Source organism: Kitasatospora sp. NPDC088779 (assembly GCF_040685395.1).
In the GTDB taxonomy this organism is placed as follows: domain Bacteria; phylum Actinomycetota; class Actinomycetes; order Streptomycetales; family Streptomycetaceae; genus Kitasatospora.
Window position 1 is genome coordinate 109,414 of sequence record NZ_JBFBHW010000003.1, and the last position, 190,300, is coordinate 299,713.

The following is a 190,300-nucleotide window of genomic DNA, read 5'->3' on the forward strand; positions in this document are numbered from 1 at the left end:
ACGCCGCACCGGGGGTGCTGGCCGCCACCCATCAGACCTGGCTGCGCGATCCGGCCACCGGTGACTACCTGCTCGATGTGTTCCGCGAACCGCACGACGGCGACGTCTGGATCTGCCGGCGCGATGAGAGGATCCGCTTTCCCTACGGCGACATCATCCGCCACACGGCAGGCGGCATCCCGTACCTGGCGCCCGAGCTGGTCCTGCTGTTCAAGGCCAAGCACCTCCGCCGGAAGGACCAGGCGGACTTCGACACGACCGTTCCGCTGATGACCCCGGCCCAGCGCGGGACCCTGGCCGAACTGCTCGCCTGCGTACACCTGGGGCATCCCTGGCTCGCGGACCTGTAGCCCCCGCGCAGTCGTTGGCGCGAGGGCTTTCCGGGTCTGCGGGGAACGTCAGCGGACGACGTCGAAGACCTGCTTCTGTAGACCGTTGGGGTAGACCTCGTGCTCGACGAGCGTCAGCTTCTGGGTGTCCTTGTCCGTGGTGCTGAACAGGCGCTTGCCCGCGCCGAGCAGGAGCGGGAAGACGAGCAGGTGGTAGCGGTCGACCAGACCGGCGTCGGAGAGGGCCTGGTTCAGGGTCGCACTGCCGTGCACGATGATCGGGCCGCCCTCGGTCTGCTTCAGCGCGGCAACCTCGTCGAGTGAGCGCAGGATCGTGGTCTCGCCCCAGTTCGACACCAGGTCGTCCTCGGTGAGGGTGGTGGAGACGACGTACTTCGGCATCACCTTGTAGTCGGCGAAGTCCGCCATGTCGGGCCACACCTGGCTGAACGCCTCGTAGCTGACCCGCCCCAGCAGCATCGCGGTGGCCTCCTGCTGCTCCCGCCCCTTGATCTCGAAGGCCTCGGGAAGGAACTCGATGTCCTTGAAGGTCCAGCCGGAGTTCCGGTAGCCGGGCTCCCCGCCCGGGCCTTCCACAACGCCGTCGAGCGAGATGAAGGCGGTGCTGATCAGGGTACGCATCTCTGGTTCCTCGGTGTCTCGGATCTGGATTCTTCCGGGCTCGCCGACCTGGTCGGCATCGGACGCCCTGCTGTCGGCCGCCGATGTGATCAAGGTAGCCGTGCCGGCCGAACGAGGCCGCCAGCCGGGGCCGCTGTGCGTTGCCGTCAGCCCCTGGGGAATTCGCCGCCGTCCACGACGAGGTTGCTCCCCGTCAGCCAGCTCGCCCGGCCGGACAGGAGGAACAGGACCGCGTGGGCGATGTCGTCGGGTCGGCCGTCGCGTCCCAGCGGGGGAGTCGTGGTGTCCTGGCCCGGCCCCGCGTCCAGGCGTGCCCACTGCTCGCGCGTCGCTTCGCCGCCGGGGGTGGCGGTTCGGCCGGGAGACACGGTGTTGACCCGGATCCCGTGCGGGGCCAGCTCGGCGGCCAGCCCCCGGCTGTAGGCCTCCAGCGCCGCCTTCGCGGCCACGTAGTGCAGGAACGGCGGTGCCACGGTGGGGACGGCGGCCGAGGAGACGTGCACGATCGCCCCCGAACGCCGTTCCCGCATCCCCGGTGCCAGCAGCGCGTCCAGCCGCACCGACGCCAGGAAGTTCAGGTCCAGCGCGTTCTGCCACTCCTCGTCGGGGATGGCCAGGGCGCCGTGGTGCGGCTGCGCCCCGCCCACGTTGTGGACCAGGATGTCCACCCCGCCGAGCACCTCCTGCGCGGCCGTGGCGAGCGCCTCCGCGCCGGCCCGCGTTCGCACGTCGGCCGCCACGAAGGCGGCCCCCTCCGGGACGGTGCCCGTCGCCGACCTGGCGGTCGTGAGCACCTTGGCGCCCGCGTCCAGGAGTTGGCGCACGATGGCTGCTCCGATTCCGCGAGAACCACCCGTGACCAGGGCCCGCTTGCCTGCGAGTTCCTGCGTGCCTGGTCCGTTTTGGGTCGTGGTCATTTCCTTGGTCCTCTCGATCGCGTGTTCGTCCGGGTGTTCGTCCGGGTGTTCGTCCGCTCGACGGAATGGGAATCGACCAGGCGCGCAGGGTGCGAATTCCTCAGGGAGCGCGAATACTTCAGGGAAATCGTGGTGGGTGCCTCGTCGAGCTGTTTCACGGTACGGCCGGAAAAGAGCGAGAGGCAAAGACGAAGTGTCAGCAGACGCTATAGGGAAGGCCTATGGCGTGCCGGTTCCGTCGTGCGCCGCCGACGGCCGCTGACCTGCGGCCTCGACGTCCTCAGCGACCACTCGTACGCCTCTGGCTGATGTTTCGTCAGATTCGGTGCACAGGACGAGAGTTGGGGAAGCGTGGGGCGGAGGGCGCAACGGCGGTACGTTCGTCAACTTTTACTTTCCCCCGCCCGCCCCCGCATAGTGACGGCCCGAACCCGAGAGGAGGCCCGTCGTGCCGTACAGCGATGACCGTGCCGAGTGCCAGGTGCAGGCGGAAAACGTGCAGGTGGGGGCCGTGTGCGCCGAGTACGACCGGCGCCTGGAGCAGACGCGCGTCGAACTGGCCCGTACCCTCGCCGCGCCCGCCGACGGCGCCGGGGCCGTGTACGAGCGGGACGTGGCGGCCGCGCGGTGGGCCGGGGAGGTGCGCCGCCTGGAGGGCGCCGGCCACGGGCTGGTGTTCGGCCGCCTCGACACCGCCGACGGCACCACGCTGCGGATCGGGCGCCTGGGCCTGCACACCGAGGCGGACGAACTGCCGCTGCTGGTGGACTGGCGGGCCGAGGCCGCCAGGCCCTTCTACGAGGCCACGCCCGTCCACCCGATGGGCCTGCGACGCCGGCGCCACCTGCGTCTGGACGGCCGCACCGTCGCCGCCGTCAGCGACGAACTGCTGGACGGCTCCGACCCCACCCGTGAGGACGTGATCGGCGACGGCCCGCTGCTGGAGGCCCTGTCGGCCCGGCGCACCGGACGCATGGGCGCCGCGGTCGCCACCCTCCAGGCCGAGCAGGACGCGATCGTCCGCTCCCGCCACCGGGGGGTGACGGTCGTACAGGGCGGCCCCGGCACCGGCAAGACGGTGGTGGCCCTGCACCGCGCCGCCTACGTGCTGTACGCCTTCCCGCGCGCCGCCGAACGCGGTGTCCTCGTCCTGGGCCCCAACACCCGCTTCCTGGACTACATCTGTCAGGTGCTGCCCTCGCTCGGCGAGAACGACGTCGCCCTGGCGACCTGCGCCGACCTCGCCCCCGCCACCCCCGGCCCGGCGGCGCCCGAGGAGCCGCAGACCGCCCGCCTCAAGGGCGACCCCGCCCTCGCCGACGCCCTGGCCGCAGTGGTCCGCGCCCACCAGGCCCCGGCGGAGGACGGCCTGGCCATACGGGTCGGCCAGGAGGAGGTGCACCTGCCGCAGTCCGACCTCGCCGCCGCCGCCCGCGCAGCCACCGCCGACGGCCTCGCCCACAACCGGGCCCGCGACCTGTTCAAGGACCTGCTGGCCGACGCCCTCACCCGCGCCCTCGAACGCGACACCGCCGACACCCTCGACCAGCTCGACGCCGAGGTCGCCCAGCTCACCGGCCTCAACCTCGACCGCGTCGCCGCCGCCGATCTGCGCCGGCTCGGTCTCGACGGCTCACGTGCCCACGACGCCGCGGGTACCGGCGACGCCCCGGGTATCGACGGCACCGCGGGTACCGACGGCACCTTCGACGCCGAGGCCGTCCGCGCGGCCCTGCTGGACGACCCGCACCTCGACCGCGTCCTCGACACCCACTGGCCCGCCCTCACCCCGCACGACGCCGTCCGCGCCCTGCTCACCGACCCCGCCGCCCTCACCGCCCACCTGCCCCACCTCTCCGACGACCAGCGCGCCCGCCTGCTGCGCGCCCCCGACGCCCCGTGGACCGACGCCGACCTGCCGCTGCTGGACGAGGCCGCCGCCCTGCTCGACGGCCCCCCGCAGCGCAGTTGGGGCCACGTCGTCGTCGACGAGGCCCAGGAACTCACCGCGATGCAGTGGCGCGCCGTGCTGCGCCGCTGCCCCACCCGATCGATGACCGTCGTCGGCGACTTCGCCCAGGCCGGCCCCGCCGCCCAGGCCCGCGACTGGCACGAGGCCCTCCACCCGCACACCGGGAGCCGCTTCGACCTGCACACCCTGACCGTCAGCTACCGCACCACGCAGGAGATCCTCGCCGCCACCACCGACCTGCTCGCCCGCATCGCCCCCGGCCAGGCCCGCGCCCGCGCCATCCGCCACGGCGAACCCCCGCGCACCCTCACCGCCCCGGCCCACGGCCTCGCCGCCGCCGTCCTGGCCGAACTGCGCGCCCAGACGGCCGCCCACCCCGGCGACCTCCTCGCCGTGGTCTGCGCGGACGCCCGCCTGCCGGAGCTGGAGGCCGCCGGCCTGCCCGGACACGTCCGCCTCGTCCCCGCCTCCGAGGCGCGCGGCCTGGAGTTCGACGCCGTCCTCGTCGTCGACCCCGACCAGATCACCGCCGCCCGCCCGGCCGGCGAACGCGACCTGTACGTCGCCCTCACCCGTGCCACCCGCCGCCTGTGCGTGATCAGGACCGCGGGGTAGGCCGGGCGGCACCGGGCCCGGCTCGGTAGACGGCGAGGTGCCGGCCGGGGCGCGGTGTACCCGGGCAGCATCGCCTACCCCGCTCCGGCGCATGCCTCCGCCTCCGCCAGGTACCGCGCCACCGGGCCCAGCGTCAGCATTCCACTGGCGGCGCCGGCATGCTCCGCACGGGCACCGCGCAGGAAAGCCCCGGCGCGTGCGGCGATACCGGGCTCGCCGAGGCGAACGGCGGCGCGGGCGGTCAGGCACCACATGGCCTCCTGCATGTGGTCGCGCGCGGGATCGGGCACCGCGGCGAGCGCGGTACGGGCCTCCTCGACCCGGTCCTGGGCGAGCAGCACGAGGGGGCGCGCCCAAGCCCGGTACGGGCCCCAGTCGAGGTGCGGGTCGGTGGGTGCGGGCCGGTCGTGCAGCAGGCGCAGCCCGAGGAGGGCGAGCGCGAACAGGCCGCGGTGCAGCCCCGGCATTCCGGCCCGCTGGAGGGCGTTCTCGGCGGCCCGGTAGTGTGCTGCGGCCGTGGCGGCGGTCGGCCCGCCGGGTTCGGTGCTGCGGGCGGCCGTGGCCCGGGCCCGGAACCACCCGGTGAGGACGGGGACGAGGGGCGCCTCGGTGGTGGCGGCGAGTCGGTTGGCAGCTTCGGCGTGCGAGGCCGCGGCGTCGAGGTCTCCGAGGGCCGAGGCGGACTGGAGGCGGACGAGTCGGCCGAGTACGCCGAAGTTCGGCAGCTCGTGCCGGGCGGCCAGGTCGAGGATCTCGGCGCCGATCCCGTCCCGTACCGCCGCGAGCCCGGGGCGGGTGAAGGACTGCAGGAACACCCCGTTGAGGGCGAAGACCAGCAGGGCGGGATCGGCCAGGCCCCGCGCCAGCGCCTCCGCCTGTTGTGCCGCCTGCTGTCCGCGGCCCAGTTCGGCCGTGGACAGGTCGGCGCTGCGGCTCTCGACGGCGACCGTAGCCAGGAGGCGGGCCGACAAGTCGGCGGGGCCGTCGGGGCCGAGCGCGGTGAGCGTGCGTTCGGCAGCCGCGACGACCGCGCGGGACTGCTCGGGGTCGTCGGCCCGGCTCCAGACGGCGGGCACGTCGTAGGCGCCGATGATCCGGGCGGTCAGGAGGAGGTCTCCCGTGCGTTCCGCGGCCTGAACGGCGGCGAGGCGGTCGCGTCGCGAGTGGACGAGCGCGTCGCCACCCGCCAGTGCGAGGGTGCGGGCCAGATCCACGGTGGTGCGCGGGCCGAGTCGGACGCCGGGGCCGCTCCACCCGGTACGGGCGCCTTCGAGGGGCGCGGCCCCGTTGAGGATGTCCGTCTCCAGACGCCGGAGTTCGGCGCCAGGGTCGAGTCCGAGTTGATCGACGAGCATCGCGCGGGCTCGGCGGAGGGTGGCCAGCGCGTCGGCCTGGCGGCCCGCGCGGTACAGCGCGCGGGCCAGCAGCCCCCAGGCCGGCTCGCGCCACGGCTGTTCGGCGACGTGGGCGCCCAGTTCGGCGACGAGACCGGCCCCTTCACCGGAGTCGAGGAGGAGGCGGGCGCGCAGTTCCACCCCCTCCAGCCGCAATTCCTCCAGCCGGGTCCGCTCGCGCTGCGCCCATGCGGCGCCGGTCACATCGGCGTACGCGGGTCCGCGCCAGTCCTTGAGCGCCGCGCTGAGGTCGGCCAGCGTGTCGGGGGCGGTAGCTGTGTCGGGGTGGGCCACCGTGTCGGGGTGGGCCACCGTGTCGAGACCGGGCATCGCGTCGGGGCCGGTCACCGTGTCAGGGCGACGCCGGGCTCGGGCCAGGGTGTCCTGGAACCGGTGGACGTCCACGTCCTCGCGCGGCAGGCGCAACGCGTAGCCGGGCCCTTCGGTGATGATGACGCGCGGCGGATCGCGCGGCGGCCGGTCGGGTTCGAGGGCACGGCGCAGCGCGGCGACGAACGTACGCAGAGCGCCCACGGCGCGGGCCGGTGGATCGGTCCACAGGTCGTCGACGAGGGTGTCGGTGGTGACCATCCGCCCCTCGGCGGCGACGAGCCGGGCGAGCACCTCACGATGGCGGGGGCCGCCCAGGTCGATCGGGCTGCCGTCGTCGCGGAGGGCCCGCACGGCACCGAGCACGTCGATTCGTATGCCCCTATCCTCCGTGTCGGGGGTCGGCTGCGCTTGACCGAACTGATCGGCTGCTGATCGGTCTGTAGCGACCGGTCTGTAGCGACCGGTCCGTAGTGACCGGCACGTACTGGCGGCCGGTACTGGCGGCCGGTACTGATCCGTTGCTGATCGCCGTCGCCCAGGCTGGTCCGGTCAGCCCCCGACCGACAAGGACGGCCCTTCATGACGCTCACCATTCCCGGCTTCGATCACGTCCGCCTGCCCGGCGCGGACGGGGTGGAGCTGGCTGCCGCCGTCGGCGGCAGCGGCAGCCCGGTCGTGCTGTTGCACGGTTTCCCCCAGACCCACCTGATGTGGCGGCACGTTGCCGAGCGGCTCGCCGACGAACACACGGTGATCTGCCCTGACCTGCGGGGCTACGGCGCCAGCGACAAGCCGGCGGCCACCGACCCCGAGGTGTACGCCAAGCGCACCATGGCCGCCGACGTCGTGAACTTGGCGGCCGCCCTCGGCCACGAGCGCTTCGCCCTCGTCGGCCACGACCGGGGCGCCCTGGTCGCCTTCCGGGCGGGGCTGGACCACCCTGAGACCGTCACGCACCTGGGCATCCTCGACGTCGTGCCGACCCTCGACATGTGGAACGTCCTGCACGGCGTCCCGGCGGCGGTCGGCTACCACCTCTTCCTGATGGCGCAGCCGCCGGGCCTGCCGGAGGCGATGATCGCCAACAGCGCGGACGCGTTCTTCGGCTCGTTCCTCGACTCCTGGGCCAATGACGCGACCGCCGTTCCCGAGGATGTCCGTGCCGAGTACCTGCGGGCGAGCGCGGCGGCGGTGACGTCGATCGTCGCGGACTACCGGGCCTCGGCGGGCATCGACGTCACGCACGACCGAGCGGACCTGGACGCGGGGTCGCAGCTGGCCATGCCCGTGACGGTCGTCCAGCAGGACTGGGGCGCGCAGCTGGGCTACGACGCGGCCGCGGTGTGGAAGGCGTGGGCGCCGGACCTCGACCACCGGCTGACCCGAGCGGGGCACTTCATGGCCGAGGAGGCGCCCGACGAGATCGCGGAGGCGATCCGGGAGCTGCTGGCGCGTTGAACCTCCCGTTCCCCGGCTCGCCGATTGGCCGACTGACTGACTGACTGACTGACCGACCGACTGACTGACCGACTGACTGACCGACCGACCGGGCCACGGTCGGTCGGCGAGTTGGGTTTTCGGTGGTCGGGTTCCTCTTCCGGCGCCGGGTACTGCCCGGGTCGGTGTCAGTTGTGGGTGCCGTCCGCCGGTTGGTCGTCGGCGAGCTCGGCGGCGTAGCGGGCGGCGGCCTCCGCCAGCATGCGGGTCATCCGGTCCGGTTTGTCGCCGAGGCGGGCGGCGACGGCGCGGCGGGCGTCTTCGAGGTTGCCGCCGAGGTTGCCCCCGAGGCCGCCGCCGAGCAGTTCGCGGATGATCACCAGGGAGTCGTCCGGGGCCATGTACCGCCGGGACATCCGTTGCTGGACCTCGTCCATGCCCTCGCGCGCCAGCACCTCCCGCAGTTCCTCGATCAGCGGGGCCAGCCACTGGGCGCGCAGTGCGTACTCGCCGTGGTCGGTGAAGGTCGCGTGGAGCCCGGCGAGCAGCTGCGCAGGGTACTCCTCCAGGGGTCCGGCGAACTGCGGGTAGTCCTTGGCGAATTCGTCCCAGTCGACGTAGAGTCCGGCGATCTGCTCCGGGAGGAGCGGGCAGCGCGACCAGGTCTCGTCGGACTGGGTGAAGACCTGCCGCAGCAGGTCGTAGGGCACCTCGTCGGTGCGCGAGAGCAGGATCGCGTCGTAGAGGTCCTTGCCCTGGGGGTGGTTGTCCGAGGCCAGCCAGAGGATCTTCCACGCGAGGGAGAGCTGTGGCGTGGCGGCGAACAACCGGCCCGTGACGCCGGGGAGCTGGTAGGACTCCGGTGGGACGGGCAGGTGTTCGGTGAAGACGAAGTCCAACTGGACGGTCCCGCCCGGAACGCCGGGTGCCGACCACGGCAGGACGAGCCGACGCCCGGGAATCCTGCTGTACGTCCAGATCTCGTCGCTGACCGCTTGGTCCGCGTGCAGCCGCACCGCGCCCGAGAGCCGTTCTGCGTCGGCGGCGAGCTCCTCGAACATGCGGTCCGTGCGCTCGTCCTCCAGCTGCCAGTCCGTCGGACGGACCACGAAGTCCAGGTCCCCCGGCTCCCGCGCCTGCTCGCCGTACCAGGCCCGCAGCAGGACGCTCCCGCGCAGGACCAGGTGCTCGGCCCACTGCGAGCCGGCGACGGCGGACAGCACGGTGTTCAGCGCCTCGCGCCGCGCGGCAAGCCACAGTTGGGCGAGCTGAGGGTCGGTGAAGGCGGGTTCACTGGGCCGCAGGGCCCGGGTGTACCCGGCGAGGGCGGGGTCGAAGACCGGCTGCTGGCTCACCGCCTCGTCGTCGATCGGCCGGACGCTCCTGGGCAGGCCCCGGTCCTCGCGGACGTCCTCCGGCGGTGGCTGCCGGGGAAGCAGGACACCCTGCCACGGCCCGTATGTCAGTTCCTCCCAGGCCACTGGTGACTGGGGCTGGTCCTCGGTCATCGCGGGTCTCCCTCTCCGTACGGTCCGGCACGGTGCTCGTGCTCGTGCCTCTGTTCGTGTTCGCGTTCGTGCTTCTGCTCGTGCTCGCTGATCCATCCCTCGTCCAGGGCCTCGGCGCTGTCCACGGCGACGAACTCGCGCTCCACCGACACCACCTCGCGACCGCCGGCGGCAAGGCCCCGGAGCAGCGCCTCCAGCCGACGGCCCGCGGTGCTCAGGCCGACCAGGCGGCACCGCTGGGTCACGAACCACTCGCGCCGGCCGTCGTCGCGTATCCGGCGCGGGTTGTGCGACAGGTGCGCACCGTGGCGGACGGCCAACTCGGCGAGGTCCGCGAGGCGGGCGGGGTCGGTGAGGCCGGCCGTGGGAAGCGGGCCCGGAAGCAGCAGCTTGACGTGGTGCTCGAAGTACCGGCGCGCCCCGTGCGGTACGGCGTCCTCGTCCGAGACCGGAACGCCCTCGGCCCACGGCGTGGCCTCGATCTTCGTCCGCAGGACCGTGAACCCGGCCCGAACCAGCCGGCCCGTGGTGTGGGACGTCGCCGCAGTGACCTCGTCCAACGAGCCGTTGGCGCGCAGGGTGAGCATCGGCTGCGAGGGCGCCGCACCGCGCGCCAGCAGGATGTGGGTGAACTTCAGGCCGTGACCGTCGGCCCACCCGGCCAGCGCCTCGGCGGCGCCGGGCTCCACGGTCAGGTGCACCTCGAAGTCACCCCGGAGGTCGGGAGGACCGGACCGGTCGTCGCGGTGTTGGTCAGGACGGATGGCGAGCATGGGAGCATCCTGCCAAGCCCCTATGACAACGCCTCGTGCGCCCGGGTGCGCAGCGAGCCTTCGCCGGACCGGTCGCGGTCCTGTCGTCATACCCGGTCGGTGGCGCGCCGCGGGTTCTCGGGCGAGGTCAGCCCCCGAGGCCGTCCACCAGATCAAGGAGATCGGACAGTTGCAGGACCCGCCCGCCGGAACCCGGTAGCGGGATGTGCAGCGGCTCGGTTCACCGGGAGGGGATCGCGTCCAGTCCGTAACGGGCACCCGCAAGCCCGCCGGTGACCGCGGCGACGGTGTCCGTGTCGCCGCCCAGGTCGACGGCCGCGCGCAGCGCGCCCTCGAAGCTCGTCGTGGTGCGCAGAGCCCAGACCGCTGACCCCAGGCAGGGCCAGACGGCGCCGTTGAACTCGGTTGCCTGGTCCGGGTGCCAGTCAGGATCGAGGACCGTCGCGTACCGCGAGCGGTGATCGGGATGGATGAGCGCCAGAACGTCAGGGAGCGCGCGGAGGGCGTCGTTGTCTTCCAGCGTGACGCGTATGAGTTCGTGGAAGATCGCGGTGCCTTCCCAGGCGGCGCGGTCGCCGTGGGTGAGGGCGGCGATGCGCCGAGCGGCATCCATGGTGGCGGCCTGTCCCGCACGTGCGAAGTGGACCGCGGATGTCGATGCCCGCATCAACGAGCCATTACCTGCTGCCCGCAGGTTGACCTGGAAGTGGATCGCGGCGGCCAGATCCCAGGGCATGCCGTTGGTGAGGACGTCCTCGGTCTGCAAGCCGATGTCCTTGGGTTCGGATGCCGCCCATCGCTGGAAGCGGTCGAAGATGTCCGACAGGTCCAGCCCTCCCCGCTGGACCAGTGACTCCGCCACCATCACGGCCATCTGCGTGTCGTCCGTGGCCTCGCCCGGATCCCAGCCGCGACCTCCGCACATCTCAGCACCGGCACCGGGGAGGGGGAACCGCGCGGAGAACGCTCCTTGGGGGCCGAACTCAAAAGGGGCTCCAAGCGCGTCACCCACAGCCGAGCCGACGACCACGCCAGCAGTCCGCTGAATCCGCTTCATTCGTGCAGGCTATCGGTGCGGCCGGTGCCAGGCGTCGGGCAGGCGGTTGGTGACGTTCTGTCGTTCGTGTAGCTGTTGATCCCGGTGAGCCCGTGACCTGTTGTCTTGTTGCCGAGCGTCGTCGGCCAGCGGAATCGATCTTGGGTGCCGTCCGCTGAGGTCGAGGCCCCGGCTGTGTCGGCGGGTCAGCCGGTGGGGGGTGAGTTGTCGGTGCTGCGGTCGTCGAGGACGATGTGCGGCTGGTGCAGGCGGTCGTTGCCGGCCTGTTCGTCGGCGGGGCGGGTGCTGTTGATGACGGCGGCGATGCGCTCGTAGCTGGTGACGGCGAGGGCCCACGTTCCGATGCTGGTGCCGTTGCCGTTGCCGTTGCCGACTCCGCTGTAGGCGGTTTCCCGGAGGGCGTTGAGGAGGGCGATGGTGCTGGGGCCGGACAGGATCGTGTCCTCGTTGCCGTCGTTGACCGGCTTCGAGAAGTGGTCGCCGCCCTCGGCCTGGGCGGCCAGGAAGTCCCAGGTCTCGGGGTGGCAGGAGATCGCGACGGTCTTCACGGCTGCGGCCTTGAGGAGGGTGTTGACGTGGTTCTCCCAGACGAAGGGCTCCGGGATGAGACCGGACACGTCGTCGGCGCGGCCGCTCGGGAGGTCGTCGATGACGGCTTGGTCCGGCGCGACTGCTTCCGTGCCCTCCAGATCGACCTTCGTGTCGTGCTCCGTGGGGCCGGAGGGGCGGAACAGGTCTGCGAGTCGGGCGGCGACCTCGGCCGCGATCTGGCTGAGCTGGTCCTCGGCGAGGACGTGCGGGGCGGTCGGCGCGTCGTCGGCAGGGGTGGTCTCGGACACGGTTGTCTCCTCGCTGTCGGATTCCGCGGCCTCGCCGGCCACGGAGGGGGAGGCCTGCTCTGTGGCGTGCTGTGCGGCCTGCTCGGATGCCGGGGGCTCGGCGTCGGGAAGTTCGTTGACACCGGCGAAATTGCTGTTGCCGGCATCACTGCCGGGCAGGTGAGCGGCTTCGTCCGGGCCCTCGATCTCCGGAGCAACTTCCACCGACTGGCCCACGGCCTCGGGGGAGTCGACGGCGGGCCGGGGCGCCTCGGCGGGACCGCCGTCCAGGGGAGCGCGGCCACTGTTCTGCCGAGTGCTGAGTTCGTTGCGCAGGTTGCCCAACTGGCGGTGGAGGCTGCGGTTGTCCTGGTGGGCGCGGCTGGCCTCCTGCTGTTCTTTGGCGATCGCTTCGAGGAACTCGTCGCGGTGTTCGCTCAGGCCGGCCGCCAGCGTCGCGGTGAGTTCGGCCCGGAGGCTGTCGGTGTGGTTGCGGATCTCCTCCAGGCCGGCCTGAAGGGCCGTCCCGACTTCTGCGCGTAGCAGTTCGACCTGGTGGGTGGTGCCCCTCGCCATGTCCCCTCCTGATCTCGCGCACCCGTAGGGGTGGCGGCGGGTACAGCGTGGCGGCAAGGGCCCGTCCGCGATGAGTGGATCGGTGGGACTGTCGAGAACGTGTCGATCACCGTCTGAAATCGGATCATCACGCAGATGTGTCACATTGTCGGTTGATAGACCGAATGGAGCGTCATGCTGGTGTTCGTCATGGTGTTCACTTGTTGTCGGAGTTCCGAAGGATGTCGATGGTCCAGGCCGGCCTGATCGCGTGCCAGCTGTACCGGTAGCCGTTGGTGCCGTGGTGGGGCGTGGTGAGGATGTGGTGGAACTCGCACCATGCGGCGAACTCGCGCCAGGAGCATCCGGGAAGACCGCGCTGCTCGGGATGGCGGTTGTAGGCGGCTACGGCCCGCCGGATGGTGTCCTCGGGCAGGGGGCCGGCGGTCATGGCGATGGTGACGATGATCTTGGCGAGGTCGTAGCCGAAGGGAGCGAGGGTGAGGGAGTCGAAGTCGACGACGGCGACGGTGGTGTCGGTGATGAGGAAGTTGCGCGGGTTGGCGTCCTTGTAGAAGGCGGCGGGCATGGTGGCGGCCTGCTCCAGCCAGTCGTCGATCGCGCCGGGGGTCAGGAGCGGGGACGGTACGGTGCCGGTGGCCAGCAGCCGGTGGAGGCGCTCGCGGCGGCTGTCGGCGAAGTCGTCGATCGTGACGTCGGCGGTCGTGACGGCGCCGCTGGTGTGGTCATGGCCGGTGCGGTCGGCGCTGGTGTCGTCGGTGCTGGTGTCATCGGTGCTGGTGTGGGGTGCGTTCAGGCGGGCGGCGTGCAGGTCGTGGGTGTGGGCGGTGGTGTGCTGGTGGCCGAGGAGGTCGGCCAGGGTCAGTAGGTCGTCGGGGGTGCCGTGGTGGCCGTCGAGGTGCTCGTAGTCGATCGCGGTGGGGTGGACGTGGACGACGTGGGGGATGCGTACGTCGGGGTTGGTGCGGGCGATCCAGCGGTGGTGGGCCAGGGAGCGCTGCTGGGTGTGGGGGTCCGCGAACGTCTTGGTGAAGGTCCTCAACATGTGTGTGGTGTTCCTCAAGCGCGGCTGCTCTCCCGAGATCGCGGCCACACCGGCCCCGCAGGACCGCGCTGTTACAAGGACGGTACCGGCGCGCGGTGAACGTTCACAGGTGGCGTATCAGGACGCCCTCTGCCCCGACAAGCGAGGGGCCCGTCTGGGGGCGGGGCGACGGTGTTTCGTCAACTGTCCGATTCGGCAGGGGCGTTGATGCCGGGCTTCCGCAGGAGGATGGTCAGTCCCGTAACCCGTTCCGCTCCGTTCAGCTTCGTCCCGGCTCGGTGAAAGAGGACCTCCGTTGAGAACGAACACTCGTGGTATCGCTCTGGCCAGTCTGCTGGTCTGCCTGGTGGTCGCCCTGCTGGCGGCGGTGACGCCCCCGGCCCGCGCCGACGCCACGTCCGGGCCGGCCGACGCCGCGTGTGCCGCGCAGGGCGCCCCGATATCGGAGGCCGCCGGCCGGGCCATCGCCGCCGCCTGCGGCCAGGTCGCCGCCGGTACCTGGTACACCTGGGGCGGCGGGCACGGCACCACCCCCGGCGCGACGTACGGCCAGGTCGACCCCAGCGACCCCGAGCGCTCCGGGAACGACCCCTTCCGGGTCGGTTTCGACTGCTCCGGCTTCGTCCGCTGGGCCTGGTCCCAGGCCGTCGGCAGCGACGTCGTCGGGCAGCAGGACGCCGCCGAGATCTCCCGCCTGCCCGGACAGCAACTCGGCCGCGACCAGGGTGTGCTGCGCCCCGGCGACCTGGTCTTCTGGGGCCTGTCCCACGTCCACCACGTGGCGATCTACCTCGGCGGCGGAAAGATCGTCGAGGCCCGCGAATCGGACACCCGCCTCATGGTCTCCGACTTCTCCAGCCACACGGCCGCCGACTACGCCGGCGCCCTGCGCTACACGCCGGACGTCCCCGCGGGCGCCGACCGCCGGACCTGGAGCAGCGGGGTGAACATCCGCCCCACCCCGTCGACCGCCAACCCGCCCGTCGCCGTCCTGCCCGGCCCCACGACGGTCCGCATCCAGTGCCAGCAGCACGCCGAGAAGGTCGAGGCCGAGGGCTACGTCAACGACGCCTGGTCCTACCTGCCGGACTACCGCGGCTGGATCAGCAACATCTACGTCCAGGGCCCGGCCTGGCTCGACAACGTCCCCACCTGCACCACCTGACCCCGTCACACGCACCAGGACGGCGCAGGCGCGCGACGAGGCCGCCCGAGCCCCACGACGGTGCGGGCCCGGGCGGTCAGGCGTCAGGCCCAGGGGGGTTTGCCGGTTCCCTCGGCCCACAGGGCCAGGGCCCGCCGGTCGATGGCGTGGATGCCGACGTTCGCGCAGAACGCGGCGGCGGCCTTGGTGAACGAGCTGGTCGTCACCACGGCCGCCAGGTCGCAGCGGTGGACGTCGCGGTAGGTGCCGTTGACCTTCTGGACGTCCTGGGAGCCGACGGAGGTCCGTGGCCCGTACCGTTTGGCCTGGATGAGGAGCCGCTGCCCGGACGGGGTGGTGGCCAGGACGTCCGCCGCGAGGTCGCCGGTCCCGCCGACCACCGTCACCTTTGTGCAGCCGTCCCGCCTGCACAGGTCCGCCAGCGCGTGCTCGAACGCCTTCGGAGTCATGCTCAGGAACGGGCCGATGTGCCGCAGCTGCGCCGTGCGCGCAGCCAGCTCCCGCCGCCGGGCCAGCTGCCGCAGACGCAGCACGACGGCGCCCACCACCACGCCGGTGGCCAGCAGCGCGGCGACCAGGAGCAGGTGGCGGGCCAGCCACGTCAGCACGAACGACACCACGGCGACCGCGACCAGAGCCGCGATGCCCAGCGTCAGCGCGTTGTCCCGGGCCTGTTGCGCGCGGCGGGCGGCAGTGGACCGGCGTCGTCGTACGGGCCTTCGGGCCACGGCGTCCCCCCTCGGACCACGGTGTGGACGCGAGCGTAGAAGCAGCCGCCGCCCGGCCGCCGACGATCCCGGCGAATTCGGACGGCTGCGGGCCCGAGTTGTCCGGATCTCGGCGGCCGGCGGCCGAACACCCGGCGGCCGAATACCCGGCAGCCGAAGGCCCGGCAGCCGAAGGCCCGGTGTCGGGACGCCACCGCCGGGGTGTGCCCGGCCTGGAGGACTGCCCCGGGCTACCGGTGGGCTCTCACGCGCTGGGCTGGATGCCGAGGTCGGTGAGCAGGCCGCGGATCCGGGTCTCGATCTGGTCGCGGATCGGGCGTACGGCGTCGAGGCCCTGCCCGGCCGGGTCGTCGAGCTTCCAGTCGAGGTAGCGGGTGCCGGGGAAGTACGGGCAGGTGTCGCCGCAGCCCATGGTGATCACCACGTCGGAGGCCTGTACGGCCTCGGTGGTGAGGATCTTCGGAACCTCGGCGGAGAGGTCGATGCCGACCTCGGCCATGGCCTCGACCACGGCGGGGTTGACGGTGTCGGCGGGGGCGGAGCCGGCGGAGCGGACCTCGACCCGGCGGCCTCCGAGGTGGCTGAGGAATGCGGCGGCCATCTGGGAGCGTCCGGCGTTGTGGACGCAGACGAAGAGTACGGACGGCTTGGGCTCAGGCACGGGCGGAACCTCCGGGACTGGCGGGCTGGGGGAAGAGGCGGCGGGCGGCGAGGGCGACGTGGACGAGGCCGATGAGGACGGGCACCTCGATGAGGAGAACGACACCTCCTGCTGCTACGCCCTCCAGAACAAGGTCTGGGTCACCGGCCCCGGCAAGGAGCCCTGGGAGGTCTACGTCGTCAAGGCCGACGCCGACACCCTGGGCAAGAGTGTCGACGCCGCACCGCAGGGCAAGGGGGCGATCGACGCCGCACCGCGGGGCTGCCGCACCGGTACCGAGGAGACGGTTGCCGCAGACTGTGCCTGCGGCAGCTGACGATGCGTCCGGAGGTCGAGTCCGGCGGACATGCGTGCGCAACCAGCAGCACTCCCGTCACCACGGCCTCGGGGATTGCCGCAGCAGAGTCGACCGGACGCCCGGACCGTTCAGCCGGTCGGGCGGCCGGTGGGGCGGGGGAAGCCGTGGCGGTGGGCGGCGACAGTGACGGTCAGGGCGGCGGCGAGCAGGGCCAGGGCGGACCAGGGCAGCGTGCTCGGGCCGCCGTGGTCGAGGAGGAGACCGCCGACGAGCGCGGCGCCGGCGATGCCGAGGTTCCAGCACGTGACGAGCAGGGACTGGGCGATGTCCCCGGCCGGGCCGGCCGCGTCGGCCACCGCCGTCTGCAGGAGGGTGGCGGCGCCACCGAAGGCGAGACCCCAGACCGCGGCGCTGCCGTAGACGGGCCAGGAGGTGCCGGTGAGCAGGGCGGCGGCGACGGACAGGGCCGCGGCGGAGAGGAGGGCGCAGGCGGCGATCGTCAGGGTGCGCAGGTGGCGGTCGATCAGCGCCCCGGTACCGATGATGCTCACCAGGGAGGACAGCCCGAGGACGAGCAGGACGGTGTCGGTCCGGCCGCCGAGGCCCAGGGGCGCGAGCAGCGCCGCGACGTACGTGTAGAGCAGGTTGTGGGCGAGGACGAAGGCCACCGTGACGGTGAGGACGGCCGCCACCCCCGGGATGCGCAGCACCTGCCGGACGGGGGTGCGGGCGTGGCCGGGCCGCCCCGGGACGGCCGGGAGCGCGACGAGCATCCAGGCGGCGAGCGCCACGGCGACGGCGCTCATCAGTCCGAAGGTGGTGCGCCAGCCCACCAGCGCGGCGACCAGGGTGCCGGCGGGCACGCCCACCGACAGGGCGACCGTCGAGCCGCCCATGGCGACGGCCATCGCCCTGCCGCGCTGCTCCGGCGCGACGATGCCGCGGGCGTACCCGGCCAGCAGGGCCCAGAGCAGGCCTGCGACCAGGCCCGCGGCGAAGCGCGCCGCCATGGTGAGGGGGTAGTTCGTCGAGACCGCGGTGACGGCGTTGGCCGCGGCGAAGCCGCCGACGGACAGCAGCAGCAGGCGCTTGCGCGGCCAGCCGGCGGTAGCGGCGGTCAGCGGTATGGCGGCCGCGATGGAACCGGCCGCGTAGAGCGTGACGGACTGCCCGGCGCCGGACTGGCTGACGCCGAGGTCCGCACTCATCGCGGGCAGCACGCCGGCGGGCAGGGCCTCGGTCATGATGGTGACGAATCCGGCGGTGCTCAGGGCCAGCAGGCTGGGCCAGGGCAGCCGGGCGGCGGGCGGGTCCGAGGGTTGGGGAAGCCGGGTGGCGGGCGGGTTCGAGGGGCTGGGGGAGTGAAGTTCGGGCATGGGCCCGATCGTCTATCCTTGACATCCATGTCAAGGTCCAGCCCGGAACGGCACCGGTCGGGCGTGAGGGTGGTCACATGCGTATCGGCGAACTCGCCCGGTTGACGGACACTCCTCCGCGCCTGCTGCGGTACTACGAGCAGCAGGGCCTGATCACCGCGCACCGCGAGGCGAACGGCTACCGGGCCTACGACGACTACCTCGTCGACCGGGTCCTGCAAATCCGCGGACTCCTGGACGCCGGACTGCCCACGCGGATCATCAGGCAGATCCTGCCCTGCCTGGACAGCCCGCGGACGATCCACTTCGCCGACGCCACACCGGAGATGATCGGCACCCTGGAGTCCGAGACGGAGCGGATGACCCGTCGGATCCAGTGCCTGACCCGTAACCGTGATGCCATCCGGGAGTACCTCACCGAGGTCAAGAGCCGGGCCTGAGGCGTGAGCCCGAGGTGTGTGTCTGTTGGTGTGAGCCTGAGGGGTGCGTCCGAGGTGTGAGCCGACGTCGGGACGCGCCGCGGGCGGCCTGTCGGCCTGCCGGGCGGTCGGCTTGACCTTGCCATTGGTGTGATGGTTGGACCCTTCCGTCATGACCGACTCCGCCATCCGGCACCTCGAATTCGGCGACGGCACACCGCTCGTCATGATCCACGGCTACACCGTCGACCACCGGGTCCTGCTCCCCGTCGAACCCGCCTTCGCCGACCGCCCCGGGTGGCGGCGGCTCTACCTCGACCTCCCCGGCCACGGCACCAGCCCCCGGCTGCCGGGGACGACCTCGGCGGCCACCCTGGCCGACGCCGTCCTCGACTGGATCCACGCCGAACTGGGTGAGCAGCCCTTCGCCGTGCTCGGGCAGTCGTTCGGTGGACAGCTGGCCCGGGCGGTGACGGCGAGGTTCGGGGCGCAGGTCCTGGGCTCGGCGCTGCTCGTACCGGTCGTGCACTGGGGCCCCGACCGGACCCTGCCCGGCGTGACCGTGTCCGAGCGCGACGACGAGCTCCTCGACCGGCTCCCGCCCGCCGACCGCGAACTCTTCGGCCTCGTCATGGCCCGTCACACCGCGCGCAACTGGAAGCTCTTCGAACAGTACGTCCGGCCGGGATGGCGCGCGCACGACCCGGCGGCCGCCGCCGAACTCGAAGCCGACTTCCTGCTGCCGCACTGGCCCGAACACCGCGCGCCGGAGCACCAGGGCCGGCACCTGCTGGTCACCACCCGGCAGGACGCTTTGGTGGGCTGGCGCGACCAACTCGCCCTGCTCGACCACTACCCCCGGATGGCGGCGACGGTGCTCGACGGCGTCGGCCACAACCCGCAGGTCGAGTGCGCCGAGACCGTCCAGGGCCTCATCGGCGCCTGGCTCGACGAACTGCCCCGACCTGCCCGCCAGTGAGCGGGGCGGCGCTCTGGGCGTTCAGACTTCTGAACTCCTCGCACACCTGGCACACCACGGGCAAGACGCCGTCCTCGGCGGACGGCAACACCCGGGTGTGGCCGCGCTGGTGGCCGGCTGGTTCCTGCGGTACCCGGTCGTCACGGTGGCCGTCCGCCCGGACCCCGACCTCGTCGCCGGCTCGGCCACCACGGTCACCGCCTACGAGTGGGGCCGGCCGCTCTACGACAACCCCGGGGCGGTCGAGGACATCGACGAACCGTAGGGTCACAGTCATCGTGAATCCGGCGCTGGCAGCGATGAGTTGGACGGTAGGAGGAGAATGAGTCGCATGACGTGCTTCCCTGCGAGACCCGGTGCTGTTCTCGCGGGCGACGGTGTGCGCCACCCCGTCCACACGGTCGCCGTACCGCGGAGCCTCCAAGTACTCGCCCTGGAGAAGGCCGAAGCCATGCGGTGCTGAGCGGCCGGCCGTGACGCGCGGTGCCCCTTCCTTCCCGTCGGGGAGGGAGGCGCACCGCGGTGCACGTCACCGAGGCCTTCATCGTGCGCTGACCGAGGCTTGCCGGCCCGCGCCCGGCCACCTCCGCAGCGCCGGAATCGGCGCCCACTGCGCCAGGGCGTACATCGTGCCGGCGGACCGAGCGGGAGACCGGACGGACCGGCCTCCCGCGTTGATCAGTTGCAGGTCATGTTGACGGGTGCGTGGTCCGGGTCGTTCCGGTAGCACAGGTGCTGCGGGGCCTTCAGGTCCGTGATGGAACCCTGCCACACGGCGCCCTGCCACAGAGCCTGCGGGGAACCGGAGTTCTCCAGCAGGCGCGGGTAGCGCAGGACCTCCCAGGACGGGTACTTGTCCTTGTTCGTGTCGACGTCGAAGCCGGTGAAGTTCTTGTTCTTGTCGTCGTAGCCGTGCGGGTAGATGTGGAACGTCGCGTTGATCCGGCCGAGATCCGCGTACTGCGAGCCCGGGACGTCCACGAACGAGTTGACCGCTGACACGTCCACCCGGATGCCGCCGTCACCGTAGGGCTCCGCCCAGTACTCGTTCTGCGGGGTCCGGTCGTCCTGGACCACCTTGGCGTGCTCGGTACGCACCAGGGGCTTGGCATTGCGGCACGTCAGATCCCCGACGCAGGACTGGTCGACGTAGATCCCGACCTGGCCCGTGGCGGTGTCCCAGGCGATGGCCACCTTGGAGCTGGCTTCGGGTTCGGTGCTCCACAGGCGGTGGTTGCCCAGGGCGTGGTTGACCGGGTTGCCGTCGTCGCCGATGTAGCCGCGCACCACGACGATGCCCCGGTCGGGGCCCTTGGGCAGCAGAGTGGCGCTCTCCTTCAGATCGCCCGGGGCCGGGCTGCCCTGGAAGAACTGGGCGTTCGCGCGGGGGATCAGCGGGTTCGCGGTCTCGTTCGGCGACCACCGGATGGGGCCGTGCTCGAACATCTGGGTGACGCCCTCCTGCTGGAGTTCGTCGGTGACGGGGTAGCCGTACACCCCGCCTTCCCAGCCCGCCTGTCCCCAGCGCTGGCCGATGAGGCCCCAGACGGGGTGGACGCCGTTGGAGCGCGCGGGATGCCAGTAGAGCGAGCCGCCCTGGAACACCTGGCGCTTCCCGGCGCCGTCGGGGAGGGAGAGTTCGTCGCTGGTGGGGTAGCCGAGGGAGCCCTTCTCCCAGCCCATGGCGGCCCACTTGTCGCGGATGAGGCCCCAGATGGCGTGGGCGTCGGTGGAGGGGCTCCAGTAGATCGAGCCGCCGTCGAAGACACTGAACCGGCCCACCCCGTCGGGAGCGGTCTGTTCGTCGGTCCGGGGGCAGCCGAGCGTGGTTCGGTACTCCCGGTACTTCTCCAGGATGCGGCCCTGGACCGTGTGGCCACAGATCTGTTCCGGGTCCTGCCCGGCGGCGGAGGCCGTCGCCGGGCAGAGGGCGGAGCCGGCGAGAAGGGCGGTGAGCAGGAGCGAGATCTTCGCTCCCTGTCGGCGGGCTCGTCCGCGGGGCGTTGAGTGTTCGCTGATGATGTTCACCCGAGTGATTCTCGCGTACATGCCAATGGGAGGGATAGTGTCCGAAGCGTCAAGAATGGGCAGGTGCGCGACAGAAGCACACGGGTAGGCCCAGTCGCGAGAACTACTGGGCCCCCGCGGTCCGTCAAACATCGGTGAGACGCGCTCAAGGTTCGCTGCGACGGGGCACCGGTCACTACTGTCCTCGGTGTTTGATGTCATGCAGAGTGATCGATCAGGTATTCGATGGAGGATCGTGTGGCGAGGGGACGGCGCGTCTTCTTCGGCGTGCTGGGTGGGGCTCTCGGTGTTCTCGGCGTGGGCGTGGTCGTGTGGCTGACGTTCCGGCCTTCCTGGCCTGAGGTGCCCGACCCGGTCGGACGGTGGAGCGGTGGAACGGCGGTGTTCGAGTTCCTCCCGGACGGACGGGTCGGGTCCGCGAAGGTGCCGGCCTACGTGTGCAACAGCGCGGCGGCCGATCCGGCGCAGCCGACGGAACTGGAGGGGAGTTGGAAGGAGTCCTACCTCGATGACGCCGGTCGTGGGGTGTATGTGACGGCGACCCGTAAGGACGGGGGAGGCAACTGCAGGATCTGGCTGACGGCCATGGACAACGGGAAGGACCTGTGGCTTCTGGCGACCAAGGGGTTCGTCATGGAGAAGGGCTGAGATGCCGCGGTGATTTCGAGTACGGCGGCATCGAGCGAGGGGGAGCTGTGGCTGGTCGATGGAAGTACCTGAAGTCCCGGGAGGGTGCCGTCCTGCTCGCGGGTGTCCTGCTGATCGCCGGTTTGGCGGGGTATCTGAAGGCCCGGTCGGGAGGGCCGGATCCGAAGGACTACGTGGGGCGTTGGGCGTCGCGGGACGAGGTGATCGAACTGCGGGAGGGGGGGCGGCTCGGCGAGGTGCGGCTCGACGGGTACTTCTGTGCGAAGGATCCCGTCGGGCAGGGCGTGGCATTGGGGGAGTACCAGGGGAGTTGGCGGACCGGGAGTGTGGACGACGCGGGGTCGGGAGTCTTCGTGGTGCTGCGGGACTACTACCCCGGTGGTGACTGCGAGATCTATCTGCAGGAGGAACGAAAGGGCGCGGTGGCCGGCCTGGGCGGTCAGCCGCGGGGGAGCGCGCAGCGGGTCTTCTCCAGGGTGTAGGGGCTCGGAGAACGATTGCACCCATGATCGGGTGGTCGTCCACGACGACCCGGCCGGTTGGGGGCGTCGACGAACCGGCGGCGATGTCACGGGAGAACCCCATGCCCTGACAGTGCCCGGGTGGAGAGAAACAGCGGCACACCGCGTCGGTCTGGGCGGTGCGTGCGGGTGCGGGTGCGGGTGCGGGGGAGACCGCGGTGGCCGGCTGAGCGCGTTGCTCGCGAGGGCGTAGCTGTGCGGGCCATCGGGGTGACCGATCGGAGCATCGCCACGGGCGGGGCGCGGGCCGCTTTGCCGAAATGGCAACAGGCCTCGCCCTCCTCGGTGCGCGCGCAGCATGATCGGCACTGCGTCGGCACCTGAATCGGCACCGCATCGGCATCGTGCCGCCGAACATCAGCTTGCCGAACCGAACTTGGTGTACGTCGGATCGAGATACCAGGAGGACACATGTCACCGTCGCGGACCACGGGCCCCACTCACCGGCTGGTCCCCTCGCCCGCCGGCCGGATCCACCTGGTGGAGCAGGGCACCGGGCCGCTGGTCCTGCTGCTGCACGGGTTCCCGGAGTCCTGGTACTCCTGGCGCCACCAGTTGCCGGTGCTGGCCGCTGCCGGATACCGCGCGGTCGCCATCGATGTCCGCGGGTACGGGCGCTCCTCCAGGCCCGAGGAGGTGGCCGCGTACCGGATGTTCGACCTGGTCGAGGACAACGTCGCGGTGGTGCACGCCCTGGGTGAACGGTCCGCGGTGATCGTCGGCCACGACTGGGGATCGACCATCGCCGCCGACTCCGCCCTGATCCGACCGGACGTCTTCCGCGCCGTGGGGCTGCTGAGCGTTCCCTACCTCCCGCGGGGCGGACCGAGGCCCGGCGAGGTCTTCGCCCAACTGGGCGGCGACGAGGAGTTCTACGTCTCCTACTTCCAGGAGCCGGGTCGGGCCGAGGCCGAGATCGAACCGGACGTGCGCGGCTGGCTCGCGGGCTTCTACGCCGCGCTGTCCGCCGACACCATGCCGGCGCCCGGCGCGCCCGACCCGCACTTCGTCAGCCGTGGCGGGACACTTCGTGACCGGTTCCCCGTCGGACGGCGGCCCGGCTGGCTCAGCGCGGAGGAACTCGACGTCTACGCCGGAGAGTTCGAGCGAACCGGCATGAGCGGAGCGCTGGGCCGCTACCGGAACATGGACCGGGACTGGGAGGACCTCGCCGACTTCGACGGCGCCCCCGTCACCCAGCCGTCCCTGTTCATCGGCGGGAGCCGGGACGCCTCCACCACCTGGCTGGCCGATGCGATCGCGGCCTACCCCGCGACCCTGCCCGGCCTGCTCTCCTGCCACATCCTCGACGGCTGCGGGCACTGGGTCCAGCAGGAACGCCCCACCGAGGTCAACCGGATCCTGACCGACTGGCTCGCGTCCCTTCCCTCCTGAGCGAGGGGAGCAGGGTGCTGCGCGGGCTCGACGGTCGGGTCGAACTCGCGGCCCATCCGCGCCGTGGTGCTCCGGAGCGCCGCGCTCACCAGGCCACGGTTCGGCCGAGGTAGTCGACGTAGTGCAGGCCCGGGCTGCTCCGGAGGGCGTCGAGCGTCCTGACCACGTTCGGGATGCTCTCGTCGATGCCGAGCAGGGCGTCCGAGCCGCCCAGGTCGGTGCGCACCCAGCCGGGGGCCATGAGGACCAGGGGCCGGGGTTCGCCGCTGTGCCGCGCCGCGTAGCTGCGCATGAACGTGTTGAGCGCGGCCTTGCTGCCGCGGTACACCTCGTGGCCGCCGCGCTCGTTGTTGGCCACGCTGCCCTGGCCCGAGGACATCGCCGCGATCGTGCCCGCGGGCTCGACGAGGTCCTGAAGGGCCTCGATGACGCGCAGCGGGCTCAGCGCGTTGGTGACCATGACCCGGACGAACTCCTCGGTGGAGGTCTGCGCCACCGTGCCCTCGGGCTGGTTCGTGACGCCGGCGTTCACGAAGAGCAGATCGAACGTCCGGCCGGCCAGGCGAGCGCTCAGCGCCGAGACCTGTTCGGGCTCGGTGATGTCGACGGTCTCGATCTCGACCTGCCCGGCGTGGGCGTCGGCGAGCTCGTGCAGCCCGGTCCGGCCCGAGCCGCGTACGGTGGCCACGACCTGCCAGCCGGCTCTCGCCCATTCCTGGGCGAGGGCGAGCCCGAGGCCCCGGGACGCGCCGATCAGGAGCACGCGCCTGCCTGGGGCCGGGGCGGGGGGCGGCGCGGAGTGACTTCCCGAGTTGGTTGTGGACATAACAGCGATTGTGCGAGGCGTCGTCGCGTCCGGCAAGCCGCCTCTCCGGCGGGGGAGTTGGCAATCCGGGGCCGGGGGGCCTCCCGCTTCTCGCCGGGGCGCCGGCCGGCGGGCGGCTCAGAGGCCGAAGCGGGCGCGGTGGGAGGCGGGGACCAGGTCGGTGTACTCGGGGTGCTTGGTGATCCAGCCGCGGATGAAGGGGCAGTAGGGGAGGACGGCGAGTGCCTGCTCGCGGGCCGTGTCCAGTGCCGCGCGTGCCAGTCGGCCGGCCAGGCCGCGGCCCTCGAAGCGGGGGTCGATCTCGGTGTGGATGAAGGCGATCTCGTCGTCGGAGCGGTGGTACTCGGCGAAGCCGGCGAGTTCTCCGCCGTCCTGGATCTCGAAGCGCGACTTCTCGGTGTTGTCGGTGACGAGCTCGTCCATGGTTTCCTCCGCAAGATGGGGGGCGGCCCGGGAGGGCCGGTGGCGGGGTGGCGCGGCACCGCTACTATAGTTTAAGAATCAACATTTGTCGTCTGGTCACCACGAGGGCCGACGGACACAGGCTGGGGCGCCAGGTGACCATCCGGCGGCCGAACAGTCCGGCGGCAGGTTTGCCCGGCGCGGCGGCCGGGATACCCATGGCGCATGATTCCCGCTGAGGTCAGTGACGTCCTGCCGGAACTCGTCCCGTTCGTACGGGCGGTCCAGGAACGCAGGCCCGACGACGGGACGTGGTGCGAGGCGTGGACGGTGCGGGACGTCCTCGCCCACCAGACCGGCAACGCCGAGGAACTCGCCCGCGTCCTGCGCGCCTTCCACGCGGGCGAGCCCGTGGAGACCCGCGGCTTCGACCGGGAGGAGCCGTACCGGCGGATGTCCGACGCGCAGCTGTGGGAGGCCTTCGCCGCCCGCTGCGCCGAACTGGCCGAGGTCGCCGCGGCCGCGGAGAGCGACCTGCCCCCGGACACCGAGGTGCGGTGGACCGGCCGGACCGTGACGGTGCCGTTCTTCGCCGAGCACCTGCGCGAGGAACTGATCCTCCACCGGTGGGACCTCACCGGCGACGACCGTACGGCCCGGGAGGCGCTCGCCGAACCGTGGATGACGTCGCACAGCGTGCGGCTGGTCGGCCGGCCGCTGCTGGCCCGGGGCGTGGCCGGACTCGACCTCGGGCCCGGGGGGCGCGTCGAGGCCCGCCTGCGCGTCCCCGGGACCGACGACGTCCTGGTGACCGCGGACGCCGGCGGCGCGTCCATCGCCCTGGCCCCGCCCGAGGGCCCGGCCACCATCGAGAGCGACGCCGCGGTGCGCGTCCTGCTGTTGTGGGGGCGGCGTCCGGTGGACCCGGGTCGCTGGCACAGCACGGTCGGTCCGGAGGAGCTGCGACGGGTGCGTGCCCTGCTGAGCGGCTACTGAGTGACTACTGAGTGACTACTGGGCGGGTGGGGGGAAGGGGGCGCGCGGGGTGTCAGGCTGGGTCCGGGGCGCCGGGGTGACGGACACCCGGGGGAGCGCTTCGGGGTGGTGTTCGCAGATGTGCGTCACCAGGTGTTCGCGGAGCTGGCAGCGGAGGGAGAACGCGTCGTCGGCGTTGGCGGCGGTCGCCAGGAGCCGGACCACGATGGTGGTGGGCGTGGTGTCGACGACCTGTAGGGCGCTGCCCTGGCCGTCCCAGAGGGGGCTGTCGGCGAGGAACGCGTCGAACTCCTTGCGCAGCAGGGGGACCGGGGCCCGGTGGTCGAGGTGGAGGAAGGCGGTGCCGGTGATCCGGCTGGAGCGGCGCGACCAGTTCTCGAACGGGCGGCCGGCGAAGTAGGACATCGGCATCACCAGGCGGCGCTGGTCCCAGGTCGCGATCACCACCGCGGTGAGGGTGATCTCCTCCACGGTGCCCCACTCGCCGGACACCACGACCACGTCGCCGATCCGGACCAGGTCGCCGAAGGCCAGCTGCACCCCGGCGAAGAGGTTGGCCAGCACGCTCTGAGCGGCGATGCCCGCGACCACGCCGACCAGGCCCGCGGACGCGAGCAGACTGGTCCCGATGCCGCGCACGGAGGGGAAGGTCATCAGCATCGCGCCCAGGGCGGCGATCGCGATGATCGCCTGGCAGATCCGGCCGAGCAGACCCGCCTGGGTGCGGGCGCGGCCGGCCGAGGAGGGGTCGCGGCGGTGGACGGCGAGGCGGACGGCGCCTTCGACGACGAGCCCGACCACCCGGGCGCCGAGCCATCCGCCGGACGCGATCGCCAGCAGGACCAGGAGGTGGTGCAGCTGCTCCCGGGTCTCCGGCGAACCGCCGACCCACGGCTGGACGGCGAGGGACAGCGAGGTGGCGAGCACGGTGACCAGGGGTCGCCGGCAACTGCGCAGCATCCCCGGCATGACGCTGCCCGGCCGGTGCGGGGCGAATCTGCGGACCAGCCGTTCGGCGGTCCGGTCCAGGACGTAGGTGGTCAGGGCCACCCCCGCACCTGCCAGGAGCAGACGGAACAGGCTCCACCACACGCTCGCTCTCCCTCCGCGACGGCCGCAGCGCGGCGCTGTGGGCCGGCCTTCCCCGGGCCGGCGCTGTGGGCGGGCTTTCCCCGGGCCCGCTTCCCGGAGCCCGTTTTCCCGTTCGGCGGGATTCACACCTGCCGGAGGTGAGGTGGGGGCCCGGTCACGGCGATGGGCCGTTCGGGTGAGGGGGACGAGGGGGACGAGGCGGGGGAGACGGGTGAGGGGGGGCGAGCCGAGGGGCCGCGTCGAGGGTTCAGCCGGGGTGCATACCGGGCCGGGAACGGGGCAGCCGGAGCCTGAAGGCCCGCCGGCCCGGGCGGGCACCGACATGTCAGGAGGAGCGATGCACCGGATCGAGGAGTCCGTCGAGGTGGCGGCGCCGCTCGGCACGGTCTACGAGAGCTGGGTCAGGTGTGAGGAGTTCCCGCAGTTCATGCGGGGTGTGGTCAGGGTCGACCGGTCGGGCCAGGACACCAGCTGGGTGGTCCGGACCGCCGCCGGCCCGCGCGAGTTCACGGCCGTGACCACGGAGCTGGTGGAGAACGACCGCGTGGCGTGGGACAGCGGCCCTGGCCCGGTGCGGCACCAGGGCGTGGTCACCTTCCACGCCGTGGGCGACGCCGCCACCCGGGTGATGTTCCAGCTGGAGGTCGAACCGCACGGGCTCTGGGAGCACCTCGCCGAGGCGCTCGGGTTCGTCGACCGCCGGGTGATCGACGACCTGACCGACTTCAAGCGCCACGTCGAGGAGGGCGGCGGACCGGTCGGGGCCACGGTCGACGACACGGTGGCATGAACCTCCGGATCGGGGGCAGCCGAAGCGTACCGGCAGCCCGATCAGGCAGCCCGATCAGGCAGTCAGACCTGACAGCCGGACCTGACAGCCAGACCCGACGACGGAAGGAGACGGTCGTGAGTGATCGCGTCAACATCTGGGAGTTCCGGGACACCGCCGGTCACACGGCGGGCACCGACCTCATCGGCTTCCACGTCGAGGCCACCGACGGAGCGATCGGCAAGATCGACAAGCTGTCCGAGGCGGTCGGCGCCCAGCACCTGGTCGTCGACACCGGTCCGTGGATCCTCGGCAGGCGGGTGCTCCTGCCCGCCGGCACCGTGATCCGGATCGAGATCGGCGAGCAGAAGGTGTACGTCGACCGGTCCAAGGACGACATCAGGAACGGTCCCGGCCTCGACGACGGCGCGGCCGACGTGTCGGCCGACGTCCGCGACCGCTACGGGCTCTACTACGACCCGTTCTACGGCGGTCGGATCTTCTGACGAAAGGGAGCAGCAGTCATGCCGTACGGTTCCACGCAGCTCCAGCCCCAGCCGCAGTCCCAGTCCGTCGGACCTGTCAGTCCGCCGGTGGTGCCGGATCCTCCGCTGCCGCCCGGCGTGCCCGAGCCGCCGCCGGATCCGGTGCTCCCGGGCCCCGCTACGCCGTCACCCGCGCCGCCCGGGCCTGAGCCCGAGCCCGAGCCGGGCCTGCCCCGCCCGCCCGAGCCGCCGGACTGACGGGCCGGACAGAGGAGTCCCGGGGTGGGCCAGAGCGTTACCCCCAGTACCCCGTGTGCACCGCGGAGGCCTCCTCGAAGAGGTGCGGGCCGGACGCCTCCACGGTGCTGCCGCCGGCGGCGAAGACCTGGCGGCACGGCAGGTCGAGCACCGGCTCCTCCGGGTCCACTCCCGCGATGGCGTTCAGCTCCGCCCCCGCGAGCGCGTAGACGACCTTGCGGATGCCGCTCCAGTAGATCGCCCCGGCGCACATCGCGCACGGTCCGGTACTCGTGTACAGGACGGCGTCGACGAGCTGCGTCGGGGCCAGGGTGCGCGAGGCCTGCCGCACCAGATTGGTCTCCGCGTGGGCGGTGACGTCGCGGTCGGTCAGCACCGAGTTCTCGGCCGTGAGCAGGACGTTCCCGGCGGAGTCGGTCAGCAGCGCTCCGAAGGGGTGGTTGCCGTGAGCCCGGGCGTCGGCCGCGATCTCGATGGCCGCGAGCAGGTGCTCGCGGGTGCGGTCGTTCATGACGTGCTCCTCAGGGGATCGGCGGTGGGGCGGGCCCCATGGTGTCGCGGTCGGGCGGGGCGGTGGTACCAGGTTGCCGCACCCGCCCTGCGCCCGCGACCACCCCCGGCGGCGGCCCGGGCCCGCGAGCCGGTGCGGAGCGTGCCGCGGGGACCGGCTCCCGCCCGGGGCGGCCGTGCTGTCGTCAGCGGGCGAACCTCTCGACGGCCGCCGGCGTGACGGGTGTGAAGAAGTTGACCAGGTTGCCGTCGGGGTCACGGAGCAGGAGCGACCGGTTGCCCCAGGGCATCGTGGTGGGCTCGGTCACGAAGTCGGTGACGAAGCCGGTCAGGTTCCGGTACACGCCGTCCACGTCGGCGACGAGGAATTCGAAGATCACGCTGTTGTTGTCGGCCGGACGGGCGGAGCCGGGCGCGAACAGCGCCACGGTCCGGGTGCTGCCGATCGCGAGGGTCCCGCCGGCGGTCCGCAGTTCGGCGAAGTCCTCGGTGGACCAGTGCGCCTGTACCCCCGTGGCCCGCTCGTAGAAGCCGACGAGGCGTGCGATGTCGTCCGTGATGATCCGGATCGAAACGAAGTCCATGGTGCTCTCTCCTCGGGTCGGTGAAGTCGTTGCACTCCGGACGGTAGAGGAAATAGTGGACAGAATCGGTCCGGTATCAGCGCTAGGCTCGTGGACATGGGCCGACCTACCAGCCGTGTGCTCACCCTCCTGGAACTCCTGCAGTCGGGCGGCATCAGGACGGTGGCCGAACTCGCCGACCGGCTCGGCGTCGACGGGCGCACCGTGCGGCGGTACGTGGACCACCTGGTCGACCTCGACATCCCCGTCGAGGCGGTCCGCGGCCGCTACGGCGGGTACCGGCTCGCCCCCGGGTACCGCCTGCCTCCGCTCATGCTCAACGACGACGAGGCGCTCGCCGTGCTGCTCGGCCTCGTCGCGGGCCGCAGGGCGGGGCTGCTGACGGCGACCGGGACCGCGACCGAGACCGCGGGCGAGACGGCGGCGGCCAAGATCCGCCGGGCACTGCCCGAGCGCCTCGCCCGTCGGCTCGACGCCGTCCTGGAATCCCTCGCCTTCACGGCTGAGCCCGGCGAGGCGGCCACCCCGGAGACGGGCGTCCTGCTCGCCGTCGCCGACGCGGTGCGCCATCGCCGCCCGATCTCGATCAGGTACACCGCCCGGGACGGCCGGCGGAGCGAACGCACGCTGCACCCGTACGGGATCGTCACCCACGCGGGCCGGTGGTACGTCACGGGCGCCGATCCCGAGATCGATCCCGGGACCGGCCAGGACCGGACCTTCCGGCTCGATCGCATCGCGGACGCGAGGCCCCTGCCGGGCTCGTTCGAGCCGCCCGCCGGGCTCGATCCGGCCCAGCGCGTCCTGTCCGGGTTCGCCAAGGCCGCGTACCGGTACGAAGTGACCCTGCGGATCCACGGGACGGTCGAGCAGATCCGTGCCCGGCTCCCCGCCAGTGTCGCGAGCATCGAGGAACCCGTACCCGAGGAAGGAACGGATCCGCACACCGAGCGGTGGCTGCACGTCGAACTGCGGGCGGAGCGGCTCGACTGGCTGCCCCCCGTCCTCGCCTCGCTCGACCGGCCGTTCGTCATCGAGCGGCCGGACGAACTCCGCGGCCTCGTCATCGCGCTCGCCGACCGGCTCGCCGCCTCCGCTCGCCAGGCCTGCGATCCGGACCGGATCGGAGGCTGATGCGCCCGCCCTGCCCTCACGGACGCCGACGCGCCCGTCCTGGCGTCAAGGACCCGCGGAACCTTCCCGGCGCGGGAGCGTTGGCAGTGCACCGGATGTCCCGGTCAGGTAGGTGGGAGGCAATCGTCGTGCTCGTAGAACCTGTCCTTGTCACCGGCGCCGGCGGTGGGGTCGGCGGAGTCGGGCGAAGGATCCTGGAGGGGTTGCGGGCGCAGAACGTGCCCGTCAGGGCTCTCGTACACCACGACGACGAACGGGCCTCGGACCTGAGGACGATGGGCGGCGTGGAGGTGATGGTCGGTGACCTCACCCGTGGTGCGGACGTGGTCGAGGCGCTGGCCGGCTGCCACCGGGCCTACTTCGGGATGAGCGTGTCGTCCGCCTACCTGGAGGCCGCGGCGACGGTGGCGGTCGCCGCCCGGGAGAGCGTCAGCCTGGAACTGCTGGTCAGCATCTCGCAGATGACCGTCTCGCAGATGGACCTCACCAGCGACGCCGAGTCCCGGCAGCAGCGACTGCACTACCTCGCCGAACACGTCCTCGACTGGTCCGGGGCGCCGGTCGTCCACGTCCGGCCCACCGTGTTCATGGAGAATCCGCTCTTCACCAAGGTGGCGGCGGCTTCGATCCGGCGGGACGGCACGATCCGCCTCCCCTTCGGCTCGGCCCGGACCTCACCGGTCGCGGCCGCCGACGTGGCCGAGGTCGTCACCGCACTCCTGCTCGATCCTGCCCCCCGGACCGGCCGCGTCCACGAACTGACCGGGGCTCGATCCCGCGACATGACGGCCATCGCGGCCGAGTTCTCCGCCGCCCTGGGCCGCGAGGTGACCTACGTCGACGTGCCCTACCAGGAGTGGCTGGAGCACGACCTCAAGAACCAAGGCCTGCCGGACCACGTGTTCGACCACATCGCCACGATGGCCAGGCTGCACGGCGAGAACCGGTACGACCGGGCGACGAACGACGTCGCCGAGCTTCTCGGTCGCCCCCCACGGGGGTTCGACACCGTGATCAAGGACCTGCTCGCCCGGCGACCGTAGCCGGCCTGCAACCGTAGCCGCCCGGCGACCGTAGCCGGCCGGGTGCCGGGGGAGCGGCCGCTCAGAGCCAGCCGCGCTGCGCCGCCTTGAGGCCGGCCTCGAAGCGGCTCGACGCGTCGAGGCGCTCCATCAGCCCGGCCATCTGGCGGCGGACGCTGCGTGCCGACAGGCCCAGGTTCCGGCCGGCGGCCTCGTCGGTGAGGCCGGACGCGAGCAGCCGCAGGAGTTCCTGCTCGGTGGCGCTGAGGCCGGTCTCGGTGTCCTTGCGCCGGTCGGCGCCGAGCGGGACGGCGGCCTGCCAGGTCCGCTCGAAGAGGGCGACCAGGGAGGCGACGATCCCGGGCTCGCGCGTGCACAGGGCGCCGAGCCGGGTGTGGGCCGGGTCGATCGGGACCACGGCGACCTGGCGGTCGAAGATGAGCATCCGGGGCGGCAGCGTCGGGCAGGTGCGGACCAGTCCGCTCTCCTCGGTCATCCAGCGGGCGTAGGCGAGCGTCGCCGGATCGTGCCGCACGCTGTCCTGGTAGAGCGTCAGCAGTGCCACGCCGCGCCGCATGGCCGCCTCGTCCAGCGGCCGGGAGGCGTCCAGGCTGGCCCGGGACTGTGCTCCGCCGGGCATCACGGACAGGCACTCCCCGGTGACCGCCTGGGCGAGGATCTCCAGCTTGGCCTGGATCGCGTCCAGGCCCACCAGGCGCTCGGCGGTCTCGACCGGGGTGTTCGGCCGCAGGTCGGCGTACTCGGCGATCGCCCGGGCGGCCGCGGCCTTGCCGATCTCCAGATCCTGCTGGCGGCGCAGCAGTTCCTGCTCCTGGCGGCGCAGGATCAGCTCCAGGCCGAGCGCGGGGCTCACCGGCAGCAGAACCCCGGGTGCCTCCCGGGAGGCCCGGAGCAGTTGCAGATCGGCCAGCCGGTCGAGGGCCTCCCGTACGGCGGGCTCGGGCAGGCCCAGCTGGTCGCACAACTCCCTGACGCCGCCCTGCGGATCGGCGAGCATGGCCCGGTAGACGGCCTCCGAGACACGGTCCAACCCCAGCATGTCCAGCATGCGCGCAGCCCCCCGGTGCGATGTCGAACGTGCCGTGCCGCCGTGCGACACATCGGGATCATCCCAGCCCGGCTTCGACTCCACAAGCAGTCCTGCCCCGGGCGGGGTCCGGCCGATTCGATGCGCTCGCCTCCCGCGCTCGCCTCCCGGTCTCGGGTTCAGGCTCTCGGGGGCAGCAGCCGTGACAGTCCGTAGTGGAAGCGGTTGTCGAAGGAGTCCGTGACCATGACCGCTGTGAGCCGGTGGTGGGCGCGGGGATCTCACGAACAACGCGGCGGGCGCCGGGGCGCCGGGTCCTGAAGCGGCCAGGCCGGTTGCTGACGGGGTTCTCACCTTCCGGGGCGCGGGCGGTGCCAGCAGGATGGTGGTCACCGGGAGAGCGGCGGGGCAACCGCCGAACAGCCTCCCCGAAGTTCTGGTCCTCGATCAGATCTCCCACCACACAAGCCGCCTGGGGTGCCGCCATGTCCAAGACCGCCCGCCTGCTCGCCACCGCCGCCGTCACCGTCGCCCTGTCGGGGATCCTGGCGCCCGCGGCCTCGGCCACCGCCGCGACCACGGCGCCGGCGGGCATCGGCTGGGACGGTCCCACCACCGTGCCGCCGGTCGTGGCGGGCGGGGCCGGGGACGGGGACGGTATCGGCTGGGACGGCTCCACCACCACCGTGCCGCCGGTCGTGGCCGGCCCGTCCGCCAGCGGCATCGGCTGGGACTGATCGCCGTGCTCCCCGTCCGGGCCACCGTCGTGGACACCAGCGGTGCGCCCACCACGACCGCCGCGGCGCGGATCGTCGAGGACGTCCTGTGGGCGCACGCCACCCCGGAGCACGGGCTCGAACACGTCCGCGCCGTACCGGACCGGGGCCGCATCGCCCTGGTGCTCTTCGTCCGCGCGGACGGCCCGACCACCGCGCACGCCCTGGCCGAGAACCTGCTGGCCCGGGCCCTCACCGCAGCAACGGCCGGCCGGTACGCCGCCGCCGTCCACCCGCACTGACCCTCGCTGACCCTCGCTGACCCGCACCGACCCTCGCTCGCCCGCCCACATCCAAGGGGACCCCCATGCCCAGCACGCCCCGTCCTGCCCGTGCCCTGCGCCGCGTCTGCGTGCTCGCCGCGACCGCCGTGGCCGCCGGTCTTCTCACCGCCTCCCCCGCCTCGGCGGACGGCACCTACTACCCGGACGGCAACAGGACGCCGACCTCCACCGGCACCCTCGGCACCGGTGTCGGGAACAAGCTCACCGGCGCCCAGATGGTCCGGCGCGCCCGGGACTGGGTCGCCCACGGGGTCACCTACAACCAGGGGCAGTCGTTCTCCGACAGCGCGGTCGGCGGCCCGTACCGCACCGACTGCGGCGGTCTCGTCGACATGGCCTGGCAACTCCCCGGCAGCCCGCCGGTCACGTACCCCGCACCCGGTATCGACGACCCGAAGTACAGCACCAAGCTCAGCAGTTGGTCCCAGCTCCAGCCCGGCGACGCCCTCGCCGTCGCCGGCAAGCACATCAACCTCTTCGCAGGCTGGACCAACCAGGCCGCCGGCGACTTCACGTACATCGCCGAGGACAACAGCAGCGTCCCGACCAAGGAGTACTCGGCCAACACCCACTGGTCCTCCATCGACGGCTACCCCACCTCCTCCTTCGAGCTGCTGCGCTCCAAGAACCTCGCTCCCGCCATTCCCGCCGACTTCAACGTCCTGCTGTGGGGCTTCAACTCGGGCCAGACCGTGTCCGGCACGCTGAACCTCACGGCACACCCGACGCAGAGCGGCGTCATCAACTGGCTCGACTACGTGGTCACCGGCCCGAACGGCTACTACAACCGCTTCCGCGCCACCAGCGGCGGCGCCACCAACTACCAAGTCCCCTTCGACACCGCCCCCTTGGCGGCGGGCACGTTCAACATCTCGATGATCGCCAACGAGATCGACGGCCAGGAGCACACCTACCAGGGCGGCGTCTTCACCATCGCGCCGCAGGCCTCCACCGCCCGGGGCTCCGCCGACTCGACGGTGCTCACCAGCAACGGCACCATCGCCCTGTACCGGGTCGGTGCGGACGGCAACGTGTACGGCACCAACCAGAACACCCCCGGCGGTCCCTTCGTTCCGTGGGCGCAGCTTTCGACGGGTGGTGGGTTCGTCGGCAAGCCGGCCGCGCTCCAGACACCGAGCGGCCTCATGGTGGTCTACGCCCGCACCACCGCGGGCACCATTCAGGGCACCAACCAGAACACTCCGGGCGGTCCGTTCGGGTCGTGGGGCACGGTTGCTGATGCGGGTGATCCGACGGGTGTGGCCAGTGATCCGAGTGTGGTGTTCACTCAGTCCGGCACCATCGCGGTCTATGTGACGTCTGCCAGCGGCAACGTCGCCGGTGCCGGTCAGGGCACGCCTGGTGGTCCTTTCTCTCCCTGGCAGCAGCTTTCGACGGGTGGTGGGTTCGTCGGCACGCCCGCTGCGCTCCAGACACCGAGCGGCCTCATGGTGGTCTACGCCCGCACCACCGCCGGGACCATTCAGGGCACCAACCAGAACACTCCGGGTGGTCCGTTCGGGTCGTGGGGCACGGTTGCTGATGCGGGTGACCCGACGGGTGTGGCCAGTGATCCGAGTGTGGTGTTCACTCAGTCCGGCACCATCGCGGTCTATGTGACGTCTGCCAGCGGCAACGTCGCCGGTGCCGGTCAGGGCACGCCTGGTGGTCCTTTCTCTCCCTGGCAGCAGCTTTCGACGGGTGGTGGGTTCGTCGGCAAGCCGGCCGCGCTCCAGACACCGAGCGGCCTCATGGTGGTCTACGCCCGCACCACCGCCGGGACCATCCAGGGCACCAACCAGAACACTCCGGGCGGTCCGTTCGGGTCGTGGGGCACGGTCGCGGACGCGGGTGACCCGACGGGTGTGGCCAGCGATCCGAGCGCGGTGTTCAGCCGGCTCAACACCATCGCCATCTATGTGACCTCCGCCAGCGGCAACGTCGCCGGCAGCAGCCAGTCCACCCCCGGCGGTCCTTTCTCTCCCTGGGGCCAGATCGGCTGATCACACCCCAGCCGCAGACCGACCGCGTGCGCAGGCCGCCACGCGCCGAGGCCCGAACCCTCGCGGGGTTCGGGCCTCGGCGCGTGGCGGCCTGGCGTTCTCGCCGGTCACGCGGGACGGCGGCGTCTCCACTGGTTTCTGAGCCCCTCGGGCCGGGGCAAAGACGGTTGAGCCGGCCGGGGCGGGGCGGGGCGGCCGCGCGGGCGCGGCCGCCGTGCTCCGGGTCAGTCCTTTCCGACGTCCTTGATCTTCTCGCCGGCCTGCTTCAGGTCGCTCTTGATCTGTTTGCCCCGGCCCTCGGCCTCGACGACCCGGTCGCCGGTGGCCCGTCCGGCGGCTTCCTTGGCCTTGCCGTGGACCTTCTCGGCCGCGTTGTGCAGCTTGTCCTTGGCACTCATCGGATCACTCCTCTCGGTAGTGGGGGCTCGGTCCGCCCCGGACGGCGTCTGCCCGGGATCGGCGGTTCCACACCCGGAACATCCGGAGTCGGCCGTCAGCCGTGAGCCGGTGTGGTGCCGACGGGGCCGGTTGGGCAGGCTCAGCGGAAGGCGGCGACGTTGCGGGCGGCCCAGTCGGCGAAGGGGCGCGGGGCGGTGCCGAGGACCCGTTGCACGTCCGGGCTGACGCGCAGCTCGGCCGGGTTCGGGGAGCCGAGGATGTCCAGGGTGTCCTCGGCGAGCTCCACCGGCATGCTGTGGGCCATGGCGGCGGAGGCCTCCTCGCGGGTGAGGTCGTGGAACCGCACCGGCGAGCCCAGGGCGGCCGCGATGGCCTGCGCCTGCCGGCGCGGGGTGATCACCTCCGGGCCGGTCAGCTCGTACACGCCGCCGCTGTGCCGGTCCTCCAGCAGGCAGGCCGCCGCGACGTCGGCGATGTCCGCCGGGTCGATGATCGGCACCCCGACGTCGCCGAAGGGCGCGGCGACGACCCGCTGCGCGCGGACGGACTCGGCCCACCACAGGGCGTTGGAGGCGAAGCCGCCCGGCCGCAGGATGCTCCAGTCCACACCGGACCCCCGCAGGACGTCCTCCAGTTCGCTCATCGCGATCCGCGTCGGGCCGAAGGGCCTGGTCGCCACGCCCTGCGAGGAGAGCAGGACGATCCGGCGGACCCCGCCGGCCACGGCCTGGCCGATGAGGTCGGCCGGGTTGGCCCCGGCGGCGTGCAGGTCGCCGGACAGCAGCAGGAAGAGCGCCTCCGCCCCGGCCAGCGCGGGTTCGAGGCCGGCCGGCCCGGCCAGGTCGGCCGCCACGTGGCGGACACCGTCCGGCACCGCTACCGCGTGCCGCGACACCGCCGTCACCTGTCGGCCCGCCTCGGCCAGTGCCCGCGTCAGCGGTCGGCCCACATTGCCGGTGGCCCCGGTCACCACGATCATGGTCAGCTCCTCGTTCGACGTCCGCCGTGGCCGCTGCGGCCTCGGTGGTCCCCACGCTAGGAGCCAGGGCTAACCCTTGGTAAGGACATACCTTGACGTAAGCTCAGGGCATGGTGGTAGGTGTGCAGGACAGGCAGGGCGAGGCCGGGAAGCGGTATGAGGTGTTTCACACCGACTGCCCCGCGCGCGAGGTGGTCGACCACGTGACCAGCAGGTGGGGCATCTGGGTGCTGATCTCCTTGCGGAGCAACGACCTGCGGTTCTACGAGCTGCGCGAGAGCATCCACGGCATCAGCGAGAAGATGCTCGCCCAGACCCTGCGCGCGCTGGTGCAGGACGGCCTGGTCTGGCGGAGGGTCGAGCCGACGACACCGCCCCAGGTCACCTACGGGCTGACCGAGTTCGGCCAGGACCTCGGCGAGCCGCTGGCCGAGCTGTTCGACCGGATCACCCGGGGGCTGCCGCCGCGCGACGCGGGATAGCAGGGAAGGGACAGCGGTCGCACCGAGCTCCCCTGCTGGGGGAGTTCCGGGCCCTGTACGCGGGCCGTCACGGCCGGCCGCCGCGACACACCCCCGGCCTCCTCCCCGGCGTTGTCACCCGCGCGCCGTAGGTTCGTCGGATGAAGCGACTGAAGACCACCCGACTGGACGCCATAGACCGAGCCCTCTTCGACCGCATCGCCGCCGCGCCGCTGCACGGCACCCGCCCCTGGCTGCGGGCGCTGAGCCGGGCTGCCGACCACGGGGTGCTGTGGATGGGCACCGCCGCCGTCCTCGGCGCGGTCGGCGGACGCCGCGGGCGCCGCGCGGCCCTGCGCGGCCTCGGCTCGCTCGCCATCGCCTCGGCCACCGCCAACACCGTCGCCAAGCACGCCACCCGCAGGCCCCGCCCGGTGCTGGACGCCGTCCCGGCCGTGCGCCGGCTGCTGCGCCAGCCCGTCACCACCTCCTTCCCCTCCGGTCACTCCGCGTCCGCGGCCGCCTTCGCCGCCGGTGTGGCGATCGAGTCCCCGCTGCTGGGCGCGGCCGTCGCGCCGGTCGCGGCGGCGGTGGCCCTCTCGCGCGTCTACACCGGCGTGCACTACCCGGGCGACGTCCTGGCCGGTGCGGCACTGGGTACGGCGGCCGCCGCCGCGACCCTGCACTGGTGGCCGCGCTCGTCCGACGTGCCGCCGCCCGCCGCCCCGGCCCCCTGTCCGGCCCCGGCCCTGCCGCAGGGGAGGGGGCTGTCGGTGGTGGTCAACTCGGGCTCCGGCAGCGGCTCTCCGCTCGCCCCCACCGCCGAGGACGTGGCCGGGACGCTGCGCGCCCTGCTGCCCGAGGCGGACGTCCGGGTGTGCGGGCCGCAGGATGATCTGGCGAAGATATTGACGGAAGCCGCCGACCGGGCCGCCAGGGCCGGTGGCGCGCTCGGGGTGTGCGGCGGTGACGGCAGCGTCAACCTGGCCGCGGCGCTGGCCGTCGAGCGCGCGCTGCCGTTGGCGGTCTTCCCCGGCGGCACCCTCAACCACTTCGCCCTCGACCTCGGCGCCACCACCCACGAGGCCACCGCCGAGGCCGTCCAGGCGGGCACCGCCGTCGGCGTGGACCTGGGCCTGGCCGCCGACGACGCCGGCGCCCGGACCTTCGTGAACACCTTCAGCCTCGGCATCTACCCCGAACTCGTCCACCAGCGGGAGAAGTTGGAGAAGCGCATCGGCAAGTGGCCGGCCCTCGCGGTGGCCGTCGCCAAGCTGCTGCCGACCGCCGAACCCGTCACCGTCCACGCCGACGGCCGCCCGCACCGGCTGTGGCTGCTGTTCGCCGGCAACGGGGCGTACGAACCGGCGGGCTTCGCCCCCACCCACCGCGCCGCCCTGGCCGACGGACAGCTCGACGTCCGGGTCGTCGACGGCGGCCGGCCCTTCGCCCGCACCCGCCTGGCCGCCGCCTTCCTGTCCGGCACCCTGGACCGGTCCCGGGTCTACCGGGCCGCCCGGCTGCGCGCCCTGGACCTGGACTCCCTCGGCGACGCCGCCCGCATCGCCGTCGACGGCGAGAGCGTCCCCGCGCGCGGCGCCCTGCGACTGTCCAAGGTCCCGGCCGGGCTCACCGTGTACCGGCCCGCGACCGCCGCCCCGGCGAGCGAGCCGCGCCGCCCGGGCCGGGACGGGCGAAGCGGGGGCGGGCGGTAGCCGCAGGGGGTGTCACCGGGCGTCGGGGGACGACGGGCCGCGCGGCCCGTCGTCCCCGGCCCCGCCGGGCCGCTCCCCGTCGTGGAAGGAGACCTCGACGTGCTGTTCGGGGCGGCGCTCCTCCTGACGGGCGACGGAGGACAGCACCTTCTCGTCGGCGGCGGTGAGCGGCGGTTGCAGGAGGCTGCGGGGCCACAGCCGACGGGCGAGCACCGCATTGGCCTCGGCGGCGTACACGGTGATCTGCGCGGCCAGGTAGAGCCAGGAGAGCAGGCCGATCACGGTCGCGAAGAAGCCGTAGACCTGGCCCGCGTGGCGCAGCTCGTGGGTCACCAGGAGCGAACCGAACGCCTGGAGGACGGTGAACAGGGGCCCGGCGACGGCGCAGCCGGGCAGCAGGGCCCGGGTCGGGATCTCGCGCGGGGTGAGCACGCGGAAGCAGGCCAGGCACAGGGCGGTGTTCAGCAGCGCCGAGACCAGCAGGCCCCCCCACCCGGGCGGGCACCCCGCCCAGGGCGCTGCCGACCAGCGAGGCGGCCGCCGTACCCAGCACCAGGCCGGCGCCCAGGACCGTGAACAGCAGCAGGCCGCGCCCCAACCGGGGCCAGTAACCGGGCCGCTGCACCCCGGGCACGTTCCAGACCTCGGCCATGGCGTGCTGGAGGACCTGCGTGATGCCGAGCGCCCCGTACAGCAGGCCGAGCGCGCCGATGGCCAGTGCCAGACCGCTGCCCTGGAGGGAGTGGACGTTCTGGCGCAGTTGGTCGCCGATGATCGGGAAGTCGGCGAGCGCCGAGTTCAGCACCGACTGCTGGGCCCCGGGGCGGCCGTGCAGGACGAAGCCGAGAACGGTGCTGAGCAGGAGCAGCAGCGGGATCAGGGCGACGAAGCCGTAGTACGTGATCAGGGCGGACAGCAGCCCGCCCCGGTCGTCCCCGTACTTGCGCACGACGCCGATGACCACGGCGGGCACCCGGCGGTGCTGCTGGAAGCGGTCAACGGCCCGCAGGCCTTGTTCGATCGGGTTCATGCCCCGGCGTCTGCCCCGGCCCGCGCCCGCGACACCCGCCGGTTCCGCCCCCGGGGGCGGTGCGGGAGGCGCGCACGCCCGAGCCGCCGCGCAGGGGCTGCGCGGCGGCTCGGGCGCCCCGGCGGCCGGCGACGGGGCCGTGCGTACGGCGGGCTACCAGCGGTACCAGCGGCCCCGTCCGCCGGAGGAGGTGGTGCCGCGGGCGAGGAAGCCCAGGAGCCAGACGACGAGGACCGCGAGGGCGACCCACCACAGCACCTTCAGGGCGAAGCCGAAGCCGAACAGGAGCAGGGCGAGCAGCAGGACCAGGACCAGGGCGAGCACGGGAACCTCCTCGATCAGGGGACGCGTCGATTCGTCCCTCGGCTGCCCCGGTTCGCCGCGGACATGCACCTGCCCGTCCGACCGCTACCGCACCATCACTCCGACCAGGCAGGTGTCGTCGTCGGTGTCGGCGTTGCTGTAGCGCAGCAGGTGGTCCAGGAGCTCTTCGAGGTTGGCCGAACCGATGTCCGAGCCGGTGGCCGATCCGGCGGCGGACCTGGTGGCCGACCCGGTGCGGGACTCCTCGGCGAGGGCCGTCAGGCTGGTCAGCGACGCCTGGAGGGATTCGTCGCGGCGCTCGATGAGCCCGTCGGTGTACATCACCAGCGTGTCGCCGGCCTCCAGGACGAGCTCGCCCTGCTCGTAGTCGGCGTGGCCGATCGCGCCGAGGAGGATGCCGCCCAGCTGGGGCAGGATGTCCGCCCGCCCGCCACGCAGCAGGACCGGCGGCGGGTGCCCGGCGCGGGCCCACCGCAACCGGCGGGTCGCGGGTTCGTAGAGGCCGCACACCGCGGTGGCCGTGACGTTGTCGGTCAGGTGGTGGGTGACGCTGTTGAGCCAGCTCAGCAACTGGGCCGGCCCGGCGCCGGTGGCGGCCAGGCCGCGCAGGGCGTTGCGCAGCGCGACCATGCCGGTGGCGGCCTCGATGCCGTGCCCGGAGACGTCGCCCACGCACAGCAGGACGTCTCCCGAGGGCAGGGCGAGGGTGTCGTACCAGTCCCCGCCGACCAGGTGGTCCTTCTCCGCCGGGCGGTAGCGCACGGCGACGCTCAGGTCGTGCAGGTCCAGCGGGCCCCGGGTGGGCGGCATGATGGCGTGCTGGAGCTGGAGGGCGAGGCGGCTGCGTTCGGCCGCCTGCTGTTCGCTCTGCGCGAGCTGGTCGCGGGTGGCGGCGAGTGCGACCTCCGTCCAGTGCTGGGCGGAGATGTCCTGGTAGGCGCCGCGGACGGTGCCGAGCCCGCTGCCCGGAGCGCTGCCGGGATCGCCGTCGAGACCGCTGCCGGGATCGCGGACGGGCTCCGCGACGACGCGGATGTGGCGGGTGACGCCGTCCGGCCGCTGGAGGCGGAAGGCGGTGGAGGCCGGGCGTTGGTGGTGCAGGAGGGTGCGCAGGAACCGGTCGATGGCGTGGCGGTCGTCCGGGTGGGCGTGGTCGGGGAGCTGGTCGAGGGCCAGGGGCGCGGCGGTGGGCGGCAGCCCGTGCAGTTCGAACACCGTCTCGTTCCAGGCGATCTGCCGGGTCCGCAGGTTCTCCTCGAACCCGCCGATCCGGCCGAGCCGCTGGGCGTGCTGCAGCAGGCGGGCGACGCGCGGGGTGCCGTCGTCGAGGCGCCAGACGACCGCGAGGTGGCTGCCGTGCCGGCTGATGCTCACCTGCGCCCGGGTGGTCAGCGGTACTCCGTCGACCAGGGCGGCGAGGCGCATGTCCTGGGCGCGGAAGGGTTCTCCGGTGGCGAAGACGTGTTCGACCTTGTCGGCCAGGCCGCCCGGTTCGGCCGCCAGCGGGTACGCCTCCAGCAGGCGGGTGCCGGTGATCACGCCGGTGGGCCGGCCGGCGAAGTCGACGAAGGCCGGGTTGAGGTGCCGGATCACGAACCGGGGCGGGAACTCGTCGCTGTCCGGCGCCGCCCGCAGGATCATGCACGGGTCGAGCAGGCCGTCGGTGAGCTGCCGCAGTTCGCCGAACTGCGCGTCGGCCGGGTCGCAGGCGGAGGGCTCCTGCCCGCTCCAGGACTCCAGCGTGGTGGCGGCCAGCTCGGCGAGCGCCTCGAACTGGCGTTGGAGCGGCTGGGAGCGCTCGGGCAGCGTGCCGGGCCAGCAGATCTCCAGGACGCCGATGAGCCGCCCGCCGACGCCGGCCGGGACGGCGAGCCGACCGCCGTGGATCTCGTGCTGGCCGATCGAGGGCAGCGAGGCGCCGGCGAGCGTCGGGTAGCCGACCGCCGCCCGCTCGTCCAGGGCACGGCGGGCGGGGGTCGGAACGCCCGGCGGGACGTGGCGCCAGCGGCGTGCCTCCTCCTCGGGGAAACCGGCGCTGCCCGCCAGCGACAGGGAGAGGTCCGGGTGGGCGGCCCAGATGGCGACGGCGGCCGCGCCGAGCGGCCGCAGCGCGTGCTCCAGCATGGAACGCGCCGCCGCCGCGGCGTCACCGCTCGCGAGCACGTCCGCCTCGGCACTGCGCAGCCGCACGGCCACCGCTTCGGCCGGGGGAGCCGAGGCGTCCGCGACGAACTCGCGGGCGAGGGCGGAGATCTCGTCCGCCGCGGCCTGGTTGACCAGGTCGGCGGCGAGCGCCAGGACCGTCACCCCGGCCTGCTCCGCGAGGCTCTCCAGCTGCCTGGCGGCCTCGGTGGGCCCGCACCGCAGGCGCTCCACCAGCACTCCGACGCCCATCTCGACGACGGCGCGGCCCGCCGCCTGGGCCTGGGCCTGTTCCAGTTCCAGCCTGAGCCGCTCCACCGTGGTGGCGAGCCGGTCGACCGCCGCGGACTCGCCTCCGGAGCGGGCCCGGGCCGCTGCCTGCGCCTCGGCAGCGCTCCGCTGCGCTCCGACCCTCGGCGTGTCGGCCGGTCCGACCGCTGCGGGACGGTCCGTGGCGCGCGGCTCCTGCGGATGGTGCACGGCTGTCGGCTCCTGAAGTCTGGACTGTCGGGGTGGGCGCGAGGGGACACGGGGGCATGGGACAGGGCGACTACCGGGTGAGGTGGTCCCTGATCCTGCCGATCACCGCGTCGGCGTCGACCGGCTTGGTGATGTAGTCGCTGGCTCCCGAGGCCAGGCTCTTCTCCCGGTCGCCGATCATGGCCTTGGCGGTGACCGCGATGATCGGCAGCCCCTCGTGCTCGGGCATGGCGCGGATCGCCGCGGTGGCGGTGTAGCCGTCCATCTCGGGCATCATCACGTCCATCAGGATCACGTCGATCCCGGGGTGCGCGCGGAGGGCTTCGAGCGCGGCGAGCCCGTTCTCGGCCTGGAGGACCCGCATGCCGCGCAGCTCCAGGATGCTGGTGATCGCGAAGAGGTTGCGGTCGTCGTCGTCGACCACCAGCGCGGTGCGGCCGGAGAGCACCGGGTCGGCCCCGCGGCCCCGGGCGGGGTTCCCGTCCGTGCGGCGTACCGGGGGCAGGACGCGCCCGGGCCCGTCGGCGCTCATGTGGAGGGCGATGCGCTCGCGCAGCTCGTCGAGGCTGGAGATGAGCTCCAGCGGCCGCTCCCCCTCCAGGCGGACGGCGTGCTCGTCGTCGGTGGTGACGCCCCGGCTGTTGTGGGCCAGCACCGGGACGGTGTGCAGGGCCGGGTCGCGTTCCATCTCCGCCAGGAGTGTGGCCGCCGCGCTGTCCGGCAGGTCGAGTTCCAGGACGACGCAGTGGTACGGGGCGGTGGCGAGCGCAGTGGCGGCCTCCGGGGCACCGACCGTGGTGACTATCTCGACCCGGCGCTGCGCGCCGGCGGAGCGGGCGACGTCGGCGACGGCGTTCTCCGCCACCAGGGACAGCAGGCCGTTGGGGCGGCCTTCGACCACGAGCAGGCGCCGCGGCTGACCGGCGGGAGGCGAGGGGGCGCGCTCCGGGGCCTCGGACGGGCCGGTGCCACCGGTGCCCAGCGTCCTGCGGGCCCCGTCGGCGCCGGTCTCGGCCAGGTCGGGGCGGGTCGCGGGGACGTAGAGGGTGAAGGTGCTGCCCCGGCCCAGGGTGCTCTCCACCGTGATCGCGCCGCCGAGCAGGTAGGCGATCTCGCGGCTGATGGACAGCCCGAGGCCGGTGCCGCCGTACTTGCGGCTGGTGGTGCCGTCGGCCTGCTGGAAGGCGCCGAAGACGCTCTCCACGTGCTGGGGGGCGATGCCGACTCCGGTGTCGCTCACGTGGAAGGCGAGTACCGGGCCGCCGCGCCGGACGGCGTCGGGCAGGTCGGTCTCGTCGGCGGGCTCGATGCGCAGTTCGACCCGGCCCTGCTCGGTGAACTTGACGGCGTTGGACAGCAGGTTGCGCAGCACCTGGCGCAACCGGTAGTCGTCGGTGAGGAGTTCGGCGGGGATCTGCTGGACCGTCCGCACCGTGAAGGCGAGGTTCTTCTGGCTGGTCAGCGGGCGGAAGGTGGCTTCGACGTAGTCGAGCAGCGCGCGCAGCGGCACCGCCTCGACGTTGAGGTCCATCTTTCCGGCCTCGACCTTGGACAGGTCGAGGATGTCGTTGATCAACTGGAGCAGGTCGGAGCCGGCGGAGTGGATGATCCCGGCGTACTCGACCTGCTTGGCGGTCAGGTTGCGGGTGGGGTTCTGGGCGAGCAGCTGGGCGAGGATGAGCAGGCTGTTGAGCGGCGTGCGCAGTTCGTGGCTCATGTTGGCCAGGAACTCCGACTTGTACTTCGAGGCGAGGGACAGCTGGTGGGCGCGCTCCTCCAGTTCCTGGCGGGCCTGTTCGATCTCCAGGTTCTTGGTCTCGATGTCGCGGTTCTGCGCCGCCAGCAGGTCGGCCTTCTCCTCCAGCTCGGCGTTGGAGGCCTGCAACTCGTCCCGGCGTGACTGCAACTCCTGTGAGCGGACCTGGAGTTCGGCGGTGAGCCGCTGGGACTCGTCGAGCAGCTCGTCGGTGCGGGCGTTGGCGATGATGGTGTTGACGTTGACGCCGATGGTCTCCATGAGCTGGTCGAGGAAGTCCAGGTGGACCTGGGTGAACGGCCGGACGGAGGCCAGTTCGATGACGCCGAGGACCTGGTCCTCGACCACGATGGGCAGCACCACCAGGGACAGCGCCCCGGTGCGGCCGAGGCCGGAGGCGGCGGCCAGGTAGTCCGGCGGCAGGGCGTCGACGGTGATGGCGCGCCGGCTGCGGGCGGCCTGGCCGACGAACGACTCGCCGAGGCGGAAGCGGGTGGGGCGCTCGCCGTCGGGGAAGGCGTAGGAGCCGACCAGCTGGAGCACCGTCCCGACGGGGCTGTCCTCGGCGAGGTAGAAGACGCCGCACTGCGCGCCGACGAGGGGGGCGAGTTCGTCCATGACGGACTCGGCGACGACCCCGAGGTCGCGCCGGCCCTGCATCAGGGCCGAGAAGCTGGCGAGGTTGGTCTTGAGCCAGTCCTGCTCCTCGTTGGCGCGGGTGGTCTCGCGCAGGGACCCGACCATGGCGTTGATGTTGTCCTTGAGGTCGGCGACCTCGCCGGAGGCGTCCACGCTGATCGAGCGGGTGAGGTCGCCGGCGGCGACGGCGCTGGTGACCTCGGCGATCGCGCGGACCTGCCGGGTGAGGTTGCCGGCCAGCTCGTTGACGTTCTCGGTGAGGCGCTTCCAGGTGCCGGAGACGCCCTCCACCTCGGCCTGGCCGCCGAGCCGGCCCTCGGTGCCGACCTCCCGGGCGACCCTGGTCACCTCGTCGGCGAAGGAGGACAGCTGGTCGACCATCGTGTTGATGGTCTCCTTCAGTTCCAGGATCTCGCCGCGCGCGGTGACGGTGATCTTCTGCGACAGGTCCCCGCGCGCGACCGCCGTGGCCACCTGGGCGATCGCGCGGACCTGGCCGGTGAGGTTGCCGGCCATGAAGTTCACCGAGTCCGTGAGGTCGCGCCACGTCCCCGAGACGCCCTTGACGTCGGCCTGGCCGCCCAGGATGCCCTCGGTACCGACCTCCCGCGCCACCCGGGTCACCTCACCGGCGAACGAGGACAGCTGGTCGACCATCGTGTTGACGGTGTTCTTCAGTTCCAGGATCTCGCCCCGGGCGTCGACGGTGATCTTCTGCGACAGGTCCCCCTTGGCCACCGCGGTGGCGACCTGGGCGATGTCCCGCACCTGGGTGGTGAGATTGCCCGCCATCGCGTTGACCGAGTCGGTCAGGTCCTCCCAGGTGCCCGACACTCCGGGCACCTGGGCCTGGCCGCCGAGCCGGCCCTCGGTGCCGACCTCCCGGGCGACCCTGGTCACCTCCGAGGTGAACCGCGACAGTTGGTCGACCATGCCGTTGAACACCGTGGCGATCTCGCCCAGCAGCCCGTCCGCGTCGCCCGGCAGCTTGGTGCTGAAATCGCCGTCGCGCACCGCCGTCAACCCGGCCAGCAGCAGCCGCAGTTCCGGCTCACCCACCTGCGCGGCGCCCGCCCCCTCGTCCGGGCGGTGCTGTGAGTCGCGGGACGTGGTCGGGCCAGCCATCGAACGTCGCCTCCGTGGAACGCCGGGCCGACTGGCCCGAATCCGGTCGTGGGCACCCCGAAGGACGGGCCGGGGGACCTGGCCGTCGTTCCAGGTGTTGTACCGCCCTCGGAGGCTACCCCAGCCCGCACACCGCCGGACAACGGTTGCCACCCGGTCGTACGCCCCGCCCGTCGCCCGGACGCGCGTCCGCGCCCCGGCGCCGGTGCGGGCTTCACGAAACCTCCACGGGGGGCGGCTGCATCGATCCGCCGACACGGGGTACCGGGGGGCAGACCGCGCCGACACGAGAGAGCACGAGAGAGGGAGTCCGATGGCCACGACCACTGGGGAACTGCCCGCCTCCGCCCACCCGTCGACGGGAGGTCCGTCCCGCACGGCCGCTCCTGCCGGAGAGCCCCGGGACCTGCCGTTGCCGGAACCCGCCGACGCCGGAGGGCTTCGGGACCTGCTCCCGCCGGAGTTCGCCGACGCCGGTGACCTGCGGGAGATCGCGCCGGCCGACGCGCGCGAGCTCAACAAGGTGCTGCTGCGCCGGCTCCGCACGCTGGAGGAGGGGACGAAGGAGTACTCCTACGTCCGCGCCACCCTGGTCGAGACGAACCTGTCCCTGGTGAGGTTCGCGGTCCGCCGCTTCAACTCGCACCGCGAGCCGCAGGAGGACCTGCTCCAGGTCGGCGCGGTCGGCCTGATCAAGGCCATCGACCGCTTCGACCCCGACCTCGGCGTCGAGTTCACCACCTTCGCCATACCGACCGTCCTCGGCGAGATCCGGCGCCACTTCCGCGACACCACGTGGGCCGTCCACGTGCCGCGGCGCCTCCAGGAACTGCGCATCCTCCTGGCCAAGGCGCAGGAACGCCTGTCGCAGGACCTGGACCGGGCCCCCACGGTCGCCGAACTCGCCGAGCACCTCGCGCTCTCCCCCGAGGAGGTCGTCGAAGGGCTGACCGCCGCGAACGCGCACACCGCCGGCTCCCTGGACCTCGGCGGCAGCAACGACGACGACGCCCCCGGCCCCCTGGGCGACCGGCTCGGCGAGGACGACCGGGACCTCGCCCTCGTCGAGGACCTGGTGACGCTCAAGCCGCTCATCGCCGACCTGCCGGAGCGGCAACGGCTCATCCTGTCCATGCGCTTCTGCGAGGACATGACGCAGTCGCAGATCGGCGCCCGCCTCGGGCTGTCCCAGATGCACGTCTCCCGACTGCTCAGCCGCACCCTGCGGCACCTGCGCGACGGGCTGGAGGACGACTGAGCATGCGTGGCCACACGAGCCCCGGGGAGGACCGAACCGGGCGCACACCCCCGTGTTTGGCAGTCCGGCACAACCTCCGTATGGTCGGAAGGCATGGACATGGAGGAGACGACGATGATGCCAATCGACGACATTCGGGCGGCCGCCGCGCCGGCAGCGTCCCCGCGGCCCGCGGAACTGGTGGTCGAGACCCGTGCCACGGCCTCCGGCGCGGTGGTGTGCGCCCTCGTGGGCGACCTCGACATCGAGACGCTCGCCTCGGCCGCCAACCTGCTCACCAGCGTGATCGCGCAGCGCCGCGGCGCGGTGGTGATCGACCTCGCCGGGGTGGGCTTCTGCGACTCCTCCGGCCTGAACCTCCTGCTCAAGACCCGCCTCGCGGCGGCGGAGGAGGGGCTGGACCTGCACTTGGCCGCCGTGGCGCCGACCGTCATGCGGGTCCTCGAACTGACCGGCGCGCAGGCGGTGTTCTCCATCCACGACTCGGTCGACGAGGCCTTGGCGGCCTGACCGCCCCGGCTCGGGCCGCCAGGGCCTCGGCCCGGGGCCGGCCGCCCCGGCCCCGGTTCGACGCCGGCACGGGGCATAATCCGAGAACTGCCGGGAAACCGACCGTGCGAGACCGCCGTCGATCCGAAAGGGTGTCCTCACATGACGATGAGCCGGGGAACCCTGGACGGCGACCCGCACCAGCCGGGCCCGGTGCTGCCCGTCGGCGGCCAGCGCAGGCGGCTGACCCTGTCCGGCATTCCCAAACCGGTCGCCCACGCCAGGACCTTCACCGCCCGCGCCCTCGACGACTGGTACGCGTCCGCCGCCGGGCCCGGCGCCGGCGAAGGCGCCCTCGCGGACGTCGTCCTGCTGGTGGCGGAACTCGTCGCCAACGCCATGCTCCACGGCGACGGCCCGCTGGAACTGGTCCTGGACGCCACCGGGATCCGCCTGCGGGCCGAGGTCAGCGACCGCAGCCCGACCCTGCCCACCCCGCGCCGCCCGCACAACCCGGCCCTCCCCGGCGGCCACGGCCTGTTCATCGTGGAGCGGACCGCCGACCGGTGGGGCGCCGAACCGCACAGCCACGGGAAGACGATCTGGGCCGAGTTCGACGCCTCGCGGCTGACCCGCGGCTGATCCGCCGCAGACCCGCGGCTGACCCGCGGCTGATCCGCCGCAGACCCGCGGCTGACTCGTGGCTGACCTGGGACGGCGCCCCACCGGATCGCACCAGTGCGCCGACTTCGTCATCCGCGCCCGGTCGGGGCCGCCACGCCGACTCCGGTTCAGGGGCCCGCGCGACGGCGGGTGATTGCATGGCGACACAGCGTGTGTCCCGGCGAGCGTCTCCGCGTCTTTCCCCTGCGGGTACGGGCGGGCCCCGGCAGGAGGAGGAAGCGGATGGCGCAGACCCGGCGGCGGGCCGCCGCCCGCCCGGCGCCCGGCGTGGCCCGCCGGCGTCAAGGCTCGGCGGTGCTGCGGTGGTTGAGCACGACCGACCACAAGGCCATCGGCAACCTGTACCTGACGACGGCGTTCGGGTTCTTCCTGTTCGCCGGGCTGCTGGCGATGCTCATGCGCGCGGAGCTCATGCGGCCGGGACTGCAGGTGGTGAGCAACGAGCAGTACAACCAGTTGTTCACCATCCACGGGACGATCATGATGCTGTTGTTCGCCACACCGACGTTCGCCGGTTTCGCGAACGCCGTGATGCCGCTGCAGATCGGTTCCCCGGACGTGGCGTTCCCCCGGCTGAACGCGTTCACGTACTGGGTGTACCTGTTCGGCGGCCTGATGGTGGTCGGGGGCTTCCTGACCACCGACGGCGCCGCGTCGTTCGGCTGGTTCGCCTACGCCCCGCTGAACGGGCCGCTCCACAGCCCGGGAACGGGCGCCGACCTGTGGGCCGTGGGGCTGATCGTGGCGGGTCTGAGCACGATCCTGGGAGCCGTCAACTTCATCACCACCATCGTCTGCCTGCGGGCACCGGGCATGACGCTGTTCCGGATGCCGGTCTTCACCTGGAACGTGCTGTTCACCTCGATCCTCGCGCTGCTCGCCTTCACCCCGCTGACTGCGGCGCTGTTCGCGCTGGAGGCGGACCGCAAGCTGGGCGCCCACGTCTTCGACCCGGCCAACGGCGGGGCGATGCTGTGGCAGCACCTGTTCTGGTTCTTCGGCCACCCCGAGGTGTACATCGTGGCGCTGCCGTTCTTCGGCATCATCTCCGAGGTCATCCCGGTGTTCAGCCGCAAGCCGGTCTTCGGCTACTACGGACTGATCGGTGCCACGATCGCGATCACCGCGCTGTCCGCGGTCGTCTGGGCCCACCACATGTTCGCCACCGGCCAGGTGCTGCTGCCGTTCTTCTCCCTGGCCTCGCTGCTCATCGCGGTGCCGACCGGGGTGAAGTTCTTCAACTGGATCGGCACCCTGTGGAACGGCTCGCTCTCCTTCGAGACGCCCATGCTGTTCTCCCTCGGCTTCCTGGTGACCTTCCTCCTCGGCGGGCTGACCGGCGTCCTGCTGGCCGCGCCCCCGATCGACTTCCACGTCACCGACAGCTACTTCGTGGTCGCCCACCTGCACTACGTCCTCTTCGGGACGGTCGTGTTCGCGATGTTCGCCGGCTTCTACTTCTGGTGGCCCAAGATCACCGGCCGGCTGCTGGACGAACGCCTCGGAAGGATCCACTTCTGGATGCTGCTGCCCGCGTTCCAGATCACCTTCCTCGTGCAGCACTGGCTCGGGGCCCAGGGCATGCCGCGCCGCTACGCCGACTACCTGCCCTCGGACGGCTTCACCACCCTGAACACCGTCTCCTCGGTCGGTGCGTTCCTGCTGGGCGCGTCGACCCTGCCCTTCCTGTACAACGTGTGGCGCACCGCCAGGTACGGGGTCCGGGTCACCGAGGACGACCCGTGGGGTTACGGGCGCTCCCTGGAATGGGCGACCTCCTGCCCGCCGCCGCGCCACAACTTCCACGCCCTGCCCCGCATCCGCTCCGAAGGCCCGGCCTTCGACCTGCACCACCCGGAGTATTCGCGCACGGTGCTCGAAGGCGAGGAGAACGCGCGGTGAAGACCGAGTCCTACCTGTTCGCGGGCGTCGCGCTGTTCTTCGCCGTCGCCGCTTCGATCTACGGCTGGTTCGCCCGGGAGCCGGCCGGCAAGGCGGCGCTGGTCGTGGCCTTCATGATGTCCACGCTGATCGCGTTCTTCTTCCGGACCCAGTACTCCCGCCGCGGCCGTCGGCCGCAGGACCGCACCGACGCCGAGATCGTCACCGGTGCCGGGCCGCTGGAGTTCTTCGCACCGCGCAGCTACTACCCGCTGCTCACCGCGGCCGGCGTCGCGGTCACCGGGCTGGGGCTGGTGTACGCCTTGTGGCTCTTCCTCATCGGAGCGGGTGTGACGGGCGCCGGCGTCCTGGGCTTCGTCTTCCAGCACGCCCAGCGCGCGCAGTGAGTCCGGCCGGTCGGCGGTGAGCGCTGAGTGGTGAGCGGTCGGTCGTCACCGCTCGGAGCGTCCCGCGTCGGCGGGCGCGAGCGGCCCCGGCCGCGGCTCGTCCACCGCCGTCTCCACGTTGTCCCGGTAGTACCAGGAGCTCAGGGCGGCCCGCAGCCGTGCGCGCCGCGAGGCGCCCTCGCCCGGCGCCGGCAGGGGAAGCGGGGCGTCGTGCAGGGCCAGCGTGTAGCGCAGGCCGGCGGGGAGCGGCCGGTGCTCGCCGTGGAAGGCGCCCTCGACGGCCTCGTGCACGAACCCGGTCTCGTCGCCCTCCGTCACCCGTTCGAGGTCCCGCTCCTGCAAGGCCAGGCACAGGCGCCGGGTGATCCAGAAGGCCGCCACCGGCCCGACGAACAGGCCCACCCGCAGGAACCGGTTCAGGCCCTCCACCGGCACGTCCAGTGCCCGGGCGACGACATCCTGGCCGCCGGCGACCAGCAGGACGACGTAGAAGCACGTCCCGGCGACACCCAGCGCCGTCCGGGTCTGCCGGTTGCGGGGGCGGTCGCACAGGTGCTGCTCGCCGCTGCCCGGGGTGATCCAGCGCTCGAAGAACGGATAGCCGTACAGGGCGGCGAAGAACAGCAGCGGGAACAGCACGGCCGGGATCAGCGGGTTCCAGGCGACGGTGTGGCCCCACAGCCGGGTCTCGGCCCCGGGCATCAGCCGCAGCGCGCCCTCGATGAACCCCATGTACCAGTCCGGCTGCGCGTCGGTGGAGTCCTGGTCGGGGCGGTAGGGCCCGTACAGCCAGATCGGGTTCACCTGGGCGAGGGCGGCGGCCAGCGCCAGCACCCCGAAGACCATCGCCATCAGGCCCGCCGTCTGGACGCTGAAGTGCGGGAAGAGGGGCTTCCCGACGACGTTGCGGTCGGTGCGTCCGGGCCCGGCCCACTGGGTGTGCTTGAGGTGGAAGACCAGGATCAGGTGCGCGGTGATCAGGCCGAGCAGGAGACCGGGCAGCAGCAGGATGTGCGCGCTGTACAGGCGGGGGATGATGTCGTGCCCGGGAAGCTCCCCGCCGAAGAGGAAGAAGCTCAGGTAGGTGCCGACCAGCGGGACCGACAGGATGAAGCCCTGGGCCGTGCGCAGGCCGGTGCCGGAGAGCAGGTCGTCGGGCAGCGAGTAGCCCGCGAAACCCTCCAGCAGGGCGAGCTGGAACAGCGTCAGTCCCACCAGCCAGTTGACCTCCCTGGGGCGGCGGAACGCGCCGGTGAGGAAGATGCGCAGCAGGTGCGCACAGATCGCGGCGGTGAACACCAGCGCCGCCCAGTGGTGGATCTGGCGGATCAGCAGGCCGCCGCGCACGTCGAAACTGATCGACAGCGTCGAGGCGTACGCCTGGGACATCCGCACCCCGCGAAGCGGCGGGTACGTTCCGGCGTACACGATCTCGGCCATGGACGGTGTGAAGAACAACGTCAGGAAGACGCCGGTCAACAGCAGCAGCACGAAGGTGTAGAGCGCCAACTCGCCGAGCAGGAAGGACCAGTGGTCGGGAAAGACCTTCCGGAGCAGGCCCTTGGCCCCGTCGAACAGCGGCAGCCGCCGGTCCAGCGCGACCGCCGTGTTCCGGGCGGCCCGCTCCGCCCGCCGCCCGGCCCGCGCCCTCCACCTCGACAGCCGCACGCCGCTCCTCCCGTCCGCTCCGATCGTGTGTCCCGATAGCCATATCCCGTGGCGGCGGGACGGCCGGACGGGGCTCGCCCACCGCCCCGGGCTTCACCCGGACGGCCCCGGTTCGATGGCCGTCCGCCCTCTCAGGCCCCGGTGTCAGGCCGCTGAACTGCGGAATCCCCCCGGGCCCCGGCCTGGACGCGGCGGGTCGGCCCACGAACGGCGGGCGTGAACGGACCCCCGCGCTCCGGTCGAGACGTTCACGAAATGATGGCTGCGGGTAGTCGAATGGGTGCGAAAGGTCATCAGGTGGGGGGTGTTGCAGGGAGCGACGATGCCGGAACACGAGCAGTTCGGCGTGCGGGCCGAGGCGGACGGGCCGGCGAGCCGGACCGGAAGAGTCCCGCCCCAGTCGAGTCCGGAGGAGGCCCCCGGGGCCGCCCCCGCCCCCGGGGAAGGTCGAGTTCCGGGGGAAGGCCGAGCTCCCGGGGAGGGCCGAGCTCCCGGCCGGCCGGCGCCGCCCGGGGCGGAGAGCGGATCCGCCGATGCCGACGGCACGGCGGCCTGGCCGGACCTGATGCTGCCGCTGCTGCGCACCCCGACCACCGACCGCCCGCTGGTGACCGGCGAACCCGGTGCGGACGACCCGGGGCCGGCCGCGGTGGCCGCCGTCCTGGACCTCGCGCTGCTGGTGGGCGAGCTGATGCTGGCCTGCGGCGAGGCCGCTGAGGACGTCGAGGCCGCCATGCTCGCCGTCGCGCAGGCCTACCGGGCCCAGCCCTGTGACCCCCAGGTCACCTTCACCCGGGTGGCGATCTCGTACCAGCCGGGCCCCTCGGAGCCACCCGTGACGGTCGAGCGGTCCGTGCGCCACCCGGCCGGGGACTACGCGCGGCTGGCCGTGCTCTTCCGGCTGGTCACCGAGATCACGACCGGCGGACTCGTCGTCGACGACGCCCACCACCGGCTGAGGGCCGTGCGCCGGCACTGCCGCCGCTACCCCGCCTGGCTCCTGGTCCTGTCCTCCGGCCTGCTGGCCGGCGCCGCGACGCTGCTGGTCGGCGGCCGGGCCGACGCCCGGGCCTGGCTGGTGTTCGTCAGCGCCGTCGCCGCGGCACTGGCCGGCGACCGGCTCGCGGCGCTGGTCGGACGCCACGACCTCCCGGAGTTCTACCGGATCGCGACGGCCGCGACCCCGGCGGCGGCGATCGGCATCCTGCTGTCCTTCAACGGGCTGAACCTGGGCGGATCGGTGGTGATCACCGGAGGGCTCTACACGCTCCTGCCCGGATGGCCCATGGTGGCGGCGGCGCAGGACGGCCTCGCGGGCTTCTACCTCACCGCGGCCGCACGCCTGATGGAAACGCTGTACATGATGGCCGGCGTGGTGGTCGGGGTGATGACCGTGCTCTACATCGGCGTCAACAACGGCGCCGACCTGGCGGCCCGGCCCGTCCCGGTCGCGGCGTCGAACCCGCCGCTCCAACTGGTGGCGGCGCTCCTGCTCACCCTGACCTTCGCGGTGCTGCTCAACACCGAGCCGGGCACGCTGCCGGCCGTCCTGCTCAACAGCGGGGTCGGCTGGACGACGTACGGCGTCCTGGTCAACGCCGGCGGCGAGCCCATCATGGCCACCGGCCTCGCCGCCGGGCTGGTGGGCCTGTCCGGCCAGCTCATGGCCCGCTACCGGGGAAGCTCCTCGCTGCCGTACGTCACCGCGGCACTGGGGCCGCTGCTGCCCGGCTCGTTGCTGTACTTCGGGCTGCTCGCCTTCGTCCGGGGCGAGCCCGAGATCGGGCTCGTCGGCGTCGGGCGCGCCACGGCCACGGCGATGGCGGTGGCGATCGGCGTGAACCTGGGCCGCGAGGTCGCCCGGCTGTTCCTCCCCGCCCCGGGCGTGGTCCCGGCGCCCGGCCGCAGCGCCGGCCGTCACCGCCGCTGAGGGCTGGCCGTCACCGCCGTTGAGGGCCGGCCGCCTCTGCCGTTGAGGACGGTGGGCGGCACCGTGCGGCTGACGGCGCCGTGCGGCTGTCGGCGGCGGCACCCACGTGGTGCCGGGGCCGACAGCCGCACGAGCCGGTGAACGGGCGGTTCAGGGGATGGGGCGGGTGGTGCAGAAAATAGGACGAGTGGATCAGTAGTAGTGACGACGCCCGCCGACGGCGTGCCCGACGGAGCCCGCGATCCACAGGACGAGGCCGATGACGGCCAGGATGATGCCGATGGTCCACAGGATCGAGATCCCGGTGACGAAACCGACGATGAGCAGGATGACGCCGAGGACGATCACGAGGTCCTCCCATGTGGTGACTGGGACGGTTGTCAGGAGGGGCGGTCCGGCCGCTCGATGGTGATGCCGGAACCGTCCGGGGGTGGTGGAGCCGTCGTTTCTCCGGCCGCGCCCATGATCCGCGTGTACCGCTCTGCGGGCCGGGCAAACCATCCCGCCCGCGGCGGAATGGGTTCGGTTCCCTCCCCGGGCACACCCGGCCCTTCACCGAGCGGTCGCCGCCGTCGGCCGTGGCGGGTCAGGACCGGATCCGGTCGAGGACGGCGTCGATGTCGAGATGGTCGGATTCGGTGCCGGCCGGTACCAGGGTGAAGGAGTCGAGGAGGAAGGCCGTCACGGCGTCCGCGGGGATGCTGATCACGGCCCGGCCGTTCTCGGCGCACAGGGTGACCAGGACCCGGCCCGCCCGCCCGGGCGCGACCGTCACGTCCCCGTGGCCGGCGGGGGCGTGGCGGCCCTCGTTCAGCAGGTCACGCGCGAAGACCCACCGCGCCTCCCCGCCGCCCCCGAGGGGCGGGAAGACCAGGCACACCGCGTACGGCAGCGAGGTGTCGAAGCGCAGTTGCGCCTCGACGGTCACATCGGGGAACGGGCCTTCGGGCAGCGTGACGGCGGTGGACCAGGAGGTGACGACGGTCATGCGACGGACTCCGTTTCTGGCAGTGGCGCCTGGTTGCCCGCAGCGGCACCGAGCGCCGGCGGCGGCAGCGCTCGGCTACCCGCCCCGGGCCGATTCATGGCCCTGATCCCGGAAACCCGCCGGACGCGGCGTGTTCGATCGCGTGCGGAACGTTCCGGCGCGGTTCCCGGCGCGAGGCGGGTGGTTTCCGTCCGGCGAGAAGGGGCAGCCGCCGCGTGGTCCCGCTGCCCGGCCGGTCGTTCGTCCTCGTCCCGGACGCCCCGGCGCCTCGGAGCACCGTCCTCCGGAATCCGAGACGGCCCGTCGAGGCCGAACCGCCGGGTGGAGGGCCCGCCAGCACCGCGGGGGCCGGCCGACGGCTCCCCCGACCCGGAAGGAACTCAGCGATGGGTATCGTCATCAGCAGCCCGCTGCCGGACAGCGAACGCAAGACGACCGGGGAGGCCCTCCAAGGCACCCTGGTCGACCTGCTGGACCTGTCCCTGGTGGCGAAGCAGACGCACTGGAACCTCTACGGGCCCCGGTTCCGCTCCGTCCACCTCCAGCTCGACGACGTGGTCGCCACCGCGCGCGACTACGCCGACCAGGTGGCCGAGCGTGCCGCCGCGATCGGGGTCAGCCCGGACGGACGGGCCGCCACGATCGCCGCCACCAGCAACCTGCCCGACTTCCCCGAGGGCTGGACGGCCGACGTGACGGCCGTCCAGAACCTGGTGAAGGCCTTCGCCGCCGTGATCGAACGGATGCGGGTGCGCATCGACGAGACCGGCCCGGCGGATCCCGTCAGTCAGGACCTCCTGATCGGACTCACGGCCGAGCTGGAGAAGCACAGCTGGATGTTCCAGGCCGAGAACCAGCACTGACGGGGCCCTGCCGACCGCGACGGGCCGGGGCCGGGATCGGGGCGGGGGCGGGTCCCGGCCCCCTGCGCGCGCGGTGAGGTCAGTTGGGCGGTCCGGCCGTCAGTGCTTCTCGTCCCGGGCCTCGCGGGACTGCGTACGGCGGGACCGCGTACGGGCTGAGGACCTGTGGCGGCGCACGCGCCAGACGACGAGGGCGATGACGACCACCGCGGCGAGCAGGGCGGCGACGACGCCGCCGACCGTGCCCTCGACCTTGGTGTAGGCGGCCCCGGCGAAGTAGCCGAGGAGGGTGAACCCGACGCCCCAGGCGAGGCCGCCGAGGGCGTTGAAGAGGAGGAAACGGCGGTACGGCATGCGGGAGACGCCGGCCAGCGTGGGCACCACGGGGCGGAAGAAGGCGACGAAGCGGCCGAAGAAGACGGCCGCCGGCCCCCGTCGGCGGATCAGGTCACGGGCCTTGTCGACCTGCTCCTCATGACGCCGCAGCATGCGCGTGTCGAGGACCGCCGGGCCGATGTGGCGGCCGATCTCGTAGGCGACGGAGTCCCCCAGGACGGCCGCGCAGACCACGGCGAGGACCAGCCAGCCGATGGACACCCTGCCCTGGTGGGCGAGGAAACCGCCGAGGACGGCGGCGCTCTCGCCGGGGATGAGGAAGCTGAAGAAGAGGGCGTCCTCGGCGAAGACGAGGGCGGCGACGACCGCGTACACGATCGGGCCGGACAGGCCGTCCAGCCAGTCGGTGATCGAGTGCATCAGCCACCCCGTTCGGGATCTCCCACCCCTTCTGCCGCCCCCTGCGCCTCAATGTAACGGCGGGCGGTCCCGCACGCAGTGCTCCTCGGCGGGCGGGCGGCCCTCCTCCGGCAGGCCGCGCTGCCGGCGGCGGCGTTAGCCTTCGCGCTTCCCGGGTAGCCGCTCCGCCGGACCACGACGGATGACCCCGCGAGGAGGACGCACCATGGACGGACGCGAGCAGGAGGCGCTGCTCGGGATCGAACGGGAGCTGCGCCGCGACCGCGTCCTGGAAGCACGGCTGCACAGGTTCGGCCTCGGACTGCGCAGCAGGGCCTGGGACATGATGCGCGGGGTACGGCCGGGCCCTGTTCTCGGGCTCGCTCTGCTGTCGCTCGGCCTGCTCGCGGCCGGACTCCGGACGGCGGAGCCACCTGTCCTGTGGGCCTTCACGGGCTGCTGGGCGCTGACCCTCGCGGTCGCCTTCGCCGTGCTCTGCGCCTGCGCCGATGGCCGGGGGAGCGGCGGATGAGCGGCCTGCCAGGCCCGCCCGGCGCCGGACGGCTGCTCGCGCCACCGGGCCCGCTCCACGACCCCTGGGGAGAGGACCACCAGCTCGCGCTGCACCTGTGCTACGAGCTCCACGACCGGGGCCTGCCGGGCGTCCACCCCGGCTGGGAGTGGGAGCCGGAACTGCTCGCCCTGCGACGGGAACTGGAGCGATCGTTCCTGGCGAGGGTGCGCGCCGAGACGGAACCCGTACCGGCGTTGCCCGAGGTGCTGGAGCAACTGCTCACGCAGCCGCCCGAGGGTACCGGGCCCTCGCACTTCCTGCTGGCCGAGGGCGAGCGCCACCACGCCCGGGAGTACCTGGTGCACCGGTCCGTCTACCACCTCAAGGAGGCCGATCCGCAACTGTGGGTCCTGCCGAGGATCCACGGGCCGGCCCAGGCGGTGCTGATGGCGATCGCCTACGACGAGTACGGCGCCGGACGCCCGGAGCGGGCGCACTGCCTGCTGTTCGCCCGGATGATGACCGCCTTCGGCCTCGACCCCGAGTACGGCCACTACCTGGACGTCGTCCCCGCGCCCATGCTGGCGACGGTCAACCTGATGACGCTGTTCGGCCTGCACCGCGTGCTGCGCGGCGCCGCCATCGGGCAGTTCGCCGCCATCGAGATCACCTCCTCCCCCGGCTCGGCCCGCCTGGCCGCCGCGCTGGAACGCCTGGGTGGCGGCCAGGACGGCACGCTGTTCTACCGCGAACACATCGAGGCCGACGCCGTCCACGAGCAACTGGTGCGCCGCGGGGTCATCGAGGAACTGCTCGCCGCCGAACCGGAGTCGGCGCCGGACATCGCCTTCGGCATCGCCGCCGCCGGGACGGCCGACCGCCGCTTCGCCGACCACCTGCTCGGCTGCTGGCGCGCCGGACGGACCTCCCTGCGCTCACCCCTCGCCGACTCCTCCTCCTGAGCCGTGCCGTGCTCCTGAGCCTTCTTGTGCTCCCGAGCCTTGCGGTGGGCGGCCGTGCCGCCGGTGGCTGGTGTCGCAGAACGGATACGTCCGGCTGCGCCGGCAGGCGCACAGGGCCACCACCGGGCGCTCGGAGACCCGCCGGGTGCCGTCCGGCAGGACCACCTCCACCGGGCCCTCGACCAGCAGGGGACCGCCCGGCACGACGACCACCCGGGTGACGTCCCGGTCAGCGTTCGCGAACACCGCGCACCACCGCCAGCTCCTCCTCGCGCTCGCCCGGCCCGATCAGCCCGAGTCGCTCGAACAGGGCGGCGCGGGCCGTCAGCACCGGCCCGAAGGGCTGCCGCTGCCGCGCCGCCACGCTCGTGCGCAGCCCGGCCGCGCGCAGGAGCGCCAGGGTTTCCGGGACGTCCGCGAGCGCGGACTGCACGATCAGCAGCACGCCGCCGGCGGCCAGCACGCGGGGAGTCGTCCGGCAGATCCGGTCCAGGACCAGCCGCCCGTCCGGGCCGGCGTCCCAGGCCAGGGCCGCGCCGCGGCCAGGAGACCCCTTGCCGGGGTCGGTGGGGAGGTACGGGGGATTGGCGGTCACCAGGTCGAAGCGGCCACCGGAGAGCGGAGCCAGCAGGTCGCCCCGGTGCAGCCGGATCCGGCGGTGGTGCAGGCGGGAGTTGCACCAGGCGGCCGCGACGGCACGGGCGGACAGGTCGACCGCCGTGACCCGTGCCCCGCTGCGCGCGGCCGCGAGCGCGACGGCGCCCGTCCCCGTGCACAGGTCGAGCACCCGGCTGGAGCCGTCCAGCGGCTCCCGGCGCACACAGGCGGCCAGCAGTTCGGTGTCCCCCTGCGGCGGATAGACCCCCGGTGGTCGCAGCAGCAGCATGCCGGGCGGCTTCCCGCACCGGCGCCGTTCACACCTGCCGGACCCGCACACCTGCCGGACCCGCACACCTCCGTGCACACCCTCGACGAGGTGGACCACGCCGGCTACGACCTGCTGCTCGTCCCGGGCGGCACCATCACCGCGGACACCCTCCGGCTCCGCGAGGCGGCCGTCCACACCGTGCTCGCCTTCACCGTCGCTGGACGTCCCGTCGCCTTCACCGTCGACGGGCGTCCCGTCGCCGCCATCTGCCACGGGCCGTGGCTGCCGGCCGAGGCGGGCGTCGCGTACGGCAAGCGGCTCACCTCCTACCCCTCCGTGCGCACCGACCTCGCCAACGCTGGTGCCACCTGGACGGACGAACCTCTGGTCACGGACGATGCCGACGGCTGGCGGCTGGTGACCTCGCGCAACCCCGACGACCTCGAACACTTCCTGCGGGGCGTCGACGCCGCGCTGCGCACACGGTCCGAAGCGGTCGGCTCGCGCTGAGGAGGCGACCGGCCGTCGGCCGCCGCCCGCACGCTCGACGCGGTGGGTGCGGTGCTCAGCGCGCGGCGGTTTCCGCCGGGTGGGCGTCGTCCTCGTGGTGGTCCTGGGCGGCTGCTCCGGTGGCGTCGGGTGCGGGGCCCTGTCTGGCGGCCTGGCACGTGCTGCAGGTGAGCCAGTGCGCTGGAGGTTGGTGGGCGTAGCGGTGCGGGGCGAGGGTCATTCCGTCGGTGTCCAGGCCGCACAGGGTGCGGCGGCCGCAGGTGCCCGAGGCTTCCGCGGGGGCGGCGTGCACGCGGCGCACCGGGCTCTCCGGGTCCGCCGGGGTGTGGTCGGGGCCGAGGAGCCGCACGTTGGTCGGCATGTCTAGCTCAAGTACGACGACGATGTCCATCTTCTCAACGTCGCTGCTGGGCCGGTCCGCCGCACCCGCTCGGTGGCATCCGGACCAGCCCGGGCCACCTCCGGCGGACGGGTCCCGACCCTGCTTCCAACGGCCTTGGCGACGCGTGGTGAGGCCTGGCACCCCGGTGCCCCCGTGGGCGCCCCGACCGGCGTGGCGGCGGTCGGCGCCGTCGCGTTCGTCCGCGGGGCCACATCCTTCGGGACCTCCGCGGCGGCCGGACCGATGGCAGGTACGGGATGACGGCAGATACGGGATGACGGCGCGGGCCGGGGGAGTGACGCTGGTGGGGTGGACGGCAGCGACGCGGTACGCGCGGAAGGCTCCCGGCGGCCCGTGCCGGACGGTGCGGGGCGCGGCCGGCAGCCGACGCCGACGGTGGGGGTGGAGGAGGAGTACTTCCTCGTGGACGCCGCCACCCGCGCCGCGGTGCCCGCCGGGCCGGGGCTGGCCGCCCGCGCCGCCGGCGTGCTGGGGGAGCTGGTGTCCGGGGAGTTCACGGACCTCCAGATCGAGGTGCGGACACCGCCGTGCAGCACGATGGAGGACCTGTCCGCCGAGCTGACGCGACTGCGCCGCGAACTGGCCGCGTGCGCGACGGCCGAGAACCTGAAGGTCTGTCCCAGCGCGACGCCCGTGATCGGCGGCGACGTGGCGCCGGTGGGCGATCACCCCCGGTACCGCGACGGGGTGAAACTGTTCCGGACGATGATGGATGACTTCGCCGTCTGCGCCCTGCACGTCCACGTGTTCCTGCCCGACCGGGAGGTGGCGGCCCTGGTCGGTAACCATCTGCGGCCATGGCTGCCGCTGCTGGTCGAGATGAGCGCCAACTCGCCCTTCCACGCCGGACGGGACACCGCGTACGCGAGCTGGCGGTCGGTGCTGCGCCTGCGGTTCCCCGGTCTCGGGCCGCCGCCGAGGGTCGAATCCTTCGACGACTACCGGCGCTTCGCCACCGCCATGGCGGACGTCGGTGGAATGTCCTTCGCCGAGCTGCCGTTCTGGGACACCCGCCCGCACCCGAACCTGCCGACCCTGGAAGTACGGTGCATGGACGTTCCGGCCGAGGCGGTCGACTCCGTGGCCCTGGCGGCCGTCGTCCGGGGACTGGTGGTGACCTCCGCCCGTTTGGCGGAGCACGGCGACCAGGGCCCCCGGCTGAGCGGTGAGCTGCTGCGCGGCGCCTACTGGTACGCCACCCGCGACGGCTGGCCGGGGCGGGGGACGGACGCCCTGACCGGACGGATGCTGCCCGCCCCGGAACGCGCACGGCGGCTGCTGGAGCACATCGGCGCCGCATTGGAGGACATGGGGGACCTGGAACGGGTCACCGCCTTCGTCGACCGGCTCGCCACCCGGGGCAGCGGCGCCCACCGCCAACGCGCCGCACACCGCGCCGGAGGCCTGCCGGCGGTGGTGGACGACCTGGCGAGCTGCATGATCCCCCCGGACGCCGCCCCGCCGCAGTCACCCGCCTGGCGGACCCCACTGCGGCGCGGCCGCGACGGGCGTGCCAGCTTGGAGGGAGCCGGCAGGGAGCGGCCGGGGGACGGACCCGCGCCGACGGCCGCCCGCGAACCCCTTGGGAAGCCGATGCACGCCACCCCGAACCCGAACGGCCGCACCCCCGAACGGGGCGGCCTGGTGCGCCGCGACGGCTACGCCCGCCTGAGCGCCGCCGACCTCGGCGTCGACCCCGAGGCACTGGCGGAGGACTTCGCCCGGCTCGCCGACGCCTACCGGGACCTGCCCCCGGACCCGTACGCGCGGGAGACCAACCGGTTCCGCCGCTACTCGCACGCCGTCTACCTGCCCTGGACCGGTGTGCTGTCCTACATCCCCGGTGCCCCCGACGGCGAGTTCGGCACCGTCACCGAGTACTGGCAGGACGAGCACAACCCCGAGTACCCCCGGATGCGCCGCCGGCTGCCCGACATCCCGCCCGCCCTGCACGGCAACCGGCTGCTCGACGCCCTCGTCCGCGCCGACCTCGACCACGCCCTGTGGCTGGAGGACCTGCACCGCGTGCCCGTCTACGTCGGCATCCACCTGATCGCGCTCGGCGTGCAGGACCGGGGCCAGGTCGCGGTGTCCTCGCCGAACTGCCTTCACCAGGACGGCGGTTCACCGGCCACGTTCACCTTCGCCCACCTCGTCGGCCGCCGGAACATCGAGGGGGGCGAGAACGTCATCGCCACCCCGGAGAGCGCCGGCCGACAACCCGACGCGCTGCCCGCCGACGCCATCCACACCCGCTTCGTCCTGACCGAACCGCTGGACGGGTACGGCGTCCACGACCGGCGCGTCAGCCACTACGTCGGTCCGGTCCGCCTCGGCGACGACGGGGGCGACGGCTGCCGCGACATCCTCATCGTCGGCATCGCGCCGTACGCGCCCGGGCTGTGAGCGCCGTACGCGCGCACTGCGGGCACTGCGGGCACTGCGGTCACTGCGTACGCAGGGCGCGCTCGCACTCCTGGCACCGCTGGTCGGCGAGCGTGGGCGGGTACCAGGGCTCGCCGGGCCGGACCGGCCGGTAGTGGGTGTGTTCCATCGGGCCGGTCTCCAGCCCGCACAGCGTGTACGGCTGCGGGTCCTCGGGCACGTCGGGATCGGCCCCGGCGGCGTGCACCGCGATCACGGCGGGCTCGGCATCTTCCGCATCTTCCGCATCTTCCGCACTTTCCGCGCTGATGGCCCCGATGGCCCCGTCGGGCTCCAGCTCGAAGAGCACGATGATCGATGCCATGCACCGAGCCTCGGCCATCGCCGGCGGACCCACATCCGGGGGTGGGCCTTTCGAGGCGAGCACCCTTGCCCCGTTTCGGCCCGGCTCCGCCTGGAAGAGCGGCGGGACCGACGACCGCATGGATCGCGCCCGTCGGGGCCTGCTGCCATGCTCGGGTGATCACACCTCGTGCACGGAAGGAGTCCGTCGATGATCGTGCCGCCCGCGCTGGAACGGTGTCCGGGCGGGCTGCGGTGAGGGGCTGGGTGGTCGGGGCCGTCGGCGAACCGGGCAAACCATGCAAACCAGGCGAGCCGGGGCGGTTGCTGGTGGTGCTCGTCGACGGTCGGCGGCTGGTGACGCGCGAGCTGTCCGGGCAGGAGCGGGCGGAGCTCGGATCGCCCGTCGCCGGGCGGCTGCGAAAGCCGCATCCGGGCGCGCGGTCGATGGTGCGCTGGCTGCGCCCGGTGCTGGCCGTCGTCGTCGAGCTGGAAGCCGGACAGGTGCGCCGCATCGCCTTGCCCGCAACGGGCGACTGAGTGGTCCGCCGCCACCCGGTCCCGGCGCTGCGCACCGCGCTCCGAGCCTGATCCGGACCCACCGGCGCCACCTCGGCGGCCGTCGTGGGGTTCACCCGATTGCCCAGCGTCCGTCCGGCCGGCCCCGGGACGGACCGGGCGCCCGGGGGCGGGCCGCGTCCGGGCGACGTAGGTTGCGGGCATGACCAGTGACGAGACGACGATCCCGGCGGTAGGGGTGCGCCTGCTGGACGAGGTGTTCGACGCGATCGAGGCGGCCAACGGCCGCCCGCAGCCGTGGACCGGTTTCGACCACGGGATCCTGGGGGCCTACCGATGGGCCGCCGGCGCCCAGGTCGCGGCGCCCCTCACCGCTGCCGCCGCGCTCGGCGCCACCGGGCCGTGCCGGGCGCAGCTCCTGGCCGAGTGCCAGGCCGCCGCCGTCCGTCTGCGCGACGTCTCGGCCTTGGCCTTGGCCTCGGCCTCGGGTGAGGGCGACGGCGCGGACGACAGCGCGAACGCCGCGTACGCCCTGGGCGCCTACCAAGCGCTGGCCTGGCTCTGCGGCCACCACGAAGACCGCCCCTGACCCGGCGGCCCGAAGGGCCGGCACCGACCTGCGGGCCTGCCGACCTGCCCGCATCGCGCACCCGCGCATCCGCGCACAGGGAGACGAAACCGTGCTGAAGGACGACAAGTCGCCCGGCGGGGGCAGGGACGAGACGCCCCAGGAACGGGCCGACCGGCTCTGGAGCGAGATGCTCCAGGAGGTGCGGGTGTGCCAGACCGGCGCGCAGATCCTCTTCGGCTTCCTCATCAGCGTGGCCTTCACCCCGCGCTTCTCCGGCCTGCCCGACTTCGACAAGGACCTCTACGTCGCCACCGTCATCCTCGGCGCCCTCTCCACCGGCACGCTCGTCGCCCCCGTGGCCTTCCACCGCCTCCTCGCCGGCCGCGGCATGAAACCCGAACTCATCCACGTCGCCGGCCACCTCATCGCCACCGGCCTCGTCACCCTGGCCCTGACCATCGCCGCCGCCCTGCTGCTCCTGCTGCGCACCGCCACCGGCAACCCGGTCGCCGCCTGGGTCCTCAGCGCAGCCGTCCTGCTCTGGTTCACCACCACCTGGCTCGTCCTGCCCCAGATCGTGCTGCGGCGCACGGCCGCCCGCCGGACGGCTCCTTAGCGCCGGTCCTGCACGGGTCCGGATCCCGTCGTGGCGTCGTGGCCGGAGCGGCGCCAGGAACGGCAGGGCCCGCCGACCGGATCTCCGAGGCCGTGCGAACGCGTCGCGACCGACGTTCGGGGTAGACGCCGGGGCAACCCCGAGGAGGAGAGGCCAGGCCCGCCGGTTCGAGCAGGAAGCAACCACCGGGCCCGTGAGGCCGCCCCCAGAGCGCACCGAATCTGCCGACTGACCTGATGAGAAGGGCTACGCCATGAGCACGCACGACACGGGTACCACCCCCGCGGAGCACGACGCCTCGCGGGACGGCGACGACACCGTACGGGAGCGGTCCGCGGAGGAACGGAACATCGTGGCGCCCACCCCGAAGGACGTCCGCGCCAAGGCCGACGAGCCCGACGACGCCGACGACGCGCCCACCCCACCCGCAGCCGACACCCAGGCCCCCTGACCGGTGCCGACCCCCGCCCGGCCGTGACCGGGCGGGGTTTCTGAACGCCCGTTGGCATCACCGGGTGCTCATGATGAACTGATCTATCCGACAATCCTCGCCGCAGCAGAGCCCCGCCCGGTGCTGGACGGGGCCTGTACGGCACAGGTCAGCCGCAGAACGTCGACTTCACCGCGGCGACGATCTGTGCGGCCTGGTCGTCCGTCAGAGACGGCACCGTGCCGCCCTCGAACCGTGACTTGGTGTTCTTCTGAACCGTCGCCGCGTCCTTGTTCTCGCGCGCGTCCAGGCACGTGTTACGGGCTCGGGAGACGGCGCGGTCCTGCTTGGCAACCAGACCCGGGTCCACGGCCTTGAGGGCGGCCATCAGGGCGACGGTCTGCGCCGAGTCCGGCGAGGGGATCGCGGACGTCGGCTTCGGGGCCTCGTCGGCCGGTTGCTGACCCGGGGCCGCCGGGGAGCTCGCGGACGGCTTCGCTTCGGCAGTCGCCTTATCGGGCTTGTCCTCGAACAGCGAGAGGACGGCACCGAGGGCGAGCACCGCCCCGCATCCGATCAGAATCTTTTTCTTGTCCATTCCCACCCCTTGACCGACATTTGGTGATCATCAGAGGTACCACAGGGCCTGTGACATGCGAAAGTCCCATCCGGAGACGGTCTCGTGGGTCGGCGGGGTCGGTTTCGATGACGGTCATGTTGCGGCCTCCCGGGCGGTCGCCTTCCAAAGTGGTTTCAATTTCAACTATGATGGTGCGGTGACATGCCGGCCACGAGTGATCCGTTGATCTGCTGATCCGCCAGAGGAGTTCCCGTGAGTGATGTGACCACCGATGTGACCGCGGCCCCGGTGCGCCGGCGGGTGTTCATCGACAAGCAGAGCCCTCAGGCCTACCGGGCGTTGCGGGCGACCGCCGAGGCGGCCGGGGTGGGGGCGGCGGAGGCCGGGCTGGACCGCAGGCTGGTGGAGCTGGTCAATCTTCGGGTGTCCCAGATCAACGGGTGTGCCTACTGCCTCAACGTGCACACCCGGGCCGCTCTTCAGGCCGGTGACACCGCGCAGCGCCTGGGCACGTTGCCCGCGTGGCGCGACACCGAACTGTTCACGCCGCAGGAGCGGGCCGCGCTCGCCCTGGCCGAGGTGACCACCGACCCGTCGGACGCCGTCGCGCAGGAGGCCGCCTACGGCGCCGCCCGCGAGGTCCTGACCGATGACCAGATCTCCGCGGTCATCTGGGTGGCGATCGCCATCAACGCCTTCAACCGCGTGTCGATCCTGAGCAAGCACCCGGTGCGCGCGATTCCGGCACAGTGACGGCGCCGCGCGGGCTCGACCCGGTGATCAGGGCGCGGATCGCCGTGGCCACGGGGCCCGGCCGTTCCTGCATGGCGACGTGGCCGACGCCGGGGAGGGTGAGGAGGCGGGCGTCGCGGAAGGCCGCGTAGGCCCGGGGCGCCGTACGGAAGGGGACGAGGGCGTCGTCCCGGCCGTAGACGAGCAGGGTGGGGGCGGTGACGCGGCGCGCCAGGTGCCAGGCGGAGGCCTCGCCCCGTCGCAGGAACGCGTGGACCACCGAGCGCACACCTTCGGCCAGCATGTTTTGTGCGTACGGCAGTTCGGCGCGGCGTCGGCGCTCGCGCGCCTCCACCGACCGCTGTTCGGTGCCGACGAGGGCGGGGTTCGCGTAGATGAGGCGGTAGAGGTCGTCCAGTTGGCGGTCGGGGCTCTGGGCGGCCAGGAGGCGGGAGTGCAGTCGTGGCGCGCCCGGCAGGCCGAGCAGGGCCACCCGCAGGGCCGGGGCGGGCGGGAACGTCGGCAGCACGGGCGAGATGAGGGTCAAGGTGGCGACCAGGTCGGGCCGTTGGGCGGCGAGGCGCAGTGCGATCAGGCCGCCGAGGGAGTTGCCGACCAGGTGCACGCGGTGGTGTCCGGTCCGGTCGAGGTGGCGGGCGACGGCCGCGGCCTGGCGTTCGACGGTGACGTCGCCGTCGGGCGGGGGTGCCGATTTTCCGAAGCCCGGGAGGTCGAGGGCCAGGCAGTGCGCCGAGGTCCGCAGCAGGTCGATCAGGTGGGCCCAGTTGTGGGTCCAGCCGCCCAGTCCGTGCAGGAAGACGGCGGTGCCGGCGGCCGGAGCGGGGCTGCGGACGTACTCGGCGGCGAGGGGGTGGTGCATGGTGGTCCGTTTCTTCGGGGCGGGTCCGCCGGCCTGCTCAGCGGCGCAGGGGTGGCCCGGCCGTCTCGGTGAGGGCGAGCCGGTAGTGCTCGACGAGGCGGTCGCCGACCGTCTCCCAGCTGCGCTGCGTCGCTGAGGCACGGCCCGCCCGCCCGAACGCCGCCCGCAGTTCGTCGTCGCGGGCGAGACGTTCGACGGCCTCCCGGAACCCGTCCGCCGCGCCGGGTGGGACGAGGAACCCGGTGTGCCCCGGGCGGACGAGGTCGAGCGGTCCGCCGGCCGCCGGGGCGACGACGGGCAGCCCGCTCGCCATGGCCTCCTGGAGGGTCTGGCCGAAGGTCTCGAACGGCCCCGCGTGGACGAAGGCGTCGAACGAGGCGTAGAGCCGGGCGAGTTCGTGCCCGGACCGGAGGCCCAGGAAGACCGCGTCCGGGAGTACGGCCTCCAGCCGGGCCCGGCACGGGCCGTCGCCGACGACCACCAGCCGAACCCCCGGGATCCGGGACACCTCCGCCAGCCGGTCGACGTGCTTCTCCGGCGCCAGACGTCCGACGTACCCGACCAGGACGTCTCCGGGGCGGCCGAGGCGCCGGCGCAGGGTCTCGTCGCGGTGGTGGGGGTGGAACCGTGCGCAGTCGACGCCGCGCGGCCACAGGTGGACCCGGGGGATGCCGTGCGCGAGCAGGGCGCGCAGCGAAGCCCGCGACGGTGCCAGCGTCCGCGCGGCGAGGGAGTGCACCCGTCGCAGCCGCCACCAGGCCAACAGGGGCCCGGCCGCGCCCAGCGCCGGCAGGTAGGTCCTGGCGTAGGCGGCCAGATCGGTCTGGTAGACCGCCACGGACGGGACCCCCGCCCGGTCGGCCGCCGCGGCGCCGACCGCCCCGAGCGCGAACGGGCTGGCCAGGTGGACCACGTGCGGGCGGTGCCGCTCGATGGCGTCGGCCACCCCGCGCCCCGGGAGCGCGACCCGCACCTCCGGGTAGCCGGGCAGTGGCACCGACGGGACGCGGACCACCTCGTAGCCGTACGCCCGATCGCGGCGCAGGTCGCCCGCGTGCCGTCGCGCGGCCCGCGCGGCCCGCGCGGCCGGTGCCCGCACGGCGGGTGCCACCACCACCGGGGTGTGGCCCCGGGCGACGAGGTGTTCGGCGGTCCGGAGGACGCTGTGGGCGACACCGTTGAGCTGCGGGGCGAAGGACTCGGTGACGATCAGGACGCGGAGCCGTTCGCCGCCGGGGGCCGGGCCGTCCGCGGTGCGCGCCGCCGGCCCGGACAGGACTCCGCTCACCGTACCGCCGCCCCCGCTTCGGGCGCGGCCTGCGGCTCTGGGGCGGTCGGCCGGGTCGGCTCTGGAGCGGAAGGCCGGGTCGGCGGGCCCGACTGCGCCGGGTCGCCGGGGAGCGAGCGGCCGACGGCCCGCAGGTCCCGCAGGATCTCCCGCAAGCAGGCGACCGGGCTCGCCTCGCTGTACGGCACGCCGATCTGGGCGCAGTAGTCGCGCACGATGCGCGAGGCGGGGCGCAGTGCCGCCACCGGCATGGCCGGGAAGAGGTGGTGCTCGATCTGGTAACCGAGGCCGCCGAAGAGGAAGTGGACGAACCGGCCGGCCCGCAGGTTGCGCGACGGTAGCACCTGCCGGCGGAGGAAGTCGGCGCGCTCCGCGTCCGGGCCGGTCATCGGCATGCCCTTGTGGTTGGGCGCGAAGATGCACCCCAGGTACACGCCGAGGACCGCACCGAACAGTACGGCGAAGGCCAGCGCCTGGAGCGGTGCGAGGACGACGGCCAGGAGGGCCACCGCCAGGGCGTAGTGCAGCGCGGCGAGCGTGCGCTCCAGGGCCGGGTACCGGACGGTGCCGCGGGTCAGGGTCAGGCAGGTGGCGACGAGCAGCCCGAGCGCCTGGAGGGACAGCAGCGGGAAGAACAGTTCCGCCTGGTACCTGGCCGCGAGCCGCCTCAACCCTCTTGTCCGGCAGGCCTGTTCGGTGGTCCGGGCGAAGAGGAGGGAGTCCGCGGCCGGGTCGTGGCCCTCGCGGTTCGGGTGTGCGTGGTGCCGGTTGTGGTCGCTCACCCACCATCCGTAGCTCATGCCGACCACGAGGTTGCCCAGCACGATGCCCGCCAGGTCGGTCGCCCGCCGGCCGGCGAACACCGCGTGGTGGGCGACGTCGTGCCCCAGCAGCGCCAACTGGCCGAGGACGAAGGCGAACAGGGGCGCGATGCACAGCTGCCACCAGCTCGCGCCGAGCGCGACGAACCCGGCCAGGAGCAGCGCCAGGGCGGTGAACAGCGCGGCGCTCCGGCCTGCGTAGTACAGGGGACGCCTGCGCAGCAGACCGGCGTCGGAGACGCGTCGGTGCAGCTCGGCGAAGTCGCCGCGCCGGGTGGTCCCGGTGGGCGGGGTGTCCTGAACGGTCATGCCACCATTCCGGTCTCGGGTCGCTCCGGTCGCTCCGGTCGCTCGTTCCCGCCGCGCCGCGAGGCCCCGGGCAGGGTGGCGTCAGCCTTCCGCATCCGAACCGCCGTTGTCTCGGCGCTTCGCCGTGTCGCGGCCGGAGGTGGCCCGATCGGGTGGCGGCGGGCCCGGCTGGTCCGTCGTGCGTCCGATCACCGCTCGCCCGTTCGGCGCCGACGGCACCCAGGGCTCGCACTGCTGGAACAGCACCGGCGAGGGCCAGCACCTCCAGTGCGCCAACAGCACCGTCAACCAGGGCCGCCCGGTCACCGGCCACACGTACGCCTTCCAGGTCCGGATCGACCCCGCCACCCACTGGGTGACGGCCACCGTCACCGACGAGACCGCCGGCACCTCCTTCGTCCTCGGCTCGGTCCTGCTCCCCGAGTCGCAGCAGATCAAGCACGACTGGAACAGCTGGGTGGAGTACTTCGACTGGAACAGGCCCGCCTACGTCTGCGACGACAACGCGTACTCCGAGAACCGCTGGGGCCCGATGACCGGCAACGGCGGCACCCTCACCGCCACCAACACCGGCACCTCGACCAGCGGCGCCTGCGACGACATGATCCGCCAGCGGAAGCAGCCCGACGGCACCCTGCTCACCGAACTCGGCCTCGGCCAGTCCGCCCGCTGGCCGCTCCGGTTCGCCAACGGCGCCTGCCTCGACCGCGGCGGCACCAACGGCGCCATCAGCTACCGCTGCGCCACCACGCCCAACGCCAACCAGCTCTTCGTCTTCGCCCGCGACGGCAGCCTGCACACCGCCCAGGGCAACGAGTGCCTGGCCGCACCCGCGGCCGTCGGCGGCCAGGTGGTGCGCGCCGCCTGCGACGGTTCCGCGGCCCAGCGGTGGAGCTACGACGGTGCCCGCCGGGCCGTGGTCAACCCCGCCGGCTGGGCGCTCACCTCCAGCACCGCGGGGCGCAACGGGGACCCGGTGACCGCACGGCCCGCCGACGGCAGCCCTGAGCAGACCCTCACCGCGGTCGTGCGGACGGATGCCTAGCCTTCCTGTCCCGTGAGGTTGGGGGTTACCGGGGTGCGGCGGCCTGGCGCAGGTGGCGGCTCACGTCGCCGACCAGCGTGAGGCGGACCCGGCGCTCCGCGAACTGCCATTGGCCGCGCCGGAGTTCGAAGCGGTCGTGGTAGCGGGCGGCGGCGATGGGCTGCAAGGAGAAGCCGGGCAGGGCCTGGAGGGCGGTGACGTATGAACGCGCGACGGCCGTGCCCGCCGGTTCGTCGACCTCGACGGGGAGGTTGGTGGTGACGTGCTGGGTGCGCGGGGTGCCGTCGGCGTAGACGACCTGCGGGCGGGCGTTGGTCTGGCCGGCGAGCGTGATCGGCCGCCCGTGGTCGAGCGACAGGTACGTGTCGGCGTCGTCGGCCCCGCGCCACACCTGGATGAGGTCACTGTCGTCGGCGCGCGCCTCGCCCATGATGCCGCTCGCCGCGACGGGGACGTCGTCCTCGACCTCGTCGGCCCACCTGCTGCTCTCACCGGGCGCCTCGGCGTACGCCGAGGAGTTCGAGAACACCAGGACGGCGAGCGCGGTCGTCACGGTGACGGCGGCCAGGCGCCACGTGGACGGGGGAGTGGGGGCGGGAGGCCGGGGCGATGGGCGTCCGACGTCCCGCGGCACTGTTGGTCACAGCAGCGGGCGGATCCGGATAATCGCTGGTCACGCCGTCCGTGGCGGGCTAGCCTCGCTGCTCGTGACTGACTGGTACAAGATCTACTCCGACGCATGTGCGGTGCCCCCGGGCGGCGATCTGGACGAGCTCACCGCAGAACTGGCGGAGTGCCTGCGGGATCCGGACCCGGAGGTGCGCGACGGCTACCCGTACGTCGTGCTGCGGACCTGGATCGAGCGCGACGTCATCGACGGCGACCGGCGGCTCCGCCTGGGCGATGACATGGCGGCCCGCTTCGCGGCCGGTTCGCCGATTCAGGCCCGCACGTTCGCGCCGCTGGTCCTGGACATGATCGTCAGCCGCGGGGACCTCCGGCAGGAATGGCTGGACGCGTTCGTCCGCTGGTACCCCGCAGAGAGCGATCTGCGCGGCCACGACGCGCAGTTGGGCTGGCTGCACGCGGTGGCGCACGGCGCCGACTTGCTCGGTGCCCTCGGCTGCCACCGCGAGGTCGAACCGGTCGAGATGCTGGACCTCGCGACCGCCCGGCTCCTCGCGCCCACCGACTACCTGTACGCCGAACGGGAGGACGACCGGCTCGCCCGTGCGATCGCGCTGACCCTCACCAACCCGAAGCTCACCGCGGACCAGTCCGTCGCCTGGCTCGACGACATCGGCGCCGACTTCCGGGCCGTGGCCCGGGGCACCACCCCGACATACGTGTCCAACGCGCTGCGCACCCTGCGGATGCTCTACCTCCTCACCGACCTCGGCGTCCCGCCGCAGCCGGGGCAGCCGCCTCGTCAGGTCCCGCATCGCGACGCGGTCAAGCGGCGGCTCGTCGAAGTACTGGCGGACGACGCGAAGTCCGTCGGCTGACAGCCCCGCGCCGCGAGCCGTCCGGGCCTCCACGCCGTCGCCCGCCGGTGCCCTCGTCCCGCTACCGGATCCTCTTCTCGACGATCGCGTGGTCGGGGAAGAGACCGCTGCGGGCTCCGTTCCAGTTGATGTCGATGCTGAACTCGTTGACGGTGGCGTTGATCGCGGGGGTGTCCGTCGACGGCGCCAGGGCGCCGGCGGGCTGGCGCCACCCGTCCCAGGTGTCACCGCCGGTGGAGGAGGTGTTGGTCCAGACGTAGCCGTCGGCCCCGATGCAGGCGAGCATCTGCCGGCGCTGGTTGGCGTACTGGGGGTCGCCCGGGGCGACGGTGTAGTCCTGGTACCCCATCCGCGCGGCCGACACCCCGGAGATGCACACGGCCCCGCCCGGTACCTGGCTCGCGGTTCCGGTCGCCCCGGTGGCGGGGTTGCGCCAGATCTGCCAGACGTGGTTGTCGGTTCCGACCAGGTAGATGTGCTCCATCTCGCCGCCCGCCGCCTCGTTCCAGGTCATGATCGGGCTCGGTCGCCGGGTGCCCGTCGTGCCGCTTCCCTGCGGCCCCACGTGCCACTGGCTGTTGGGGAAGCTGATCGCGGTCTGCGAGCGGGTGCCGTCCGGGCGGGTGTGCACGCTGGTGATCCGGTAGAGGCCGTTGACGTCCGCCCAGTCGAAGAGCACCGTGCTGCCCAGGCTCTCCAGGGAGATGCCGCCCCAGGCGGCGGCGTCACCCTCGATGCGGTGCCACGGCTCCCACTGGTTCGCGGACGGGTTCTGCACGGCGGTCCAGTAGATCTGGTTGTCCACCCCTTGGTGGGCGACCATGACACGGTCCTGCCACTGCACGATGGCGGGGGAGTAGTAGCTCTGGGCCTGGAAGCCGCCCAGCGGCTGCCAGGCGCCGTTGTTGAACCGGAACCAGATGCCGTTGTCGAGGCCCCTGGTGACGTCGTAGGTGTTGCCGTTGACCGTCACCGTCTTCATGTAGGACAGGCTGCTGACGCCGACGCCCCGCCAGTCCAGTTCCACCGCCCCGGCAGGGGCCGGGGCGGCCAGGAGCAGGACGCCTCCGGCCATCGCGGCCGCGATCGTGTTCCCCACCCGGCGCAACGCCGTCGTCCGTCGCAGCGGGTGAGCAGTTGTCCGGTGCACTTCGGGCTTCCTTTCGCTGAGGATCCCTCGGCTCCCCCCGAGCGAACGTGCAGGGGCGGCAACCGGGATTCCGCGGACTCGGCCTTCTCGCCGTGCAAGAACCGTAGTTGCCGTGCGGCTCCGCAGTGTGCTCTGCGCGCACTCGTCGTTGACGGTCAACGCAGCAGTGGCCGAACCAGCCGCCGACGCGCCGCCGCACCCTGAGTTTCGGCGAAGCGGTTGAGGGCGATCGGGGCGGGCCGATCGGTGGGCGGCGGGCCGTCGGCGGACTGCTGGCAATGGAGTTGGGACTGCCGGACAATTCTTCTCCTGGGACCGGTGAGTTCGGGCGGCGGCGCGTGCAGGGGGTTCTGAGAGTCGCCGCGACCACCGACGCCATCCTGGAACTGGGCGACGCCAACCACGGCCACTCTCACTACGGAGCCTCGGCCGTCACCTGCACAGGGTGGCGTCGAGGAGGGCCAGGACATCGGAGGGGCCCTGCTTGGTGGGCGCCGTGTCGGCGGTGACGGCAACCGTGACGGCGCGGCCGTCATCGGTGACGCCGGTGCGCGTCTGGTAACCGGGGATGTCACCGCCGTGCCCCCACATCAGGCCGCCGCAACTCAGCGGCGTACTGGTCACTCCCAGCCCGTACCGGGCACCGGGCCACATTCCGCCGGGGACCTCGACGGTGGTCCGCATCTGGGCGAGCTGTGTGGGCTTCAGGAGCTTGCCGCCGAAGAGGGCGGAGAAGAATCGGTTCAGATCGCTCGGGGTGGAGATCACCTGCCCGGCGGCCCAGGACCAGGAGGGGTCCAACTCGGTGACGTCCTCCAACGGCCCCCCGGGCTGCGCGTAGTAGCCCTGGGGGTGTGCTTCCCGGATGCCCTCGTCGCCCGCGCCGGGGAAGTAGGTGTGGCGCAGTCCGATGCGTTCGATGATCCGGTGGGTGATCTGCTCGGCCAGCGGACGGCCGGTGACCTTCTCGATGATCAGGCCGGCCAGGAGGTAGTTGGTGTTGCTGTACGCCCAGCTGGTCCCGGGGGCGAACAGCGCCTTGTGCGCCAGCGCCAGGTCGAGCAGGGTTCGGGGCTGGAGGTAGGTGTGGCGCTCCGTGCCGACGAGGTCGCCCACGAAGTCGACGTAGTCAGGCAGTCCGCTGGTGTGCTGCAGCAGCTGACGTACCGTGATGTGGCGGCCGTCGATGCCCTCGCCGCGCACCAGGTTCGGCAGGTACTGCTCGACCGGGGCGTCGAGGGCGACCTTGCCTTCGTCGACCAGTTGCAGGACGACCGTGGCGGTGAACGCCTTGGTGTTGCTCCCCGCCCGTACCTGCCCGTCGACCGGCACCTTCTTCCCGGTGCTCAAGTCTGCGACGCCGGCAGCGTAGTTGCGGGTGCGCCCGTCGCGGCCGAGGTCGGAGGCCAGGGCGGCGGGGTACTTGTCCTCGTGCACCAGGCGGTCCAGGCCTTGCCGCACGACCTCACCCGGAGCCGCGGGGCTGTGCCGCGGACGCGGGCAGAGCGCCTCCCACGGCCAGACCGGTGGCGACCGTCACCACCACCATCGCGATGCCTCGCCCCGGCCCGGACGACGAGGCGCGGGCACGTCGAAGCGGGCGAGAACGATCGGTCATGGGGGAACCCTCCTTGTGCACCCTGCCGGATGCATCGGCAATTCGTATGCCTTCAGCCTGGGTGTTCAAGATCCACCGATCCATCCGGGCAGCGGGCCCATGCGAGAGGGGGATAACCCCCGGTCGGGGCCGTCATGGAACCCTTTTCCGGGTCCAGCCGTGGAAGGCCTCGGTGGTCCTGGCCGCACTTCGTGCCGGCCGTCGGCGGGAGGATTTGAATATGATCCGGCCGCTGGCGTCAACACGCTTGGTGTGTCAGATAGTTGTGGTACGTTCCGTGACCTAACCACAAATAGGTGACCCCGGCAGCGCGCCAACGCTCCGGGGCCCGGCAACAGGAGAAGCACCTCCCGATGCGCGTCCATCGTAGCGCCCACGTGCGCGATTTCACCGTGCTGCCCAACACCGTGCTCCAGTACCGGCGGCTGTCCTACACCGCTCGCGGTCTGCTCGCGGACCTCCTCTCCCGCCCGGACGGCTGGCGCGAGGACGGCCGGCACATGGCCGACACCAGCCCCCAGGGGCGCTGCGCCATTCGCAAGGCGCTGAAGGAGCTGGCCGAGGCGGGCTTCTACCGGGTCGAGAAGATCCGGATGCCCGACGGCACGATCATCACCGAGACCCACGTCCACGACACCCCGCAGCTGATGCCGCCGGGTGCCAACCGTCCGGCCCCCGGCGAAGGGACCACCGGCGGCGCTGACGCCCTGGTAAAGAACCCGGTGAAAGAACCCTCCCTCCCCTCCCGGCAGTCCGGAGAGCCCGGCGCCGCCCTGGGGGCGGAAAGGCGGGAGGGGGACTCCGAGAAGGACGCGCCGGACGAACGGCTCCGCGAGGCGGTCGCCACCCTGTTCCGGGTCATCCGCCCCGAACCGCGCCTGAGCCTGGGCGAGGCCGAGGCACGCGAACTCGCGCCCCTGGTCGCCCAGTGGCTGGAGCGCGGCAGCACACCCGCCGACCTCGCCCGGGCCCTGCTGCCGGGCCTGCCCGCCCCGGTGTACTCGGCGGTCGCGGTGCTCCGCTACCGCCTGGAGCGCAAGATGCCGCCCGTCCGGGCCGCCGCACGGCCCGCAGCGGCCGGCTACGCCGAGTGCGCCCAGTGCCACGACCCCGTCCCCCAACCCGGCATCTGTCGCGCGTGTGCGGGCCTCGTCAGCCGCCCTGCGGACGACAGCCGCACGACGGGAATCGCCTCCGCAGGCGCGGCGCGGGTCCGGGCCGCGCTCGATGCCGCCAGAGCCGCCGCACGGGCACCGGCCGCCGTCGCGGCCAGGTGAAACGTCGGCCGGTTCCGGACGGGGCGGAACCGGTATTCGGGCCGTGCGGGCCGGGCACTCGTCGGGCGACTTCTGGGCTGGCATCCGGGTGAAATGGGGCGGAGTCGCCTGGCGCGAATGGAAGCCGGGTACGACGCTGCCAGAATGCAATTTCCCTGAAGGCCACCTGCACAGGCGGTGCCGCCGGACAGCTGGAGCAGAACATGCGAATCATTCGACCACGCAACAGTCCGGAAGAAGCGGCCGGTGGAGGTGCGGGGCGTTTTCCGTGGACGCTGATGTACCACTCGGTGGCGTCAACGAGTGAGGATCCCTATCTGATTACCGTCGACCCTGCGCGCTTTCGCCGCCAGCTGCGCTGGCTGTCCGCCCGCGGGCTGCGCGGGGTGTCGGTCGGCGCCCTGATGCGCTCGCACCGGGGTGGTGGCGCGGCGGGCATGGTGGGGCTGAGTTTCGACGACGGATACCGCGACTTCGTGGAGGAGGCCATGCCCGCACTGGCGGAGTACGGCTTCACGGCGACGGTCTACGTGGTGGCCGACCGGCTGGGCGGATACAACGACTGGGACCGGCAGGGTCCGCGCAAGCCGCTGATGACGGCGTGCCAGGTCCACGAGGCCGCCGCCGCCGGGCTGGAGATCGGCTCGCACGGGCTGACGCACCGGCGGCTGGCGGGCCTGGGCGCGCGGGAGCTGGCAGCCCAGGTCGCCGACAGCCGCCGCGTGCTGGAGGACCTGACGGGGCAGGCGGTCGAAGGGTTCTGCTACCCGTACGGTTCGCTCGACGCCGCCGCGGTGGAAGCGGTGGCGCGAGCCGGCTACGGGTACGGGTGCGCGGTCAGCCCCGGGGTCCACAGCGGGGTGTACGCGCTTCCCCGCTGCTACGTCGGTGACCGGGACGGGCCGCTGCACCTGGCCGCGAAGCTGGTGCGCGACCGCTGGCGGCGCTGACGGCGCTGGCGGCGCTGGCGGCCGGCGAGGACCTGCCGGCGACGAAAACCTGCCGGGCACCGCGGAGGGCGGTGCCCGGCAGGGCGGTGGTCGGCGGGCGGCGGGCGGTGGCGGAAGGTCAGTGGGCGGTGGCGGCGGGTTCCAGATGCAGCCAGGACTCGTGCCACAGCAGGGCGCAGCGGCGGTCGCAGCCGGTGGCGAGCGGCTCGCCGCCGCAGCGCAGGCCGTTGAGGATGAACCAGCGGCCCTTGGTGGGGTGCTGCCACCAGGCGAGGGAGCGGTGGCGCAGTTCGGTGGCGCTGTGGCGGGTGTCGGCGTGGAGCTCCATGCCCGGCTGGAAGGGGACGCCGTCCAGCCGCCCGTCGGGGTCGAGGGTGGCGTGGATCTCCGGGAGGCTGCGCACGGTCGCCCAGAGGGCGGCGGGCCGAGCGGCGGGGACCGGCGCGGGGGCGGGCTCCAGCCATTCGTCGCGGAACAGCAGGGCGCAGTCCAGTCCGCAGCCCTGGGCCCCGTCCGCGCCGTGGCAGGTGGCGCCGGCCAGGGCGACGGTGCCGGACAGGCGCCGCACGCGGTAGTGGTCGTCGATCATGCGGCGCACGATGCGTTCGACCTGGTAGACGCCGCCGCAGAACGACCACTGACTGCGGGTGAACCACAGGCCGCGGTGGCGGTCCTTGGCGTCGAGGGTGGCGCGCACCGTGGCCTCGTCCTTCACCCGGACCCAGTCTCCCTCGGTGAAGCGGGAGGGCCGGCCGGGCGTCGGGACGGCGGCGCGGCGCTCACGCAGGCCTTCGCGGACGATCCGGGCGCGGCGCACGACACCGAGCGGGGGAAGGTCGCGCAGGGGGAGGCTCTTGTACTGGCACCGGTTCGCAGCGGTTCCGCAGCGCAGCTCCGTGGTACGGGTGGACCATGATTCCTCGACGGCCATCAGTGAAATCCCATCGGGTCGGAGATATCGGCACAGGCTAGCGCACCGCGACTTTTCCGCGCTGGCCCGCCGGACCCTGTCGACACCATGTCGAGAGAAATAGCACTAAACGCATTAAGGGTCTTCTGGAGTGAAAGCTCGGCGTCGCCGGGTAATCCCCGTTCATGTGCGTGTAATGTTTCCCTCGTTGCCGCGGTGGAGTGGCTGAGTGGCGAGGCGACGGCTTGCAGGGCCGTTTAGATGGGTTCGATTCCTATCTCCACCTTTTCTTTCCGGCGATTTCGCCCGTATTCCTGGTCCATGGATTGTCCGGGTTCGCGCTCTGATTTATCGGAGAGCCGCGGCCGACGGCCCGAGTCGGTGGCCCGCGCAGCGCGGCCCACACTCTCCCGTTGTGGACGCCATGGAGTCAGTGATCCGCCCGGCGGTTCCGGCCGACCTGAACGCCGTGGCCGAGATCTTCGCGCACTACGTCCGCCACACCGTGGTCACCTTCGAGGAGGCCCCGCCACCGGCGGCCGCCCACGGGTTTGACCGGGAGGCGACGCAGATGTGCTCGTCGCGCCGTTGTCGCGGCGGGGCCGGCCACCGCGCCGAGGATCTGTACACGGCGGGTGGCCGGTGGTGCCGGGGCGGTGGTGTGGCTGTGTGTCAGCTGGTCAGGATCGCGGTGACCTTGTCGAGGACGTCGGGGTTCGTCAGGAAGTCGTTGTGCTTGAGGCCGTCCGTCTCGATGTTGGTGGCGCCGTTCAGCTTGGTGCTGGTGGTCGGGGAGATCTGCTCGTCCTTGGGGGACCAGAAGGTCGTGTACCGGGTGGGACCCGGGGTCTCGGTGTCCTGGTTGAGGTGGCTGATGACCCACGAGTTGGGCGTCATGTCCTTGCACCCCTGGTCCCAGAGGGCGCAGAGGTAGCCGAGGGAGGTGCCGTGGTTGGGGCCGGCCAGGGAGATCCAGTTCGCGACCTTCTGGTTGCCGCCTCCGAACTTGATGTACCAGCGGCTCGGCAGGCTGCCCAGGCTGTGGGCGACGATGTTCACCTTGGCAGCGCCCGTCTGGCTCAGAACGTTGTCGACGTACTGGGTCAGTTCGCCGGCCAGGACCTCGTTGGTCGACCGGGAGGTGTCGTAGCCCCAGGCGAAGGCCGGGACGTCCTTCGAACGGAGGCCGGTCATCAGGGTGCCCCATACTCCGGGGTCCGCGTTGCGGCCGTGGATGAGGATGACGGGGATGTGTGCGGTGTCCGCGTGGGCCGGGACGGCGGCCCCCGGTCCGGTCAGCAGGGCCGCGGTTATGGCGGCGGTCAGGGCGGTTGCGGCGGCGGTGGTGGGGCGACGCATGTGTGCTCCGAGGTTCGTCGGCGGATGGACGGCACGGATCGTGGGGGCGCCCGCAGGATGGCGGGTGCCCCCGTGTCGCGCCAAGCGCATCATCGGCGACGGGGTGCCGAATTGGCGGAGAGCGTTCGACCTTCACTCGATCGGGTGATTTGTGGGCGCGGGTCGCACTCGTTCGAGGACCGTCCTCGGTCAGCAGCCACCCACCGACGAAGACCACCCCACCGGACGGCCGACCTGCTGGAGCTCGTTCGGGTCGCCGCCCAACCAGCCGAACCCGCCGGCGCCGACGGCTTCCTGGTTTGGCGGCGGCGGGTTCGGCCTGGGCGGTGCGCGGGTGGTCAGGTCCTGGGGGCCGGGTGGAGCCAGTGCGGTCCTGTGGTCCAGCCCAGGAGACGGCGCCCGGCGTCCGCGTCCGCGGCGCCGCCGCGGGCGGCCTGGCGCAGGCCGGCCAGGGCGGGGGCGAGACGGGCCGCGACGTGGGCGGGGTGGCGGGCGGCCTCCCCCCGCAGTCCGGCGATGACCCGGGCCTGCGCGGCGGGCTCGCACAGGGAGAGGTGGAACACCAGCTGGCGCCACGCGTACGCCGCGTCCTTGATGGTGGACAGCGGCCGCAGGTTGTCGTGGATCCGGGCCGTCGCGCGGCACACGGTGGTGAAGCTGCGCCAGGCCAGGTCGTCCCAGCCCGGCTCGGGGCTGATGCCGACCCGGGTGACCAGGGTGGCCAGGTTGTGGGTGGTGAGGATCTGGGCCTGCTCGATGATCTTCCCGTTGGACGCGATCGACCATCCTCCGGACACCTCGGCGCGCTGCGCGCACAGCTCGGTGAACCCGGGGGAGGAGCGGGGGCGTCGGCCTCGCGCCGGGGCCTTGTTCGCCCTGCCTGCCTTGCCCGCCTTGTCTGCCTTGCCCGCCTCGGCGGTCGCGAGGTCGTGGACGGCCGCGTAGTCGATGGCGTAGTAGCGCTCGTACAGCGTGCCACCGAGCAGGTCCGCGGCGGCCCGGGCCGCCGCAAGGTACTTCGGGGTGAAGGTGCCCGTGAAGATGTCCGCCGCCAGTTCCTCCACGAACGGCGCGTCGAGCTCGGCCTGCCGGGCGAGCACGCCGAGTTCGCGCACCAGCGCGTTCGGCAGGAGCGTGCCGGGGAACGCCTGTACGGCCAGTTCGCCGAGCCGGCGCAGCGCGGTACGCGCGGGTGCGCGGCCGTCCTCGCCGACGCGGTGTGCGGCCACGGCCCGTACCCAGGGCAGTTCGTCGACCCGCACCTGCCCGGTGAGGTCGCTCAGGAGCAGCGAGCGGCGGTTGCGGAACGCCCGGTAGTTCGCCGCCATCAGGGTGCGCAGTGCCTCGTCCGGGTAGGACTGGGCGCCGGCCACGGCGACGAGCTGCGGGACCAGTTCGGCCAGGACCTCGGCCGAGGGCACCATGCCGCGCTCCACGAGCGTGTCGATCGGGGCGCTGAGCGCGGCTTCCACCACCTGTCGGATCGCTGCGGGCACCGGGGTGCCTGCGGGGAGACGGGTGGTGTGGCCGGCGGGGGTCGCGTGTGCCTCGTGCGCCTCGCGCGCCGAGACGTCGGCGACCAGCGGGGACACGTCGGCCACGCCCGTCTCCTGGGGCAGCCCGGAGAGGCGGCGCAGTACCAGCTGGGCGAGGTCGTGGTGCGAGGGCTGGGCCGCCTGCACGGCCTGGCGGGTGCGCAGTTCGGTGTGCCGGTCGGAGCCCGGCCGGCCGCGTCGGCGCACCATGGATGCCACCGCGTGCCGCAGCGGTCCGAGGCGGCGCGCGTCCAGCGGCCGGCCGGCGGCGGTCTCCGCCAGGGCGCCGCGCAGGATGCCGAGGTTCTCCTTCGGGTCGCGGTGCTTGGTGCAGCGGGTGTGGGCCGCGGCGAGTTCCTCGTAGCGGCGGAGCAGCACCGCGCCGCGCTCCGTCCAGGCGCTGTCGGGCGTACGCTCCAGGACCCGGCCGGCCTCGGCGGTCTCCAGCCAGTGGGCCAGCAGTTGGTCGCCGAAGGGCTGCCAGACGGTGAGCGCCTCGCGCTGCGCTTCCACGGCGGCGTTCGGCCGCCGGCCCGTGAGGGTCGTGACGGCGTCGCCGACCGTGCGCCGGTGCACCGCCTCGGCGTCCGGCGCGGGCAGCGCGGACGGCCGGGGGGTGAAGCGCAGCCGGTCGGCGAACGGCTCCAGGACGTCGACGAGTTCCAGCGCGCCGGCCGCGTCCCCGGCCCGCGCGAGCCACGCCACCGTCAGCAGCGCCGCCTCCTCCGGCACGGCGGCCTCGTAGCCGCCGCTGTCGAGCAGGTCGTACAGCCGGGACAGGCCGGGCTCGGTGAGGCAGTACGCGAAGAGCGCCCCGCGCTCGGCCGCCACCCCGGCCAGGGCCGCAGCCTCGTGCTCGTACGGCTGGAGCGGGCCCTCGGCGCTCGCGGCGGACGTGGCGAAGCCGCCCCGTACGACCTCGGGCGTCACCCAGGCGGGCAGCCCGGCCACCGGGGTGCGCGAGCCGATGGCCAGCCGGCCGTCGGCGATCCCGGCGAGCACGGCGCGCCAGCGGGCGACCCGGGCCTCGGCGTTGCGCCAGTTCTCGGCGTGGGAGTCGGTGCCGGAGTTGTCGTCGGGGTGGGCCGTCGAGGTCAGGAATGCGCGGGCCAGGGCCAGTTGGCGCTGCGGGTAGTGCGCGGATATCCCGGCCCCGGTAGGGTGCTGCTGGTCAGCGTCGTCGTCCATAGGCCGACGTGGCAGGTGCCGCCCCTGCGCCCTCCGGGTCCAGAGCCCGGTGCTCTGCTGCTGAGCTACACGTCGATGGCGTGAGCCTATGCGTCAGGTCGGCGGCCGTGCAACGCACTTTCGCTGTCTCCGCCGGGCTCGCGGCGTAGCCTGGCCCTTCGGGTGTCCGATGGGGGGAGCCGTCGTGTCGATCGAGTTCGTTCGCCGCCTGGACGGTCTGGTGTACCACTTCCGCGCGGACGGCGTGTTCAACGGCAGGCCGTCGTACAGGCGGGTGGACCTGGACGTATGGTGCCGGTGGCTGCCGGAGCGGGGCTGGTGCACCGTCGGCGCCGACGGGGTCGCCAACTCCGGGCCGCTGGCGGGGCGGACGGGCGACCAGGAGCTGATCCCTCCGCTCGGCCCTTGGCGCAGCTGGAAGGCTGGCAGGTCGTACCTCTACGATCTGCGCCGCGTCGACGATCCGGGCGGTAGCGGTACTGCTGGTGCTGATGGCACTGATGGGACTACTGGCGTTACCGGCGGTACCGGCGGTACCGGCGTTACTGCTTGACAGGGTGCGTAATACTGTAACGCGCATCCCAGCAGCTCGGAGCACCACATGCACCCCTTCCTCGACCACCCCGGGCCGCTCGCCTTCGCACACCGGGGCGGTGACCTCGGCCACCCCGAGAACTCGCTCGCCGCCTTCGCGGCCGCCGTCGCCCTGGGGTACCGCTACCTCGAAACGGACGTGCACGCCACCCGCGACGGCGCGCTGGTGGCCTTTCACGACACCCGCCTCGACCGGGTCACCGACCGCACCGGTGCGGTGGCCGACCTGCCCTGGGACACCGTCAGGCAGGCCCGGATCGGCGGCACCGAACCCGTGCCGCTGCTGGAGGACCTGCTCGACGCGTTCCCCGGGGCCCGCTTCAACGTCGACGTCAAGGCGGCGGCCGCCGTCGGGCCGCTGGTCGAGACGATCCGTCGGACCGGCGCCTGGGACCGGGTCTGCGTCGGCGGCTTCTCCGACAGCCGCCTCGCCGCCGTCCGCGCCGCCGCGGGCCCCCGGCTGGCCACCTCGCTCGGCCCGCGCGAGGTGGCCCGGCTGCGGCTGCGTTCGCTGGCCGGGCCGCTGCTGCGGGGGCGTGGGGCGCGCTCCTGGGCGCAGTTCGGGTCGCGGTTCGGGTCGCGGTTCGCCGGGGCGCCGTTCGCCGGGGTGTGCGCGCAGGTGCCCGAGCGGCACCGGGGCGTCCGGGTCGTCGACCGGGCCTTCGTGCGCGCCGCCCACCGCCTCGGCCTCCAGGTTCACGTCTGGACTGTGGACGATCCCACACGGATCAGGGCTCTCCTCGGCCTCGGTGTGGATGGCATCATGGCCGATCGCATAGACGTCCTGCGGGACGTCCTCGGCGAGCGCGGCTGCTGGAGCGACGGCAGCACCGGCTCCAGCACGGTGATGGGATCCCCATGACGAGCACCACGGACAACCTGCCGGACCGTCTCCCGGACGATCTGCCGGACGGCCCGCCGGAGCGCGAGGCGGCCGCCGCCGATGACAGCGCCCTGCGCCGGATACGGTTCGGCTGGTACATCAACGACTGGGCCAACGCAGCCTTCTCGGCCACCGTCCTGACGGTGTTCCTCGGGCCGTACCTGACGACCGTCGCCAAGAACGCCGCCGACGCGGCCGGCGACGTGCACCCGCTCGGACTGTCGGTGCGCGCCGGGTCGTTCTTCCCGTACACGGTCTCCTTCTCCGTGCTGCTCTCGGTCGCGGCGATGCTGCTGACCGGCACGGTCGCGGACCGCACCGGGCGGCACAAGGAGCTGATGTGCGGCTTCGCCTACGTCGGCGCGGTCGCCACGATGGGGATGTTCCTCCTCGACGGCGACCGCTACCTCCTCGGCGGCGCACTGCTGGTGGTCGCCAACATCGCGTACGCGGTGTCGGTCGCCCTCTCCTACGCCTACCTTCCTGGCCTGGCCACCCCCGACGAGCGCGACGCGGTCTCCTCCAAGGGCTGGGCCTACGGCTACGCGGGCGGCGGACTGCTGCTGATCGCCAACCTGGCGCTGTTCCAGGGCCACGACGCGCTCGGCCTGTCCTCCGGCACCGCCGTGCGGATCTGCCTGGCCTCGGCCGGCCTGTGGTGGGCGCTGTTCACGCTCGTCCCGATGCTGCGGCTGCCCTCCCGGGCGGGCGCGGCCCCCGACCGCACCCCGGTCGTGTCCGGCCGTACCCCGGCTGCGCCGGACCGGCCCGCCGCCGGCAGCCTGCGCGAACTCGCCCGCACCCTGCGCGGGATGCGTCAGTACCCGCTCACGCTGCTCTACCTGGGCGCCTTCCTCTGCTACAACGACGGCATCCAGACCGTCGTCTCCCAGGCCTCGCTCTACGGCAGCGAGGAACTCGGCATGGACCAGACCTCGTTGGTCGCGGCCGTGCTCCTGGTCCAGATCGTGGCGATCGGCGGCGCGCTGCTCCTCGGCCGGATCGCCCGCCGCTACGGCGCCAAGCGGACCGTCCTCGGATCCCTGGTCGGCTGGGTGGCCACCCTCGCCCTCGGGTACTTCATTCCCGCTCACCAGCCCGTCTGGTTCTTCGTCCTGGCCTGCATGATCGGCCTGGTGCTCGGCGGCAGCCAGGCGCTCTCCCGCTCGCTGTTCTCCCACCTCATCCCAGCCGGCCGGGAGGCCGAGTACTTCAGCGTCTACAAGGTCAGCGACCGCGGCACCAGTTGGATGGGCCCGCTGCTCTTCGGCCTCGCCTACCAGATCACCGGCAGCTACCGCTCGGCGATCATCTCCCTGCTGGTGTTCTTCCTCATCGGCTTCGTCCTCCTGCTGAAGGTCCCCGTCCGCCGCGCCATCGAGGCCGTCGGCAATCCCGTTCCCGAACGGCTCTGACGTCCCCGGCCGGGGGCGCTCAATCGGTCGCCGTCGAGGGTTTACGGGCCGGGGAAGAGCCGGCCGAGGTGGTAGTGCAGGACCGCCACCGCGTCGTCCGCCGTCCGCTGGCCGAGGAGGACGCTCAGGCCCAGGCCGGCGGAGACCGCCAGGAGGACGACGGCCTCCTGGCGGGCGTCCGTGCGCGGATCGGTGTCCCCGGCCTGCCGGGCGGCGGTCAGCTGGCCGACCAGGAAGTCCTCCATCTCGTTGGGCGCCGCGAGGAACGACTGCCCGGCGAGCGCGGGGTCGGTGATGGAGAGCACCGCGTACTCGGTGTAGACGAGGTGGAAGGTCCGGCTCTCCTCGTCCGTCGGCACGGACTCCAGCAGCACCGCCTCGACGATGTCGCGCGGCGACGCCGAGGGCCCGGCCGCCCCGGCGCGGTCGCGGACCCGTTCCTCGACCCGTTCCTCGACCCGTTCCTCGACCCGTCCCTCGACCCGTCCCTGGATCCGTCCCTGGACCCGTCCCTGGACCCGTCCCTGGACCCGCTCGCCCATCCGTGCGGCCAGGCGGGTGAGCGCCGCGAGCAGCAGCTGCTCCTTGGTGTCGAAGTAGTACTGCACGAGCCGCACCGAGACACCCGCCTCGATCGCGACGGACCGCATGGTGACGGCGTGCAGCCCGGTGTCCGCCGCCGTGCGCAGCAGGGCGTCGATGATGTGGGCCCGTCGCTCCTCGTGATCCACCAGCTTCGGCATCGGGTTCCCTCCAGACGTTTTTATGGTACAAACATACCATCAAGTGCTGCTGTTTCGTGCATTCCGAGCACCGGGAGGGACCATGACCAGGACCAGCGTCGGACACTTCGTCAGCGAGAAAGCCCGAACGAAGTTCCTTGAGGCCTACGACCGCGCGATGGAGCTGTGGCCGGCCCCCCGCCGGGAACTCGATGTCGAAACCAGCTACGGCACCGTCCACGTCCACCACTACGGACCCGAAACCGGCGAACCGATCGTGCTGCTGCACGGCCACGCCGGACACCCGTCCAACTGGTACCCGCAGATCGCCGCCCTGGGCGAACACCACCCGGTCTACGCGATCGACACGCTCGACGACCCCGGCCGCAGCGTCCAACGCGCCGTCGCGGCCGGCTCCGAGGAGAACGCGGCCTGGCTCGGCGAGGTCTTCGCCGGCCTCGGACTCGACCGCATCCACCTGGTCGGCCTCTCCTACGGCGGCTGGCTGACCCTCAACCAGGCCATCCACGCACCCGAACGCCTCGCCTCGATCGCGCCGATGGACCCCGGCGGCATCGAGAAGGTCCCCGCCCGGTTCTACGCCCACATGATCGGCGGCCTGTTCGGCATGCTCGCCCCGCGGCCGCTGCGCCCCGCGCTCGGGCGCCTGCTCGCCAACCCCGCACTCAGCTCGCCGCCCGAGATGATCGCCCCCCTGATGCTCGGCATGCGCAGCTACAAGCCGAACACCCGCCCCGCCGCCAGGCCGTTCACCGACGAGGAACTGAGTTCCATCCGCCTGCCCACCCTCGTCCTGCTGGGCAGGCGCAGCGCTCTGCTCCGCCCGCGTCACGTCCTCCAGCGGGTCACCGCGCTGATCCCGGGAGTCCAGGCCGAGATCGTGCAACGAGCCGGTCACGGCCTCAACCTGGAACGCCCCGAGCTGGTCAACGAACACCTGCTGCAGTTCATCACCTCCTCCCGGCAGGGGACCCGGAGCTGACGGGCGGCCTCCACCGCCGGGTTGGCGGCTGACGCCGAATCCGCAGAAGCCGCAGAATCCGCAGAAGGGCTGCCCTCGGAGGGGCGGCCCTTCTGCTTGCCGCACGGGCCTGAACAGGGTGCTCGCCGACCTGCCACCGTGGCCAGGGGGAGACGGGTCGCCCGGGCGGTCTGCCACCCGGCCGTGCGGGCCGGGGGGACCGCTCCGCTACCGGCGTGGGCCGTAGCTCCAGTAGTGGTCCGGGTAGTTTCCGCAGGGGTACTGCATCAGTGGGGCGCGCGGGGCGGTGCTGCCGTAGGAGACGGCGAGACACTGGTGGCTGTTGCCGTTGACGAAGCGGATGCCTTTCGGCCACTTCTCGATTCTCCAGGACTGCCCGGGGTCGTTCTTGCACGCGGACTGGATCACCCGGGCGTCGGCCTCGGTGCTGGAGTCCTGGACCGTGAGGCACAGGGCACTGTTGTAGCTGACGAGCCGGTAGTAGGTGTTGCCTTCGGCGTCCGTGAAGGTCTTCTGGCTCTCCCAGAAGTGGTCGGGGTAGTCCCCGCAGGGGAACTGCTGGGCTTCCTGGCCTTCCTCCCGGGTGCCGCCGGATGTGGCCACGCACTGCAGGCTGTTGCCGTTCTTGATGGAGACGGACCCCGTCGGCGGGACCATGGGGGTTCCGCCGAGCCGGTCGGGCGTCCAGGGTTCCGCCGTCGGCGGCGATATGGAGCTGGGCGACGGCGAGGACTTCATGGGCGCGCGGTTCCCGTCCGAAGGGGAGGGGACGACGGATTCCGGTGGGGTGCTGGACCCTGCGGTGGGGGTCGGCGTACCGGCCGGTGCCGGTACCAGCGGCGCGCTCCCCGGTCCGGCGGTCCGAGGATCGGCCGGTGAGGCGGTCGGTGAGATGGACGGCGAGGCGGTCGGCGGCGTGCTGGGTGCCGACGGCGAGGGGCTGTCCCCCGCCGGCGCCGAGGGGCCTGCGCCCGCGCCGGCCGCCCGGGTGAGCGCGTCGACGGGGGCGGGCGCCGTGCCGAGCCGTATGCCCACCAGCACCCCGGCCAACACCAGCGCCCCGGCCAGGAGCACCGCGGTCGCCCCCATGGCCGCACCGGTCCGGGCCGTGCGATGCCGCCGCGCATCGGCGGGCCCTCCCCGCAGCGGCCCCACGAGCGGCGGCCCGATGACCGTGGGGCTGATGACCGCGGGGCCGTTGGGCGGGGGGCCGAGCGCGAGCGGGCTGGTCGGCGGGTTGTCCGGGGCCCGGACCAGTTCGCCGCGGACAATCCCGGACCCGGCCGCGGTGGGCCGGACCATCCGGCTCACCTCCCGGCACTGGTCGGCCAGTGCTTCCCGCACCTCCACGAGGTCGGCCTCCAAGCGCCGCAGCACCGGCAGGTGCGCCTGGACCCCGCCGTCCACCACCAGCTCCGCACCCGGCTGCTGACCACCGTCTTCCTGGGCCCGCGTCCGCTCCTGGTCGACCAGGAGCCCGACGGTGTCCTCCTCCCAGCCCGCCGTCCGCTGCACCTGGCACGCGTCCTCCCTGATGCGCCGCACCTCGGCCAGGCAACGCGTCGCCTCCCGCAGCCGGGACCGCCGCGACTGCGCCGCGTACCCGCCGTCCGAGACCCGTCCACCGGGACCCGCCCCGTCCTCGGTGCCGGCGCTCAGCTCGCCCCGCAGTTCGGCCACGATCGCCACCAGCACGCGGATCAGGTCCTCGGCCTGGGCCACGCCCGCCTCGGCCTGGCGCTGCGCCTGCCGGGCCCGTTCCAGGGCCTGCCGCGCGGCCGACCGCCCTTCCGCGTGCGAGGGGGCTGTCCCGGCCGCCGCCCGGCCGGCCTGCTCGTGCAGGGCGCGGGCGCGGACGAGCAACACCGTTCGGGCCTGCGGGTCCACCGCGCAGTCGTGGACCAGCCGTTCGAGCAGGTGCCACGGAATGTCCTTCTCCGCGGAGCGGTACTCGCTCCAACTGGTCTTGCTGGCCGGGTACCGCTGAGCGAGCTCGCGGACCGTGGCCCCGCCCGTCACCTCCCGTACGAACCGGGCCAGGGCGTTCGCCTGTTCCGTCTCTCCCTTGAGCTGTCCCTGCGGTCGTCCAGCACTACCCACCGTGCCTCCTGTCCTGTCCGACCCTTTGTCCGGTCCTGTCCGGCGGCCGAAGCGGGATTGTCCGCCGCTCACCTGGGCCGTGTCGGTTTTTTGTTGATGGACAATCAAATTAGCCCGCACGGTGGAGTCTCCATCGGATCTTCGGACACTTCAAGGTCCCGTGACGCGGCCCCCCACGGCGGCGTTCCGGACCGGGAACCCGAAGACGGAGCCGAGGGCCGACGGCACCACCGCCACGAACGGGGGACGTGGCGGCACCGATGGACCGGCCCCCCGTACCCGTCGCACCGAAACGCACCCGAACCGGGATCCGCCCCGCCTCGGGGCGTTCGGACTCCAGGAGGAAGACCATGAAGACTCGACGCATCCTCACCACCCTGCTGCTCGCGGGGACGGTGGCCACCGCGACGCTGGCCGTGTCGCCCGCCGCGCAGGCCGCGCCGAACAACCCGAACTGCCTCGGCGCCAGGGCCTTCTGTCTCTGGTACAACGCCAACCAGAGCGGCTCGGTGGCCGGTTGGGACCTGAGTACCGGGTTCAAGGGCTTCGACAACCTCGCGAACGCCGGCGCGTTCCTGACGCCCGGCCCCGGACAGGGCACCGCGGTGAAGAACAACGCGGCCTCCGCGACCTACCAGTACCCGGGCCGCTGCGTCGGCAACGTCCAGGTGTTCTACAACCAGAACTGGTCCGGGCCCTCGGACCTCATCGTGGCCTGCGGCAACGGCAACCTGGTGAGGACGAAGAACGAGGACGCCTCGTTCCTCGTCAACGGCTGACCGCAGCAGCACCCCGCCGGGCCGTCCGACTGGTCGGACGGCCCGGCGGCGCAGAGATTCGAGGCCACGTCACCATGAACGCACCACGGCTCGCCGCCCCGCTCGCGGCCCCGCTCGTAGCTGTCGTCACCTGCTGCCTGTTGCTCGCCTCCTGCTCCACTTCCACGAGCGGAGGGGGCGCCACCGGCACGCCGCCCTCCGCCGCCGCCGTCACGTCGGAGGCCGTACCCGGGGTCACACCTGAGGTCACACCTGAGGTCACACCTGGGGCCGCCACCGACGGCCCCGCCGTCATCTCCCTGCCGCTGGACCCGTACTTCCTCCCGCCCGCCGACGAGGCCCGGTTGCACACCGCCCTGGACCGATTGGTCGCCGACTGCCTGCGAAGCGCCGGCCTCCAACCGCCCGCCCCGGCCGGCGTCCAGGCACCCCTGCTGGGCCGGTACGAACGGCGCTACGGTCTGACCAGCGCCACCGGCGCCCGCACCGTCGGCTACCACCTGCCCGACCACCCGGCCCCGACGCAGGCACCGCTCTCCCCGGCACAGATGAAGGCGCTCACCGGCCCGCAGGGCTGCCAGGAGTCCGCCGCGCGGCGGATCACCGGCACTACCGGCTACCCGGGAGACGCCTACGTGGTCCGGTCGGTCAACCAGGAGTCCTTCGAGCAGTCGGCGAAGACGCCGGAGGTCGTGGCCGTCGTCACCGCGTGGTCCCGGTGCATGAAACGGGCGGGGTACGACTACGCGACGCCGCTCCAGACCGGCACCTGGCCGTCCGAACGAGCCACCGGCGAGGAACGGACGACCGCCCTCGCGGACGTCGTCTGCAAACAGGAGACCGGGCTCGTCCGGATCTGGAACGAGGCCGAGACGGCCGTCCAGCGCACCCTGATCCAGCAGAACGCCACCGCGTTCGACGGCGTTCTGGCCGAACGGCGGCGCATGCTCAGCGAAGCGGACGCCGTCCTCGGCCGCCCCGAACCCGGACCGTAGCGTCGTCGCTGCCGTTGTCGCTGCCGTCTTCGACCGCACTCGGCCGAAACGCGGTGTCGCATTTCCTCCAGCGCAGGTGTCTCGCCCACGAGAGAGTCGGCGACGGTTCGTGTTCCTGATCGCGGACCTGTTCGTCCGGCACTTCGCGAAAGGCACAGCGCATGCACGTCGTCCCCGGGCTCAAGGTCCTGTACTTCGGAACTCCGGTGGTGCTGATCAGCTCACTCAACGAGGACGGCACGGCGAACCTCGCGCCGATGTCCTCGGTGTGGTGGCTGGGCCAATCCTGCATGCTCGGTCTCGGCAACAACGGCCAGACCACCGCGAACCTGCTGCGGGAAGGCGAGTGCGTGCTCAACCTGCCCTCGTCGGCGATGGTCGATGCCGTCGACCGGATCGCGCTCACCACCGGGAAGCCGGTCGTGGCGGACTACAAGGTGAAGCAGGGCTACCGGTACGAGCCGGAGAAGTTCTCGGTCGCGCAGTTGACCGAGCAGGCGTCGGACCTGGTCCGGCCCCCCAGGGTCGCGGAATGCCCGGTCCAGCTGGAGTGCAAGGTCGTCTCGGCCCACCCCTTCGGCGGTCCCGAGCCGCACGCCACCGCCTTCGAGGTCGAGGTCCTTCGCGCCCATGTCGAGGAGAGCCTCGTCATCCCCGGGACGCACTACGTGGATCCGCTCGACTGGGATCCGCTGATCATGAAGTTCTGCGAGTTCTTCGGCGGGGGAGCCAACGTTCACCCGTCGAGGCTCGCCGAGGGCTGGAACATGCCGCACCAGCTCCAGTCGACGACCGTCTGAGCGGGCATCTGGAGATTGCGTCGGCGTCCGGATCGTGCTGCGTTTCGTTCGTCCTCCTACCAGAGGGTGGCCGGTCCCGCGAGGACCCAACCGGCGTTGGTGGGCTTCACCCAGAAGCTCAATGACACCTCGATGATCCGCGCGCGGTAGGTGATCTCGATGTAGAAGCCGGTGCCCTCGTGGCCCCTCGGGGATCCGGCCGGTTCGGAACAGACTGAAGTAGCGACAGACGACCGCTTCGACGTCGGCTTTGGCAGGGCGCTCCGTCCAGATCTTCACCGTGGGATTTTAAGGGAGCGCCTTACGGATCCCGCTCTCAGCACGGGAAGTCGGCCGGTCCGACTTCCCGTGCTGCGAAAGCCCCAAGCGCCGCTGCCAAGCCCTGTCCCGGAGTTCATCACTCCAGTCTGCTCACATCACTGCCGCCTGGTGACCGTTCCCTGCCGATCACACTGCCGTGGCCCCTGCCAGGGCCCTGGCGATGACCGGCGCCTTCGTGACTGGTGGGCTACCGACCGCGGCGGTTGTCCTCCCAGTCGTCGAACCAGCGGAGCCAGATGGGCGTGCCGACACCGCGGTGCCACTGGTCGCGAGCGGCTTTCTCCAGCTCCGGGGTCGTCAGACCCTCCTCGTGCTCCAGCCAGTCGATGTACCACTCGCCGAAGCCGGCCGGTCGTCCCGCATCCGTCAGCAGCGGGTTGAGACGATCGCAGGTCGGCCGCCCGTCGAACCACATACTGCCGCGATCCGGACCGCTGACGATGAGCAGGGTGCTGAAGTTGTGGCCATGGCCCGCCAGAAACACACCGCCCGTGACCCGGTCCCGCTCCGCCGCCTCCACGGCCTCGTTCCGAGCGTCCCGGGCGGCTTCGAAGTCGGCAGGGTCGGCGTAGTCCTCTTCCCGTACGAACTTCTCCCACACCTCGTCACTCGCCGCCAGCGCGGTGTCGTGATCGGGGAACGGCACGTGCAGCCGCTCCAGTTGGGTGTCCGTGTCCTCTGCCCAGTGCCATCCGTCGGGTCCCCGCCGCAACTCCCTGGGCCACCGTCCACCCGCACTCACCCGCAGCAGGAACTCCCGGTAGTCCGCCGGAAACGTGATCCCGAACTGCCGCTCCGCCTCCACCACCTGGACTTCGGTCAGCGGCGCAGCCAGCTCAGCCCCCGGCCCGCTCCACCCCTGCTCCTCGCGCACCGCGCGTACCCGCCCCCGGACGTCGTCCCAGTCAATGCTCTGCATGATCGGCCAGGATATGACCTTGGTGTTTCAAGGCCCTGGTGGCCGGGGGTGCTGCTGAGGATCTGATTCAGGCGGTGATTCGAGGCACTGCTGAACACCTGGGACGGGGGGTTCGACCTCAGCTCCGTCTGGGCGGATGTGGGCCCGGAGTCCCGTGGATACGTCGGCCGAGGCCGTCGACTTGGTCGGCAAACCGAAACCGAGACCACGGAACGACGATGGCCCGGGCCGCTGAGCGGGCCGGGCCATCGTTTGCGTTGGGTGGGTGGGTGGATGGATGGGGTCAGGGGGTGGGGCGGAGGGTGGCGGTGGTGGTGCGGGCCAGCCAGACGCCCAGGAGGGCTTGGAGGAGGCTGATCAGGAGGGTTGCGGTGATCATCAGGGAGGCGAGGGCCGGGAGGCCGGCGAGGGCGGCGAGGGTGCGCGCGGTGCCGGCCACGGCTTCGCCGGTGGCGGCGCGCCACAGGAGGGGGGCAGCCCAGCCGGCGAGGGCGGCTGTGGTGGCGGTGAGGACGGCGGTGCGGGCTCGTTGGCCGCGCAGGGCCGTGGTGGTGCCGAGGGCGAGGCCGCAGAGGAAGGGGAGGTACCAGAGGGAGTAGAGGGAGCCGAGGGCTATGACCACGGTGGCGAGGAGGGTGGGGAGGAGGGTGCGGAGGTGGGGGGTCGTCATGGTGGTCAGGCTCCCGGTCGCAGGGTCCACACCTTGGTGGAGGCGGGTTGGTCGGCGGCCATCAGGAGTGGCGGGTTCCGGCCCTCCCACCAGTACGGGATGAAGTTCCGGTACCAGGGTGAGGCCGGGTTCTCGCTCTGGCCGCCGGGGTAGACGGCCTGCGCGGTGGCGGTGTCCGGGCCCTTCCAGTCGACGACCATGCGCCAGCTCGGGCCGAAGGTGGAGTTCATGCCGCCGTCGGCCGCGTTGACGGTCCAGCGGTCGCCCTCGGCGGGCTTGGGGCCGTAGCCGAGGGCTTCGGCGCCGGTGAGGGAGGGGATCTGCCGGGTGTGGACGCGGTCCCAGGTCCAGGTGGCGGGGTCGTTGCCGAGGTCCTGGGACAGTTCGGAGACGGCCTGGGCGAATGCTGTGCGCATGGCGTCCGTCGCGGTGCGGGTCGGGCCGCCGGGGGAGGTGAAGGCCGGGTTGGTCGGGTCGTGCAGGGTCCAGGCTTCGAGGTTCTCGTCGAGGCTGGGCAGGGCGCTGGAGACCTTGAGGTACAGGCGGTCGCGCTCGACCGGCACCTTGGCGTGGTCCCACCAGGGCTGGAAGGTGGTCTCCAGGTAGTCGTTCCAGAAGGTCCACCAGATCGGGCCGCCGGCGACGCCGGGTTTCATGGTGTGGTCCCAGCGGTTCAGGACGTCGAGGGCGGCCTGTTGGCGGGGGTCGAGCTTCTGGTCGGCCAGGGCGGTCTTCAGGTGGGGCAGGATGACGGTGGCGAGGTAGTCCGTGACGTCGTTCTGCAGGGTGGTGAAGTCCGCGCTGGTCATCGCCTGGTGGCTCTCCAGGTACTGGTAGATCCGGTTGGCCCGGTAGCCGTTGTCGAAGGCGTTGAGCGTGGTGCCGATGTAGTACGGGTAGTCGGCGGAGACGGGGCGCTGGTTGGCGGTCGCGACCACGTGGTTCGGCGGGTTGTAGACCTGCGGGGTGGCGTCGAAGGGGATGGCGCCGACCACGTCGTACTCGCCGGTGCCGGGCAGCGGGAACCAGGGGTTGCCGCCCTTGGTCAGGGGGAAGTACCCGGCGGCGACCACGCCGATGTTGCCGCCGCCGTCGGCGTAGGCGAAGTTGAGCGTGGGGGCGTGCCAGTCGGCGAGCGCGGTGCGGAACTCCTGGTAGTCGCGGGCCTTGTTGACGGAGAGCAGGACGGCCAGGTCGGGGGAGGGGATGTTGCCCATCCAGCTGACCGAGGTGGTCTGCCCGGCCCGGGTCAGGACCGGCCCGTGCACGGTGAGGTCCACGGCGAGGTGTTCGGTGTCGCCGCCCCGGACCGGGATGGTGTACTCCACCCGCTGCATCGGGTGCCACGCGTTGTTCCAGAAGTACTGGCCGGGGTGGTCGGGGCTGGTCTGCTCGCTGTAGAAGACCGTCGACTGGTTCTGCCCGTCGGTCAGGGACCAGGAGATGTTGGCGTTGCGGCCGATCAGCACGCCGGGCATGCCGGCCATGCTGGCGCCGGTGACGTCGGTCTCCGGCGAGGACAGCGCGATCTGGTACCAGTACGAGGGCAGGGTCATCGGCAGGTGCGGGTCGCCGGCGAGCATCGCGTTGCCGCCCGCCACGGCCGGGCCGTTCGCCGCCCAGGCGTTGCTGTCCGGGAAGGTGTGGACCTGGGTGGCCGGGAGCGCGCGGATGGTGTCCAGCAGGGTGTGGGCCGCGGTCGCCTCCCCGGCGGGGTCGGGCTTCCCGGTGGGGGCGACGGGCGCGGGGCGCGGCTCCGACCGGTTGGCGGCGGCTTGGCCGTCGGGCCCGGCGGTGTTGACGTTCGGGGGCAGCGGCGCGATGCCGAGGTCGCGGTACGGTCCGACGTCGTACGGCCGTTGGTCGTTGGGCGCGTGGACCGGGAACCAGTCCATGGTGCGCTCCTCGCCGAGGGACTCCCGGAAGATCGCGTAGTCCAGCGGGGTGCTGGTGAAGTCCATGCTCTGGGTGAGGAGTTCCTGGATGACCAGGCTGTCGACCGGCGTCCAGTCGGCCGGGTAGACGCCGGTGAGGGAGAAGATGGCCGGCCACTGCCCGTTGTGGCGCAGCTCGGAGATCCAGGCGTTGACTCCCCGGGTGTAGCTGGTGAGGGCGCGGCCCGCCGGGCTGTCGGGCGCGGTGGCGGCCCAGGTGGCCTCGGCGGTGCGCAGGAGTCCCATCTGGAGTTCGAAGCGGTCGGACTCGACGCTCCCGGGCCCGTTGAGTTCCGCCAGGCGTCCGCGTCCGGCGCGCCGCTCCAGGTCGAGCTGGGCGAGCCGGAAGCGGGCGTGCAGGTAGCCCTGGGCCTGGAACAGGTCGGTGTCGGAAGCGGCCTTGACGGTGGGGACGCCGTTGTCGTCGAAGGCGACCGTCACCGGCGCGTTCAGGCCCGCCAGGGTGAGGGTCTCGGTGTGCGGGAGTTCGGCGCCGGCGGCGGAGTCCCACGCACCGGCCCCGGGGACGAGGGCGGTTCCGAGGGCCGGGACGGGCCCGATGCCCAGCGCGAGCAGCGCGAGGACCAGGCCGGAGACTACGGCTGCCACCGCCGCGTGGGTGGCTGTGCGTATGCGCCGCGGCAAGTTGACTCCAGGGGTGCGAGGTTGGGCGGGGTGAAGGGGGCTGGGGTCGAGGCAGGGGGGCTCAGGGAGCCGTCAGGACCAGAAGTCGGCCATCGTGCGGTGGATGCCCTCGACGGTGGCCCGGAGCTCGGGGTGCCCGGGGACCGAGCCGTAGACCGTGCCGATCAGCCACTCGGTGCCGGCCCGCCAGTCGGCCCGCCAGGACGGGTCGATCGTGGCGTCCACCAGGTCCACCCCGGGGAGGTGGTGGAGGCCGTCGAGCACCTCGCCGGGGCCGGGGGCGAGGCCGTCGGCGGGCGGGGAGATGAAGTACTGGAACGCCACCTTCGGGCAGCCCGCGCCCAGGGCGAGCACCGGCTCGGGCGGGTCGAACGCGCCGAGTGCCAGCCGGAGGGCGAGGGCGAGCAGGTCCGTCCCGGCGGAGCGCTTGAGGACGTCCGAGACGTGCCCGCCCAGGCGGCCGTTGACCTCGATCAGCCGCGGCCCGTCGGGGGTGAACTTGATCTCGGTGTGGGTGACGCCCTCGCGGATGCCGAGCGCCCGCAGCGCGCGCTGCTCCAGGGCCACGACCTCGTCGGCCAGGCCGGCGGGGAGCAGGGCCGGGGTGAAGTAGCCGGTCTCCCGGAACGGGGGGGCCAGTGGCAGCTTGCCGGTGACCGCGACGGTGCGGATCTCGCCGTCGCGGATCGCGGACTCGACCGAGACGTAGTCGCCCCAGAACTCCCCCACCACGGTGGGGTCGCTCACCAGGTACTCCTCCAGCACGAACACCGCCGGGCTCGCCACGCCCTCGGTGAACTCGGCGTACCGGTCGGCCAGTTCGGCGGCGGTGCGGACCAGGCAGGTGTCCACGCTGCCGGCGCCCGAGCGGGGCTTGAGGACGGCGGGCAGCCCGGTCGCGGCGAGGGCCGGGCCGAGGTCGGCGGCGGAGTGGACCGTCCGGCAGGCGGTGGCCTGTACGCCCGCCGCCGCCAGGGCCTCGCGCTGGTGGAATTTGTCGACCAGGACCTCGACGGTGGCGCGGTCGTGGAACGGCACGCCGCACCGCGCGGCCACGGCGGACGCCGTCCGGAGCAGGTGGTCACTGAAGGTGATCACTCCGGAGGCGCCGAACTCGGCGGCCCGGTCGCACAGTTGCTCCTCGGTCAGGCCGGACGTGTCCACCACGGTGACCGACTTCGGCAGCTGGGCCAGGTCGGCGGCCACCTTCGGGTCGCCGAGGTCGCCGAAGAAGACCGCCGTGCACAGCCGCCGCCCGGCGGTCAGGACCCCGCGCGCGGTCGCCGAGCCCCGGCCGTAGACGACCAGCAGCACCGGGGGCGTCGGGGACGAAGGGGGCGAAGGGGACTCCGGGGGCGCCGGGTGGTCCGTCGGGTTCGAGCCGCCCATGTCAGCGCTCCCGCGGCTGGTTCGGGCTGAACGCCGCGCGCTCGGCGGCGACGGACCGGTGCTCCCAGGCCTCCCGGTCGCGCAGGTAGAGCGGCCGGTCGGCGACGACGGCCCGGGTCTCGGCCGAGCCCGCCGAGAGCCGCCACCGCACCGAGCCGGTGACGTGCGCCGAGCAGACCTCGATGAACGCCTGGCTGGCGCGGCGCAGTTCGCCGAACCAGCGGCCCTCCAGCGCCTCGCGGACCCACAGCTGCTCCTGGTTCAGCTTCTCCCGCAGCAGCTCGGCGGAGAGGGTGGCCGTCTCCAGGTGGCGGCGCGAGCGCAGCAGCAGCCAGGCGGCGGGCATCTCGCGGATCTCCAGCACCTTCGGCCCGTGGCCCAGGTGTTCGAGCCCGCTGTACCGGCCGAGGCCGTGCGCGCCGACCAGGTGGTTGAGGGTGTCGATCAGCTCGGTCAGCGGCAGCCGGCGGCCGTCCACCGCGACCGGACGGCCGGCCTCGAAGGCGACCTCGACGGCCTCCGGGGCCTCGGCGGGGCGCAGCGCGCTCCACTGGTAGAGCCGCTCGGGCACGGCGTGGTCCTCGGGGTCGTCGAGGATCCCGGACTCGAACTCCCGGCACCACAGGTTGGAGTCGCCGCTGACCAGCCGCTCGCTCAGCTGCTCCAGGCCGGCTTCCTTGAGCTCGCGCATCTTCTGGTCCCGGTCCACCGGGTCCAGGTCGTACGGGCTGCCGTAGCGTCCGGCGAAGCCGAGCAGTTCGAGGGCGCCGTTGAGCCGGCGCAGGGTGTTCTGGGAGCGGTTGGCGGTGTGCAGCACGGTGGTGGCGCCGAGTTCGCGGGCGGTGTCGACGGCGACCTTGGCGATCAGCGGGCGGCTGAGCGAGGAGCTGACCGGGTGGGTGTCGAGGTAGACGGCGTGCGCGGCGATGGCCGGGCGGACGTAGTCCTCGGCGAACTCCTGCCGGCCGTCGACCAGGTGCAGCCGGATGCCGAGCCGGTCGGCGATCCGCTGCTTGTGCTCGCTGCTCTCGTCCTCGCCGAGGTCGACGCTGACGGCGTGGACGTTGCGGGCGCCGGCCCGGGCCAGGCGGTGCAGCAGGTAGCTGCTGTCCAGCCCGCCGCTGAACAGGGTGACGACGGGGGCCGACGGATCGCGGGCGATCGCGTCGAGCTCGCCGAAGGAACGGACGACCTGGGCAGTCACCGCGATCCCTCCGGTCCCTGCTCGGCCAGGGCGGCGGTGAAGGCCGTCACCGTGGGCTCGTCGTACATCAGGTGCATCGGGACCTCGACGCCGAGCAGCGCCTCCAGCTTGCGGGTGGCGCGGACCACCTTGAAGGAGTCCCCGCCGATCTCGAAGAAGTCGTCGTCCGGGCCGATGGCGGGCAGTCCGAGGACCTCGCACCAGACCGTGGTGACGGTGGCGGCCACGCCGTCGCCGGGCGGTGCTTGCGGTTCGTCGGTGACGGCGGGCAGGACGGCCCCGGCCCGCTCGGTCAGCAGGGCGCGGTCCAGCTTGCCGTTGGCGGTCAGCGGCATCGAGTCGACGGTGGCCAGCGACGCCGGGACCATGTACGAGGGCAGGGCGCCGCGCAGCGTCTCGCGCACGGCGGCGGTGACGCTCGCGGGCTCGGCGCCGGGTGCGAGCACCAGGAAGCCGACCAGCCGGGCGTCGCTGCCGCGGCCGTGGGCCACCACGGCCGCCTGCCGGACCTCGGGCACCCGCAGGGCGGCGGACTCGATCTCGCCCAGTTCGATCCGGTAGCCGCGGATCTTCACCTGGAGGTCGACCCGGCCCAGGAACTCCAGGCCGCCCACCGGGTGGGTGCGGACCAGGTCGCCCGAGCGGTAGAGCGGGCCGGGGCCGTCGCCGAGGTGGTCCGGGACGAAGCGCTCCGCGGTGAGCTCGGGCCGGTTGAGGTAGCCGAGGGCGAGGCCCTCGCCGCCGATGTAGAGCTCGCCGGGCTCGCCGTCCGGTACGGGCTTGCCGTCCTCGTCGAGGATCCACAGGGTGGTGTCCTCGATGGCCGGGCCGATGTAGACGGCGTCCAGGCCGAGGTCGCGCGGGGGCACCCAGGCGGTGCAGTAGATGGTGCACTCGCTCGGCCCGTAGAGGTTGGTGAGCGGCGCGGTGGACTGGGCGTGGAAGCGGCGGACCAGCTCGGGCGCGAGCGGCTCGCCGCCGGTGAGGACGCGCCGCAGGCCGTCGAAGCGCTCCTCGGGCCCGCGGGCCAGCAGGAACAGCTCCAGCAGCGAGACCACGCAGTAGAAGATGGTGATGTCGGCCGCGCGGATGGTCTCGGCGAGGTAGTCGGCGTCGCGCTGGCGGCCGGGGGCGGCGATGACGATGGTGGTGCCGGTGATCAGCGGCCAGTACACCTCGATCAGGAACATGTCGAAGCTGCACGCGGTGTGGTGCAGCATCCGGTCGTCCGGGCCGAGTCCGTGGCTGCGCTGGAGCGCCCGCAGGCGGGTGGTCACCGCGCGGTGCGGGATCAGCGAGGCCTTCGGCCGGCCGGTGGAGCCGGAGGTGTAGATGACGACCGCGGGCTGCTCGGCGAGGTCGGCCGCCGGCTCGAACGGGCCGGCCGGGCGGGCCGTCGCGCACTCGTCGACGGTGACGACCTCGGTGCCCGGCAACTCGGGGAAGCGGGAGCGCAGTTCGGGGGTGGTGATCAGCAGCCGGGGCGTGCAGTCGGCCAGCATGTCGAGGGTGCGGGCGACCGGGTCGTTGACGTCGAAGGCGACCTGGGCGGCGCCGGCCAGGATCACCCCGGCCACGGCGACCACGAAGTCGGCCGAGCGCTCCAGGTAGACCGCGACCCGCTCGCCCGGGCGTACCCCCCGCTCGCACAGCAGCGAGGCGACCCGCACGGTGCGGTCCCTGAGCTCGCCCGCGAGCAGGACCCGGTCGCCGTCGACCACGGCGGGCTGCGCCGGGTCGGCCTCCCAGCGGGAGAGCAGCAGGGTGTCGAGCCGTCGTTCGCCGTCGTCGAGAATCGTGGCCGTAGAGCTAGCCATGGAGGTTGTGTCCAATCGGTGTGGTCGGTGCAGGGGCGTCCCGGCGGCCGGGGCCGGCCGGGACGCCGGTTGGTTCACTGGTCGGCGTCGGAGCCCGGGGCGTCGGAGCCGGCCGGTGCGTCGGCGTCGGCCAGGGCGGGGCCGATGGCCGCGGTGAGGTCGCGGACCGTGGAGGAGTCGAAGAGCAGCTCGATGTCGAGCGAGCAGCCGAGTTCCGCCTCCAGCCGGGAGACCAGTCGCAGGGCGCGCAGCGAGTCGCCGCCCAGCTCGAAGAAGTCGTCGTCCAAACCGACCTCCGGCAGTGCCAGGACCTCGCGGAACAGCCGGGCCACCAGCGCCTCGTGGTCCGCCGTGCCGCCCGGCCCGCCGCTCGGCGCGGCCTCGTCGGCGAACCCGGCCGGGGTGGGCAGGGCGAGCAGGTCGGTCTTGCCGGCCGGGGTGAGCGGCAGCTCGGCGAGGACGGTGACCGCCTCGGGGACCATGTACGAGGGCAGCGAGCGCCGCAGCCCGGCCTGGACCCCGGGGGTGTCGAGCGGGGCGCCCCGGTCCGCGGGCACCACCCAGGCGACCAGGCGGCCCTCCCGGACGGCGACCGCGGCGGCCGCCACCTCGGGCAGGGCCAGCAGGACCTGCTCGATCTCGCCGGGCTCGATCCGGTAGCCGCGCAGCTTGAGCTGGCGGTCCATCCGGCCGAGCAGTTCGATCCGCCCGTCGGGCAGGCGGCGGGCGTGGTCGCCGGTGCGGTACATCCGGCCGCCCGTGAACGGGTCGGTGACGAACCGCTCGGCCGTCAGCTCGGGCCGCTGCCAGTAGCCCTGGGCCACGCCGTCGCCGCCGATGCACAGCTCGCCGACGCAGCCGACCGGCAGCAGTTCGCCGTCCACGGTGTCCAGCACGTGCAGCACGGTGTTGGCGATCGGGCGGCCGACGGTGACCCGGGTGGTGTCGGCGGTGATCCGCTCGACGCTGGAGTACACGGTGGTCTCGGTCGGCCCGTACATGTTCCACACCGACTCGCCGCGCTCGGCCAGCGGCGCCGCCAGGTCCGCGGGGAAGGCCTCGCCGCAGCTGTAGAGCCGGGGGCGGCCGGCGCCCTGCCAGTCGGAGTCCAGCAGCGCCCGGTAGCGGGACGGGGTGGCCTGGAGCGCGGTGATGCCGTGCTCGACGCTGTAGCGGTCGAGTTCGCGGCCGCTCAGCCCGAGGGCCTGGCCGCCGACGTGCACCGTCGCGCCGACGGCGAGCGGCACCAGCAGCTCGGCCAGCGAGGTGTCGAAGCCGAGCGTGGTGAGGGCGAGGAAGCGGGTGTCGCCGTCGAGGCCGGGGTGATGGCGGGCCAGGCTGTCCACCAGGTTCGCCAGTGCCCGGTGGCCGACGGCGACGCCCTTGGGGCGGCCGGTGGAGCCGGAGGTGAACATCAGGTAGGCGAGGCCGTCCGGGGCTGCGCCCGGCAGCTCGGCGGCGGCGGGGTCGGCGGCCTCCTGGAGCGTCAGGTCGAGGTCGGCCAGGTCCAGGGAGGCCAGGTCGACGGCGGTGCCGTCCCAGCCGGCCAGCGCGGGCGCGCCGGTCGCGTCGGTGAGCACCACGGCCGGGGCCGCGTCCGCCAGGACGAGGCCGATCCGCTCCACCGGGTGGGCCGGGTCGAGCGGGACGAACGCGGCCCCGGCCCGGGCGACGGCCAGCACCGCGGTCACCAGGTCGGCGCTGCGGCCCAGGCAGACGCCCACCCGGTCGCCGGGGCGCACGCCGCGCGCGGCCAGCTGCCGGGCCAGGGCCTCGGCCCGCCGGTCGAGTTCGCGGTAGCTGTACCGGGTCTGCTGGTCGACCACCGCCGGGTGGTCCGGGCGGCTGCGGACCGCGTCGTCGATCAGCCCGGACAGCAGGGCCGACGGCTCGCCGCGGTCGATCTCGCTGCCGTTCCAGGTGTCGAGCTGGCGGGCGCGGGCCGCCTCGGGGACGGCGAGCAGCTCGCGGACCGGGCGGCCGGGCTGCGCGGCGATGCGGGTCAGCACCGCGACGACGTGGTCGAGCAGCGCGCCGGTCTCCTCCGGGGTGATCCGCCCGGCGTCCACCACCGCCTGGAGCTGCATCTCGGCGGCGGCCCGCACGACCAGGGTGACCGGGTAGTTGGTCCGCGTCTCGTAGCGGACGTCGCTGACCGTGACCGCGCCGTGGGAGAGCACCGCCTCGGTGCGGTCCGGGTAGTTCTCGACCACCACGACGGTGTCGAACAGCGGCACGCCGGGCGCGGTGTCGGCCCAGCGCTGGATGTCGGTCAGCGGGGTGTGCTGGTGGTCCAGCAGCGGGTGGCGGGTCGCGGCGTGGCGGGCCAGCCACTCGTCGCCGGGCAGCTCCCGGTCGATCCGCACCCGCACCGGGACGGTGTTGATGAACATCCCGAGCATCCGGTCCGCCCGGTGCAGGTCGACGGGGCGGCCCGAGACGGTCACGCCGACCACCACGTCGTCGCGGCCGCTGTGGCGCGCGACCGTCCCCGCCCAGGCGGCCTCGACCAGGCTGCTGAGCGTGGTCGCCCTGCCGGCGGCCAGCCGCCGCAGCGCGGTGACGGTCTCGGCGGGCAGCTCGGCCCGCACCGTGCGGAAGTCGCCGGACGGCTTGGCGCCCGGGCGCACGCCCGGCAGGCTCAGCGTCGCCGGCTCGCGGTAGCCCGCCAGGTAGCCGGTCCAGAACGCGCGGTCGCGCTCGGCCTCCTGACGGCCCAGCCAGGCGATGTACTCGCGGAAGGCGGGCGGCGCGGGCGGCTCGGCGGCGTCACCGGACAGTCCGGCGGTGACCTCGGCCAGCAGCAGCGCGGCGGACCAGCCGTCCAGCAGCAGGTGGTGGTACGTCCACACCACCAGGTGCTCGTCGGGCAGGCGCAGCACCAGCAGCCGCATCAGCGGCGGCCGGGCCAGGTCGAAGCGCTCGCGGGCGCGCTGCTCCAGCTCCTCGGCGACGGCGCGCTCCCGGGCCGGCTCGTCCAGCCCGGACAGGTCGCGGAACTCGATCGGCAGGTCCGCCTTGGGCAGCACCACCTGGTGCGGGGTGCGGATCCGCTCGCGGACGAAGGCCGTGCGCAGCACCGGGTGCCGGGCGATCGCCCGCTGCCAGGCTGCTCCCAGCTCCGTCAGGTCCAGTTCGCCGCGCACCCGGAAGGTGGTCAGCTCGACGTACAGGCCGTGCTCGGGGGAGGTGGTGCTGTGGAAGAGCATCCCCTCCTGGGTCGGCGAGAGCGGGTAGATGTCCTCGATGTCGTTCACTTGGTGTCCTCTCCTGACCGGAACAGGGCGAATACCCGGGCCAGGTCGTCTTCGCTGAGGTCCGCGTCCGAGAACGCCTCGCCCGCCCCCTTCGCGGGGGCCGGATCGGGCTCGGTGGGAGCGGTGGGCGGGGCGGGGGTGTCGGACGCCGGGGCGGCGGCGGGCGCGCGGTCCGCGCGCAGCCGGGCGGCGAGCTGTCCGACGGTGGGGTGGGCGAAGAGGTCGCCGGGGGAGACGGTCAGGCCCTGCCGCTGGAGTTCGGCGGTGATCTGGACGATCAGCAGGGAGTCGCCGCCGAGTTCGAAGATGCTGTCCTCGGGGCCGATCCGGGGGACGCCCAGCAGCCGGGACCAGACCGCGGCGATCTGCTCCTCCAGCCCCTCGGGGCCGGTCGCCGGTGCGGACGCCAGGGCGGCCTCGGGCGCGGCCTGCGATGCGGTCGGGACGGGCGTGGCCGGCCCGGCCGCGCGGGGGCTGACCAGCACGTGCGGGAGGTGACGGTTGGCCAGGATCCGGTCGAAGGCCAGCAGGCCCTCCCGGGTCGGGATGCCGCCCTGCTCGGGCCCGGCGGCCGCGGCGTGCCCCGCGTCCGGGCCGGGGGCGGCCGGGGCCGGGCGCAGCACGAAGCCCTCGACGAGCACGGCCGGAGCGCCGTCCGGCCCGGCGACGACCACGTCGACGACCAGCGTGTCGCCCGCCCCGGCGTCACCGGAGCGGCGGTCGACCCGCACCACGGCCTCGGGGCCGAGCGGGCCGAGCACCACCAGGCGGCGGTAGGCGACCGGCAGATGGCTGCCGGTGCGGGCGGTGACGGCGCCGGTGGCGGTGTCCAGCAGCGCGGGGTGCAGCGGGTGCGCGGCCAGGTCGCCGTGGAACGCCTCGGGCAGGCGCAGCCGCAGCATCGCCTCGCCGCGCCCGTCCTCACGGACCTCGGTGACGCTCTCCCAGCGCGGCCCGGTGCGCAGCCCGCTGGCGCCGCCGGGCCGCTCCCCGGCGGCGGCGGACACCGCGACCTGCGGCACCGGGGCGCAGCGGGCCGCGAGGCCGTCGAGGTCCAGGCGCTCGGGGGAGTCGCCCCCGTACGGCGCGATCCGGCCCTGGGCGTGCGGCCTGGACGGCACGGCAGTGGAGCGCACCTCCCACAGGTGCCCGCCGTCGGGCGCCGGACGCAGCCGCAGGGTGACCTCGGGCGGGGCGTCGGCGGGCATCCGCAGCGGGTGGGTGAAGACCGCGTCCAGTTCGACCGGCCCGTCCCCGACCGCCAACCGGTGCCCGGCGACGGCGAGTTCGAGCAGCGCGGTGCCGGGCAGGACCGGGACGTCGCCGATCCGGTGCTCCTCGGCCGGCCAGGCGCTCTGCCCGGTGCGGCGCAGCCGCAGCTCCACCGTCCCGTCCGGCTCCGCCCGGCGGGCGTCGAACAGGGCGTGGTCGAGCACCTCGCCGCCGTCGAGCCAGTCGCGCCGGCCGGACCGCAGCGCCATGCCGGTCTGCGACCAGCGGTCCCAGCCGATCGACACGGCGGCCCGGGAGCCGGCGGCGAAGCTGTCCAGGAAGGCGTTGGCGCCGGTGTAGTCGGCCTGGCCGACCGCGCCGGTGACCGCCAGCACCGAGGAGCAGAGCACCAGCACCGGCCGGTCCACGGCCGTCAGCCGCTCCAGCAGGACGGTGCCGAGCACCTTGGGGGCGAGCACCCGCGCCATCTCCCCGGCGCTGCGCAGGGCGGTGACGCCACCGCCGGGCACCCCGGCGGCGTGGACCACCCCGGCGATCGGGCCGTACGCGGCCCGGACCCGGTCGAGCGCGGCGCCGAGCGCGGCCTCGTCGGTGACGTCCGCCTGGACGAGGCAGAGCCGGGCGCCGTGCGCGGTCAGCCCGGCGAGGGCCTCGGCCAGCTCCGGCGGGCAGCTCGCGGCGGGCGCCGCGTCCTCGGGGCGTAGGCTCCGCCAGCCGGCGCCGTCGGGGACGGCACGGCGGGTGAGCAGGACGAGCGTCCGGTCGGCGTCCTCGGCGAGGTGGCCGGCCACGGCCAGACCGATCCCGCCCAGGCCGCCGGTGACCAGCCACACGCCGGACGGCGCGGCGGGCTGCGGCCCGGCCGGGTCGGTGAGGACGGGCCGCTCCGGGGCCGGCACCAGGTGCGCCCGGCCGCGGACGGCGGTCAGCGGCGCCGCAGCGTGCCCGGCGCGCAGCTGCGCCACCACGGTCTGCGCCGCCAGGGCCAGTTCCTCGGGTTCCCGGGTCGGGCAGTCCAGGTCGAGGGCCTGGACGGTGACGCCGGGCAGCTCCTGCGGCAGCACCCGCACCGCGCCCAGCCCGGCGGCGGCCTGCGGGGTGCGGGCGGGCTGCCCGTGCACCCCGTGGGCGGCGTCGGTGACCAGCAGCATCCGCAGCGGCCGGCCGGGGAACGCCTCGCCCAGGGCCCGGGCCAGCTGGACCGGGACGGTGAGGGCGCGCAGCGCGCCGTCGGCCGCCTCGCCCGGGGTGGCCGAGCGCAGCGGCGGGGTGTCCAGGGCCCAGCAGGAGAGGACGGCGTCCGGCGCGGTGCCGCGCGCGGCCAGGGCGGCGGCCAGCGCGGGGAAGGCGGCGGGGTCGTCGGCGTCGAGCGTGAACGGGGTGCCGTGCGTGAGCGCGGTGGACGCCCCGGCGCGGACCAGGCTGACCTGGGCACCGGCGGCGGCGAGCTCTCCGGCGACGGCCTCGGCGAGGCCGGACTCGTCGGCGAGCAGGAGCACCGACGGCGGGAGCGGCCCGGTGCCGGACGGCGGCAGGGCCTGCGTCCAGGACACGACGTGCAGCCAGTCGTCCACGCCGCTCGCACCGTCGGAAACCTGCGCGGGCCCGGCGGGGCCCTGGGCGGTGACGGCGGCGGGTTCGGCGGCGGTGGGCTCGAACCAGTGCCGGGTGGGCTCGAACGGGTAGCCCGGCAGCGAGACGTGCCGGCGCCCGGCGCGCTCGCCGAGGGCGGACCAGTCGACCTCGGTGCCCCGCTCCCACAGCCGGGCCAGCGCGGTGAGCCGGGCCGGCGGCTGGTCCGGGGCGGGCGCGGCGCCGCCGAGGGTGGGCAGCGCGGGGCGTCCGGCGCCCAGGGTCCGCACGGCGAAGCCGCTCAGCCCCCGGCCGGGGCCGAGCTCCAGCAGCGGGCCGTCGCCCGGCAGCGCGGCGAGCGCGTCGGCGAAGCGGACGGTGTGCCGCAGCTGGCGCGCCCAGTACTCCGGTGACGCGGCCTCCTCGGCGGTGAGCTCACGCCCGGTCAGGCCGGAGACGAGCGGCACGGCGGGCGCCTGGACCGGGACGGTGGCGACCAGCCGGGCGAACTCCTCCAGCAGCGGTTCGGCGTCCCGGGAGTGGAAGGCGTGCCGCACGGCCAGCTGCCGGGCGGCCACACCGCGCGCGGCCAGCCGCTCGGCGAGCCGCGCGACCGCCTCGGGGGCGCCGGCCACCACGCAGCGGTCGGGCGCGTTGACGGCGGCCAGCTCCGGCCCGGCCGGGTCGTCCAGCAGGGCGCGCAGCTCCGGCTCGGGCAGGGGGACGCTGAGCATCGAGCCGGGTGCCATGGTGCCCATCAGCCGGCCGCGTTCGGCCACCAGCCGGGCGGCGCCGGGCAGGTCGAAGACCCCGGCGGCGCAGGCGGCCGCGAACTCGCCGACGCTGTGCCCGGCGAGTGCGACCGGCCGGATGCCGAGCCCCGTCCACCACGCGGTGAGCGCGTACTCCACCGCGAACAGGGCCGGCTGGGCGGTCTCGGTCCGGTCGAACAGGTCCGGGTGGGCCGGGTCGAGCAGCAGCTCGCGCAGCGGCGCCGTGGTCCACGGCCGCAGGGCGTCCAGGCAGCGGTCGAGCGCGGCGCGGAAGAGCGGCTCGGCGCGGTACGGCTCGGCCGCCATACCGGGGTGGCCGGCCCCCTGCCCGGGGTAGAGGAAGGCCACCTTCCGACCGGTTCCGACGGCCTGGACGGCCTGGGCGGCGGGGGATGCCTCGCCCGAACGCCCGGTCAGGACGGCGCGCCGCCACGGGTGGTGGCGCCGCCTGGTCTGGAGGGTGAACGCGGCGTCGCCCGCGCCGGGCGCACCGGGGGCGGCCAGCGCCGTGCCGATCCGCTCGGCGGCCCGGTCGAGCGCCCGCTCGCTCCTGGCGGACAGCGGCAGCAGCTCCCACTGCGCGGGCTCGGCGGCGGGCGCGGCGGGCAGCGGCGGCGCGTCCTGGAGGATCAGGTGGGCGTTGGTGCCGCCGATGCCGAAGGAGCTGACGCCCGCGATCCGGGCGCCGTCGCGGCCGGACCACGGCTCGGCCTCGGTCAGCACCCGGAACAGGCCCGGGGCCAGTTCGGGGCTGGGGCTCTCGAAGTGCACGGTCGGCAGCAGCGTGCGGTGCTGGAGTGCGAGCACCGTCTTGATCAGCCCGGCCATCCCGGCGCAGGTGTCCAGGTGGCCGACGTTCGACTTGACCGCGCCGAGCACCCGGCGGGAGTCCGGGGCGTCCGCGAACACCCGCCCCAGCGCGGCGAGTTCGATCCGGTCGCCGAGCGCGGTGCCGGTGCCGTGCGCCTCGATGCAGGAGACCTCGCCGGGCGTGACCCCGGCCACGGACTGGGCCGCCGAGACGACCCGGACCTGTCCGTCCAGGCTCGGCGCGGTGAAGCCGACCTTGCGGTTCCCGTCGTTGTTGACCGCCGAGCCGAGCAGCAGGGCCCGTACGGTGTCGCCGTCGGCGACCGCGTCGGCCAGCCGCTTCAGCACCACCACGCCGACGCCGCTGCCGAAGACCGTGCCGGTCGCGTCGGCGTCGAAGGGGCGGCAGTGCCCGTCGGCGGAGAGGATGCCGCCCTCGGCGTGCAGGTAGCCGAGCCCCTGGCCGATCCCGGCGGAGACGGCGCCGGCCAGCGCCACGTCGCACTCGCCGCTGAGCAGCGCCTCGGCGGCCAGGTGGACCGCGAGCAGGGCGGAGGAGCAGGCGCTCTGCACGCTCAGGCTCGGGCCGGTCAGGCCCAGCCGGTAGGAGGTCTGGGTGGCGAGGTAGTCCTTGTCCCCGGCGGCCAGCCACTGGACGTCGGCCCGGTCGGCCAGGTGGGCCGCGTTGGGCAGCAGGTGGTGCGTCAGGTAGGAGTTGAAGCCGGCCGAGGCGTAGACGCCCACGCCGCCCTCGACGCCGTCGGTCAGCTGCCCGGCGTCCTCCAGCGCGGTGACCGCGCACTGCAGGAACAGCCGGTGCTGGGGGTCCATCAGCTCGGCGTCGCGGGGCGGGATGCCGAAGTACTCGGCGTCGAACTCCGCGAGGCCCTCCAGCACGCCGCCCGCCCCGACGAACCGGGGGTCGGCCAGCCGTTCGGCGGGGACGCCCAGGGCCGCCAGCTCCTCGGGGCTCCGGAAGGTGACGCTCTCGTGGCCCGCGACCAGGTTGGCCCAGAAGGCCCCGGCGTCGGGAGCTCCGGGGAACCGGCAGGCGAGGCCGGTCACGGCGATCGCGTCCGGCAGGTCCGGCGGTGCGGCGGCCGGGCCCCCGGGGGCGTGGGTGGTCATCGGGCTTTCTCCTCATGGGTGGTGATGCGACGCGGCTCGCGGGGGTCCGGCGGCCGACACCCGACACGGGGTGCGGGGTGTCGGCCGCCGGCCGTCGGGGTCAGCCGGTCGGGCCGGTGCCGGAGCCGCCTCGGCGGGCGGCGCGGCGCCGTTCGTGGTGCTGCCGGCGGTCGCCGCCGGCGGGCTGCGCGGTGTCCGATGAAGCGGTGCCGGGCCCGGCGGTGTCGGGTCCGGCCGTGTCCGAGGCGGGCTCGGGTGCCGATGCAGCCGGTACCGCCTGCGGCGCCGGGGCGCCGGCCGGCCGGTCCAGCAGCTCGGCCAGGTGACGGATGGTCGGCCGGTCGAACATCTCGACCACCGAGAGCTCCTGCCCGAAGTCCTCGGCGATCCGCCGCTGGACCCGGACCAGGTGGATGGAGTTGGCGCCGGCCTCGAAGAAGTTGGTGTCGACGCCGACCTCCGCCCCGTCCATCACCTCCCGCCACAGCTCGGTGAGCCGCTCCATCGCGCCGAGCGCGCTCGGCCCGTGCGCCGCCGCTCGCGCCACCGGTGAAGCCGGGGCCGCCGCGAGGGCGGGGGCGACGGGGACGGCGGAGACGACGGCGGGGGCGGGCACCGCGGCGCCCAGCCGGGCGAGCGCCGCCCGGTCGACCTTGCCGTTGGCGGACAGCGGCAGCGCCTCGACCGCCCGCACCCGCTGCGGAACCATGTAGCCGGGCAGCCGCTCGGCGAGCGCGTCGCGCAGCGCGGCCGTCCAGTCGGTGCCGGAGCCGGGCTCCTCGGCGGACGCGTTCAGCGGTCGGCCGCCGACGAGCGTGTGCAGCACGCGCTGGCCCTCCTCCAGCCGCAGCGCCTCGCGCAGCGGATCCGGGAAGACGTCGCCGATCGGGCAGAGCGCCACCGCGCAGTCGGCGGCGCGGTGGCGCAGCAGCTGCGCCATCGCCCCGGCCTCCAACAGGCAGAAGCGGTCGGCGAGTTCGCCGTACACCGGGGCGATCGCGGCGGTCCGGGAGACCAGGAAGACGGCGAAGCCGGCCTGGTCGAGCAGCGGCCCGTTGGCCTCGCTGTAGAGCGCCCGGTCCAGCGCCCGGGCCGAGCCCGGTGCTCCGTCGAGGGCGACCAGCGCCGGCCCGGCCGGGTCGACGTAGTAGGTGCCGGCCGGCAGGCCCGCCACCCTGCCGGGGGCGACGGCCAGGTAGGTCTGCACCGGGTACAGGCCGCCGGCCGAGCCGTAGGCGTACCGGGGCACGCCGTCCTCGTCCTGGCGGGCGAGCACGGTCAGCAGCGCGTGCAGGTCGGCCAGCCGCACGGGGGCGTCGGCGAACCCGGTGGCGGCGCCGCGCAGGGCGGCGGCCCGGCGCAGGTCCAGGGTGTCGGTCGGCAGGGCGAAGGGCAGGACCTCACGGCCCGCCAGGTCGGCGCGGCGGCCGGGCTGGCGCAGGCGCGCCTCCAGCCGGCGGACCCGCTCGGCGTCCAGGGCCGGGGCCGCCGCGGGAGCGGGGGCGGCGGGCTGCGGCCGGGCGGCCTCGCGGACCACGAAGGCCGCGAGCCGGGCGCCGAGCCCGTTGCCCTCGACCAGCGCCGCCGCCTCCCGGACGCCGTCCATCCGGACCAGCGCCGATTCGATCTCGCCCAGCTCGATGCGCATGCCGCGCACCTTGACCTGGCAGTCCTCCCGGCCGAGGAACTCCAGCTCACCGTCGGGCAGCAGCCTGGCCAGGTCGCCGGTGCGGTACAGGCGCTCCCCGGTGACCGGGTGGGTCGGGAACGCCCGGGCGGTGAGCTCGGGGGCGTTGCGGTACCCGACGGCCAGGCCCACGCCGGTGATGAACAGGGCGCCAGCGACGCCGACCGGGCGCGGCCGGAAGGCCTCGTCCAGGACGACCATGCCCTGGTTCCGCATCGGCCGCCCGTACGGGATGCTCGGGCGGCCCGGCTCGACCGCGCCGATCGGGTGCAGCACGGACCAGATCGACGCCTCGGTGGCGCCGCCCAGGCTGATCACCTCGGCCTTGGGCGACAGCGCGCGGACGTGGTCGGGCATGCCGACGGGGATCCAGTCGCCGCTGAGCATGACCAGGCGCAGCGACTCCAGGTCGGCGGCCGGGTTGCCGCCGGCGTACGCGAGCAGCATCTCCATCAGCGCGGGGACGGAGTTCCAGACGGTGACGCCGTGCTCGGCGACCAGCCGGGACCAGCGCGCGGGGTCGCGCTCCTCCCCGGGCCCGACCAGCACCAGCGCGGCGCCGGCGGCGAGGGTGCCGAACAGGTCGTAGACCGAGAGGTCGAAGCCGAGCGAGGAGAGGCCGAGGACGCGGTCGGCGGGGCCGACCCGGAACCGGTCGTTGACGTCCACCACGGTGTTGAGCGCGCCGCGGTGGTCGATCATCACGCCCTTGGGGTCACCGGTGGAGCCCGAGGTGTAGATGACGTACGCGAGGTCCGCCGGGGTGGTGGGCGCCGGGGCCGGCTCGGCGTCGGCCGGGGCGGCCAGCGCCTGTTCGAAGCCCAGCAGGGTGACCCCGGCCGGCACCGCGCCGGCCGCGTCCCAGGACTCCCGGGCGAGCAGCGCGGTGGCGCCGGCGTGTTCGAGCGAGCGGGCGACGCGGGCGGCCGGCAGTCCGGCGTCCAGCGGCAGGTAGGCGCCGCCGGCCCGGATCACGCCGATCGCGGCCGCGACCTGCTCCCAGCCCCGGTCGGCGCGCACGCCGACCAGGTCGCCGGGGCCGACGCCGGCCCCGCGCAGCGCGTGGGCCACGGCGGCGGAGGCGCGCTCCAGCTCGCCGTAGGTCACGGTGCCGGTGGCGGAGACCACGGCGGTCCGCTCGGGGGCGGTGCGCGCCTGGGCGAGGAACGGCTCGTGCAGCAGACCGTCGGGCCGCGGGCCGTCCGTGGCGTTGAGCGCGCGGTAGGCCTCGGCGTGGGCGGCGGGCAGGGCGGCCAGGTACGGGTCCGTCCAGGCGTCGGGCCGCTCGGCGAGGGCGGTGAGCAGGCCGGTGTAGGCCTCGAACATCGCGTCGAGCAGGTCCTCGGGGAAGAGCTCCTCGACGGCGTCCCAGGTCAGCCGCAGCCGGCCCTCGTCCTCGGAGATCTGGTGGTCCAGCCAGACCTGGGGGGTCTGGGTGATGGTGTGGGCGACCTTGGCGCCGAGCTCCCGCAGCACCCGGCTGCCGCCGACCTCGCCGGCGCCGAGCTCGCTGGTGAAGACGACCGGCATGGCGGCGTCGGCCACCCCGCGTCGGCGGGCCAGGTCGCCGCCGACCCGCACGCCGCTGACCAGCTGGTGGTCCAGGTCCTCCCAGAGCCGGTCCTGGAGCCGGCGGGCCCGCTCGGCGAAGGAGCCGGCGGTCGCGCCGTCCACCTCGAAGAGGCTGAGCGCGGTGAAGTCGCCGACCATGGCGGCCAGGTCGGGGTGGTCGCCGACGCGGTTGAACAGGGTCAGGTTGAGGGTGAAGCGGTCGGCCGCCGCCCAGGTGCCGAGCACGGTGGCGTAGGCGGCCAGGGCGAGCGCCGAGGGTGTGACCCGGCCGGCGGCGGCCCGGCTCTTCAGCCGCTCCCACAGCTCGGCGGGCAGGTGCGCCTCGCGGCGGTGGAACCTGGTCTGCGTCAGCTCCTCGGGACGCCGCGCCAGCGGCAGCGCGGGGGCGGGCGGCAGGGTCTCCAGGCGGCCGTGCCAGTAGTCGAGGTCGCGCTGCAGCGCGGGGCCCTCGCGGCGGGTCCGCTCGGCCAGCACGTAGTCGCGGAACGAGAGCTCCATCGGGCGCGGGTCGAGCGAGCCCTGGTAGATCGCCAGCAGCTCGCGCAGCAGGATCTGCACGCTGCCGCCGTCGGCGATCAGGGTGTCGATGCTCAGGTGCAGCCGGGCGTCGGTGCCCTCGGTCCGGCTGGCGTGCAGCTCGAACAGCGGCCAGGTGTCGGCGGGCAGCACCTGGTGCGACATCCGGGCGCGGGTCCCGGCGAGGGCGGCGGCCCGCTCGGGCTCCGGCAGCCCGCGCAGGTCCTCGACGGCCAGCTGGTACGCGGGCACCTCGGGCAGGATGCGCTGGGTGCCGTCCTCGGCGAAGACCAGGCGCAGCGCGTCGTGCCGCCGCACCAGGGCCTGCCAGGCGTCCTGGAGGCGCAGCGGGTCGACGTCGGCGACGTCCACTTCGAGGTAGAGGTGGCAGGCGACGTCGCCGCCGACGGCGCCGCTGCGGCCGATCCAGTACGCGCGCTGCACGTCCGTCAGCGGGAAGGGCTCGTGGCGGTGGGCCGGGTCGGGCAGCAGCTCGACCGGTTGGGCGGGCGCCGCGGTGGCCCCGTCGGCGCCCAGCGCGTCCACGGCCCGGGCGAGGGCGGCGACGGTCGGCGAGTCGAACAGGGTGCGCAGCGGCAGCTGGACGTCCAGGTCGCGGCGGATCCCGGCGACCATCCGGGCGGCCAGCAGGGAGTGGCCGCCGAGCTCGAAGAAGTCCTCCTCGGTGCCGACCTCGTCGAGCGTCAGGGCCTCGCGCCAGATCGCGGCGATCCGCTCCTCGGTCGGCGTGGCGGGCGCGGTGCGGTCGCGGCCGGCGGCGGGGACGGTCTCGGGGGCGGGCAGCGCCGCGCGGTCGACCTTGCCGTTGCTCGTGAGCGGCAGCGCGTCGAGCGGGATGAACCGGGACGGGATCAGGAAGCCCGGCAGCTGCCCGGCCAGGGCGGCCCGCAGCTCGGCCGGGGCGGGCGGCGCGGCCGGGTCCTCGGGCACCAGGTAGGCGGCCAGCGCGGCCCGGGCGGTGCCCAGGCCGTAGGCGGTGACCACGCACTGGCGGATGCCGGGCAGCGCGGTGAGCGCGGCCTCGACCTCGCCGGTCTCGATCCGGAAGCCGCGGATCTTGACCTGGTGGTCGTTGCGCGAGAGGTACTGGAGGCGGCCGTCGGGCAGGGTGCGGACGAGGTCGCCGGTGCGGTACAGCCGGGCGGCGGGGTCGGCCGAGCCCGGGCCGGCTGACTCGGAGCCGGCCGGCCCGGGGCTTGCCGAGGCGGGGTCGGTCGCCTCGGGGTCGGCGACGAAGCGTTCGTCGGTGAGCCGGGGCAGCCCGAGGTAGCCGGCCGTCACCCCGGCGCCGCCGATCAGGAGTTCGCCCGGCACGCCGACGGGCACCCGCCGCCCGTACGGGTCGAGGACGCGCACGGTGGTGCCGGCGATCGGGCCGCCGATGGTGACCAGACCCTCGGCCGGGTCGACCTCGGCGGTGGTGGACCAGACGGTCGTCTCGGTCGGCCCGTACATGTTGCGGATCGGGCCGCCGAGGTGCTCGGCCAGCCGGCGCACCAGCTCGGCGTCGAGGGCCTCGCCGCCGAGCAGCAGCTGCCGCAGGCCGCGCAGGGCCTGCGGGTCGGCCTCGTCGAGCAGGGTGCGGGCCCGCGAGGGGGTGCACTGCAGGTGGGTGACGCCGTGGGCGCGCACCAGCGCCGTCAGCTCGGTGTCGGCCGCGACCGCGAGGGCGGCCGGGGCGGGGGCCGGTGCGGCGGCCGCGGTGCGGCGCAGCTCGGCCAGCCGGGGCAGGGCGGCCAGCGCGACGTCGGTGTCGACGCCGAAGTCGACCAGGCAGCCGATCTCGTCCACGCCGGCCGCGGCCAGCCGGTGCACCAGCGGCAGGCACTCCTCGGCGGTGCCGATCAGCGAGCCGTGGCCCAGGTAGCGGGCGCAGGCGTGGTCGAGCAGGGCCTCCTGGTCCTCCGCGGTGAAGTCGCTGCTGCGCACGTCCATGCCGAGGCCGCGGGCCAGGTTCTCGATCAGGCCGACCGAGCTGCGCAGGTAGTCGCGGAACGGCTGCCAGGCGTGCGCCCGGACGTCGGCGGCGTCCGCGCCGACGTAGCTGTGCAGCATCAGGGTCACGTGCGGCTCGCCCGGGTGGCCGGCCTCGTGCCAGGCCTCCCGGTAGAGGGCGATCTTCTCGCCGAGTTCCTCGACGCTCTGGCCCAGCAGGTGGGTCAGCAGCCGGGCGCCGACCCGGCCGGCCGTCCGGCAGGTCTCGGGGTTGCCCGAGGAGGTGAGCCAGTACGGCAGCTCGGCCTGGACGGGGCGGGGCAGCACCTGGACGTCGACGGTGCGGCCGCCGGGCCCCTCGAAGGGGAGCCGCTCGCCGCGCCACAGCCGGCGCACCTGCTCGATCCCGCTGACGGTGAGCGCCTGGCGGTCCTGGTAGGCGTCCTTGGCGAGGACGAAGTCGTCCGCGTGCCAGCCCGAGGCGAAGGAGAGCCCGACCCGCCCGCCGGACAGGTTGTCGACGACCGACCACTCCTCGGCGACCCGGACGGGGTGGTGCAGCGGCAGCACCACGCTGCCGGCCCGGATCCCGATCCGCTGGGTGGCCTGGGCGATCGCGGCGGCCAGCACCGAGGGGGCCGGGAACGGCCCGCCGAAGGCGTGGAAGTGCCGCTCGGGCAGCCAGACGGCGGAGAAGCCGTTGGTGTCGGCGAAGCGGGCGCCGTCCAGCAGCAGCCGGTACTGGTCGGGGCCGGGCTCGGCGCCGGCGGTGTCGCTGGCGAAGTAGAAGAGGCTGAACTCGGGGACGGCCGGGGCGTCCTGAGAGGCCGCTGCGGCCGGGGCGGGGGCCGCCGTGCCGGGGTCGGGGTTGACCACGACGCGGTGGCCCCGGCTGAGCGTCCAGAGCAGTTCCAGGACGGAGATGTCGAAGGAGACGCTGGTGACGGCCAGCCAGGTGGCGGGCTCCCCGTCGTCCGCCAGCACGCGGTCCATCGCCGCCAGGAAGGCGGTGAGGTTGCGGCGCAGCACGACGACGCCCTTGGGGCGGCCGGTCGAGCCGGAGGTGTGGATGACGTACGCGGGGGCGTCCGGATCCACGGGTGCGGCTGTGGGCGCGGGTCCGGCGGACTCGGCCGGGGCGTCGAGGTCGAGCAGCGGGGCGCCGGCGGGCGCGGAGTCCCGGGTCGCGGCGTGCACCACGACCACGGCGGGCTCGGCGTCCTCGACCACGTGGCGCAGCCGGGCCGCCGGGTAGTCCGGGTCGAGCGGCAGGTAGGCGGCGCCGGCCCGGAGCACGGCGAGCATGGCGGCGGGCAGGTCGGTGCCGCGGCGCAGGCACAGGCCGACCCGGTCGCCGGGGCGCACCCCGGCGGCCTGGAGGCGGGCGAGCAACTCGTCGACCCGGGCGTCCAGTCGGGCGAAGGTGAGGGCCAGCTCCGGGCGGCCGCCGGGCAGCACGGCCTCGGCGTCCGGGCGGGTGCGCACGGCCTCGGCGAAGGCCGTCACGACGTCCGGCGCGTCCGCGGGCAGCGCCGGGCCGTCGCCGGCCGAGGCCAGCAGGGCCTGCTCGACGGGGGTGAGCGCGAGCAGTTCGGAGAGCCGCAGTCCGGGGTCGGCGGCGCCGCGGGCCAGCACCCGCTGAAGGGCCTCGGTCAGCGTGCGCACGGTGTCGTCGTCGAACAGGTCGCCGCTGAACTCGCAGACGCCTGCCGTGAGTTCGCCGTCACGGGCGAGTTCCAGGCTCAGGTCGGTGCGACACAGGCCGTTGTCCAGCTCGACCAGCTCGACCGTGACGCCGGGCAGGGCGATGTCGGGGGCGGGGACGTTGCGGTAGCCGAACTGCACCTGGTAGAGCGGGGCGTGGCTGAGGTCGCGGTCCGGGCGCAGCTCGCGGACCAGGCGCTCGAAGGGCACCTGGGCGTGGGCCAGCGCGCCGAGCGAGGTCTCCCGCACCCGGCCGAGCAGTTCGCCGAAGGTCGGGTCGCCGGAGAGGTCCGAGCGCAGCACCAGGCTGTTCACGAACATGCCGACGAGCCCGGCGAGTTCGGGACGGTCGCGGCCCGCGGTGGGCACGCCGACCACGACGTCCTGCTGGCCGGAGTGGCGCATCAGGACGGCTTGCCAGGCGGCCAGCGTGACCATGAACGGGGTGGCCCGGGCCGCCCGGGCCGCGCCCTCCACGGCCTCGGTGGTGGCGGCGTCCAGGGTGAAGTGCACCCGGCCGCCCCGGTGGCCGGGCACGGCCGGCCGGGGCCGGTCGGTGGTCAGCTCCAGGACGTGCGGGGCGCCCTCCAGCCGCTCGCGCCAGTAGCCGAGCGGCTCGGCCAGCGCGGTGTCGGTGAGTTCGCGGCGCTGCCACTGCGCCCAGTCGGCGTACTGCACGGCGAGCGGCTCAGGGGCCGGGCCGCCCTCGCGGAAGGCCCGGTAGCGGGCGCAGAGCTCCTCCACGAGCACCGCGCGGGACCAGGCGTCGCCGACCAGGTGGTGGTTGACCACGACCAGCAGGGCGCGCTCGGGCGCGGAGCGGATCAGCAGGGCGCGCAGCAGCGGTCCGTGCTCCAGGTCGAACGGCAGGGCCGCCTCCCGCTCGGCCAGCGCGCGCTCCTCGGCCTCGCTCCAGCCGGCCTCGCCGCCGGCCGGCTCGACCACCCGCAGCACCGGGGCGGTGCGCTCCAGCACCCGCTGCACCGGGCCGTCCTGGCCGGCGGCGATGACGGTGCGCAGCGCCTCGTGCCGCTCCACCAGGCCGTCCAGCGCGGCCTCCAGCGCGGCGACGTCCAGCGGGCCGCTCAGGCGCAGGCCCACGTACTCGTTGAACACCCCGAGCCCGGGGGTGAGCTGCTCCAGGAACCAGAGCCGTTCCTGGCCGAAGGACAGCGGCGCCGGCAGCGCCGGGTCGCGCGGCGGCACGGCGGGGGCGGTGGCGGTGGCGGCGGGGCCGGCCGTGGCGGCCGGGGTGGTGCCTGCGCGGCCCCGGGCGCGCGCCTCGAAGGCGGCGCGCTGCTCGGGGGTGAGCCGGGCGAGGCGGTCCTCGCGGCGGCCTGCGGGGTTGGTCACTGGTTCTCCAGGTCGGCGAGGATGCGGTCTTCGATCTCGGTGGCGAGGTCGGCGACGCGGCCGCCCTCGAAGAAGACCCGGGCGGGGACGTCGACCTCGAACTCGGCCCGCAGCCGGGCCGCGATCTGGGCGGCCAGCAGCGAGTGCCCGCCGAGCTCCAGGAAGTCGTCGTCCACCCCGACCCGGTCGAGGCCGAGCAGTTCGGCGTAGATCTCGGCCAGACGCTCCTCGGTCGGGGTGGCCGGGGCGGTGTACGGCGTGGCGAGCTCGGGGCGGGGCAGGGCCGCCGTCCGGGGGGCCTCGGCGGCCGGGGCGGCGGAGGTGCGCAGCGTGCCGTCCGCGATCGCGGCGTCGGCCCGGGCCACCACGGCCCGTCCGGGCGGGCCCTCCAGCAGGGCGGCGAAGGCGCGGGCGCCCTGCTCGGGGGTGAGCGCGCCGGCCAGCATGTCGGCCTGGAAGGCCCGCAGGGCCTCGGGGACCTCGGCCCGGCTGGCCATGCCGACGCCGGCCCACATGTCCCAGTCGACCGCCACCGCGTGGCGCTCGCCGCGCGCGGCCTCGGCCTCCGCGACGGCGGCGAGGTAGGCGTTGGCGGCCGCGTAGTCGGCCTGGCCGTAGGTCGGGATCAGGGTGGCGAGCGAGGAGCAGAGCACCAGCACCTCGGCCTCCCCGGGCCGCAGTGCGGCGAGCAGGTGGCGCAGGCCGGCGGTCTTCGGGGCGAGGACCGTGCGCATGCTGTCGTCGGAGCGCAGCTCGATGGAGCCGCCGCCGGACACGCCGGCCGCGTGGACGACGCCGTCGATCCGGCCGAAGGCCGAACGGGCCTGTTCCAGCGCCCGGTCCAGCGATTCGGCGTCGGTGACGTCGGCCTGGACGGCCAGCACCTCGGCGCCGCTCTCGCGCACTGCGGCGAGCGCGGCCTCGTCGGCGGCGCGGCGGCCGAGCAGGACGAGCCGGGCGGCGCCGGCCCGGGCCAGGGCCCGGGCGAGGGTCAGGCCGATCCCGCCGAGGCCGCCGGTGAGCAGCCAGGTGCTGCCGGCCCGCACCCGGGCCGGGGCGGTCGGGACGGGGCGCTCGGCGGGCTCGACCACGCGGGTGAGCAGAGCGCCCTCGCGCAGGGCGAGCAGCCGGGCCGGGCCGGTGAGCACGGCGCGCACCACCGCGTCGGCGGCGGCCTCGTCGAGCGCGGCGCCGACGGCGAGGTCGACCTGGGTGCAGCGCAGGTTGCGGTACTCCTCGCCGAGCACCTGGACCGGGCCGCTGAGCAGGGCCGCGGCGGGCCGGGGCTGCTCGCCGGGGGCGGCCGGGAAGGCCCCGGCGGTCACGACGCCGAGCCGGACCTCGTTCAGCACGCTCTCGGCGGACATCGCCCGGGCGAGGTGGACCAGGCCGAAGTAGCCGGCGGTCTCGTCCGGCGTCTCGTCCAGGCCCCAGGCGTACAGGACGGCGGTGGGCGTGCGGACCAGGCCGCGCAGGTCGGCCAGCAGCTTCGCGTACTGGGCCGGGTCGGCGGGGTCGAGCTCGTAGACGCCGCGGCGCACCCGGCGGTAGGCCGGGCCGGGCCGGACGGTGGTGACGATCTGGCCGCGCGCGGTCAGCAGCTCGACCAGGGGCTGGGCGGCGGCGGCCCGGTCCAGCAGGACCAGCCAGGTCTGGCGGCGGCCGGCCAGCGGGTCGTCCCCGGCGCTCTCGCCGAGCGGGCGCCAGTCGACGGTCGCGTGGACGGCGTCCAGGTCCGCGGCGGGCAGCGCGGTGGCGGGCGCCCGGCCGGGGACGGCGGGCTCGATCCAGTGCGGGAGCCGCTCGAAGGGGTAGCCGGGCAGGTCGGCGGGGCGGGCGTCGGCGTCGACGGGCTCCCAGTCGACGGCGGCGCCGTGCGCCCACAGGCTGCCGAGCGCGAGGACGGCGCTGCCGGGCTCGTCCTCGGCGCCGCGCCGCCCGCGGGTGGGCAGCGGCGGCAGGGCGAGCCGCGGCCCGGCGGTGCCCTCGGCGGCCGCGCGGGCCAGGTCGGTCAGCACGCTGCCGGGGCCGGTCTCCACCAGCACCATCCGCTCGTCGAGCGCCGCCAGGCGGGTGAGCCCGTCGTGGAAGCGCACCGGGGCGAGCATCTGGCGCACCCAGTAGCCGGGGTCGGTGGCCTGCTCGGGGGTGATCCAGTCGCCGGTGAGGTTGGACAGGAACGGCACGGTGGGCTCGTGCAGCGTGACCTTGGCGAGCTCGGCCGCGAACTGCTCGGCGGCGGGCGCGCACAGGGCGCTGTGGAACGCCCGCTCCACCGGCAGGCGCAGGGCGCGCAGGCCCCGCTCGCCCAGCTCGGCGGCGGCCCGCTCGACGGCCTCGGCGCTGCCGGACAGCACCGAGGCGCCCGGTCCGTTGACGGCGGCGAGGTCCAGGCCGTGCGCGGCGGCGAGGTCGGCCGCGGCCGCCTCGTCCAGCGGGACGGCCAGCATCGCGCCGGGCGCGGTCTGCTCCATCAGCCGGCCGCGGGCGGCGACCAGGGCGAGCGCCTCGGGCAGGTCGAGGACGCCGGAGAGCAGCGCCGCGGTGTACTCGCCGAGGCTGTGGCCCAGCAGCGCCGCCGGGCGCACGCCCCAGTGCCGCCACAGCGCGGCCGTGGCGTGGCCGACCGCCAGCACGGCGGGCTGGGTGACGGAGCTGCGGCGCAGCAGGTCGGCGTCGCCGCCGCGCAGCAGCTCGACCAGGTCGAGGCCCAGGTGCGGGCGCAGCAGGTCGGCGGCCTCGTCCAGGGCGGCCCGGAAGACCGGGTGCGCCCGGTGCAGGCCCAGGGCCATGCCCGGGTACTGCGCGCCCTGGCCGGGCAGCAGGAAGGCGACGGGGGCGGCGCCCTGCCCGGCGCGGGCCCGGACCGACTCCCGGCGGCCGGCGCCGCGCAGCGCGGCCACGGCGGCGGCGGTGTCGTCCGCGACCACGACGCGGCGCTGGACCAGCTGGCGGCGGCCGGTGCGCAGGGTGCGGGCGACGTCGGCCAGCGGGCGGTCCGGGTGGACGGCGAGGTCGTCGGCGAGCCGTTCGGCGGCGGCGTCCAGCGCGGCGGCGGTGCGGGCCGACAGCGGCAGGGCGACGGGGACGGCGTCCGGTGCGGCGGCCTCGCGCGGGGCCGGCTCGGGGGCCTGCTCAAGGATCACGTGCGCGTTGGTGCCGCCGATGCCGAAGGCGCTGACGGCGGCCCGGCGCGGGCCGTCGGCGACCGGCCAGTCGGTGAGGCCGGCCGGGACGAAGAACGGGCTGTCGGCGAGGCCGAGTTCGGGGTTGACGGCTTCGGCGTGCAGGCTCGCCGGGATGCGGCCGCCGCGCACCGTCAGGATGGCCTTGATCAGGCCGGTGACGCCGGCGGCGGTGTCCAGGTGGCCGAGGTTGGACTTGACCGAGCCCAGGCCGCACCAGCCGGTGGCGGACCTGTCGTCGGCGTCCTGCTCGGCGCGGAAGGCGGCGGTGAGCGCCTCGACCTCGATCGGGTCGCCGATCGGGGTGCCGGTGCCGTGCGCCTCGACGTAGCCGATGCTGTCCGGGGCGACGCCCGCGACGGACAGCGCCTCGCGGATCACGGCGGTCTGGCCGGCGACCCCCGGGGCGGTGTAACCCGCCTTGTTCGCGCCGTCGTTGTTGACGGCCGAGCCGAGGATGACGGCGTGCACCCGGTCGCCGTCGGCGAGCGCGTCGGCGAGGCGCTTGAGCACCACGACGCCCGCGCCGTTGCCGAAGACCGTGCCGGCCGCCTCGGCGCCGAAGGGCCGGCAGTGCCCGTCCGGGGACTCGATGCCGCCGGGCACCGGCAGGTAGCCGGAGCGGTGCGGCACGGTGACGGTGACGCCGCCGGCGAGCGCGAGGTCGCACTCCTCGGACAGCAGGCTCTGCACCGCGAGGTGCACCGCGACCAGCGAGGTCGAGCAGGCGGTCTGCACGCTGACCGCCGGGCCGCGCAGGTTGAGCTTGTACGCGGCGCGGGGGGCCAGCTGGTCGGGCTGGTTGCCCTGGAAGAGCATCGGCACGCCGAGGGAGTCCCGCAGGTCGGTGCGCGGCAGCAGGTTGTGGATCAGGTAGGTGCTCAGCAGCGACCCGGCGTAGACCGCGATCGGCCCGCGCGCCCGGTCGGGGTCGCAGCCGGCGTCCTCCAGCGCCTCCCAGGCGCATTCGAGGAAGATCCGCTGCTGCGGGTCGATGACCGAGGCCTCCAGCGCGTTGTAGCCGAACAGCTGGGAGTCGAAGCCGGCGACATCCGCCAGCACGCCCTTGGCGGCCACGTACCCGGGCTTGCCGGCCTCGCCGTCCGGCACCCCGGCGGCCCGCAGCTCCTCGGGGCCGAACCGGCTGATCGCCTCGGTGCCGGAGGCCAGCAGCTCCCACAGCGCGTCGACGGAATCGGCTCCGGGGAAGCGGCCCGAGAGGCCGACGACGGCGACCCGGCCGTCGGTCTCGGCCTCGTCGGGAATGACCGGCTGTGCGTTCAAGGTGTTCTCCGTGGGTGAGGTGGGCTCCGCGCGCGGCGGGGCGGGCAGGACCGGGTACGCGGCCGGGGCTCAGACCGCCATGGGGTTCAGGGCCGCCGTGCGGCTCAGACCGCCATGAGGTAGCGCTGGAAACGGGGCATCAGGAACTCCAGGGCCCGGACCTCGACGGGCGTCAGCTCCGGGTGCCAGACGTCCCAGAGCAGGACGGCGCGCTGCTGGGTGCCCTTGTTCCAGGCCTCGTGGATGAAGCTGTCGTCGAAGAGGATCACCTTGCCCTCCTCCCAGCCCCGCTCGTCGTCGCCGACCTTGATGGCGCAGCCGGGCGGCACGATCAGCGGCAGGTGCGCGGTCAGCAGCAGGTTCACGCCGCCGGTGTGCGGGGTGATGTGCACGCCGGGGTTGAGGATGGTGAACATGCCGTCGCGCGGCCCGTGCGGGCTCGCCGAGACGGCGGCGTGGGTCTCGGGGCAGCGCTCCAGGACCTCGTCGCGCCAGCTGCCGTTGCGGTACAGCTGGTAGGTGTCCCAGCCCTGCCAGCCGAGCTCCTTGGTGTACAGGTCCTCGTACGGGGCGAAGCGGGCCTGCTCGGCGCGCAGCTCCAGGAACTCGGCCTTGATCCGGTCGTACGTCTCCTCCATCCGGGCCACCCAGGGCAGTTCGGCGGTGTCGTGCCAGGGCAGGGCGCTGATCCCGGGGAAGAACAGCCGGGTCGGCTCCTGGTCGTCGTGCAGGTACTCCGGGGCCTGCTCGCCGGTGACGATGCGCAGGCACTCCTCGACCCGCTCCAGCCCCTCGGTGCCGAGGATGCCGTGCAGCTCCGTCATCACGCCCTGAACGTCCATGTCAGTCCCTCCCTGTCGGTGCGGTCCGGGTCGTCGGCCCGGCCGGTGTGTGCTGGTCGGCGGCCGGGCCCTCGGCCCGGTCCCGGGCCTCGCGGCGGGCCCTGGCGCGGGCCCGGACGGCGCTCTGGCGGCGTTCGCCGCGCGGCTCGGCGGTCTCGGCGGCGGCTCGGCCGTCCGGGGCGGCGCCCTCGGTGAGGCCGGCCGCGAACTCGGCGATGGTGGGCCGCCCGAAGACGTCCACCAGCCGGACCGGCCGCTCCAGGCGGCGGGCCAGCTCCAGCTGGAGCCGGGCGGCCAGCAGCGAGTCGCCGCCGGCCTCGAAGAAGTTGGTGTGCCGGCCGACCGGGCCGCCGCCCAGCAACTGGCGCCAGGCGTCGGCGACGAGCTGCTCGACCCCGGCCAGCGGGGCGGCGTCGGCGGGCCGGGCGGCGGCCCCGGGCAGCGGCAGCCGGGCCCGGTCCCGCTTGTTGGTGCGCGTCCTGGGCAGCGCGTCCAGCAGCAGCACGGTGTCCGGCACGACCGCCGCCGGGAGCCGCTCGGCCAGGTGCGCCCGCAGCTCGGCGCCGGTGACCCCGGGCGCCGCGACCGCGTAGCCGACCAGTCGGCGGGCCCCGCCCTGGCCGTGCGCGGCGGCGGCCGCTTCGCGGACCCCGGGGTGCAGCTCCAGCAGCGCCTCGATCTCCTCCAGCTCGATCCGGTTGCCGCGGATCTTCAGCTGGCTGCCGATCCGGCCGACGAACGCCAGCTCGCCGTCCGGGAGGCGGCGGCCCAGGTCCCCGGTGCGGTACAGCCGGCCCCCGGCCTGCCAGGGGTCGGCGACGTACGCCCGGGCGCTCTCCTCGGGCCTGCGGTGGTACGAGCCGGCCAGGAAGTCGCTGCGCAGGTGGATCTCGCCGACCACGCCGACCGGGCAGAGCCGGCCCCGGCGGTCCAGGACCACCGCCTCGCGGCCCGGGATCGGGCTGCCGATCGGTACCCCGGCCGGGAACTCCTCGCCCGGCGCCAGCTCGCGGTGCGTCGCCAGCACGCACTCGGTGGGCCCGTAGAGGTTGTGCAGCCGCGGCCGGTCGGGACGGTGCGCCCAGGCGGCGGCCAGGGCCACCGGGAGCACCTCGCCGGCCATCAGCACGTGGGCGAGGTCCGGCAGGTGCGATCCGGTGGCGTCCAGCGCCTCGGTGACCAGTTGGAAGAAGGCCGGGACGGTCTGGATCTGGGTGATCCGCTCGGCCCGCAGCCACCCGGCCACCGCGAGCGGGTCGCGGCGCAGCCCCTGCGGCGGCAGGCAGAGCACCGCGCCCGAGCAGAGCGCGGCGAACACCTCGGTGTACGCGGCGTCGTAGGTGAACGGGGCCCACTGGGCGATCCGGCTGTCCGACCGGATGCCGAAGTGCTCGCGCTGCCAGTGGGCGAACTGGGCGAGCGCCGCGTGCGGCAGGGCGATGCCCTTGGGCGTGCCGGTGGAGCCGGAGGTGTAGACCAGGCAGAGCGGGTCGCCGGGGCCGGCGGGTGAGGCGGCCGGGGCGGGGCCCGCGGGCTCGTCGGCGGCCGGCACCCGCGGGTCGACGGCCTCGACCGGGATACCGGCGAAGTGCCCGACGCCTTCCCGCAGTTCGGGGTGCAGGGCGAGCGTGCTCCCGGCGGCCAGCAGGCACACCGGTTCGGCGTCGGCCAGCAGCGCGGTCAGGCGGGCGTCCGGGTCGGCCGGGTCGAGCACCGCGAAGGCGGCCCCGGTCTTGGCGACGCCGAGGATCGCGGCGCTCTGCACCGGGCCGGCGGGCAGCAGCACCGAGACGAACCGGCCGGGGGCGGCGCCGCGCTCCAGCAGCCGGGACGCGATCCGGTCGCTCCAGACGTCGAGCTGCCGGTAGCCGACCGTCACGCCCTCGGCCCGGATCGCGGGGGCGTCCGGGCGGGCGGTGGCCCGGGCCCGGAACAGCTCGGACACCGAGACGGCGTGCCCGGCGCGCGCCTCGCCCGCGGGGCGGGCCGGGCGCGGGGCGGGCAGAGCGGGGTCGGTGAGCTCGACGGCGTCGAGGGGGGCCTGCGGCGAGGCCAGGGCGGCCCGCAGCAGGACGTGGAAGTGCCGGGCGAAGCGGTCCGCGAACTGCGGGCCGAAGCGGTCCGTGGCGTACTCCAGGGCGCCGGCGATCCGGTCGGCGCGCTCGTCCAGGGCCAGGGTCAGGTCGTACTTGGCCGCCCCGGTGGGGACCTGGCGCAGCACGCCGGCGGCCGCGCCCAGCCGGACGTCGGCCGGCGGCGCGTCCTGGAACACCAGCGAGGCCTGGACCAGGGTCGGGCGGCCCGGGTCGCGGGGCAGGCCGAGGCCGGCCACCAGCCGGTCGAAGGCGACCAGCGGACGGCCGAGGTCGCCCGCCAGCGCCCGCCCGGTGCGGGCGGCGAGCTCGGCGAAGGACGGCGCCCCGGCCAGGTCCACGCGCACCGGCAGGGTGTTGGCCAACGAGCCGACCAGCGACTCCAGTTCGGGCCGGTCGCGGTTGGCGACGGGCACGCCCACCAGCACGTCGTCGCTGCCCGCGTAGCGGCCCAGCAGCGCCGCGTACACGGCGAGCAGCAGGGTGAAGGGCGTGGTGCGCAGCCGGGCGGCGCCCTCGCGCAGCGCGGCCGTCAGCTCCGGGGCGAGCGCCACCGGCAGGGTCTCGCCGGCTCCCGTCGGCCGCGCCCGGGTCGGTGCGTCGGCGGGCAGGTCGAGCACGCCGGGGTGCCCGTCGAGCCGCTTCAGCCAGTACTCCAGGTGTTCCTGGCGCAGCCTCAGGCCCGCCTCGTCGGCGCAGTCGGCCGCGTAGCCGGCGAAGTTCAGGTCGAGCGCGGGCGGCGGCTCGGCCAGCCCGAGGCGGGCGGCGTACAGCGCGGCCAGCTCGCGCACGGCCACGCCGATCGACCAGCCGTCGACCGCGAGGTGGTGCGCGGTGCACAGCAGCACCGAGCGCTCGGGGCCGGTGCGCACCAGGGTGAGCCGCAGCGGCGGCTCACCGGCCAGGTCGAAGGGGCGCACCGCCTCCGCCCGGGCCAGCTCGGGCACCTCCTCGGGCGCCGCGTCCAGGACGGCCAGGGCCGGTGCGGCGGGCGGCGCGAGGACCAGCACCGGGCCGTCCTCGCGCAGCTCGCAGCGGGCGGCCAGCACCGGGTGCCGGGCGGTCAGGTCGCCGAGTGCCCCGGTCAGAGCCGCCTCGTCCACCGGGCCGGTCAGGTCGAGCGCGGCCGGCAGGTGGTAGGCGGGCGAGTCGGGGGCCAGGCGGTGCAGCAGCCACAACTGGCGCTGCTGGTCGGTCATCGGGACGGCGTCCGGGGCCGGCCCGGCCGTCCGGACGGCGGGCGCCGGGGCGGCGGGCCGCACCCGCGCCAGGGCGGCGGGGGTGGGGTCGGTGTAGAACTCGGCGAGCGAGGGCGCGGCGCCGAAGCGGGCCCGGACCCGGCCGAGCAGCCGGGTCGCGGCGATGGAGTTGCCGCCGGCGGCGAAGAAGTCGTCGGTGGTGCCGACCCGCTCGGGCGGCAGGCCCAGGACCTCCGCCCAGAGCGCGACGGCGGCCCGCTCGGCCTCGGTGACCGGTGCGCTGCGCCGGGCGGCGGTGAGCTCCCCGGCGCGCAGCAGCAGCGCCGGCCGGTCCACCTTGCCGCTGGTGTTGAGCGGCAGCGCGGGCAGCGGGGCGATCACCCCGGGGACGGCGGCGGCGGGCAGCCGCTCGCGCAGGTGGCGGCGCAGGCGGTCGGGCAGCCCGTCGTCCCCGGTGCGGGCGGTGACGAAGGCGACCAGCCGGGGCCCGGCGGGCTGCCCCCGGTCCACGACCACCGCCGCCTGGCGGACCTCGGGGTGGGCGGCGAGCAGGGACTCCACCTCGCCGACCTCGATGCGGTGGCCGAGGATCTTCACCTGCTGGTCGGCCCGGCCGAGCACGACGATCCGGCCGTCCGGCAGGTGGCGGGCCAGGTCGCCGGTACGGTAGACGGTGCCGCCGGCCGGGTCGACCGGGTCGGCCACGAAGGCGGCGGCGGTCAGCTCCGGGCGGTTGCGGTACCCGGCGCTGACGCCGGCCCCGCCGATCACCAGCTCGCCGACGGCCCCGCGCGGCACCGGCCGCAGCCGCCGGTCCAGGACGTAGCAGACGGTGCCGGCCACCGGGCGCCCCACCGTGACGCCCTCGCCGGGCAGCACCCGCCCGACGGTGGACCAGATGGTCGTCTCGGTCGGCCCGTACAGGTTCCACAGCCCGGCGCAGCGAGCCAGCAGCCGATCCGCGAGGTCGGCGTCCAGCGCCTCGCCGCCGCACAGCGCCCGCAGTCCGGGCCGGCCCGCCCAGCCGCCGTCCAGCAGCCCGCGCCAGAGCGAGGGGGTGGCCTGCATGACGGTGGCGCCGCTGCGCTCCAGCAGCGCGCCCAGCGCCTCGGCGTCGCGGACGCTCTCGCGCGGGGCGACCACGACCCGGCCGCCGGCCAGCAGCGGGGCGAACAGCTCCAGGACGGAGATGTCGAAGGTGATCGAGGTGACGGCGAGCAGGGTGTCGTCGGCCCGCAGGCCCGGCTCGGCGCGGACCACGCTGTGCAGCAGGTTGGCGACGCAGCCGTGCGGCACCGCCACGCCCTTGGGCAGCCCGGTGGAGCCCGAGGTGTACATCAGGTACGCGAGGTCCTCGGGGCCGGCGCCGGGCAGCGGCTGCCCGGTCCCGGCGTCCGGGCCCTCGTCGAGCAGCGCGGCCGGGTCGGCGGCGGGCAGCCCCTCGGCGGGGTCGCCGATCAGCAGGCGGGCGCCGCTGTCGGCGAGCACGTGCTCGGCCCGCGCGGCGGGCATGGCCTCGTCCAGCGGGACCAGCACGGCCCCGGCCCGCCAGATGCCGACGATCAGCGGCACCAGCTGCGCGCCGCGCTCGACGCGCAGGGCCACCCGGTCGCCCGGCGCCACGCCGTGCCGGGCCACCAGCCGGCGGGCGACCAGGTCGGCGGCCGCGTCGGCCGCGGCCCGGTTGAACGCGCGGCCGGGTGACTCGACGGCCGGTGCGGCGCCGTCCTGCCGGGCGAGTTCGCGCAGCGCCTCGGGCACGGTGGCCCAGGCGCGCTCGGCGTCGGGCGCCCGGTTGAAGTCCACCAGGACGCGCCGGCGCCGGCCTTCGGAGAGCACCGGAAGCTCGGCCAGCGGCCGGTCCGGGTCGGCCGCGGCGGCCTCCAGCAGGCACAGCAGCGAGTCCGCGAAGTCGGCCGCCGTCGCGGGGGCGAGCAGCGCCGTGCGGTACTCCAGCGTCGCGTCCAGCGCGCCGGAGGGGCGCGGGCGCAGGAAGAAGGTCAGGTCGTACTTGGCCGTGCCGCTGTGCGAGGGCGCCGGGGCGGTGGTGACGCCGGGCAGCTCCAGGGTGGTGGTGGGGCCGCTGTGGAAGGAGTACATCAGCTGGAACAGCGGCGTGCGCCCGCCCGCGGCCCGGCCCAGCCGCTCCAGGACCAGGTCGAAGGGGGTGTCGCGGTGGCGCAGGTCGGCCTTCAGGTGCCGGCGGGTGCGGGCCAGGGCCTGCCGGAAGCTCGGCTCGCCGCCGAGGTCGCTGCGGTGGGCGACGAGGTTGAGCAGCGGTCCGACCACGCCGGCCAGCGCGGTGCGGCCGCGGGTCGCCACCGGCATGCCGACCACCAGGTCGTCCTGGCCCGTCCAGCGGGCGGCGGTGGCGCAGAAGGCGGTGAGCAGCACGGTGGACAGGCTGGCCAGTTCGCCCCGGCCGAAGGCGCTGAGCCGGGCGGCCAGGTCGGCGGGGACGGTGAAGTGGTGCAGCGCGCCGGCCGCCGGGTCGCCGCCGGGGCCGACGTCGGACGGCAGGTCGGCGGTGGGCAGTTCGCCGCCCAGCCGGGTCTGCCAGTGGTCGATTCCGCCGGCGTGGCTGGTGTCGCTGTCGTCGCCGCGCTGCCAGGCGGCGAAGTCGCCGAAGTCGGGTCCGGCGGCCGGTTCCTGGGCCGGGTCCGGGTCCGGGGCCTCGCCGCCGAGTTCGGCGGCGTAGCAGGCGGCCAGCGACTCCAGGAAGACGCCGAAGCCCCAGGCGTCGACCACGATGTGGTGGGCGGTGAACAGCAGCAGCGAGCGGTCCCCGCCCAGCAGGAACAGCTGGGTGCGCATCAGCGGGGGCCGGGCCAGGTCGAAGGGCACGGCCACGGCGCGGGCGGTGAGCTCGGCGAGCCGGTCCGCGCGCTCGCCCTCGGGGACGCCGGTCAGGTCGACGGTCTCGACGGCGGGGCGGACCCGGTCGGCGAACAGCTGCCACGGCTCGCCCGCCCCGTCGGCGGTGACGGCGCAGCGCACCACCTCGTGCCGCCGGGCGACGGCGGCCAGCGCCCGTTCCAGGGCGGCCACGTCCAGCGGGCCGCTGACGTGGAAGGCGGCGCTCTCGTTGTGCAGGGCGGTGCCGGGCAGCACCTGCTCGGCCCGCCAGATGGACCGCTGGGCGTAGGACAGCGGCGCGCGGGCGCGGTCGCCGCGCAGCGGCAGGGAGGTGTCGCGGCTCATCGGCGGCCGCCCTCCGGCGAGGCGTCCGCGCGGCCGGCGGCGACGGCCGCGGCCAGCCCGGCGACGGTCGGGTCGCCGACGTACACCCGCAGCGGCACCTCGACGCCGAAGCGGGTGCGCAGCCCGTCCAGCAGGCGGGCGATGCCCAGCGAGTCCCCGCCGAGCAGGGCGAAGTCGTCGTGCCGGCCGACGGCGGGCACGTGCAGCAGCTCGCGCCACAGCTCGGCGATGCCGGCCTCCAGGCCGTCCAGCGGCTGTTCGCCGGTGCGCCCGGCCAGGGCGGCGGCCGGGCTGGGCAGCGCCCGCCGGTCGGCCTTGCCGCTGAGGGTGCGCGGGATCGCGGCGAGCCGCAGGTACAGGGCGGGGCGGGCGGGGGCGGGCAGGCCCTCGGCGGCGTGCGCGCGCAGTTCCTCGTCGGTGGCGCCGTCGGCGACCAGGTAGGCGCAGAGCACCGGTTCGCCGTCGGCCTCCTCGACCAGGGCGGCGCAGACGTCCGCCACCGCGGGGTGGCGGCGCAGCAGGTCCTCGATCTCGCCGAGTTCGACCCGGGCGCCGTTCACCTTGACCTGCTGGTCGCGGCGGCCCAGGACCTCCAGGGTGCCGTCGGCGCCGAGGCGGCCGAGGTCGCCGGTGCGGTACCGGTCCGGTGCGGCGAAGCCGCCGGCCGCGTCGCCCAGGTAGCCGCGCAGCGGGAACGGGGTGCGGATCTCGATCTCGCCGATCGCGTCCACCACCGGGCGTCCGCCGAACAGCACCGCGATCTCGACCCCGGGCATCGGCCGGCCGGCCGGGACGGTCTCGGCCTCGGCGTCCTCGGCGGTGAGCCGGCGGAAGACCTTGGTCATGGTGGTCTCGGACGGCCCGTAGAGGTTGACCAGTTCCTTGCCGTCCCCGAACAGGGCCCGCCACCAGGCGATGTCGGCGGGGCGGACCGGCTCCCCGGCCATCAGCACGCTGCGCAGCCGCGGCAGGGAGTCGGCGGCCAGCCCGGCGGCGCGCAGGGTGCGGAACACGGTGGGCACGCAGTGCAGCAGGTCGACCTGCTGCTCGGTCAGCCAGCGGGCCAGGGCCGCGCCGACGGGGATGGCGCCGGGCGCCGGGAGCACGGCGGTGCCGCCGGCGCACAGCGGGACGAGGGCGTCGCGCAGGAAGGCGTCGAAGCCGGGGGAGGTGAGCATGGAGATCCGGGTGCCCGGGGCGATGCCGAACTCGGCGATCTCCCAGTCCAGGAAGTGCGCGACCGCCTCGAAGCTGCCCCGGATGCCCTTGGGGCGGCCGGTGGTGCCCGAGGTGAAGTAGACGTAGCCGGCGTCGGGGCCGCTGATGCCGGTCCAGTCGTCGGCCGCCCAGGGCAGCGGGGTGATCGACTCGGCGGCGAGCAGCGGCAGTTCGCCCTGTCCGGCGACGGCCAGGTGCTGCCCGGCGACGGTCAGGCCCGGCCCGGCGGCGGCCAGCGCGGAGCGGCCGGCGGCGTCGGCGAGCACGGTGCCCGGCCGGAGGTCCTCCAGCAGGGCCGTCCAGCGGGCGGCGGGCTGGCGGGTGTCCACCGGGGCGAACGGGCGGCCGGTGGCGGCGCAGGCGAGGATCGCCGCGACCACCGGGACGGGGTCCGCGCAGGCAACCAGGACCGGGCCGGTGCCGGTGGCGAGGCGGTCGCGCAGGCCGGCGGCCAGCCCGGCCAGGTCCTGGTGGCTCCAGACCCGCTCGGCGGTGGCGAGGGCGGGGGCGGCGGCTCGGCGCTCGACCTGGTCGGCCCAGCGGTCGAGGATGCTCGTGTGGCTCACAACTCTCCGTTCATGATCCGGTGGGCCACGACCGTCAGCGGGTCGAGGGAGGGCAGGGCCTCGCTCAGACCGGCGTCCTCGATCGCCCTGGTGACCAGGTGCAGCTCGGTGCAGGCGGCGACGAAGGCCCGCACGCCGTAGCGGGGCAGGGTCTCGCGCAGGAAGTCGATGGTGCGGGCCGGGTCCTCGCCGCGCTTGAGGCGGTGGATCTCCCGGTGCAGCGCCTCCTGGTCCGGCGGGCGCAGCGCCACCAGCTGCCGGGCGGCCCGGGCCCCGGCGGCGCCCGAGGTGAGGATGCCGGCCCGGGCGGTGCCGGAGGAGCAGAGCAGCAGGTGCGGTTCGCCGGCCGCGGCCAGTTCCTCGTGCACCACGTCGACCAGCGAGACGCAGCGCGCCGCGAGGTCGGCCGGCAGGTCGCCGAGCACGTGGTGGGCGGTGATGCAGGCGATCACCACGCGTTCCGCGCCGGCGGCCAGCAGGCCGCGCAGCGAGGACTCCACGGCGCGGCGCAGCTCGTCGAGTTCGCCGCTGCCGATGGCCTCGGTGCGGTCCACCACGGCCGGGTCGGACCAGAGCAGCACCCGGGGGGTGTCCTGCTCGGGGTGGAGCCGGCAGGCCCGGTAGACGGTGCGCAGCAGTTCGACGGAGGCCAGCGGGCCCATGCCGCCGACCACCCCGACCAGCGGGTGGCGCGGGCGGGTGCCGGGGCCGGCGATCGGCCCGGCGGCTGTGGCGGTCATCCCAGGCACGGCAGATCGAACTCCTCGACGAAGAGGGCGAAGGTCGCGACGAGCATCAGGTAGTCGGTGTCCAGGTGGGCGTGCACCTGCTGGCCGTCGCCGCGCTGACGTTGCGTCAGGGCGGCGATGGTGTCCGGGTCGAAGTAGCCCTGGCGGCGGACGGTCGCGGGGGAGACCAGCTCCTCGAACCAGTCGGCGCCGGTGCTCAGCAGGTGGCTGCTGGTCTGGCCGCGGAAGCCGTACTTCTGCCGGCTGAGCACCTCGCCGGGCACCAGCCCCTCGGCCGCCCGGCGCAGCACGGCCTTCTCCCGGCCGTGGGCGAGCATCAACTCCGGTGGCAGCGTGGTGGCGTGGTCGACCACCGCGTTCGCCAGGAAGGGGAAGCGCAGCTCGACGCCGTTGGCCAGGGCCATCCGGTCGCCGTGGTCGCCGAGCAGGTGGTCGGCGAGCCGCAGGTGGTAGTCGAGGTAGGAGCGCTGGTGCAGCGGGTGGCGCCCGGCCAGCCGCCCGGGGTCGACCAGGCGCTGGTTGGTGACGGAGAACTCGTCCAGCCCGTAAGCCAGGTCCTCGGCGTACAGCTCGCGGCGGAACTCCTGGGCGGGCAGCTGGTCCTGCTCGTAGCCGAGGTCGACGCCCCACATCCGTTCGCGGATCTCGCGCTCCAGCCGGGCGTCCAGGCCGGTGAGCCGGCTGCCGCCGAGCCCGGTGGCGTCGAAGCGGTAGCCGGGGTAGCCGCCGAACAGCTCGTCGGCGCCCTCGCCGCTGAGCGCGCCGACCGTCCCGGCGGCGCGGACGGCCTCGGACAGCGCCAGCGAGCAGACGTTGTACGACTCGCGCACGGGTGCCTCGGCGTGGCGCACCATCGCGGTGATCCGCTCGGCCACCTCGTGCTCGCCGACCGGGACTTCGTGGTGCTCGGTGCCCAGCTTGGCGGCGACCAGCCGCTGGTGCGGGCCCTCGTCGAAGTCGCGGCCGGGGAAGGTGACGGAGAAGCTGGGCCAGGCGTGGCCGGGCCGGGCCCGGGCCATCAGGGCGCCGATCAGGCTGGAGTCGAGGCCGCCGCTGAGGTACATGCCGATCGGCACGTCCGCGAGCAGCCGGCTGCGCACGGCCCCGTCGAGCAGTTCGGCGGTGCGGTGGGCGTACCGCTCCAGCTCCCGGTCCAGGGCCTCGGGGGCCACCGGGTCGAGGTCGGCGGCGAGCGGGAAGTCGAGGTCCCAGTACCGTTCGGTGCGCACGCCGGAGCGGTCGGCGATCAGCCGCTCGCCGGGGCGCAGGGCGCTGATGCCCTCGAACATGGTGCGCGGGCTGACCAGTCCGGGCAGCGTCAGCACCTGGTCGAGGCCGCGCAGGTCGACCCGGGCGCTGACGGCCGGGTGGCGCAGGATCGCCTTGATCTCGGAGGCGAAGATCAGCTGGCCGTCGGCGACGGTGTAGAAGAGCGGGACGATGCCGGCCCGGTCGCGGGCGAGCAGCAGCCGCTGTGCGGTCCCGTCGTGCAGCGCGAAGCCGAACTGGCCGTCCAGGTGGGCCGTCAGGTCCTCGCCGTACTCGCGGTACAGGTGGAGCAGCACCTCGGTGTCGTTCTCGGTGCGGAACCGGTGGCCGCGGCGGCTCAGCGCGGTGCGCAGCTCGCGGTGGTTGTAGATCTCGCCGTTGCAGACCGAGACCAGGGTGCCGTCCTCGGTGCGGTGCGGCTGGTTGCCGCCGGCGAGGTCGTTCAGGGCCAGCCGGCGAAAGCCCAGGCACAGGCCGTCCGTGGCGTAGTGGCCGTCGTCGTCGGGGCCGCGGTGCACCAGGCACGCCGTCATCTCCCGGACCACGGCGGCATCGGCCGGGCGACCGCCGCCCAGGACGAATACGCCGGTTATTCCGCACATTCTGTCCGCCCTCTCCCGTCGTGCGTTCGGAACTCGTCGTCGGAACTCGTCGTCGGAACTCGCCGATCGAAATACTCTGGAAATATCCGAAAGAAACCCGGACGAGGAGCACCGTAACAGAGCTCGGTGTTCCGGGAAAGACTCAAGATCCTTATGCGCCAACCAACTATTTCAGGGCACAACTGAGCTGCGGCATCGCCCGGTTAGACCTTCTCGGGGCATGCCGGAATACGGGCTGGACCAACCCGTGAATTACCGCATAAAGTCGTGCGGGAGGCCTGTTCAGGCTTCGCGTAATTGACTGGGGAAGAAAAAGGAGCAGCGATGACCGGTTCGTCCGCCGTACAGCACGACGAGGTGGCCCGATGGACGCCGTGGCACCGGGACGCCGCGCCGAACGGGCGGTCCGGGCCCGTGCGCGTCTACTGCCTGCCGCACGCCGGCGGCTCCGCGAGCGCCTACCTGCCGTGGGCCCGGTCCGGCGAGCAGCCGGGCCTGACGATCGTTCCGGTGGAACTGGCGGGCCGGGGCACCCGCCTCGCCGAGCCGCCGTCGGCCGTCATGGACGAGGTCGTCGACGGCCTGCTCGCCCTGCTGGCGAGCCGCCCGGCGGACGAACCGTTCATCCTCTTCGGCCACAGCATGGGCGCCCGGATCGCCTACGAGACGACCCGCCGGCTCGCCGCCGAGGCGCTGCCGCTGCCGCTGTCCCTCGTGGTCTCCGGCGGCCGGGCCCCCGGCACGCCGGACGTCACCCGGCTGCACGGACTCACCGACGACGAACTCCTGGAGCGCATCGTCGGCCTCGGCGGGACCCCGGCCGAGGTGCTGGAGTTCGCCGACCTGATGCAGATGATCCTGCCGGTGCTCCGGGCCGACGTCACCCTGCTGGGCGAGTACAACGACCGGATCCGGCCGACCGTGCTGCCCTGCCCGGTGCTGGCGCTCGGCGGCGCCGACGACCTGATGGCCGGACCGGAGTGGATCACCGGCTGGCGGTCCACCACGGCGGCCGGCTTCCGCCACCGCATCCTGCCGGGCGACCACTTCTTCCTGCACCAGCAGCGGGCCGAGGTGCTCGCGGAGCTCGCGGCGCAGGCCCGGGCGTGCCTGGACACCGCGGACGGCCCCCAGGAGGGCCGGGCGCCGGGCGCCTGACCCCGGCCGCCCGGTTCCGTACGACGGGGCCGGGCGGCGGGTGGCGGTCCGTCCGGAACGCTCCGGACGGACCGTCATCGCCGGCCCTCGTCGGCCCGTCGCAGGACGGCGGCGACGACCCGGGCGATCTCGTCGATCGGCCCGGCGTCGGCGAGGTCCAGGTGCCGGGCGGCGAGCGGGTGGTCGGCCACCGGCCCGGTGGCGTGGGCCGACCAGACGGCCACCGTCTGCTGCGGCCGGTGGTCGCCGGTCGCGGTGAAGGTGGTCAGCGGCGCGTCGAGCACCCCCGGGGTCCACGCCGCCATCAGCCCGGCGTGGTAGCGGCAGGAGTCGAGGAACACCGCCAGCTCGTCCTCGTCGCGAGGCGCGGCCTCGCGCAGCGCCACGGCCAGCCGGTCGAGGAGCTCCGAGGGCTTGGGCCGCCACTGCTGCGCCAGGACGGCCGCCACCTCGGCGGCGGGCGCGCCCGTCGCCGTCAGCAGCTCGGCCAGCACGGCGGTGTCGGTGACCTCCCCGGCGTCCGGCGGCGCCGGATGGCTGTCCAGCAGCGCGACCAGGTCGACCTGCTCGCCCTGCTCGCGCAGCAGCACGCCGATCTGGTGCGCGACCAGCCCGCCGAAGGACCAGCCGAGCACCCGGTAGGGGCCGTGCGGCTGGACGGCGCGCATCCGCGCCAGGTACTCCCGCGCCAGGCCGTCCACGTCGGCCGGCCGCTCCCCGCCGCCGACCGGGCCGATGCCCTGGAAGGCGTAGACCGGCTGGTCCGGGTCGAGCCCGCGCAGCAGGCCGATGAAGCCGAGGCCGTCGCCCGTCACCGGATGGACGCAGAACAGCGGTGCCCGGCCGCCCGCGGCCCGCAGCGCCAGCAGCGGTTCGAAGGGGGCGTCGGCGCGCCCGGGCCGCTGCCCGGTCAGCCGCTGCGCCAGCGCGGCCGGGGTCGGCGCCTCGAACAGCGTCTTCACGGGCAGGTCGACGCCGAACTCCGCGTGGATGCGCTCGACCAGCCGGATCAGCAGCAGCGAGTGGCCGCCGAGCAGGAAGAAGTCGTCCTCCGGGCCGACCGCGGGCACGCCCAGCAGCTCGGCGAAGACCGCGACCAGCGTGCGTTCGGCCGGCGTGCGCGGCTCCCGGGCCCGGCTCTCGACGTGGGTCTGCGGCTCGGGCAGCGCCCGGCGGTCCAGCTTGCCGTTGGCCGTCACCGGGAGCGCGCCGAGCAGCACGTAGGCGGTGGGCACCATGTGGTCGGGCAGGTGGCCGCGCAGGTGGGCGCGCAGCGCGGCGGCCGTGGGCGGCTGCGCGGCGCCGTCCGGCACCACGTACGCGACCAGCCGTACGGCGCCGGCCCGGTCCTCGCGCACGGCGACGGCGCAGGCCGTGACCGCCGGGTGCTCGCCGAGCCGGGTCTCGATCTCGCCGAGCTCGATCCGGTGGCCGCGCAGCTTCACCTGGCTGTCCACCCGGCCCAGGTACTCCACCACGCCGTCGGGGCGGTGGCGGGCCAGGTCGCCCGTGCGGTACATCCGGGTGCCCGGCGCGCCGTGCGGGTCCGCGACGAAGCGCTCGGCGGTGAGCGCCGAGCGGCCGAGGTAGCCGTACGCGAGCTGCTCGCCGGTCAGGTAGAACTCGCCCGGCACGCCCGGCGGGACGGGGTTGAGGGCGGTGTCCAGGACGTAGCCGCCGGAGTTCCAGACCGGCCGCCCGATCGGCACCGGGTGCGCCTGCTCGTCCGCCGGGCCGCACTCCCAGGCCGTCACCTCCACGGTGGCCTCGGTGGGCCCGTAGAGGTTGTCCAGCCGGACGCCCGGGAGCACCTGCCGGAACCGGCGCACGGTGGCCGCGGGCAGCGCCTCGCCGCTGGCCACGACCAGGCGCAGCCCGGTGCACTCGGCGGCCCGCGGGTGCTGGAGGAAGACGTCCAGCATGGACGGCACGAACTGGGCGACGCTCACGCCCTCGCGCTGGATCAGCTCCGCCAGGTAGGCCGGGTCGCGGTGCCCGTCGGGCTTCGCCAGCACCAGGGTGGCGCCGGTGATCAGCGGCCAGAAGAACTCCCACAGCGAGATGTCGAAGCTGGCCGAGGTCTTCTGCAGGACGCCGTCCCGGGCGCCGAGCCGGTACTCCTCCTGGCCCCAGCGCAGCCGGTTGGCGATGGCGTGGTGCGGGACGAGCACGCCCTTCGGCCGCCCGGTCGAGCCCGAGGTGTAGATCACGTAGGCCGGGTCCCCGGGGCCGGGGGCGGTCGGCGTGACGCCCTCGGGCGCCGGCAGGTCCTCCGGTGACAGGCACGGCACGCCCTCGGCGGGGCGCAGCGCGGCGGCCTGCTCCGGGGCGGCGATCACCGCGGCCGGGCGGGCGTCCGCCAGCATGTACGCGAGCCGGTCGGCCGGGTAGTCCGGGTCCAGCGGGAGGTAGGCGCCGCCGGCGCGGTGGACGGCGCACAGCGCCACCACGAGCTCCACCGAGCGGGGCACGGCCACCGCGACCCGGCTGCCCGGGCGGACGCCGACCGCGGCGAGCCGGCGGGCCAGCGCGTCGATCCGGCGGTCCAGCTCGGCCGGGCCGAGTTCCCGGCCCTCGAACACCAGGGCGGGGGTGTCGGACGGCGCGGCGAGCCCTGCCGACACCAGGGCGGCCAGCGTGGTCGGCGCCAGCTCCCGCCGCTCGCCGGCGGAGCGCTCCAGCAGCCGAGGCCGCTCGCCCTCGGCGGACAGTTCGAGCCGGGAGATCGGCCGCTCGGGGTCGGCCGCGGCCGCGCCGAGCAGCCGCGTCAGGTAGCCGGCGATCGCCTCGACCGTGGCCCGGTCGAACAGGTCGGCGCGGTACTCGACGGCGCCGGTCAGCTCGTCGTCCGGGCCGGCGGGCGTGCCCAGGGTGACGGTGAGGTCGAACTTGGCCGGCGCCGGGCCGGCGGTGAGCAACTCGCTGTCGAGGCCGGGGATCTCCACGGCGGCGCCCGCCTGCTCCATCACCAGGGCGACCTGGAAGAGCGGGTGGCGGCCGGGGGAGCGCTCCGGGTTGACCAGCTCGACGATCCGCTCGAACGGCAGGTCCTGGTGGGCGTAGGCGGCGAGGTCGGCGTCCTTGACGCGGCGCAGCAGCTCCCGGAAGCCCGGGTCCCCGTCGGTGTCGGTGCGCAGCACCAGCGTGTTGACGAAGAAGCCGACCAGGTCGTCCAGGGCCTCGTCGGTGCGCCCGGCGATCGGGGTGCCGATCGGCAGGTCGGTGCCCGCGCCGAGGCGGGTGAGCAGCGCCGCCAGACCGGCCTGGACGGCCATGAAGAGGCTGGCGCCGTCGGCCCGGGCGAGCTCCGCCAGGGCGCGGTGGTCCGCGCCGCTCAGCCGCAGCGGCACCCGGCCGGCCTCCTGGCCGGTCTCGGCGGTGCGCCGCCGGTCCACCGGCAGCGCGATCTCCTCGGGCAGGCCGGCCAGCGCCCCGCTCCAGTACTGCCACTGCCGGGCGGCGGTGCTGCCCGGGTCCTCGTCGTCCCCGAGCAGGGTGAGCTGCCACTGGGTGTAGTCGGCGTACTGGACGGGCAGGGCGGTCCACTCGGGGGCCCGGCCGGCCGTCCGGGCCTGGTAGGCGGCGCCCAGGTCGCGGGCGAGCGGGCCCATCGACCAGCCGTCGCAGGCGATGTGGTGGACCGTCAGCAGCAGGACGTGCCGCTCGGGGGCGAGGGCGAAGAGGTGGGCGCGCAGCGGCGGCTCCGACGCGAGGTCGAAGGGCTGGGCGGCGGCGGTGCGCAGGGCCTCGGCCAGGCCCTCCTCGGTCACCGTGGCGGTGCCGGAGTGCCGTAGCAGCGGTGGGAGTTGCTCCGGGGCGAGGATCTGCTGGTGGGGAGCCGCGTCCTCGCCGCGGGGGAGCGGGAAGACGGTGCGCAGGGCCTCGTGGCGCGCGGCGCAGTCGTGCAGCGCGGCGGCGAGGGCGTCCCGGTCCAGGGCGCCGGTCAGGCGCAGGGCCAGCGGGATGTGGTACGCGTCGCTGTGCGGGTCCAGCTGCTGGAGGAACCAGAGCCGGCGCTGGGCGTGCGAGAGCGGGATCCGCTCGGGGCGTGCGGCGGTGGTCAGCGCCGGGCGACATCGCCCGGCGTCCACCGCGCGGGCGAGCCCGGCGGCCGTCGGGCTCTCGAAGACCGCCCGGATGGGCAGTTCGGCCCCCAGGGCGGTGCGCACCCGGCTGACCAGCCGGGTGGCGAGCAGGGAGTGGCCGCCGAGCGCGAAGAAGTCGTCGTCGGGGCCGACCTCGGCCACGCCGAGGACCTCGGCGAGCAGCGCGCACAGCGCGGCCTCGCGGGCGTCCCGGGGGGCCCGGGAGCGGCCGGTGGCGGCCCGCAGCTCGGGCTCGGGAAGAGCGGAACCGTCCAGCTTCCCGCTGGAGTTGAGCGGGAGACGGGCCAGGACGGCGTAGGCCGCCGGGATCATGTAGTCGGGCAGCTGCCCGGCCAGCAGCTCGCGCACCTCGGCGAGGTCGGGGGCGTTCCCGTCCTCGGTCACCAGGTAGGCGGCGAGGTGGCGCTCCTCGGCGCCGGCGCCCCGGGCCAGGACGGCGGCCTGCACGATCGCGGGGTGGCGCAGCAGCACCGCCTCGATCTCGCCGGGCTCGATCCGGAAGCCGCGGATCTTGATCTGCCCGTCGGCCCGGCCGAGGTACTCCACCTGGCCGTCGCGGCGCATCCGGGCGAGGTCGCCGGTGCGGTACATCCGGGCGCCGGGCGGGCCGTACGGGTCGGCGACGAAGCGCTCGGCGGTCAGGGCGGGGCGGCGCAGGTAGCCGCGGGCCAGGTGCGGCCCGGACAGGTAGAGCTCGCCGGGCACGCCGAGCGGGACGGGGCGCAGCAGGTCGTCCAGCAGGTACGCCCGGGTGTTGTCGAGCGGGCGGCCGATGACGGGGGTGCGGCTGTCCGCCAGGGAGCAGGCGAGCGCGTCGACGGTGCACTCGGTCGGGCCGTAGTAGTTGAACACCGCGACGTCCGGCAGGGCGGAGAGTTCGGTCCACAGCGCCGGCCCGACGGCCTCGCCGCCCAGCATCAGCACGGCCGGGCGGTGGTGGCCCTCGGCGAAGAGGCCGGCGGCGGCGAGCGCCGGGACGTACGTCGGGGTGAGGTCCAGGAAGTCGAGGCGCTCCCGGCGGACGTAGCCGACCAGGGCCTGCGGGTCGAGCCGGACCTCGTCGCTCAGCAGGTGCAGCGGGTGGCCCTCCAGCAGCCAGAACAGCGGCTCCCAGGCGGTGTCGAAGGTGATCGAGGCGACCAGGCCGAGCTGGAGCCGCCGGCCCTGCGGGCCGCCGGACGGGCGGACCATGCGGGTGCGGTGGTGGTGCATCAGGCTGCTGAGGCCGCCGTGCGGGATCACCACGCCCTTGGGCACGCCGGTCGAGCCGGAGGTGTGGATGACGTAGGCCGGGTCGTCCGGGCCGGTGGGGCCGGTGCGGTCGGCGTCCGTCAGGTTCCCGCCGGGGTGGGCGGCGACGGCGGCCCGCGCCCCGGGCTCGTCCAGCACCAGGACGGGCGCGCCGTCCGGCAGCCGGCCGGCGTCGGCGGCCGTGGCGAGCACGCAGACCGGGGCGGCGTCGGCGAGGATGCCGGCCAGCCGCTCGCGCGGCATGGCGGGGCTGACCGGTATGTAGGCGGCGCCCGACTTGAGGACGGCGAGCAGCGCGATCAGCAGGTCGGTGGTGCGCGGCAGCGCCAGGACGACGTAGCGCTCGGGGCCGGCCCCGCGCCGCACGAGCTCCCGGGCGAGCCGGTTGGCGCGCTCGTTGACCTCGGCGAAGGTGAACCGGCCGTCCTCGGCGACGAGGGCCGTGACCTCGCCCTCCAGGGCGGCGCGCTCCTCGAAGGCGCCGTGGAACGTCACCGCGGGGGCGCCGTGCTGGGTCGCGGTGAGGGCGCCGTCGTGCGTCATCGTGGCGGCACCGTCGTGCGGCACCGCGAAGGCGTCGTCGTGCGGCACCGCGGGGAAGGGCAGGGCGGGCCCGTGGGCGCGTTCGAACAGGTCGAGCCGCTCCTCGGCGCCGAGCAGGTCGTACTCGCCGATCCGCTGGTCCGGGTCGGCGGCGGCCGCGGCGAGCAGCCGGCCGAGCCGGGCGGTCAGGGCCTCGGCGCCCGCGCGGGTGAACAGGTCGGTGCTGTACTCGACGAAGCAGCCGAGCCCGGCCGGGGCGCCGTCGGCGTCGTGCACCTCGCGCATGTTGAAGGACAGGTCGAACTTCGCTCCGCCCGGGCCCGCCTCGGCGATCTCGGTCTCGATGCCGGGCAGCGCGAGGGAGGCCTCGGGGGTGTTCTGGAAGGCCAGCATCACCTGGAACAGCGGGTGCCAGCCCAGCGAGCGGTGCGGGTTGAGCGCGGTGATCAGCCGCTCGAACGGGAACTCCTGGTGGGCGAAGCCCTGGAGGTCGGTGCGGCGCACCCGCTTGAGCAGCTCGCGGAAGGTCGGGTCACCGGAGGTGTCCAGGCGCAGGACCAGCGGGTTGACGAAGTAGCCGACCACGTCGTCGTAGCGCTCGTCGGTGCGGCCCGCGATCGGGCTGGCGATCGGGATGTCCGTACCGGCCCCCGACCGGGTCAGCACCGTCGCCAGCGCCGCCTGGAGCACCATGAACATGCTGACCCGGCAGGAGCGGGACAGCGCCAGCAGCTCGCGGTGCAGCTCGGCCGGGAGGTCCCACGGGAAGTACTCGCCCCGGTGCGACATCGCGGCGGGGCGGGGGTGGTCGGTGGGCAGCTCCAGGAAGTCCGGCAGGCCCGCCAACGCCTGGCGCCAGTAGGCGAGTTGCCGCCCGCCCTGGCCCTGCGGGTCGTCCAGGTCACCGAGGTTCGCGTGCTGGCGCACGGCGTACTCGGCGTACGTGCCGGGCAGCGGGGACCAGACGGGCGCCCGGCCCTGGCTGCGGGCCAGGTAGGCGGTGCTCAGGTCGCGGGCCAGCGGGGCCAGCGACCAGCCGTCGCCGGCGATGTGGTGCAGCACCATGAGCACCACGTGCTGCTGCGGGCCGAGCACGAACAGGTGCACCCGCAGCGGGGCTTCGGCCTCCAGGTCGAAGACGTGCCCGGCCCCGGCCTCGATCAGGGCGGGCAGTTCCTCCTCGGTGACGGGCACCACGGTGAGGACCGGCGGCAGCTCGGCCATCGCCAGCACGTGCTGGCGCGGCACGCCGTCGCGCTCGGGGAAGACGGTACGCAGGGCCGCGTGCCGCTCCACCACGTCGGCGAGGGCGCACCGCAGCGCCTCGTGGTCGACCGGGCCGGTCAGCCGCAGCGCCACCGGGACGTTGTACGAGGCGTCGCCGCCTTGGAGGCGGTCGTTGAACCAGAGCGCCAACTGTGCGTACGACAGCGGTGTCTCCGCGGGCAGGCTGTGTTCGCCCAGCACGGGGCATCCCTCCAGGTGGAACCGCCCCGCCGGCCGGGTGGGTCGGGCGGGCCGGACGGTGGTTTCCGGTGGCTCTTGGCCGTTGTGGGCCCCGGCCGTGGTGAGCCGTGGTGAGTTGCGGCCACGGTGAGTCGCGGGGCGTCGTGGGCCCCGGGGCCGTCGGGGGCCGCGGCCGTGGTGAGTTCAGGCCGTGGCGAGCCCCGCCGTTGTGATGAGCGGGCCGTGGTGATGAGCGGGCCGTGGTGATCTGCGGACCGCGGTGATTCACAGACCGTGGTGGTGTGCGGGCCGCCGGGGGTCCCGGGGCCGTCGCGGGCCCCCGGCCGTGGTGGCCTCCGGGGGTCCTTGTGGGCTCCGGGGCCGCGGGGGCCCGCCGACGTCCCTCGGCGGGGGGGGCTACCGGCTACCGCGCTGTGCGGGCGGGAGTCACGCGGTCCAGCGGTAGGTCATGTCCGGCTCGTTCTCCTCGTTGCGGCTGCCGTCGTTGGTGTCCACCACGACGAAGCCGTGCCGCTCGTAGAAGGCGCGCGCCTCGGTGTTCTTCTGGAAGACGTGCAGCGAGAGCTCCTGCGGGCTGGCCGACTTGACGGCCTCCAGCAGCACGGTCCCGATGCCGCGGCGGCGCACCTCGGGGCGCAGGTAGAGGTGGTCGAGCAGGTTGCCGTCGAGCGAGGCGAAGCCCAGTACGGCCCCGGTCCCGGCGTCCTCGGCCAGCCACACCCGGGTGTCCGGGAGCACGACGTGGGTGATCCAGCTCAGGGTGGCCTCGTCACTGTGCAGACGGGGCAGGTACGGCATGGTCGCGGTGCGGGAGGCCAGGAAGACCTCGGTGACGACACCGGCGTCCTCGGCTACCGCGGCCCGCAGGCGGACGTTCGCGGTGAGCGGTCCGTCGGACTGCATCCACATCTCCTCGGTCAGGTGTGTGAAGGGGCGGTGGTGCCGCGGGTGACGACCGAAGGAGGAATACGTGATCGGCACCCGTCGCACACCGACGCTACGGTCGCGAACTACGGGCGATGGAGCCGAATTTCCCCCCGGATGGGCCGACATAGTGCGTCCCGGCGGCATTGATCTTCGAGCAACCTAACACCTGGTCATGGACAGGGGAACCCCCGAAAGCAGGTTCCTGACAAGTCGATTCTGCGGTTAGATGATCGCGCGGGCCCGGCCCCCGGGGAGCGAGGATTTCGGCGCACCGGGCGGTGACATTCCCCGACTTCCCTTGTACCTTCCCCGACGCCGAACTTCCCCTGGCTTCGCCCGACTTCCTCCGCCTTCCCCTCGTCTTCCCCCGCACATCCCCTGCACATCCCCTGCGCTTCTCCTGCCTTCCCCGACTCCCCGAAAGGAGCGCCCGCGTGGACACTCCTGCCGTCCGAATCAGCGGCGCGGTCAAGACGTTCGGTGCCACCACCGCGGTGGGCGGCCTGGACCTGGAAGTGCCGCCCGGCATGTTCCTGGGCCTGCTCGGGCCCAACGGCGCGGGCAAGTCCACCACCATGCGGATGCTCACCGGGCAGACCCGCGCGGACGCGGGCACCGTGGAGGTGTTCGGGCACCGGATGCCGGAGGACTCCCGCCGCGCCCGCTCCCTGGTCGGCGTCGTCCCGCAGCACGACAACATCGACCCCGAACTGACGGTGCGCCAGAATCTCGACGTCTTCGTCCGGTTCACGGCCCTGCCGCGCGAGCGCTACCGTGAGGCGGTCGACCAGGCGCTGGCCGCCGTCCGGCTGACCGACCGCGCGAACACCCGCGCCGACGCGCTCTCCGGCGGCATGCGCCGACGGGTCCTACTGGCCCGGGGCATCGTCAACAACCCGCGGCTGCTGCTCATGGACGAGCCCACCGTGGGCCTGGACCCGCAGATCCGGCAGGACCTGTGGGACGTCATCGACGGGATGCGCGAGAGCGGCACCACGGTGGTCATGTCGACCCACTACATCGAAGAGGCGGAACGGCTCGCCGACGAGGTGGCCGTGGTGACCGGCGGCCGGGTGATCGCCCGGGGCACCCCCGCCGAACTGCTGCGCGCGCACGCGGGCGCGCAGGCCGCCGAGTACCGGGGCGACGCGGCCCGGCGCGAACTCGTCGAGGCCGAGGCCGCCCGGGCCGGACTGCCCAGCCGGCGGACCGGGCCGGCGGTCTCCGTCCTGCGCGCCGAGACGATCTCCGCGCAGCTGCGCGAGCGTCTCGGACCGCCGGACGTGCTGCGCCCGACCTCCCTGGAGGACGTGTTCGTCGCGCTGACCGGAGAGCTGTTCGGCTGAGCCCGGGCCGGCCGCTCCCTCGCCCCCCTGGCCCACCGGCCGCCTGCCCGCCCGCCTGCTCGCCCCCACAGAGAGGACACCCGATGACCACGGCGACGCCCATGCCCCGCACCGAGGCCCAGACCGGTCCCGCCCCAGGCCTCCCGCCCGCCCTGTGGCCGACCATGCGGGCGGTGTGGCTGCGCGAACTGCTGCTCTTCCGCCGCTACTGGCCCGCCATCACCTTCGGCTCGCTGATCGAGCCGCTGGTCTACATGACCGGGTTCGGCATCGGCTTCAGCCGGCTGATCGACTCGGTCCAGGGGCACCCGTACCCGCAGTTCGTCGGCGTCGGCATGGTGGTCACCTCGGTGCTCTTCGCCTCGGCCTTCGCCGGGATGTTCGAGAGCTTCAACCGCCGCAAGTACCAGAAGATCTACGACGCCGTCCTGTGCCAGCCCGTCGACGTCTGGGAACTGGTCACGGCCGAGGCGTCCTGGATCGCCGTCAAGTCCTCCGTCTACGGCACCGCGCCGCTGCTGGTCTGCCTCGCCATCGGCCTGCCGCCGGGGCCGGAGCTGCTGCTGGTGCCGCTGGTGGCGCTGGTCTCCGGCTTCGCCTTCGCCCTGCTCGGCATGTGGGTGTCCTGCCTGGTGCCGGCGATCGACTGGCTGCGGCTCGTGGTGTCCGGCGTGCTCACACCGCTGGTGATGGCCGCGGGCGTGTTCTTCCCGCTGGACGGGCTGCCCGACTGGGTCCAGGGGGTGGCGGCCGTCAACCCGATCTACCACTGCACGCAGTTGGTGCGCCACGCCGCCTTCGGGACGCTCGGGGCGGGCGACGCCCTGCACGGGGCCGTCCTGGCCGCATTCGCCGTCCTCGCCTGGTTCCTGGCCGTCCGCGGGATGCGCCGCCGGCTCATCGACTGAACGGCTCCCGGACTTTCCCGGACCCCCGGAGCAACACGAACACCACGTAGCACGCAGCACACAGCACGCAGCACGCAGACCGAGGAGAACCACCCCGATGACAGCCCGCGTCGCAAGCCAGCGCCGTTTCCTGATGTGCCGGCCCAGCCACTTCGGCGTCAGCTACTCCATCAACCCCTGGATGCACCCGGAGAAGCCGGTCGACGGCGCGCTCGCGCTCGCCCAGTGGACCAGGCTGCGCGACCTCTACCGCGAACTCGGCCACACCGTCGAGGAGATCGACCCGCTGCCCGGACTGCCCGACATGGTCTTCGCGGCCAACGGCGCGACCGTGGTCGACGGGAAGGTCCTGGGCGCGCGCTTCCGCCACGCCGAGCGCACGTCCGAGGGCCCGGCCTACCTGTCCTGGTTCCGCGAGCAGGGCTGGTCCGAACTGCTGTGGCCCGAGCACATCAACGAGGGCGAGGGCGACTACCTGCTGGCCGGCCGTCGGCTGCTGGCCGGCACGGGCTTCCGCACCGACCCGAGGTCGCACGCCGAGGCCCAGGAGTTCTTCGGCGTCCCCGTGACCAGCCTGACCCTGGTCGACCCGGAGTTCTACCACCTGGACACGGCGCTCGCCGTCCTCTCCGACGACGAGATCATGTACTACCCGGAGGCCTTCACCCCCGGCAGCCGGGCGGTACTGCGCGAACTGTTCCCGGACGCCATCCAGGCGACCGCCGAGGACGCCGCCGTCTTCGGCCTCAACGCGCTCTCCGACGGCCGCCACGTCCTGCTCCCCGAGTCGGCCACCCACCTGATCGGCGAACTGCGCCGACGCGGCTTCGAGCCGATCGGCGTGGACCTCACCGAACTCCTCAAGGCGGGCGGCAGCGTCAAGTGCTGCACCCTGGAACTGCGCGGCCGCTGACCGCACCGGCAAGCTCACCGGTTTTCACCAAGCACGAGAGGACGACGTGGTGACGAATCCCTTCGACGACCCCGACGCCGACTACCTGGTCCTGGTCAACGGAGAGGGCCAGCACTCACTCTGGCCCGCCTTCGCCGCCGTGCCCGAGGGCTGGAAGACGGTGTTCGGCGCGGCGCGTCGGCAGGCCTGCCTCGACCACATCGAGCAGACCTGGCCCGACATCCGCCCCCGAACCCTGACCCACGACTGACCGCCGCCCCGCCCCGCTGCCCCACGGGATGGCAGAGTTCCTGCTGAGGCCGCTGCGCGACGAGTTCGACGAATCGGCCGATCAGGAAGCGTGCTTGGAGCTGCCGGAGGAGCCCCGGGAGTGGCCGGCCGCGCCCGGTTGAGAACCTTTGGGGTGGGACGTTGTACACGGAGAGGCCGGTCAGGGAATCGGCGCGGGTGATGTGGGAGCACAAGGCGCTGCTGCTCCTGCCCGGGATCGCCGGCGTGGTGCTCGCCGGGTTGGTCGGGGCGCTCGCCCTGGGGGTGACGGGGCTGTGGTCGGGGGCCGTCCTGGGGAACGTGGCCTTGGTGGTGGTCGCGATCCTCGTCGGGGCGGTCTGCGCCACGTTCTTCAACGCGGTGCTGGTCGCCGCGGCGGATGACGCGATGCAGGGGCGGCCGGTCGGGATCGGGGCCGGCTACGGGCGGGCGCTGCGGCGGCTGCCGGCGATCGTGGTGTGGGCACTGGTCGGGGTGGTGGTGATCTTCTTCGGGTCGCTGCTGCTGGTCGGGCTCTCGTGGGCGATGGCCTCCTACCTGGTACTGCCGGCGATGGTGATCGACGGCATCGGGGTCCGTGAGGCGATGCGGACTTCCCGGCAGGCGTTCCGGGCCCGCGGCGGGGACACCGCGCGCAGTTCGACCTGGATCGCTCTGCCCGTCTTGTTGTCCTTCCTTCCGTCGGTGGCGGTCTTCGGCCTGGGCCTCACGGCGGTCGACCGGGTCTTCGGGGTGCTCGCCATGGCGGGCGCTGCCCTTTGGCTGGCGGTCGCCGTGACGGTGACGGCGAGCCTGTCCGGGGTGTTCCGGGTGCGCCATTACCGCGAGTTGACGGGACGACCGGCCACGGCCCCAACGCTTCCCGCGCTGCACGTTTCGCCGGTGGAGTAGCGCGGGTGGTCGGCGGCCGTCGACCACCCGCGCCCTGGCACTCACCGAGGGGACGGCGTCGAATGACGCACGCGCTCGGCCGGTGCTACTTGGAGTCGACCCGGCCGAGCGGGTCGGCGTCGGCCGCCAGCGCGTCGCATGCGGTCTGCCAGGCGGGGTCGCCGGGGTGGAGCGCGGTGCGCAGGTAGGCCCAGGTGAGCCGTTGGAGCAGCGCGACCCGTGCGGGGTTCTCGTCCGTGGTCTCGGCGACGTCGTATCCGGAGATGCCGCCGAGCCCGTGCTCCGCGTCGAACAGGGTGAGCAGCGACTTGGGGCCGGGGGAGAGGGTGTACGGATCGGTGTGCCAGTCCGGCCCCCGGACCGTCAGGTGGGCGGAGGCGTCCTTGTCCCCGGCCACCACGAGCGCGGGCATCGTCATCCGGGAGAAGTCCGGGGTCGAGAGGAAGGGGTAGTTCTCGGCCACCAGCGGGGTGAGGGCGTCACCTCCCCTGCCGGGTGCGGCCAGGAGGACGCCCGCCGTGATCCGGGGTTCGGCCAGGTCCACCGTCGTCCCGTCGTCGGGGTCGGTGAGCCGGGCGCCGAGCAGCAGGCTCGCGGTGTGCCCGCCCATCGAGTGCCCGGCGACGGCGACCCTGCCGTGGTCCAGGCGTCCGAGGAGTTGGGGGACGGCGGCCTCGATCGCGTCGAGCCGGTCGAGGATGTGCGTCATGTCCTCGGCCCGGGACCGCCAGTACATGGGTGCCCCGGGGGTGTCGGGGGCGAGGTCCAGCGTCGTCGAGCTGAGATGGGTGGGCTGGATCACGGCGAAGCCGTGCGCGGCCCAGAAGTTGACGAGGGGGGCGTAGCCGTTCAGCGAGGAGAGGTTGTTCGAGTGGCCCTGGCCGTGGGAGAGGAGGACGACCGGCAGGTCGCTCCCGGTCAGCGGCGCGGAGACCCGCACCTCCAGGTCCACGGCCCGGCCGGGCACCGGCAGGACGACCGGACTGACGGAGAGGACGGGAACGGGCGGGCCGAAGGTGTCGGCCGGGTGCGTCGATTCGCTCATGGTGCGCATGTCCCTTCAGGGGCCTCTCCCGGCCGGGCCTGAGCGGCCGGCGGCGGGCGAGGCGGTCGGGAGCGTCCGGTTTCGGCTATGCTGAAACCGGAACCTTGTTCCACTTACTATACGGAACAGCGTTCCGCTTCGTCAACGACTATCGGGAGGAGAGCGTGGTGTCCACTGCGGGCCAGTCCGGGGAGACCCGGCCCGGGGAGTCGCCGGCCAGGGGAAGGCGGGCCGACGCGCAGCGCAACCGGCAGACGCTGCTGGCCGCCGCCGCCGAGGTGTTCGTCTCCTCCGGCGTCGACGCGCCGATCCGCGAGATCGCGGCCAGGGCGGGCGTCGGAACGGGGACGATCTACCGCCACTTCCCGACCCGCGCGGACCTCGTCGTCGCCGTCTACCGCCACCAGGTCGAGGCCTGCGCCGAAGCCGGCCCGGCCCTGCTGGCCGAGGCCGACTCCCCGTTCGCGGCACTTCGCCAATGGGTCGACCTCTTCGTCGACTTCCTGGTCACCAAACACGGACTCGCCAACGCGCTGCAATCGGACGGCGGCGGCTTCGACGCGCTGCACGCCTACTTCCTCGACCGCCTGGTGCCCGTCTGCGCCCAACTGCTCGCCGCCGCGGCCGAGGCCGGCGAGACCAGGCCCGGAACGCAGGCCTACGAACTGATGCGCGGCATCGGCAACCTCTGCGCCGGCCGCGACGACGACCCCCGCTACGACCCCCGCCGCCTGGTCGACCTGCTCCTCCAGGGCCTCCAGCGACCGCCGTCATCCTGACGGGCCACGGCCTTCCGCAACCGTGAGCTCTCCTCGGTTCGGCCGGTCCTGGCCGGCATGGCGTGGATGGACCTGATCACTATGCCCCGCCCCGGCTGCGGCCGTGGTGCCCAGCTCGTGTTCGACGGCGGTGAACGCCTCGTCCACCACGGGCGGACGGATCGGTGCTGGTCACCAGGGGTGGAACTGCTGCTCGGGCCCTCTCAGGCCAACCCGCCAAAGCGGGCTGTCTCACCCAAGGCTGACAGAGAGGGCCAGTGCGGCGGGCAGGTGCACCACGAGTGTGAAGTAGAGGATGGCGGCGGTGCCCGCCAAGCGCGCGCCGCCGCAGGTCGTCCGCAGCGGCGCGCGTACCGGGTCGGTGCTACGGCGCGGTGACGCTCGGCTGGCCGCCCGCGCCGAAGGCCCAGCCCTCCACGTCGCCGGGGGCCGGCTGGTAGCTGGCGGCGCTGAGTTGAACATCGGTACAGCCGTTATCGGTGAGAACGATCATGGTCGTCCAGCACAGTGGTCACCGCCATCCTTCCGGCCGCCGGCGCCCTGAGCCCGCTTCGGGACCCTGATGCGCCAGAGCTGGACGAGGATGAGGACGAGTCGGTCGGCTCGGAGTGAGCCGGGGCCGTCACTGCCTGCTTCCCTACCGACCGTCGCCCGGCGTCACAGGAGAGCACCGCCGGAGACCTCGATGCGCTGGGCGGTGACCCAGCGCAGTCCCTCGGAGGCCAGCGTAGCGATGGCGTCGCCGATCTCCTCAGGTTCGCCGACGCGGCCGAGCGCGGTCTGTCCGGCCAGAACCTGGCGCATTCCGGCGTCGTCCCGCATCGCTCCACCGTTGAAGTCGGTGGCGGTCGGCCCCGGGGCGATGGAGTTGACCCGGATGCCGCGTGGTCCGAGTTCTGCGGCGAGGGTGCGGCTCAGAGCTTCGACGGCGGCCTTCGACGCGGAGTAGGCCGAGGTGGCGGGGCTGGTGTGGCGGGTCAGTGACGTCGAGACGTTGATGACCTGGCCGCCCTGGGCCAGCAGCGGCACGAGCGACTGGATGAGGAAGAACGTGCCCCGGACGTTGGTGCCCATCACCGTGTCGAAGTCGTCGATCGTGACAGTCTCCAGCGGCCCGAAGACTCCCACTCCCGCGTTGTTGACCAGGATGTCGAGCCTCGAAGTACCCCAGCGCTCCAGCTGCGCGCCCAGTTCGGAGGTGAAGGACGCGAAGGAGGAGACGTCGCTGATGTCGAGCCGGAGAACAGCGGCAGTCCCACCCACGGCCCGCACCTGTTCCGCCGTCTTCTCAGCCCCGGCCACATCGCCGCGGTGGGTGACCACGACCCGCACTCCGCGTGTGGCCAGGGCGATGGCCGCGCTGCGCCCGAGGCCGCGATTCGCACCGGTCACCAAAGCGATCTTGTCGATTGTCATGAACTTCCTCCACCGTGCGACAACCAGGATCCGCCCAGGTGTCACAGATCAGATGCGAGTCACTTGACTCGCCTTGTTGGTGCACCGTAAGCGGACCCCCGAGGCGAGTCAAGTGACTCGCCTCGGGACTGCGGCATACTCTCCGCATGGCAGCAGAACTCACCGCGCATCACCGCAGGCTCGCCCAGCAGAAGCGCGAGGCGATCACCTCCGCGGCCACAGAACTGTTCTTGGACCGTGGCTACGCCGGCACTTCCCTCGCACGGATCGCCGAAGCGGCCGGGGTCTCGAAGTCCACCCTGTTCAAGCGGTTCCCCACCAAGGCGGCCCTCTTCGAGGCCATCGTCACCGAGTCCTGGCAGCGTGACGCCGGCGATACCGCCGCCCGGCCGCAGGCGGGAGATCTGCGCTCCGGGCTGACAGCCATCGGCCACCGCTACGCCGACCTGATCAGCCAGCCCCGCATGACAGGCCTGTTCCGGATCGTCATCGCCGAACTGCCTCGTTTCCCCGAGCTGGGACGGATGCAGTTCCAGCTCGGCAAACTGCCCTACTTCGCCTCCGTCCAGCACTACTTGGAATCCGAGCATGAGGCGGGCAACGCTGATGTGCCCGACGCTGAGAGCGCCGCGAACCAGTTCCTCGGCATGATCGCCAACTACGTCCTGTGGCCCCGCATGCTGCTGACCGGCTGGAACCCCGCAGCCTCCGACATCCACAACGCTGTCGAAGAGGCCGTCGAGACCATGCTCGCCAGATACACCCCCGACCCGCTGGCCTGACCGGAAGCCGGAACTTCGACACTGACGCGCAATGCCAAAGACCGCGACGCCTTCACCCGCGATACCTGTCGGCAAACGAAGGCGAGCTCAAGCGGTCAGCGCATCACCGCTGTTCAGGAGCACCCCCTCGACCTCGGCGACAGCACCCCCCGCTTCGAACTGTTCCTCGGCACGCTGCTCCGCGGCCTGCCCGCGCAGGAACCGGGCGTCGAACGGAGCGCCGAACGGAGCGCCGAATGACGCGCCGAACGGCGATAAGCCCCGGCACCGCACCTCAGGACCCCGACCGACCGCGTTGAGATGGTCCGGCGGAGTGACTATCTTCGTGAGGTGAGTGAACGTGTGATGCAAGAGCCCACCCTGATGGTGCTGACCGCCCTCGCGGACGCGCCCCGGCACGGATACGCCATCGCGCAGGAGGTCAAGACGATGACCGGCGGCCGGGTCGCGCTGCGCACGGGTGCGCTGTACGGGGCCCTGGACCGGCTGCTGGCCGACGGCCTGATCGACATCGACCGCGAGGAGATCGTCGACGGCCGGGCCCGGCGGATCTTCACCTTGTCCCCGGCGGGGCGGGAGCGGCTCGCGGTGGAGGCCGAGCGCCTGGCCGCGGCGGCGAAGGAGGCCACCCGCCGCCTGTCCGTCGCCAAGCCGCCGGCGGCCTCCGCATGATCGAGCGCGTCCTGCGGCTCTATCCCGCCGCCTACCGCCGGGCCCACGGCGGGGAGATCGTCGCGACCTTCCGCGAGATGACCGCGGGCGAGCCGCTGGGTTCGCGGCTGCGGGAGGGCGCGGGTCTGGCGGCGCACGCGATGAGGATGCGGATGGGGCTGGGCCCGGCCGCTCCCGTCGCGAAGGTCCTCGCGCTGGCGTACCCCTTCGCGCTGGCCGCCTCGGCCGCCGCCTGCGGCCTGCACCTGCTGACCTGGTACGCCGACGTCGTCTCCTCGCCCGCCCCGTTGGGGGCGCGACTCGAAGCCGACCTGTCGGGGGCGTGGGGCGCGCTGCTCGTCTCGTCGCTGGTCGTGGTCGCGGGGGCGGTAGCGGCGCTGACCGGCCGGTGGCGCGTGGGGGTGCCCTGCGCGGTGGCCGGGCTGCTCTCCTTCGCGGTGGCCGCGGTGGTCAGCGGGCCGGGGTTCGGTGACCCGGTGGTCACCCCGGCCGCGATGGTTCTGGCGGCGGCCGTGCTGCTCGCCTGCCCGCAGGACCGGCGGGCGGAGGGCGTCGCGGCGGGGCGAGCGGGCGAGGCCGCTGCCGTGGTCGCGCTCGTGGTCGTGCCGCGGGCGGCCATCGCCTCGCACGGGGTGCCGTGGGTCAGCACCGACTACGGGTGCTGGCCGCTGGTCGTCCTCGCCGCGACCGGTGTCGCGCTGACCTGGTCCAGTGGATCGCGGGGCGGCCGCGAGCTGGCGGCGATGGCCCTGGCCTCCCCGCCGCTGCTCGCCCACGCCTACACGGTGGCGTGGGGCGAGGCGGCTGTCGTGGCGTGCCTGGCGGCCGCGCTGCCGGCCACCGTGGTGGCCGTCGGGCTCGCCGGCCGCCTGAAGCGAAGCGGTCGCCTCCTCCGCTGACCGGCAGCTCGGGGACGGTGCAGCTGGGCGATGACCGGCACGCGGTTCCCGCCGGCCGAGGCCAGCAACATCATCGCCCGCCGGTAGCGCACCGAACCCGTACTGCCACGCCGCACAATCCGCTGTAACTGCGGGCCCTCCTGGCCGGCCAGTCTCCGGACCTTGACCGGCTCCGCCACCACGCCTCCCCGAACCTCGGATGTCCACCCACGTCCAACCGGTCCGGACCGTGCCACCGCGAACCCGGTGAACCTTCGCGGTCAGAGCACCAGGAAGGCGCCGGGGTTGTCCGCGCAGACCAGGGCCGGCGACCCGAACTCGCTCACGCAGACGACGATCCGAGTCCCGCACACGGTCGCATCTGCCGGTACGGTGACACGACCGTACTCACTGCGGTCCTGGGCGTCTCGCTCGGTCGCACACCGCATGGCGAAGTCGTCCTCGAGGCGCGACACAAGGTCTCCGAACAGCGCGTACCGGGTGGACGTCACGTCGCCGAGGTGCCCGGCCGCGCGGCGAGGCCAGGGCACCCACAGGCACGACGCCTGGCGTACCGCCACCACCGGCGTCCTCGCAGCAGTGCGCAGCTTGTCACCCGAGCGGTGGGAGGCGAGACGTCCGCAGTGGCCAACCGGCGGCGACTGTGAAAATCGCTGTCCGATCACCGGAGCACGGTGATAGACATCCGGCGTGGAAAAGAATCTTGAGTTCCCTGACCTGCTGCGACTGATCGATGAACGGTCGACCGCCTTCCGCGCCGTGGTCGCCGCCGCGCCCAGTCTTGACGCACAGGTGCCGACCTGCCCCGGGTGGACGTTGTTCGATCTGGTGAAGCACCTGGGCGGGGGAGACCGTTTCTGGGCCGCCATCGTCGGTGCGGGGCCTGCCGACGCGCCCCCGGCCGAGGCCGTCGCCGCGCGCGCCGCTCTGGTAGTGCCGCGGGAGCGTGAGGCCCTGCTGGCCTGGTTGGCCACGTCGACGCAGCTTCTGCTGAGCGCCCTGCGCGAGGCAGGACCGGAGAGCGGTTGCTGGACGTGGTGGCCCGCGTCGCAGTCACCGCCAACCTCCGGCGGTGTCGCCCGGCACCGGGTCCAGGAGACCGCGGTGCACACGTACGACGCCCAGCTCGCCTGGGGCGCCCCGCAGCCGCTGCCGGTCGAGGTGGTACTCGACGGTGTGGAGGAGTTCCTGTTCACCGTCTGCGGAACGCCGAGTGCCTGGCCGCACAAGCCCACGGCCTTCGACTTCCACGCCGCCGAGGGCCGCTCCTGGCGCCTCACCGTCGACGGCGACGGCGCACGCACCACCCGCATCCCCGCGCCCACCGCCGCGACCGGCGAGGACTCGGACGCAGCCGGCGCCTCCGTCCACGGCACGGCCAGTGAGCTGGTCCTCTACCTGTACGACCGGATCCAGGCCGACTCCTTGCACGTTGACGGAGACGCAGGGCTGCTCGACCTGCTCCGCGCCTGGGAGCCGGAGGAGAAGTAGGACGTAGCGGGGACGGGGCGGGGCGGGGCGGGGACCGGGCCTCGAGCCGGTAGGACACGATTGTTCGCCGCCTCCGCCGGTTCGGGCCGCGCCGGTTGCACACCGGGAGCCGGCAGACCCTCGGAGGCGGCGGGGCCGACGACGGCGTCGTTGCCCGGGGCCAGTACCTCGCCAACGCGTGAGCGGGCGATGACCCACTCGTTCCACTCCCGCTCGGCCACGGGCAGCTCCGTCTGGAGGCGGTCGGCCTCCTCCCGCAGATCGTCGACACGACGGCGAGCGGTGAGCTCACGCTGTTCCAGCAGTCCCACGACCGACGGCATCCTCGACCTCCACCAAAGCGACGACACGACACGTCACCACTGCCACGAGACCGCCGACCCTATGCCTGACCAGCGAGAACGCAGTCCTCAAGCCTGGAAAGACGACAACCTCTCTGCACCGGGAAGTCGGGTTCGACCAGGTGGCGTTCGGTGCTTCCTTCCAGGGCATTGAGTTCGCCGGTGGTGAGGGTTGGCTTCTGCGAGCGGACCCGCCGCGACCGTGACGGGGAGGATGGGGAGGATGCTGGATTCCGGACGGCGTTCAGGCCCATCTGGCCTATCGGGCCTTGGGCATCGACAGCACGGTCGCCCGCCGCAGCCGGAGCCGCGAGGGATGACGCGGCGCATCCGCCAGAGGTTATTAGTCCGTTTGACGTAGCATTCCGTTCGACGGACTATTGAGGTCTGCGCGAGAGGATGCTCATGCCGTTCACCCTGGCCCACCCCGCGGCCGTACTGCCGTTGCTGCGGAGACCCTTCAGTCGGGCCGCGCTGGTCGCCGGAGCCGTCGCACCGGACCTGCCCTACTTCGTCGTCACCACGGGACTGCCCGTCAGTGCGCAGTCCTGGTACGAACCGTTCGTCAACGCCACGACCTCGCACAGCGCTCCGGGCGCCGTCACCGTCGCCCTGCCGTACGCCCTCGCCCTGTGGGGACTGCTCCGCGCCGGCGAACGCCCGCTGGCGTCCCTGCTGCCGCTGCCGCTGCCGGAGCCCAGCGCCGCGTCGCGGCTCCGCGCTGCCGGCGCGCTGGCGCGACGAGCCGGGTGGATCGTGCTGTCCGCCCTGATCGGCATCGCCACGCACCTGGTCTGGGACGCCTTCACCCACTTCGACGGCTTCGTGGTCGCCCGTACGCCCTGGCTCAACTCCACGCTGGTGGGCAGCCTCACCTGGGCGCGGGCGTTGCAGCACGCGAGCACGATCGGCGGCCTGGCCGCCATCGCGGTGTACGTGTGGCCGAGGCGGGCCCGCTTCCTCGCCACTGAGGGCCGCACGAAGCCTGGCAGCGAAACCCGGCGCCCCGTCCTCCTCGCCATGGCCCTGGTCACGCTCGTCGGAGCCGTTGCCCACGCCTGGCGGTGGCTCGCCGGCCCGGAGGCGGTGGCCGACGGGCTGCCGCTGAGCGCCGTCGTCGAAGGGGTGCTGTCCGACGCGGCGAAGGGCGCGGGCGCCGGCCTGATCGGCAGCCTGGCCCTGTACGTCCTCATGTGGTGGAGTCGGCGCGCCCTCACGGCAACCCGCCTCCGCCGGGGCAGAGTTGACACAGTACGCCCGGGTCCGCAGGGAGAACGCGGGGCCGTTCACCGACAATCGGAACACCAGGCAGAGGCCGATGGCCGGTTCGGTACCCGGCCGACCAGATGAGGGGAACACGTGCGTCCAGATCATGATCAGGATTCGCTGAGCTTCGCGTTACTCGGCGAGCTGCGGGTCCGGCGCGCCGGCACGGACCTGCACTTCGGCGGCCCGCAGCAGCGGTCGGTACTGGCCGCCCTGCTGCTGCGCCCGAACGCGGTCGTGACGGTCGACGAGCTGATCGACGGCCTGTGGGGAGACCGGCCGCCCGGTGCGCCCGACACCAGCTTGCGCACCTACGTGTGGCAGCTGCGGAACCTGCTGGAGCCCGTGCGCACGGCGCCCAGGGTGCTGGTCTCCCGAACGGGTGGCTACCGTCTGGCCGTCGAGCCGGACCGCGTGGACCTGTGGCGGGTCAAGCGCTTGCAGGAACTGGCCGGGACGTGCGCCGCCAAGCGCCCGCAGGACGCCCGGAACGCACTGGGAGAAGCCCTGGCCCAGTGGCGCGGGGAGCCGCTCGCCGGCCTGCCAGGGCCGCTCATGTGCCGCGAGCGGGAGCGGCTTTCGAGGCTGCGCCTCACCCTCCTGGAGGAGCGCCTCGCCCTCGACGTGGCCCTCGACGTGGCCCACGGTGCGGGACTCGGCGCGGCCCTCGACGCTCCCTCCGGCTACCTGTCGGAGCTGGAGCAGCTGGCCGGTGACCACCCGCTCCACGAGCGCCTCCAGGAACTGCTCATCCGCGCGCTGCGGCGGCAAGGGCGCACGTCCGAGGCGCGTGCGGTCTACGACGCGCTTCGATTACGGTTGGTCGAGCAGCTGGGGATCGAACCGGCGCCCGCGCTCACGGAGTTGTGTCACGATCTCGGTGTGGATGCCGCCATGCGATCGAGGACCGCTGCACCCGGTCCGGGCTTACGCCCAGACGTACCGTTATCGCCCGCGTCGGCTGACCGAGGCGCCGAACGAGACGTCGAACGAGACGTCGACCGCAGCGCAGGCGATGCGGCCGACAGTGAAGCCCTGGACCAACTCCCCCCGGTGCTGGCACAGTTCATCGGACGGCAGGAGCACATCGCCGGAATCGGACAAGCGCTGACCGGGCAAGCACCGGCCGGACGGACCAGCCCCGCACTGCGACTGGTGACCGTGACCGGGATGGCCGGGGTGGGGAAGACGACCCTCGCGGTGCGAGCCGCCCACACCGTGCGCCCGGACTTCCCCGACGGCCGGCTGTACGCGGACCTGCGCGGCGCCGACCTGGTGCCCGCGAACGCGTCCGACATCCTGGCGGACTTCCTGACAACGCTGGGCGTCCGGGCGGCAGTTGTGCCCAAGGACCTAGAAAGCAGGTCGGCGCTGTTCCGGACCGCCAGCGCGGGACGACGGCTGCTCATCCTCCTGGACAACGCACGCGACGAGGCCCAGATCCAGCCGTTGCTGCCCGGCTCGTCGGACTGCGCGGTCATCGTCACCAGTCGCACGGTGCTCACCAGTGTGCCGTCGGTCCTGCACGTCGCGCTGGACGTGTTCAGCGAGCCCGAGGCGATCGGCCTGCTCGACTCGGTCATCGGCGCGGCACGCCGGTCCGGACAGGGCCCCCAGGCCAGGATGCTGGTCGATGCCTGCGGCCGGCTCCCCCTGGCCGTACGGATCGCCGCGGCCCGGCTCGCCGCCACCCCGGACCAGCCGATCGCCGAGCTCGTCCGGAGCCTGGCCGACGACCGCGAGGGCATCGACGCCCTGCGCACGGGCGACCTGGCGATCGAGCAGGTCTTCGAGCTCAGCTACCGGCTGCTCCCACCACCCCTGGCCACGGCGTTCCGGATGCTCTCCTGGGCGGAGCCCGACCTCGGTCTGGCATCGGCAGCCGCAGTCCTGGGCCTGGCGGAGTACCAGGCGGAGCGGCTCGCGGAGTCGCTGGTGGACCAGGCGCTGCTGGAGTCGACGGGCGCCGGGCGCTACCGCTACCACGACCTGGTGCGCGCCTTCGCCCGCCGGGCGTCGCTGCGGACCGGCGACCACGAACGGGCCGGCGCCCAGCAGCGGCTGCTGACCCATCTGCTCGGCTGCGCCCGTACGGCCTTCACCCTCGCCGTACCCGGCGACCCGGTCGCCGACGTCTTCGGCGAGCCGCTCCAGCAGCCGGCCGCCCCTCCTGGCCGCTCCCCGGCCGCCCGTCCAGGCCGCTCCCCGGTCGCCCCGGCTTCCTTGCGCCCCTCGGTCTCCCCGGTCTCCCCGGTATCCCCGGTCTTCGCGGATCTGGCGGACGCCCGCCGGTGGGCCCGGACCGAGACACCCGGCGCCGTGGCGCTCGCGGCCGCCGTCGCGACGGACACCCTGCGCGCCCTCGCCGACGGCCGGCCCTCGGCGATGACCGACCTGCGGGCGGCCGTCAACCTGCTGATCGCCCTCAGCCCGCTCGGCCTCGGCGCCGTCGGCGGCCGAGCGGAAGACGCCACCCGCACGCTGATCGCCGCCGCCGTCGCGGCCGGCGACCGTTGCGCGGAGGGCCGGTCGCGGTTCCTCCTCGGCACGGTCCTGCTGGCCCGGGCCCGGCTCGGCGAGGCCGGCGCACAGGCCCGGCAGGCGGCCGAAGCCTGCCGGGAGGCGGAGGACCCGGCCGTTCTCCGGCAAGCCCTCAACGACCTGGGCCTCATCGCCCAGGCCGAGGGCCGGCACGAGGAGGCGATCGCCGCCTTCGACGAGGCGGTGGCGCTCGCCCGGCAGCTCGGCCACCGGTCCGGCGAGGTGGCGAGCACCGCGAACGCGGCCCTGTCCCGCATCCGCACCGGTCACGTGGCCACGGCGGTGCAGACCTGTCAGCGGATCCTCGCCGAACCCGGGGGGACCGCCGACGTCGCGATGACCGCGTACGTGCACTACGTCCTCGGCCTCGCCTACCAGGAACTGGGCCGACTCGACGACGCCGCGGCGCAGCTGCGGTCCTGCATCTGCTGCGCGGGCGTCACCGGCGATCTCAACCGGGAGTCGGCCGCCCGAAGCCGCCTGGCCGACGTCCTGCGCCTGCTCGGACGGCTCGACGAGGCCGTTCAGCAGGCGGAGCGGGCACTGGACCTCGCAGAAGCAGGTGGGCGACAGCGCGAACGCGCTCTCGCCCACCTGGTGTTGGCCCATGCGATGACCGCCCGCAGCGACCACCACGCCGCCCGGCATCAGGAAGCGAAGGCGCGCCTACTGCTCAGCCGCCTCAGCGCCCCGGAGGCCGCCGACGTGACGTCGATGCTGGCCGCCCTGGCGACCGCCGACCGGACCCCTCACCCCCGGTAGCGGATGACGAGACCGGTGCCGTTCCACGCGATGCGCCCCGAGAGGCAGTGCACGTCGGCCGACCCGCCGCAGGCCTGCGCCGACGGCTCGGTCGGCGAGCCCTGTCGCACGGGGGCCCCCGCGCCCACGGCAACAGCGCCCACCACCGGCACCAGCACGGCCGCACCGGCAACAGCCGTACGGACAACAATCGTTCGAAACACGGATGACGCTCCCTACGTACCTACGGCAAGACGTCCGAACGCTCGCAGGGGCCGGTAGACATCAGATCAACGCAACCGTCACTCCCGTCACTCCCGCACACGGACACCGCACCGCACCGCACCGCACCAACAGGAGGTTGGGAACCATGGCCCAGCAGTTCGGTGACTACCAGAACGAGATCTACTTCGAGGGCCTGCGCGGGGTGCAGCCCGCCCTGCCGATGACGTACGCCGGGCTGGAGGCCGGGGCGCAGGCCGCCCTCCCCCCGTCGATCTGGTCGTACGTGGCCGGCGGCGCGGGGGACGAGCACACCCAGCGCGCCAACGTCCGGGCCTTCGAGCGGTGGGGCCTCTACCCCCGGATGATGGTCGGCGCCGCCCGTCGCGACCTGACCGTCGACCTGTTCGGCCACACCCTGCCCTCGCCGCTGTTCCTGGCGCCGGTCGGCGTGATCGGCCTCTGCGCCCAGGACGGCCACGGAGACCTCGCCGCCGCCAGGGCCGCCGCCCGCACCGGCGTGCCGATGGTGGCCTCCACCCTCACCGTCGACCCGCTGGAGCAGGTCGCGGCCGAGTTCGGCGACACGCCCGGCTTCTTCCAGCTCTACACCCCGACCGACCGAGACCTCGCCGCCAGCCTGGTGCACCGCGCGGAGGCGGTCGGCTTCCGGGGCATCGTGGTCACCCTGGACACCTGGATCACCGGCTGGCGCCCGCGCGACCTCGCCACCTCCAACTTCCCCCAGCTGCGCGGCCACTGCCTGGCGAACTACTTCACCGACCCGGTCTTCCGGGCCCGCCTGGCCAAGGCTCCCGAGGAGGATCCGGGTGCGGCGATCCTGGAGTGGGCCGGTCTCTTCGGCAACCCGCTGACCTGGGACGACCTGCCGTGGCTGCGCTCGCTCACCGACCTGCCGATCATCCTCAAGGGCGTCTGTCACCCCGAGGACGTCCGCCGGGCCCGGGACGGCGGCGTCGACGGTCTCTACTGCTCCAACCACGGTGGCCGCCAGGCCAACGGAGGCCTGCCCGCCCTGGACGCGCTGCCCGCCGTGGTCGAGGCGGCGGGCGCTCTGCCGGTGCTCTTCGACTCCGGGGTGCGCAGCGGCGCCGACGTCGTCAAGGCGCTCGCCCTCGGCGCCACCGCGGTCGGCGTCGGCCGCCCGTACGCGTACGGGCTGGCGCTCGGCGGCGAGGACGGCATCGTGCACGTGCTGCGCTCACTGCTGGCGGAGGCCGACCTGCTCATGGCGGTCGACGGCTACCCGGCCCTGGCCGACCTGACCCGCGAGGCGCTGGTGCGCCTCTGAGACGGCCGACGGTCGACGGCCGAATTCACGACACGTATTCGGTGGCGATGCGGTCCGTGCTTCCCCGGACTACGTGAACCCGGTTGTGGTGAAAGCGGTCCTGACCGGATCTCTGTGGTCGGCTTGACCGTCAGGAGTTCATGTGTATGACTGGCCGTCACTTGACTGTGATCTGCGGGTCCGTGGAGCCGTCAAGACCTTGAATCAGCCATGACGCGCACGTAGATCCATCGTTGACTGATCATTGATCAGCTGCTCGTAGGTTTTTCTCGTCGGAGGCGATCGGTTCCGCCCCAGGGCGGACGTCACCGATGACACGAGAGCCTGCGGGGAGTCGTCCCCTGAACCGGAACGGAGTATTCATTCTATGAACACCAACGACCTCGACCAGGTCATATCCGAGTTGACCCGGATCAAGAAGGAGTATGTCGAGCAGCGTTCGGCTTTCGTCCCTGGAGAGCGCATGGCCGGCTTACTGAAGGGGCTCGGCGCCACCGACGCCGACCTGGCCCAGCTCCAGCGGGTGAGTGACGACCTGCCGGACGACCCCACCCTCCCCTTCCGCCAGTCGAAGAACGGCCGCTTCCACTTCGACGTGAAGAACGGGACGATCGACCGGGGCGAATTCCAGCCGTTCGCGCTCTCGGCGGACGAGGACTTCGTACGCCATGACTCCGGACAGAAGCGTGAGTTCGCGGAGGTCGGTGACGACCTCCAGCTGAACCGGGCCTTCCAGGGGCTGCTCCTGTTCAAGGCGTTCATGGTCCAGGACGTGGAGATCGCGCACCGCCCGAAGCTGGACTACGACTACCCCGGCTGGGTGTGCACCCTGTTCAACCTGCGGACCGTCACCACGCCCGAACTCGTCGGCGAGCCCGCCCTCGAAGGGGTGCACAGCGACGGCGTGGACCACACCATGACCACCCTGCTCGGCAGTGAGAACATGACCGCCGACAGCGCCATCACCTTCCTCCACGACATGCGGCAGATCAACGCGGTCCGCTGGGACGAGGTTGAGCCGGAGCTCGTCGTGGGCCAGTACCAGCACCGCCACTTCCTCGACACCATGCTGGTCGTCGACCACGAGCGGAAGCACAGCCTCTCCCCGGTGGTCGCCGCCGACCCGCAGCAGACCTCCACCAGGGATATGCTGATCTTCTTCACGCGGAAGCCCGCCCTGGAGGGTCACATCTCCCACACGCACGACTCCCTCGCCTGCCACTCCGCCCTGCCGATGTCGGTCGGGTTGCTTCCCTCGGTGATGGTCTGATGGCGGCGGACGGGATCACGATCACCGACTTCCTGGACGTCGACATCCGTGCGGGCCGGATCGTCCGTGCCGAGGCGTTTGCGCGCGCCCGCCGGCCCGCGTACAAGCTGTGGATCGACTTCGGTGATCTGGGCGTTCGGAAGTCCAGCGCCCAGATCACCGACCTGTACGCGCTCGATGACCTCGAAGGTCGCCTGGTGATGGCCGTGGTGAACCTCCCGCCCCGGCAGGTCGCGGACTTCATGTCCGAGGTCCTCGTCCTCGGGGTGCCGGGCGAGGGCGGCGGCGACGTGGTCCTGATCGCCCCGGACCGGGAGGTCAAGCCGGGAGCGCGGCTGCTCTGACGCGAACCGGCATCACCGGCCGGACGACCGGGCCGGGGACGCCGCGGAGGAGCGACCTGACGTCACTCTGTGGGAGCCCGGGGGAGATTCCCCCGGGCCTCCCGACCGGCCGGCCCGGTCCCGTTCGTGGAGGGTGAACAACCTCTTCCGGCGCACCCCCGCCGGCCGGGTCCTGCACTGATCGTTCAAAACTCCGTCCGCGCATGCTGGGGAAGCCGGGGTCGGTCGGGGCGGGGGTGATCCTGGTGTCCAGGGTGGGCAGGGCGCTGACGATGTCGCGGTGGACGAGGTGTTCGGGCGTGCCGGCCGGACGCCCGGGGCAGTTGCGGGGGGTTCGGCGCGCACGCCTGCGCGTGGCCGGTGGGCCGTGCCGGTGTGCGCGCCGCTCCGCCGGGTGTCAGACGGCGGGCTGTTGCTGGGTGACGCAGTGGATGCCGCCGCCGCCGGCGCCGAGGGAGTCGATGTCGAGCTGCTCGACGGTGCGTCCGGGGAAGAGCCGGGCCAGGGTCGCCCGGGCGGCGGCGTCGGCCGTGCTGTCTCCGAACTGGGCGGAGATCACGGCGCCGTTGCACGCGTAGTAGTTGGCGTAGGAGGCGACGAAGTTCTGGTTGGTGGAGCGGATCCTGTAGTAGTCCGGGCCCTGGAGTCTGGTCACCGCGGTCGGACCGCCTGCGGCCGTCGTGGCGGCGGACAGGATCTGGTACTGCTCGCGCGCGTCGCTGGCCCACGCGTCGGTGTCGGTCGCCAGCGGCAGCTGGACCAGCCCGGCGCCGGGGGCGAGGAAGCGCGAGGTGGCGTCGACGTGGTCGTCGGTGATGTCCTGGTTCCTGATGCCGGTGAACCAGATGACCTTGGACGCGCCGTAGGCCTGGCACATCGCGGTCTCGATCTGCGCCTGGCTCATCCCGGGGTTGCGGTTGTCGTTGACGATGCTGCTGCGGGTGGCCATCAGGGTGCCGGCGCCGTCCTGTTCGATGGCGCCGCCTTCGGCGATCAGGCCGGCGGCGGTGAACGGCACCCCGACGTAGGCGGCGATGCGCCGGGCGACCAGCGCGTCGTTGGCGTGGGTCTGCCGGTTTCCCCAGCCGTTGAAGTTGAGGCCGACGGCGTCGAGGGCTCCCGGCCCGTCGGTGCGGAAGACCGGGCCGGTGTCGCGCATCCAGCAGTCGTCGACGGGGATGGTGGTGATCACGGTGACCGACGAGCCGCACAGGGAGCGGGCCTTGGCGGCGCTCGCGGGGTTGGCGCACATGATGACCGGCTCGTACTTGGCGATGGTCCTGGCGATCAGCGCGATGTTCGACTGGATGCCGCCGAGCTGGCTGCGCCAGATCGTGGTGCTGTCGGGCCAGGCCATCCAGGTCCGGGTGTGCCGCGCGCCGTCGATCGGGACGGCGAACGCACCCGCCAGTGCGGTGTCCTCGTTGCGGGAGCTGCGGAGGCCGGCCGCCGCGGCGGCTGAGCCTGCCGCCGACGTCACGGCCAGGCCGGCGGCGGTGAGTCCGGCCGCGGTGAGGAACTGTCGTCTGCCCAGGCCGGGCCTGCCCAGGCCGGGTCTGCTCGGGACGTGATCGTTCATCGGGTCCTCCGGTCAACTGCCCGTCTCGGCAACGGGATTGACTCGAAAGGTAGAACTAACCGAGCGCTCGGTCAATTATCTGCGCAGGATCGGACGAAGATTCCTGGAGCGGGGGCGTGGGTCGGACACGCCCTAGAGTTGCGCCATGGCGACAGGCGAGAAGGAACAGGTTCAGGCGGCCCCCGTGGTTCCGCAGGGGCGCACGCGCTCGTCGGCCAAGGGGGAGCAGACCCGGTCACGGCTCGTCTCCGCCGCCCGGACCCTGCTGGCCGGCGAGAGCGCCGGGCGCTTCACCACGCGCAACGTCGCCGCGCTGTGCGGCGTTTCGCACGGGATGTGCCACTACCACTTCCGCGACCGCACCGATCTGATCGTGGCGGTGATCGAGGACATCCGGCCGGAGTGGATCTCCCCGCTGGAGGAAGCGGTGGACGGCCCCGGCGACTTCGCCGAGCGGGCCGAGCGCGTGATCGGCCTGCTGACCCGGGGCGAGAGCCCGGACCTGTCGCACCTGCACGCGGCCCTGCACTGGCACGCCCTCAACGACGAACGCGTCCGGGGGAGTCTGGAGCAGGAGTACCTGCGCTGGCGGTCGTGCTTCGTCCGGCTCTTCCAGGTGCTCGCCGACGAGCGGGGCGGCGGCATCGACCCGCGACCCCTGGGCGAGGCGGTCGCGGCGGCGGTGGACGGCCTCGCGGCCATCCAGTCCCTCGACTCGAACGTGGACGCGGCGACGGTGCTGGGGACGCTGGTGCGCGCGCTCGCCGGAGCACCGTCCGGGACGGCACAGGCCCCGGCCGACGCCGGGACGGCATAGGCCCCGGCGTCGTCCGCCCGTCGGCCGAACGACACCGGGGCCCCGTGGAGTCCGCCGACCCCGCGGGACCCCGACAGTCCGGAAGGCCCGGCAGTCCGGAGGGCCCGGCTACAGGGCCCGGCGGGCGGCCGCGATGGACCGCGGGTCCCAGCCCGGCCTGGGCACGGAGTCGAGCAGCAGCCGGGTGTAGGCGTGCCGGGGCCGGGCGAGGACCTCGGCGGTGGGGCCGGACTCGACGATCCGGCCGTTCCGCATCACGACCACCTCGTCCGTGACGCACCGGACGACGCCCAGGTCGTGGGTGATGAACAGGTAGCCGATGCCGGTCTGTTCGCGGATGTCGGCGAGCAGGTTGAGGATCTGCGCCTGCACCGAGACGTCGAGGGCGGCCACCGCCTCGTCGAGGACGAGGACGGCGGGCTCGACGGCCAGCGCGCGGGCGATGGCGACGCGCTGGCGCTGGCCGCCGGAGAGCCGGCGGGGCAGGGCCTCGGCCTCGCGCTCGCCGAGGCCGACCTGGTCGAGGAGTTCGGCGATCCGGCGGGGGTGGTCCGCGTCGGGGAAGTGCAGCCTGAGCGTTTCGCGCAGCGCGGTGCCGACGCTGGTGCGGGCGTCGAGGGACAGGTACGGGTCCTGGAAGACCATCTGGACCTCGCGGGCGCGGGCCAGCCGGTGGGCCCGGCCGCGCCGGTGCTCGGTGCGGTCCCGGCCGTGCACCAGGACGCGTCCGGAGTCCGCCCGTTCGAGCCCGACGACGATCCGGGCGGTGGTGGTCTTGCCCGACCCCGACTCGCCGACGATGCCCAGCGATCCGCCTTCGGCCAGGGTGAAGGAGACGTTGTCGACCGCCTGGACGCTCCCGTAGGTGCGGTGCAGGCCGACGGCCTCCAGGACGGTCTTCGGCATCGCTGGTTCTCCTCCGGGGCTCGTCGTGACGCGGCTCGTCGTGGCGGGGCTGGCCGTGGTGGGGCTGGTCGTGGTGCCGCTACCGGCAGTGCTCCTAGGCATCGGCGGTCACCTCCGCGACGCGGTCGCCGTGGTGGCAGGCGGCCCGCCGGGCCGGCTCGTCGGCGAGCGGCAGCAGGGCCGGCGCCCGCTCGGTGCACACCTCGGTCGCGAGCGGGCAGCGGGCGGCGAAGGGGCAGCCCGTCAGGTCCTCGCGCAGGCTCGGTGGCCTGCCGCCGATGGCGGCCAGCCGGCCCCGGGGGGTGTCCAGGCGGGGGGTGGAGGCGAGCAGCGCGGCCGTGTAGGGGTGGCGCGGCCGCTCGAACAGGGCCTCGGCGGGCCCGGTTTCGGCGATCCGTCCCGCGTACATGACGTAGACGCGGTCGCTGATGGCGGCGGCGAGTCCGAGGTCGTGGGTGACGAAGACCAGTGCGGTGCCGAAGCGTTCGCGCAGGTCGCCGAGGAGGGCGACGACCTCGGCCTGGGTGGTGACGTCCAGCGCGGTGGTGGCCTCGTCGGCGAGGATCAGGGCGGGGTCGCCCATCAGCGCCCCCGCGATCATGACGCGTTGCAGCATGCCGCCGGACAGCTGCCCCGGGTACTTGCCGAGCGTGCTCTCCGGGAGCCCGACGGCGGCCAGCATCTCCGCGGCCCGTCCGGCGGCGGCGTCGGCCCCGCCGGGGCCCCGGCGGCTGGTCTCGGTGAGGAAGTCGCCGATGCGCCGGAGCGGGTTGACGGAGGCGCGCGGGTCCTGGAAGACCATGGCCGCGGTGTCGGTGCGCAGGCGGCGCAGTTGCTCCGGGCTCATGGTGAGGACGTCGTCGCCGTTGACGCGCACGACGCCCTCGGTGGTGGCGCCGCGCGGCAGCAGCCCGAGGACGCTGCGGGAGGTGAGGCTCTTGCCGGAGCCGGATTCGCCGACGAGGGCGACGGTCTCGCGGGCGTCGACGGTGAGGTCGACGCCGTCGAGGACGGGCCGGGCCGTGCCGGGCAGGCGCAGCCGCAGGCCTTGGATGTCGAGGACGTTCAACGGTCCCTCCTGGCGACCTGGTCGGCCCAGCGTTCGCCGACGACGTTGAAGGCGACGACGGTCAGCACGATGGCGACGCACGGCAGGATCGCCGACAGCGGGTAGCCGTGCTGGATGGCGGTCTGGCCGTCGAAGACCATGCGGCCCCAGTCGGGGGTGAGCGCCGGGACGCCGAGTCCGAGGAAGGAGAGGCCGGCGAGGTCGATCAGGGCGTAGCCGAAGTTGATGGTGGACTGGGCGAGGACGACGGGGGCGATGCCGGGGATGATGTGGCGCAGGCAGATCTGGAGCCCGGAATGGCCCTGGACGCGGTGGGCCTCGACGTAGGGGCGGGAGCGTTCGGCGAGGACGAGTGAGCGGCTGAGGCGGCTGACGTAGGGCAGGTAGGCGATGGCGAGGGCGATCACCGGGGCGATCAGCCCCTCGCCGTAGACCGCGACGATCAGGATCGCCAGCAGCATGCCGGGGAAGGCGAAGACCAGTTCGGTGGAGCGGGACAGGACGGAGTCGAGCCAGCCGCCCCGCCAGGCCGCGGTGACGCCGATGGCGACGCCGGCCAGGGTGGAGAAGGCGACCACTCCGAGCGGGCCGAGCAGCGAGGTGCGGGCGCCGAGCATCAGCCGGGACAGGGTGTCCCGGCCGGCGGCGTCGACGCCGATCAGGTGGTCGCCGGAGGGGCCGGCGAGGGCGTTGCCCAGGTCGACGGCGTTCGGGTCGTACGGGGCGAGCCAGGAGGCGAGCACGGCGACCAGGACGACCACGGCGACGAGGCCGAGGCAGAGGTGGTACAGGGGTGCTCGGGCGGTGCGCAGGCGGGCGAGGCCGGGGCGGCGCAGGACGGTGGTGCTCATGCGGCGGACCTCTTCGGCGGGAGGGTGACCCTGGGGTCGACCAGCGGGTGCAGCAGGTCGACGACGAGGTTCACCGCCATGAACAGCCCCACCATGAGCAGGGAGATCGCCTGCACGGTGGGGAAGTCCTTGGTGGTGGTGGACAGTTCGAGGAGCTGGCCGATGCCGCCGACGCTGAACGCGGACTCGACCAGGACGGTGCACACCAGCAGGGTGGAGACGATCAGGCCTCCCGTGGTCAGGACGGTGCCCAGGGCGTTGCGGAACACGTGCCGGCGGATCACCTCGTGCTCGGCGACGCCCCGGCTGCGGGCCACGGTGACGTGCTCCTGGCCGAGGACCTCCTGCATCGCGGCGCGGGTGACCCGGGCGAGCATGCCGATCAGGTAGAGCGCCAGCGCGACGGCGGGCAGGGCCAGGTGCCACAGCATCTGGCCGGGTCCGTCGCCGGTGCCGCCGGTCGGGAACCAGCCCAGCTTCACCGCGAACAGGCCCTGCAGCAGGACGGCCGCGACGAAGGACGGGGTGCCGACGGCCACGGTGGTGGCGACCAGGACGGTCGAGTCCACGGCGCCGCCGCGGACGGCTCCGATCCAGCCGAGCAGCAGTCCGACGGCGACGACCAGGAGCAGGGCCATGGTGACGAGCAGGAGGGTGGCGGGCAGCCGGTCGGCCAGCAGCCGCGACACGTCGGTGCGGTAGGTGATGGAGCGGCCGAAGTCGCCGTGGACGATCTGGCCGAGCCAGCGCAGGTACTGCAGCAGGAACGGTTCGTCCAGGTGGTACTGGTCGTTGATCGCCTTGAGTGCCTCGGGGGAGGCGGAGCGGCCCGAGAGCAGGAAGCTGGCCGGGTTGCCCGGCGCCAGGTACATCGCGCCGAAGATCACGAAGGAGGCGCCGAGGAGGGTGGCCGCCATCTCGGCCAGCCGTCGTGCGGTGAAGCGCAGGAAGCTCACGTGGAGGCCCTCACGTCCGGGGGCGGGGCGGCGGCCGGGAGTACCGGCCGCCGCACGGTGGATCCGGGAGACGTCACTGGGCCGATCCCACGTCGGCCGCCCACGGGTAGTACATGTAGGAGATGGTGGTCGGGGCGCCGGTGATCCTCTTGTTGAGGAACACGGCGGTGGGCCACTCGGCGACCGGGATCCACAGCAGCTGGTCGGACGCGGTCTTCTGGAGCTGCGCTTCGAGGGTGAAGCGCTCCGCCGGGTCGGCGGCGGCGGTCGCCTTGTCGACCAGGTCGTCGTAGGCCTGGTCGCTGTGGCCGGCGAAGTTCTGGTAGGCGCCGGTCTTGAAGTTGGCCAGCAGGTCCAGCGGGTCGGTGATGGAGTCGTAGTACGTCTCCGGGAACAGGTCGATGCCCTCGCGCGCCTTCGCGTCCGTGAACAGCGCGGTGAACGCGTTGGGCGCGATCGTCTTGAGCTGGACGTCGAGACCGATCCTGGCGCCGGCCGACTGGACGGCGGTGGCCAGCAGCGAGACGTCCTGGCCGATGGAGCTGGTCGCGACCGTGACGGTCTTTCCGGTGGCGCCGGCCTCCTTGACCAGGGCCTTGGCCCGGTCGATGTCCGGGGCGGTCGGGGTGAGCCCCTCGAACGCCTCCTTCCTGACGTCCGGCGGCGCCGCGGCCCAGGCCGCGCGGGAGGTGAGGGAGCCGGTGGCGCTGCCGGCGCCGGCGAGCCCGGTGCGCACGAAGCCGGAGCGGTCGAGGGCCAGCGACAGCGCCTTGCGGACGCGGACGTCGCCGAGCACGCCCTTCATGTCGGTGACGTTGACGTTGACCGTGCTGAGGCCCTCGCCGAAGTAGAGGGTGCCCACGCCGCTCCTGCTCAGGCGGTCGTAGCTCTCGGTCGGGATCAGGTAGCCGCCGTCCGCCTCACCGCTGATCATGGCGTTGACGCGCGCCGAGGGGTCGGTCAGGAAGCGGAAGTCGACCTTCGCGGACTTGGCCTTGGCGCCCCAGTAGGCGTCGAAGCGCCGCAGCTGGATGGACTGGCCCTTGTTCCAGGAGCCGAGCTGGTAGGGGCCGGTGCAGTCCAGGCTGCCGGAGGTGCCGTAGTCCTTGCCGGCCGCCTCGATGCCGGCCTTGGACGCGACGACGCCCGCGGCCGTGGCCATGTACTGGTTGAACTGCGAGTCGGGCTGCTTGAGTTTGACGGTGACCTGGAGCGGGCCGCTCTTGGTGACGGTGCTGACGTTCTGGAACTGCTGGGCCCAGGCCGCCGCGTTGTCGGGGTTCATCTGCCGGCCGAGGCTGTACACCACGTCGTCGGCGGTCATCACGCCGCCGGCGTGGAAGTGCACGTCGGGCCGCAGGTCGTAGACCCAGGTGGTGGGGTCGGGGCTGGTGGTCTTCGCCGCGAGCCCGGGGGCCAGTGTCAGCTGCGGGGTCCACCGCATCAGGCTCTCGCACACGTTGGACAGGATGGTGTTCTGCGGGTAGTCGAACGCCGAGATGTAGTCGAGGGTCGGCGGCTCGGCGTACACGGCCCAGCTGAACGAGTCGAGCCGGCCCTTGGCGGCCGGGGTGTCGGCGGACAGCTTGTACGCCTGGTCGCCGCTGCCTCCGTCACCGGTCTTCGGCGGCCCGGCGCAGGCGGCGACCAGGGCGAAGGCTGCCAGGGCGGCGGCCGGCAGGGCGTGGCGGCGGTGCGGGGATCTGTGCTCCGGGCGCTGGCTTCGTGGCATCGAGGGTTCTTTCTTCCAGGCTCAACGGGGGTCCGGCGGGCGGGGGGAGGGGCGGCCCCGGCAGCGGGGGTTCGCTGCCCGGCCCGCGGCGAGGGGCGGGGCGAGGGGTGGGGCGACGGGCGGGTGGCTGGGCCGGCGGGCGGGCGGCTCAGGCGGTGGGCACCTGCTGGGTGATGCAGTGGACACCGCCGCCGCCGTAGGCGATCGCCCGGGAGCGGACCCCGACGACCTTGCGGCCGGGCAGGGCGGCCGCGATGGCGGCGAGGGCCCCCTCGTCCTCCGGGACGTCGGCGACCGGGACGACGACGCCGCCGTTGGCGATGTAGAAGTTGAGGTAGCCGACCTCGACGTCGGTGCCGTTGACCTCGACGAAGGCGCTCTGCGGGACTTCGAGGATCTCCAGCTTGCGGCCCCGGGCGTCGGTGGCGGCCGTCAGGACGGCGTGGTTGGCGCGCATGCGCTCGTGGTCGGGGTGGTCGGGGTCGGCGGGCAGCTGGACGATCACCTTGCCGGGGGCGACGAACGCGCAGACGCCGTCCACGTGGCCGTCGGTCTCGGTGTCCAGCAGACCGCCGTACGGGAGCCAGATGATCGTGCTGACGCCGAGCTTCGCGATCAGTTCGGCCTCGATCTCCTCCTTGCTCATCCCCGGGTTGCGGTTCGGGTTGAGCAGGCACTGCTCGGTGGTGATCAGCGTGCCCTCGCCGTCGACCGTGATCGCCCCGCCTTCGAGGATCATCCGGGAGTCGACGCGCTCGACGCCCAGGCGCTCCAGCAGCCGCCCGGCGATCAGGTCGTCGGTGTCGTACGGGTGGTGCTTGCCGCCCCAGGCGTTGAAGCGGAAGTCCACACCGGCCCGCCGGCCGTCCTCGCCGAGGACGAAGATCGGCCCGGAGTCGCGGAACCACGAGTCGTCGATGGGGAGTTCCACGACCTCGACGCCCTCCCCGCACAGCTCCTGCGCCTCGGCGCCCCGGCCCGGCAGCGCGACCATCGTGACCGGCTCGAACTCGGCGATCGCCCGGGCGACCTGGGAGTACTCCCGCTTGGCCTCCTCGAAGGTCTCCCCCCAGAGGTCCGACCTGGTCGGCCAGGCCATCAGGCACCCGTCGTGGGGGGTCCACTCGGCCGGCATCTGGAACGTCATGACGGATCCTTCTCTCTTGTTCTAATTTTCAGTCAGGATGGGGTCGAGAGTGGCCGACCGAGATGGTCGGCGGGGGCTCGGCCGCGCTCAGCCGGCGGGCGGTGCGGCGAGCTGCGACTGGGTGGAGCAGTGGATGCCGCCGCCGCTCGCGATGTTGTCGATGTCGAGCTGGACCACGGTGCGGTCGGGGTACTTGGCCTGGAGGACCGCGTAGGCGACCCCGTCCGCGTAGCCGTCGCCGAACTGCGGTACGAGGACGGCGCCGTTGAGGACAGGGCGGGCCAGGCCATGAAGGTGAGGGTGTGCAGATCGGTCTCCGCGGGCATCCGCGGCAGCGCCGAATCCGAGCAGGCTGCGGCGGGTGGGAACGGGCGTGTCCAAGAGGACTCCCTTGGGGGCGGGAGGTGTGGGGTGACGCACATCTTGGCTGCAACTAAAAATTCAGTCAATACCCGATACGTACGGTATCGCGGTTTTCCTTGCCGCACCGGCCTGTCGTGAGCCCGCCACGAGCTTGCCGTGAGTCCGCCGTGAGCCCCGGGCTGGGGTCACCCGCCTGGCCGTACGGGAGTTGGGCCCTGAAACTTTGATCAGGAATTCCTCCGCGCGAGGCCCCGGCCGGGTAGGGTGATCGCTTGTGTCGGATCGTCGAACAGAGATACTCATCGCCGCCACCCGCGTCATCGCGCGGCGTGGTGTGCGCGGGCTGCGCGTGGGCGAACTGGCCGCCGAGGCGGGGGTGTCCACCTCGCTGCTGTACTACCACTTCACCGACCGGGCCGGGCTGCTCCGCAAGACCCTGGAGTTCATCAGCGACCGGGCGGACCGCTACACCGCGGAGGGGGACTCGGCGGGGTACTCGGACGATCCCCGGCGCGATCTCGAACAGGTCCTGCTCCTGGAACTCCAGGACACCCCGGACGTGCGGGAGAACAGCACGGCCTGGGGGGAGTTGAGGGCCAGCGCGGTCTTCGAGCCCGATCTCCGGGAGGAACTGGCACGGGCCACCCACGCCTGGGTGCACGATGTCGCGGACCTGCTCGGCCGCGCCCGCCCCGAGGCCACGGCGCCGGCCCACACGGCCTCCGCCGAACGCCTCACCGTCCTGATCGAGGGCCTCAGCGCCCGCTGGCTGACCGGTTCGATGCCGCTGGAGCACGCGCGACGCTTGCTCCGGGAGGCGATCGAGGTGGAGTTGGAGGCGCTTCCGGCCGTCGTGCGGTGCCGCTGCTGACCGATCCTCCACCTGCCCGAGGTCCGGGGCAGGCCGCCGCCGGCGCCGGTGCACCCCGCCGTCGCGGAGACTCCGTAAAAACCCGTTTGGCGGACGAGGCGACCGCTGCTATGTTTCCGGAGGCCGTGCGAGAGAACGAGGAGGTGGTACCCGTGAACGCAGTATTCACATGGGTGCTCTCCTCCGGGGTCACGGTCGGGCGATAGGTCGTCCGGGAGCGCCGTATCCGAGCCCTCCCGAAAGGCACGACCATGCACTTCACTTCTGAACAGCGCCTCGACGACGGTGTCCTCGAGCGCGAGTTCACCCTCGGCGAGATCCCCGGCATCCTGTGGACGCCCGGAGCCGCATCCGCACCGGCGCCGCTGATCCTGCTCGGCCACCCTCCCCTCGGACTGCGCAGGATGTACCCCCGACTGGTGGCCCGGGCCCGGCACGCCGCGGCGGACGGCTTCGCCACGGCGACCATCGAGCTCCCGGGAAGCGGCGACCGGCCTCGTTGGCCCGCCGTGGAGCAGGCCCGCGCCGACCTGCGCCGGGCGCTGGAGGCCGGCGAGCCGGTCAGCGACGAGATCGTCGACGCCCTCATCCTCCCGCTGGTCGACAAGGCGGTCCCGGAATGGCGGGCCGCCCTGGACGCCCTCCTCGCGCTGCCCGAGATCGGCGGCCCGGTCGCGTACTCGGGGGGAGTGATCTCCATCGGGATCCGGCTGGCGGTGGTCGAGCCGCGCATCTCGGCCGCCGTTCTGTTCGCCGGCAGTTTCGTGCCTCGCTCCATGTTCGAGGAGGCCCGGCAGGTCACCATTCCGCTGCATGTCCTGCTGCAGTGGGACGACGAGGGGAACGACCGGCAGGCGGCCCTGGACCTGTTCGACGCCTTCGGCTCGAAGGAGAAGTCCCTGCACGCCAACATGGGCGGGCACACCGGCGTCCCGCAGTTCGCCGGGGACGCCGCGGCCCAGTTCTTCACCCGACACCTGAGGTGAGGCCGGGCCGTCGGACCGGCGGCAGACGATAGCTGATGCCGACGGCCTGCCACTCGTCGAGGGCAGGCCCCGGCCGTCCACAGCTCTCTGCACCGTGGGCCCCTGCTGAACTCTCGGCAGGGGCCCGTGCTGCCTGAAGTCATCAACGGTTCGATTTCTGTGGAGCTTCGAGGAGACCGCACGCCCCGGCGGGTGTCAGGCGAACCGCGCGTTCACCCGACGGCCGGGATGTCGTGGGTGGCGCAGTGGATGCCGCCACCTCCGGCGGCGATGTTGTCGATCTTGACGGGGACGATCTCGCGGTCGGGGAAGTGCTGCTTGAGGATCTGCTGGGCGCGGACGTCGGCGCGGTCGTCGCCGAACTTCGGGAGGTAGACGCCCTTGGAGCCGACGTAGAAGTTCATGTAGGAGGAGACGAAGGCGTCGCCGCGGCCGGTGATCCTGTCGGGGTCGGGCTGCTGGAGCTCGATGACGTCGAGCTTCCTGCCGCGGGCGTCGACGGCGTCCGTGAAGACGCCGCGGGCCTGGTCGGCGGAGCGGGACCAGACGTCGGCGGGTGAACCGGGGAAGGCCTGGTCGAGCAGGACGACTCCGGGGGCGGCGAAGCGGGTGAGGCAGTCGACGTGGGCGTCGGTGATGTCCTTGCCCCTGACGCCGGCCAGCCAGATCACGGTGGTGACGCCGAGGGCCTTCTTGAGCTCGGCCTCGACCTGGTCGCGGGACATGCCGGGGTTGCGGTTGCCGTTGACGACGGAGCTCTCGGTGACCAGCAGGGTGCCCTGGCCGTCGGTCTCGAAGGAGCCGCCCTCGGCGACCAGCTTCGTCTCGATGCGTTCGACGCCGTACTTGGCCAGGACGGTGCGGGCGATCTTGCCGTCGTTGGCGTGCTGCTGCTTGTCGCCCCAGCCGTTGAAGTTGAAGTCGACGCCCTTGACCTTGCCGCCCTCCTCGACGAACACCGGCAGGGTGTCGCGGGCCCACAGGTCGTCGACGGCGATGGGGACGACCTCGACCGCGGAGCCGCACGCGCTCTGCGCGGCGTCCTTCTGCTCGGGGCGGGCCATCAGGACGACCGGTTCGCGGGCGGCGATGGCCCGCGCCAGGCCGGCGATGTCCCTCCGGACGTCGGGGAGCTGGTCGCCCCAGACGCTCTCCGAGGCGGGCCAGGACATCACGGTGCGGACGTGCTTCTCCCATTCGGCGCCGAAGCGGCGCGCACCGGGAGCCGCCGAGGACCCGGACGGCTGTGGGGCCCCGGATGGCTGCGGGGCCTGCGTGGCGTCCTCGACGGGTTCGTCGAGGTCCGAACAGGCGGTCAGGCCGAGGGCGAGGACGCCCGCGCCGCCGAGGGAGCGCAGGATGGTGCGGCGGGACAGATCAGGGTAGGGCACGGGGATTCTCCGGTCAGGGGTAGCGCCGACGTCGAGCTCGCCGTCAACACTTTCATTGACTGAAAAGTCAGTCAAGCCCGAAGCGGCCCGTCCGCTGATGACGGGCGCCGCCTTCGCCACGCATGCGTCGGCCGCCGCCGACCAGCCATGAGGGCCGAGCGCGGCGCGGCCGGAGAATGGCCGGAAAGTGCTGCAACTGCCTTGCGCAGCAGGATTGTTGGAGGTCCCTGACGCGCCCATGCTGAATTCGCCTGGCCTGCGCCGGGCCGCCGGGTGGGCGGGCGGCTCAGGTACCCCACGCCCCGACGCTCGCGCGCCCCACCCTCACCCCCCCCACCTCAGGCTTCGCGGGAGAACCCTCATGGGAATGACCTCTGCTCTGCGACGTGCCTCGGTCGTGCTCGCCGGCGGCGTGGCCGCGGTCGGGCTGTTCGCGCCGACCGCCGCGGCCGCGGACACCCCGGTCGTCCTGGCCTGCCAGGCGACCCCGCCGATCGGGTCGGCACAGACCTTCAACCTCAACGCCGGTGTCAACGCCGCCGCGCCCGCCACCGTCACGGCCGGCAGCCAGTTCACCGTCACCCTGGCCCCCGACGCGCTCACCGTGCCCACCACGGTGGGTGGTTACAGCATCCAGTCGATCAGCAACATCGTCCTCACCGTGCCGGTCCCCGCGAACGCCACGCTGACCGGCGAGTCGCTGACCGGCGGCTCCGGCTACTCGGGCAGCGCGAGCGTCGCGGTGAACAACGGCAACGTCGTGCTCACGGTGAACGGGTCGGTCGACGGCGGCGGCACCTTCACGCTCCCCGCGCTGACCCTGAACCTGGCCGCCGGGGCCTCCGGCAGCGTCATCCGCACCTCGGTGGCCGGTACGAGCTACACGGACCCGGGGCTGACCTTCACGGCGACCGTGCCCGTCTCGTTCTTCACCGTCGACGTGCCCACCGCCTGCTACCCGGCCACCGCACAGGCGCTCAGCACCACGACGGTGAGCTGACCGGGGGCTCGCGCCGAAGGCGACCGAGGGAGAACAGCACCGGGGCCGGCGCACAGTGTGCGTCGGCCCCGGTGTCGGAAGTAGCGGGGACAGGATTTGAACCTGCGACCTCTGGGTTATGAGCCCAGCGAGCTACCGAGCTGCTCCACCCCGCGTCGGTAGTACCGACCGTACGGCACCCGGCGGCGATCACCTAATCGGCCACCGGGCGGCCGGGTGCGCGGCTCCAACGGCGGCCCCGAGGTGATGCGCGTTCAGCGGAAGCCGACAGCCGCAGCGCGACGGAACCGGGGGCGCCGGCCGTTGCGCCCGGTGTCGTCGTCCGAGCCCGCCCGCTTCCTACGGGTGGTGGCTGCTTCCGGTCCAGGAGGAGGCTGCGCCCTGTTCCTCCTGCGGCGTGTACGGCTGGGGATAGGGCTGAGGGTAGGGGGAGGGGTGGTCGTCCGGCTGCGGCGGCGTAGGCCACTGCGACCAGGGCTGGGACTGCGGCGACTGCGGCGCCTCTGCGCGGGGGTGCCCGGGGGCCGTGCGGGCCGTGGTACGGCCTGGACGCAGGGGCCACCACAGGCTGCGGCCGAGGAGCGCGGCCAGGGCGGGCACCAGGACGACGGACAGCAGGAACGCGGAGAGCAGGATGCCGAGCGCGGTCGCGAAGCCGATCTGCTGGGTCGAGGGCTGCGGGGTCACGGCGAGGCCGGCGAAGGAGCCGGCCAGGACCAGGCCCGCCGTCGCGATGGCCGGGGCGGTGTGCCGGAGGGCGCGCGCGACCGCGGCCCGGGGCGGGCCGGGGTGTTCCATCTCCTCCCGGATCCGGTCGCTGATCAGGATGTTGTAGTCGGTGCCGAGCGCGACCACGAACAGGAACAGGACCAGCGGCAGCGTGAAGTTGACGCCCGGCTTGCCCATCGCGTGCTGGAACAGCAGGGCGGCCGCGCCGAGGGTGGCCGCGAAGCCGAGGCCGACGGAGAGCATCAGGACGACCGGTGCGAGCAGGCTGCGCAGCAGCAGGAGGAGGATGACCCCGATCAGTGCCGCCGCGACCGGGAAGACCAGCCGCAGGTCGCGGCCGACGGCGGTGGAGACGTCGGCGAAGACGGCCGGGGTGCCGCCGACGTGTGCGCTCAGGCCAGCCGGTGTGCTCTGGGCGACGGCGGCGCGGATCGGGCCGGCGACCAGGTCGCGGGCCTGCTGGGACTGCGGGTCCTCGGTGAGGAAGAGGTCGATTCTGGCGGCCTGCCGGTCCTCGCTCAGGACCGGCTTGGTGACCTGGCCGACGCCGGTGACCCGGGTGAGGCCCTGGGCGAGGCCGTCCAACGCGCCGGGGGTGAGGGGGCCGGCGTTCTTGGTCTCGACGTAGACGCTGGTCGGGTCCGCCACACCGGCGGGCAGGACGCGGGAGATCTCGGCGGCGGTGGTCTGGGAGGCGGTGCGCGGTCCGCCGCCCAGGCCGTAGTCCATCCTGATCCCGGCCAGCCCGCCGGCCAGGGCGCCCAGGAGGGCGAGCGAGGCGAGGACCATGACCACGGGCCGGCGGGCCACCAGGTCGGCGAAGCGGGCGGTGGCGCCGTCGCGGGGCACGGTCTTGAGGGCGCGCGAGGGCCAGAACAGTGCGCGTCCGCAGGCCGCGAGTACGGCGGGCATCAGGGTGAGGCTGGCCAGCAGCATGACCAGGACCGAGACCGCGACGGCCGGGCCGAGCACCCGGAACTGCCCGAAGCTGGCGACCCCGAGGGTGGCGAAGGCGGCGACGATGGTCAGCGCGGCCGAGGTGATCGCGGTGCCGACCTTGTGGCCGACCTCGGCGGCGGTGGCGCGGTGGTGGCGTTCGGGGTGGGCCCGCAGCTGCTCGCGGAAGCGGAACATCAGGAACAGGAAGTAGTCGATGCCGATGCCCAGCAGCACCACGCCGATCAGGCTCGGTACGGACGGGTCGAGCTTGATGCCGGTGAGCAGGGCGGTGCCCACGACGGCGCCGGCGGCCACGCCGCTGACGAGGGCCACCGCGATCAGCGGCAGCAGCGCGGCCAGGGCGCTGCGGAACATGAGGATGTGGAGCAGGATGATCAGGCCGACGGCGCAGGCGGACGCGACGGTCGCGAGGGTCTTGCCGTCGTCGGCGGAGTCGACCTGGTCGGCGAGGGCGCCGGTGAAGCCGGTCCGCAGTCCCTGGGCGGCGAACTCCGCCCGGGTGCCGTCCCGGAACGCCCGGTAGGTGTTCTCCAGGCCCGGATCGGCGGGGTTTCCGGTGAGGTTGGCGGAGAGCAGCTCGAAGGTCCCGTCCGGCGCGGTCATGGCCGGGTCGACCTGGGGGACCTGCGAGTAGTCCCGCTGAAGGGGCGCGGCGTCCTTGGGCTTGGGCATGGTGACCTTGAGGCGGCTCAGCCGCTTCGCCCCGTCGTCGATCTGCTGCCGGTCCGCGGCGGTCAGCGCCCGGCCGTCGGCCCGCGCGACCAGGACGGTCACCGGGTTGGCGTCGGGCTTCGTCCCGAAGCGGTCCTGGGCGACCTTCATGGCGGCGGCCGAGTCGTAGCTCTTCGGCAGGAAGTCGGCCGTCTGCGTCTGGGTCACCCGGTAGATCAACGTCTGGCTCAGGACGGTCAGGAGTACTCCCAGGACCGCCCATACGGCGATCACCTTCCACGGATTCCTGGTGGAGAATCCGGTCAGGGCGCGGATCACGATGTCCTCCGGCTGTGGTGCTGTCGCCGGGGATTTCCGGCACGTCTCCAGACCATCACGGCGTACCGGGCGTTCTCGTCCGAGCGCGGGAGGAGAACGGCATCAGGACCTGAGCCCGCCACCAGGCCCGGACCAGGACCAGGGGCCTGGTCCGGGATCGGTCCCGGGTGCCGGCCCGGGGCCGGGGGCCACAGGGAGAATAGACCGCAGGCTCCCCCCCCCCGAGGGCTCCGCGGGAACGGCTCACGGCTCACGGCTCGCGGCTCACGGACGACGGCACACGGCCGACCGGCCACGGAAAGGACCACCACCAGCATGTCGACGCACCACCGGCCGCTGCCGCTGCCGCAGCCGCAGCCGCAGCCGCAGCCGCCGAGAGCCGACGGTCTGCCCTGGACGGCCAGTGACGCACTGGTGGCCGTCGGGGCTGCCGCCCTGGACCTCCTCGGCTACTCGATCGGCGGCCCGGACGGAAGCCAGCCGATCGCCCTGACGGCGCTGGTCCTGCTCGTACTGGCGGCCATGCCGCTGCTCACCAGGCGCCGCTACCCGCTGGCGTCGCTGACGGCTGTGCTGGCCCTCGGCCTGGCCCTGAACCTGAGCGGGCCGGTGCCGCAACACTTCAACTGCACGCTCTGCATCGCGCTGTTCGCGGTCGCCCGCTCGCGCGGCCTCGTGGTGGCGGTGACGGCCGCCCTCGTGGCGGCCGTCGTACCGCTGCTGGGCCGGGGGCATCCGCTGCCGCCTCCGCTCTCGCAAGTGGCGTCCAACGTGGTCGCCGTGGCGCTGGTCATCGCCGCGGCCGAGGCGCTGAAACGCTGGCAGCACGCGGTGGAGGCCAGGCGCAGGCTGCTGGCCGACCGCGCGGTGGCGCAGGAACGGCGCCGCATCGCACGGGAGTTGCACGACATCGTCGCCCACCACATCACCACCATGCAGCTGATGGCCGGCGGTGCCAGAGCGAACCTCGGGGGTGACGCCGAGGTGGTGCGCGACGCCCTGGTCACGCTGGAGGGCTCCGGGCGGATGGCGCTGCGCGAGATGCGCCAACTGCTCGACGTGCTCCGGGCCGGCGACGAGCCGGAGGAGTCGCCGGCCGAGCCGCAGCCCGGTGTCGGACACCTCGGACGGCTCGTCGAGGAGTCCCGCAGGGCCGGTCTTCCCACTGAGTTCGCCGTCCTGGGGGAGGAGCGCCCGCTGCCGCCGAGCACCGGCCTGGCGGTGTTCCGGATCGTCCAGGAGTCCCTCACCAACACCCGCAAGCACGCCGGCCGGGCCCAGGCGCGGGTCCGGCTGACGTACCACCCGGACCGGATCACCGTCGAGGTGTCCGACAACGGCACCGCCGCGCCGGCCGACACCCTGGTGGGCGCCCTGGCGGGAGCGGGCGGTGCGGCCGGACCGAGGGCGGGCCGCACCGGATACGGTCTGATCGGCATGCGCGAACGCGTCGCGCTGCAGGGCGGCAGCATGGTGGCCGGCGCCGTGGACGGTGGTGGCTTCCGGGTGGCGGCCAGCCTGCCGGTGGCGCCGGCCGACGGAGAGGAACGGCTCGGATGACGGGAACCCCGGAGCGGATCAGGGTGCTGATCGCCGACGACCAGCCGCTGGTACGGCGGGGCCTGGCCCTGATCCTGGCACCCGACCCGGCGTTCGAGGTGGTGGCCGAGGCGGACGACGGCCAGCAGGCGGTCGACCTCGCGCACCGGCACCGGCCCCACGTCGTGGTGATGGACATCCGGATGCCGGTTCTCGACGGCGTCCAGGCGACCGAGCGGCTCACGCGGGAACTGCCGGCCTGCCGGGTCCTGGCGCTGAGCACCTTCGACATGGACGAGTACGTGGTCGCCGCCCTGCGCGCCGGCGCCTCCGGGTTCCTGCCCAAGGACGTCTCCCCGGAGGAGCTCTCGGCGGCCGTGCGCACCGTGCACACCGGGGAGGCGGCGGTGGCGCCGCGCCTGCTCACCCGGCTGATCTCCACGTACGTCACCGCGCCCCGCCTGCCACCGGCACCGGTGCCGTTGCCGGTGTCCAGTCTGGGCGAACTGACGCCCCGCGAGATCGAGGTGTGGCACCTGCTGGCCACCGGCCTGGACAACGCCGAGATCGCGTCGGCGATGGGCATCAGCGTCTCCACGGTCAAGAACTACATCACCAGCATCTTCGCCAAGCTGAGTGTCCGCGACCGTGCCCAGGCGGTGATCGCGGCCTACGAGTCCGGCCTGGTCGAGGCCCGGCCCGCGAACCCGGCGGGCTGAGGCGGGCTGAGCCTGCCCGAGTCGGACTGATCCCGGCAGCGGTACTCCACAGACGGCCTCGCGGTCCCCGCCCACGGGAGCCGCGAGGCCGTCTGTCCGGTGTCCGCCCCCCCGCGCAGGCAGGGGGCGCCCCGAGGGGTGGCGCGGTCAGCGGCAGAGGGCCGCGTCCAGGGCGTCCGCCATGTGCTGCGCGCCGGCCTCGCCCGGGATGGCGGTGACGGTGATGGCGGCGGCGCGGCCGTCGTCGGTGACCCCGTTGCGGGAGCGGTAGCCCGCGGTGGTCCCGCCGTGGCCCCAGGAGAGGCCGCCGCAGGAGAGCGGCTTGCTCTGCAGGCCCAGCCCGTAGCGGACCCCCGGGCCCAGGAGCTCGGCGGGGACGGTGGTGCGCATCTCGGCGAGCTGCGCCGCGGGCAGGAGTCGGCCGCCGAGGAGCGCGGCGTAGAAGGAGTTGAGGTCGGTGTTGGTGGAGACGATCGCCCCCGCCGCCCAGGCCGCCGAGGAGTCCATCTCGGTGTAGTCGATCGTCCGCGCGTCCGGCGAGCTGCGGTAGTAGCCGTGAGGGTGGGCCTCGTGGATGCCGGTGTCCCCGGGGGTGGGGAAGTAGGTGTGGCGCAGGCCGATGCGGTCGATGACGCGCTTGGTGATCTCCTCGCCGACGGGCCGTCCGGTGACCTTCTGGACGAGGAGTCCGGCGACGATGTAGTTGGTGTTGCTGTACTCCCAGCTGGTACCCGCGGGGAAGCGGGCCTGTTGGGCGAGGGCCGCGTCGAGGAGGTCGCGGGGCTCGAAGTAGCGGTACTGGATCGTGGTGAAGTCCGGGAGTGCGGGGGTTTCCATGTAGTCGGGCAGGCCGCTGGTGTGCTGGAGCAGCTGGCGGACGGTGATGCGGCGTCCGTCGATGCCGTCGCCGCGCAGCAGGCCGGGGAGGTAGGTGTCGACGGGCGCGTCGAGGCCGACCTTCCCTTCGGCGACGAGCTGGAGGACGACGACGGCGGTGAAGGTCTTGGTGTTGCTGCCGGCGCGTATCTGCCCGTCGACGGGGACCTTGGCGCCGGTGGCGAGGTCGCCGACGCCCGCGGTGTAGGTGCGGGTGCGGCCGTCGCGGCCCTTGACCGAGGCCAGTGCGGCGGGCAGGCCGTCGTCCTTGACCAGCGCGTTCAGGCTCTGTTGGACGCTGTCCGGCTTGGCGCCGGCGAACGCCGCGGTCGGTGCCAGCACTCCGGCCGCCACGACGCCGGCGGCCACGGCTGCCGCCACCATGTGCCGACCGCGGCGGCTCCGGTGGGACTGGGGGGAGCGGCTGTGCGGGACGTGCTCGTTCACGGAAGAACTCCTCTACGGGAAAGGGGAATTGGCGGGATGTGCAGGTGCGCGGGTACGCGAGCGCGCGGGTTCCGCGCTCGCCGAGGCGCGCAGAACCCGCGGGTCGTACTGGTGCGGAAGCTCAGGCCGGATCGGGGAGGGTCAGCGGCACAGGGCCGCGTCCACCGCGGCCTCAACGTGCTGTCCGGCCGCACCACTTGGGATCATGGTCACCGCGATGCTGGTGGCGCGGCCGTCATCGGTGGCGCCCCCGGCGGTCTCGTAGCCCGGAATGGTCCCGCCGTGGCCCCAGTAGAGGCCGCCGCACGACAGCGGCCGGCTCACCAGGCCCAACCCGTAGCGGGCGCCGGGGCCCACCTCGTCGGCGGGGACGGTGGTGCGCATCTGGGCGAGCTGCGCCGCGGGCAGGAGCCGGCCGCCGAGGAGCGCGGTGTAGAAGCGGGTGATGTCGCTGTTGGTGGAGACGACGGCGCCTGCCGCCCAGCCCCAGGAGGGGTCCAGTTCGGTGTAGTCGCGGAGCGAGCCGTCGGCGTCCCGGTTGTAGCCCTTGGGGTGGGCCTCGCGGATGCCCGTGTCCCCGGGGGTGGGGAAGTAGGTGTGGCGCAGGCCGATGCGGTCGACGATGCGCCGGTTGACCTCCTCGCCGAGCGGCCGCCCGGTGACCTTCTGGATGATCAGGCCGGCCAGCAGGTAGTTGGTGTTGCTGTACTCCCAGCTGGTGCCCGGGGCGAAGTGGGCCTTCTGGGCCAGGGCCGCGTCGAGGAGTTCGCGCGGTTCGTAGTAGCGCGTCGGACCGGTGAGGATCGAGTCCTTGTCCACGTACTCGGGCAGGCCGCTGGTGTGCTGGAGCAGTTGGCGGACGGTGATGTTGCGTCCGTCGATGCCGTCGCCGCGCAGCAGGCCGGGCAGGTAGGTCTCGACGGGGGAGTCCAGGCCGACCTTTCCCTCGGCGACGAGCTGGAGCACGACGACGGCGGTGAAGGTCTTGGTGTTGCTGCCGATCCGCACCTGCCCGTCCGTGGGCACCTTGGCTCCGGTGGCGACGTCGCCGACACCGGCGGTGTAGGTGCGGGTGCGGCCGTCGCGGCCCTTGACGGCGGCCAGCGCGGCGGGCAGGCCGTCGTCCTTCACCAGCGCGTTCAGGCTCGACTGGACGTTGTCCGGCTTGCCGCCCGCGAACGCCGCGGTCGGTGCCAGCGCTCCGACCGTCATCACGCCGGCGGCCACGGCGGTCACGACCGCCACCGCCCGGTGCCGGCCGCCCCGGCGCGAGCGCGGGAGGCGACTGTGCGGTGCATGCTCGTTCACGAAGAACCCCTCTGAGGAATGGCGCCGGTGATTCCCGGCCTTGATCAAGAGGACCATTCAGGGGCAGGCGAGTTCGTCCGTACCCAGGACGAGACCGCACCCGGGAGCCGGCTCCGGGAGCCGGCCCCAACCAGGACCGTGCTCCCGGCAGTGCTCTTGCCGGCCTTCCGGTGGAGAGGCGCTTCGAACCGTGGGGTGTGTTGTACTGCTGCGGTGAGCGCTGAATACGAGCTTGGCCAGGTCATCGCCAGTCGTGAGCTGGCCTTTACCGCTCCGGACGGGACGCAGAGGCCGGTGCTGCTGGAGGTCGGGCTGCCCTGCCGCGACCCGGAGGGGCCGGACTGGTACTGCCCGTACCGGATCACCGGACACCCGGGCGTCGTCGACCGCGTGACGGCGATCTTCGGCGTGGACTCGTTGCAGGCCCTGCAACTCGCCCTGACCCGCCTTCCCGGCGAGTTGAGGGAGTTGAGCGAGTTGAACGAGTCGAACGACGCCGCCGGGCTGACCTTCCTGGGCGGGACGGACTTGATGCTGGGGGGCGAGGGTTCCTGAGGGCGCAGAGCGGATGAGGCGTGACGGCGGTGACGGGGGCGGCCGCCTCGGACGGGGCGGGTGCCGGACAGGGCGCGTCCGCAGGTGGGCACGCCCTGTCCGGCACCTGTCCGGTGTGCTGTTTCAGTCGCGCTTGGCGATGGTGAGGAGCACGGCCGAATCCTCGATCGCTTCGACACTGTGGCGAGCCTCGGGGATGGGGATCAGGTCACCGGCGCGGCCCTCCCAGCTTGTGTCGCCCTCGACGAGCCGCACGTGTCCGCGCAGTACCAGGAGGGTCGCGTCGCCGGGGTTGTCGTGCTCGGCGAGGCCCGAGCCGGCGGTCAGGGCGAGGACGGTCTGACGCAGTCCGCGCTCGTGGCCGGTGTAGACGGTCGCCGCGCTGCGTCCCGAGGAGGCTGCCGCCGCACGCTCCAGGTGCTCACGGGCCTGTGTGTCCAGAGAAATCGTCTGCATGCTCCCCAGTATCTCGGACCGGGAGGCCGATGGGGCAGCATGGGTGACGGACCACCACCGGGATCCGTGGCACCTCCGCGCCTGCGCGGGCCCGCATCCCCGCCCGAACGGAAGACATCTTCGTGACCGATACCGCCGCCGTCCCCACCGAGCAGATCCGGGCCCGTCTCGCCGGGTACGAGCGCCGGTTCAGCACGCTGTCCGAGCAGTACTTCCAGGACCTGGCCGCCGCCTTCGACGCTCCGTCGTTCAGCCGGTTCACCCCGGACTGCCTGGCCCTGCTGCGGGACCTGTCGCTGCGCGGCGGCAAGCGGATGCGGGTGGCCCTGCTCTTCGAGGCCGCCCGGCTGGTGACCGCCGAGCCCGTGGCGGGGCTGGAGGACGCCGCGCTGAGCATCGAACTGCTCCAGACCCACGGGCTGGTCCACGACGACATCATCGACGACAGCCCCACCCGCCGGGGCGGGCCCTCCACCTACTACGCCTACCGGGGGCGGTTCCCCGACCGGCCGCAGACCGCGCTCGGGCTCGCCGTCCTCGCCGGCGACCTCGCACTCGCGCTGTCCCTCCAGGTCCTCCTCGATTCCCGGGCCCCGCTCCCGGTCCGACAGGCCATGGTCGAGGTGCAGACGCGAGCGGCAACGGCCACGTTCGTCGGCCAGATCATCGACCTGGAGCGGGACTTCACCGCGGACCCGGACGAGGAGGTGCTGCACGACGTGGCCGACTACAAGACCGCCCGCTACTCGGTCCTCGCCCCGCTCCAGCTGGGACTGCTCGCCGCAGGCGTCCAGCCCGCCCGCCACGACGAGGAACTGCGCCGCTACGCCCGGCTGGTGGGGATCTGCGGGCAGCTGCGCGACGACTACCTGGACCTCTTCGGCGACGCGGGGACCATGGGCAAGCCCACCGGAACGGACCTCCGGGAGGGGCGGCGCAACTACACCGTCCGCGCCGTCCTGGCGGCGGCCACCGACGCCGAGCGGGCCGTGGTGGAGTCCGCACTCGGCGACGGAGCCTGCACCGAGGAGACCGTCGCCGCCATCCGCGACATCGCCCACCGCCACGGCGTCCCGGAGCGGATGCGGGCGGACATGCGGCGCTTCGCGCACGCGGCCGCCGCGGAAGCCGCGGCCTGGCGCCCCAGGTGGCGGGAGGAAGCCGTCGCGTTCTTCGAGTACCTGCCGAGGTGGAGCGTCGAGCGAGTCCGGTGAGGTGAGGTGAGCCCGCGACAGGGAGGGCGGAGGACGGGGGAGGGGCGAGCGGGGAATCCCGTCCGTTCCTGATCGGCGGTCAGTTGGCTCCGGGCCCGACCCCGGTGGTGAGGACGAGCTTGCCGCGGGTGCGGCCCGCCTCGCCGCGGGCATGAGCGGCCCCGGCCTGCTCCAGCGGGAAGGTCCGCTCCACCTCGACGGCGACCTCGCCGGCGTCGATCAGCGCGGCGATCGTCGTCAGCGCGGCGCCGTCCGGCTCGACCAGGAACGGGGTGACCCGCACGCCGGCCGCCTCGGCGGCCGCGGCCAGCTCGGGGGAGACGCCGGCCGGGACGGCGACCAGCAGGCCGCCGGGGCGCAGGACCTTCAGGGAACGGGTGCTGGTCAGGTCGTGGTCGTCGCCCACCAGGTCGATGACGACGTCGATGCCGGCGGTGGCGTCCTCGAAGCGGGTGCTGGTGTAGTCGATCACCTCGTCGGCGCCGAGTTCCTTGAGCCAGGGGTGCCGGGCGGCGCTGGCGGTGGCGACCACGTGGGCGCCCAGGTGGCGGGCGAACTGGACCGCGAAGTGGCCCACCCCGCCGGCGGCTGCGGTGACCAGCACCCGCTGGCCGGCCCGCACCCGGGCCGTGTCGACGACGGCCTGCCAGGCGGTCAGTGCCGCCAGTGGCACGGCGGCGGCGTGCACGTGGTCGAGCGTGGCCGGCTTGCGGGCGAACTGCCGGGCCGGGGCGGTCACGTACTCGGCGTAGGCGTTCGCGGCGCGCGGGAACCACGGCATGCCGTACACCTCGTCACCGGCCTTCAGCGTGGTCACGCCGAAGCCGACCTCCTCGACCACGCCGGACACGTCCCAGCCGAGCGTGAACGGCGGCTCACCCAGCAGGCCGGCCATGCCGGAGCCGCCGCGGGTCTTCCAGTCCACCGGGTTGATCCCGGCCGCGTGCACCCGTACCAGCACCTCCGTCGGCAGCGGCACCGGACGCGTCACCTCGGCGACCCGCAGCACCTCCGGCCCGCCGAACGTGTCCTGGACCACCGCGCGCATCGTGTCTGCGGACATGCGTCATCTCCCGGAGCATCAGAGTGCGGAAGGCCGTTGAGCGGCCGTTCCTCGATGCCGGCGACGCTATCCCCGCGGGTATGGTTACCTTCAAGGGCTAGTACTTCCCATCGGGAAGTGTCCTGGTGAGGAGGGTGAGCATGACGACCACCTGCCCCAGCGGCGAGCACTCGCAGCACGACGTCTACGCCGCCCAGTGCCCCTGCCGCATCCTGCTCGACCTGCTCGCGAACAAGTGGGCCGCCCTCGCCATCGGCGCCCTCGAAGACGGTCCCCAGCGGTTCGGTGAACTCCAGCGCCGCCTCCAGGGCGTCAGCCCCAAGGTGCTGACCCAGACCCTGCGCCGCCTGGAGGACTTCGGCATCCTCGACCGCACCGTGTACCCCGTCGTCCCCCTGCACGTCGAGTACTCCCTCACCCGCCTCGGCCAGAGTGCCGCGGTGCCGTTGAACGCGCTTCGCTCCTGGGTCGAGGAGAACATCGACCAGGCCCTCCGGCCCGAGCCGGTCGCGGGGTAGCCCGGCAGTGGCCACGACCGGTTCCCGCAGCCGAGGGTTCAGCACGCCGCTGACGGTGGGCCTGGGGTGGGGGTCCACCGCCGGGGCACGTGGCCGGGGCCCACCGCCGGGGCCCGCGGTCACCCGGTCCGCCCCTGAACCCAGGGCCGGCGCAGGCGGCGGCCGCGCTGGGCCTCCGTCGCGCCGCGGGCGACGGAGCGGGCGTGGTCCTCGGCCTCCGGGTCGATGCCGAGCAGCCGGTTGTGGTGCAGGTGCACCAGCCCGGGCAGCTCGGAACCCCGGGGGGTCGCCGCGCGCAGCGCCTCGCCGTAGCGGGCGAGTGCACCGGCCCGGCCCGGCCCGGCGCTGCCAGCTTGCCAGCAGCTCGCCGCCGCCGGGCAGGCACGCAGGGCTGCCCGGTCGTCGGCGGGGTCGCTCAGCCGCACGGCCGCCGTCCGCAGGTCGCGCAGCTGGGCGTGGACGGCGGACCTGGGATAGGTGGTCAGCAGCCACTCCTCCGCCCGCGCGGCGCCCTCGGCGGTGTCCCCGTGGACGTGCCGGGCCAGGTCGAGCAGGGCACCGACGAAGGCCGCCGTCGCCACCGCGCCGGTGCCCACGGCGCCGGTCACGCCGACGCCGAGGACGATCACGGTGACCGCGCCGGCGGCGGCTCCGTCGGAGATCCCGAGCAGGAAAGGGTCGGCCAGGTCGTTCCCGGTCAGCGTCTGCAGCACCGCGCCGCAGACCGCGAGGCCTGCGCCGGTGGCAGCCGCTCCCAGAACGCGGGGCAGCCGCAACTGCCAGACGATCTGGTCGTCCAGCAGCGTGACGTGCGGGCCGCCCAGCCCGAGACGGCGCACCACGACATCGATCACCCGTGATGCTCCTGCAACTGCCCCATGGCCGCACCGCCGAACACGTCCGTGACGCCCTGGTGGAGACCGTCCAGGCGCTGCCTGGCCACCTGGTGCGCTCGCTGACCTGGGACCAGGGCAGCGAGATGGCTGCCCACGGCTCGTTCACCGTCGCCACCGGCATCCCGGTCTACTTCTGCGATCCGGCCAGTCCATGGCAGCGCGGCTCGAACGAGAACACCAACGGTCTGCTGCGGCAGTACTTCCCCAAGGGCACCGACCTGGCCGTTCACGCTCCTGAGCACCTGGCCAGCGTCGCAGCCGAACTCAACGGCCGCCCACGCAAAACGCTCGGCTGGGAAACCCCAGCCGAGCGCCTGCATAAACTGCTCGCGGCCTAGTAGGGCTTGGTCAGGTTTGTATGGAAGTGGGTATGTCGCGGTGGCAGGTGGGGCAGGCGCCGGCCCAGGTTGCGAGGAGGAACTGCATTTCGCGGACGACCTGGTAGAGACTCAGGCCGGT

At 73.6% G+C, this 190,300-nt stretch carries 150 protein-coding genes, 3 tRNA genes and 7 pseudogenes (1 of these 160 cut by a window edge); 75 read left to right on the top strand and 85 right to left on the bottom strand.

The window, feature by feature from the left end; genetic code table 11:
* Positions 1-350: the 3' portion of a hypothetical protein gene (locus tag AB0P03_RS03505; RefSeq protein WP_363627696.1), read on the top strand. 292 nt of this gene lie to the left of the window's left edge; 350 of the gene's 642 nt are visible here — the last part of the coding sequence; its start codon lies beyond the left edge, outside the window; its stop codon occupies positions 348-350.
* A 48-nt stretch (positions 351-398) separates the two neighbouring features.
* Here AB0P03_RS03505 and AB0P03_RS03510 read toward each other — a convergent pair whose 3' ends face one another.
* Complete coding sequence (locus AB0P03_RS03510) at positions 399-971, bottom strand: dihydrofolate reductase family protein (RefSeq protein WP_363627697.1); 573 nt, start codon at positions 969-971, stop codon at positions 399-401.
* A 146-nt stretch (positions 972-1,117) separates the two neighbouring features.
* Positions 1,118-1,888, bottom strand: coding sequence for an oxidoreductase (locus AB0P03_RS03515; RefSeq protein ID WP_363627698.1), 771 nt, complete (start codon positions 1,886-1,888; stop codon positions 1,118-1,120).
* Positions 1,889-2,336: 448 nt separating this feature from the next.
* Here AB0P03_RS03515 and AB0P03_RS03520 point away from each other — a divergent pair, with 448 nt between their 5' ends.
* Positions 2,337-4,475 (top strand): ATP-binding domain-containing protein, encoded by a 2,139-nt coding sequence (locus AB0P03_RS03520; protein ID WP_363627699.1) that lies wholly within the window; start codon positions 2,337-2,339, stop codon positions 4,473-4,475.
* Between the two features lie 74 nt (positions 4,476-4,549).
* Here the strand turns inward: AB0P03_RS03520 and AB0P03_RS03525 are convergent, their stop codons facing one another.
* Positions 4,550-6,577 (bottom strand): AfsR/SARP family transcriptional regulator, encoded by a 2,028-nt coding sequence (locus AB0P03_RS03525; protein ID WP_363627790.1) that lies wholly within the window; start codon positions 6,575-6,577, stop codon positions 4,550-4,552.
* Positions 6,578-6,781: 204 nt separating this feature from the next.
* On the opposite strand from AB0P03_RS03525, the gene AB0P03_RS03530 reads away from it, so the two are divergent.
* Positions 6,782-7,660, top strand: coding sequence for an alpha/beta hydrolase (locus AB0P03_RS03530; RefSeq protein WP_363584298.1), 879 nt, complete (start codon positions 6,782-6,784; stop codon positions 7,658-7,660).
* A gap of 167 nt (positions 7,661-7,827) precedes the next feature.
* On the opposite strand, the gene AB0P03_RS03535 is transcribed toward AB0P03_RS03530, so the two are convergent.
* From AB0P03_RS03535 to AB0P03_RS03555, 5 genes and pseudogenes are all read right to left on the bottom strand, one after another.
* Entirely contained in the window at positions 7,828-9,147 is a 1,320-nt protein-coding gene (locus tag AB0P03_RS03535) for a nucleotidyl transferase AbiEii/AbiGii toxin family protein (protein ID WP_363627700.1), read from the bottom strand.
* The gene (locus AB0P03_RS03540) at positions 9,144-9,920 is read right to left on the bottom strand and encodes a hypothetical protein (protein ID WP_363627701.1); all 777 of its coding nucleotides are present in this window, start codon (positions 9,918-9,920) and stop codon (positions 9,144-9,146) included. The genes AB0P03_RS03535 and AB0P03_RS03540 overlap by 4 nt, the downstream gene beginning before the upstream one ends.
* A gap of 127 nt (positions 9,921-10,047) precedes the next feature.
* Positions 10,048-10,977, bottom strand: a pseudogene (locus AB0P03_RS03545) (ADP-ribosylglycohydrolase family protein).
* Positions 10,978-11,162: 185 nt separating this feature from the next.
* Entirely contained in the window at positions 11,163-12,371 is a 1,209-nt protein-coding gene (locus AB0P03_RS03550; protein ID WP_363627702.1) for a hypothetical protein, read from the bottom strand.
* A gap of 196 nt (positions 12,372-12,567) precedes the next feature.
* A complete protein-coding gene (locus AB0P03_RS03555; RefSeq protein ID WP_363627703.1) occupies positions 12,568-13,416 on the bottom strand; it encodes a phosphotransferase in 849 nt (282 codons plus the stop codon).
* A 295-nt stretch (positions 13,417-13,711) separates the two neighbouring features.
* On the opposite strand from AB0P03_RS03555, the gene AB0P03_RS03560 reads away from it, so the two are divergent.
* A complete protein-coding gene (locus AB0P03_RS03560) occupies positions 13,712-14,581 on the top strand; it encodes an NlpC/P60 family protein (RefSeq protein ID WP_363627704.1) in 870 nt (289 codons plus the stop codon).
* A gap of 83 nt (positions 14,582-14,664) precedes the next feature.
* On the opposite strand, the gene AB0P03_RS03565 is transcribed toward AB0P03_RS03560, so the two are convergent.
* Both AB0P03_RS03565 and AB0P03_RS03570 read right to left on the bottom strand, forming a co-directional pair.
* Positions 14,665-15,309, bottom strand: coding sequence for a restriction endonuclease (locus tag AB0P03_RS03565; protein ID WP_363627705.1), 645 nt, complete (start codon positions 15,307-15,309; stop codon positions 14,665-14,667).
* Between the two features lie 244 nt (positions 15,310-15,553).
* The gene (locus AB0P03_RS03570) at positions 15,554-15,970 is read right to left on the bottom strand and encodes an arsenate reductase ArsC (RefSeq protein WP_363627706.1); all 417 of its coding nucleotides are present in this window, start codon (positions 15,968-15,970) and stop codon (positions 15,554-15,556) included.
* A 91-nt stretch (positions 15,971-16,061) separates the two neighbouring features.
* Between AB0P03_RS03570 and AB0P03_RS03575 the strand changes: the two are divergent.
* A pseudogene (locus tag AB0P03_RS03575) lies at positions 16,062-16,286 on the top strand (glyoxalase/bleomycin resistance/dioxygenase family protein); the annotation flags it as partial.
* Positions 16,287-16,396: 110 nt separating this feature from the next.
* Here AB0P03_RS03575 and AB0P03_RS03580 read toward each other — a convergent pair.
* A complete protein-coding gene (locus AB0P03_RS03580; RefSeq protein ID WP_363627707.1) occupies positions 16,397-17,644 on the bottom strand; it encodes an MFS transporter in 1,248 nt (415 codons plus the stop codon).
* Between the two features lie 77 nt (positions 17,645-17,721).
* Here AB0P03_RS03580 and AB0P03_RS03585 point away from each other — a divergent pair, with 77 nt between their 5' ends.
* The 3 genes from AB0P03_RS03585 (at position 17,722) to AB0P03_RS03595 (ending at position 19,307) form a co-directional block, all read left to right on the top strand.
* Entirely contained in the window at positions 17,722-18,084 is a 363-nt protein-coding gene (locus tag AB0P03_RS03585; protein ID WP_363584314.1) for a MerR family transcriptional regulator, read from the top strand.
* 151 nt (positions 18,085-18,235) lie between these two features.
* Positions 18,236-19,042 (top strand): alpha/beta hydrolase, encoded by an 807-nt coding sequence (locus AB0P03_RS03590; RefSeq protein ID WP_363627708.1) that lies wholly within the window; start codon positions 18,236-18,238, stop codon positions 19,040-19,042.
* Between the two features lie 97 nt (positions 19,043-19,139).
* Positions 19,140-19,307 carry a hypothetical protein gene (locus tag AB0P03_RS03595; protein ID WP_363627709.1) on the top strand — a complete coding sequence of 56 codons (168 nt, stop codon included), beginning with the start codon at positions 19,140-19,142 and terminating at the stop codon, positions 19,305-19,307.
* A 413-nt stretch (positions 19,308-19,720) separates the two neighbouring features.
* On the opposite strand, the gene AB0P03_RS03600 is transcribed toward AB0P03_RS03595, so the two are convergent.
* Entirely contained in the window at positions 19,721-21,070 is a 1,350-nt protein-coding gene (locus AB0P03_RS03600; protein ID WP_363627710.1) for a hypothetical protein, read from the bottom strand.
* A 225-nt stretch (positions 21,071-21,295) separates the two neighbouring features.
* Here AB0P03_RS03600 and AB0P03_RS03605 point away from each other — a divergent pair, with 225 nt between their 5' ends.
* From AB0P03_RS03605 to AB0P03_RS03615, 3 genes are all read left to right on the top strand, one after another.
* A complete protein-coding gene (locus AB0P03_RS03605) occupies positions 21,296-21,718 on the top strand; it encodes a hypothetical protein (RefSeq protein WP_363622628.1) in 423 nt (140 codons plus the stop codon).
* Between the two features lie 47 nt (positions 21,719-21,765).
* Positions 21,766-22,200, top strand: coding sequence for a hypothetical protein (locus AB0P03_RS03610; RefSeq protein WP_363627711.1), 435 nt, complete (start codon positions 21,766-21,768; stop codon positions 22,198-22,200).
* 450 nt (positions 22,201-22,650) lie between these two features.
* The gene (locus tag AB0P03_RS03615; RefSeq protein ID WP_363584320.1) at positions 22,651-23,634 is read left to right on the top strand and encodes an alpha/beta hydrolase; all 984 of its coding nucleotides are present in this window, start codon (positions 22,651-22,653) and stop codon (positions 23,632-23,634) included.
* Positions 23,635-23,719: 85 nt separating this feature from the next.
* Here AB0P03_RS03615 and AB0P03_RS03620 read toward each other — a convergent pair whose 3' ends face one another.
* A complete protein-coding gene (locus AB0P03_RS03620) occupies positions 23,720-24,460 on the bottom strand; it encodes an SDR family NAD(P)-dependent oxidoreductase (protein WP_363627712.1) in 741 nt (246 codons plus the stop codon).
* 117 nt (positions 24,461-24,577) lie between these two features.
* Positions 24,578-24,883: a GNAT family N-acetyltransferase gene (locus AB0P03_RS03625; RefSeq protein WP_363584324.1), complete on the bottom strand. Its 306-nt coding sequence runs from the start codon at positions 24,881-24,883 to the stop codon at positions 24,578-24,580.
* 204 nt (positions 24,884-25,087) lie between these two features.
* Here AB0P03_RS03625 and AB0P03_RS03630 point away from each other — a divergent pair, with 204 nt between their 5' ends.
* Positions 25,088-25,858 (top strand): maleylpyruvate isomerase N-terminal domain-containing protein, encoded by a 771-nt coding sequence (locus AB0P03_RS03630; protein ID WP_363627713.1) that lies wholly within the window; start codon positions 25,088-25,090, stop codon positions 25,856-25,858.
* 15 nt (positions 25,859-25,873) lie between these two features.
* Here AB0P03_RS03630 and AB0P03_RS03635 read toward each other — a convergent pair whose 3' ends face one another.
* Positions 25,874-26,908: a mechanosensitive ion channel domain-containing protein gene (locus tag AB0P03_RS03635; RefSeq protein WP_363627714.1), complete on the bottom strand. Its 1,035-nt coding sequence runs from the start codon at positions 26,906-26,908 to the stop codon at positions 25,874-25,876.
* Between the two features lie 379 nt (positions 26,909-27,287).
* Between AB0P03_RS03635 and AB0P03_RS03640 the strand changes: the two genes are divergently transcribed.
* Both AB0P03_RS03640 and AB0P03_RS03645 read left to right on the top strand, forming a co-directional pair.
* A complete protein-coding gene (locus AB0P03_RS03640; RefSeq protein WP_363584330.1) occupies positions 27,288-27,740 on the top strand; it encodes an SRPBCC family protein in 453 nt (150 codons plus the stop codon).
* A gap of 116 nt (positions 27,741-27,856) precedes the next feature.
* On the top strand, positions 27,857-28,225 hold the full coding sequence (locus tag AB0P03_RS03645) for a hypothetical protein (RefSeq protein ID WP_063352503.1): 369 nt from the start codon (positions 27,857-27,859) through the stop codon (positions 28,223-28,225).
* Positions 28,226-28,499: 274 nt separating this feature from the next.
* Here AB0P03_RS03645 and AB0P03_RS03650 read toward each other — a convergent pair whose 3' ends face one another.
* Together AB0P03_RS03650 and AB0P03_RS03655 are read right to left on the bottom strand one after the other, a co-directional pair.
* A complete protein-coding gene (locus AB0P03_RS03650) occupies positions 28,500-28,973 on the bottom strand; it encodes a nucleoside deaminase (protein WP_363627715.1) in 474 nt (157 codons plus the stop codon).
* Between the two features lie 184 nt (positions 28,974-29,157).
* Positions 29,158-29,556, bottom strand: coding sequence for a VOC family protein (locus AB0P03_RS03655; protein WP_363584334.1), 399 nt, complete (start codon positions 29,554-29,556; stop codon positions 29,158-29,160).
* A gap of 96 nt (positions 29,557-29,652) precedes the next feature.
* Here AB0P03_RS03655 and AB0P03_RS03660 point away from each other — a divergent pair, with 96 nt between their 5' ends.
* Positions 29,653-30,690 carry a YafY family protein gene (locus tag AB0P03_RS03660; protein WP_363627716.1) on the top strand — a complete coding sequence of 346 codons (1,038 nt, stop codon included), beginning with the start codon at positions 29,653-29,655 and terminating at the stop codon, positions 30,688-30,690.
* Between the two features lie 95 nt (positions 30,691-30,785).
* Positions 30,786-31,733, top strand: coding sequence for an NAD(P)H-binding protein (locus AB0P03_RS03665; RefSeq protein ID WP_363627791.1), 948 nt, complete (start codon positions 30,786-30,788; stop codon positions 31,731-31,733).
* A gap of 61 nt (positions 31,734-31,794) precedes the next feature.
* Here AB0P03_RS03665 and AB0P03_RS03670 read toward each other — a convergent pair whose 3' ends face one another.
* Positions 31,795-32,781, bottom strand: a complete 987-nt coding sequence (locus tag AB0P03_RS03670; RefSeq protein WP_363584338.1) for a LuxR C-terminal-related transcriptional regulator — start codon at positions 32,779-32,781, stop codon at positions 31,795-31,797.
* A gap of 464 nt (positions 32,782-33,245) precedes the next feature.
* On the opposite strand from AB0P03_RS03670, the gene AB0P03_RS03675 reads away from it, so the two are divergent.
* The 3 genes from AB0P03_RS03675 (at position 33,246) to AB0P03_RS03685 (ending at position 35,823) form a co-directional block, all read left to right on the top strand.
* On the top strand, positions 33,246-33,497 hold the full coding sequence (locus AB0P03_RS03675; RefSeq protein ID WP_363584340.1) for a hypothetical protein: 252 nt from the start codon (positions 33,246-33,248) through the stop codon (positions 33,495-33,497).
* A gap of 5 nt (positions 33,498-33,502) precedes the next feature.
* Positions 33,503-33,778 (top strand): hypothetical protein, encoded by a 276-nt coding sequence (locus AB0P03_RS03680; RefSeq protein ID WP_363627717.1) that lies wholly within the window; start codon positions 33,503-33,505, stop codon positions 33,776-33,778.
* A gap of 65 nt (positions 33,779-33,843) precedes the next feature.
* Complete coding sequence (locus tag AB0P03_RS03685) at positions 33,844-35,823, top strand: hypothetical protein (protein ID WP_363627718.1); 1,980 nt, start codon at positions 33,844-33,846, stop codon at positions 35,821-35,823.
* 224 nt (positions 35,824-36,047) lie between these two features.
* On the opposite strand, the gene AB0P03_RS03690 is transcribed toward AB0P03_RS03685, so the two are convergent.
* Positions 36,048-36,221, bottom strand: a complete 174-nt coding sequence (locus tag AB0P03_RS03690) for a CsbD family protein (RefSeq protein ID WP_063352486.1) — start codon at positions 36,219-36,221, stop codon at positions 36,048-36,050.
* A 140-nt stretch (positions 36,222-36,361) separates the two neighbouring features.
* Complete coding sequence (locus tag AB0P03_RS03695; RefSeq protein WP_363627719.1) at positions 36,362-37,201, bottom strand: NAD(P)H-binding protein; 840 nt, start codon at positions 37,199-37,201, stop codon at positions 36,362-36,364.
* Positions 37,202-37,311: 110 nt separating this feature from the next.
* Between AB0P03_RS03695 and AB0P03_RS03700 the strand changes: the two genes are divergently transcribed.
* Positions 37,312-37,683, top strand: a complete 372-nt coding sequence (locus tag AB0P03_RS03700; RefSeq protein ID WP_363584348.1) for a helix-turn-helix domain-containing protein — start codon at positions 37,312-37,314, stop codon at positions 37,681-37,683.
* Positions 37,684-37,823: 140 nt separating this feature from the next.
* Positions 37,824-39,377 (top strand): phosphatase PAP2 family protein, encoded by a 1,554-nt coding sequence (locus tag AB0P03_RS03705; protein ID WP_363627720.1) that lies wholly within the window; start codon positions 37,824-37,826, stop codon positions 39,375-39,377.
* 12 nt (positions 39,378-39,389) lie between these two features.
* Here the strand turns inward: AB0P03_RS03705 and AB0P03_RS03710 are convergent, their stop codons facing one another.
* The 5 genes and pseudogenes from AB0P03_RS03710 to AB0P03_RS03730 all read right to left on the bottom strand — a co-directional run bounded on the left by AB0P03_RS03710 (position 39,390) and on the right by AB0P03_RS03730 (position 46,873).
* Positions 39,390-39,860 carry a YhjD/YihY/BrkB family envelope integrity protein gene (locus AB0P03_RS03710; RefSeq protein WP_363627792.1) on the bottom strand — a complete coding sequence of 157 codons (471 nt, stop codon included), beginning with the start codon at positions 39,858-39,860 and terminating at the stop codon, positions 39,390-39,392.
* Between the two features lie 28 nt (positions 39,861-39,888).
* Positions 39,889-40,407: pseudogene (locus AB0P03_RS03715) on the bottom strand (YhjD/YihY/BrkB family envelope integrity protein); the annotation flags it as partial.
* 153 nt (positions 40,408-40,560) lie between these two features.
* Positions 40,561-40,731, bottom strand: coding sequence for a hydrophobic protein (locus AB0P03_RS03720; protein WP_331744879.1), 171 nt, complete (start codon positions 40,729-40,731; stop codon positions 40,561-40,563).
* A gap of 84 nt (positions 40,732-40,815) precedes the next feature.
* Positions 40,816-43,353: a SpoIIE family protein phosphatase gene (locus AB0P03_RS03725; RefSeq protein WP_363627721.1), complete on the bottom strand. Its 2,538-nt coding sequence runs from the start codon at positions 43,351-43,353 to the stop codon at positions 40,816-40,818.
* Positions 43,354-43,423: 70 nt separating this feature from the next.
* Positions 43,424-46,873: a HAMP domain-containing protein gene (locus AB0P03_RS03730; RefSeq protein ID WP_363627722.1), complete on the bottom strand. Its 3,450-nt coding sequence runs from the start codon at positions 46,871-46,873 to the stop codon at positions 43,424-43,426.
* A gap of 313 nt (positions 46,874-47,186) precedes the next feature.
* Between AB0P03_RS03730 and AB0P03_RS03735 the strand changes: the two genes are divergently transcribed.
* From AB0P03_RS03735 to AB0P03_RS03755, 5 genes are all read left to right on the top strand, one after another.
* Positions 47,187-48,131, top strand: a complete 945-nt coding sequence (locus tag AB0P03_RS03735; protein ID WP_363627723.1) for an RNA polymerase sigma factor SigF — start codon at positions 47,187-47,189, stop codon at positions 48,129-48,131.
* A 114-nt stretch (positions 48,132-48,245) separates the two neighbouring features.
* The gene (locus tag AB0P03_RS03740) at positions 48,246-48,641 is read left to right on the top strand and encodes an STAS domain-containing protein (RefSeq protein WP_363627724.1); all 396 of its coding nucleotides are present in this window, start codon (positions 48,246-48,248) and stop codon (positions 48,639-48,641) included.
* Positions 48,642-48,782: 141 nt separating this feature from the next.
* Positions 48,783-49,262 carry an ATP-binding protein gene (locus AB0P03_RS03745; RefSeq protein WP_363622669.1) on the top strand — a complete coding sequence of 160 codons (480 nt, stop codon included), beginning with the start codon at positions 48,783-48,785 and terminating at the stop codon, positions 49,260-49,262.
* A gap of 264 nt (positions 49,263-49,526) precedes the next feature.
* Positions 49,527-51,206, top strand: a complete 1,680-nt coding sequence (gene ctaD / locus AB0P03_RS03750) for a cytochrome c oxidase subunit I (protein ID WP_363627725.1) — start codon at positions 49,527-49,529, stop codon at positions 51,204-51,206.
* Positions 51,203-51,592, top strand: a complete 390-nt coding sequence (locus tag AB0P03_RS03755; protein WP_363584365.1) for a cytochrome c oxidase subunit 4 — start codon at positions 51,203-51,205, stop codon at positions 51,590-51,592. Before ctaD ends, AB0P03_RS03755 begins: the two co-directional genes overlap by 4 nt.
* A gap of 45 nt (positions 51,593-51,637) precedes the next feature.
* Here the strand turns inward: AB0P03_RS03755 and AB0P03_RS03760 are convergent, their stop codons facing one another.
* Entirely contained in the window at positions 51,638-53,260 is a 1,623-nt protein-coding gene (locus AB0P03_RS03760; RefSeq protein ID WP_363627726.1) for a ubiquinol-cytochrome c reductase cytochrome b subunit, read from the bottom strand.
* A gap of 565 nt (positions 53,261-53,825) precedes the next feature.
* Between AB0P03_RS03760 and AB0P03_RS03765 the strand changes: the two genes are divergently transcribed.
* Complete coding sequence (locus AB0P03_RS03765) at positions 53,826-55,190, top strand: threonine/serine exporter family protein (RefSeq protein WP_363622673.1); 1,365 nt, start codon at positions 53,826-53,828, stop codon at positions 55,188-55,190.
* Between the two features lie 192 nt (positions 55,191-55,382).
* On the opposite strand, the gene AB0P03_RS03770 is transcribed toward AB0P03_RS03765, so the two are convergent.
* Both AB0P03_RS03770 and AB0P03_RS03775 read right to left on the bottom strand, forming a co-directional pair.
* A complete protein-coding gene (locus AB0P03_RS03770) occupies positions 55,383-55,538 on the bottom strand; it encodes a DUF6131 family protein (RefSeq protein WP_363584371.1) in 156 nt (51 codons plus the stop codon).
* A 238-nt stretch (positions 55,539-55,776) separates the two neighbouring features.
* Positions 55,777-56,178, bottom strand: a complete 402-nt coding sequence (locus tag AB0P03_RS03775) for an SsgA family sporulation/cell division regulator (protein WP_363584373.1) — start codon at positions 56,176-56,178, stop codon at positions 55,777-55,779.
* A 386-nt stretch (positions 56,179-56,564) separates the two neighbouring features.
* Here AB0P03_RS03775 and AB0P03_RS03780 point away from each other — a divergent pair, with 386 nt between their 5' ends.
* Positions 56,565-57,041: a DNA starvation/stationary phase protection protein gene (locus AB0P03_RS03780; protein WP_363584375.1), complete on the top strand. Its 477-nt coding sequence runs from the start codon at positions 56,565-56,567 to the stop codon at positions 57,039-57,041.
* 99 nt (positions 57,042-57,140) lie between these two features.
* On the opposite strand, the gene AB0P03_RS03785 is transcribed toward AB0P03_RS03780, so the two are convergent.
* Complete coding sequence (locus AB0P03_RS03785; protein ID WP_363627727.1) at positions 57,141-57,797, bottom strand: DedA family protein; 657 nt, start codon at positions 57,795-57,797, stop codon at positions 57,141-57,143.
* Positions 57,798-58,002: 205 nt separating this feature from the next.
* Between AB0P03_RS03785 and AB0P03_RS03790 the strand changes: the two genes are divergently transcribed.
* Both AB0P03_RS03790 and AB0P03_RS03795 read left to right on the top strand, forming a co-directional pair.
* Positions 58,003-58,308 (top strand): hypothetical protein, encoded by a 306-nt coding sequence (locus tag AB0P03_RS03790; protein WP_363584379.1) that lies wholly within the window; start codon positions 58,003-58,005, stop codon positions 58,306-58,308.
* The gene (locus AB0P03_RS03795; RefSeq protein WP_363627728.1) at positions 58,305-59,252 is read left to right on the top strand and encodes an iron-containing redox enzyme family protein; all 948 of its coding nucleotides are present in this window, start codon (positions 58,305-58,307) and stop codon (positions 59,250-59,252) included. The genes AB0P03_RS03790 and AB0P03_RS03795 overlap by 4 nt, the downstream gene beginning before the upstream one ends.
* Here the strand turns inward: AB0P03_RS03795 and AB0P03_RS03800 are convergent.
* The gene (locus AB0P03_RS03800; RefSeq protein WP_363627729.1) at positions 59,226-59,498 is read right to left on the bottom strand and encodes a CDGSH iron-sulfur domain-containing protein; all 273 of its coding nucleotides are present in this window, start codon (positions 59,496-59,498) and stop codon (positions 59,226-59,228) included. The genes AB0P03_RS03795 and AB0P03_RS03800 overlap by 27 nt on opposite strands.
* The gene (locus tag AB0P03_RS03805; RefSeq protein ID WP_363584385.1) at positions 59,482-60,138 is read right to left on the bottom strand and encodes a HemK2/MTQ2 family protein methyltransferase; all 657 of its coding nucleotides are present in this window, start codon (positions 60,136-60,138) and stop codon (positions 59,482-59,484) included. Before AB0P03_RS03805 ends, AB0P03_RS03800 begins: the two co-directional genes overlap by 17 nt.
* Before the next feature lie 78 nt (positions 60,139-60,216).
* Here AB0P03_RS03805 and AB0P03_RS03810 point away from each other — a divergent pair.
* A pseudogene (locus tag AB0P03_RS03810) lies at positions 60,217-60,630 on the top strand (DJ-1/PfpI family protein); the annotation flags it as partial.
* 55 nt (positions 60,631-60,685) lie between these two features.
* On the opposite strand, the gene AB0P03_RS03815 reads toward AB0P03_RS03810, so the two are convergent.
* The gene (locus AB0P03_RS03815) at positions 60,686-61,021 is read right to left on the bottom strand and encodes a hypothetical protein (protein ID WP_363622689.1); all 336 of its coding nucleotides are present in this window, start codon (positions 61,019-61,021) and stop codon (positions 60,686-60,688) included.
* A gap of 300 nt (positions 61,022-61,321) precedes the next feature.
* Between AB0P03_RS03815 and AB0P03_RS03820 the strand changes: the two genes are divergently transcribed.
* Complete coding sequence (locus AB0P03_RS03820; protein WP_363627730.1) at positions 61,322-63,439, top strand: YbdK family carboxylate-amine ligase; 2,118 nt, start codon at positions 61,322-61,324, stop codon at positions 63,437-63,439.
* 40 nt (positions 63,440-63,479) lie between these two features.
* Here AB0P03_RS03820 and AB0P03_RS03825 read toward each other — a convergent pair whose 3' ends face one another.
* Positions 63,480-63,782, bottom strand: a complete 303-nt coding sequence (locus AB0P03_RS03825) for a hypothetical protein (protein ID WP_363627731.1) — start codon at positions 63,780-63,782, stop codon at positions 63,480-63,482.
* Positions 63,783-64,090: 308 nt separating this feature from the next.
* Between AB0P03_RS03825 and AB0P03_RS03830 the strand changes: the two genes are divergently transcribed.
* From AB0P03_RS03830 to AB0P03_RS03845, 4 genes are all read left to right on the top strand, one after another.
* Entirely contained in the window at positions 64,091-64,300 is a 210-nt protein-coding gene (locus tag AB0P03_RS03830) for a hypothetical protein (protein WP_363584395.1), read from the top strand.
* A 181-nt stretch (positions 64,301-64,481) separates the two neighbouring features.
* Complete coding sequence (locus tag AB0P03_RS03835; RefSeq protein ID WP_363584397.1) at positions 64,482-64,868, top strand: hypothetical protein; 387 nt, start codon at positions 64,482-64,484, stop codon at positions 64,866-64,868.
* A gap of 91 nt (positions 64,869-64,959) precedes the next feature.
* Positions 64,960-65,466, top strand: a complete 507-nt coding sequence (locus AB0P03_RS03840; RefSeq protein WP_363584399.1) for a DUF6328 family protein — start codon at positions 64,960-64,962, stop codon at positions 65,464-65,466.
* Positions 65,467-65,719: 253 nt separating this feature from the next.
* Entirely contained in the window at positions 65,720-65,917 is a 198-nt protein-coding gene (locus tag AB0P03_RS03845; protein ID WP_363584400.1) for a hypothetical protein, read from the top strand.
* A 148-nt stretch (positions 65,918-66,065) separates the two neighbouring features.
* Here AB0P03_RS03845 and AB0P03_RS03850 read toward each other — a convergent pair whose 3' ends face one another.
* Entirely contained in the window at positions 66,066-66,494 is a 429-nt protein-coding gene (locus AB0P03_RS03850; RefSeq protein ID WP_363584455.1) for a DUF732 domain-containing protein, read from the bottom strand.
* 234 nt (positions 66,495-66,728) lie between these two features.
* On the opposite strand from AB0P03_RS03850, the gene AB0P03_RS03855 reads away from it, so the two are divergent.
* Positions 66,729-67,229 carry a carboxymuconolactone decarboxylase family protein gene (locus AB0P03_RS03855; protein ID WP_363584402.1) on the top strand — a complete coding sequence of 167 codons (501 nt, stop codon included), beginning with the start codon at positions 66,729-66,731 and terminating at the stop codon, positions 67,227-67,229.
* On the opposite strand, the gene AB0P03_RS03860 is transcribed toward AB0P03_RS03855, so the two are convergent.
* The 3 genes from AB0P03_RS03860 to AB0P03_RS03870 form a co-directional block, all read right to left on the bottom strand.
* Positions 67,174-68,088, bottom strand: coding sequence for an alpha/beta hydrolase (locus AB0P03_RS03860; RefSeq protein ID WP_363627732.1), 915 nt, complete (start codon positions 68,086-68,088; stop codon positions 67,174-67,176). The genes AB0P03_RS03855 and AB0P03_RS03860 overlap by 56 nt on opposite strands.
* 37 nt (positions 68,089-68,125) lie before the next feature.
* Positions 68,126-69,301, bottom strand: coding sequence for a glycosyltransferase family 1 protein (locus tag AB0P03_RS03865; protein ID WP_363627793.1), 1,176 nt, complete (start codon positions 69,299-69,301; stop codon positions 68,126-68,128).
* Between the two features lie 71 nt (positions 69,302-69,372).
* On the bottom strand, positions 69,373-70,506 hold the full coding sequence (locus AB0P03_RS03870; protein ID WP_363627733.1) for an acyl-CoA desaturase: 1,134 nt from the start codon (positions 70,504-70,506) through the stop codon (positions 69,373-69,375).
* Between the two features lie 178 nt (positions 70,507-70,684).
* Between AB0P03_RS03870 and AB0P03_RS03875 the strand changes: the two genes are divergently transcribed.
* Positions 70,685-71,551 (top strand): ricin-type beta-trefoil lectin domain protein, encoded by an 867-nt coding sequence (locus tag AB0P03_RS03875; RefSeq protein WP_363627734.1) that lies wholly within the window; start codon positions 70,685-70,687, stop codon positions 71,549-71,551.
* Positions 71,552-71,576: 25 nt separating this feature from the next.
* Here AB0P03_RS03875 and AB0P03_RS03880 read toward each other — a convergent pair whose 3' ends face one another.
* Positions 71,577-72,104, bottom strand: a complete 528-nt coding sequence (locus tag AB0P03_RS03880) for a nuclear transport factor 2 family protein (RefSeq protein WP_363627735.1) — start codon at positions 72,102-72,104, stop codon at positions 71,577-71,579.
* A gap of 154 nt (positions 72,105-72,258) precedes the next feature.
* Here AB0P03_RS03880 and AB0P03_RS03885 point away from each other — a divergent pair, with 154 nt between their 5' ends.
* Positions 72,259-73,056 carry a DUF2785 domain-containing protein gene (locus AB0P03_RS03885; protein ID WP_363627736.1) on the top strand — a complete coding sequence of 266 codons (798 nt, stop codon included), beginning with the start codon at positions 72,259-72,261 and terminating at the stop codon, positions 73,054-73,056.
* A gap of 61 nt (positions 73,057-73,117) precedes the next feature.
* Here AB0P03_RS03885 and AB0P03_RS03890 read toward each other — a convergent pair whose 3' ends face one another.
* The gene (locus AB0P03_RS03890; RefSeq protein ID WP_363627737.1) at positions 73,118-74,206 is read right to left on the bottom strand and encodes a hypothetical protein; all 1,089 of its coding nucleotides are present in this window, start codon (positions 74,204-74,206) and stop codon (positions 73,118-73,120) included.
* A gap of 432 nt (positions 74,207-74,638) precedes the next feature.
* The gene (locus AB0P03_RS03895) at positions 74,639-75,667 is read right to left on the bottom strand and encodes a serine hydrolase domain-containing protein (protein ID WP_363584414.1); all 1,029 of its coding nucleotides are present in this window, start codon (positions 75,665-75,667) and stop codon (positions 74,639-74,641) included.
* 510 nt (positions 75,668-76,177) lie between these two features.
* Here AB0P03_RS03895 and AB0P03_RS03900 point away from each other — a divergent pair.
* On the top strand, positions 76,178-77,101 hold the full coding sequence (locus AB0P03_RS03900; protein ID WP_363627738.1) for a hypothetical protein: 924 nt from the start codon (positions 76,178-76,180) through the stop codon (positions 77,099-77,101).
* A gap of 290 nt (positions 77,102-77,391) precedes the next feature.
* A complete protein-coding gene (locus tag AB0P03_RS03905; RefSeq protein ID WP_363584418.1) occupies positions 77,392-78,051 on the top strand; it encodes a polysaccharide deacetylase family protein in 660 nt (219 codons plus the stop codon).
* A gap of 118 nt (positions 78,052-78,169) precedes the next feature.
* On the opposite strand, the gene AB0P03_RS03910 is transcribed toward AB0P03_RS03905, so the two are convergent.
* On the bottom strand, positions 78,170-78,982 hold the full coding sequence (locus AB0P03_RS03910) for a hypothetical protein (protein ID WP_331744814.1): 813 nt from the start codon (positions 78,980-78,982) through the stop codon (positions 78,170-78,172).
* 194 nt (positions 78,983-79,176) lie between these two features.
* Between AB0P03_RS03910 and AB0P03_RS03915 the strand changes: the two genes are divergently transcribed.
* Positions 79,177-79,247 (top strand) — tRNA-Cys (locus tag AB0P03_RS03915).
* A 386-nt stretch (positions 79,248-79,633) separates the two neighbouring features.
* Here the strand turns inward: AB0P03_RS03915 and AB0P03_RS03920 are convergent.
* The 3 genes from AB0P03_RS03920 to AB0P03_RS03930 all read right to left on the bottom strand — a co-directional run bounded on the left by AB0P03_RS03920 (position 79,634) and on the right by AB0P03_RS03930 (position 83,118).
* Complete coding sequence (locus tag AB0P03_RS03920) at positions 79,634-80,320, bottom strand: triacylglycerol lipase (RefSeq protein ID WP_363584422.1); 687 nt, start codon at positions 80,318-80,320, stop codon at positions 79,634-79,636.
* A 338-nt stretch (positions 80,321-80,658) separates the two neighbouring features.
* The gene (locus AB0P03_RS03925; RefSeq protein WP_363627739.1) at positions 80,659-83,043 is read right to left on the bottom strand and encodes a hypothetical protein; all 2,385 of its coding nucleotides are present in this window, start codon (positions 83,041-83,043) and stop codon (positions 80,659-80,661) included.
* A 3-nt stretch (positions 83,044-83,046) separates the two neighbouring features.
* Positions 83,047-83,118: transfer RNA gene (locus AB0P03_RS03930), tRNA-Gln, on the bottom strand.
* A 109-nt stretch (positions 83,119-83,227) separates the two neighbouring features.
* On the opposite strand from AB0P03_RS03930, the gene AB0P03_RS03935 reads away from it, so the two are divergent.
* Genes AB0P03_RS03935 through AB0P03_RS03945 form a run of 3 tightly spaced genes read left to right on the top strand, consistent with a single transcriptional unit; the run spans position 83,228 to position 85,935 of the window.
* The gene (locus tag AB0P03_RS03935; RefSeq protein ID WP_363627740.1) at positions 83,228-83,596 is read left to right on the top strand and encodes a hypothetical protein; all 369 of its coding nucleotides are present in this window, start codon (positions 83,228-83,230) and stop codon (positions 83,594-83,596) included.
* 48 nt (positions 83,597-83,644) lie between these two features.
* The gene (locus AB0P03_RS03940; protein ID WP_331744803.1) at positions 83,645-84,499 is read left to right on the top strand and encodes a glycerophosphodiester phosphodiesterase; all 855 of its coding nucleotides are present in this window, start codon (positions 83,645-83,647) and stop codon (positions 84,497-84,499) included.
* Positions 84,496-85,935 carry an MFS transporter gene (locus AB0P03_RS03945; protein WP_363627741.1) on the top strand — a complete coding sequence of 480 codons (1,440 nt, stop codon included), beginning with the start codon at positions 84,496-84,498 and terminating at the stop codon, positions 85,933-85,935. Before AB0P03_RS03940 ends, AB0P03_RS03945 begins: the two co-directional genes overlap by 4 nt.
* Before the next feature lie 41 nt (positions 85,936-85,976).
* Here AB0P03_RS03945 and AB0P03_RS03950 read toward each other — a convergent pair whose 3' ends face one another.
* Positions 85,977-86,678 (bottom strand): TetR/AcrR family transcriptional regulator, encoded by a 702-nt coding sequence (locus AB0P03_RS03950; protein ID WP_363627742.1) that lies wholly within the window; start codon positions 86,676-86,678, stop codon positions 85,977-85,979.
* A gap of 82 nt (positions 86,679-86,760) precedes the next feature.
* Between AB0P03_RS03950 and AB0P03_RS03955 the strand changes: the two genes are divergently transcribed.
* On the top strand, positions 86,761-87,660 hold the full coding sequence (locus AB0P03_RS03955; protein ID WP_363627743.1) for an alpha/beta fold hydrolase: 900 nt from the start codon (positions 86,761-86,763) through the stop codon (positions 87,658-87,660).
* Between the two features lie 207 nt (positions 87,661-87,867).
* Here AB0P03_RS03955 and AB0P03_RS03960 read toward each other — a convergent pair whose 3' ends face one another.
* Positions 87,868-89,760 (bottom strand): RICIN domain-containing protein, encoded by a 1,893-nt coding sequence (locus AB0P03_RS03960; RefSeq protein WP_363627744.1) that lies wholly within the window; start codon positions 89,758-89,760, stop codon positions 87,868-87,870.
* A gap of 350 nt (positions 89,761-90,110) precedes the next feature.
* Here AB0P03_RS03960 and AB0P03_RS03965 point away from each other — a divergent pair, with 350 nt between their 5' ends.
* The 3 genes from AB0P03_RS03965 (at position 90,111) to AB0P03_RS03975 (ending at position 92,334) form a co-directional block, all read left to right on the top strand.
* Complete coding sequence (locus AB0P03_RS03965; protein ID WP_363627745.1) at positions 90,111-90,539, top strand: hypothetical protein; 429 nt, start codon at positions 90,111-90,113, stop codon at positions 90,537-90,539.
* 74 nt (positions 90,540-90,613) lie between these two features.
* The gene (locus AB0P03_RS03970; RefSeq protein ID WP_363627746.1) at positions 90,614-91,534 is read left to right on the top strand and encodes a hypothetical protein; all 921 of its coding nucleotides are present in this window, start codon (positions 90,614-90,616) and stop codon (positions 91,532-91,534) included.
* 161 nt (positions 91,535-91,695) lie between these two features.
* Positions 91,696-92,334 carry a flavin reductase family protein gene (locus AB0P03_RS03975; protein ID WP_363627747.1) on the top strand — a complete coding sequence of 213 codons (639 nt, stop codon included), beginning with the start codon at positions 91,696-91,698 and terminating at the stop codon, positions 92,332-92,334.
* Between the two features lie 508 nt (positions 92,335-92,842).
* Here the strand turns inward: AB0P03_RS03975 and AB0P03_RS03980 are convergent.
* From AB0P03_RS03980 to asnB, 15 genes are all read right to left on the bottom strand, one after another.
* Complete coding sequence (locus AB0P03_RS03980) at positions 92,843-93,574, bottom strand: SMI1/KNR4 family protein (protein ID WP_363627748.1); 732 nt, start codon at positions 93,572-93,574, stop codon at positions 92,843-92,845.
* A gap of 283 nt (positions 93,575-93,857) precedes the next feature.
* Positions 93,858-94,244: a hypothetical protein gene (locus tag AB0P03_RS03985; protein ID WP_331744782.1), complete on the bottom strand. Its 387-nt coding sequence runs from the start codon at positions 94,242-94,244 to the stop codon at positions 93,858-93,860.
* 5 nt (positions 94,245-94,249) lie between these two features.
* Positions 94,250-96,787, bottom strand: a complete 2,538-nt coding sequence (locus AB0P03_RS03990) for a penicillin acylase family protein (RefSeq protein ID WP_363627749.1) — start codon at positions 96,785-96,787, stop codon at positions 94,250-94,252.
* A gap of 108 nt (positions 96,788-96,895) precedes the next feature.
* A complete protein-coding gene (locus AB0P03_RS03995) occupies positions 96,896-98,212 on the bottom strand; it encodes an ATP-grasp domain-containing protein (protein WP_363627750.1) in 1,317 nt (438 codons plus the stop codon).
* Position 98,213: 1 nt separating this feature from the next.
* A complete protein-coding gene (locus AB0P03_RS04000; RefSeq protein WP_363627751.1) occupies positions 98,214-99,416 on the bottom strand; it encodes an argininosuccinate synthase-related protein in 1,203 nt (400 codons plus the stop codon).
* The gene (locus AB0P03_RS04005) at positions 99,413-101,233 is read right to left on the bottom strand and encodes a non-ribosomal peptide synthetase (RefSeq protein ID WP_363627752.1); all 1,821 of its coding nucleotides are present in this window, start codon (positions 101,231-101,233) and stop codon (positions 99,413-99,415) included. Before AB0P03_RS04005 ends, AB0P03_RS04000 begins: the two co-directional genes overlap by 4 nt.
* Before the next feature lie 74 nt (positions 101,234-101,307).
* Complete coding sequence (locus AB0P03_RS04010; RefSeq protein ID WP_363627753.1) at positions 101,308-104,490, bottom strand: amino acid adenylation domain-containing protein; 3,183 nt, start codon at positions 104,488-104,490, stop codon at positions 101,308-101,310.
* Complete coding sequence (locus AB0P03_RS04015; RefSeq protein WP_363627754.1) at positions 104,487-110,006, bottom strand: type I polyketide synthase; 5,520 nt, start codon at positions 110,004-110,006, stop codon at positions 104,487-104,489. The genes AB0P03_RS04010 and AB0P03_RS04015 overlap by 4 nt, the downstream gene beginning before the upstream one ends.
* Positions 110,007-110,106: 100 nt before the next feature.
* Positions 110,107-118,794 carry an amino acid adenylation domain-containing protein gene (locus tag AB0P03_RS04020; protein ID WP_363627755.1) on the bottom strand — a complete coding sequence of 2,896 codons (8,688 nt, stop codon included), beginning with the start codon at positions 118,792-118,794 and terminating at the stop codon, positions 110,107-110,109.
* The gene (locus AB0P03_RS04025; RefSeq protein WP_363627756.1) at positions 118,791-123,263 is read right to left on the bottom strand and encodes an SDR family NAD(P)-dependent oxidoreductase; all 4,473 of its coding nucleotides are present in this window, start codon (positions 123,261-123,263) and stop codon (positions 118,791-118,793) included. Before AB0P03_RS04025 ends, AB0P03_RS04020 begins: the two co-directional genes overlap by 4 nt.
* Before the next feature lie 104 nt (positions 123,264-123,367).
* Positions 123,368-124,105 (bottom strand): aspartyl/asparaginyl beta-hydroxylase domain-containing protein, encoded by a 738-nt coding sequence (locus AB0P03_RS04030; RefSeq protein WP_363627757.1) that lies wholly within the window; start codon positions 124,103-124,105, stop codon positions 123,368-123,370.
* Position 124,106: 1 nt separating this feature from the next.
* Positions 124,107-130,598, bottom strand: a complete 6,492-nt coding sequence (locus AB0P03_RS04035; RefSeq protein WP_363627758.1) for an amino acid adenylation domain-containing protein — start codon at positions 130,596-130,598, stop codon at positions 124,107-124,109.
* Positions 130,595-132,382 carry a non-ribosomal peptide synthetase gene (locus AB0P03_RS04040; protein WP_363627759.1) on the bottom strand — a complete coding sequence of 596 codons (1,788 nt, stop codon included), beginning with the start codon at positions 132,380-132,382 and terminating at the stop codon, positions 130,595-130,597. Before AB0P03_RS04040 ends, AB0P03_RS04035 begins: the two co-directional genes overlap by 4 nt.
* Positions 132,379-133,122, bottom strand: coding sequence for an aspartate/glutamate racemase family protein (locus AB0P03_RS04045; protein WP_363627760.1), 744 nt, complete (start codon positions 133,120-133,122; stop codon positions 132,379-132,381). Before AB0P03_RS04045 ends, AB0P03_RS04040 begins: the two co-directional genes overlap by 4 nt.
* Complete coding sequence (gene asnB, locus AB0P03_RS04050; protein WP_363627761.1) at positions 133,119-135,002, bottom strand: asparagine synthase (glutamine-hydrolyzing); 1,884 nt, start codon at positions 135,000-135,002, stop codon at positions 133,119-133,121. Before asnB ends, AB0P03_RS04045 begins: the two co-directional genes overlap by 4 nt.
* Before the next feature lie 324 nt (positions 135,003-135,326).
* Here asnB and AB0P03_RS04055 point away from each other — a divergent pair, with 324 nt between their 5' ends.
* On the top strand, positions 135,327-136,160 hold the full coding sequence (locus AB0P03_RS04055) for an alpha/beta fold hydrolase (RefSeq protein ID WP_363585489.1): 834 nt from the start codon (positions 135,327-135,329) through the stop codon (positions 136,158-136,160).
* Between the two features lie 74 nt (positions 136,161-136,234).
* Here AB0P03_RS04055 and AB0P03_RS04060 read toward each other — a convergent pair whose 3' ends face one another.
* Positions 136,235-143,527, bottom strand: coding sequence for an amino acid adenylation domain-containing protein (locus tag AB0P03_RS04060; RefSeq protein WP_363627762.1), 7,293 nt, complete (start codon positions 143,525-143,527; stop codon positions 136,235-136,237).
* Positions 143,528-143,953: 426 nt separating this feature from the next.
* Positions 143,954-144,430 (bottom strand): GNAT family N-acetyltransferase, encoded by a 477-nt coding sequence (locus tag AB0P03_RS04065; protein WP_363624225.1) that lies wholly within the window; start codon positions 144,428-144,430, stop codon positions 143,954-143,956.
* A 458-nt stretch (positions 144,431-144,888) separates the two neighbouring features.
* Between AB0P03_RS04065 and AB0P03_RS04070 the strand changes: the two genes are divergently transcribed.
* From AB0P03_RS04070 to AB0P03_RS04090, 5 genes and pseudogenes are all read left to right on the top strand, one after another.
* On the top strand, positions 144,889-145,800 hold the full coding sequence (locus AB0P03_RS04070) for an ABC transporter ATP-binding protein (RefSeq protein WP_363375621.1): 912 nt from the start codon (positions 144,889-144,891) through the stop codon (positions 145,798-145,800).
* Positions 145,801-145,883: 83 nt separating this feature from the next.
* Positions 145,884-146,708 carry an ABC transporter permease gene (locus tag AB0P03_RS04075; RefSeq protein ID WP_350878844.1) on the top strand — a complete coding sequence of 275 codons (825 nt, stop codon included), beginning with the start codon at positions 145,884-145,886 and terminating at the stop codon, positions 146,706-146,708.
* Positions 146,709-146,751: 43 nt separating this feature from the next.
* Positions 146,752-147,621 (top strand): annotated as a pseudogene (gene ddaH, locus AB0P03_RS04080) (dimethylargininase); the annotation flags it as partial.
* Positions 147,622-147,670: 49 nt separating this feature from the next.
* Positions 147,671-147,871: an MbtH family protein gene (locus AB0P03_RS04085; protein WP_363585493.1), complete on the top strand. Its 201-nt coding sequence runs from the start codon at positions 147,671-147,673 to the stop codon at positions 147,869-147,871.
* A 200-nt stretch (positions 147,872-148,071) separates the two neighbouring features.
* Positions 148,072-148,782 carry a hypothetical protein gene (locus AB0P03_RS04090; protein WP_363627763.1) on the top strand — a complete coding sequence of 237 codons (711 nt, stop codon included), beginning with the start codon at positions 148,072-148,074 and terminating at the stop codon, positions 148,780-148,782.
* An 85-nt stretch (positions 148,783-148,867) separates the two neighbouring features.
* On the opposite strand, the gene AB0P03_RS04095 is transcribed toward AB0P03_RS04090, so the two are convergent.
* The gene (locus tag AB0P03_RS04095; protein ID WP_363627764.1) at positions 148,868-149,827 is read right to left on the bottom strand and encodes a chlorophyllase; all 960 of its coding nucleotides are present in this window, start codon (positions 149,825-149,827) and stop codon (positions 148,868-148,870) included.
* 167 nt (positions 149,828-149,994) lie between these two features.
* Between AB0P03_RS04095 and AB0P03_RS04100 the strand changes: the two genes are divergently transcribed.
* Positions 149,995-150,606: a TetR/AcrR family transcriptional regulator gene (locus AB0P03_RS04100; protein ID WP_363585496.1), complete on the top strand. Its 612-nt coding sequence runs from the start codon at positions 149,995-149,997 to the stop codon at positions 150,604-150,606.
* A gap of 364 nt (positions 150,607-150,970) precedes the next feature.
* Here the strand turns inward: AB0P03_RS04100 and AB0P03_RS04105 are convergent, their stop codons facing one another.
* Together AB0P03_RS04105 and AB0P03_RS04110 are read right to left on the bottom strand one after the other, a co-directional pair.
* On the bottom strand, positions 150,971-151,099 hold the full coding sequence (locus tag AB0P03_RS04105; RefSeq protein WP_363627765.1) for a hypothetical protein: 129 nt from the start codon (positions 151,097-151,099) through the stop codon (positions 150,971-150,973).
* 164 nt (positions 151,100-151,263) lie between these two features.
* Positions 151,264-152,022, bottom strand: coding sequence for an SDR family oxidoreductase (locus AB0P03_RS04110; RefSeq protein ID WP_363627766.1), 759 nt, complete (start codon positions 152,020-152,022; stop codon positions 151,264-151,266).
* Between the two features lie 146 nt (positions 152,023-152,168).
* On the opposite strand from AB0P03_RS04110, the gene AB0P03_RS04115 reads away from it, so the two are divergent.
* Positions 152,169-152,804, top strand: coding sequence for a TetR/AcrR family transcriptional regulator (locus AB0P03_RS04115; protein WP_363585499.1), 636 nt, complete (start codon positions 152,169-152,171; stop codon positions 152,802-152,804).
* A gap of 87 nt (positions 152,805-152,891) precedes the next feature.
* Here AB0P03_RS04115 and AB0P03_RS04120 read toward each other — a convergent pair whose 3' ends face one another.
* On the bottom strand, positions 152,892-153,155 hold the full coding sequence (locus tag AB0P03_RS04120) for a hypothetical protein (protein ID WP_363627767.1): 264 nt from the start codon (positions 153,153-153,155) through the stop codon (positions 152,892-152,894).
* Between AB0P03_RS04120 and AB0P03_RS04125 the strand changes: the two genes are divergently transcribed.
* A complete protein-coding gene (locus AB0P03_RS04125) occupies positions 153,150-153,476 on the top strand; it encodes a PadR family transcriptional regulator (RefSeq protein ID WP_363627768.1) in 327 nt (108 codons plus the stop codon). The genes AB0P03_RS04120 and AB0P03_RS04125 overlap by 6 nt on opposite strands.
* Entirely contained in the window at positions 153,473-154,375 is a 903-nt protein-coding gene (locus AB0P03_RS04130; RefSeq protein ID WP_363627769.1) for a hypothetical protein, read from the top strand. Before AB0P03_RS04125 ends, AB0P03_RS04130 begins: the two co-directional genes overlap by 4 nt.
* A 20-nt stretch (positions 154,376-154,395) precedes the next feature.
* Here the strand turns inward: AB0P03_RS04130 and AB0P03_RS04135 are convergent.
* Together AB0P03_RS04135 and AB0P03_RS04140 are read right to left on the bottom strand one after the other, a co-directional pair.
* Positions 154,396-154,554: pseudogene (locus AB0P03_RS04135) on the bottom strand (IS630 family transposase); the annotation flags it as partial.
* 81 nt (positions 154,555-154,635) lie between these two features.
* Entirely contained in the window at positions 154,636-154,935 is a 300-nt protein-coding gene (locus AB0P03_RS04140) for a hypothetical protein (RefSeq protein WP_363627770.1), read from the bottom strand.
* A gap of 130 nt (positions 154,936-155,065) precedes the next feature.
* On the opposite strand from AB0P03_RS04140, the gene AB0P03_RS04145 reads away from it, so the two are divergent.
* The 6 genes from AB0P03_RS04145 to AB0P03_RS04170 all read left to right on the top strand — a co-directional run bounded on the left by AB0P03_RS04145 (position 155,066) and on the right by AB0P03_RS04170 (position 163,903).
* A complete protein-coding gene (locus AB0P03_RS04145; protein ID WP_363627771.1) occupies positions 155,066-155,866 on the top strand; it encodes a maleylpyruvate isomerase family mycothiol-dependent enzyme in 801 nt (266 codons plus the stop codon).
* Between the two features lie 746 nt (positions 155,867-156,612).
* Positions 156,613-157,557, top strand: a complete 945-nt coding sequence (locus AB0P03_RS04150) for a DUF4184 family protein (RefSeq protein ID WP_363585505.1) — start codon at positions 156,613-156,615, stop codon at positions 157,555-157,557.
* Between the two features lie 9 nt (positions 157,558-157,566).
* On the top strand, positions 157,567-160,776 hold the full coding sequence (locus AB0P03_RS04155) for a BTAD domain-containing putative transcriptional regulator (RefSeq protein ID WP_363585506.1): 3,210 nt from the start codon (positions 157,567-157,569) through the stop codon (positions 160,774-160,776).
* 349 nt (positions 160,777-161,125) lie between these two features.
* Positions 161,126-162,289 (top strand): alpha-hydroxy-acid oxidizing protein, encoded by a 1,164-nt coding sequence (locus tag AB0P03_RS04160; RefSeq protein ID WP_363585507.1) that lies wholly within the window; start codon positions 161,126-161,128, stop codon positions 162,287-162,289.
* Positions 162,290-162,656: 367 nt separating this feature from the next.
* Entirely contained in the window at positions 162,657-163,559 is a 903-nt protein-coding gene (locus tag AB0P03_RS04165; RefSeq protein WP_363585508.1) for a 2OG-Fe dioxygenase family protein, read from the top strand.
* Positions 163,559-163,903 carry a tRNA-binding protein gene (locus AB0P03_RS04170; RefSeq protein WP_363585509.1) on the top strand — a complete coding sequence of 115 codons (345 nt, stop codon included), beginning with the start codon at positions 163,559-163,561 and terminating at the stop codon, positions 163,901-163,903. Before AB0P03_RS04165 ends, AB0P03_RS04170 begins: the two co-directional genes overlap by 1 nt.
* A 397-nt stretch (positions 163,904-164,300) precedes the next feature.
* Here the strand turns inward: AB0P03_RS04170 and AB0P03_RS04175 are convergent, their stop codons facing one another.
* Positions 164,301-165,482, bottom strand: coding sequence for an agmatine deiminase family protein (locus AB0P03_RS04175; protein ID WP_363585510.1), 1,182 nt, complete (start codon positions 165,480-165,482; stop codon positions 164,301-164,303).
* A gap of 145 nt (positions 165,483-165,627) precedes the next feature.
* Between AB0P03_RS04175 and AB0P03_RS04180 the strand changes: the two genes are divergently transcribed.
* On the top strand, positions 165,628-166,299 hold the full coding sequence (locus AB0P03_RS04180; protein WP_363585511.1) for a TetR/AcrR family transcriptional regulator: 672 nt from the start codon (positions 165,628-165,630) through the stop codon (positions 166,297-166,299).
* Between the two features lie 108 nt (positions 166,300-166,407).
* On the opposite strand, the gene AB0P03_RS04185 is transcribed toward AB0P03_RS04180, so the two are convergent.
* The 7 genes from AB0P03_RS04185 to AB0P03_RS04215 all read right to left on the bottom strand — a co-directional run bounded on the left by AB0P03_RS04185 (position 166,408) and on the right by AB0P03_RS04215 (position 173,341).
* Positions 166,408-167,205 carry an ABC transporter ATP-binding protein gene (locus AB0P03_RS04185; RefSeq protein ID WP_363627772.1) on the bottom strand — a complete coding sequence of 266 codons (798 nt, stop codon included), beginning with the start codon at positions 167,203-167,205 and terminating at the stop codon, positions 166,408-166,410.
* A 94-nt stretch (positions 167,206-167,299) separates the two neighbouring features.
* The gene (locus tag AB0P03_RS04190) at positions 167,300-168,274 is read right to left on the bottom strand and encodes an ABC transporter ATP-binding protein (RefSeq protein ID WP_363627773.1); all 975 of its coding nucleotides are present in this window, start codon (positions 168,272-168,274) and stop codon (positions 167,300-167,302) included.
* Positions 168,271-169,125 carry an ABC transporter permease gene (locus tag AB0P03_RS04195; protein ID WP_363627774.1) on the bottom strand — a complete coding sequence of 285 codons (855 nt, stop codon included), beginning with the start codon at positions 169,123-169,125 and terminating at the stop codon, positions 168,271-168,273. Before AB0P03_RS04195 ends, AB0P03_RS04190 begins: the two co-directional genes overlap by 4 nt.
* Positions 169,122-170,081 (bottom strand): ABC transporter permease, encoded by a 960-nt coding sequence (locus AB0P03_RS04200; protein ID WP_363627775.1) that lies wholly within the window; start codon positions 170,079-170,081, stop codon positions 169,122-169,124. The genes AB0P03_RS04195 and AB0P03_RS04200 overlap by 4 nt, the downstream gene beginning before the upstream one ends.
* 73 nt (positions 170,082-170,154) lie before the next feature.
* Positions 170,155-171,813, bottom strand: a complete 1,659-nt coding sequence (locus AB0P03_RS04205; protein WP_363627776.1) for an ABC transporter substrate-binding protein — start codon at positions 171,811-171,813, stop codon at positions 170,155-170,157.
* 148 nt (positions 171,814-171,961) lie between these two features.
* Complete coding sequence (locus tag AB0P03_RS04210; RefSeq protein ID WP_363627777.1) at positions 171,962-172,960, bottom strand: agmatine deiminase family protein; 999 nt, start codon at positions 172,958-172,960, stop codon at positions 171,962-171,964.
* Positions 172,961-173,047: 87 nt separating this feature from the next.
* The gene (locus AB0P03_RS04215) at positions 173,048-173,341 is read right to left on the bottom strand and encodes an agmatine deiminase family protein (protein WP_363627778.1); all 294 of its coding nucleotides are present in this window, start codon (positions 173,339-173,341) and stop codon (positions 173,048-173,050) included.
* A 256-nt stretch (positions 173,342-173,597) separates the two neighbouring features.
* Between AB0P03_RS04215 and AB0P03_RS04220 the strand changes: the two genes are divergently transcribed.
* Entirely contained in the window at positions 173,598-174,194 is a 597-nt protein-coding gene (locus AB0P03_RS04220) for a TetR/AcrR family transcriptional regulator (RefSeq protein ID WP_063352386.1), read from the top strand.
* 251 nt (positions 174,195-174,445) lie between these two features.
* The gene (locus AB0P03_RS04225; protein WP_363585519.1) at positions 174,446-175,180 is read left to right on the top strand and encodes an alpha/beta hydrolase; all 735 of its coding nucleotides are present in this window, start codon (positions 174,446-174,448) and stop codon (positions 175,178-175,180) included.
* A gap of 212 nt (positions 175,181-175,392) precedes the next feature.
* Here the strand turns inward: AB0P03_RS04225 and AB0P03_RS04230 are convergent, their stop codons facing one another.
* On the bottom strand, positions 175,393-176,571 hold the full coding sequence (locus tag AB0P03_RS04230) for an agmatine deiminase family protein (protein ID WP_363627779.1): 1,179 nt from the start codon (positions 176,569-176,571) through the stop codon (positions 175,393-175,395).
* A gap of 367 nt (positions 176,572-176,938) precedes the next feature.
* Here AB0P03_RS04230 and AB0P03_RS04235 point away from each other — a divergent pair, with 367 nt between their 5' ends.
* Complete coding sequence (locus AB0P03_RS04235) at positions 176,939-177,571, top strand: cyclase (RefSeq protein WP_350878819.1); 633 nt, start codon at positions 176,939-176,941, stop codon at positions 177,569-177,571.
* Positions 177,572-177,652: 81 nt separating this feature from the next.
* Here the strand turns inward: AB0P03_RS04235 and AB0P03_RS04240 are convergent.
* Positions 177,653-177,726: transfer RNA gene (locus AB0P03_RS04240), tRNA-Met, on the bottom strand.
* 184 nt (positions 177,727-177,910) lie between these two features.
* Positions 177,911-180,250, bottom strand: coding sequence for an MMPL family transporter (locus AB0P03_RS04245; protein ID WP_363627780.1), 2,340 nt, complete (start codon positions 180,248-180,250; stop codon positions 177,911-177,913).
* 315 nt (positions 180,251-180,565) lie between these two features.
* Between AB0P03_RS04245 and AB0P03_RS04250 the strand changes: the two genes are divergently transcribed.
* Together AB0P03_RS04250 and AB0P03_RS04255 are read left to right on the top strand one after the other, a co-directional pair.
* On the top strand, positions 180,566-181,810 hold the full coding sequence (locus AB0P03_RS04250; RefSeq protein WP_363627781.1) for a histidine kinase: 1,245 nt from the start codon (positions 180,566-180,568) through the stop codon (positions 181,808-181,810).
* The gene (locus tag AB0P03_RS04255) at positions 181,807-182,508 is read left to right on the top strand and encodes a response regulator transcription factor (RefSeq protein WP_363627782.1); all 702 of its coding nucleotides are present in this window, start codon (positions 181,807-181,809) and stop codon (positions 182,506-182,508) included. Before AB0P03_RS04250 ends, AB0P03_RS04255 begins: the two co-directional genes overlap by 4 nt.
* 147 nt (positions 182,509-182,655) lie before the next feature.
* On the opposite strand, the gene AB0P03_RS04260 is transcribed toward AB0P03_RS04255, so the two are convergent.
* Positions 182,656-183,768 (bottom strand): serine hydrolase domain-containing protein, encoded by a 1,113-nt coding sequence (locus AB0P03_RS04260; RefSeq protein ID WP_363627794.1) that lies wholly within the window; start codon positions 183,766-183,768, stop codon positions 182,656-182,658.
* A gap of 204 nt (positions 183,769-183,972) precedes the next feature.
* Positions 183,973-185,043 (bottom strand): serine hydrolase domain-containing protein, encoded by a 1,071-nt coding sequence (locus AB0P03_RS04265; protein WP_363627795.1) that lies wholly within the window; start codon positions 185,041-185,043, stop codon positions 183,973-183,975.
* Positions 185,044-185,352: 309 nt separating this feature from the next.
* Between AB0P03_RS04265 and AB0P03_RS04270 the strand changes: the two genes are divergently transcribed.
* Positions 185,353-185,694 (top strand): hypothetical protein, encoded by a 342-nt coding sequence (locus AB0P03_RS04270; RefSeq protein ID WP_363627783.1) that lies wholly within the window; start codon positions 185,353-185,355, stop codon positions 185,692-185,694.
* A 123-nt stretch (positions 185,695-185,817) separates the two neighbouring features.
* Here the strand turns inward: AB0P03_RS04270 and AB0P03_RS04275 are convergent, their stop codons facing one another.
* The gene (locus AB0P03_RS04275) at positions 185,818-186,150 is read right to left on the bottom strand and encodes a cupin domain-containing protein (RefSeq protein WP_363627784.1); all 333 of its coding nucleotides are present in this window, start codon (positions 186,148-186,150) and stop codon (positions 185,818-185,820) included.
* Between the two features lie 122 nt (positions 186,151-186,272).
* On the opposite strand from AB0P03_RS04275, the gene AB0P03_RS04280 reads away from it, so the two are divergent.
* Complete coding sequence (locus AB0P03_RS04280; protein WP_363627785.1) at positions 186,273-187,364, top strand: polyprenyl synthetase family protein; 1,092 nt, start codon at positions 186,273-186,275, stop codon at positions 187,362-187,364.
* A 79-nt stretch (positions 187,365-187,443) separates the two neighbouring features.
* On the opposite strand, the gene AB0P03_RS04285 is transcribed toward AB0P03_RS04280, so the two are convergent.
* Entirely contained in the window at positions 187,444-188,427 is a 984-nt protein-coding gene (locus tag AB0P03_RS04285; RefSeq protein WP_363627786.1) for an NADP-dependent oxidoreductase, read from the bottom strand.
* Between the two features lie 140 nt (positions 188,428-188,567).
* Between AB0P03_RS04285 and AB0P03_RS04290 the strand changes: the two genes are divergently transcribed.
* Positions 188,568-188,945, top strand: a complete 378-nt coding sequence (locus AB0P03_RS04290; RefSeq protein ID WP_363585541.1) for a helix-turn-helix domain-containing protein — start codon at positions 188,568-188,570, stop codon at positions 188,943-188,945.
* Between the two features lie 119 nt (positions 188,946-189,064).
* On the opposite strand, the gene AB0P03_RS04295 is transcribed toward AB0P03_RS04290, so the two are convergent.
* The gene (locus AB0P03_RS04295; protein ID WP_363627787.1) at positions 189,065-189,799 is read right to left on the bottom strand and encodes an iron chelate uptake ABC transporter family permease subunit; all 735 of its coding nucleotides are present in this window, start codon (positions 189,797-189,799) and stop codon (positions 189,065-189,067) included.
* Between the two features lie 2 nt (positions 189,800-189,801).
* Between AB0P03_RS04295 and AB0P03_RS04300 the strand changes: the two are divergent.
* Positions 189,802-190,179: pseudogene (locus tag AB0P03_RS04300) on the top strand (IS30 family transposase); the annotation flags it as partial.
* Positions 190,180-190,300: the final 121 nt, after the last annotated feature.

Coding starts and splice junctions, on each gene's coding strand:
- AB0P03_RS04095 (WP_363627764.1), bottom strand. CDS start 149,827: ATGAGCGAATCGACGCACCCGGCCGACACCTTCGGCCCGCCCGTTCCC.
- AB0P03_RS03630 (WP_363627713.1), top strand. CDS start 25,088: ATGATTCCCGCTGAGGTCAGTGACGTCCTGCCGGAACTCGTCCCGTTC.
- AB0P03_RS03900 (WP_363627738.1), top strand. CDS start 76,178: ATGCGCGTCCATCGTAGCGCCCACGTGCGCGATTTCACCGTGCTGCCC.
- AB0P03_RS03825 (WP_363627731.1), bottom strand. CDS start 63,782: ATGGCATCGATCATCGTGCTCTTCGAGCTGGAGCCCGACGGGGCCATC.
- AB0P03_RS04175 (WP_363585510.1), bottom strand. CDS start 165,482: ATGAACGATCACGTCCCGAGCAGACCCGGCCTGGGCAGGCCCGGCCTG.
- AB0P03_RS04260 (WP_363627794.1), bottom strand. CDS start 183,768: ATGGTGGCGGCAGCCGTGGCCGCCGGCGTCGTGGCGGCCGGAGTGCTG.
- AB0P03_RS03950 (WP_363627742.1), bottom strand. CDS start 86,678: ATGCCGAAGCTGGTGGATCACGAGGAGCGACGGGCCCACATCATCGAC.
- AB0P03_RS03780 (WP_363584375.1), top strand. CDS start 56,565: ATGGGTATCGTCATCAGCAGCCCGCTGCCGGACAGCGAACGCAAGACG.
- AB0P03_RS03805 (WP_363584385.1), bottom strand. CDS start 60,138: ATGCTGCTGCTGCGACCACCGGGGGTCTATCCGCCGCAGGGGGACACC.
- AB0P03_RS03815 (WP_363622689.1), bottom strand. CDS start 61,021: ATGGACATCGTCGTCGTACTTGAGCTAGACATGCCGACCAACGTGCGG.
- AB0P03_RS03555 (WP_363627703.1), bottom strand. CDS start 13,416: ATGTTGAGGACCTTCACCAAGACGTTCGCGGACCCCCACACCCAGCAG.
- AB0P03_RS03615 (WP_363584320.1), top strand. CDS start 22,651: ATGTCACCGTCGCGGACCACGGGCCCCACTCACCGGCTGGTCCCCTCG.
- AB0P03_RS03515 (WP_363627698.1), bottom strand. CDS start 1,888: ATGACCACGACCCAAAACGGACCAGGCACGCAGGAACTCGCAGGCAAG.
- AB0P03_RS04185 (WP_363627772.1), bottom strand. CDS start 167,205: ATGCCGAAGACCGTCCTGGAGGCCGTCGGCCTGCACCGCACCTACGGG.
- AB0P03_RS03860 (WP_363627732.1), bottom strand. CDS start 68,088: ATGCACCACCCCCTCGCCGCCGAGTACGTCCGCAGCCCCGCTCCGGCC.
- AB0P03_RS03640 (WP_363584330.1), top strand. CDS start 27,288: ATGCACCGGATCGAGGAGTCCGTCGAGGTGGCGGCGCCGCTCGGCACG.
- AB0P03_RS03700 (WP_363584348.1), top strand. CDS start 37,312: ATGGTGGTAGGTGTGCAGGACAGGCAGGGCGAGGCCGGGAAGCGGTAT.
- AB0P03_RS03580 (WP_363627707.1), bottom strand. CDS start 17,644: ATGCCCGAACTTCACTCCCCCAGCCCCTCGAACCCGCCCGCCACCCGG.
- AB0P03_RS03550 (WP_363627702.1), bottom strand. CDS start 12,371: ATGGCGAGGGGCACCACCCACCAGGTCGAACTGCTACGCGCAGAAGTC.
- AB0P03_RS04265 (WP_363627795.1), bottom strand. CDS start 185,043: ATGACGGTCGGAGCGCTGGCACCGACCGCGGCGTTCGCGGGCGGCAAG.
- AB0P03_RS03735 (WP_363627723.1), top strand. CDS start 47,187: ATGGCCACGACCACTGGGGAACTGCCCGCCTCCGCCCACCCGTCGACG.
- AB0P03_RS03660 (WP_363627716.1), top strand. CDS start 29,653: ATGGGCCGACCTACCAGCCGTGTGCTCACCCTCCTGGAACTCCTGCAG.
- AB0P03_RS03980 (WP_363627748.1), bottom strand. CDS start 93,574: ATGCAGAGCATTGACTGGGACGACGTCCGGGGGCGGGTACGCGCGGTG.
- AB0P03_RS03540 (WP_363627701.1), bottom strand. CDS start 9,920: ATGCTCGCCATCCGTCCTGACCAACACCGCGACGACCGGTCCGGTCCT.
- AB0P03_RS04285 (WP_363627786.1), bottom strand. CDS start 188,427: ATGTCCGCAGACACGATGCGCGCGGTGGTCCAGGACACGTTCGGCGGG.
- AB0P03_RS04075 (WP_350878844.1), top strand. CDS start 145,884: ATGACCACGGCGACGCCCATGCCCCGCACCGAGGCCCAGACCGGTCCC.
- AB0P03_RS03790 (WP_363584379.1), top strand. CDS start 58,003: ATGGACGGACGCGAGCAGGAGGCGCTGCTCGGGATCGAACGGGAGCTG.
- AB0P03_RS03685 (WP_363627718.1), top strand. CDS start 33,844: ATGCCCAGCACGCCCCGTCCTGCCCGTGCCCTGCGCCGCGTCTGCGTG.
- AB0P03_RS04160 (WP_363585507.1), top strand. CDS start 161,126: ATGGCCCAGCAGTTCGGTGACTACCAGAACGAGATCTACTTCGAGGGC.
- AB0P03_RS04035 (WP_363627758.1), bottom strand. CDS start 130,598: ATGAGCCGCGACACCTCCCTGCCGCTGCGCGGCGACCGCGCCCGCGCG.
- AB0P03_RS04195 (WP_363627774.1), bottom strand. CDS start 169,125: ATGAGCACCACCGTCCTGCGCCGCCCCGGCCTCGCCCGCCTGCGCACC.
- AB0P03_RS03675 (WP_363584340.1), top strand. CDS start 33,246: ATGTCCAAGACCGCCCGCCTGCTCGCCACCGCCGCCGTCACCGTCGCC.
- AB0P03_RS04170 (WP_363585509.1), top strand. CDS start 163,559: ATGGCGGCGGACGGGATCACGATCACCGACTTCCTGGACGTCGACATC.
- AB0P03_RS03650 (WP_363627715.1), bottom strand. CDS start 28,973: ATGAACGACCGCACCCGCGAGCACCTGCTCGCGGCCATCGAGATCGCG.
- AB0P03_RS04180 (WP_363585511.1), top strand. CDS start 165,628: ATGGCGACAGGCGAGAAGGAACAGGTTCAGGCGGCCCCCGTGGTTCCG.
- AB0P03_RS03970 (WP_363627746.1), top strand. CDS start 90,614: ATGAACGCACCACGGCTCGCCGCCCCGCTCGCGGCCCCGCTCGTAGCT.
- AB0P03_RS04290 (WP_363585541.1), top strand. CDS start 188,568: ATGACGACCACCTGCCCCAGCGGCGAGCACTCGCAGCACGACGTCTAC.
- AB0P03_RS04045 (WP_363627760.1), bottom strand. CDS start 133,122: ATGACCGCCACAGCCGCCGGGCCGATCGCCGGCCCCGGCACCCGCCCG.
- AB0P03_RS03625 (WP_363584324.1), bottom strand. CDS start 24,883: ATGGACGAGCTCGTCACCGACAACACCGAGAAGTCGCGCTTCGAGATC.
- AB0P03_RS03655 (WP_363584334.1), bottom strand. CDS start 29,556: ATGGACTTCGTTTCGATCCGGATCATCACGGACGACATCGCACGCCTC.
- AB0P03_RS04225 (WP_363585519.1), top strand. CDS start 174,446: ATGCACTTCACTTCTGAACAGCGCCTCGACGACGGTGTCCTCGAGCGC.
- AB0P03_RS03955 (WP_363627743.1), top strand. CDS start 86,761: ATGACCAGGACCAGCGTCGGACACTTCGTCAGCGAGAAAGCCCGAACG.
- AB0P03_RS03870 (WP_363627733.1), bottom strand. CDS start 70,506: ATGACCGTTCAGGACACCCCGCCCACCGGGACCACCCGGCGCGGCGAC.
- AB0P03_RS04090 (WP_363627763.1), top strand. CDS start 148,072: ATGTGGGAGCACAAGGCGCTGCTGCTCCTGCCCGGGATCGCCGGCGTG.
- AB0P03_RS04055 (WP_363585489.1), top strand. CDS start 135,327: ATGACCGGTTCGTCCGCCGTACAGCACGACGAGGTGGCCCGATGGACG.
- AB0P03_RS04065 (WP_363624225.1), bottom strand. CDS start 144,430: ATGCAGTCCGACGGACCGCTCACCGCGAACGTCCGCCTGCGGGCCGCG.
- AB0P03_RS03730 (WP_363627722.1), bottom strand. CDS start 46,873: ATGGCTGGCCCGACCACGTCCCGCGACTCACAGCACCGCCCGGACGAG.
- AB0P03_RS04150 (WP_363585505.1), top strand. CDS start 156,613: ATGCCGTTCACCCTGGCCCACCCCGCGGCCGTACTGCCGTTGCTGCGG.
- AB0P03_RS03690 (WP_063352486.1), bottom strand. CDS start 36,221: ATGAGTGCCAAGGACAAGCTGCACAACGCGGCCGAGAAGGTCCACGGC.
- AB0P03_RS03835 (WP_363584397.1), top strand. CDS start 64,482: ATGACCAGTGACGAGACGACGATCCCGGCGGTAGGGGTGCGCCTGCTG.
- AB0P03_RS03620 (WP_363627712.1), bottom strand. CDS start 24,460: ATGTCCACAACCAACTCGGGAAGTCACTCCGCGCCGCCCCCCGCCCCG.
- AB0P03_RS03695 (WP_363627719.1), bottom strand. CDS start 37,201: ATGATCGTGGTGACCGGGGCCACCGGCAATGTGGGCCGACCGCTGACG.
- AB0P03_RS03985 (WP_331744782.1), bottom strand. CDS start 94,244: ATGACGACCCCCCACCTCCGCACCCTCCTCCCCACCCTCCTCGCCACC.
- AB0P03_RS03510 (WP_363627697.1), bottom strand. CDS start 971: ATGCGTACCCTGATCAGCACCGCCTTCATCTCGCTCGACGGCGTTGTG.
- AB0P03_RS04130 (WP_363627769.1), top strand. CDS start 153,473: ATGATCGAGCGCGTCCTGCGGCTCTATCCCGCCGCCTACCGCCGGGCC.
- AB0P03_RS03965 (WP_363627745.1), top strand. CDS start 90,111: ATGAAGACTCGACGCATCCTCACCACCCTGCTGCTCGCGGGGACGGTG.
- AB0P03_RS03590 (WP_363627708.1), top strand. CDS start 18,236: ATGACCGACTCCGCCATCCGGCACCTCGAATTCGGCGACGGCACACCG.
- AB0P03_RS03665 (WP_363627791.1), top strand. CDS start 30,786: ATGTCCCGGTCAGGTAGGTGGGAGGCAATCGTCGTGCTCGTAGAACCT.
- ctaD (WP_363627725.1), top strand. CDS start 49,527: ATGGCGCAGACCCGGCGGCGGGCCGCCGCCCGCCCGGCGCCCGGCGTG.
- AB0P03_RS03585 (WP_363584314.1), top strand. CDS start 17,722: ATGCGTATCGGCGAACTCGCCCGGTTGACGGACACTCCTCCGCGCCTG.
- AB0P03_RS04115 (WP_363585499.1), top strand. CDS start 152,169: ATGGCAGCAGAACTCACCGCGCATCACCGCAGGCTCGCCCAGCAGAAG.
- AB0P03_RS04110 (WP_363627766.1), bottom strand. CDS start 152,022: ATGACAATCGACAAGATCGCTTTGGTGACCGGTGCGAATCGCGGCCTC.
- AB0P03_RS03795 (WP_363627728.1), top strand. CDS start 58,305: ATGAGCGGCCTGCCAGGCCCGCCCGGCGCCGGACGGCTGCTCGCGCCA.
- asnB (WP_363627761.1), bottom strand. CDS start 135,002: ATGTGCGGAATAACCGGCGTATTCGTCCTGGGCGGCGGTCGCCCGGCC.
- AB0P03_RS03785 (WP_363627727.1), bottom strand. CDS start 57,797: ATGCACTCGATCACCGACTGGCTGGACGGCCTGTCCGGCCCGATCGTG.
- AB0P03_RS04235 (WP_350878819.1), top strand. CDS start 176,939: ATGACCTCTGCTCTGCGACGTGCCTCGGTCGTGCTCGCCGGCGGCGTG.
- AB0P03_RS04030 (WP_363627757.1), bottom strand. CDS start 124,105: ATGGACGTTCAGGGCGTGATGACGGAGCTGCACGGCATCCTCGGCACC.
- AB0P03_RS04015 (WP_363627754.1), bottom strand. CDS start 110,006: ATGACCACCCACGCCCCCGGGGGCCCGGCCGCCGCACCGCCGGACCTG.
- AB0P03_RS04105 (WP_363627765.1), bottom strand. CDS start 151,099: ATGATCGTTCTCACCGATAACGGCTGTACCGATGTTCAACTCAGCGCC.
- AB0P03_RS03845 (WP_363584400.1), top strand. CDS start 65,720: ATGAGCACGCACGACACGGGTACCACCCCCGCGGAGCACGACGCCTCG.
- AB0P03_RS03945 (WP_363627741.1), top strand. CDS start 84,496: ATGACGAGCACCACGGACAACCTGCCGGACCGTCTCCCGGACGATCTG.
- AB0P03_RS03670 (WP_363584338.1), bottom strand. CDS start 32,781: ATGCTGGACATGCTGGGGTTGGACCGTGTCTCGGAGGCCGTCTACCGG.
- AB0P03_RS03765 (WP_363622673.1), top strand. CDS start 53,826: ATGCTGCCGCTGCTGCGCACCCCGACCACCGACCGCCCGCTGGTGACC.
- AB0P03_RS03605 (WP_363622628.1), top strand. CDS start 21,296: ATGGAGGATCGTGTGGCGAGGGGACGGCGCGTCTTCTTCGGCGTGCTG.
- AB0P03_RS04205 (WP_363627776.1), bottom strand. CDS start 171,813: ATGCCACGAAGCCAGCGCCCGGAGCACAGATCCCCGCACCGCCGCCAC.
- AB0P03_RS03925 (WP_363627739.1), bottom strand. CDS start 83,043: ATGGACGACGACGCTGACCAGCAGCACCCTACCGGGGCCGGGATATCC.
- AB0P03_RS03745 (WP_363622669.1), top strand. CDS start 48,783: ATGACGATGAGCCGGGGAACCCTGGACGGCGACCCGCACCAGCCGGGC.
- AB0P03_RS04005 (WP_363627752.1), bottom strand. CDS start 101,233: ATGGCTAGCTCTACGGCCACGATTCTCGACGACGGCGAACGACGGCTC.
- AB0P03_RS03910 (WP_331744814.1), bottom strand. CDS start 78,982: ATGGCCGTCGAGGAATCATGGTCCACCCGTACCACGGAGCTGCGCTGC.
- AB0P03_RS04165 (WP_363585508.1), top strand. CDS start 162,657: ATGAACACCAACGACCTCGACCAGGTCATATCCGAGTTGACCCGGATC.
- AB0P03_RS04210 (WP_363627777.1), bottom strand. CDS start 172,960: ATGACGTTCCAGATGCCGGCCGAGTGGACCCCCCACGACGGGTGCCTG.
- AB0P03_RS03530 (WP_363584298.1), top strand. CDS start 6,782: ATGACGCTCACCATTCCCGGCTTCGATCACGTCCGCCTGCCCGGCGCG.
- AB0P03_RS03775 (WP_363584373.1), bottom strand. CDS start 56,178: ATGACCGTCGTCACCTCCTGGTCCACCGCCGTCACGCTGCCCGAAGGC.
- AB0P03_RS03975 (WP_363627747.1), top strand. CDS start 91,696: ATGCACGTCGTCCCCGGGCTCAAGGTCCTGTACTTCGGAACTCCGGTG.
- AB0P03_RS04255 (WP_363627782.1), top strand. CDS start 181,807: ATGACGGGAACCCCGGAGCGGATCAGGGTGCTGATCGCCGACGACCAG.
- AB0P03_RS03740 (WP_363627724.1), top strand. CDS start 48,246: ATGATGCCAATCGACGACATTCGGGCGGCCGCCGCGCCGGCAGCGTCC.
- AB0P03_RS03535 (WP_363627700.1), bottom strand. CDS start 9,147: ATGACCGAGGACCAGCCCCAGTCACCAGTGGCCTGGGAGGAACTGACA.
- AB0P03_RS03995 (WP_363627750.1), bottom strand. CDS start 98,212: ATGGGCGGCTCGAACCCGACGGACCACCCGGCGCCCCCGGAGTCCCCT.
- AB0P03_RS04250 (WP_363627781.1), top strand. CDS start 180,566: ATGTCGACGCACCACCGGCCGCTGCCGCTGCCGCAGCCGCAGCCGCAG.
- AB0P03_RS04125 (WP_363627768.1), top strand. CDS start 153,150: ATGCAAGAGCCCACCCTGATGGTGCTGACCGCCCTCGCGGACGCGCCC.
- AB0P03_RS03920 (WP_363584422.1), bottom strand. CDS start 80,320: ATGCGTCGCCCCACCACCGCCGCCGCAACCGCCCTGACCGCCGCCATA.
- AB0P03_RS04275 (WP_363627784.1), bottom strand. CDS start 186,150: ATGCAGACGATTTCTCTGGACACACAGGCCCGTGAGCACCTGGAGCGT.
- AB0P03_RS03940 (WP_331744803.1), top strand. CDS start 83,645: ATGCACCCCTTCCTCGACCACCCCGGGCCGCTCGCCTTCGCACACCGG.
- AB0P03_RS03705 (WP_363627720.1), top strand. CDS start 37,824: ATGAAGCGACTGAAGACCACCCGACTGGACGCCATAGACCGAGCCCTC.
- AB0P03_RS03850 (WP_363584455.1), bottom strand. CDS start 66,494: ATGGACAAGAAAAAGATTCTGATCGGATGCGGGGCGGTGCTCGCCCTC.